This window comes from Arthrobacter sp. 05N428_2 (assembly GCF_056397065.1).
This window is the reverse complement of sequence record NZ_JBFTMR010000003.1, coordinates 55,153-284,715: the sequence shown is the minus strand read 5'-3', so window position 1 is coordinate 284,715 and position 229,563 is coordinate 55,153. Positions and strand designations below refer to the sequence as shown.

Below are 229,563 nucleotides of genomic sequence, written 5' to 3'. Positions count from 1 at the left end.
GGCCCCCTGCGCCGCGGACTTGAGCTGTCCGCGGATGTCCAGCAGCCCCGGATCAGGATCGCCGGAATACGACGGCGGACCGACGACGATGATCTTCGCGGCCGGCGCGAGGGCCTCAGCGTGCGTGATCGCTGCCGAGGCGGCAGCGCCGACGTCGCTCGTGGCGTAGCCGAGGTCGTTTTCTGAGCCGAAAAAGACGACGACGCCGGTCCCCGCGGTGACGAACTGGTTCACCTGGGTCCCGAACGTGCCGTCTGAATCCCCGGGCCTGACATAGCCGCTGCCGTTCTCCGCAGCGTTGACCACCTGCACTCCGGCGAAGACCGGGTCGGCCCGGAGCAGGGCCGGCCAGGCCTGCGCCGGCGAGGTGCCGTGTCCGGTGCTCAGCGAGTCCCCGACAACCACAACCCGCGCCGACGGAGCTGCCGTAACCGCCGGCTGCTGCGCGCTGGCCGCCGCCATGGGCACCAGGCAAAGCAACACCCCCGCCTCGGCAAGCCGGCGGTGGCGCACTCGGAGCGACGCGCTGGTCCGCATGGTTCCGCCTCCTGCCGCGGATTGGCGGGCGCCGGTTCGGCACCCTTATCAAGCCATTGTCCCCCCTTGGATGTTTCATCGGTATTGCCCGGAGCTGACCGGCAGCCGGAAAAGCTCAGTAATCCACGATTGCGCCGCTGGAGATGTTGATGGTGGCGTCGGTGATGGCGCCGGCTTTTTCCGAGGCGATGAAGCTCGCCACGTTGCCGACGTCCGCCAAGGTAGCGGTGCGGTTCAGGTGGGCGGTCTGTGCGATCTCCTTCACGATTTCTTCCCGGCCCTCCGCTTGCCAGGGGATGGTCTCGATGATGCCGCCGGAGACCATCGTGACGACGCGCACGCCGAATTTCCCCAGCTCCAGTGCCCACTGCCGTCGCTGGCCCTCCATCGCATCCAGCGCGACTTTGAAACCGCCGAGCCCCGGCAGCGTCTGCGGGCCGGAGCCGCCGAACATCAACACGACGCCGGACTTTTGTTTGACCATGTAGCCGGCCGCGGCCCGGGTGGTCAGAAAGTGGGTGCGGGCGGCCAGCGTGATCGGCTGGGTAAAGTCGTTCGCATCGATTTCCATCAGCGGCTGCTGGATGTCGCCAAAGGAAATGACGTTGACGGAAATGTCGATCCGCTTGGTCTTCTTGGCCACCGCGTCGACAAACGCGTCCACTTGCTCCTCATCCAGGGCGTCGACGACAGCGATTTCCGCCCGGCCGCCGTCCTGCCGGATGTCCCGGGCGACCTTTTCCAGGCGCGATTCAGTCCGGCCGGCGAGATGAACAGTGGCGCCCTCCGCGGCGAAGGCCCGTGATACCGCTCCGCCGATCGCACCGCCGGCCCCGTAGACCAGCGCAGTCTTGCCCTGCAGCAGGCCGCCAGCCGGCATCTGGTTAGTAAGCATCGATCCCTGCCTCCCGCCGCGGGTGGTGAATTCCCTCAACTATGTTCTCGCCAGGGTTCGGTGGCAAGGGGAAGTCAGCCCACGCGCCGGGTCAGGGTTGAGGCGGTGCCTGCTCCGGGGGAACTGACGCGGAGGGACCGCCGATGCCGTAGAAGCCCGGCGGCTGATCCTGCGGACCTACGGCGGGGCCCGGCTGGCCGTAGGCGGGGGCGATAGGCGGCCCCGCCGTCGTAACCGGCTCGCGGTCTCCGGGGTCAGTCGGCCCCATGTCCAGGTGGAACGGCGGATATTCATCCCGCATCAGCGCCACATACGTGATGACGCGGTAGATCCAGCGGTTCAGGCCCAGCAGCAGGTCGAACAGACCGCGCCAGTACTGGCCGGTGAAGAGCAGGATCACACCGGCGATGAGCACCAGCAGCCCGATCAGGGAGATGCCGGCGTTCTGCTGAACCCACTGCCCGTCGACCCGGTAACCGTCGGCGCCCCAGCCGCGCGTGGTCCCGGTGAGGATGCCGACAATCAGCAGGTGCGGGATGGCCAGCAGCCAGGACTTCACCAGCACCAGTCCGTGGGAGAGCTTTTCCGGGTAGTCGACGTCGAAATCCGCCGGATAGCCGGTGCGGGCGAGTGTGAACGGCGGGTACTGGTCCGTCCCGAGGGCCGAGTAGGAATAGAAGGCCACCCGCCAGTTCCAGCGGATCACGCCCACATTGAAGTTGAACAGCGAGCGCGGATAGCGGCCGGTGAACAGGATCGCGAACCCGGCCACGATGGTGGTGACCACGAAAGCGAACCACAGAAAGAACAGCACAATGAAGTGCGGGATGGCCAGGAACCACTTGACCAGCCAGAGCCAGCGGGACAGTTGCGGGTCCAGATAGCCGCTGAGCCGCGCCGGATAGACGTAGCCGCCGGGCGGGGCGGCTGCGGCCAGGGAACCGGCCGCGGCCGGAGCCTGTGCGTACGGCTGCCCCGGAGCCGGGGTCCCTGCCTGGGGTTGCCCGGGATGCGGTTGCTGCCCGGGTCCCTCCGGCGGGCCGCCGCGGCCCAGCCCGGCCGCACCAGCCACGATCAGCGGCACGCCGACGGCCAACAGCACAACGCCGCCGATCAGCAGCCCGAGGAACACCGGCCACAGCAGGTCGGAGCGGGCGCCGCCGCGCAGATCCACGGAGACCGGGCTGCTCGCATCCGCGTTCATGATCACCACAGCCCAGTTCCCGGAGCGCAGGTCCCATTTGAGTTCCTGGGTGCCGGGACCGGCCGCTGACGCCGTCCAGAATTTCTGGTCGGCTGGCCGGGCGGGCGGTTTCGTGCCGGCAACGTCACGGTATTGAACCCGGAAGGGCGAAAAGCGGACCTCGGTGAGCTCGGAGTGCTTGACGTCGCTGAGGTACGTCGCGACGTCAGCCTGCGGTGCGATGCCGATGAAGATCTGCTGCGCGGAGTCGGCGGCCGACCCCCGCAGCAACACGCTGCCCGCCATCGCGGCCGGGTCCACGCCGGAGGGACCGGCGTCGATCATGACGTTTAGCCGCGGCGACGTCAGGGCGTAAGAGTCCACGGTGTAGCGCTCGGACGGTGTGGTGAAGAATCCGCCGTCGCGCTGCTGATAGTTGGCCCAGCCGGTGAAGCCGGCCCCGGCCAGGAGTCCCAGGCCCAGCAACGCAGCGAGCGTGCCGAGCACCAGCATAACTATCCGGCCCGGTCTCATGGCCGACCCGACGCCCCCTGCGGCGGTGTCTCCCGCGGTCCCGCCTGGTCGGTCTTCACGCGCTGATGACCACTTTCAGGGCCTTCGTTTCCGCGGCGCGGGCAAAGGTGTCGTAAGCGTCCAGGAACTGGTCGAAAGTGAAATGGTGGGTCGCGAACTTCTCGGCCGGCACCTTGTTCTGGGCCACCAGCTTGAGCAGCATCGGGGTGGTGTTGGCGTTGACCAAGCCCATGCTGATGTTGATGTTTTGGATCCATAGGTCTTCGACGTGCAGTTCCACCGACTTGCCGTGCACTCCCACGTTGGCCACGTTGCCGCCGGGGCGGACAATCTGGGTACACATGCTGAAGGTGGCCGGGATGCCGACCGCCTCGATGGCCACGTCAACGCCCTGCCCGTCGGTGAGGGCCAGGACCTGGTCCTTCCAGTCGGCATCGCCGGAGAGCACGACGTCGGTAGCGCCGAACTCGCGGGATTTCTCCAGCCGGTTGGCGTCAAGGTCGATGGCGATGATGGTGGCTGCGCCGTAAAGGCCGGCGGTGGCGATGGCGGCCAGACCGACCGGGCCCGCACCGACCACGGCCACAGTGTCGCCGGGCTTGACCCGCCCGTACTGCACGCCGATCTCAAACCCGGTGGGGAGGATGTCGGACAGCATGACTGCCCGCTCGTCGCTGACGCCTTCAGGCAGCAGGTGGAGCGAGTTTTCGGCGTAGGGGACGCGGACATATTCGGCCTGGGTGCCGTCAATCAGGTGGCCGAAGACCCAGCCGATTCCCGATTGGCCTTCGTCGCCCATGCAGTGCGAATAGAGGCCAGTCTTGCAGTTCGCGCAGTGTCCGCAGGATTTGATGCAGGAAATGATGACCCGGTCGCCGACTTTGAGACCGGTCACGGAGGATCCTGTTTCGGTGATGGTTCCCACGCCTTCGTGGCCGAGAATCCGGCCCGTGGTGACGGCGGGGACGTCACCCTTGAGGATGTGGAGGTCGGTGCCGCAGATGGTGGTGGTGTCCACCTTGACGATCACGTCAGTGGGGTTCTGGATCTTCGGATCAGGGACATCCGTCCAGGACTTCTGGCCCGGACCGCCGTATACGAGGGCTTTCATGCAAGTTCCTTTGCTCTTAGGATGACCGGCGGATCGACAATCCGCAGGCGGCACGGGGTGACCGAGGAGTCGATGCCGGACGAAACGATGGCCCGGCGGGCATGCTCGCGGAGTTCCTCGAAGGCCGCCTCGGTGACCCGGGCGTGGGCGAGATCCACGACGAGCTCGTAGCCGGCGAGTTTAGTGGCGACGCGGCGGCAGACGACATACAGGGCACGGATGTTCTCGGTCGTGACGACGCCGCGCACCTCCACCCGGGCGCACTCTCCGATGGGGTCGATCCGGATGACAACTTTGATACGCGGATCGCCGTGGGAGGGGTGCGCGTGGTACGACCGGGCACGGCTGGCGTGGTTCAGATGGCGCAAGTTGCTCATACGGCATCAGAACTCGGGTGTGGTTCTGGCCAGCCGCGCTGCAAGTGCGACAGAGGTTGAGTTTGTGGACGGTGTGCTGCGAACAAGAATCGAATGCTCATGGTGGCCTGTGTCCTGCCTTTCCTACCCAAGCTGGAAAGTGCAACAGCCTTTTCCCCACTCCAGGTCCTAGCGAGACCGATACTTCGAGCGGAACGGTTCATCCCCCAATTACCGTGCAGGAACCGCCCCAACTCCAGAATGGCTTCGCCGCCATTGACAGGCAAGGGGGCTTAAGTCCCTTGCCCCCGGCGTGGGCGCGCAGGTCCGGGAGCCGTGAGGAGGCAGTGACCGGTGGGGTGGTAGTTGCTGGCTGCTAATCGTGCTTCTAGCCTGTCCCTATGCCGAAAAACGCCCCTCCCCCCGCCCGCCGGGACGTCGCGCTCGCCTCGGTCCGACAACCCGGCCAAAATATGCTTTGTGACATTTTCATTACGGACGGCGTCGTTGCACGGATTGTGCCGGCGGGTTCAGAAGCCGGTCCGGCGCTGCGCGGTGCAGAGGTGGTGGACCTCGGTGGCCGCTTCGTGATTCCGGGGCTGTGGGACGAGCATGTCCACATGACGCAGTGGGCCCTGGCCGCCGACCGAATCGATGTGTCCGGCGCCGCCTCCGCCCTGGAGGCCGCCGCCGTCGTGCGCTCTCAGCTGGGGAGCCAGCGCGCTGACGGTCCGACGCTCGTGGCAGTGGGATTCCGGGACGCCGTCTGGGGAGACATGCCCAGTCTTGAACTGCTCGACGGCGCCACCGGCGGCGTCGCGACGGCGCTGGTCAGCCACGATCTGCACTGTGTGTGGCTCAATAGCGCGGCTGCCGCGCGCTACGGCGTCCCCGTGGGCGCTGACGGCCTGCTCCGCGAGGATCCGGCGTTTGAACTGACCCGGGAACTGGGGCGGCTGCCCGACGACGCGGTCGACGCCCTGGTCAGCGGCGCTGGACGGGCAGCCGCCGCACGCGGCGTCGTCGGAATCGTGGACTTTGAAATGGTCTGGAACCGGGACCCCTGGCTGCGCCGAATCGTGGCGGGCTTCGACTCCGTCCGGGTGGACGCCGGGGTTTACCCCCAGGATCTGGACCGGGCCGCCGGGGAGGGCCTGCGGACCGGCCAACTGGTGCCCGGGAGCGGTGGACTTCTGCGGGTAGGGCCGTTGAAGGTGCTGATCGACGGGTCCCTGAACACGCGCACGGCGTTTTGCGTCGACCCCTACCCGAACGGCGGACACGGGCTGCTGACAGTGGGCGAGGCGGAACTGCTGGAGCTGCTGCTGCGGGCCCGCGAAACCGGGTTCGTCCCGGCGGTGCACGCAATCGGCGACGGCGCCAACGAAGTGGCGCTGAACGCGTTCGCGGCAGCCGGGATTGCGGGCAGGGTCGAGCATGCCCAGTTTGTCCGGCAGCAGGACTTTGCCCGGTTCGGCGGACTGGGCCTCACGGCCAGCGTGCAGCCCGCCCATGCACTCGATGACCGCGACGCCGCCGACTCCAATTGGCCGGGCCGGACGGAGCGGGCGTTCCCGCTGCGCTCCCTGCTCGACGCCGGAGCCACGCTGGCGCTTGGCTCCGACGCGCCGGTGGCGCCGTTGGAACCCTGGACCGCGATGTCCGCCGCCACCACCCGGGCGCGCGGGGACGGGCGCGCGCCGTGGCACCCGGAACAGGTGCTTACCCGGCAGGAGGCGCTGGCGGCGTCGTCGCGAGGGCGGCGCCGGATTCGCGTCGGCGACCCGGCCGACGTCGTCGTGCTCGACGCCGACCCGCTGGCTGTTTCGGACGCCGAGTTTGCCGCGATGCCGGTGGCCGCGACGCTGCTGGCAGGACGGTTCACGCACGGGGCCGGGATCTAGCGTTAAGGGTTTACCCGCCTGTCCTGTCAGTTGCCTTTGACCCGGGCCTGGACCAAGTTGGCGAACGGCAACCGGCCGTACTCCTCCACGAACGCGGCGTGATACCCGGCTTCGGCCAGAGTGAGCTGGTCAACCGGCAGCTCTTTCCAGGCGATGACCAGCTTCTTCGCGCCGGCCAGCTGCCAGACCAGCCGGCCGTCCCAGTGGCCCGGCGGCTTGCCCGCGCCAAAGTCAACGAACTCCTGGATCTGCCGGCGAAGCCCGCGGTTACCCTTGCTCCCGGGCCCGGCCTTGCCCAGGTACACGACGTCGGCGCCGTCGACCCATTCGTCGTCGAGCACATCCGCCTTCAGGGTGGGGTCCTTCTTCTTGAACACGCCCGCGGTGCTTTTGGCGAGGAAATGCGGCCGGAGGTTTAGGGGTCCCGGGCTCTCGGGCCGCAGCACCGCGAAGATCCCGGGCTTCTGCGGAATCCGGTTGATGTCCAGCTCCGCGAGCGGCCGGAACCCGGTGAACCCGTCCTGTTTCAGTGACTGTCGGTTGATCGGCATGGGTTCCTTGGCTCTGGAGTCGTTCCTGCGAAGCCGACGAATTTGCGGCTTCCTCAATTGTCGGTGGTCACGAGGACACTTTAAGTGTGGACGACAAGCAGGGGGTCCGGAGCGGCTTCCAAACCAGCGCTGCAGGCCCGGACCGCCGTGACCTTCGATCGGCTCCAGCGCCGTGAACAGGCCGACGCCGGGGTCCCCGCAGAGCAGTTAGGCGCGGGTATCGGGGCGCAGCTCGATGTAGGGAACGAGAGCGGCGTCCCGCGGACGCCGTCGGGCTCTTTATCCGAGCGGCACCTGCACGGGCTTGAACCTAAATGGGCCGCCACAAGCGGGCCCGTAAGGGTGCTCCCCGGTCGATTCCGATTCGATCGGCAGGACGCGGGAGACGCGGGCGCCCGACGTGCTGGTCGCCTCCACGGAGACGGACGTGACGCTAGCGGGCGGGGTCAGGTACGGCGCCGACTGCGGCACCAGCCATTTTCCGTCCGGTCCCGCCGTCACCGGCTGAGGGGTGCAGCCGTCCCCGAAGCAGGCAGCCACGGACGTCGGCTGCGTGGGGAAGACAAGCTCTACCGGGCCCACATACGTGTAGCCGACAGCCGGGCACGCCACCGGCACTCCCGGAATGTGCCCCGACAACAACGGCACTGCCAGCAGGGCGGCGAGCGCAGCCACGGCGAGCATGATGATCCCCCGAGGCTTCATGATGCGAGCCTAACCCCAGAATCCGCGGGAGTCTCGTCCCAGTCACGGCCAGCCGGCCAACCGGCAAAGGGATCGGACCACCGGACCTACTGCATGCAGAACCTGCAGGTACCTTCGCGATCTCGCTACGAGACGGCTCGGACATTTGCATGTCCAGAACGACCCGGCTTCATCAGTGGTTACCTGCAGGCGCGTTTTAAGCGTACGCCGGCCCAGAGGCCCCTGCCTAGTGGTCCAAGGGTCCCGCGACGGCCCGCAAAACGTCCCCCGGCGCGAAAGCGTAGAGTGGAGCGAGACGCCTGATTCTGGACGCCGAGTGCTGAGGGAGAAATCGTGACGATTGACTGGGACGAAAAAAAGGCTCTGCTGCAGGAACCTAACATCGCGGCCGTGACGCAACTTTGCGACGAACTGATGGAGAAGAAGCCAGGGTCCGTGGTCCCCTACATCGACCCCGTCCATGATGAGGACGAGTGCCGGATCGTCACTCTCCACATCGCCCCAGGCAAGGGCACCGAATCGGGGTTCGTGTCCCATTTCAACGACGATGAAGCCGCCCGCCGCGCCACCTCCATCTACGAGGCCGTCGAGCTTGACCCGCGTTACGTGATGCCGTGGAACGCCTACCCTTGGGTTCGTGACCCCGAGCTGCCCTCCGCCCTGAACGTCCAGGAAAAAACCGACGGACTGCGGCCCTTCCGCCAGTTCATGAAGATCAACAAGCGCACCTCCGCGGTCATCGCGCACGGGGCCGACGCCCACGCCTTTCTGACGCTCTTCGAAAAGACCTACCACTCTTCGCTCAAAAACCGCGGCGTGAAGATCTACAAGGCCACCTCCCTCGGCGGCCGCGCCTTTGCCGTCTCGCCGGCCAAGCAGGAGGAACTCCTGGCCAAGAACGTTGCAGTCTACAAGGACGCCATGCAGCGGGCCGGGATCCAGCACCTCTAGGGGACCCACGACTTCGCCGCCGGCGGCCGCCTGGTGCCGTCGCCCTTGGGCACAACGGCCCTGCCCAACCCGGCCTTCCGCCGCCATGCTGGGAGGGCCCGCTGGATGACGGCGGCCCGTCGCGGACTCCGGCAGCGCTGACGGTCGAGGCTCGGAAGGGACCAGCATGGGACGGTTGGACGGCAAAGTCGCCCTGGTCAGCGGCGGTGCCCGCGGCATCGGCGCAGCCATTGCGCGGCGCTTCCTCGACGAAGGGGCGGCGGCCGTTGTCGGCGACGTCCTGGACGACGACGGCGCCCGGCTGCAGGCGGAACTCGGCGACCGCGTCCGTTACGTGCACCTGGACGTGACCAAGCCGGCTGACTGGGACGCCGCGGTCGGTGAGGCGGTCACCGCGTTCGGCGGCCTCAGCATCCTGGTCAACAACGCCGGCATCGTGAATTTCGGCCGGATCGACGAGTATCCGCACGAACACTGGGCGCGGATCATTGACGTGAACCTCACCGGCGTCTTCAACGGCATTAAGGCCGCCGCCCCCGCGCTGGCCAGGGCGGGGTCCGCTTCCATCATCAACGTCTCCTCGATCGCGGGCCTTCGCGGCTATGAGGGCCTCGCCGGATACACCGCCTCGAAGTTCGGTGTACGGGGCCTGACGAAGAGCGCCGCGCTGGACCTGGGACGGGACGGGACCCGGGTCAATTCCGTGCACCCCGGCGTCATCCAGACCCCCATGACCGAAGGCATGAGCTTCGACACCGGCCACGTCCCGCTGCACCGGATCGGCCAGCCCACGGAGATCGCGGACCTGGCCGTGTACCTGGCCGGCGACGAATCCTCCTTTGTCACCGGCGCCGAATTCGTCATCGACGGCGGCGAAACGGCTGGCACCGTCGCAACCCCGGCCGGCTGAACGCCCACGGTGGAGATGCCCATGTCCGCACAGTCCGGTTCCAAACTCGCCGTCATCGGCGCCGGGAGCGTCGGCACCTCGCTGGCCTACGCCGCCCTGATCCGCGGATCGGCCAGCCACGTCGCGCTCTTCGACGTCAACGCGACCAAGGCCGAGGCCGAAGTCCTGGACCTGGCGCACGGCACCCAATTCACCGCCGCGGCGGCGACCGTCAACGGCGGCGGGGACATCAGCGTGACCGACGGCGCCGACGTCGTCGTTATCACCGCCGGAGCGAAACAGGCACCGGGCCAGACCCGGCTGGACCTGGCCGGCACCAACGTCCGGATCCTCGAACAGCTCCTGCCGCAACTGCTGGCGCACGCCCCCGACGCTGTCTACGTCCTGGTCACCAATCCGTGCGACGTGCTGACCGTCGCCGCGCAGAAGATCACCGGGCTGCCGACGTCGCGAATCTTCTCCTCCGGCACCGTGCTGGACACATCGCGGCTGCGCTGGCTGCTGGCCCACGCCGCGGGAGTGTCGGTGAGCAGCGTCCACGCCAGCATGGTCGGCGAACACGGCGACACCGAATTCCCAGTCTGGTCTGGCGCGACCATCGGTCCGGTGCCCATCCGCGACTGGACGGTCGGCGGCGAGCGGATGTTTACGCCCGGCTACCTCGCCGAGACGGCCCGCGAAGTCACGCAGGCCGCGTACAAGGTGATCGCCGGCAAGGGCGCCACGAACTACGCGATCGGGCTCTCGGGAGCCCGGATCGTGGAGGCGCTGCTGCGTTCCGAGAACGCGGTCCTGCCGGTATCCACCGTGATGAGCGGGCAGTACGGGATCGACGGCATCGCCCTGTCGCTGCCCAGCATCGTGGGTCGCGGCGGCGTGCACGCGGTCCTGGAGACGCCCATGGACGAGGGCGAACGCGCCTCCCTCCACCACTCGGCCGAAACGCTCCGGCAGAGCCTCGCCTCCCTGGGGATCTGACCGGGATCTAACCGGAATGGTTGACACGCAGTGTGACCCCTGCCATATTGGAAGTGTGAACCTGTCAGACAGCCGGACAGCCGGACAACCGCTGGCCCGCCTCAGCGCCGCCGAAGCCGTCTTCAACGTCCTCCGCTCGGATATCGAGTCCGGCAAGCTCGGCGTCGGCGCCAAGCTCAGCTCCGAGGCCACCCTCGCCCAGCAGTACGGCGTCAGCCGCTCGGTGGTCCGGGAGGCGCTGCGGTCCTGCACCGCATTGGGGCTTACCGTGACGCGGACCGGCCGCGGCACGTTCGTCGTCGCCGATCATGTGGCGAAGGATCTGGTCCTTGGCCAGTACTCGGCACTGGATCTCACCGAGGCGCGGCCGCACATCGAGGTTCCCGCCGCCGGACTGGCGGCGGAGCGGCGCTCGACCGAAGACCTGGAAACTCTGAGGGACATAGTGGCAGCGATGGCCGGTGAGGACGATCCCGAGGTGTGGGTGGGACTGGACTCAAACTTTCACGCCCTGATCGCGAAAGCCAGCCGCAACAAGGTCTTCGAGAACGTCGTGGCGGACATCCGTGACGCGCTGGCGTCCCAGTCCGAAACACTCAACATGGTTGCGGACCGCCAACACGCCTCCGATGAGGAACACCGGCGGATCCTGGCAGCAATCGAGGCGGGCGACGCCGCGACGGCGCGCGTCGCCATGAGCCAGCACCTGCACGCCGTCGGCGAAGCCCTCGCGTCGATCCTGCACCCCCACACCGCAACCTGACACAGCAAACCGACGGGCACACCATCCACCCGCACCTATCCCTGCAAAGGACACCATGACCTCGCCTTCCCTCACCCTCGCCCCGGCTCCCATGGACCCGGCCGGGCTGCCGCGGCACGTCCCGGTGGCAGCCCAGACCCGCGACGGCGTGACCGAGAGTGTCCACTATGGATCGGTGATCGCCACCGCCGCGGACGGCAGCACGCTGCTGTCCGCGGGAGACCCCCAAACCCCGTTTTACCCGCGGTCCGCCCTGAAGCCACTGCAGGCCGTCGCCATGGTCCGCGCCGGCCTTGACCTGCCCGAGGAGCTGCTCGCCCTCGCCGCGGCCAGCCACTCCGGCGCCGCCGCCCACCGCAACGGCGCCCTGCGCATCCTCGAACTGCACGGCCTGGGCCCTGCAGACCTCGAAAACAGTACCGACCTTCCCTACGGCGTCCGCGAGCGCGAGGCGTGGCTTCGCGCCGGCGGGCAGGCCACCCAGCTGGCGCAGAACTGTTCCGGTAAGCACGCGGCGATGGCTGCCACCTGCGTCATCAACGGCTGGTCGGTTTGGGGATACCTGGATCCCGCGCATCCGCTCCAGCAACTCGTGGCCGGGACCGTGGTGGAACTGACCGGCGAGACGCCGCACCGCACCTCCACCGATGGCTGCGGCACCCCGCTGTTCGCCCTGACCCTGGGCGGCATGGCCCGCGCCTTCGGCAAGCTGGCCGCGGCAAGCGCGTCCGGCGGCAGTGCAGAGGCCGCGGTGGCCGGTGCCATGCGCCGGCACCCGGCGATGGTGGCGGGCGAGGACCGCGACGTCACCGCCCTGATGCGCCTGGTGCCGGGCCTGCTCGCCAAGGACGGCTTCGAGGGCGTCCAGCTCGTCGGCCTGCCGGACGGCCGCGCCGTCGCCGTCAAAATCTCCGACGGCGGCGACCGTGCCCGGATGCCGGTCACCGTTCGGCTCCTCGCAGCGCTCGACGTCGACCCCGCCCCCCTGGCGCGCCTCGCCGCAACGCCGGTCCTCGGCGGCGGCCGGCCCGTCGGCCTGCTGCAGGTCACCGACTTTCTCGGTTTCCCCGACTCCTCACACTTCCCCGACGACCGCTAAGGAACGCGATGACCTCCTCCGAAACCACCGACTTCCGCTCGGAACATGACCTCTTGGGCGACCGGGACGTGCCCGCCGACGCCTATTGGGGCGTCCACACCCTCCGGGCAGTGGAAAATTTCCCGATCACCGGGCAACCGCTCTCCTCCAACATGTACCTGGTCCGCGGGCTCGCCGCCGTCAAGCTGGCCGCCGTCCGCACCAACCATGAACTTGGACTGCTCGACGCCCGCCGCGCAGAAGCCATCGAGGAAGCCTGCACTGACGTCATGAGCGGCAAGCTCAGCGAGCAATTCGTGGTGGATGTCATTCAGGGCGGCGCCGGAACGTCGTCGAACATGAACGCCAACGAGGTCATCGCCAACCGGGCCTTGGAAATTCTGGGCTACCCGAAGGGCGACTACGCCCAGCTGCACCCCAATGACCATGTCAACCTCAGCCAGTCCACGAACGACGTGTACCCCACGGCGGTCAAGCTCGGCACGATCTTCGCCGCCCGGGAACTGCTCGACGCCCTCACCGAACTGGAGGACGCCTTCGCCGCCAAGGCCATGGAGTTCCGGACGGTGGTCAAGATGGGACGCACCCAGCTGCAGGACGCCGTCCCCATGACCCTCGGCCAGGAGTTCGGCACATACGCCGTGACCATCGGCGAAGACCGGCTGCGGCTGGCCGAAGCGGACCTGCTGATCCACGAAATCAACCTCGGCGCCACCGCGATCGGCACCGGCCTGAACGCCCCGGCAGGCTACGCGGAGGCCGCCTGCCGCCACCTGGCCGAGATCACCGGCCTGCCCTTGGTCACCGCGGTGGACCTGATCGAAGCCACCCAGGACGTCGGCGCTTTCGTGCACCTCTCCGGCGTGCTCAAGCGGGTCGCCGTGAAACTCTCCAAAATCTGCAACGACCTGCGGCTGCTCTCCTCCGGCCCGCGCGCCGGGCTCGGCGAGATCAACCTTCCCGCGGTGCAGTCCGGCTCCTCGATCATGCCCGGCAAGATCAACCCGGTCATCCCCGAGGTGGTCAGCCAGGTGGCCTACGAGGTCATCGGCAACGACGTCACGATCACCATGGCCGCCGAGGCAGGCCAGCTGCAGCTCAACGCCTTTGAACCGATCATCGTCCACAGCCTCCACAAGAGCATCTCCCACCTGGAAGCCGCCTGCCGCACCTTCACGGCCCGCTGTGTCCGGGGCATCACCGCAAATACCGAACGGCTCCGCCTAACCGTGGAGCAGTCCATCGGCCTGGTCACCGCGCTGAACCCGCACCTGGGTTACGCCACCGCCACCGCCATCGCCCAGGAAGCCCTCGCCACCGGCAAGGGGGTCGGGGAACTCGTCCTCGAACACGGGCTGCTCACCGCCGAGCAGCTCACGGACCTCCTCAGCCCGCAGCGCCTGGCCAACTTGAGCAAATAGCGCACTCCGAACCCCAAAGGACCCACCATGACAGCTCCCGGAACAGCCCGCGCCCAAAAACAGCCCGACCAGACACAGCAGCACCCGTCCATTACGGACCACAAAGTCACGGACCACACCGTCCCCCTCCACGCCCACGCCTCCGAGGCGGCGCTACGCGCCGAAGACCAGGGCTACCACAAGGGGTTGAAGCCGCGGCAGGTGCAGATGATCGCGATTGGCGGTGCGATCGGGACCGGACTGTTCATGGGCGCCGGCGGCCGGCTGGCCACCGCTGGTCCAGCGCTGATCATCAGCTACGCCATCTGTGGGTTCTTCGCGTTCATGATCCTGCGGGCCCTCGGCGAGCTCGTGATGCACCGGCCGTCGTCGGGGTCCTTCGTGTCGTACGCCCGGGAATTCTTCGGCGAGAAGGCCGCCTTCGTCACCGGCTGGCTGTACTGGCTGAACTGGGCGATGACAGCGATCGTGGACATCACCGCCGTCGCGCTTTACATGAACTTCTTCAAGAAATACTGGGCGCCCATCGCCGACGTGCCGCAGTGGGTGTGGGCCCTGGCGGCCCTGATCCTGGTCCTGGTCCTGAACCTGATCAGCGTCAAGGTGTTCGGTGAAATGGAGTTCTGGTTCGCGCTGATCAAGGTGGTCGCTCTCTTGTCCTTCCTGGCCGTCGGCATCTACTTCGTCATCTTCGGCACCCCCGTTCCGGGCCAAGAGGTCGGTTTCAGCCTGATCGCGGACAACGGCGGCTTCTTCCCGAACGGCATCCTGCCCGCCGTCGTGGTGATGCAGGGCGTCGTGTTCGCCTATGCCTCCATCGAGCTGATCGGCACCGCCGCCGGCGAGACGGAAAACCCGGAAAAGATCATGCCGCGGGCCATCAACACTGTGATCGTGCGGATCGCGGTCTTCTACGTCGGTTCCCTGGTCCTGCTGTCGCTGCTGCTGCCCTACAGCTCCTACAAGGCCGGCGAGAGCCCGTTCGTGACCTTCTTCGGCTCCATCGGGGTCGACGGCGTCGATGCCATCATGAACCTCGTGGTCCTGACCGCGGCGCTGTCCTCCCTCAACGCCGGCCTCTACTCCACCGGGCGGATCATGCGGTCCATGTCCGTCTCCGGCTCGGCGCCAAAATTCGCGGCCCGGATGAACAAGTCCGGTGTGCCCTATGGCGGCATCGCCCTGACCGCCGGCGTCGCCGTCCTCGGCGTCGTCCTCAACGCCCTGGTGCCAGCCGAAGCCTTCGAGATCGTGCTCAACGTCGCCTCGCTGGGCATCATCAGCAGCTGGGCCATGATCGTCCTCTGCCAGATGCAGCTGGCCCGGCTCGCAGCCCGCGGGGAGCTTCTCCGGCCGGCCTTCCGGATGCCCGGCGCACCCGTCACCGGATGGATCACGCTGGCGTTCCTGCTGGCAGTGCTGGTCCTCATGGCGTTCGATTCGCCGGTGGGCACCTGGACCATCGCGTCCCTGGTGGTCATCATTCCGCTACTGATGATCGGCTGGCGGCTCTGCAAGCACCGCATCCTGGAGATCGCCGCGGTGCGTGACGGGTTCACCGGACCGGCCCCGCTGGTGGCCAACCGTCCCGGCCTCGGATCCGGCGGCGACCCGACCTAACCCGCCACGATCGCCTAAGCTCGGAGGGACAGTTCCACCTGGCTCAACGACGAACCACCCGGGAGACACCACATGACCAACTGGCGGATCAGGGATTTCCACTCGGCCGACCTGGACGGCATTCTGCACCTCTGGGAATCCCTCAAGGCCACCAATGTCGAGCCGGTCTACGCCCTCTCCGAGGTCCTCGCCTCCTGCGAAAAGGATCACGCCGTGGTTGCGGTGCTGGGCGACCAGGTGGTGGGCGCCGCCGTCGGCCGCGCCGCGCACGACCAGGGCTGGATCGTCTTCCTGGCCACCCTCCCCGAGTTCCGCGGCCGGGGCATCGGCACCTCGCTGCTGGCCGCCGTCGAAAGCCGGATGGCCCCCCACGGACTGAACAAGCTCTCCGCGCTCATGCCGGAGTCCGAAACCCGCGTCGAGGCCTTCCTGGGCCGCGGCTTCGTGCTGAAGAAAAACCTGCGCTACTTCGAACGCCAGATCCCGGTCCAGCGCCAGGAACTCGAACCGCTCGGCCAGCTGGGCGGCCGGATCCTGGCCCGCGATCTCTGGGAAAATGTCGCCGGCATGCACAACGAGAAGGAACTGCTCGAGCGCCGCCTCGTGCTGCCGCTGGCCGAAGCCGACCTCGCCGACGAGTACGGTGTCGTCCCGCCGCGCGCCGTCGTCCTGTTCGGCCCGCCCGGCACCGGGAAGACGACCTTCGCCAAGGCGATTGCGTCCCGGCTGGAGTGGCCGTTCGTGGAGGTCTTTCCCTCCCGGCTTGCCTCCGACCCGCTGGGCCTTGCGGGGGCCCTACGCGAGACTTTCCTCGAGATCGCCGAGCTGGAGCACGCCGTCGTCTTCATCGACGAGGTGGAGGAGATCGCCTCGCAGCGCGCCGGCGACCCGCCGTCGCCGCTGCAGGGCGTCACCAACGAACTGCTCAAGATCATCCCGGCGTTCCGCGAACAGCCCGGCCGGCTGCTGGTCTGCGCCACCAACTTCATCCGCGCGCTGGACTCCGCATTCCTGCGCCACGGCCGCTTCGACTACGTCATCCCGATCGGCCTGCCGGACCGCCTGGCCCGTGAGGCCATGTGGCAGCGCTTCATCCCCGCCACCGTGGTGGACGACGTGGACGTGGAACTGCTGGTGGACCGCACCGAGGGCTTCTCCCCCGCGGACATCGAATATGCGGCCCGGAGCGCCTCCCAGCGGGCAATGGAGAACGCCGTTTACGGAATGGACAGGGACGGCGGCGCGTCCGACGGCGCTTCCCTCCGGGATGCCGTCCGGAAGGGCCCCGCGACGCAGGACTACCTCGATGCCATTGCGGACACCCGGACCACCGTCAGCGAAGAAGTCCACCAGCAATTCCTCGAGGACATCGACCTCCTGGGCCGCGTCTAGCTAGTCCTCGGCCGCGTCGTCGTAGCGGAGGTTTTCGTAGTCGGTGTCGTCGGCCTCGTCGAGCATGTTGTCGAGCTCTTCCAGCAGCCACGGGTTGATCCGGGCCAGGATCTTGCGGGTTTCCTCCACCGGGACGGCCGCGTACAGCACCGGCCGGGCGTCGTCGTAGCGGGTGACCGGCGGTTTGTCCGGCCACTTCTCGGCCAGCGCTTGGACCCGCTCGGGCAGTGAATTGTGCGCATTGTCAGCGATTTTGACCAGGGTCGCGTCGTGGTCCTCGGCGATGTAGCGGATGCCGGCGGCGTAGTCGTCCGGGTTTTCGTGGAACCGCTTAGTGACCCGCTCGATGATGTCCACGGCCCGCTCGGAAATGCCCATGTCCAGCAGCGCCTGCCGCGTCATCGGGGTGTCCTCCGCGATGTCATGCAGGTAACCCGCGATCTGGATGTCGTCATCGAAGTCAGCCAGCGCATCGCCGACGGCGATCACGTGCTCGCGGTAAGGCCGCTTGAGCTTATCCTTCTGCCGGTTGTGGGCCACCTCGGCGAGGACCTTCGCCGTCTCGACGGTGAAGCGGGGCTCCGGGCCGCGCGCTTCCATGAACTCTGGTTCTGACATGATTCCAGCCTACGCGTCACGCGCGCCCATCCCGGGCCACACCCACGCCTCCCGCGGCAGGGCCGCCGGATCGAAGACGGCGAGCGCCTGCTCGAGGGGACCGGGCGGCAGGCCCAGCGAGGCCAACAGCGCGTCGCGTACCCGGTCCACAGTGACTCCGGCGGCGGCGAGGTCGGCAAGCGTGACGGCGCCGTCCCGCTTGGCCAGCCGGGCGCCGTCGGCGTTCAGGACCAGCGGCACATGCGCATATTCCGGAACGGGAATATCTAAGAGCGAGGCCAGGTAGGCCTGCCGCGGGGTGGACGGCAGCAGGTCGTCGCCGCGGACCACTTGGTCGATGCCCTGCGCGGCGTCGTCCACCACCACGGCCAGGTTGTACGCGGTGACGCCGTCGTTGCGGCGCAGCACAAAGTCGTCCACCGCCCCGGTGAAGCTGCCGTGCAGGACGTCGTGCACCGTCGCCTCCGCAACGTCGGCGCGGAGCCGGAGCGCCGCCGGCCGGATGGCGCGCCTGGCGGCACGCTCGGTGTCGCCCAAGTTCCGGCAGGTGCCCGGATACGCGCCCTGGGGAGCGTGCGGTGCCGACGGCGCCTCCTGGATTTCGCGGCGGGTGCAGAAGCATTCATAGCTCCGTCCGGCATCGGTCAACCGCTGGATGGCTGCCTCATACAGGGGCTTACGGTCCGTTTGGYGGACGACGCCGCCGTCCCAGCTCACACCGATCGCCGCCAGATCGCGGAGCTGCTCCGCCTCGGCCCCCGCGCGGGCCCGGTCCAAATCCTCGACCCGCAGCAGGAAGCGCCGGCCCGTGGACCGCGCGAAAAGCCAGGCGAGGATGGCCGTGCGGAGATTGCCCACGTGAAGCTCCCCGGAGGGGCTGGGGGCGAAGCGTCCGGCGGTTGTCATGGCACCAGCCTATGCCGGGCAACACAAGAGCCCCTCAGCCACCGATGACTTCGGAAGATCCGACGTCGGTGGCTCAGGGGCTCTTGCCGTAATGGGTGTGCGGAAAGACGATGCGTGAACAAGAGTCAATCAGCGGCGGGCTCCTTGCGGGGGCCTCATCCAGGGTCCGGGAGGTGTACCGGGGGATCTGTAGCCTTCGGATGCCGGCGGTGGCCCGCATCCTGTGTTGCCACTATTTGAGCAGTAGTCCTACAGTTGGTGCAACGGACGTTCCCTCGGCTGGTCAGACTGACCAACAAACGCCGACATGACGAGCAGGAAGTGGTCAGATTGCAGCTCGACGCGACGGATCGGCGGATCCTCCTAGCCCTGGACGCGGACTCGAGGATGCCGATCATGGTGCTGGCCCAGAAGCTCGGCCTGGCCCGCGGCACCGTCCAGTCCCGGCTGGAGCGGATGACAGCGTCGGGCGCGCTCCGGCCCAACAGCAGCCGGGTGCTGCCGTCCGCGCTGGGCCGTGGCGTGGCGGCGGCCGTCAGCGCTGAACTGGACCAGAGCCACCTGAATGAAGCGATCGCCGCGCTCCGGAAGATCCCGGAGGTCCTGGAGTGCCACGCGCCTGCGGGCGACACCGACCTGCTGATCCGGGTGGTGGCCACCAGTCCGGATGACCTCTACCGTGTTTCCGAGGAAATCCGGCTCTGCCCGGGAATCGTGCGGACGTCCACCAGCATGTTCCTGCGCGAGGTCATCCCCTACCGGACCACGGGGCTGCTCGGCGGCTGAGCGCCCGGCTCGGGCCGACGGGTCAGACCGGGGGTCCGGCGTTGGCCTTGAGGCTCTTCATCACCAGCGTCGAGGTCAGCCGCTCGACCCCGGGCAGCGAAGTCAGCTCGGCATCGTAAAAGCGTTGGTAGGCCGGAAGGTCCTCGGCGATGACCTTGAGCAGATAGTCGGGTTTGCCGAACAACCGCTGGGCCTCGACGATGTTCGGGTTCGCGGCGACCCGGTTCTCGAAGATCTCCATGGTGCCGCGGTCCACCTGCCGCAGCGTGACGAAGACGATCGCCTCGAAGCCGAGGCCGACGGCGGCCGGGTCGATGTCAGCGCGGTAGCCGCGGATGACGCCGGAGGCCTCCAGTTCGCGGAGCCTGCGGTGGCAGGGCGCCACGGTGAGCCCGACCTTCGCCGCGAGGGCGGTGGCGGTGATCCTCCCGTCTTCGCGAAGGTAGCGCAAAATACTTCTGTCAATGTGGTCGATCACGCAAGGATCTTACCGCGAACGCGCGAATCCTAGCGAAATCGGTAAGCACTTATCCGCCGAAAATTCCTAGGCTTATACCTGTAGCCGCACTACCCAGGAGATCCCGCCGTGAACCCCCAGCTTTTCCTTGCCTTTATCGGCGTGGCCGTCGCCCTCGCCTGCACCCCGGGCGTGGACTGGGCCTATTCCATCTCGGCCGGGCTCAGGGAACGCAGCTTCGCACCCGCCGTGGCCGGCCTGTGCGGCGGTTACGTCGTCCACACCGCGCTGCTGGCCGCGGGGCTGGCCGCGGTAATCACCCGGCTGCCGGGGCTCCTCGGCTGGCTCACGGTCGCGGGCGCCGCTTACCTGCTCTGGCTTGGCATCAGCACCGCGCGGTCCTGGCGGGGGGCCAGTTTTGGCGCGCAAGGCGCCGGCGGATCGCAGCTGCAGGCCAACCAGTTCCGCGTCTTCCTGCAAGGCGTGGGTACCAGCGGCATCAACCCGAAGGGCCTGCTCTTCTTCGTCGCCCTGGTTCCGCAGTTCGTCAGCCCCGAGGCATCGTTGTCGGTGCCGCTGCAGTCGGCCCTCCTGGGCCTGACGTTCGTGCTGATGGTGGCGGTCGTTTACACCTGCGTGGCGTTGCTGGCCCGCAAGCTCCTGCACTCCCGGCCCGGAGCCGCACGGCGGGTCACGCTGGCCAGCGGGCTCATCATGATTGCCCTGGGCGTGGTGCTGCTGGCCGAGCAGCTGGTGCCGGTGGTCGCGAGCATGGCCTGACGGCAGCCCTGCAACCTCCGCCTGCAGCGATCACTCCCGGTTCAGCTGCTTCCATTCCTGTTCCCAGAGCCTGCGTTCTTCCACGTCCTTGCGGATGACGTCGAAGGTTTCGAGCTCGGCAGGACGGCCACGCAGCCAGTCGCGGGGATTCAGTGATTTGCGGCCGTTGTCCAGCAGCAGCAGGGCGCGGTCCGTGAGGGCATCGTTGCGGAGCGCCAGGTGGGTCTTCCGCCGGCGAAGAACCTCCTTCAATGCCGCCTGGGCGGCTGCAGCGGCACCAAGGCGGCGCAGTGACCGGGCGCGGATCAACAGGAGTGCTGCGGAGAGGTCATCGGCGTTCAGCAGCCCTTCCGTCCAGACCGCCACCTCCTTGTCCCGGCCCAATGAGAAGGCCACCGAGCACCGGGCCAGTGCCGCGGGCAGCGACGGCGGAAGCGAGCTCACGGTCTGCAGCGCCGCCTCGAGGTTGCCGGTCTCCCGCAGGGAGTGCGCCAGCGCCAGGAACACTGCTTCCTCGCTGAAGAGAACCGGAACCTCGATGCGCTCGGCCACTTCGACCCGGGTGACCAAACGGGTCAGATAGCCGGACGCGAACTGGTTGGCGTCGTCGTCGTTCCTGGTGGTGAGGCCCCGCTGGAGGAGCTCCGAGGCCCGCAGGTAGCTACCCTGCTTGTGCGCCATGAGACCGGCCATCACGTAACAGAGCCCGGCCCAGCCGGGGTTGGCGCGGCCCGTGGAGATCAACTGGTTGGGGTCCGTGTTGTGGAAGATCGCCTCGTACACCGCCTTGGCCGCTCTCCCGGTGATCAGCTTTAGCCGGGGGATGGCACCATCCACGCCGAGCAGCGCCCCGTTCCGGCCGCCCAGGGCGGTGTGCAGGATTCCGCCGACCCCGCCTGCAAGGTCCCGCACCGGCGTGCGGACCTGCGGACTGCCGAACGGGGTGAGGTCGCGGGTATCGCGATAGATGGGTCCTGCGGGCTGTCCGGCGCTCATTGTTCCATGCTAGTAGGGCACGCTTGGCGGCCGCTGGAAGGGCTAACTGGCCGCAGCCACCCAGACGCCGATCACCCAGGTACTCGCAGCCAGGCAGGCCAGGCCGAACTCCGCCAGCATGCCCAGGCCGGTGGCTTTCAAGGCCGCCCAACTGGTCTTTACAGCGGTCCGGAAATCGCGAGTCCGGTGGGATTCGCTGAGCAGAAGGCCGGCTGCGAAACCCACAAACAGACCCACCACCGGGATGAGAAACATGCCCACCCCTCCGAAGAAGAGCCCGGTCACCACGCTACGGCTGGGAATCCGGTGTTTCCTGAGCTTGCGTCCGGTGAGCACGGCGCCGGCCGTCATTCCCGCCAGCACAAAGGCCACGCCTATGCCAAAGACCACCCAGCCGGCAGTTCCTGCACCACCCCAGAGCGCCCATGCCAGCAGGCTAAGGCCGATGAGGACGCTGCCGGGCAGCACCGGGATGATGATGCCCGCCACGCCTACCAGGATGGCCAGGCCGCAGAGGACAGTCACGACGGTTCCGGGGTTCATGCCCCCAGTCTAGGGTTGGCTCCGGCGCTGACCTGTTACTGCGCCTCCACTGCCGCGGCAACGGCGGCCGAGACGGCCGGGGCGACACGCGGGTCCAGCGGGCTCGGCACGATGTAGTCGGCAGAGAGGTCAGCCTCGGCCAGTTCGGCGATGGCGCGGGCCGCGGCCAGCTTCATCGCCGGGGTGATCCGGCGGGCCCCGGCGTCGAGCGCTCCGCGGAAGATGCCGGGGAACGCCAGCACGTTGTTGATCTGGTTCGGGAAGTCGCTGCGCCCAGTGGCCACGACGGCGGCGTACTTTACGGCCACCTCAGGCAGCACTTCGGGATCCGGATTGGAGAGCGCGAACACAATGGCGTCCTGGTTCATCAGCTTGAGGTGCTCTTCGTCCAGCTTTGAGGAGGAGACGCCGATGAAGACGTCCGCGCCGAGGAGCGCCTCGCCGGGTCCGCCACTGATGCCGCGGGGGTTGCTGCGGCCGGCGATGTCTGCCTTCTTGCTGCCGCTATCTGCGGCGATGTCCGCGCGGTCCCGGTTGATCACGCCGCGGGAGTCCAGCAGCACGACGTCGTCGATGCCGGCGGTCAGCAGGATTTCGGCGACGGCGATTCCGGCGGCACCGGCACCGGACACCACCACCTTGAGCCCTGCCAGGGCGCGGTTGGTCACCTTGGCGGCATTGGTGAGTGCTGCCAGGACGACGACGGCGGTGCCGTGCTGGTCATCGTGCATGACCGGGCAGTCGAGGGCCTCGATCAGCTTTTCCTCGAGTTCGAAGCAGCGCGGCGCCGAAACGTCCTCGAGGTTGACCGCGCCGAAGCTGGGGCGCAGCCGGACCAGCGTCTCCACGATCTCGTCGACGTCGGTGGTGTTGAGCACCAGCGGGATGGAGTCGAGCTCGCCGAACGTCTTGAAGAGGGCGGACTTGCCTTCCATGACGGGCAGCGAGGCGCTGGCCCCGATGTTGCCGAGGCCCAGCACGGCGGTGCCGTCGCTGACCACGACCACCAGGCGCTGGGCCCAGGTGAGGGTTTTGGCCAGGTCCGGGTTGGCCGCGATGGCACGGCTGACCTGTGCGACGCCGGGCGTATAGGCAATGGACAGGTCGCGCTTGCTGGCGAGCGGAACGGTGCTGGCAATCGACAGCTTGCCGCCCTGGTGGGACGCGAAGATTTCCTCGTCGCTGAGCGCTGCTGCCGGCGCGTTGGGGGAAGTGGGGTGGGCGGGATTGATCATTTCGATGGACACGTCGTTGTCTCCTGAGGCTCACCGTGGGCACACGGCACTTGGCTGCTTGGGCACTGGCGTGCCCAAGATGGTCTGGAGGGAGCTCCGGGGCGGGCCCGGGGTGGCGGGCCGCCTGCCGTGAAGCTCCCAGAAGTGCTGGCGCTGGCGCCGTTTCCTGTTCCGCCATGATAAACACCGGCGATCCGCAGCGAAGATTCGGCCGGACACATTCCGGTAACTGGTCTAGACCACCCGGGAGGCCTGACGGCCCTCGGCGAGCAGCGAGCACGCCTTCTTCAAGTCTTCCTCGGCTTCGAAGAGCGAAAGCCTGCGGCAGCGGACGGACTGGACCAGGCCGGTGACGGTGAGCAGCAGGACCCGCGAGACGGCGGCGTCGCCGCTCAGCGCGGTCACTGCCTTCTCCGCGGTGGCGTCGATGTCCCGCAGCAGCCGCGTGGTGTCCGTGTCTTTCGCGTAAACCACGCGGTTCAGGCACTGCTCCACGGCCGGCTGCATGAGGCGCATATGAAAGATTTCCATCACCGCGCCCACCAGCGCGTGCGCGGGAACCTCGGCGCCCGCCGGCCACTCGCCCAGGTGCAGTTCGCTGAGCTGCTTGCGGTAGAGGGCCAGCATCAGCTGGGTCGGGGAGGGGAAATAGCGGTAAAGCGTGCCGAGCGGCACGTCCGCTTTGGCCGCGACCTCGGAGAGCACGACGGAGTCCAGGCCCTTGCGGGCAAAGCCGGCAGCGGCGTCGAGTATCCGGGCGTAGCGCCGCCGCTGCCGGGGCAGGGTGGGCGGCGGGGCCATCGGTGGAAGGTCCGAAGGGAATTCAGGCATCAGCAGCGTTCCGGGGTTGATTTTCTCGGCAGCCGGGAGGGATGATCCACAGCGCTGCCGCGGCAATGCCGTCCACTATACGGCACCCCGGGGGGCTGTTTGCCAGTCAAACGGCCTTCCCGAAACGCTAGTCCACGCTCTTGATCTTCACGACGAAGACTGCCCCGAGCAGGCCTATCGCCGCGGCCGCGAGGTACAGCGAAACGTATCCGCCCCACAGCGCCACGAAGGGGTAGGCGATGAGCGGTGCGATCACCTGGGGCAGTGAATTGGCGATGTTGATGACCCCCAGATCCTTGCCCCGGTTTAGCGCCGTGGGCAGGACCTCGGTGATCAGGGCGAAGTCCACCGCCAGGTAGGAACCGAAGCCGATGCCCAGCACCGAGGCTCCGATCAGGGCGCCGGGCCAGGTCGGGACGAAGGCCAGGATCAGGGCGGCCGCAGCGATGACGACCGAGGAGAGAATGACGAGCGGCTTGCGCCGGCCCATCCGGTCGCTGAGCCGGCCGCCGATCATGCTCGTGATGATCACCATGACCGCGTACAGACCGGTCAGGATCAGAACTCCCAGCTCCGCACCGATCCCCTGCGCCTCCGGCAGGCGCACGGCATCGGTGAGGAAGAACAGCAGGTAGAGCGTCACCATGTGGTTGCCGATGTTCACAAGCAGCCGTGTCAGCCAGGCCCAAGCGAAATCGGGGTGCCGGGCCGGGGAGATCCAGAAACCCCGGGCAAATTCGGCCAGTTTGAAGGGCGGCCGGCTGGTCCGCGGCAGCGCGACGTCGTCGTTTTGGAAGAAATACAGCACGACGCCGGCCAGCAGCGCCGCGGCGCAGACGACGTAACCGAGCGCGAAGTTGCCGGAGACGACGGCGGCGATCACGGCACCGGCCAGGATGCCGGCGGTCTGGCCCATCGCGGCCAGGCCGCCCACCGTGCCGCGCTGCGGCACCGGCACCCGGTCCGGGATGGCGGCGGTGATGGCGGCGTAGGCCCCGTTGCAGCCCGCCTGCACGAGGCACCAGAGGATGGTCATCACGGCGACGTTGGGAGCGCCCGCGAGCGCCACGAGCGCGGCCGCGCCCAGAACGGCGCCGAAGAGCACCCACGGCACCCGGCGTCCCCGTCGTGCGACCGTGCGGTCGCTGAAGGCGCCGAACAAGGGGTTGGCTACGAGTGACACCGCCGCTCCGGCGCCGGTGACAAGGGCCAGGATGGCTTCCTTTTCGCCTTCGTTGAATGCCGCGGCCTGCTGGCCGAGGAGCACCTGGAGCGGGCCGAAGAAAGCCGCGTTGATGCCCAGGTTGACCAGGACCACGCCCGCGGTCCAGACCGGGCGGACCCGGCGCTCCGGCTCGGCAAGGGCCGGAGCGGAGCCTGCCGGTGAGCCGCCCGCGGCGTCTCGGCCGCCGGCCGCAGGGACCGGGACGGCTCCGGGTCGATCGGACAGACTCATTTGGTTCCCCCCGGAACTGTTGTCTGAAGCTGATAATCCGTGTGCGCCCAGACTATCGTGGGGCGGATCAGGACAGAGCGGGTAAAAACACATATGTCTGAGTCAGCCAGTAATGTCATCCCTCGAACCTCCGATTGGAGGCGTTATCACTCGTTCCGTGGGGGAATGCATTTTGTCATCATCGAAGTCACGCCAATTAGTCGCCATAAAGTTTGCTGGGCTAGCCACCGCAGCGGCCTTGGCGATCAGTGGCTGTAACGAAAACACAACAAATAGGGATGCTGCCACAGCAAGCCTCAACGCGAGCAAAAACGAAGCCGTTGTCGTCCGGGTAATTGACGGGGATACCTTCGTCGCTTCGGCTGGCGGCGGCGAGAAAACCGTCAGACTCCTAAATGTCGATACACCCGAAACCAAGGATCCAAATGTGCCGGCTGAGTGCATGGGACCCGAAGCGACGAAGGCGTTGGAGGAGTTCCTGCCGGTCGGTTCCAAAGTCGTGCTCGAGCTGGACAAGGAACCACTGGATAAATACGGACGAACGCTGGCCGGCGTTCTCGACTCTTCCGGGCGGCTTGTAAACGCAGAAGTTGCGCGAAAGGGACTCGGTGTCCCCGTCCTCTTTGAGCCGAACCGGAAGTTCTACCAGCCGGTGGTGGATGCCTTTGAAGAGGCCCGCACGGCAGCGGCCGGACTCCATTCGACGAGCATCGCCTGCCTTCCCGCCCAGCAAGTGCAAGAGGCCACAAAGCTCGTCGATTCGCTAGTCGCGGGGCCGCTCGCCGATAACAACCTCGATCTTGACAAGGGGCACGCGGGTTTGGTGACGGCGCTGGCTACGGTTGTCGCACTTAAGGCAGCGGCGGAGGCAAATAACCTCGTTCACTGGGCCGCTTACGAACCGTCCCAGCGCAACGCCTTGGTCACTCGGCTGACTTCGGCGAACGCCGCTGGCTCCGGACGCCAGACCGCAATCGTGGCCAAAAAGAAGGCCCTTGCCGACGTCGCCGCGGAAGCCGCCCGCCAAGCCGCCGACGCCGCAGCTGCGGCGGCCGCACAGGCAGCCGAGGCGGAGAGGGTGCGAAACCTGCCCCCGGTGCCAGCCCCCTATGTTCCGCCTGCCTATGTGCCGCCGGCGTACGTACCACCTGCCTATGTCCCGCCGGCGCCGGTTCCCGGACCCAAGTACACCGGCCCCCGGTGCTACGCGCCCGGTGGAAAATCGTGGACCCCTTGCAGTAAGAAGTAGGTCAGGAACCGGTGTCGCCTGGTTCTTGGCAAGACGCCCCGTCAAAATAGCTCTAGAACCAGGAGACATCGTGCCCGAATTGCCCATGACCCCCGTCAGTCCGCTCGCCCCGGCTAGCTCTGTCAACACTGCCGACCTCTACGACGAGCGCGGCGGGGAGCTGGACTCCATCTCCCTGCAATTCCAGTCCCTCGGCGGCCACGCGCACTTCAGCGGCCCGGTCCGGACCATCCGCTGCCTGGAGGACAACGCCTTGGTGAAGTCCGTCCTGGGTACTCCGGGGAACGGCGCCGTCCTGGTGGTGGACGGCGGCGGCTCGTTGCGCACGGCGCTGTTGGGGGACCTGATCGCCGCGAGCGCCGTCGCCAACGGCTGGGCCGGCGTCGTGATCAACGGTGCCATCCGGGACCGGGTGGCGATCGCCGGACTGCCGTTGGGAGTGAAGGCGCTCGGCAGCAACCCGCGCAAAAGCGCGAAAGCCGGCGCCGGCGAGAGCGACGTGGAGCTGGAAATCGACGGCGTCGTGGTCCGGCCGGGTCAACTGATCTGGTGCGACCCGGATGGCATCCTGCTCGAACGCTGAGCGGGAGTGCGGAAGACGGGAACATTTCAGCCGTTAGGATAGTTACTGAAAGCAACCTTCCTGCTTGATCCCCAAAATCTTCCCCTTGGAGCAGTCATGTCCAAAACCACGTCCCCCCGCCTGCCCGGAGAGGTCCTGACCCACCGGCAGACCATCACCGTCATGGTGGGCCTCATGCTCGGGATGTTCCTGTCCTCCCTCGACCAGACAATCGTGTCGACGTCGATCTACACCATCGCGAACGACCTGGACGGCCTCTCGCTGCAGGCCTGGGCGACAACGGCGTACCTGATCACCTCCACGGTGAGTACACCGCTCTATGGCAAGCTCAGCGACATTTTCGGGCGCCGCCCGCTCTACCTGACCGCAATCCTGATCTTCCTGGCCGGATCCCTCTACGCGGGCTCGGTCCATTCCATGACTGAACTCGCGGTAGCCCGCGGCATCCAGGGCATGGGCGCCGGCGGTCTGCTGGCCCTCGCGTTGACCATCATCGGGGACATCGTGGCGTTGAAGGACCGCGCCAAGTTCCAGGGCTACTTCATGTCGGTCTTCGGCGTCTCCTCCGTGCTGGGGCCCGTGATCGGCGGAGCCTTTGCCGGTTCCGCCAATATTCTGGGTTTCGACGGCTGGCGCTGGGTCTTCTTCATCAACCTCCCGATCGGTCTGGCCGCCCTCGCCGTCGTGTTCCTGTACCTGCACCTGCCCGCCAAGCACGTGAAGCAGAAGATCGACTACTGGGGCGCCGCCGCCATCACCCTGGCGATCGTGCCGCTGCTCCTCGTCGCCGAGCAGGGTCGCACCTGGGGCTGGAGCTCCACCGGCGCCTTCCTCTGCTACGGCCTCGGCGTCGTTGGCATCATTGCGTTCCTGCTGGCCGAAAAGCGTGCCGGTGACTACGCCCTGATTCCGCTCCGGCTGTTCCGTAACATCACCTTCGGGCTCTCCTCACTGCTGAACTTCATCATCGGCGTCGGCATGTTCGGTGCGATCGCGATGCTGCCGATGTATCTCCAGCTGGTCAAGGGCCTGACCCCCACCGAGGCGGGCCTCATGATGATCACCTTCACGGTGGGCATCCTGACCGGTTCCATCACGGCCGGGCGGACCATTTCGGCCTCCGGCACCTACCGGATCTTCCCGATCCTGGGTACGGCCGTACTGACAGTGGCCGCCGTCGTCATGGGCCTGTCCCTCGGCGTCGACACACCGCTCTGGGTTCCGGGTGCAATCGCCGTGTTCTTCGGCCTGGGCCTGGGCTTCTGCATGCAGCCGCTCACCCTCGCCATGCAGGTCTCCGTTCCGGCCAAGGACATGGGGGTGGGCACCTCCTCCGCCGCCTTCTTCCGGTCCATGGGCGGCGCGGTGGGCACCGCGGTGTTCATCTCGATGCTCTTCAGCCTCGCGGCGGACAAGATTGCCACCGGCATGAAGGACGCCGTACAGAACGCGGACTACCTCAAGGTGCTTAAGGATCCTGCCGTGGCGGCCGACCCCGCCAACGCCAAGCTCTACGCGTTCTTCAAGAACGGCGCCAGCAACGACTCGCTGAACGATACGAGCTGGCTGCACACAGCCAATTCAGCGCTGACCCGGCCGATCACCGAAGGATTCGCCCAGTCCATCGACGCGGTCATGCTGACGGCGGCCGTGCTGACCGGTATCGCGTTCCTGATCACCTTCGCGCTGCCGAATAAGAAGCTCACGGATCCGAAGGCTGCCGCCAAGGAGGCGGTACCGGCCCACTAGGCTGGCACGTCACGGTCCACCCCACGTCGGCACTCGTGTGACGTGCATCCCGGTGGCGCCGGTGCAAGACTGGAGATTCGGCGTGAGCCGAGGACCACGATCTGCCGAGGAGCTTCCATGACCAAGAATGACCAGCCTGCCGCCAAGATCCCCGGACGGGTCATTTGGTTGGCGGTGGCGGGCGCCGTCGGCGGCTTCCTCTTCGGCTTCGACTCGTCCGTCGTCAATGGCGCGGTCGACGCCATCAAGGGGCAATTCGGACTGAGCGAGGCCGTGACCGGCTTCGCGGTCGCGGTGGCCCTGCTGGGCTGCGCGGTCGGTGCCTACCTGGCGGGACGGATCGCGGACCGTTACGGCCGTATCCCGGCGATGAAGATCGGTGCCTTGTTGTTCCTGGTCAGCGCCTTCGGCGCGGGGTTCGCTTTTGGCGTGTGGGACCTGGTGTTCTGGCGCCTCGTCGGCGGTCTGGGCATCGGCCTGGCCTCGGTGATTGCTCCGGCTTACATCTCCGAGATCTCGCCGCGCCGGGTGCGCGGCCGTCTGGCGTCTTTGCAGCAGCTCGCCATCACCACCGGCATTTTCGCTGCGCTCCTCTCCGACGCCGTGTTCGCCAACTCTGCCGGCGGCGCCGGGCATCCCCTTTATTTCGGTGTGGAGGCCTGGCGCTGGATGTTCGTCGCCGGGGCCGTCCCTGCCATCGTTTACGGCTGGGTCGCTTTTACGCTCCCCGAATCGCCGCGGTTCCTGGTGTTCAAGGGCAAGGAAGACGAGGCCCGCGAGGTGTTCGAGTCCATCGCACCGGATGAGGACACCGACCGCAGCCTGCGCGATATCAAGACCGCCATCGAGGAAGACTCGGCCGCCGGCAAGAAGGGCTCCCTGCGCGGCAAAGCGCTGGGCCTGCAGCCGGTCGTGTGGATCGGCATCATCCTGTCCGTGCTGCAGCAGTTCGTCGGCATAAACGTGATCTTCTACTACTCCACGACACTTTGGAAAGCGGTGGGCTTCCAGGAGAAGGACTCGCTCACGATCTCGGTGGCCACCGCGATCACCAACATCTTGGTGACCCTCGTGGCCATCGCGCTCGTGGACCGGGTGGGGCGCCGTCCGATCCTGCTGACCGGCTCCATCGGCATGGCCGTCTCGCTGGCGACGATGGCGGTCGCGTTCAGCTCGGCCACCGGTTCCGGCAGCGACATCACGCTTCCCGGCGCCTGGGGCCCGGCCGCCCTGGTGGCCGCCAACGTCTTCGTCATCAGCTTCGGCGCCTCCTGGGGTCCGCTGGTGTGGGTGCTGCTGGGCGAGATCTTCCCGTCCCGCATCCGCGCCCGCGCCCTGGGTCTGGCGGCGGCCGCCCAGTGGATCGCCAACTTTGCCATCACGTTGAGCTTCCCGGTGATGGCGGCGGCGTCCCTGCCGCTGACCTACGCCATGTACGCCGCGTTCGCTGCGGCGTCGTTCTTCTTTGTGATGTTCAAGGTGCCGGAAACCAACGGCATGGCGCTCGAGCAGGCAGAGACGCTTTTTGTGCCGAAGGGCTCGGCCAAGAAAAAGTAACGCCCGCGGCGCCCCGTTCGGGGGCACCGCGGGCGTAGGCACCGCGGGCGTAGGCACCGCGGGCCGGAGGCTCAGACCAGGTGCGGTTCGTGCGCGACCAGGTACCGGCGGCCGCCCAGGACCACGGCGATGGCGACCGCCAGCGCCGCGGCTGCGGCGAAGAACGGCACCTGCGGGCCGAAGTGTTCGCCCAGTTGCGCCGCCGCGAAGGGCGCCAGGGCGCCGCCCATCCAGCGCACGAAGTTGTAGCCGGCGGACGCGACCGGCCGGGGCGAATCCGAAACGCCCATGGCCAGCTCGGTGTAGATCGTGTTGTTGATCCCCAGCAGCGCGCCGGAAGCCACCACCAGGACGACGACGGCGGGCACCGAGTGCCCCGCGGCCAGTCCCAGACCGGCCAGGTCCAGGAGCAGCAGCGCCAGGGTGCCCGCGAGTGCCCGGACGGCTCCGAAACGCCGTTGCAGGACCGGGGCCACGAACACCGAGAACACGGCCACGGCCACGCCCCAGCCGAAGAACACGCCGCCGATTCCGTAGGCATCCATGCCGAGGATGAACGGCGTGAAGGCGAGGATGGTGAAGAAGCCGTAGTTGTAGAACAGCCCGCTGGCCGCCGTGGTCCGCAGCCCCCGGTGGCCCAGGGCCAGCAGCGGGTCCCGGAGCCGGACCTTGCGTTCCGGCCGCGGGGTTTTAGGCAGCAGGGCGAGCAGGGCGATCAGAGCCGCTGCCATCAGGACCGCGGTGCCGAAGAACGGGGCACGCCACTGCCAGCCGCCCAGCAGGGCGCCGAGCAGCGGGCCGAGCGAGATGCCCAGGCCCAGCGCGGCCTCGTACAGGATGATGGCGGTTCCGGCGCCGCCGCTGGCGACGCCCACGATCACCGCCAGCGCGGTGGCCACGAACAGTGCGTTGCCCAGCCCCCAGCCGGCGCGGAAGCCGACCAGTTCGCTCACGTTGCCGGAGATGCCGGCGAGCGAGGCGAACACGACGATTATGGCGAGACCGACCAGCAGCGTGCGCTTGCCGCCGATCCGGGACGAAACGAAGCCGGTGATCAGCATGGCGATCGCGGTAACCAGGAAGTAGCTGGTAAACAGCAAGGACACCTGGCTGGGGCTGGCGTCGAGGTTCTTGGCAATGGCCGGCAGGATGGGGTCCACCAGGCCGATCCCCATGAACGCGAACACCGCCGCCAGGGCCGTCGCCCAGACCGCCTTGGGCTGCCTGAGCAGCGAAGCCTTTTCGGCTTCGAGGGTTGATGCTGCTTCCGGCGCGGGGGCCGTGAGCTGGCCATCCATGGAGGGCACTCCTAATGTCGTGGTTGGTCTTGCTGTGGTTCGTTCTGCCGTGGTTCGAGGCAGGCTGGGGTTGTCAGGGCTGCAGCGACTCGTTGATCCGGCCGATCACCGGGAGGGCGGCCGCGAGCGCCTGGCGTTCCCGGTCCGTCAGTGATCCCAGGATCCCTGCCATCACCGCGTTCCGGCGCGTGTTAGCGGATTCGACGGCGGCGTGACCCTCGGCGGTGAGCTTCACCCGGACGGCCCGGGAGTCGGCAGGGTCGGCCTCCCGCCGGACCAGGCCGGCCCGTTCGAGCTTGATGATCTGCTCGGTGGCACTGGGCACCTTGACGCCGAGATTCCGGGCAATCTCGCCCACGCGAACGCCGTCGTCGACCGCGTCCAGCAGCATCTTCAGCGTGCTGAGCTGCGCGGCGCTGAGCTCTCCCTCGGCGTCCAACCGCCGGACCAGATAAATGCTGTGACGCAGGGCCTCGCGGAAATCCCCGGACAGCTCGAGCAGGTCGGGATCCGGCAGCGGTTGATCGTTCATAGTTAGGAAGCCTAACAGTTAGGCACCCTAATAGCCAGCCGGGGCCGAATCCAGCGCCTACAGCCTCAGTTTCATGCCCTCGTGGCTGGCGGCGAACCCCAGCCGTTCGTAGAAGCGATGTGCAGCCGTCCGCGACTTGTCGGTGGTGAGCTGCACCAGTGAACAGTCCCGGCGCCGCGATTCCGCGAGCGCCCACCGCACCATGGCGGCCCCAACGCCTTGACCGCGCAGTTCGCGGGCTACCCGCACGGATTCGAGCTGCGCGCGCCACGAGCCGCGCCGGCTCCCTCCCGCTCGGAGCCCAGCTGGTCCTCGGCGAGCAGGGCGAGAATGTCGGGCAGGTCCCGCCGGACCGCGGAGCGCAGCCGGACCGTCCCGTCGTCGACGCCGAATGTTAGCAGGGCGGACCGGCCGGTCGTGTTGGAAGTCACATGTCCAGCCTGCCATGACGGCGGGCGGATTGTCCGACAATGCACCCCGACCCCTCAGCATGTACCTTTGAAAGGCTGATTTGTAACCGCCGTCACTTGACCGCGGCGGACAACACTAAGGATTGTTGAAATGCCCGAACAGACAACCGCGGAGCAGAGAACTGTCTCCAGCCGCGACTCCGAGCCCCATCTAGCCCGCTCGTTGAGCAACCGGCACATCCAGCTGCTGGCCATCGGCGGGGCGATCGGCACCGGCCTCTTCATGGGCTCCGGCAAGACCATCTCGGTGGCCGGACCGTCCGTGATCTTCGTGTACATGATCATCGGCTTCATGCTGTTCTTCGTGATGCGCGCCATGGGCCAGCTGCTGCTGTCCAACCTGAATTACAAGTCCTTCAGCGACTTCGCCGGCGACCTGCTGGGCCCTTGGGCCGGCTTCTTCACCGGCTGGACCTACTGGTTCTGCTGGGTGGTCACCGGCGTGGCGGACGTGATTGCGATCGCCGGCTACGCCGAGGAGCTCTGGCCGGGCGTCCAGCTGTGGGTCCCCGGGGTCGCGACCATCGTCATCCTGCTGCTGCTGAACCTCCCGACCGTCAAGGCGTTCGGCGAGACCGAGTTCTGGTTCGCCCTGATCAAGATTGTCGCCATCGTGGCGCTGATCGTGGTCGGCCTGGTCATGATCTTCACCGGCTTCCAGTCGAACGTCGGCACCGCAAGCTTCAGCAACCTGTGGAGCCACGGCGGCTTCTTCCCCAAGGAATTCATGGGTTTCGTGGCCGGCTTCCAGATTGCCGTGTTCGCGTTTGTGGGCATCGAGCTGGTCGGCACCGCCGCCGCCGAAACCAAGAACCCGGAGCACAACCTGCCGCGCGCCATCAACGCGATCCCGCTGCGCGTCATGCTGTTCTACGTGGGCGCCCTCATCATCCTGATGTCGGTCACGCCGTGGACCGGCTTCAAGGCCGGCCAGAGTCCTTTCATCGCGATGTTCTCCCTCGCCGGCCTCGGCATGGCGGCCACGGTGGTGAACCTGGTGGTGCTGACCTCTGCCATGTCCTCGGCCAACTCGGGCATCTATTCGACTTCCCGAATGGTGTACGGGCTGGCCAACGACGGCGACGCGCCCAAGCTCTTCGGCCGGCTGTCCAGCCGCAAGGTCCCGCAGAACGCCTTGTTCCTGTCCTGCGTGCTGCTGCTCGCCGGCGTCGCCCTGCTCTACGCGGGCAAGGACGTGGGCGTGGCGTTCGACATGGTCACCACGGTGTCCGCCGTCTGCTTCATGTTTGTCTGGAGCATCATCCTGGCCAGCTACCTGGTATTCCGGAAGCGCCGTCCGGCGCTGCACAAGGCCTCGACGTTCAAGATGCCCGGCGGCATTCCGATGGTCTGGGTGGTGTTCGCATTCTTCGCGTTCCTGGTCTGGGCGCTGACCACGCAGCCGGACACCCTCATTGCCCTGCTGGTCACCCCGCTCTGGTTCGCGATCCTTGGCGGTGCCTACGCCGTCGTCCGCCGTTCGCCGCTGCACCAGGCACGGGTCACGGAGTGGAAGGCGATGGCCAACAGGGAAACCGCTCTGGCCGACGGCGAAACCGCCCTGGCCGGCCGCTCCTGACACGCCGGCGCTGAGGCGCCGGCGCTGGCACGACGAACCCTCCCCCGCATGCTGCGGGGGAGGGTTTGTCGTTGCGGTGCAGCAGGTATGGCTAGACGGCGGCCTTCGCCTCCTCGACGAGCCCGCAGACGGCCGGGAACAGCGGGTGCCCGGCGTCCAGGCCGGTGATCTGCGCCGTGGCATCCTCCGGGGTGGAGGAGTTCAGGAGCTGCGCCAGCTCAACGGCCTCGGCGTCGGCAGGGTCGTTGAAGCGCAGAGCGGCCGCGATCGCGCCGAGGAGTGCCTCGGGGACGATCCCGCGCTCGGCCAGTTCCGCCGCAGGACCGATAAAGCGCTCGTGCCGGCCGAGCTTGCGCAGCGGTGCCCGCCCTACCCGGTTCACGGTATCCGGGAGGTGCGGGTTGGAGAAGCGGCCGAGGATCTTCTGCACGTAGGCTTCCTGCTCGTCGCGGTTGAAGCCATGCTTGGCCACCAGCAGTTCCTTGGTTTCGTCCAGGACGGCGCGCACATCCGCGGCGACGTCCTGGTCCGCCATGGCGTCGGAAATCTTCTCCAGCCCGGCCTGGTAGCCGAAGTACGCGGCGGAAGCGTGCCCGGTGTTGACCGTGAAGAGCTTCCGCTCGATGTAGGGCGCCAGGTCGTCCACGAACGTCGCTCCCGGAATCACCGGCTCCTTGCCCGCGAACGGGGTTCGGTCGATGACCCACTCGTAGAACGTCTCCACCGTGACGTCCAGGCCTTGGCCGGCCGCCTGGTTGGGCACGATCCGGTCCACCGCCGTGTTGGCGAACACGGCGGCGTCGTCCAGGGAACCCGCCGCCGGGTCCCACTGGGCGACAACTTCGGATTTCAGGATGTCGGTCGCGTTGATGGCGTTCTCGCACGCCATTACCTGCAACGGCGCCAGTTCCGCCGCCCGGGCCGCGATCCCCTTGGCGATCACGGGCGCCACGAACTTGAGGATGTGCGGTCCCACGGCGGTGGTGACGATGTCCGCCGTCGCGATTTCCGCGACGACGTCGGCTTCCTGGGTGCCGGAGTTCAGCGCGCGGAAGTTGTCCACGGTCCGCACCGCGGGGTTGTCCCCCACCTCGTGGACCTGGTAGCTGTCCGTTGCGGCGAGCTGGGTGATGAGGGCGTCCACGACATCCGCGAACACCACCTCATACCCGGCCTCGTGCAGCAGCAGTCCGACGAACCCGCGGCCGATGTTTCCGGCTCCGAAATGAACAGCCTTCACTAGGAATTGACCTTTCCGAACAAGTCGAGCACTTCATCGACGGTGGTGGCCGCCTCCAGCTGCGCGACCTGGGCCTTGTTGGTGAAGACCTTGGCGATGGAGGACAGGATCTGGAGGTGCTCGTTGTTGATGCCGGCGACGCCGACGACGAACTTGACCTCTTTGCCGTTCCAGTCGATGCCATTCGGGTAGCGGACCACCGAGACGGCGGACTTCATGATGTGGTCCTTCGCTGCGTTGGTGCCGTGCGGGATCGCGAGGTAGCTGCCCATGTAGGTGGACACGGATTCCTCCCGCTCGTGCATGGCCGCCAGGTAGCCGGTGTCGACGGCGCCGCGCTCCAGAAGCAACCGGCCCGCCTCGTCGATCGCGGCGTCACGGGTGGTTGCCGTGCCGCTGAGGACCACGCTGTCGGCCGCCAGGATGCCTGAAGGGCCGGCTTCGGTCTCGGGTTCGGCGACGGCGGTCGCTGTCGCCGCCGCTCCGGCGCCGGCCAGGCCTTCGCCCGCAGCACCCGAACCGTCGGCCGGCGCGTTGCTGCTCCGGACCAGCTCCACCACGTCGTCGTACTTCGGCGAGTTCATGAAGTTGTCCACCGAGACGTGCACCGCGCTGGCCGTGGCGGGTTTGGCCCGTTCGGTCAGGTCCTGGTGCGTGATGACGACGTCGTAGGTGTCGCTGAGGTTCGCGATGGCGGAATTGGTGACCTTGACGTCCGGGTAGCCGGCCGCCTTGATCTTGTTGCGCAGCACCGAGGCGCCCATGGCGCTGGAGCCCATGCCGGCGTCGCAGGCAAAGACAATGTTCTTGACCGGACCGGCCAGCACCGCGACGCTCCCGGCACCCGCCCCGGCTCCCGCGAGGGCGGAGGAGACGGAGCTCTTCTTGCCCTTCATGGTTTCCATCCGGGTGGTCGCGGCGCCGAGTTCATCCTCGTCCGCGGTCTTGCTGGTCTTCAGGATGACCGAGGCAATCAGGAAGGACACGGTGGCGGCCAACAGCACCGACAGGGCTACGCCCAGCAGGCTATCGGCCGGCGTCGCGGCGAACACCGCGATGATACTGCCCGGGGCGGCCGGCGAGCGCAGACCTGCGCCGGTCAGGACGAGGGTGAAGATGCCGGTCATGCCGCCGCCGATCGCGGCGAGGATGATGATCGGCTTCATCAGCACGAACGGGAAGTAGATCTCGTGGATGCCGCCGACGAACTGGATCAGCGCGGCACCGGGGGCCGAGGCCTTGGCCATGCCCTTGCCGAAAAGCATGTAGGCGAGCAGGATGCCGACGCCGGGGCCGGGGTTGGCCTCGAGCAGGAACAGGATGGATTTGCCCTGCGTGAGCGCCTGTTCCGTACCCAGCGGGGTCAGGATGCCGTGGTTGACCGCGTTGTTCAAGAAGAGGACCTTCGCGGGCTCGATGAAGATGCTCGTGAAGGGCAGCAGGCCGTTGTGGACCAGGAACTCGACGACGGCGCTGGCGCCGTTGCTGAAGGCCTTCACCACCGGGCCGATCACCAGCATGCCGAAGATGGCCATGATGGCGGCGACGATGCCCGCGGTGAAGTTGTCGATCAGCATCTCGAAGCCGGGCTTGACCTTGTTCTCCCAGAGGCTTTCGATCTTCTTCATGATCCATGCCGTCAGCGGGCCCATGATCATGGCGCCGATGAACATCGGGATGTCTGTTCCGACGATCACGCCCATGGTGGCGGCCGCGCCGACGACGCCGCCGCGGACGCCGTAGACCATGCGGCCGCCGGTGTAGCCGATCAGGAGCGGCAGCAGGTACGTGATCATCGGGCTGACCAGTTTGGCCAGGTCCGTGTTGGGGGTGAAGCCTGCGGGGATGAAGAAGGCGGTAATGATGCCCCAGGCAATGAAGGCGCCAATGTTGGGCATGATCATCCCGGAGAGGAAGGTGCCAAATTTCTGGACGCCGACCCGCACGCTGCTTCGGGGTTTCGCAACTGTCTCTGTTGCCATCTGATTTCCTAACCGTGATTCCTGCTGCACCGCAGGTTTGGCCGATATTTTCGACGAGCTAGCTGGTGGAACTGGTGGAGATCCGGTGAAGCCATTCAAGGAAGAGCTTGAGTTCGGAGCTGGAGAGCTGGTCCGAGTGCGAAGCCTGCAGCGCAGCATTCAGCGCGATGGCAGCCACCACCACCGGGGATTTCCCGGTGTCCTCCGGCGCGGCCTCCCGGGCCTGCTCCGTGGAGACCGCGAAGATCATCGCGTCGCGGGTCATGACCGAGAGTTCAAGGTTGCGCTCCGGCGCCTTCTCCGTGATCAGCATGAGGGTCACGCCCACATTGGCGGCCAGGATGCTCCGGGCCGCCTCCCTCGGCGGGACAGCGAGCTGGCCGGCCACCGCGGCCTTGTTCAGCATTTCCTCCATCAGCGCCTCGGCGTCGGCGACGACGGCGGGACGGCTTTCCGGGCGGATGTTACCGAACATGACAAGGTAGAGTTCCGGCTGCTTGAGCCCGAACTGGACGTGCTGGTCCCACATCCGCCGGATGTCCTCCAGCGGCATGCCGGACGGGGCGAAGTCGCGTTCACCGGCCACGTATTCCTCGAAGCCCGCGGCCACGACTGCGTCAAACAGCCCTTCCTTGTCCCCGAAGTGGTGATAGAGGGTGGGGGCGGTCACCCCTGCCAGCTGGGTGATCTGGCGGGTGGAAACGGCGGCCCCCCCGGACTTGGCCAGCAACCCGGCGGCTGCGCGGAGCAGCCGGGTTTTGGGCGGTAGCTGGCCAATGGTACTCATGACCGCTACCCTAGCACCTATAGCAATGCTATATGAAGTGCATCACAGGCACTTTTTTCAGGTACCGCTTTTCAAGTACAGCGAGCTGCAGGTTGACGTAGCGGACAGCCGCGGGAAGTCTAGGATGCAGCGGCTCAGTGGCACCTGAACTGGCTTACTGGCTCACGGCAGAGAATGAGGACTTTCAGTGCAGAACTTCCAAGGTGTAGGCGTCAGCCCCGGCCGGATCATCGGCACCATTCGCCAGATGCCCAAAGCGGTCAGCGAGCCGCCGGCAGGCGAGCAGCTCCCGGCCGGCGTCTCCGCCGAGGACGCGACGGCGGCGCTGAAGACGGCGGCGAAGGCGGTCCACGACGAGCTCAAGGCCAGGTCCGAGACGGTCAGCGGGGACGGCAAGGCGGTGCTCGAAGCCACCGCGCTGATGGCAACGGATACCATGCTGCTGAAGTCCGCCGCCAAACTGATCGGCCGCGGCACGTCCAACCAGCGAGCCATCTGGGAGGCCGGCGCTTCCGTCTCGGAGATGCTGCACAACCTCGGCGGCTACATGGCCGAGCGAGCCACCGACGTGCTGGACGTCCGTGCCCGGATCGTGGCCGAACTGCGCGGCGTCGCTGCACCGGGTATCCCCACCTCCGGCACCCCGTTCATCCTGATTGCCGAAGACCTTGCTCCGGCGGACACGGCCACGCTTGACCCCGAGAAAGTGCTGGCGCTGCTCACGGCCGGCGGCGGCCCGCAGTCCCACACCGCCATCATCGCCCGCTCTTTGGGGCTGCCCGCCGTCGTCGCCGCCGCGGGCGTCGACGCGCTCCCGGACGGCACGGAGGTCTACGTCGACGGCGCCGCCGGCACCATCGTTGCGGAGCCGGACGACGCCCAGCGCGCCGCCGCGGAAAACTGGGCCGCGACAGCGTCGCTGCTGGCCGCCTTTGACGGTTCCGGCACGACGGCGGACGGCCACCTCGTACCGCTCCTGGCCAACGTCGGCGGCGCCAAGGACGCCGTAGCCGCCGCCGGGCTCAACGCCCAGGGCGTAGGCCTGTTCCGGACCGAGTTCTGCTTCCTCGAACGGGACACCGAACCCACCTTGGACGAACAGGCCGCCGCGTACAAGGGCGTCTTCGACGCCTTCCCCGGCAAGAAGGTGGTGCTCCGCACCCTCGACGCCGGCGCGGACAAGCCGCTCCCGTTCCTGACCGACGCCACCGAGCCCAACCCGGCCCTCGGCGTCCGCGGCTACCGGACCGACTTCACCACCCCCGGTGTGCTGGAACGCCAGCTGCAGGCGATCGCCCGGGCGGAGCAGGATTCCGAGGCGGACGTCTGGGTGATGGCGCCGATGATTTCAACGGCGGAGGAGGCCGCGCGCTTCGCCTCGCTGTGCGCCGCGGCCGGGATCAAGACGCCGGGCGTCATGGTGGAGGTTCCGTCCGCGGCCCTCACGGCGGAGGCCATCCTCCGGGAGGTGGGCTTCGCCAGCCTGGGCACCAACGACCTTACCCAGTACGCAATGGCCGCCGACCGGCAGCTGGGCCCGCTGGCGGCACTGAACACCCCATGGCAGCCGGCCGTGCTCCGGCTGGTGCGCCTCACGGTGGAGGGTTCCGCCGCGGAAGGCCACGCCAAACCGGTGGGCGTCTGCGGCGAGGCCGCGGCGGATCCGGCCCTCGCCGTCGTGCTGACCGGACTGGGAGTGACCACCCTGTCCATGACCGCGCGCTCCATTGCCGCCGTCGCCGCCGTGCTGAAGACGGTCACGCTGGCCGAGGCGAAGGAGCTGGCCACCCTGGCCCTTTCCGCCCCGAGCGCCACCGAGGCGCGCGCGTGGGTCCGGGCGAAGCTGCCCGTGCTGGAGGAGCTGGGCCTATAACCGGGGTGCCGCGCTGACGGGGGCGCTAGGATGCACTCCATGACACTGATTGCTCCCCGGGTGACGGCCGGGCTCCCTGCCGATGACGCACAAAAACTGCAGCACGCGCTCAACGGCAGCACCGACATCACGGTGTTCGTGGACGGCACTGTGCACCGCCTGCCGCCGTCGGCGCGGGACGCCGTCGTGGACCTGCTGGGCCGCTTCAGCCGGGGCGAGTCGGTCACGGTCAGCAGCGTGGAGGAAATGCTGACCACGTCAAAGGCCGCTGAGCTCGCGGGCATCTCGCACACGTACCTCCGGAACATGACGGACCGCGGCGAAATCCCGGTCGAATATCGCGGCACGCACCGGCGGATCCGGCTGGCCGACATCATGACGTGGCTGGAAATCCAGAAGAAGAAGAGCGTGGCGGAGAAGGCAGCCGCCCCTGCCGCGGGCGGCGCCCCTGCTGACAGCAAAGATGGCGGCGGCGCGGATGCTTCGTGACGGCGTGATAAGGATCAAACAACGATCCCGGCCGGGCGCGGAAACGCGGCAGAGTCCGGGGTTACGCTTGAATCGTGGGTAAGTTCAGAGGGTGGCACATCCTGGCCGGCATTGCCGCCTTGGTGCTCACCGGCATCCTCGGAACCGCGATGGGATTGAACTACACCGCGGCCTTCATGGCCGGCTGCGTCGCGTTCGTGGCCGTGGCACTGTGGACCGACAGCCGGATATCGCGCCGCAGGCAACACGGGGCGCGGGAAACCGCTCGAGAGACAACCCGGCCGTCTGCGCGGCCAGTCGCGGCCCGCCCGGACGGCGAGCAGGATCCGGTCCTCCGGGACGACCGCTAACCCCAACCTTCAGATCCTCGGCCGCACGGCCCAGCGCCGGGCCTTCAGCGCCGCGTGCAGCTCCAGCCGGACCATCCCCTTGAGCGGATCGACGCCCAGCACCTGCCGGATCCGGCCGAGCCGGTTATAGATGCTGCTCCGGTGCAGGTGCAGCTTGGCGGCCACCTCCTGGACCGAGCTGTCGTTGTCATAGAAGAGTTCCAGCACGGGGAGCAGTTCACCGTTGCGGTCGTGCTCCTCCAGCATCCGGAAGTACACGGAGCCGGCATCCGCCCACGCGCCGGCACCGCCGCCCACGGAGGCCAGCAACTGGTACAGGCCGGTGCCGCGGGAGTCTACGAGTTCACCGAGCTGGGGGTCCACAGCCGCGGCCTGCGCCGCCTGGCGGGACTGCCGGTACGCCTCGGCCAGCTCGCGCGGGCGTGCGAACCCCTCGGACGTGCCGAGGATGATCCGGCGGACCGGCCGGCCGCCGCGCTTGGCAAGTTCCAGCTGGTAATGCACCAGGACCTGGGCGTGGTCGGCCCGTCCGGTGGACTCCTTGAACAGCACGACGGCGTGCGTCTCCGTCCCGGCGCTGAACAAGGCGGCATCCACGCCGATGGTGGCCTGCAGGGCGGCTGAGCGGTGGATCAGCGTGGCGGCGATAGGGTCCGAGCCCTCGGCCCAGCCGTCCGCGTCGAGGACCGTCACCAGCTGCCACGGCCCGCGGCCCTGGACTTCCTTCCAGCCCGCGACGGCGGCGACGGCGTTTGCCTCGCCCCGGCAGGCGGCAAGGAACTCCTGTTCGCGCCGCCGGCGGAACTCGGATTCGGCGGTGTTCGAGTCCAGGAGCAACGCGGACAGCTGCTCCAGTTCGCGTTCCACGTCCGGGAGCTGGGCCAGCACGGAACCGCCGGTGTGTTCCTCGGCGTCGAGCTGGACCCAGAGATAACCCACCCGGAACCCGCGGACCAGCAGCGGTACGCAGACCCGGCCAAGCATTCCCAGTTCCTCGTTCGCCGGCACCACTACCGGGCGTACCGCCGTCGCGATGCCGTGCGAGAGTTGCCAGGCGCTGACATCCACCGGAACGCGCTTGCTGAGCAGGAAGTTCACCCGGACCCGGTCCGCATGCGACTGGTTGGAGCTGTAGGCGAGCAGGACGCCGTCGAGGTCTTCGAGCGAAAGTCCGCGGCCCAGCCTCAGGGCCACGTGCTCCACGAGTTGCTCCACATCCGGCTGTTGCATGCTGCCACATTACTGCCCCGGCGGTCCGGCGGCGAAGGAACAAGCCGACGGACAGCAGGCGACACCTGACGTTCCGTGAGTCGACACATGTCGAGCTTGGCTTTTCAAAATTCCCGCAATCACGGGGATCGGCCCCGCAGCGGGGCCGGACGGTCTGTAGCCTGCCTCACAGCCGGTTCTATTCTTGAACCACAACTTCCCCCGCAAAACCCGGCCCACCGGCCGCCAGCACTGGAGCCCCAAAATGATCATCGGTGTCCCTAAAGAAATCAAGAACAACGAATTCCGCGTGGCCATCACCTCCGCCGGGGTGCACGAGTTCCGCACCCACGGCCACACCGTCTTGGTGGAGCGCGGCGCCGGCCTGGGTTCCGGCATCACCGATGAGGAATACGCCATCGCGGGCGCCGAGATCGTCGCCGACGCCGATGACGTGTGGACCCGTGCCGACATGGTCATGAAGGTCAAGGAACCGGTCAAAGCCGAATACCACCGCTTCCGCAAGGGCCTGATCCTCTTCACCTATCTCCACCTGGCCGCGGAGCCGGAGCTGACCCAGGAGCTCATCAACACCGGCGTCACCGCGATCGCCTACGAGACGGTCCAGGACGGCCGGTCCCTGCCGCTGCTCGCCCCGATGTCCGAGGTGGCCGGCCGGCTGTCCGTCCAGGTCGGCGCCACCTCGCTGATGGCACCTGCCGGCGGCAAGGGCGTGCTGCTGGGCGGCGTCCCGGGCGTGCGTCCGGCCAAGGTCGTGGTTCTGGGTGCGGGCGTGGCCGGCACCAACGCCGCTGCGATGGCCCTGGGCCTCGGCGCTGACGTCACCATCCTGGACATCAACATCAACCGCCTGCGCGAGCTCGATGCCCAGTACCAGGGCCGGCTGAAGACGGTCGCGTCCAACGCCTACGAGATCGAGAAGTCCGTGGTCGATGCCGATCTCGTGATTGGTTCCGTGCTCATCCCCGGCGCCAAGGCCCCGAAGCTGGTTACCAACGAGCTTGTCTCCCGGATGAAACCCGGCTCGGTGCTGGTGGACATCGCCGTGGACCAGGGCGGCTGCTTCGAGGACACGCACCCGACCACGCACCAGGAACCCACGTACAAGGTCCACAACACGATCTTCTACTGCGTGGCGAACATGCCCGGTGCGGTGCCGAACACCTCCACCTACGCGCTGACCAACGTCACGCTGCGCTACGCCGTCTCGCTGGCGAACCTGGGCGTCAAAGCCGCCTTCGAGCGCGACGCCGCCCTCGCCGCCGGCCTGAACATCGCCGCGGGCAAGGTGGCCCACCACTCGGTCTCCGAGGCGCACCAGCTGCCCCTCGTCTCCGACTGGCACCAGCTGGTCTCCGCGTAGCGAATACCCCGTCGGCTGCTCCGTAACCGCCCTTTTGGACCTCCAGAAGGGCAGTTACGGAGCAGCCGTTTGGTGTTTAAGTCCGTGTCAGGCCAGCGCCCGGGCCTGTTCGATCAGCTTCAGGACCTCGACGGCGTCCTCCGGGTTTACCGGGACGGGCAGCGCCGAGCTGGCCCCGCCGTCGTGAAGCTTCTCCGCCAGAATCCGGTAAAACTCCGGATAGGCGCCTCGTTCGTTGGGCAGGCGCTCCAGGTGGCCGTCGCGGCCCAGCAGCCCGGCCCACTCCCGGTCCTCCACCCCGTAGTCGGCGTCCAGCGGGCCTCCGCCTGCCGCCAGGTAAGGCTCCTGCGGGTCGACGCCGTGCTTCGTGAAACCGCCTTCGCTGCCCAGCAGACGGAACCGCGGGCCCTGCTGGGCGCAGAGCAGGTTCATCGAGAGGTGGCTGGTGACCCCGGATTCGTGCCGGAGGGCCACGAAGACGTCGTCGTCCGCAGGTGCGCCGGGCCGACGGGCTGCCAGTTCGGCGTAAACTACAGCGGCGGGGCCGAAGAGCTGCACAGCCTGGTCCAGCAGGTGGGTGCCGAGGTCGAACAGCACCCCGCCGCCGTCGTCGGTGCCGGCCGCCGCCTTCCAGGCCTTTGTGACCTCGGGCGACCAGCGCTCAAAGCTTGATTCGTACCGCGTGACGGGGCCCAGGACGCCGCTGTCCAACAGTCCGCGGACGGTCAGGAAATCCCCGTCCCAGCGCCGGTTTTGGAAGACGGTGAGCACCCGGCCGAGCCGCGCGGCGAGTCCGATCAGTTCCGCGCCTTGGTCGCTGCGCACCGTGAAGGGCTTATCGACGACGACGTCGAGGCCAGCCTGCAGTGCGGCTTTCGCGAGCGGGTAGTGGGTGGCCGGCGGCGTCCCCAGCACCAGCAGGTCCAGACTGCCGGCCAGTTCGAGGATCTCCGCGGGAGTGTCGACGATCCTGGCCGACGGGTAGCGGGCCGCGGCGGACGCCGTCCGGCCGGCGTCGGACGTGGCGATGGTGTCCAGGGAAAAGGCCGGGTTGGCTGCGATGAGCGGGGTGTGGAACACGCTGCCGGAGAGGCCGAACCCGGCTACGGCGGTGCGGATGGGCCGGGTGGCGTCAACTGTCATGGCACCACGCTACCCCCGCCCACTCACCCGACGCTCCCTCAGATTTCGCAACAAATCGGGCGACGCTCCCCCAAAAGGTGAGGGAGCGTCGCCCGAAAAGCGGCTAGAAGTGAGGGAGCGTCGGAGTGGGGTGGGTTACTTCTTTTCCCAGCCGATGGTGGTCCAGTCCGGGACCTGGGACAGGCTCTTGAACAGCGAGGGACCGTAGTTGGCGAGGCCGGTGCGCGCGAAGGAGATCTGCGGACCGTTCATCACCACGCCCATGGAGAAGTACTTGGCCATGTGCTTCTTTTCAACGTCCATGGCCGCCTTGTTGCGCTCAGTGTTGTCGGCAATGGTGGAGAGCTTCTTGATCGCCGCATCCAGTTCGGCGTCGCCCAGCTTGTTCTCGTTGGTCTTGGAGTCGTAGAACTGCTTGACGGAGTCGGTGGTGTCGGCGCCGACGGTGTAGCCGGAGACGCTCAGAAAGAAGTCGCGGCTGCCCAGGACCTTGCCGAAATCGGCGGAAGCCCGCTGGTCGATTCCGACGTCCATGCCGCCGGCCTGGAGCTGCTTCTGCAGGGTCTGGGCAAACGCCAGCGTGGTGGGATCGTCGCCGAAGTTGCTGATCTTGAAGGCGGCGGGAACCCCGTCCTTTTCCATGAAACCGGCGGCGTTGGCCTTGTAGCCGGCGTCGGTGAGGACCTTCTTGGCGGCGTCGGGGCCGGTCTCCGTGACCGGGTAGTTGTCCTGGTAGTACGGGGAGAACGGCAGCAGCATCATCGATCCGGAGCTGGTTTCGTCCCAGTTCAGGCCGTTGAAGCGGACCTTCCGCAGCGCTTCGCGGTCCACGGCGGTGAAGATGGCCTTGCGGATCGCGACGTCGGTCATCGGCGCCTTCTGGGCGTTGATGTTCAGGCCCCCCGCGAAGAGGCGCTGGCCGCGTCGGACCTCGGAGTTCTTGGTGCCGTCGAGCTGCTTGTACGGGGTGATGGTGTTGGCGGAGACGCCGTCAATTTCACCGTTCTTGAAGGCGGCGATCTGGGCGCTGCTCTCGAGCTGGCGGAAGACCACCTTGTCCAGGACCGGCTTGGCACCCCACCACTTCTCGTTCTGGGCGAGGGTGACGGTCTTGGCGGCGGCGTCGTACTTGTCCACCTTGAACGGTCCGGCCATCCATTCCGGGTGCATATCGCCGGTGAAGCCGTCGTTGAAGATCTCCGGGGTGTTGACCGCGGGGTGGATCAGGCCGGTGAACAACGCGTCCAGCGGGTAGACCGGCTGGCTGGTGGTGACAACAACTTCCTTGTTGCTGGAGCCGGCCTTGACGGAGTCCACGAATTCGTAGGCGCCGGACGTGACGATGTCGATGTCCTTGTTCTGCCCGTTGAGCATTTTCCAGGTGTTTTCGAAGGTCTTGACGTCGATCGGTGTGCCGTCGTTGAAGGTGGCCTTGTCATTGACCTTGATGGTGATGGTCTGCTTGCCGTCCTTGACATCGCTCTTGACGTCTTCGCAGAAATCCTTGTTCGGTGTGGCGGTGCCGTCGAAGTCGAAGTTCCAGCACCCCCAGGTGCCGGCCTGGTCGATCGGCCGGTGCAGGGCGGTGTTGTCTGCGCTGTTGCCGTTGTTGGAGAAGCCGTTGAAGTCCGGTCCGATGTTGCCCAGCGGCAGGGTGACGGTGCCGCCCGGCTGCAGGTCCTTTGCATCCTTGGCATTGATGCTGATGAGCTTGGACAGGTCGCTTCCCGCGTCCTGGCCCTTTCCGGCGTCGGGCCCCTTTGCCGCGCCTCCGCCACCGCAGGCGGTCAGCGCAAGCGCTGCCACGACGGCGGTTACCCCGCCGATCTTGGTCAGATTCTTCATGTGTTTCCCCTCATTTTTCTTATCTGTGCAGTGCAGCGTCTGACGGGTAAGTCAGCCGGTTTAGTGGACAACGAGCATGTCCGTATCCAGTTCGCCGTCCGGGTAGAAGCAGGCGAATTGCTGGTCTGTTGGGGCGTCCCCGTCCCGTTGCCCGGCGGCGTCCCCGGCAGCCGGGCTGGCGGCCGCCAGCTCCAGCGGCGGCTCCAGTGTCAGGCACTTCTCCTGGCTGGCGGCCGGGAGCGCGGCGAAGACGGGGCAGCGGGTGGCGAAGTTGCAGCCCTTCGGCGCATCCAGCGGCGAGGGCAGGTCGCCCTGCAGGATGATGCGTTCGCGGGTGCGTTCCAACTGCGGGTCCGGCACCGGAATCGCGGAGAGCAGTGCCCGGGTATAGGGGTGGCGCGGGTTGTCGAAGACGCTGTCGACGTCCCCGATCTCCACGATCTTGCCGAGGTACATGACGGCCACCCGGTTCGAGATGTGGCGCACCACGGACAGGTCGTGGGCCACCATCAGGTAGCTGAGGCCGAGCTCGGCGCGGAGCTTGTCCAGCAGGTTGATGACGCCGGCCTGGACCGAGACGTCGAGCGCGGACACTGGCTCGTCCAGGACCACCAGCTTGGGGTTTACCGCCAGGGCGCGGGCAATGCCGATGCGCTGGCGCTGGCCGCCGGAGAACTGGTTCGGAAAGCGGTTCACGTGGTCCGGCTGCAGGCCAACGAGCTCCATCAGCTCCATGATCCGCTTGCGGATGGCCGGTTTGGGCATCCCCGAGTTCTCCAGCGGCTCAGCCAGCACCTCGTAAACGGTGAAGCGCGGATCCAGGGCTCCGGTGGGGTCTTGGAACACCATCTGCAGTTCCTTGCGCATGGCGGCCTTGGTTTTGGCGTCCGAGGCGGTCTTGTTGCTCAGGCCGCCGATGACCACCTCGCCGTCCTGGTCCTTGTGGAACTCCATGATCTCCAGCAGCGTGGTGGTCTTGCCGCAACCGGACTCGCCGACGATCGCGAAGCACTCGCCCTCGCGGATATCGAAGCTCAGGCCGTCCACGGCCTTGACCGTGCCGATCCGGCGCTTGATCAGTGCGCCCTTCAACAGCGGGAAGTGCTTCTTGACGTCCTTGAGCTCCAGGACCCTCTTGCGGTCGCCGCGCGGAATCTCGTCGAACCTGGACACCGGGACTTCGGGGGCGCGGAAGATCTCGTGGACATCCACTTCGCCCCCCAGCGAGCCGGACTTGATGCAGGCGGCCTGGTGTTCCCGGGTGCCGTCGCCGTTTCCGCCGACCGGCCAGAGCGCCGGTTCGCCGTGCAAGCATGCCTCGCTGACCAGCGGGCAGCGTGGCGCGAACGAACAGCCGGTGGGCGCGTGCGTGAGGTTCGGCGGTATGCCTTCGATCGGCACCAGCGAGGACTTTTCGGCCACGTCCACGCGGGGCACGGCGCCCAGCAGGCCCATGGTGTAGGGCATCCGCGGGTTGTAGTAGATGTCATCAACGCTGCCGGTCTCCACCGGTTTGCCGGCGTACATCACCATGATGTCGTCGGCCATGCCGGCCACCACGCCCAGGTCGTGGGTGATCATCACGACGGCGGCGCCGGTTTCCTCCTGCGCGGTGTGCAGCACCTCGAGCACCTGCGCCTGGATGGTGACGTCCAGCGCCGTCGTCGGCTCATCCGCAATCAGCACGCGCGGATTGTTGGCGATCGCGATGGCGATCATCACGCGCTGGCGCATGCCGCCGGAGAATTCATGCGGGAAGGCCTTGAGCCGGTCCTTCGGGCTGGGGATGCCCACCAGCCCCAGCAGTTCGACGGCGCGCGCCTCCTTGGCCTGCTTGCTCATGGAGGGGTTGTGCACCGTGAGGGCCTCAATGATCTGGCTGCCCACGGTGTAGACCGGTGTCAGCGAGGACAACGGGTCCTGGAAGACCATCGCGAGGTCGTTGCCGCGGAACCGGCACATCGCCTTGTCGCTGAGGCCCAGCAGTTCGGTGCCGTTGAGCCGGACCGAGCCGGTGACCTCGGCGGTCTGCGGCAGCAGGCCCATGATGGCCATGGAGGTGACGGATTTGCCCGAGCCGGACTCGCCGACTATGCCCAGGGTCTTCCCCGGCAGCAGGTCGAAGTCGATGCCGCGGACCGCGTGTACCACCCCGTTCTCGGTATTGAAGCGGACGTTAAGGTCGCGGACGGAGAGTACGGCACCCGCCGGGGCATCTGTGGAGTGCCTGCCGGCGGTGTGCAGCCCGGCGATGTGCAGGCGTTCCGCGGTGCTGGGGCCGGTGGCGGTGGTCTCGCTGCTCATGGGGTCATCTTCTTCGCACTGATCGTTTTGGCGTACTTCTTGGCGCTGGTCTTCTTGGCGCTGCCGATGGAACTGGAACTCGGGTCGAACGCGTCGCGCAACCCGTCGTTCATCATGGCGAGCGACCCGGTCAGCAGGAACATCACGGTCAGCGGCACCCAGAACATCCACGGGAACGTCGAAACCTGGGAGGTGGCCTGGCCGATCAGCACGCCAAGGCTCACGTCCGGAACCTTGATGCCGATGCCGATGAAGGAGAACGCGACCTCGGCAAGGATCGCGCCGGTCACGCCGCGGGTGATGTCGAGGACCAGCAGGGAGCCGATGTTGGGCACCAGGTGGCGCCAGACGATGCGCCGCGCGGGGATGCCCATGTACTGCGCGGCCTTCACGAAGTCACGCTGCATGAGCGACATGGACAGCGAACGGATCAGCCGGGCAGTTCCCATCCAGCTGAAGACGAGCAGCACGATGATCAGCAGGAGCCAGCTGGGGAGGTTCTTCTTGAGCCCCTCGCCGCCGCCGCTGGTGGCCACCGCGACCACCAGGAGGGCCGGCATCATGATCAGGGCTTCCAGGACGAACAACATGACCTTGTCCACCTTGCCGCCGAAGTAGGCCATGGTGCAGCCGTACACCGCCGCGATCAGCACCGAGACCAGCCCGACGACGAGTCCGATCAGGATGGAAACCCGGGTGCCTTCCACGGTCAGGGCGTAGAGGTCGATGCCGGCCTGGGAGGTGCCCAGCAGGTGTTCCGCAGAGGGCCCCATGCCGATGTTGAGCGAGTCGATTGTCTCCTTGTCCCAGCTGGAGAACGTGCCGCCGATCAGGGAGAGCACAGTCAGCAGGACGAAGATGACCAGGCCGGCGACGGCGGTCTTGTTGCGCAGGAACCGCCGCAGGATGATCCGCGACTTCGCGATGACGACGTCGCTGTTCTCGATCTTTGATTCTTCGGCGACCGCGGCGGGATCGACGGTGTTCAGGTTGGTCATGGCTACTACACCCGCACTCTCGGGTCGACAAGGGTGGTCGCGAAGTCGGCGAGGATCGCGCCGATCGCGAAAATCACGGAACCGTAGGCCAGGGTGGCCGTGGCCGCGTTGACGTCCTGCAGTGCAATGGCGTCGATGCTCCAGGAGCCGACGCCGTGCCAGGCGAAGATCTTCTCCGCGAAGAATCCGCCGGCGAAGATCGCGGGGATAGTGAACGCGATGCTCTGGGCCACCGGGATGAACGAGACGCGCAGCGCGTGCCGGGTGATCGCCTGGTTGCGGGTCAGGCCCTTGGCGCGGGCAGTGCGGACAAAGTCGGCGTTGACGTTGTCCAGCAAGTACTGGCGCTGTGCGATCTGGTAGGCGCCCCAGCCCACGATCGTAATGGCAAAGGTGGGCACGGCGTAGTGGGCCAGCATGTCGACAAATTGGGCCCAGCCGTCGCCGTCCAGTCCCGGCGTGGAGATCCCGGTGACGAAGAAGAGGCGTTCGCCCACGGTTTCGTTAATGTTGATCGCCCCGAGTTGGACCAGGAAGTACGCGATAGGGGCCGGCACGATGTACACGAGGTAGCTGTATGAGGTGATCGCGCGGTCGGAGAACTTGTACTGCCGGGCCGCGGTGTAGACGCCAAGTGCGACGCCGATGATCAGGGTGAGGATGATCGAGGCCAGGAACAACCGGGTGGAGATCCAGACCCGGTCACCGAACTCGGCGTTGACGAACGCGCCGTTCGGGCTGCGGCCCCAGTCCCAGCGGGTGACAATTCCGGTCAGCCAGTCGACATACCGCTCCCACGGGCTCAGGGCCGGGTCGAGGCCCTTGAGCCGGAAAGAGTTCGCGACCTGCTCGGGGGTAGGGCGGGGGATCTTTTCCTGCTCCAGCAGCGCCGGCTGCAGGCTGGTGACCGCCAGGAAGTATCCGGCACTGGTGGTCAGGAAGATCATGAACACATAGGTGACGGCACGTTTGCCAAGGTATCGGAGCATGGGACTAGCTCAGGATTGCCGTTGCCTGCGGAATGTTGGGCATGACCGGGCAGGCCGGACCATCATGACCGGGAGCCGGGGTTGTTACAACGTTCACAGCAAAGATCCTTCCGTCGTCCCCTTCGCGCGCGGGGTCTCCGCTGCCGGTCCGGGATCACGGCCAGCGGGTGCCTGACCGCCCGCAAGCCCTTCGGCCAGCCCCTCGAAGGGCTATGTTGCGGGTCACATTCCAGAGGAAGCTATCACATAAGGATCTTGGCCCGACGCCCGAATCGGCGGGAAACGGTATCCGCACTACCAGATCGTTATGAATAATTCCTTTGAATTGATTTGACTTGGCGGAGGGCGCTGAGTCGCGTAGCCTACGCGCCCCGCACAACCCGAGTGGCGAGCTCCCGCCACGATTCTACGAGGCTTGCCGGGGCCACGCCGTGGACCCGGACCAAGTGCAGGAGTCGTTCCGGCTCGAGGGTGACGCTCAGGGCGCCGGCCATCAGCCGGAGGTCCGCGCTGACCCCGGCTTCGCGCAGCAGGACTTCCAGATGCCGATGCCACAGGACCGCTGCGGGTACATCAAAGCGGTTGTAAGCCGACGTGTCCGCCGCCCGTGCGAGCTCGCCGCATTCCATTACCCAGCCGATGCGTTCCGCACCGCAGGCAATGAGCCGCTCCAGGGGCGGGGCACCCGGCCCCAGCGGCGGAGGTCCAAACATGAATCGGCCCTGGAACTGGGCCTCGGCCTCACTGAGCAGACTCATCATCAGGCCGGCCCGGCTGCCGAAGCGCCGGAACACGGTCCCCTTGCCCACGCCAGCGCGGGCGGCGAGGGTGTCCATGGTGAGGCCGTCCGCCCCGCACTCCGCGACGAGTTCCCGGGCGGACCGAAGCAGCAACTCGCGGTTGCGGGCAGCATCCCGGCGCTCCGGCTCGGCGCCGGTCTGGCCGCCGGGGCGGCTGCCGGACCGGGACCCGGGCACGGCGCCGGGGCGGATTGGGATGAGGCTCACAGTGCCCATTGTAGCGTCGGGGAATAATAAACGGACCGCAGTCCGTTTAGCCTAGATGAAGGCCACACCAGCCTCCGCGATCATCCAGCCGCCGGAATCTCCGCGGCGCTCTACAAGGAGTTCACATGACCACCAATACTGTCCTCACCCTGGTCGGCAGCCTGCGCGCCGGCTCCACCAACGCCCAGCTCGCCGAAGCCATTCAGCTCAACGCTCCCGAGCAGGTCGAGGTCCTCATCCACGAGAGCCTCGGCAACATCCCGTTCTACAACGAGGACATCGACGTCGAGGGCCAGGTTCCCGCCGCCGCAGCCGCGCTGCGTGCCGCCGCCAACGACGCCGACACCCTGCTGCTCGTCACCCCCGAGTACAACGGCACGGTTCCCGCCCCGCTCAAGAACGCCATCGACTGGCTGTCCCGCCCCTTCGGCGCCGGCGCCCTCAGCGGCAAGCCCACCGCCGTCGTCGGTACCGCATTCGGCCAGTACGGCGGCGTCTGGGCCCAGGACGAGGCCCGCAAGGCTGTCGGCATCGCCGGCGCCAAGGTGCTTGACGACGTCAAGCTCGCCGTCCCCGGCTCGATGGTCCGGTTCGCCGAGGTCCACCCGAAGGACGACGCAGAGGTAGTCGAGCAGATCAAGGGCGTATTTGTGGCCCTCGCCGAAGCCCGCACCGGCGAAGCAGCCTAAGCGACACAGGACAGCACTTCGGGACACCCCCGGCAGCACCCGCTGCCGGGGGTGTCCCGCATTCGTGGGCCAGGGCCACGCGCACCGGCGAGCTAAGTCAACAAAAGTTTCCCCAGCGACAACCCCGGCCTGTATCCTACAGATGTGACCAACGAAACACTTGATGCCGCCGCAAAGATTCTTCCGGCCGAGGCAATTGACGCAATCGAACGTGCGGCTACGTCCGCCCACCGCCACGAGAGGCTTTTCTCGGAGCGCGCAGCAAACATCAAGCAATCGGCCGTCCGGGACGTTTTCGACATCTCGCTGCGGCCGGGCCTCGTCTCGCTAGCCGGCGGCAGCCCCTACCTGCAGTCGCTCCCGTTGGAGCGTCTCGGCCAGTCGGCCGCTGAAATCATCGCGGAGCAGGGGTTGACCGCGTTGCAGTACGGCGGCGGTCAAGGCACCGAGGAGCTCCGCACGCAGATCTGTGAGGTCATGGCGGCCGAGGGGATCCTCGACGCGAAGCCCGAAAACGTCGTCATCACGGCCGGCTCTCAGTCGGCCCAGGACGTCGCGACCAAGGTCTTCTGCAATCCGGGCGACGTTGTCCTGGTAGAAGATCCCACGTACGTGGGTGCGCTCAACACCTTCGAGGCCTACCAGGTCGAGGTGGGGACCGTGCCGATGGACGAGCATGGGATTGTGCCGGACCTCCTCGAGGCGAAGATTGCCGCCCTGCAGACCGCGGGCAAGAGCATCAAATTCCTCTACACGATCCCAAGCTTCAACAACCCCTCCGGGATCACCCTCGCCGCCGACCGCCGGCAGCAGGTCGTGGATATATGCCGCAACGCGAATATTCTGGTTCTGGAGGACAACCCCTACGGCCTGCTCCGCTTCGACGGCCGGCCGCTGACCCCCTTGCGCGCCGGCAACCCGGACGACGTGATCTATATGGGTTCCTTCTCCAAAATCTTCGCCCCGGGGCTGCGGATCGGCTGGGCGCTGGTCCCGGCCCACCTGCAGCGGCGCTACTATCTGGCGTCGGAGGCGGTCACCTTGTGCCCGCCGACGCTCAACCAGATGCTCGTTTCCGCCTACCTGCGCGACTACGACTGGCTCGGCCAGATCGCCACCTACCGCGGGCTCTACCAGGAACGTTGCGAAGCCATGCTGGCCGCGCTCCAGAAATTCATGCCCGCGGGCCTTAGTTGGACGCGGCCCGAGGGCGGCTTCTTTGTCTGGGTCACGCTCCCCGAGGGCGTGGACACCTACCCGCTCCTGCAGAAGGCGATCGACGCCGGCGTCGTATTTATCCCCGGGGCCGCCTTCACGCACTCGGACGAGCCGTCCAATAAGCTGCGGCTGGCCTTCAGCGCCGTGCCGCCCGACGCGATCGAGGAAGGGGTGCGGCGCTTGGCGCCGGTCCTGCGGGAAGCTGTCGCGGCGTTGTAGCCTGAAGCATTGCTGTGGCTTGAATGGCCCCTGACCCGAACGACCTGACCAAAATGCCTTGACCAGAGGAGTCCCTAATGACCGGAATTATCGTTGTCGGCGTCGACGGCAGTGAAACTGCCCTGAGGGCGGCCCAGACGGCACGGGGCCTGGCGGTCTCCCTGGGCGCAACGCTGCACGTGGTCAGCGCGTTCGACAGCGACCGGACCGAGGTCTTCGGCAGCGGCAGCGACCGGTGGATTGTTTCAGACGCCGACGACGCCGAAACGGTCGCCAAGGACGTCGCGGCCAGCCTCCGCGGCGACGACATCAATGTCACCTACGCTGCGGCCCGCGGCAAGCCCGCTGAGGCGCTGATTCACGAGGCTGAGCGCTCCGGTGCGCAGCTGATCGTGGTCGGCAACCGCCGAATGAAGGGCCTTGGCCGCGTCCTGGGGAGCGTCGCGAACAGCGTGGCCCACGGCGCCCCCTGCGACGTCTACATCGCCAAGACCGACATTCCTGAATAGCCGGCAGGCAGAGGCACGGGAGGAGGCATCGCAGGCGTTATGGCTGCGGTGCCTTCTCCGCAGTTTTTAGCATCCTGCGGAGAATTTTGCCCGAGGAGGACTTCGGCACGGCGTCGATGAACTCCACCCGCCGGATCTTCTTGAACGGCGCCACCCTGGCGGCCACGAATTCTTCCACGGCGGCCTCGTTCAGCCGCTCGCCGTCCGGCCCCGGCTGGCGCACCACGAACGCCATCGGCACCTCCTGCCCGTCGGCGTCGAGGGTTCCGATCACGGCCGCATCCGCGATGCCGGGGTGCGTGAGCAGCAGCGCCTCGAGTTCGGCCGGCGCGATCTGGTAGCCCTTGTACTTGATCAGCTCCTTGAGCCGGTCCACGATCGACACCACCCCGTCGGCCCGAACCGTGGCGATATCGCCGGTGTGCAGGAACCCGTCGGCATCAAGGGTTGCCGCCGTCTCCTCGGGCCGGTTCAGGTAGCCGAGCATGACGTTGGGTCCGCGGCACAGCAGGTGGCCCGGGGCGCTGGTTCCCTCCGCGGGGACTTCGATTTCCTCCCCCGTGGCCGGGTCCACCAGCCGGCATTCCATATTGGGCACGGTGTAGCCCACGGAACTGACCGGCACCTCCGTGGCATCCACCGGGATCAAGTGCGAGACCGGACTCATCTCGGTCATGCCGTAGCCCTGGAGGACCCGGCAGCCCAGCCGCTCGGCCAGCCGCGCCCCGAGTTCGCCGTCCAGCGGCGCCGCTCCGGACAGCGTGGTGTGCACGGAGCTGAGGTCATAGTCCGCCACCAGCGGATGCTTCGACAGCGCCACGGCCACCGGCGGCGCGATGAAGAGGTAGCTGCACTTGTGGTCCTGGATCATCCGCAGGAACTCCGCCAGCTCGAACTTGGGGATGGTGATCAGGCGGGCGCGCTCCCGGAGGGCCAGGTTCAGCAGCACTGTCAGCCCGTAGATGTGGAAGAACGGCAGCAGCGCCAGGAGGCGGTCCTCCGGCCGGACCTTGAGCAGCCCGCGTGACTGCTCGACGTTGGCCACGAGGTTCCGGTGGCTGAGCTTGACACCCTTGGGCCGCCCGGTGGTCCCCGAGGAGTACGGCAGCACGGCGGTGTGGGTGGTCGGGTCGAACCTGGTGTCCGGGGCCGGCGCACCGCTGCTGAGCAGATCCTGCAGCGAAGGGTGGCCCTCGGCGCCGTCGAGCACCACCAGCCGGTCCGCCGGGATCCCGGCGCGTCCGGCCGCCTCGAGGGCCGCGGGCAGGAGGGCGGAGACCGTGAAGAGCCAACTCGCCGCGGCGTCGGTGAGCTGTATTTCGATTTCGTCGGCGGTGTACAGCGAATTTACGGGCGTGACAGTGGCGCCCGCCCGCAGCAGACCGTGGAACACGACGGCGAACGCCGGGATGTTGGGACAGAGGATGGCCGCAACGCCGTCGACACCCAGCCCCTGGGCGGCGACCGCGCCGGCGAAGGCGTTGATCCGGTCGAGCAGCTCACGGTAGCTCATTTCGGCGCCGCTGGTGCCGTCGACGACGGCGATCCGGTCCAGGTCGTCCTCCCGCAAACCGCCGAAGAGGTACTCGTAGAGACTCACGTCAGGGATATCAACAGCGGGAAACGGGCTCGAGAACACGCAGAATCTCCTTTGATCGGCGTCCGCCGGCTCGACGGCGGCTGGTGCCACTCTAATGCCGCCGCGCCCGTTCGGGACAGGATTCTGAAGATTTGACCGCCGTCACCATCCCTCGTGGGCAGCCTCACGCGGATTTGCCGGTGCCGCCCCGCCCTGCGGCGGTAAAATTGGAGGTGCCCCCGATGGTGCGGACAGTCCCATCCGCCCACTCCCGGGGAGAATCCATGCCCGCCCTTCAGCGCCGCCAGCTCGTCGGCCACGACATCCTGCTGGCCCGCCACGGAAACCACATCAGCACCATGCGGGTCGACCGCGCCGCCGGGCGGGTGATCGCCTTCCTTGACGACGGGTCGATGGACAGCGCCCCGAACCTCATCGCCCCGGCGCTGCGGATGCCCGACACCTTCCGGAGCATCCTGCGCGAGGACTGGAAGTTCCTCACCAAGGTCACCGCTGCCGGCTTCGGCCTGGCCGGCCTGATGTTTGCCGGCGCAGTCGCCGTCGCCGGCGGGGGGACGCCCCAGGGGTTGACCGAAATGCTCTCGGCCTTCGCCGCCTACGGCTCGTACTAGGACTCAGTCCAGGAGCAGGGCCGGCTCTTCGAGGATGGCCGCGACGTCGGCCATGAAGCGCGCCGAAAGGTCACCGTCCACCACCCGGTGGTCGAACGAGCCGCCCAGCGTGGTGATCCAGCGCGGGATCACCTCGCCGTCGAGCACCCAGGGCTTCTGCTTGATGGTGCCGAAGGCCACGATTGCGACCTCGCCGGGGTTGATGATCGGGGTGCCCGTGTCGATGCCCAGGGCGCCGATGTTGGTGATCGTCAGGGTGCCGCCCTGCATCTGTGCCGGCTGGGTCTTGCCCGCCCGGGCGGTGGTGGCCAGCTCATTGAGGGCGAGCGCCAGTTCCTTGAGCGAGAGGTCCTGGGCGTTCTTGATGTTCGGCACCATCAGTCCGCGGGGGGTCGCCGCGGCGATGCCGAGGTTCATGAAGTGCTTGACGTGGATTTCGGCCGCGTCGCCGCCTCCGACGTCGTCCACCCAGCTCGCATTGACGCTGGGGTTGCGGGCCGCGGCCCAGATGACGGCCTTGGAGAGGATGAGCAGCGGCGAGACCTTGATGCCTTCGAAGTCGCGGGAGGCCTTGAGCCGCTTCACGAACTCCATGGTCCGGCTGGCGTCGACGTCGACGAAGATGCTGACGTGCGGGGCCGCGAAAGCCGACTCGACCATGGCGCGGGCGGTGGCCTTGCGGACGCCCTTGACCGGGATGCGTTCGATCCGCTGTTCCTGGGGGCGGCCGGTCTTGCCCCAGAACGAGTCCGCCTGGTCCAGCTCGGCGTCTCGCTGGGCCTGGTAGCTCACGAGGTCTTCGCGGGTCACCTCGCCGCGCGCGCCGGTGGGGACGACGTCGGCCAGGTCGATGCCGAGGTCCCGGGCGATCTTTCGGACCGGAGGTTTGGCCAGGACGCGGCTGACGAGGCCGGTGATGGCTCCGCCCAGGCTCTGGCGCTGGTCAATCGCCTCCGCGGCGGCGGCAGGAACCGGCGGTTCCACGGGGGAGACGGCCTCCGGGCTGATCCAGATGTCGTGGGTTTCGATTCCCGCCCGCTCGGGGGCCGGAATGGAGGCGGCCGGAACCGCCGGCGCGGAGACCCGACGCCGGCGTTTGACGGCGTCGGCCTTCGGTCCGGACCCGACCAGCGGGCCGGCAGTCGGGGGTCCGCCGGCATCGGAGGTGTCCGGCTCCAGTTTTCCGTACATCGGTGTATCTGCAGGGGCGGCCGGGGACGGGGCGGCAGCCGCCACGGGACGCGCGGCCGGGGCGGGTTCTGCGGCGGCCGCGTCAGAAACGCTGATGATCGGCGTCCCGACGTCGACCGTCACGCCTTCCTGGACCAGAAGTTCGGCGACGGTGCCGGCGTACGGCGAGGGGAGCTCGACGAGGGACTTGGCGGTTTCGATTTCGCACAGCACGTCGTTGACTGCCACGGTGTCGCCGGCCTTCACCTTCCAGGACACGATTTCCGCCTCGGTCAGGCCCTCGCCCACGTCGGGAAGGTTGAACTTGTTCACGGTCATGGCTTCCCCGTCAGTAGGCGAGGGCGCGTTCGAGCGCCTCAAGGATGCGGTCGATGTCCGGCAGGTAGTCTTCCTCCACCTTGGCCACCGGGTAGGGCATGTGGAAGCCACCGACGCGGATGACCGGGGCTTCGAGGGAATGGAAGGCCCGTTCGCTGACCCGGGCGGCGATTTCGCCGCCGATGCCGCCGAAGGTCGGCGCTTCGTGCGCCACGATGAGCCGGCCCGTCTTCCGGACGGAGGCCGTGACCGTGTCGAAGTCGATGGGCGAGATGGAGCGCAGGTCGATCACTTCGACGCTGTGGCCGTCCTCCGCGGCTGCGCCGGCGGCGGCGAGGGCCACCGGGACCAGCGGGCCGTAGGCCACGACGGTGGCATCCGTGCCGGCGCGCAACACGTGGGCCTCGAACGGGTCCGCGGACGCACCCGGCGAATCCGTGTCGACCTCGCCCTTGAGCCAGTAGCGCCGCTTGGGTTCGAAGACGATCACCGGGTCCAGGCAGTCGACGGCCTGCTGGATCATCCAGTAGGCGTCATGCGGGTTGGACGGGGTGATGATGCGCAGCCCGGCGGTGTGCGCGAACAGCGCCTCCGGGGACTCCGAATGGTGCTCGATCGATCCGATGCCGCCGCCGTACGGGATGCGGATGACGACGGGGACGGTCAGGTTGCCGTTGCTGCGTGCATGCATCTTCGCCAGTTGCGTGGTGATCTGGTTGAAGCCCGGAAAGACGAAGCCGTCGAACTGGATCTCGCAGACCGGCCGGTACCCGCTCAGCGCCAGGCCGATCGCGGTCCCGATGATGCCGGACTCCGCGAGCGGGGTGTCCACGACACGGTCTGCGCCGAACTCGCCGAACAGGCCGTCGGTGACGCGGTAGACGCCGCCCAGCGGTCCGATGTCCTCGCCCATCAGCAGGGTGCGGGGGTTGTTGTTCAGCGTCGCCCGCAGGCCCTCGTTGATGGCCTTGGCAATGGTCATGGTGGTCATCGGCTGGCCGCCTTATCTACTTCTGCCTGCTTGGCGGGCGCCTGCTCGTCGGTTATCTCGTCGGCGAAACCTGCGCTGTATTGCTCGAACCACGCCAGCTCTTCGGCCACCAGCGGGTGCGCCTCGGCGTAGGTGTTGGCGAACGCCGTCCGGATGTCCGGGGTCTCCAGGTCATGGGTGGTCCTGCGGACGTAGGCAGCGAGCTCGTCGCCGTCGGTCTTGACCTGGTCGAAGAACGCGTCGTCGGCGAGTCCTTCGGCGCGGAGGTATTTCTCGAGCCGCTCCAGCGGGTCCTTCGCCCGCCACTGCGCCTCTTCCTCGGAGCCGCGGTACTTCGTGGGGTCGTCGGCGGTGGTGTGTGCCCCGACGCGGTAGGTGAAGGCCTCGATCAGGACCGGGCCCTTGCCTTCGCGGGCATGCTCGAGCGCCCACTCGGTGACGGCGTGGACCGCGATCACATCATTGCCGTCCACCCGGATGCCGGGAAAGCCGTAGCCCTTGGCCCGGTTGGAGAGCGGAATGCGGGTCTGCACCGCGGTGGGGACGGAGATGGCCCAGTGGTTGTTCTGGCAGAAGAACACCACGGGGGCGTTGTAGGACGAGGCGAACACCATGGACTCGTGGACATCGCCTTCGGAGCTGGCTCCGTCGCCGAAATAGACCATGACTGCGGCCTTCGGATCGGGCGCCCGGGCCGCGGATTCCCCCGCAGCCGCTTCGGCCGCGGCAAGCTTCTGGTCGCGCTGGATGCCCATGGCGTAGCCGACGGCGTGCGGGGTTTGGGCGGCGAGGACCAAGGTGTAGAGGTGGAAGTTCGTGTCCTTGGGGTTCCAGCCGCCGTTGGACACGCCGCGGAACTGGCGCAGCAGTTCGGCCAGGTCCACGTCGCGGGTCAGCGCGACGCCGTGCTCCCGGTAGGTGGGGAAGAGGTAGTCCTGCGGCTGGCTCGCCCGGCCGGAACCAATCTGGGCGGCCTCCTGGCCGGTCAGCGGGACCCACAGAGCCAGCTGGCCCTGACGCTGCAGGGCGGTGGCCTCCACGTCGAAGCGCCGGATCTTCGCCATGTCGGCATAGAAACCGCGCAGTTTCCCGGCGTCGAGCCGCGCGGCGTACTCCGAGAACACCGGATCGGTGCCCAGGGTGCCGTCCGGGCCCAGCAGCTGGACCATCGGGACGGCAGGGTCGCCGAGCACTGCCTCGGCTCGCGCCTCGAGCTGGTCGTCCGCTTCGCTTCCGTCGAACTCGGTAGAGGGCAGTTGTGTGGCGCCCATACCGTCTCCTTGCCTGCCGCACCCGAATGCGCCGCAATCGCTGGGATATATGCCGGCCAGGGAATGCATTCCCGTCTCAGCATATATTTTGGCTTAACTCGTCCTTACTTTATCCGCAGCGGGCTGCCTGCGGGCTTCGTGTGAAGCGCTAGGAACGCCGCGGCGGTTTTGTATAGATCGCACACAAGTCGAGGAACCTGGTGTTCGCCTCTGCTTCGCCGATACTCACCCGAACCCCGTCATCGCCGAAGGCCCTGACCGAGAGCGCCCGTTCCCCGGCCAGCGCGGCGAATTCCGCACTGTCCGCGCCCAGATTCAGCCAAACAAAGTTTCCTTGGGCGTCCGGAACGAACCAGCCGAGGTCGCGCAGCCCGGCCGTCACGCGGTCCCGTTCGTCGACCAGGCTTTGTACCCTTTCTACAACCTCGTCGATGTGCTGCAGCGACGTGACGGCGGCCGCTTCGGCGATCTGGGAGACCGCGAAGGGCGTGGCGGTGACTCGCAGGTGCTGGGTGATGTCCGGCTGCGACACGCTGTAGCCCACGCGCAGACCGGCCAGCCCGTGCGCCTTCGAGAAGGTACGGAGCACGACCACGTTGGGGTACTTGCGGTACATCTCAAGGCCATCGACAGCGTCGGCGGCCCGGACGAACTCCTGGTAGGCCTCGTCAATGACCACCACGATGTCCGAGGGCACGCTTTTGATGAAGTTCTCGGTTTCCGCTGCGGTGAGAATGGGGCCGGTGGGGTTGTTCGGCGTGCACAGCAGGATCACCCGGGTGCGGGCGGTGACCGCGGCGGCCATCGCGTCGAGATCGTGGCGGCCGTCTGCGGTCAGCGGGATCTGCACGCTTTGCGCGCCCGCGAGGCCCACGCTGATGGGGTAGGCCTCGAAGGAGCGCCACGCATAGATGACCTCGTCCGCCTTCCCGTCGTCGTTCTGGCCGGCGAAGGTGGCCAGCAGCTGGTTGAGGGCCCCGAGGCTCCCGCCGCCCGTGACAATGTCCTCTGCCGGGACGTCCAGGAACCCGGCAAGCGCCCCGCGGAGTTTGCTGCTCAACGGGTCCGGGTAGAGGTTGATATCGGTTTGCGCGGCGATGGCCTGCAGCACCGCAGGAATCGGAGGCAACGGGTTCTCGTTGGAAGACAGCTTGTAGCTCACGAGCCCTTCAACGGGGACCGGCGGTTTGCCTGCCGCGTAGCGGGGAAGGAGGTCCACCACCGGCCGCGGGCGGAGCCCCATGGCCGGGTTGTCAGATAAAGTCATGCCCCCTAGCCTACTTCGCCGCCCCTCCCGCGGGACGGCTCATATGACAGCATGGGGCCATGCGTTCATTCATTCTGCGGGTCGTCGTCAACGCCCTGGCCCTTTGGATCGCCAGCTGGATCCTGCAGGGCAGGATCAGCGTCTCGAGCGCTGCGACCGCCGGCGCCGTTGCCGACAGCGGCGTCACGCAGGGTGCCGACACCGTCGGGATCATCCTCGCGTACCTGTTCATCGGGCTGATTTTCGGCCTCGTCAACGCCCTCGTCAAGCCGCTGGTCAGCCTGCTGTCGCTGCCGCTGACCATCCTCACGCTGGGTCTGTTCACGATCGTCATCAACGCCGCAATGTTGTACCTCACGTCCTGGTTGAGCGCCTACACACCGGTGCACTTCACCATCGACTCCTTTTTCTGGACGGCAGTGTTCGCGGCCATCATCATCACTGTGATCTCGCTGGTCGCTGGCCGGCTCCCGGGCGGCCGGCGCCGCTGACGGGCACGCGCGCCGGTAGCCGGCACGCCTGCTGGGGTTCCGCCGGCCAAGGGCGGACCAGCTAGCCGGGGACGCCCTGCGGCTCCCGCGCCGCGGTGGGTCCGAGCGCCGGAGCGGGCGGTCGCGCCGGCGGCGGGGTGTCTGCCCCGCGGTTCGGCCCCGGCGCCGTGACCGCGCCCCGCGCCGGCAGAGCCTCGCGCCGCAGGGAAAACCTGGTCACGGTGGCGGTGCCACCGCCCCCAACCACGGCTGCCAGTGCCGCGGTGGATGCCAGCAACGACGGGTCCCGGCTCGCCGAGACCGCTTCCGCGCCGGCCGCGTAGTTTTCCAGTCGATGCCCGGGGCCGAGGCCAAAATCCTGCGGCGGGGGCATGACCAGGCTGTTAGTCAGCGTGACAGTGACCCTGTCCTTCGTGTCCGCGTTGGCCTGTCCGTCAGCTCCCGGCACCCAGTCATGCTGGTGTTCCAGGTGCAGGCTGCCGATCCCAGGCTCGGGGGTGATGCCGCCGACCGGGGAGCCGGCGGTGAGCACGTACTTGAGGTCAAACTCGGCGAGGAAAGCTTTGTCATCGCTCAGGTTCATGGCGTGGATGCCGCCCTGGCTGTAACCCACGGCGGCAAGCTGCTCGCCCGCCGTCGCGCCCGCCTCCCGGAGCGCTTGCCGGATGGCCGCGGTGGTCTCCACCGAGTCGTAGCCCAGCGCTTCGGCGATGCCCGCCGTGTCGAACGGGTTGGTTCCCTCGGGCAGGCCGCCCAGCTGGGTTCCGGGCACGATCACCACCCAAGCACGGCCGCTTCCGCCGTCGACCTTGATGATCTCGATATCGCCGCTGTTCCGGCCCACCGCTTCCGCGCGGCGCAGCAGGCCCGCGGGCGTCAAATCAACGGCCTCGGCCCCGGTATGGCTGCCGATGACCGTGACCGGCCGCGGTTCCAGGAACCTCAGCCCCGGTGCCATCGTCAGCTCCCGGACCGTGCGGCGGACGTCGGTGGGGCCAGCCAGCGTCCCTACCAGCGCCGCCAAGGGAACGGGCAACCCCAGCAGCAGGGCCAGGCCGTGCGGAGCCAGGGCCACCCCGCGCTCGACCTGGTCGCGGACGCCGGGGAGCTCGAAGGGCCCCTGGGCTGAGCCGTACTCCGGACCGCCCAGCCCCATCCGGAGCAGCAGCGCGTTCCGGGCTTCGGTGAACTCGTACTCCCGGTGGCTGGCCCGGACCTGGGCCGCGATGTGCTCCAATTCGGCCCTGACCCGGCTGACATCCCGCCCCGCCTCCCCCACTGCGATCATGGCGTTGCTGCCGCTGCGGTAGGAGTCGGGCTGGTAGCCGAAGAGGGCGCGACGGACGCCGTCGGCCTCCGCCTCCAACGCGTACAGCCGGCGGACCACGACGTCCAGGGCGGCCGCCCCTGCCAGCAGCTCCTCGAACTGGAAGCTGAGGCCGCCCACCCCGCCCCGGATCCGCAACATCCCGTCCGGGGCCGGTGCCGACGGGCGGGGCGCCTCCCCGGAGCCCGCCGGAGTAATCTCCGCCATCAGTATCCGGGCCGTCCGGACGAGAGCGTCACCTGCTGGGCGTGCCGCTGGACCGCTGCCGCCGCATCCAGCAGTCCGCCCCGGGCCCGCCGCAGTGATGCGGCCTGAAGCGAAACCGTCGTCCGGTAGGCACGGCCCGCCGGGGACTGCCAGGTCTGAAGTTCCAGCCCGACCAGCCCGGCGAGCACGGCGCCCGCCTGCTCCGCACAGGAGGCCATCCTGGCTGCCAGTTGCTGGACTTCGTAACTGCGCGAGGCGCAGGCCGCCGCCTCAGCTGCCGTTAACGTGCCGCTCATGGCCGAGGCTCCTTTCGTTGCCGTTTGTCCCGGGTTCGACGTTAGGTTCCAGTCACCGGCGTCGTAAGCGGTCCCGAATGCTATGTGGAAAAGCTGCCGACGGAGTGTCACATGCCAGGGTGCGCTTAAGGCCCGGCCGCACTTCGTGAAAGAATCGGACCATGCCTGAAACTGCCGCCACAGCCGAGACCCGCACGCCGTCCGGACGCCTGGCCCTCGCCGCGTCCGACCACTCGATCGCTCTCGGACCGCTTGACGGCCGCTACCACTCGGCCGTCGCACCGCTGGTGGACTACCTCTCCGAGGCCGCCCTCAACCGTGACCGCGTCGCCGTCGAGGTTGAGTGGCTGATCCACCTGACCAGCAACAACGTGCTGCCCGGCGCCGGTCCGCTGAGCGCCGAGCAGCAGGAGCAGCTGCGCGCCATCGTTAGCGAGTTCGACGCCGCGTCCGTGGCCGAGCTGACCGAGATCGAAGCCGTCACCGTGCACGACGTCAAGGCGGTGGAGTACTACATCGGCCGCCGGCTTGCCGGCATCGGAATCGAGCGTCTGACCGCCATGGTGCACTTCGGCTGCACCTCCGAGGACATCAACAATCTTTCCTACGCCCTGGGCATCAAGGGTGCCGTGCAGGACGTCTGGCTGCCCGCGGCGCGCAGGCTCGTCGCGCAGATCAGCACGATGGCCGAGGCCAACCGGGCGGTGCCCATGCTGTCCCGCACGCACGGGCAGCCGGCCACGCCCACCACGCTGGGCAAGGAACTCGCGGTGATGGCGCACCGGCTGACCCGGCAGCTGGACCGCATCGCCCGGACCGAATATCTCGGCAAGATCAACGGCGCCACCGGCACGTTCGCGGCGCACGTGGCCTCGATCCCCGGCGCCGACTGGGAGCAGGTCGCCCGGAGCTTCGTGGAAAACCTCGGCCTGGACTGGAACCCGCTCACCACCCAGATCGAAAGCCACGACTGGCAGGCTGAGCTGTACGCCGACGTCGCGCGCTTCAACCGGATCCTGCACAACGTCTGCACGGACATGTGGAGCTACATCTCGATCGGCTACTTTGCGCAGATCCCCGTGGCAGGCGCCACCGGGTCCTCCACAATGCCGCACAAGGTCAACCCGATCCGGTTCGAGAACGCCGAAGCCAACCTGGAGATCTCCTCCGGGCTGCTGGATGTGCTGGGTTCCACCCTGGTCACTTCCCGCTGGCAGCGGGACCTCACCGATTCCTCGTCGCAGCGCAACATCGGGGTGGCGTTCGGCCACTCCCTGCTGGCCATCTCCAACGTGGCCAAGGGCCTGGACCGGCTGGACGTCGCGGAGGAGGTGCTCGCCAGGGACCTGGACACCAACTGGGAGGTGCTCGGCGAGGCGATCCAGATGGTCATGCGCGCCGAGGCCATCGCCGGCGTCGCGGGCATGGAAAACCCGTACGAGCGGCTAAAGGATCTGACCCGCGGCCAGCGCGTCGACGCCGCCCGGATGCAGGAGTTTGTCCAGGGCCTTGGCCTGTCCGCGGATGCCGAGGCCAGGCTGCTGGCCCTGACCCCGGGAACGTACACCGGCCTCGCGGACAAGCTGGTCGACCACCTGGCGTAGGAATGGCGGCGCCGAGTTCACCTACCGGCGGTCCGCCGTTCACCCGGCCGTCAAGGACTGGCCAGCTCAACCGTGGAGGCTTGGGCTGTTACCGACACGAGGAGACCCCTTGCCGAGCGACACTGCGGCGACAGCACGGACAGTTCTGACCCGCCCCGGCCCCGCCATAGCGGCAGCAGCCGGCACAGGATCCGCCACGGCAACCGAGAGGGCCGAGGCCGCGGCGTTGAGCCTGATGAGCTTCAACATCCGCTGTGACATTGCGGAGACCCTGCCGGGTCAGGCGGACTACTGGCCCGAGCGTGTTCCGGCACTCCGGGCCGTCCTGGCCGAGGAACTCCCGGAGGTCCTGGGCATCCAGGAGGGCCTGGAACACCAGCTGACAGTCATCGGGGAAGCGCTTCCGGGCCACTACCGGATGATCGGCCACGGCCGCGAGGGCGGGAACCGGGGCGAACACTCCTGCATCTTTTACGACTCCCGCCGCCTGACGCTGCGAATGTGGGACCAGTTCTGGCTCTCGGACACCCCCACCGTGGCCGGCTCGGCAACGTGGGGCAATGACGTCACCCGGATCGCAACCTGGGGCAGGTTCGAGGACAGCTGCACCGGACGGGAACTGATGGTGCTCAACACCCACTTTGACCATGAATCCGAAAATGCCCAGCTGCGCAGCGCCGAGGCCATCATCGAGCACGCCACGAGCTTCGAGCCCGGCCTGCCGACCGTCCTGATGGGTGACTTCAACGCCGACGCCGGGGCCTCCGGGGCGTACAACACTCTGGTGGGCAGCGGCGCCTTCAAGGACTCGTGGGCGGTCGCCAAACAGCGGCTGACCCCGGAATACGGGACGTTTCCGAATTACAAGGACCCGGTGATCGGCGAACGCCGCATTGACTGGATCGCCGTGACGCCGGACATCCAGGTCGCCGAGGCCGCGGTCAACACCTTCCGCCTTGACGACCGTTACCCCAGCGACCACGCCCCGATCCAGGCCACTGTCAGGATCCCGTGACCGGCCGCGGCCGGTAACATCGCTGGCATGAAGCTTCTGCTGATCCGCCACGGCCAGACCCCGGGCAACGTGCTCGGCCAACTGGACACCGCCCACCCCGGGCCGGGCCTGACAGTGCTCGGCGAACGCCAGGCAGGCGCCCTGGCGCGTTCCTTGGCGGAACAGCAGATCGAGCTGCTCTACGCGTCCACCTTGGTCCGCACCCAGCTCACGGCCACCCCGCTTGCCGGCAGCCGCGGGCTGGACATTCAGGTACTGGCGGGGCTGCGGGAAATCGAGGCCGGGGCGCTTGAAAAGCTCACCGACCGTGAATCCCACCTGCGTTATCTGGGGACGGTCTTCGCCTGGGCAGCGGGCGAGCTGGACCGCCGGATGCCTTCGGGCCCCAGCGGCCACGAGTTCTTCGAGCGCTACGACGACTCGATCGCGAGGATCGTGGCCGCCTCCACGGGCGGGGATGACGCCACGGTCGCGGTGGTCAGCCACGGCGCCGCGATCCGGGTGTGGACCGGCCTGCGCGCCGCCAACGTGGACGCGGAGTTCGCGGCACGGCACATCCTCGCCAACACCGGCATCGTGGCCCTCGAAGGCGATCCCGACGCCGGCTGGCGCCTGATCCACTGGGACGCCAGCCCGGTGGGCGGCCTGGCGCTGGCCGACCCGACGGCCGAGGATCCCACCGGCCGTCCCGCCTAAGGCACCTGGCGCCCAGCTTCGGTCCCCAGGCCGGGATCGACCACTCGTCCTGCTATGCCAAGACGATCGGCTCGTGCACTGCCGGGCACACGGCCATGGTGTGAACTCGCTGTGAATGCCCGGTAGCCCTTGTCCCGCCGGAGTGCAATGGGCTTTGCTGGAGACACGGACCAACGCGTCGAGAGAAAGCCGCCACGCATGAGCCGGAACCACGCCAGCAGCCCGGGCCGGATCGCCGCCGGCCGAATTCCGGGCCTTTTCCTTGCCGCCGCTCTCGTCGCCGCCGCGACGGCGTGCACGCCTGCCACGCCGCCGCCCAGTTCCACGGGCACCAGCGCCCCGGGGACGACGGCGGCCGCCGCGCCGCCGTCGTCGTCGCCGCAGACGTCGCCACCGCCGCAACCGCCGACACCGCCCGCCGGCGGCCCCCAAACCGCCGGGAAACCCGGCCATGTGTTCGTGATCAACCTCGAGAACAAGGGCTATGACAAGGTCTGGGGCACGGGCTCCGAGGCGCCGTACCTCTCCCAGACGCTGCGTGCCCAGGGCGTACTGCTGTCGGAGTACTACGCCATTGACCACAGCTCCAGCCCCAACTACCTGGCCCAGATCTCGGGGCAGGCGTCCAACCCGATGACACGCGACGACTGCCGGACTTACGTTCCGTTCACGCAGACCGGAACCTCCGCCCCGGGCCAGGCGGAAGGCACCGGTTGTGTCTATCCTGTCTCGGTGCCCACGGTCGCCGGCCAGCTCAGCTCGGCCGGCAAGAGTTGGAAGGGTTACATGGAGGACATGCAGACCCCGTGCCAGCACCCTAAACCCGGCGCCAAGGACGACCACCAGTCCGCCCGGGTGGGGGACCAATACGCCACCCGGCACAACCCCTTCGTCTACTTCGAAGCGATCACTTCGTCGCCGGATTGTCAGAACAACGTCGTGAATTTCACTGCCCTGACCCAGGATCTGAAATCAGCCGACACGACGCCCAACCTGTCCTACATCTCGCCCAACCTCTGCAACGACGGCCACGACAGCCCCTGCGTCGACGGGAACCCGGGCGGCCTCGCGGCCAGCGACAGTTGGCTCCGGCAGCAGGTGCCGGCCATTCTCGACTCCCCCGCGTTCAAGAAGGACGGGATGCTGGTCATCACCTTCGACGAGGCCGACGGCCAGACCACCGGATCCGCCGGGATTCCCGGCGGTGCCGCCGGCGGGAGAGTCGGCGCCCTGGTGCTCTCCCCGTTCACCCGGGCCGGAACGTCGTCGGACACGCAGTACAACCACTTCAGCCTGCTGGCCAGCATCGAGGACGCCTTCTCGCTGCCCCGGCTGGGCCTCGCCGGAGCCCCCGGCCTGCAGGGCTTCGGCGCAGATGTGTTCGACGCCGGGTCCTGATTTTCCTGGCTCGCGCGGCCTCACGCACCCTGGCCCCGCCCGGCCACCTGGCCCAGCCGGCCCCCAGCCGGCTCCCAGGAGCGGATCAGCCGGCGGCGGGCCAGCCGGTGTAGGCCTCGGCGAGGTAGGCGCGGCCGAATCGCGAGGAGACCACGGAGTTGAGTTCACCGAGCTGCCGGGCGCGGGCGAAGTCGTCGGCGCCGGCCGGGGTGTGCAGCATGGACGTCATCCAGTAGGAGAAGTGCTGCGCCTTCCAGACCCGGTCCAGGGCTCGGTCGCTGTACAGGTCCAGGAGCATGGTGGAGCCGGTCTTGTAGAAGCTGTCCAGGCCTTCGAAGAGGACCCGCACGTCATGGATGGCCAGGTTCAGGCCCTTGGCCCCGGTCGGCGGGACGGTGTGCGCGGCGTCGCCGGCCAGGAACAGCTTGCCGTGCCGCATCGGGGCATGCACGAAGCTGCGGAACTTCAGGACCGTCTTGTCGATGACCGGGCCCTCCTTGAGCTCAAAGCCGTTGCCGTTCACCCGGCTGCGGAACGCCTCCCAGATGCGTTCGTCGCTCCAGTTGGCGACGTCCTCGCCGGGGTCGCACTGGAAGTACATCCGCTGTACGGTCTCGGTCCGCTGGCTGATGAGTGCGAAGCCGTTTTCCGAGTTGGCGTAGATCAGTTCGTCGGAACTGCGCGGCGCCTCGGCCAGGATACCGAACCAGGCGAAGGGGTACTCGTGGAAGTACCACTTGCGGTCCGCCTCCGGGATCTGCAGGCGGCAGTGGCTGCGCGAGCCGTCAGCGCCGGCGATGAAGTCGGCCCGAAGTTCGAACTCGGTGCCGTCTGCATCGGTGAACCACACCGTCGGCGAGTCTTCGATGCCGTGGACGCTGGTGTCCGTGACGCCGTACCGGACGTCGCCGCCGTCGGCTTCCCGGCGGGCGGCGAGGTCCATGAAAACATCGGTCTGCGGGTAGAGCCAGACCGATTCGCCCACCAGGTCCTGGAAGTCGATGCGGTGGCTTTCGCCGTTGAACCGCAACTCGATCCCGTCGTGGCGGTCGCCGTCGCGCAGCACGCGGTCGGAGACGTCGCTGTCCACTAGGAGGTTGACCGTGCCGTGTTCGAGGATGCCCGCCCGGACCGTTTCCGAGATTTCCTGCCGGCTGCGCAACTCGATCACGGTGGACTCGATGCCTTCCTTGGCCAGCAGGTGGGAGAGCATGAGCCCGGCCGGGCCGCCGCCCACGATTGCCACCTGGGTGGTGATGACTTTTCGGGCTGCCATGGTGTCCTCGCTTCGTTGCGGGGCCCGGAACCGCGCACTGGTGTGCCGTGGTTCGGGACCGGATGGGTCTTCTGGCTAACAGTGTGCCCCCGGAGCGGTGATCCGCGTTACACACCTTCCATTGAACGGAAGTCAGTGGAGGCGCCTGCATCCCCGAGCCTGCGCCCGATGCCCCGCGCCGCGGTCTGCAGCGCCGGCACCAGTGCCTGCAGCCGCATCTCCCGCAACGGAACCACGACGCCGAGCGCGGCGACGGTCCGCTTCCTCGCATCCCGGATCGGTACCGCGATCCCCCAGGTGTCCGGGTCCACCACCCCGGCCAGTTCGGCGTAGCCCTGGCTTGCCGTCTCGGCCAGCAGCGCGCGGAGGTCCCCGGCGGAGACCTGGCCTGCGGGATCGGCGAACTGGCGCAGGTAGGCCGTTTGTACCGCGACCGGCTGATGGGCCATCAGGGCGAGCCCGGCCGAGGACAGGTGCACGGGCATCCGGCCGGCGACTTTCGCCCGGTTCGCCACCGAGCCGCGGCGGGACAGCCGCTCCACGAACAATGCTTCCCAGCCGTCCAGCACGGCCAGGTTCACGTTCTGGTTGAGCACCTGCTGGATGTCCTCCATCAAGGGCATCGCGGCTTGCCGCAGGGCCAGGGTGGGTGAGTTCCGGTTGACCAGCTCCCATAAACGCATCCCCAACCGGACCGAGCCGCCGCCGCCCAATTCCACGAGTCCGTGCCCGGCCAGTTGCCGGACCAGTCGGTGCGCGGTGCTCAGCGGCAGCCCGGCCCGGTCCGCGAGGTCGGACAGCTGCAGGGATGCGGAGCCCTCGGGAAAAGCCTCGATCAGGCGCACCACACGGTCCACGACCGAGTCCCCCGAGCCCGAGTTAGCCACGTATCCCGCGTCCGTAAACAGTTGCTTGCACGGGACAAGTCTTCCATTGACCCAAGTAACTCGCACTTGTTGGCGTTAAGACGCATCAAAACGGCAACAAATGCCAGTCAGTTGGGCCGGGCGACGGGGCGCGAGGCGAGCCGGCGCCAGACTGCGGGGGCCAGCACGACGGCGACGCCGACGGCGGCTCCGATGACGGTCTCCAGCAACCGGTCCCGCAGGAGAATTCCTGCCGGTACCGGAGCCACCAGCAGGGTCGAGATCAGCGCCAGCGGGGTGACAAAGACCTGGGCCAGCACATACTGGCGGGCGATGAACATTTCGGCGCCGAACTGGCACGCCGCAATCACCAGCACGGTCTGCCAGGGGGCCGGGTGCAGCAGCAGGATCATGGCCAGCAGACCAAGCCCCACCACGGTGCCGAAGATGCGTTGCACCCCGCGGCTGATCCGGTGCCGGGTGCTGTGTCCCACCAGCGGGACGACGGCGGCCACCATGGCCCAGTAGTTGTGGCCGAAGCCGAGCCGCTCCCCAACCACGGTGGCGAGGGTGCCGGCCAGCCCCGCCGCCACGAGGTAGCCCAGCGCTTCAAGCCAGGCCACGCGACGCTCCACGGCCGTCAACCGGACCCGCCGTGGCCACGACCACGTCTGGCGGCGGCTTCGGACCACCCGTGAGGACAGGCCAACCAGCAGTGAAAACAGGACCGTCAGGACCGAGACCAGCATGCCCTGCCAGAGCGGCGGCTGGTTGGGGATGGAGGCGATGGCTGCGAAGGCGAAGATGTGAAACAACGATCCCGCCGGGCGGAGCCGCCACCACGCGACGATCAGGGAGCAGCCTCCCGCCACCAGGGTGGTCGCGACGACCTGCAGCCAGGTGCGGTCCGACGGCGACAGTGCGAGCGCCGTGCCGGCCCGGGCCGTCAGGGCGCTGAGCAGGATCACGGCGAGCATCAGCGTGCCGGCCCGCACCTGCAGGACCAACCTCCGGCCGTGAGGTTCGTTCCGCCCGTAAATGCCGGTGAAAGCGCCAAAGGAAGCAAAGATTGCCAGATCCAGCCGGCCCAGCAGCACCAGGGAGATCAGCGGGACGAAAACGCCGACGGCGCAACGGATCGCAACCTGATGGTCCTTGTTGGCTGGGGCGATGCTGAACATCTCGGTGAGCAAGTGCGCGGGCTTCACAGGTGGATTGGGCCTTCCTTGGCAGTCGGTTGGGAACGACGGCGGCGCTGGCATCCAGCTGAATCTTACGCCGGAGCCCCGACGGGCCCCGGCAAACAGTCCGTTCAACGGAAGAGGTGCCAAGCTGGCCGGGCCCGCGGAAATCCTCGCGCACCGGCAGGTCCCGGCAGCTGGCCCCTAGCGCCGGGGTTGCTTCGTCATCCGGAGGGTCAGCGCCCCGTGCTCCACTGCGACCCTGAGATGCTTGGCCTTGCCCAGGTGATCGCCGTCGAGCTGGAACTCCTGTTCGTGGTCGAGGCTGATTTCGGCGGTCCTCCCGGTGAAGTACTCGACCGACTTGTTCTTCCCGTTCTTGCCGTTCTTCCGACCGAACATCCCGGCGAGCACGCTGAACCAGCCCAGTTTGCCCTCGGGCGCCAGGATCAGGACGTCGAGAATGTTGTCATCGAGCCTGGCGTCGGGGAAGACTTCCACGCCTCCGGTGATCTGGCCGCAGTTGCCGACCATCACGCTGCGGACCCGCCGCCGGACCGGGTGCTGTCCATCCATGCTGATATGCGCCCTCACCGGTTTGCCGGGCAGGTGCCGGATGCCGGCCTCCACGTAGGCGAGCCAGCCCACGCGGTCTTTGAGCTCGTCGACGGTGTTCGCCATGATGGCCGCGTCGTAGCCAAGGCCGGCCATGACCAGGAAAAGCTGCTCCTCCTCGGTGTGGTCCAGGCTTGCCTTCACCACGTCCACCTTGATGTCCGTACCGTTCAGGACGTCATAACTAGCCGCCACGGGGTCGGTGATATCGACGCCCACGTTCCGGGCCAGCAGGTTGCCGGTGCCCAGTGGGACCAGGCCCATCGGCGTCCCGGTGCCCGCGAGGACCTCTGCCACGCACCTGACGGTCCCGTCGCCGCCGGCGGCGATCACGACGTCGACCCCGGCTTCAAGCGCTTCGCGCGCCTGGCCCATGCCGGTGTCCTCGGCCGTGGTCTCCAGCCAGAGCGGCTCGGCCCAGTTTTCGGTTTCGCAGAGCCGGTAGAACGCGGCCTTGAAATCCTTGCCGGAAGATTTCATCGGATTGATGATCACGGCGGCGCGCTTGGGCTGGTCGGTGGATTCCTGCGCGGCATTGTTCTTTGGCATGGCGCCTTTCGTACACGTGGGCGGGAGGTGTCCCGCAGGAAATCCTATCGGGGCCGGCGGAATTTACTCGCGCCGCAGGGCAGGCAATCATGGACGCACTGTCCGGCCGGTCACTACACTGGCCATGTTCAGGGACTGAAGCGTACCGGCCCGGCCGGAGGCCTTCCGGATTGACCGGGCCGGCCGCGTTCCAGACGGGAAGGCGAAACCATATGACCGGACCAGAGGAAAACTACTCAGCCGAGGCTGAAGCGTCGAGCAGGGACCCCCACGACTGGGGCAGGGCAATGGCACTGGCCCTTACCCGGCTGGCGGAGCAACTCGCCCCGGAGGACAGCGAAAACCGGCACACCAGTCTCGTGGACCGGCCCCTTCAGCTGATGATCCGCGACGACGAGGAAGGCGTCACCATTTCAATCTCGACGCAGGCTGATTCGGGGAATGATGCCCGGCCCTAGCTGGGGCCGGACCGAAAGAATGCCGCGCGCAGCAGGGTTTTCCTGCCGGGTTATGCGAGACTGAGCGGGCTACCGGCCCACAATTGGCCGGAACACTCATCTCATTTGGGGGAATGATGACAGAGCGCGCTGATTTTGACGCCAGAAAAAAATCCGGATCCTTGGGCCGGACCGAGCCGCAATACAGCCAGCGCTGGCCGGACGGGGCGCCTTGGCCGGATTCTTCGGAACACCGCCAGGCTCTCCTGCCAGTGTTGCCACTCCCCCGGCCCAACCCCGTGGAGAAACCGCTGCGGGGAACCATGTTCGCACTCGCCGTGATCCCGGTCGGCGTCGGACTCTGGATGATCCTGTGGAAGCTACGCCGACTGCCCGGCCGGTGGAGCCGCGGCTAGGCCGCGCCTCCCTAAAGGCGCGGCCGTCCGTCGCTATACCGTCCGGTGCCCCGCGGCCGGCAGGAGTGCCGCGAAGAATGCGCCAAGTTCGGCCGTCGCGGTCAGGGGCAGGACGTTGGCCACGTACTGGTCCGGACGTACGACGACGACGACGCCGCCGCGGTCCAGGCCGCGCAGCTCGAAGATGTCCGCTGTCGGATTCGTGGCGTACACCTTCTCCAGGTAGGTCAGCTGGAACGGACCCACCTGCGGCTTGAAGACCGCCGGAACGGCGCCGATGTCGACACTGGTGTGGTCCTGCTGGTAGATCACCTTCACGTCGAACCACGCGTCGCGGTCGGCGCCGTCGGGGGTGGCGGCGAGCGGGGAGTCGGGCGCGTTCTCCAGCCAGGCGGCCAGATCAGTGGTGGGTGAGGGCGCACCGGCCGCGGCAGGATCAGCGAAGACGTAGATCCGCCACCGCCCGTCCGCCTTGGCCTGATGACCGAGCTGCAGCGGGTTCGTGTCGCAGACCCGCACGACGGAAGCGGACTTGAAGCGCTTGCCGATGGGGAACCCGGTGGCGAGCCCCTGGTGAACTGGTTCGCCGATCAGCATGGAGGGGGCGTACTGGGTCATAAAGCCGGCGGGGAACTCGGCCGTGCTGACATAAAAGTCCTCCAGCTCGGACGGGTTTTCGAACTCCTCCGGCTTCTTCGCCATCAGCGTCGACCATTCCTTGTCGAAGTCGATGAGGTTCTTCGCGACGACCTGGCGCTCGGCCGAGTAGGTGGACAACAGGGTTTCCGGGCTGCGGCCCTCCAGCACATGACCGAGTTTCCAGCCGATGTTGAAGCCGTCCTGCATGGAGACGTTCATGCCCTGACCGGCCTTGGCGCTGTGGGTGTGGCAGGCATCGCCGGTGATGAACACCCGCGGCGAACGGGAGCCGAGCTGGTCCGGGAGGACGTCGTCGAACCGGTCGGTGAGTCGGTGCGCCACCTCGTACACGCTGTGCCAGGCGACGTTGCGCACGTCCAGTGTGTAGGGGTGGATGATGTCGTTGGCCTTGGCGATGATCTGCTCGATGCTGGTGCTGCGCACTGCGCCGGCGTCCGTCTCCGGGACCACGCCAAGGTCGACGTACATGCGGAAGAGGTGCCCGCCTTCACGGGGGATCAGCAGAATGCTGCCGCCCGTGCCCGACGTGATCGCGCATTTGGTGCGGATGTCGGGGAAGTCGGTGTTGGCGAGGACGTCCATGACGCCCCAGGCGTGGTTCGCCTGGTCGCCGGCCAGGGTGCAGCCGATCGAGTCCCGCACCTTGCTCCGGGCACCGTCCGCGCCCACGACGTACTTGGCCCGGATTACGCGTTCCCGGCCCTCATCCGGGCCGACCGTGTGCGCGAGCGTCACACTGACGGGGTACTCCCCCTCGCCCACCTCGAGGCCGCGGAACTCATAGCCATAGTCCGGAGTCATCCGGGTGGGGGCATTGGCCATGACCTCGGCAAAGTAGTCCAGGACGCGGGCCTGGTTGACAATGAGGTGCGGGAACTCGCTGATCCCGGCCGGGTCGTCGAGGGTCCGGGCGGCACGGACGATGCGGGAGGGGTCGGCGGGGTCCGGCTTCCAGAACGCCATCTCCGTGATGCGGTACGCCTCGGCGATGATCCGCTCGGCGAAGCCGAAGGCCTGGAACGTCTCGACGCTGCGGGCCTGGATGCCGTCTGCCTGGCCGATGGCGAGCCGGCCCCCGCGGCGCTCCACGATCCGGGTCGTGACACCGGGGAACTGGGACAGCTGCGCCGCTGCCACAACGCCCGCCGGCCCGGTGCCCACAATGAGCACGTCAACCTCGTCGGGAAGTTGGGCGGGCCGGTCAATGCCGACGCCGGCTGCCGGCTGGACTCGCGGGTCACCGGATACGTATCCGTAGTGGTGGAACTGCACGGGCTTTCCTCACTTCTTTGTGCGGCACTATGCCGAATTGGGTACTCGATGGTAGAACGTGGCGTCCTGGCCTCGAGCATGTTTCCGTTGTTAGTTGGCGTGGTCGGCCCAGGGATCGGCGATGCCGAAGTACTGGGTGGTGGTGTATTCGGCGATGCCTTCGGAGCCGCCTTCGCGGCCCAGGCCGGAGTGCTTGACGCCGCCGAAGGGTGCTGCGGCGTTGGAGATCACACCGGCGTTGAAACCGACCATGCCGAATTCGATCTGTTCGGCGACGCGCAGCAGCCGGTTGAAGTCCCGGCTGTAGACGTAGGAGGCCAGGCCGTACTCGCTGGCGTTGGCCAGCCGGATGGCGTCCGCTTCGGTGCCGAACGTGGTCACCGGTGCCACCGGGCCGAAAATCTCCTGGCCGAGGATGGCGGCATCGTTGGGTACGTTGGCGAGCACGGTGGGCGGGTAGAAGTAGCCTGCGCCCTCGGCCGGCGCACCGCCGGTGACGGCCGTGGCACCGGCGTCGATGGCGGCGCTCACCAGCGCGTGGACGTCATCGCGGGCGCCGGCATCGATGAGCGGCCCTACCTTCGTTGCCGCCTCGGTTCCCCGGCCCACGCTGAGGGCTGCCATGGCTGCGGCGAACCTGGCGGTGAACTCGGCTGCCACGGATTCCTGGACCAGGAACCGGTTGGCGGCGGTGCAGGCCTCGCCCATATTGCGCATCTTGGCGGCCATGGCGCCTTCCACGGCTTTGTCCAGGTCGGCGTCCGCGAAGACGATGAACGGCGCGTTGCCGCCCAGTTCCATCGAGGTGCGCAGGACGTTCTGCGCGGCGTCAGCCATGAGCCGCTTGCCCACGGCGGTGGAGCCGGTGAAGGACACTTTCCGCAGCCGCGGATCCGCGAGCAGCGGGCCGGAGATGCCGGCCGCGCTGGACGAGGCCACCACGTTGAGGACGCCCGCCGGGAGCCCGGCGTCGAGCATGGTCTGCGCGAAGTACTGGGCGGTCAGCGGGGTGAGCTTGGCCGGCTTGAGGACCATGGTGCAGCCTGCGGCGATGGCGGGCGCCACCTTGCGGGTGGCCATGGCGAGCGGGAAGTTCCAGGGGGTAATCAGCAGGCACGGCCCCACCGGCTTGTGCTGCACCAGGATCTTGTTCTTGCCTTCCGGGGTGCTCAGGTAGCGGCCGTAGTCGCGCACGGTCTCTTCGGAGAACCAGCGCAGGAACTCGGCGCCGTAGCTGACTTCGCCACGGGCTTCGGCCAGCGGCTTGCCCATCTCCAGCGTCATGAGCAGCGCGAAGTCGTCGGCGCGTTCGGTCACCAGGTCGAAGGCACGGCGCAGGATTTCCGCGCGGTCCCGGGGCGCGGTCCGGGCCCAGGCGGCCTGGGCCTTGTCCGCGGCGTCGAGGGCGGCCAGGGCGTCCTCGCTGGTGGCCGACGCGAGGGTGGCGAGTACCTCGCCGGTGGCCGGATCGTGGACGTCGAACGTGCCGCCGTCGGACGCGTCCCGCCACTGTCCGTTGATGAGCAGGCCGGCGGGGACCGACGCGATCAGCGCCTTCTCAGTGGCAGGGGTGATGCCGGGGGAAATTTCAGGGGCCGGGGCGGCTGAAACAGTCATGGATAAGTCCTTAGAGATTGCAGCGGAAGGTTCAGTAGCTCGCGGGGGTGTCGCCGTCGCCGGCCGCGCCGTTGACCCCGATGTACTCGGCGGCAAGCGCCTCCGAGCTGCGCGCCAGGATGGCGACATCGGCCCCCACCAGCACGAAGGCGGCGCCGGCCGCGAGATACGCGCGGGCCGTCGTCGGGTTGAAGGCGTTCACGCCGGCCGGCTTACCGGCTGCCCTGGCCGCCGCGAGGCAGTGTTCGACGGCGGCCCGCACCCGGGGGTGCTCTTGCTGGCCGAGCACCCCCAGCGAGGCGGCGAGGTCGGAGGGGCCCAGGAAGATGCTGTCCACGCCGTCCACCGCCAGGATGTCCGCCACGGCCTCGACGGCGGCAACGGACTCGATCTGGACACTCACGCTGACGGTTTCCGATGCCCGGGCCAGGTAGTCCGGAATCCGGTTCCAGCGGGCCGCGCGGGCCAGCGCCGAGCCGACGCCGCGAACGCCCTGGGGCGGGTAGCGGGTGGCGGCCACGGCGGCCTCGGCCTCGGCGGCCGAGTTCACCATGGGTACCAGCAGGTTCTGCACTCCGAGGTCCAGGTACTGCTTGATCACGACGGTGTCATTGACCGGCGGCCGGACCAGCGCGTGGACCGGGTAGCCGTTGACCGCCTGCAACTGGGCGAGGATGGATTCGAGCCCGTTGGGGCTGTGCTCGGCGTCGATCAGGAGCCAGTCCAGGCCCGAGCCGGCGCACAGTTCGGCCACCAGGGGGCTGCCGGAACAGACCCACATTCCGGCCAGCGGACGACTGGAGCCGGCCAGGGCATCCCGGAAGGTGTTCCCGTAAGCGGTGTTCCCGGGTTCTACTCGAAGCGGCATGTCACGACTCCTAGCGGTCCGTAATCGGCGTGGGCGGTGTCGCCCTTGGCGACCCACATGGGGCGGGTGAAGGAACCGGCCAGGATGATGTCGCCGGCCTTCATGCCGTCGCCGTGGGCGGCGATCTTGTTGGCCAGCCAGTGGACGCCGGCGGCCGGGTGGTCCAGGACGCCGGCGGCCACACCGGTTTCCTCCACGGTCTGGTTCTTGTAGAGGATGGCGGAAACCCAGCGCAGATCGACGGCGTCGGGCTTCACCGGACGTCCGCCCACCACCATGGCGCCCATCGCAGCGTTGTCCGCGATGGTGTCCACGATGGTCCGGCCCTCCATCTCGATCCTGGAGTCCAGGATCTCCAGGGCCGGAACCACATAATCGGTCGCGTTGAGCACGTCGAAGATGGTGCAGCCGGGCCCGGCGAGGTCCTTCTTCAGCACGAACGCCAGTTCCACCTCCACCCGCGGGTGCGTGTACCGGTCCCACTCCACCGAGCAGCCCGTTTCCAGCACCATGTCATCGAAGATGGCACCGTAGTCCGGTTCGGTGATGCCGGTGGCCGCCTGCATCGCCTTGGACGTCAGGCCGATCTTGCGGCCTACCAGTGTCCGGCCTGCGGCCTCGTTGCGGCGGCGCCACAACCGCTGGACGGCGTAGGAATCCTCCACGGTCATGCCCGGGTAGCGGGCGGTGAGGCGGGGCACCGGCGTCCGGCTGCGGCCGGCCTCCAGCAGTTCGTCCGCGATCTCCTCGATCGTTGTCGGGTCCAGCATGGCCTAGACCTGGGCGCCGAGCTTGAAACCGCGTTCGTTGCCGGGTTCGCGGGTGTAGGCGAAGCCGTCGGCTCCGATGGTGACGGCCATCTCGCTGCTGTCGGTGCGGAGGACCAGGGGCTGGGGATTGCCGTCAAGGTCCAGCACCAGGGAGGCCTCGGTGTACCAGGACGGGACCACGGGGTTGCCCCACCAGTCGCGCCGCTGGTTGTCGTGCACGTCCCAGGTGATGGTGGGGTTGTCCGGGTCGCCGGTGTAGTAGTCCTGGGTGTAGATCTCGATCCGGTGGCCGTCCGGGTCCAGGATGTAGAGGTAGAAGGCGTTGGACACGCCGTGCCGGCCGGGACCGCGTTCGATCCGGTCCGAAATCCGCAGGGCGCCCATCTTGTCGCAGATCTGGATGATGTTGTGCTTTTCGTGCGTGGCGAAGGCGACGTGGTGCATGCGGGGTCCGTCGCCGCCGGTCAGGGCGGTGTCGTGCACGGTCTGCTTGCGGTGCATCCAGGCCGCGTAGGTGACGCCGTCGGAGTCCTTGATATCCTCGGAGACCCGGAAGCCCAGGTCCTCGAGGTACTTGCGGCCGCGGGGAACGTCCGGGGTGACCTGGTTGAAGTGGTCGAGGCGGACCAGTTCACCGGCGCTGTAGAGGTCGTAGCGCTGGGTGAGGCGCTCCACGTGCTCGGTTTCGTAGAAGAACTCGTACGGGAAGCCCAGCGGGTCCTCGACGCGGACGGAGTCGCCGATGCCCTTGGTGAAGCCTTCCTTGCGGCGTTCGGTGCGGCAGCCCAGTTCCTTGTAGTACGCCTCGGCGGCGTCGACTTCGGCGGGGGACTTCACCCGGTAGGCGAAGGCGGCGACGGCGGCGATGGGGCCCTTGCGCAGGACCAGGTTGTGGTGGATGAACTCCTCGAAGGAGCGCAGGTAGATATTGTTCTCGTCTTCCTCGGTGACGTGCAGGCCGAGGAGGTCAACGTAGAACTCGCGGGACTTGGCGAGGTCGGTGACGACGATCTCCATGTAGGCGCAGCGGACGATGTCGGGTGCGGGGACGGAGGGCTTGGGAATGACGTTGTTCATGGGACTCTCTCTTCGTCGAAAGGGGCTATCGGAAGACGCTCAGGCGCCGAATTTGGGGGTGTGTACCGTGCCGAGGGTGATGTGCACGGCCTGCTGGTCGGTGTAGAAGTCGATGGAGCGGTAGCCGCCCTCGTGGCCCAGGCCGGAGGCCTTGACCCCGCCGAAGGGGGTGCGGAGATCGCGGACGTTGTGGCTGTTGAGCCACACCATGCCGGCCTCGACGTTCTGGGAGAAGTTGTGGGCGCGGGTCAGGTTCTGCGTCCAGATGTAGGCGGCGAGGCCGTACTTGGTGTTGTTCGCCAGGGCGAGGGCCTCCTCGTCGGAATCGAACGGGGTGATCGCGACGACGGGGCCGAAGATCTCCTCCTGGAAGATCCGCGCGTCCGGGGAAACGTCCGCGAAGACGGTGGGGGCGATGTAGTTGCCCTCGGGCAGGTGGTCAGGGCGGCCGCCGCCGGCGAGCAGCCGGCCTTCGGACTTGCCGATCTCCACGTAGGAGGCCACCTTGTCGTAGTGCTCCGGGTGGACCAGCGCGCCGACCTCGGTCTTGGGGTCGTGCGGGTCCCCTACCACGATGTTCTTGGCGCGGGCCGCGTACTTCTCACAGAATTCCTCGTACACGGCGCGCTCCACCAGGATGCGAGAGCCGGCGGTGCAGCGTTCCCCGTTGAGCGAGAAGACGCCGAAGAGGGCGGAGTCGATCGCAGCGTCGAGGTCGGCGTCGGCGAACACGACGCACGGGGACTTGCCGCCCAGTTCCATCGACAGGCCCTTGAGGTTGGCCGCGGCGTTGCGGAAGATCGTCTGGCCCGTGGTGGTTTCCCCGGTGAAGGAGATCAGCGGCACGTCCGGGTGCTTGACGAGGGCGTCGCCGGCTTCCTCGCCGAGGCCGTTGACGAGGTTGAAGACGCCGTCGGGCAGCCCGGCGTCCTTGAAGATGGTGGCCCAGAGGGAGGCGGAGAGCGGAGTGAATTCGGCCGGTTTGAGCACCACGGTGTTCCCGGTGGCCAGCGCGGGGGCCAGCTTCCAGGACTCCAGCATGAACGGCGTGTTCCACGGCGTGATAAGGCCGGCGACGCCGATCGGCTTGCGGTTCACGTAGTTGATCTGCGCACCGGGGACCTTCATGGCGTCGTCGAACTGGGCCACGATCAGGTCGGCGAAGAAGCGGAAGTTCTCCGCGGCGCGGAGCGCCTGGCCCTTGGCCTGGGTGATCGGCAGGCCGGTGTCGAAGGTCTCCAGCTCGGCCAGGCGCGCTTCCTGGGCTTCGACGGCGTCGGCGATCCGGTTCAGGACGCGGGCACGCTCGCGCGGCTTCATCTTCGGCCACGGGCCGTTGACGAACGCCTCGCGGGCCGCGGCGACGGCCAGGTCGATGTCCTCTTTCTGGCCCGCGGCGGCGGTGGCGTAGTTGGTGTTGGACACCGGGTCCAGGACATCGAAGGTCTTCCCGCCCACGGAGTCAACGAATTCGCCGTTGATGTAGTGCTGGATGTGGGTGGGCAGGTCCTGCGGAACATAGTGCGTCCGGGTGGATTCGGAGGTGAACGTCATTGTTGTTTCCTTTGCGACTAGTGCAACGCGGGCGTTGGCTGAGGGAGCGAGGGGGCCTGGGCGAGGTAGGCGTCCAGGGTGGCGCTGCGGTGGCGGCGGGCCGCCTTTTCAATGGAGTCTGCGTCGGCACCGGTCTCGATCAGGCGGAGGATCGCCTCGTGCTCCTCCACCGATTCGTGCGCCCGGCCGGGGACGAAGCGGAACGTGGACGACCGCAGCGAGCCGAGCCGGTTCCAGCCCCGGTGCACCAGGTCCAGGATGTGGGGATTGGGGCAGTGCTCGAACAGGACGCTGTGGAAGTCCTGGTTCAGCCTGGTGAAGCGGACGGGGTCGAAGTGTTCCAGGCATTCACGCATCCGCTCGTTCACTTCGCGGGCGCGGGCCACGTCGGCCGCCCCGATCAGTGGCGCCGAGAGCGCCGTGGCGGCGCCTTCGACGATGCTGAGCGTCTGCATCGTGTAGAGGTACTGGACGGGGTCGATGCTGGCGACCGTCGCGCCGACGTTCCGCTCGAACGTCACCAGCCCCTCGGCCTCAAGCCGGCGGATGGCCTCCCGGACCGGGACGGCGCTGACGCCCAGCTCCTCCCCGATTTTGGCAAGCACCAGCCGGTAGCCCGGGGAATAATCGCCCTCGAGAATGTGCGCCTTGATGACCGAATAGGCCCGTTCGGACTTGCTGCCGGAGGCCGCCGCGTCCTCACTCATCGGGCTGTCCGGCATCCGCGGACGCCGCCCATTCCTGGTACCTGGTGCGCCATTCGGCGTTGAGCGGGTACAGGCCGTCCACGCTGTGGCCCTGCTGCACCATCTCCGCGATGAAGACCTCCTCGCGCTCCTGGGCGATGGAATCGTTGGCGAGCTCTTCGGCCAGGGCCGGCGGGATCACCAGGATGCCGTCGGCGTCGGCCACGATGATATCTCCGGGCTGCACGGTGGTGCCGCCGCAGGCGATTGTGATGTCCGTGTCCCACGGGATGTGCCGGCGGCCCAGGACGGCGGGGTGCGGGTTGGAATAGTAGGTGGGCATGTCCATGGCCGCCACGGCCGAGAAGTCCCGGACGCCGCCGTCGGTGATGATGGCCGCGGCGCCACGGACCTGCGCGCGGAGCGCCAGGATGTCGCCGATGGTGCCGGTGCCCTTTTCGCCGCGGGCCTCCATCACGAGGATTTCACCTTCGTTGACTGAGTCGATGGCCTGCTTCTGGGCGTTGAACCCGCCGCCGTGGGCCTTGAAAAGGTCCTCGCGGTTGGGCACGTAGCGCAGGGTCCGGGCCAGTCCCACGATGCGCCGGTCCGGCCGCGTGGATGTCAGTCCGTCGATGCTTACGTTGTCCAGGCCGCGCTTGCGCAGCTGGGAGGACAGGGTGGCGGTGCACACGCTCTCCAGCTTGGCTTTCAGTTCCGGGGACAGGGCCGCGGGCGCCGGGGCCGGCAGGCCAGCGGCTTCGCGGGAGCCGTAGGCTTCCTCCCGTTGCAGGTCATCGGTTTTGGGCTGCGCGCCGAACTCCGCGAACGGCGACGCGCCTTCCGCCACCCGGGTGACCAGCCGCCCCGTGCTGTGCGCGGCGTCGCCGCCGGCCGGCGTCGTGCTGGCTTCAACTGTGCTTACTTCAACTTCGACGACGTCGCCCGGCTGGGCGACGGAGGCGCCGGCCGGAGTGCCGGTCAGGATGATGTCGCCCTCTTCGAGGGTGAGCAACTGCGAGAGGTCAGCGACCAGCCGCGCGAAGGGGAACAGCAGGTCCGCCGTGGTGTCGTCCTGGACAAGCTCGCCGTTGTGCCAGGTGCGGACACGGAGCGCGGCGGGGTCGACGGTATCGGCATCGATCAGACCCGGGCCGACCGGAGTAAAACCGTCGCCGCCCTTGGAGCGGAGGTTGGATCCCTTGTCCGCGTAGCGGAGGTCGTAGACGCCGAGGTCGTTGCTGGCCGTCACCCATCGGACGTGGCTCCAGGCGTCCTCGACGCCCACGCGGCGGGCGGGTTTGCCGATAACCAGGGCGATCTCGCCTTCATAACCAAGCAGTTCGCAGCCGGCCGGACGCTCCACCGTGGAAGGGGCGGCAGCCGAGCCGACTGCCAGGGAGGACGACGGCTTCAGGAAGTAGGAGGGCTGCGCCGGGGTACGGCCGCGCTGGGCAGCCCGGCTGGGGTAGTTAATGTGCACCGCGATGACCTTGCGGGCCGCGGCCAGCGTGGCGTCATTGACCTGTTCCAAAGCTTCTCCTCAACCAGTACAAAATCGTATACGAAATTATGCATACCTTCTGGGCGTCCGTCAAGCCCCCGCGGCTGCGATGCCAACCTTCCGCGCGGACGCCTTTTGACATGACCTGCATCACAGCTACAATGATGGATCATATACGGTTTCATGTATAACGAGTCTTGATCATCCCTGCATGTCCACCTTTACCGGGCCACATTGTCGTGCTCGGACTGAAGCGAAGGAAAAATATGAGCACCCTGTCGCATCCGCAGCGCAGTACTGCGAAGGAGAACCGGCGGGTAGCATTCGCTACCATCATCGGCACCACCATCGAGTGGTACGACTTCTTCATCTATGCCAACGCAGCGGGCCTGGTCTTCGCCAAGCTCTTCTTCGAACCGGCCGGGAATGACATCGGCATCCTGCTCTCCTTCGCCTCGATCGGCCTGAGCTTCCTTTTCCGGCCGCTCGGCGCCTTCCTGGCCGGACACTTCGGCGACCGCCTGGGACGCCGCGCCATGCTGGTGCTCACCCTGGTCCTCATGGGCGCAGCGACCACCCTGATCGGCGTGCTGCCCACCTACGAGACGGCGGGCGTGATCGCCCCGATCCTGTTGCTGACGCTGCGCATCCTGCAGGGCGTTTCCGCGGGCGGCGAATGGGGCGGTGCCGTGCTGATGGCAGTTGAGCACGCTCCCCGCGGCAAGCGCGGCCTCTTCGGCTCCTTCCCGCAGCTCGGCGTCCCGCTGGGCATGATCCTCGCCTCCGGCATCCTGGCCCTGATGTCCGGTGTGGTCTCGCCCGGCGCCGCCTTTGCCGAGTGGGGCTGGCGCGTTCCCTTCCTGCTCAGCTTCGTCCTGATCATCGTCGGCTTCATCGTCCGCCGCAGCGTCGAAGAAAGCCCGGTCTTCGAGGAAATCGTGCAGAAGAAGCAGCAGACCCGCGTCCCGATCGTGGAGCTGTTCAAGAAGCACTGGCTGCTGGTCATCATCGCCGCCCTGGTCTTCGCGGGCAACAACGCTGCCGGCTACATGACCACCGGAGGTTACGTGCTCAACTACTCCACGAACCCCAAGGGCCTGGCCATGGACCGTACGGAAGTGCTGCTGGCCGTGACCGTCTCCGCCTTCACCTGGTTGATCTTTACCCTGGTTGCCGGGTTCCTGGCCGACAGCATCGGCCGGAAGAAGACCTACCTCATCGGCTACGCCAGCCTGCTCGCCGCGGTCTTCCCGCTGTTCTGGCTGGTGAATACCGGCAACGTCTGGGCGCTGCTCGTGGGCCTCGTCCTGCTGACGGTCGGGCTCGGCCTGACCTACGGACCGCAGGCCGCCCTCTACAGCGAACTGTTCCCGGCGTCCATCAGGTTCTCCGGCGTGGCCATCTCGTACGCACTGGGTTCCATCCTCGGCGGCGCGTTCGCCCCGACCATCGCCACCGCCCTGGTCCAAGCCACCGGGACAACCACCTCCGTCTCCGTTTACCTGATGGTTGTCGGCCTGGTTTCCACCGGAGCCGTGCTGGTGATCCGGGAACGCAAGGGGATCGATCTGAGCATCAGCAACCAGGCAGAGCAGGAAGTCGGAGCCACCATTTTCGACAAGCGCACGCCGGCCGTCGGCGCGACGGCAGACAGCGCCCGGGTCTGATCCACCACCAACCAACGGTGCGGGGAGGGCAGCAGGCTTTTCGCCTTGCCCTCCCCGCACCGCCCCGCTTAGACGACGCCGGCAAAGGAACACGAGATGGACATTGCAGCCTTGCTGTCGCAGGCGCTTCCCGGCAAGGTGGTCACCGACGCCGTCGAGCTTGGGCAATACCGAAGCGACCGCTCCGGTCACCAGTCCGCCGGAACGCCGGTCGCCGCGGTGCATGCGCAAAGCATCGAGGACGTCCAGGCTGTCTGCCGGATCGCCTTTGAGACCGGCACGCCCGTCGTGACGCGGGGAGCAGGATCCGGCCTCGCCGGCGGCGCCATCGCCGGCAGCGGCGAGATTGTGCTGTGTCTGGGTTCCATGCGGGAGATCCTGGAGATCTCCCCGGCCAACAGGCTTGCCGTGGTCCAGCCCGGAATACTGAACGGCGCATTGAATGCGGAACTGGCCCGGCACGGGCTGTGGTGGCCGCCGGACCCGGCCAGCAAGGACATCTCCACCGTGGGCGGCAACATCGCCATGAACGCCGGGGGGCTCCTGTGCGCGAAGTACGGCGTGACCCGCGAAGCGGTGCTGGCGCTTAAGGTGGTGCTCGCCGACGGGCGCCTGATCTCGGTGGGGCACCGGACGGTGAAGGGGGTCACCGGATATGACATCTGCGCCCTGATGATCGGCTCCGAGGGCACCTTGGGCATCATCGTCGAGTGCACGCTCAAGCTGCAACCGGCAGTGACGGGCGTGCAGGCGACCATCGGCGCCTTCTTCCCGGGGGTGGAACAGGCCGCGGACGCCGCGGCACGGATTACGGCGGCCGGGCTCGTCCCGGCCATCATGGAACTGCTGGACCGCCGTACACTCGAATGCGTCGGCAGGTACACCGGCGAGGACCTGCTCGGGCAGGGAAGCTCCTACTTCCTCGTCCAATGCGACGGACCGGCCGCCCTGACCGACGCTGGCGCCGTGGTCGACATCATCACGGCGGCGGGCGGAACCGCGCGAACCACCACCGATCCGGACGAGTCGGGCCGCCTGGTGAACATTCGCCGGCAGGCGTTTCCGGCGCTGGAATCACTGGGCACGATGCTGGTGGAAGACGTTGCGGTACCGCGGGACCGGGTCAGCGACGTCTTCCGCAAAGTCCTGGACCTCGAAGAGCGATACGGCATCATGATCCCCACCGCGTGCCACGCCGGCGACGGGAACCTGCATCCGACGTTCGTGTACCAGGGCGGGACAGTTCCAGACATCATCTGGAAGGCTGCCGGCGAACTGTTTGCCTACGCCCTCGAACTCGGCGGAACGCTCTCCGGCGAACACGGCATCGGCCTGCTGAAGCGGCGGTGGCTCGGCGACGAACTCGGTCCGGACCTGCTCGACCTCCAGCAGCAGATCAAGGCAGTCTTCGATCCGAAGGACATCCTCAACCCGGGGAAGGTCTTCCCCGCTGCCTGAGCCCGTGCTGGAGCCGGTGCTGAGCCCGGCCGGTGCTTGAGCCCGGCCGGCGCTACGGGCATGCGTTACCGGGCGTGCGCTAACGGCCGGCGGAGAGGTCCGCCGAAATGAGTTCCGCTGTGGCGACGGCGGCTTCGCGGACCGAGGCCAGGTACGCGGCAGGATCCGGCTGCGCGGCGACGGCCTGGGCTTGCAGCGAGACGTTGATCGCGGCGACCACCTTGTCCGGCCCGTCGTGGATCGGCGCCGCCACGGACATCAGCCCGAGTTCCAGTTCCTGGTCCAGCACGCACCAGCCCCGGGCCCGCACGGTATCCAATTCCGCCAGCAGCTCAGCCCGGGTGCCGATGGCGCGCGGGGTGAGGGGCCGGACCTCGGCGGCGGCCAGGTACTCCTGCAGTTCCGCCGGCGGGAGCGCGGCCAGCAGGACCCGGCCCATGGAGGTCGCGTAGGCCGGAAACCGGGTGCCGACGGTGATCCCCACGGTCATGATCCGGCGCGTCGCCACCCGTGCAATGTAGGCGATGTCGGTCCCATCGAGCACGGCGGCCGACGTCGACTCCCCCAGCTTGAGGGAGAGCTCTTCCAAGTGCGGCTGGGCGATTTGCGGCAGCGACAGTCCCGAGAGATAGGCGTAGCCGAGCTGCAGGACCTTGGCGGTCAGGGCGAAGGTCTTCCCGTCGGTGCGGACGTAGCCGAGTTCCACAAGGGTGTGCAGGAACCGGCGCGCGGTGGCCCGGGTGAGGCCGGTCCGGGCCGCGACCCCGGTCAGGGTCATCATGGGGTGCTCCGAGTCGAAGGAGCGGATCACCGCCAGTCCCCTCGCGAGCGACTGTACGTACTGGTCGCTGGCCGCCGGTGCCCCGTCGGCTCGGATAGTCTTTGCTGCCTCAGTCACACTTCACGCGGCCTTGAGCGGCACGGGCACCAGGGCCTGCAGGTCCTCGAGGGTGCAGCCGAACGTCTCGCGGACCCGGACGCCGTCGGGACCGGTCAGGAAGACGGCCTTGTCGGTGTAGACCCTCGTGACGCAGCCGATCCCGGTGAGCGGATAGCTGCAGGTCTCCACCAGCTTGGACACCCCCTCGCGGGTCAGCAGGGTCATCATCACGAAGACGTCCTTGGCGCCGGTCGCCAGATCCATGGCGCCGCCGACGGCGGGAATCGCGTCCGGGGCGCCGGTGTGCCAGTTGGCCAGGTCCCCGGTCGCTGAGACCTGGAAGGCGCCCAGCACGCAGATGTCCAGATGCCCGCCGCGCATGATCGCGAACGAGTCGGCGTGGTGGAAGTAGGAGGCGCCGGGCAGTTCCGTTACCGGGATCTTGCCCGCGTTGATCAGGTCGCCGTCGATCTGGTCGCCGGTGGCCTCCGGTCCCATGCCCAGCATGCCGTTCTCGGTGTGCAGGGTGATGTTCTGCTCCGCCTCGAGGTAGTTGGAAACCAGGGTGGGCTGGCCGATGCCGAGGTTCACGAAGGAGCCGGGCTTGATGTCGCGGGCCACCAGGCGGGCGAGGTCGTCGCGGCCCAGCGGTGTGTCCGAAGTCTGGATACTTGTCTCGAGACTCATCTCAGGCCACCTTCACGATGTTGTTGACGTAGATTCCGGGGGTCACGATGACTTCCGGGTCCAGGCTGCCCGTCGGGACGAGCTCGGAGACCTGGACGATGGTGTGTTTCGCGGCCGCGGCCATGATGGGGCCGAAGTTGCGGGCCGTCTTGCGGTAGACGAGGTTGCCCTTCCCGTCGGCCTTGAGCGCCTTGATCAGCGCGACGTCGGCGTGGATCGGGGTCTCGAACACCTGCCACTTGCCGTCCAGGAAGCGGGCTTCCTTGCCCTCGGCCAGCGTGGTGCCGTAGCCCGTGGGGGTGAAGAAGCCGCCGATCCCGGCGCCGGCGGCCCGGATCCGCTCGGCCAGGTTGCCCTGCGGGACCAGCTCCAGCTCGATCTCGCCGGCCCGGAACTTTGCGTCGAAGTGCCAGGAATCGGACTGCCGCGGGAAGGAGCAGATCATCTTCTTCACGCGGCCTTCCTTGATCAGCAGCGCGAGGCCCTGGTCGCCCTGGCCCGCGTTGTTGTTGACCACTGTCAGGTCCGTGGCGCCGCAGTCCATCAGGGCGTCGATGAGTTCGAACGGCTGGCCGGCATTGCCGAAGCCGCCGATCATCACGGTGGAGCCGTCCTGGATGTCGGCGACGGCTTCGCCGACGGTGTCAATGAAATTCAGCATGTACTAGCCCTTTACTGGTTTTGCCGGCAGGTCATGCCGACAGGTGATGCCCGGGGGCGGTGGTGACGTTTTCGAGGACGACGGCGAGTCCCTGGCCGACGCCGATGCAGATCGCGGCGACGCCCCAGCGTTCTCCGGAGGCCTGCAGGGACCGGGCCAGGGTGCCCAGGATCCGGGTGCCGGACGCGCCCAGCGGGTGGCCCATCGCGATCGCGCCGCCGTGCCGGTTCACGATGGCCGGATCGATGCCCCAGGCGTTGATGCAGGCCAGGGACTGCGCGGCGAAGGCTTCGTTCAGTTCCACGGCGCCGATCTGGTCCCAGCCGATCCCGGCCTTCGCGAGGGCCTTGTTCGCCGCCTCCACAGGGGCGTACCCGAAGAACTGCGGGTCGTTCGCGTGCGCGCCGCGGCCCGCGACCCGGGCCAGCGGGTCCAGGCCCAGGATCCCGGCGGCGGCCTCGGAACCCAGCCACGCCGCGGACGCCCCGTCGGACAGCGGTGAGGCGTTCCCGGCCGTGACGGTCCCGCCCTCGGCACGGAACACGGTCTTCAGCCCGGCGAGCTTCGCCGCCGAAGACCCGGTCCGGATACCCTCGTCCCGGACCAGGTCCGTGCCTGGCACCGGGGCAACCAGGCCGTCATAGAAGCCCTCGTCCCAGGCCGCGGCGGCGAGGTTGTGCGAGGCGGCGGCAAACTCATCCTGCGCCTCCCGGCCCACCCCGTACTTCTCCGCCAACCGCTCGGTGGCCTCCCCCAGAGACACGGTCCAGTCCGGCCGCATCGCCCGGTTCACCAGCCGCCAGCCCAGCGTCGTGGACACCAGCGACAAGTCCCCCGCCGGATAGGGTTTCTCCGTCTTGGGCAGCACCCACGGCGCCCGGGACATCGACTCGACCCCGCCGACCAAAACCAGGTCCGCGTCCCCGGTGTTGATCTGCCGGGACGCGATCATCGCCGCGTCCAGCGAGGACCCGCACAGCCGGTTCACCGTGGTGCCCGGGATCGAGACCGGCAACCCGGCCAGCAACGTGCCCATCCGGGCCACGTTCCGGTTCTCCTCGCCCGCGCCGTTGGCGTTGCCGAACACCACCTCATCGATCCGGCCGGCGTCCAGCCCCGGCGCGCGCCGGACCGCCTCGCCGATCACGTGCGCGGCCAGATCATCGGGCCGGACCCCGGCGAGCCCGCCGCCGAACTTCCCGAACGGGGTCCGCACGGCGTCGTACACAAAAGCCTGATTCATGAGTTCCTCGAAATTCTCTGTGGGGCCCAACTGGCTGGCAGTTGGTGTCGTTTTGAGCCCTCAAAACGACAACAACTGCGAGCTAGTTGGGTGGGGCGGTGTCGTCCATGGAACGGAAGACCTGCTGGGCGGTCTTGAAGGCGGTGTTGGCGGACGGGACGCCGCAGTAGATGGCGGTCTGCAGCAGGATTTCCTTGATTTCGTCCCTGCTCAGTCCGTTGGTGACGGCGGCGCGGATGTGCATGGCCAGTTCGTCCCAGTGGCCGTGCGCCACCATGGCCGTGATCGTGACGGCGGAACGCATCTGGCGGCTGAGTCCGGGCCGGGTCCAGATCCCGCCCCAGGCAATCCGGGTGATCATGTCCTGGAAGTCCTCGGTGAAGGAATCCTTGTTGGTGTTGGCGCGGTCCACGTGCGCGGCACCCAGGACCTCGCGGCGGACCGTCATGCCGCCGTCGTAGATTTCCTGGCTGGTGGCGTCCGGCTGGACCACCCCGTTGCGCGCTGCGCCGCTCTTCCCGGTGCCGTTTCCGCCGCGGCCGGTCATTTCCCGGCCCCTGCGGACTCGGCCCAGGTGATCAGGGTGCGCAGCAGGTCGGCGACGTGGCCCGGCGCTTCGAACGGCGCCAGGTGGGCCACGCCCGCCAGGGTCGCCGCGTTCGCGGTGCCGCCGCCGGCGGTGATGCCGGCGGCGATCTCCTCGGCGAACGACGGCGGAGCGACGGTGTCCTCGGCGCCGGCCAGGGCCTGGGTGGGGACCCGGATACTGCCCAGTTGGCTCCGCACGTCGAAGCCGGCGAGGGCCTCGCAGCAGAACGCGTAGCTGAAGCGGTCCGCGTCGCGCAGGGTGTGCAGCAGGCGGCTGCTGCGCTCGGGCTCGCGTTCCATGAAACCCGGCGCGAACCAGCGCTGCGCGGAGCCCACGACCATCACCGGGGTGCCCTGGGTGCGGACGGTCTGGGCCCGTTCCAGCCAGCCTTCCGGGGTGCCGATTTTCGCGCCGGTGCACTGCACGGACAGGCTCTTGAGCCGTTCGCCGTGCTTGATGCCCAACTGCAGGCCGGTGGCGCCGCCGAGTGAGACACCGGCGTAGTGGAAGCGCGCGCCGGGGGCGATCGAATCGACCAGCTCGACGACGGCGTCGGCCAGTTCGGCGACGGTGAAGGTCTCCGCGGCGGCCGGTGAGATGCCGTGGCCGGGCAGGTCCCAGGCGACGACGTCGACGTCGTCGCCGAGCAGGGCGCCGGCTTGGCTCCAGAGCAGGGTGGAGGTGCCCAGGGACGGGCCCACCACGAGGAGGGGCCGCTCGCCGAGCTCGCGGACGGGTGAGAGCAGGACGGCCTTGACGGTTGGTCTAACCACGGTTGGCACCTTTCGCTTCGGTCGGTTCAGCTGGTTCAGGGGGGTGGGCGGGAGGTCCGGCGAAGTCGGGCCACGCCGCGAGGATCCGCCGCGAGATTTCGGCTGCCTGGCCAAGGTAGTTGGCCGGGTCCAGCAGTTCCTCGATCCGCCGGTCGGAGAGCTGTTCGGCCGGGACGGCGGCCCGGAGCAGCTTCCGGTAGGTGTCCGGCTGGTCTGCCGCGGGCACCTGGAGGGCCTGGCCCACGACGTCCTGGAGCCGGCGCCGGCCGTCGATTCCCAGCAGTGGCCCGACGGCGGCGGTCACCGCCTCGGACAGCAGCAGCGGACCGGACAGGTCGAGGTTCCGCCGCATCGCCGCCGGGAAGACCTGCAGACCTTCGGTCAGTTCGCGGAGCTGGCCGGCGGCGCCGAGGGCCAGGCGGAGCAGGGAACGCAGTGCGGGCCACTCACTGTGCCAGGCGCCGTCGGCGCGTTCGTCGTTGAAATTGGCTGCCGCGAGGTGCAGCTGGGCCGCCAGCGCCGGTGCCTGCAGCGCGGCGCTGCGCACCAGCACCGACAGTACCGGGTTTTGTTTTTGCGGCATGGCCGAGGAGCCGCCGCGGCCCGCGGCCCGGGGCTCGGCGAGCTCCGCGACCTCGGGCCGGCTCAGGAACAAGACGTCGGCAGCGATCTTGCCCGCGGCGTCCGTCACGGCGGCCAGGGCGTCGCCGAGCGCGGTGACCGCGAGCCGGTTGGTGTGCCACGGCGCCGGGGCCGCGGCCAGGCCGAGCCGGGCGGCGAGCCGGTCGGCGAGGTCCAGGGGCGTCAGCGCGGAGCCGTCGGTCAGCACGGTGCCGGCGGCCAGCGTCCCGGCCGCTCCGCCGGTTTGCACGGGCAGCTCCAGGGCGCCGAGCCGGCGGGCTGCGGCGGCGAGCCCGTGGAACCATTGCGCTGCCTTCAGTCCGAAGCTGAACGGCAGCGAGTGCTGCGTCAGGCTCCGGCCTACGCAGAGGGTCTGCTGGTGCCGTGCGGCGAGGCCGGCGAGGGCCGCCGTCGCGCGGGTTACGTCGGTGAGCAGTTCCCGGACGGCTCCGGCGGCCAGCAGCATCAATGCGGTGTCAAGCACGTCCTGGCTGGTCAGCGAGGTGTGTACGGCCCGCGCGGCGCCGATCCCGGCGGTGTCGAGGGCCGTGACCTGCGTACGGAGGTCCGCGAGCAGCGGGATCACCGGGTTGCCGCCGCCCTGGGCGCGGACGGCGATGCCGGCGACGTCGTAGCGCTCCACGCCGGCGGCGGCCGCCACGAGGGCCGCCGCCCCGGCCGGGGCGAGCGACGCCTCTTCGAGGACGGCCGCCCAGCCGGCTTCGACGCGGAGAATGGCGGCGAGCACCGCCCGGTCGCCGGTCAGCGCCGCCACCGCCGGCGACGCCGACACCGGGCTCAGCAGACCGAAGTCGCCGTCCCGGCCGGCGCCGCCGTCTGAGTACGGGGTCGTCACTTCGAGGCGTCCCCTGCACTGTCGGCTCCCGCGCTGGCTCCGTCGAAGTCGAGGAACACCGTCTCGTCGTCGCCCTGCAGCCGGATGTCCCAGCTGAGGCCGCCGTCGGGGTCGCGCCGCGCGATTAGGGTCTGGCGGCGTTCGGGCTCGAGCGAGGCGAGCAGCGGGTCCGCGGCCAGGGCCTCCTCGTTCTCCGGCAGGTAGACCCGGGTGAACAGCCGGTTCATCAGGCCGCGGGCGAAGACGACCACGGAGATGAACGGCGCGGCTCCCGGCTCGGTGGGGCCCGGGTTGACCGTGGTGAAGGTGAAGACACCCGTGTTGCCCACTGCGCTGCGGCCGAAGCCGGTGAAGGTGTAGCCGTCGCGCACCAGCGAGCCGGGGCGCTGCGGGACCTTCCCCTCGGCGTCGGCCTGCCAGATCTCCAGGATGGCGTCCGGGACGGGGTGCCCGGCGCCGTCGTAGACCGTGCCCTGCAGGCGGATGGAGCCGGCCGAACCGGGGGCCAGCAGCTCGCGGTCCTTGGCGTACGGCAAGGCGTAGCCGTAGAACGGGCCGACGGTCTGGCCGGGGGTCGGAATCAGTTTCGTGGGGTTACTCATGGTCGTCACCTTCCGCGCCCAAGGCCTCGTTTTCGGTCCAGGTCCGCTTGGACCCGGTCAGCACAATGTCCCAGTTGTAGGCCAGCGCCCATTCCGGTTTGGTCTGGTCGTGGTTGTAGGTGGCAACCAGGCGGTCCCGCGCGTCCTGGTCCACGATCGACTGGTAGATCGGGTCCAGGGCGAAGAGCGCGTCGCCGGGGAAATACATCTGCGTGACGATCCGCTGGGTGAACTCCTGGCCGAAGAGGGAGAAGTGGATGTGGGCGGGGCGCCAGGCGTTCAGGTGGTTCTTCCACGGGTAGGCGCCGGGCTTGATCGTGGTGAAGCTGTAGGACCCGTCGGCGCCGGTGATGCAGCGGCCGACGCCGGTGAAGTTCGGGTCGAGCGGTGCCGGGTGCTGGTCACGCTTGTGGATGTAGCGGCCGGCGGAGTTGGCCTGCCAGATTTCCACGAGCTGGCCCGCCACGGGCCGGCCGTCGCCGTCGAGCACCCGGCCGGAGACCAGGATCCGCTCGCCCAGGGGTTCGCCGTTGTGCTGGATGGTGAGGTCGGCTTCCAGGGCGTGCACGTCCATGTGCCCGAACGCGGGCGAGTACAGCTCAATGGTCTCCGGGTCCGCGTGCTGCAGGCTCTTGGTCGGGTGGCGCAGGATGCTGCTGCGGTACGGGGCGTAGTCCAGCCTGGGCTGGGTTTCCGCCGGGGCGCCGTTCTGGCGGGCCTGGGCGTAGGCCTCGCCGAGGGCTTTCATCTCATCGCTGAGGATCTGTTGCGATTCCGCGGCGGTATCCAGGGCCGGAACTGCCTTTGCGGCGGCCTTCGTCGGGGCTTCGGGCGCTGCGTCGGACACGTCTTCGGTGATCGGGTCCGCGTTGAAAATTTCGAGGTTGATTTCTTCAGGCACAGCAGCCTCCTTTCGTTGGGTTGGGTGGGACGGTCCTGACCGGTGGGGTCAGGCGGTGAGTTTCAGCTGGTGCAGGTGGTCGTATTGGACGGCGTGCCGGACCGGGGCGTTGGGGGCGCCGTAGCCGTCGTAGGAGCCGCGGCGTTCCACCATTTCGAAAAACACGCTGCCCGCCGTGGCGGTGTAGAAGTGCAGGAACTCGCCGTCGGCGTCGCGGTCATAGAGCAGGTTCAGCTCGCGCAGGGTGGCCAGGAACGCAGGGTCCAGGTCGAAGCGGGCAGCCAGGTCCTCGTAATAGTTCGCCGGGATGCGCAGGAACTCCAGGCCGCGGCTGCGGGCGGCGCGGGCCGTCGCCACGAGGTCGTGCACCGCGAAGGCGATGTGTTCCTGGTAGGTCCGGCGCGGTGCGGCGCCGGCGGAGTCGGACTCCGGGCCGCCCTCCTGCTGGAGCAGCGGCGCCAGGTTCAGCACCAGCCGCACGCCCCGGTCGCGGGTGGTCATCACCTGGGACCGGACCAAACCGGTGGGGCTGGCCACCTCGGCGTACGGCTGCGGTTCCAGGGCCAGCGCACTGGTGTAGAAGAGCACAGCCTCGTCGAAATGCTGCCAGGGCTGGGCGAGGTTGATGTGGTCGATCAGGGCCTGCGGGGCGTCGGGCGCGCCGGGCGCGCCGCGTCCCGCGCCGGATCCCGGGTCGCCGGCCGCACCGAACTCATCGACCCAGGCAGCCGTGCCGTCCGGGCTGCCCTGGCAGAGGAACACCTCGGTGGAATCCGGGGCGGCGAAGCCCTGGAAGATTTCCTCGTTGGCCTGGCTCTTGCGCGGCACCGCGGGGGCCTTGAGCTGTTGTGCCCGGGCGGCGGCGACCACGGGGGAATCGACGTCGAAGCCGATCGCGGCAATGGCAGTCTCCGCGGCGGCGGGGGCTTCCTCGTTGATGATCACGCGCGCCTGGCCCATGGTCCACAGTTGCACGTTCTTGGTCCGGTGCCGGCCGTTGAACGCGAATCCGAGCTGGCCCAGCAAGGTTTCCAGTGCGCCGGTGTCCGCTGCCCGCACTTCGGCGAAGTTGAATCCGGCCGGTTCGGCCACCTGCGGCAACGTGGCCAGCTCCATCGGATGACGACGGCGGCCGGCGCCCCGGGCGCCCTGGCCGGCCGGTTCGCCGGCTTCAGCCAGGGAGGCATGGGCGTCCAGCCACTGGGCGCTTTGTTCCTCGAGCCAGATCAGCGAACGCATCGCGTCCACGGCGGTGCGTTCGACGTCGGACTGCCGGAAGACGTCGTTGAAGACCTCGAGGGAGACCGGGCCGGAGTAGCCGGCCCGGACCACGTGCCCCATGAACTTGGCAAGCTCGAACTGCCCCTCGCCCGGGAAGACCCGGTAGTGCCGGCTCCAGGAGAGCACGTCCAGGGACAGCTTCGGGGCGTCCGCCACCTGGACGAAGAAGATCTTGTCCGGGTTGAACCGCTCAATCGGTGCCGTGTCCCAGTCCCGGGACAGGATGTGGAAGGAGTCGAGGCAGGTGCCCAGGTTCGGGTGGTCCACCCGTTCCACCAGGCGGTAGGCGTGTTCGTAGTCATTGACGTAGCGGCCCCAGGCCAGGGCCTCGTAGGCGACCTTCACCCCGTGTTCGCCCGCCAGTGAGGCCAGCCGGGACAGCTGGGCGGCGCGCAGGTCGTCGTCGTCGATGCTGGCGGTGGCCACGTTGGAGCAGACCAGGATGGTGTCCACGCCCAGCCGGGACATGAGCCGGAACTTGGCCTCCGCGCGGCGCAGGTTGGCGGCGAGGAGGTCCTCCGGGACGCTGTCGAAGTCCCGGAAGGGCTGGTAAAGGTCGAGGCGCAGGCCCAGGTCCGCGGCCGTCGTCCGGATCTCCTCCGGGCTGAGCGAGGAGGTGACGAGATCCTGCTCGAAGATCTCGATCCCGTCGAAGCCGGCGGCGGCGCAGGCCCGCATTTTTTCCTTCAGGGTGCCGGAGAGGCAGACGGTGGCGATTCCGGTGCGCATCAGGCTGCCACCTCCTCGGCGGCCACGAGCTCCAGGAAGTGGGCACGCATACGCTCCGGGTCGGCCTCCAGGCCGGTGAAGATCCGGAAGGCGTCGGCCGCCTGGCCCACAGCCATCCGGCCGCCGTCGAGCACCTCGCAGCCCTTGGCCCGGGCCTCCCGGACGAGTTCGGTCTCGATCGGCCGGTACACAATGTCCGCAACCCAGTGCCGCGATTCCACCAGCGACACATCCAGCGGGACGCCGGGATGGGCGGCCATGCCCACGGGGGTGCAGTGCACCAGGCCGTCGGCCAGCGGCATGAGCCCGGGAAGGTCCGCCGGCGTCCGCGACGTCACTTCGGCATCCGGAAAGTAGCCGGCCAGTTCCGCCGCGCGGGCGGCGCAGCGGGCGGCGTCAGTGTCCACCAGGTCCAGCCGGCGGACACCGGCGGTCAGCAGGGCGTAGGCGACGGCCGAGCCGGCGCCGCCGGCCCCGAGTTGCACCACACGGTCCAGCTTCGCCCCGGGCAGGCCCGAGCCGAGGGCAGAGGCGAAGCCGGAGAAGTCGGTATTGTGGCCGATGAAGCGGCCATCACGGATGATCACGGTGTTGACGGCACCGAGGCGGCGGGCGTCAGGGGAGATCTCGTCCAAGTGCTCAAGCACCAGTTGCTTGCAGGGATGGGTGATGTTCAAGCCGTTGAAGCCGAGCCGGTAGGCTCCGGTGAGGAGGTTCCCGACGGCCTCGCCGGGGAGGCTGAGTTCGGTGAGGTCGATGGGCCGGTACAGGTACCGCAGGCCCTGCCGATCGCCTTCCCTTTCGTGCATGAGGGGCGTGAGCGACGGCATGACGCCATCGCCTACCAGCCCTACGAGGAAGGACTCCGCTCGGTTGCTCATCCGTCTAGCTCCTTTGACAACGGCACTCGACGGGCGGCGCTGCGAGCGGCGGCCGGCCGGGTGATGGGAATTACATTACCGTAGATGTTCACATACTGCACTAGTGTTCTCATTACGAACATCGCTACTGCTGGGGAAGTCTGGCGGAGAGCTCGGACGCCGCGGCCTGGAGCAGCGGCACGAGGGCCACCAGGGCCACCATGCTCATCCTGAAGACGGGAACGGCGGTGGCCAGCGAGGCGAACGCGTGGCCCTGGGCATTGAAGACCGGAACAGCGACGGCGCGCATGCCCAGCTCGTTTTCCTCATCCATCGTGGCGTAACCGCGCTGCCGGACCAGCTCGATCTCGGCGCGGAAGGCATCCCGGTCCGTGATTGAAAGCTCCGTCAGCGGTTCCAGCTCGAGCTCCTCCACCAGCTGGCGCCGGGTGGTGTCGTCGGCAAACGCGATGAGCGCCTTGCCCACCGAGGTGGTGTGCAGGGCGCCAAGGTGGCCCGGGTCGGAGGTGACCCGGAAGGTTTGCGGTCCGTCCACCTTGTTGACGGTGAGATGGTGGACCCCGTCGCGCACGGAGAGGATGGTGGCTTCGCCGGATTCCTCGGTGACGCGCCGCAGGATGGGCAGCGCGGTGCCAGCGAAGCCATGATGGTTGGAAACCCGCTGGCCCAGCTGGAAGACGCGCAGGCCCAGGTGGTAGCGGCGGCCGTCGGGCTCGTAGTCCACGAAGCCGTCCCTGGTAAGAGAGCCGAGCAGCCGGTAGGTGGTGCTGAAGGGAAGGTCGGCGCGGCGCGAAAGCCCGGCGGCACTGGCCCCGCGCGGCTCGTCGCCCAGCAGTACCAGCAGGCCCAGGGCCTTGCCCACCATGTCGGTGCGGGATTCCTCCCGGGCCTGCCGCGTGGGTTTTTCCGGCCCGTCAACCGCGTCGTCGGGATCGATGGCCGGCTCTGTGTCTTGGTTCACACTCATGTATCGATATTGCCACATGGTGAGAGCTATTGCTAGATGATGATTATTTTTTTTGACAAGTGATCGCCCTCACAGCCATGCTGGTTACATCGCACAAGTAGCTCCCACCATGTGGCTACTAGTCCGGGTCTTTCCTCGGTCCACCGGCTGCCGCACAATTGAAGCCACCGGCCGGCGGGACCTTTCCGATCCATCCGCGACAACGTCGTCACATCGAAGGAACACCATGAGCCAGACACTCCCGTCTACGACGCCGGGCACTGCCGCACCGGCCGGGACACCTAAGAAGGCAGCCCTCGCCAGCTTCCTAGGCAGCGCCGTCGAGTACTACGACTTCTTCATCTTCGGTTCCGCCGCAGCATTGATTTTTCCCAAGGTCTTCTTCCCGGACGCCGACGCGAACGCCTCGATCATGTCCTTCGCGACCTTCGGCTTCGCGTACGTGGCGCGGCCGGTCGGTGCCGTCATCCTGGGCCACTTCGGCGACCGGGTGGGCCGCCGGAAGGTCCTGATGTTCACGCTGCTCCTGATGGGCGCCTCCACGTTCGTGATCGGCTGCCTGCCCGACTTCAAGACCGTCGGCTGGTGGGCTCCCGTGCTGCTCGTGATCGCCCGGCTCTGCCAGGGCCTTTCCGCCGCCGGCGAGCAGGCCGGCGCCTCCTCCATGACCCTGGAGCACGCCCCGGACAACCGCCGATCCTTCTTCACCTCCTGGACCCTGACCGGCACCCAGGGCGGCCAGATCCTTGCCGCACTCGTTTTCATTCCGGTGCTGGCGCTCCCCGACGAGGTCAAGTACGGCATCGGCTGGCGCATCCCGTTCTGGCTTAGCGCCGTCGTCGTCATGGTCGCGTTCTTCATCCGCCGCACCCTGCACGAACCGCCGGCCTTCGCGGAAGCCCAGAAGACCGCCCAGATTTCCAAGCTCCCGGTCGCCGACCTGCTCAAGCACCACTGGCGCGACGTCCTGCGCGTGGTTGCCTGCGCCTTCATCGCCGCTGTGTCGACCGTCTTCGGGACCCTGGCCATCAGCTACGCCAAGAATGTCGCCAATGTCGACGGCACCGTCACGCTCTGGCTCGTCGTCGGCGCCAACCTCGTCGCCCTCGGCACCCAGCCGCTCTTCGGCAAGCTGGCCGACCGGATCGGCCGCAAGCCGGTCTTCATTTACGGCGCCATCGCCAGCGCGGTGTTGACTCCGGTGTTCCTGCTCAGCCTCGAATCCGGCAGCATCCTGCTGATGTTCCTGGCCGCCATCGGATTCTTCTCCTTCGGCTACGCGGCCTCCAACGCCGTCTGGCCCTCCTTCTACGCGGAGATGTTCAGCACCAAGGTCCGCTTCTCCGGCCTCGCGATCGGCACCCAGCTCGGCTTCCTGATGGCCGGCTTTGCCCCGGCAATCGTAGCGGCGATGGGCGGCATCAAGCCCGGCGGCTGGGTCCAGATCAGCATTTTCACCGCGATCATCTGCGCCATCGCTGCCATCTCGGCACTGACGGCCAAGGAAACCTTCAAGGTTCCCACCAAGGAGCTCGGCCTGCGCTAGGTCGTCACTCCCACTGGCAAGGCCCGGTGTGTTCACCGAACATGCCGGGCTTTTCCGTGTGCTGACGCGCGTTTCGGTGCCGTGCGGCCGGAAGACATGACGGCCTACCGCGGCCGGGCGGGCGTTCCGGGGTTGAGCCGTGCGATTGCTGTGGAGAGGACGGTGGCGAATCCGCACCACGCGGCGTAGGGAGCCAGCGCGACGCCGGCGCGGCGGTTCAAGTGGTGGGTCCGCCGGACCAGATCCGCACTGCTGAGCGCCAGCACGGCGCACTCGGCCGCGGCCAGCCACGGCCGTCGGGAGCGCCAGAAAAGCCAGCTCCACGCCGCGTTGAGGATGAGGTTTGCGGCGAGGGCGCCCTGATAGGCGCGGATCTCCCGCCTCCCGTCCTGCCCGTCGTCAGCATCCCGGCTGTCCAGCGCGACGGCGGAACTCACGGCGAGGTCCGCGTACAGCGCCGTCCAAACGACCGGGAAGGCAAGCGCGGGCGGCTGCCAGCCCGGCTTGCGCAGCCGCTGGTACCAGCGGCTGCCCGGATCTGTCGCCACCCCGCCGGCCGCTGCCGTCGCGGCGGTCGCGGCCGCGGTCCACAACACGGTCATCAGTTTCATCATTGATCCCTATTCGTCTCATGGCCGGCCCGCCTCGGCCCGGCGCGCACAGCCGCTCGTCCGCTAGCCGGGACCGGCGCCCAGCACGGCCGCCAGGTCGTAACGCACCGGCTCCTCGAGCTGGCCGTAAGTGCAGGAGCCGGGCTCCCGGTCCGGACGCCAGCGGACAAACTGGCTCGTGTGACGGAACCGTTCGCCCTCCATATGGTCATACTTCACTTCCAAGACCCGCTCCGGGCGCAGCGGAGTAAAGCTGAGGTCCTTTCCTCCGCTCCAGCGGCTTCCCTCGGAGTTGCGCGGCGTGCGGGCCCCCTCCTCCTGCTTGGCCCAGGCCCACGGATGCTCCGCAAAGTCGGTGACCAGCGGCTGAAGCTCCTCGAACAATTCCTTGCGGCGCTGCATCGGAAAGGCGCCCACGACGCCCACGCTGGCAAGCACGCCGTCGTCGTTGTACAGCCCCAACAGCAGCGAGCCGATCCGGTCCGGGCCGGAGGTGTGCACCCGGTAGCCGGCGAGCACACAGTCAGCGGTACGTTCGTGCTTGACCTTGAACATGGTGCGTTTGGCCGGTTGGTACTTCGAGTCGAGGGCCTTCGCAATAATGCCGTCCAGTCCGGCGCCCTCGAACTGTCGGAACCACCGTCCAGCGGTCTCCCGGTCCCCGGTCGCCGCGGTCAGGTGGACCGGCGCGGCACTGCCCGCGAGGGCCCGTTCCAGGGCCGCGCGGCGCTCTGCGAAAGGCCTGCCGGTGAGGTCCTCCTCGTTGAGGGCCAGCAGGTCGAAGGCGACGAAGCTCGCGGGGGTTTGCTCGGCGAGCAGACGAACCCGGCTCGCCGCGGGGTGGATCCGCTGCTGGAGCCCGTCGAAGTCGAGCCGGTCCCCCGTGGCTCCGACCAGGATGATCTCGCCGTCGACCACGCAGCGCGGCGGGAGGTTCAGTTTCAGGGCCTCCACAAGCTCCGGGAAGTAGCGGGTGAGGGGTTTGCCGTTGCGGCTGCCGATCTCCACCTCGTCGCCGTCACGGAAGATGATGGAACGGAAGCCGTCCCACTTGGGCTCGAAACTCATGGGCCCGTCGGGCAGGGCACTTACGGCTTTCGCCAGCATCGGCGCGATCGGGGGCATCAGCGGCAGTCGCATAGGGCCCATTCTGGCGTGGCAGGACGCCCGCGTCGATCCCCCCGCCGGTCCGGCGCCTTGAATTCCGGTCCGGGCCGGAAAACTAACGCACCGCTTACCGACCGGAAACGCAGCGGCAACATTGGCGCCGGACACTGGAAGGGCCGGCAAGCGCAGGCACCAGCTCCAGTCCGGGAGGCCCGCCATGTTGAAGGAAGCCAAAGCCCAAATAACCCGGGTCCGTGCCCTCGATCAGCTGCACCGCGGCGACGAGATCGAAGCCCGGCTGCGCGTCGGCCCGAATTACGACGACGTCGTGATCCGCCGCGGCAGCGTCCAAGAGACCGCACCCGGGATCGGCGTTGTCTGGATCCTGGACCGGCAGTCGGGTACCCGCAAGGCAGTCAACGCGGACGAGTGTAGCCTGTGGCGGGTGGCCTGACCCGGGCGCCGGCGCCGTCAGGAAGCATTGCCCGGTACCAGCGAATGCAGCCACTGGATGGTGCCGTCGGTGATTGGATGGGAGGCTCCGAGTGTCTCAAGGTATGAGCGCACATCGGACATCTCGGCCTCCCGGCGCGCGGCATGGACCGGTGTGCTTTCGAGGATCCGCGCTACCAGCGCCGGGCCGGACGGGCCCAGCTCCGAGGCGATCTGGCCGATGATCCAGTCCTCGGCTCCCACGGCCCTTGCGGCTGTGACGGACTCAAGGACAGTGGCCGCAAGGCCCTTCATGAAGACGCTCCGAAGCAGCTTCAGCCCGGCGGCCGCCCCGGCGTCGCGGCCCGCACTCGTCGCCGGGATCCCCCAGCCGGCCAGAACCGGCAGCAGCGCGTCCGACCCCGCGCCGCTGATCAGCAGGGGGGTTGCGATCCGGGCGCGGGGAACCGGCGCCAGGATGGCGACGTCGACGAACCCGATGCCGTGCTGCTCCGCGCGTTGGGCGAACCGCTGCTTGTCGGCGGGCCCGGCGGTGTTCAGGTCGGCGAAGATGGCTGCCGGCTCCATCGCGGGGAGGGCCTCCTCAAGGGCGGCTTCCGCGGCCCGTCCCCCGACCAGGCTCAGCACCAGGCCGGCGCCGCGCACCGCCCCGGCGATGCTGCCGGTGCGGGTGACCCCGGGCGGCGTTGCAGCGGCCATGGGATCGGTGGCCGTCACGGCCGCTCCGCGCCCGGCGAGGTCCGCGGCATAGATGCTCCCGGCCTCGCCGAGACCGAGTACTGCGACGCGCCTGCGGGCACTCCCCTCCGATGCTCCTAAGATTGTAGACAAAATGGTGTCCCGCATCGGGGTTCCTTCCTTTGTACGGTCATTTCCGGGAGTTGAGTGCAAATGTCGTCAGCAACTGGCAGTCCTTCACCGGAGGCGGCGGCCGCCCTGGACAAGCGGGTCACCGACGTCATCCGGGCCGCGATCATCCGGGGGGAGTACGCACCCAACCAGCGTCTCATCGAGGCCGACCTCAGTGCGGCGTTCTCGGCCAGCCGGGCGACTGTCCGCACCGCACTGCTCGAACTCGCGGGCGAGGGCCTGGTGGAACGCCTTCCTAACCGTGGCTCCCGGGTTCGGGCCATCTCCGTTGACGAGGCCATCGAGATCCTGGAAGTGCGGATCGGCGTCGAGGGCTTGTGCGCCGCCAAAACCGCCGCGAGCATTTCCGACGACGACGCCGCGGCCCTGGAAGGCCTGCGGGCCCGGATGATCGAGTCGGTGGCCGAGGGCGACCTGGTCGAATACTCGCGGCTGCACCTCTCCCTCGACAACCGGATCCGCGAACTCAGCCACCATGCCACCGCCGCCGACGTCCTGGCCCGGCTGCACGCCCAAAGCGTCCGGCACCAGTTCAAGTTGTCGTCACGTCCCCAGCGGGCGAAGGTCTCGGTGCTGGAGCACGCCGCGATCATTGACGCCGTCGTCGCCCGGAATCCCGACGCCGCCGAGCGGGCGGTGCGCAGCCACCTGCTCAGCGTCATCGAGGCCCTCCGCGAAGTGTCGGCGGCGGAATCCGAGGCACCCGCTACTTGACCCCGCTGTGTCTGGCAGCCGCCCGTCAGTGGGCCGCAGCACCCGCCGTGCGCCATCCGCCGTGGTACTCGGTGCGTGCCGTGACGGCGTAGGGCACAGGGCTCACGACGGCGCGCACGCTGAGCTGTTCGTGCGGTTCCACCGTGGTCTTGCGTGACCCGCCGTCGGGTTCCCCCCATACGACGCGGACCTCGGTGCCGACCTCCACGTTGGGATCCACCGTGGCCAGCGACAGGCCGCGCCGCTCGTTGGCCGTCACGCCGGTGAAGAGTGAGAGGCCCACTGCCGCGCCGTCAGCGTCCACCACCGAGTCGTAATTCGACGAGCCGTAGTTCGCATTGGGGACGTCAAAGGACTGGTAACCGGGGGTGTCGCGGTCCAGGAAGGAAGCCCAGATCTTGGCCAGGTCCTCGTCGTTCCACGCCAGCGTGACCTTCTTGCGCTGCCTGGCCGGATCGATCTTCTCGAGGGCCTCACGGCCGATAAAGTCGTGGTCGAACTTCACGAACGAACCGTAGCCGAGCTCCCACGGGGTGAGGTAGTAGTCCTCAATGTTCGGGGAGACGAACGAGCCGGCCAGGGCATTGGTCGCTTCGTAGCTCGCAGCCGGCAGCCATTGACGGTAGGCGCGTTCAGCGTCGCTGCTGTAAATCGCCGGAAGTGGGGATGGAATCCAGCCGGACTCAAGCGTGTTGGAGGAGTAGGCACGCGAGCCGCAGGGTTCGATGCCGAATTCGGCGCCGGCTTCGAGCACGGCGTCGCGGATCTTCCCGTGCTGCTCGTAGGGGCCCCAGATCTCCAGCCCCGGGGCGCCGGCCATTCCGTGCCGCAGGGTGCGCACCTGCTCGCCCGCAATCCCCAGCTGGCCCATGTGGAAGAACTTCACCTGCTCTAGCGTCGCGCCATTGAGTTTTTCGATGATCTGCCAGGCGTTCGGGCCCTGGATCTGGAAGCGGTAGTACTCGCGCCGGACGGCCTCGCCGTAGGGCCGTGACGGCGACCGGTCGTCATAAACGCATTCGACGTCGTACCCGCCGGTCTCGGCGTGGAACTGGAGCCAGTTCGCCGCGGGGGCCCGTCCGACGTAGACGAAGTCGTCCTTGGCCTGGTGGAACAGGATGCCGTCGCCGATCACGCCGCCGTTGGATGCCGTCGGCACGAACTGTTTGGCCGTGTTCACGGGGAAGTTCGCGAAGCTGTTAATGCCGGTGTCCGAGAGGAGCTTGAGCGCGTCCGGGCCCTTCATGAAGAAGTTCACCATGTGGTGGGACTGGTCGTAGAGCACTGCCGTCTCCCGCCAGGCACGCTGCTCGCGCCGCCAATTGGTGAACTCCGCAGGGACCACTGGGTAGATATACGTGCCGAGTTGGGAGTTGCGAAGCAGTTCGACGGTGTTGCCCGCCGCGTCGAGCACATCCTGCAGGGACTTCTGGGCCATCAGGTATTCTCCTTCGGTTTCATTCGGGTGCCGGGGCCGCACCGCTAGGCGGCGCGGTAGCTTTCGCGTGCGTACTGCACGAGCGCAGGGAAACACGTAGGGGCGCGATGGCGAGATGCGCAGAAGTTCAACCGGCGAGCCCAGCCGGTCGAGGGCTGCCTGCAGGCTCTGCGACACTGCGGAACATCCGTCACTGTGAACTCCTTCGTTCGGTGTGGGATGGGAAATCCAGCCAGCGCCCCTCACATCCAGATTGCTAACAAAATTGTATCCGATGCCTTGACCGAGATGCCAGAGCGTGGTTGTCTGGCACTGTCCGCGGGTGCCGGGCGGCGACGACGCGGGAACGATCCGGAAAGGACTCGAACATGGGCAACGGAGCCACCGTCCTCGTCATCAGCGCGCACGCCGGCGACTTCGTCTGGCGGGCCGGCGGGGCCATCGCCGCCGCCACCGCCCGCGGCGACCGCGCCGTCGTCGTCTGCCTCTCCTACGGCGAGCGCGGCGAATCCGCCAGCCAGTGGCTGGCGGGAAAGTCCCTGGACGAGATTAAGGCGCTCCGCCGCGGGGAGGCCGAAGCCGCGGCCGCCGCCCTCGGGGCGGAAGTCGAATTCCTCGACGCCGGCGACTACCCGCTGCTGCCGAGCCGGGAGCTGCTTGATGAACTCGTCCGGATATACCGCCGGGTGCAGCCCACCGTCGTGCTCACGCACCCGCTGCTTGACCCGTACAACGGCGACCATCCGGCGGCTGCCAGGCTGGCGATCGAGGGCAGGATTCTGGCCCAGGCAATCGGCTACGACGCCCCCGGCGAGGTGCTCGGCGCCCCGCCGGTGTTTTTCTTCGAGCCGCACCAGCCCGAGCAGTGCGACTTCAAGCCCGACGTCCTGCTCGACATCACCGCCGCCTTTCCCGCCAAAGAACGGGCGATGAAGTGCCTGCCCGCCCAGCAGCACATGTGGGACTACTACACCTCACTGGCCGTGCGCCGCGGCGTCCAGGTCAAACGCAATGCCGGCCCCAACCTCGGCCTTCCCGTGGATACCAGGGGCGAGGCCTACATGCGCTACTACCCCCAGGTCACCGAGGTCCTGGAATGAAGACCGTCGTCGTCACCGATATCGAGCGGGCCGAAGCTTCGACCGTCCACTCGCTCGGGGCGCACGGCGTGGCGACCGTGCACGAGGCGATGGGCCGCAGCGGCCTGGTCGGGGCCACCTTGCGGCCCATCCAAGACGGCGTCCGGATTGCCGGTTCAGCTGTCACGGTGCTCTGCTGGCCGGGCGACAACCTGATGATCCACGCGGCCGTGGAACAGTGCCGTGAAGGTGACGTGCTGGTGGTGACCACCACGTCGCCCTCACTGGACGGCTCGTTCGGTGAGTTGTTCGCGACGGCCCTGCAGCGCCGGGGGGTCCGCGGGCTTGTGACCACCGGCGGAGTCCGGGACACCGCCGAGCTGCGGGCGATGGGCTTTCCGGTCTGGTCCGCCGCGGTCAACGCCCAGGGCACGGTCAAAGCCACTGCCGGCTCGGTGAACGTTCCGGTCACGGTGGGCGGCGCCGTCGTGCGCCCGGGCGACGTGATGGTGGCCGACGACGACGGCGTGCTCTGCGTGCCGCGCGGTGCTGCAGGGGCCACGCTCCAGGCCGCCGACGCCCGGGTTGCGCGGGAGGCCGAGTCGCGCGCGGCGTACCGCGCCGGCGAACTCAGCCTGGACCGCAACCGGCTCCGCGGCGTGCTCGACGCCCTGGGTGTCCGCTACCTGACCGCGGCGGAGTACGAGGCCGACCATGGCCGGGATTGACGGCATTCCCTGCATTCTCATGCGCGGAGGCACCTCCAAGGGCGCCTACTTCCTCGCCTCCGACCTGCCGGCAGATCCTGACGAACGCGACGGGCTGCTGCTGCGGATCATGGGTACCCCCGACCCCCGGCAGATCGACGGGCTGGGCGGGGCCCACCCGCTCACCAGCAAGGTCGCCGTCATCTCAGCCTCCCCCGACGACGGCGCCGACGTGGACTACCTCTTCCTGCAGCTGGGCGTCGACACCGCGTTCGTGAGCAGCAGGCAGAACTGCGGCAACATCCTCGCCGGGGTGGGGCCGTTCGCTGTCGAGCGCGGTCTGGTCCCGGCCGGCGCCGGGCACACCGAGGTGCGGATCCGGATGGTCAACACCAACAGCATCGCCACCGCGCGTTTCGCCTCCCCGGCCGGCGTCGTGGACTACGACGGCGGCCTCGTGATCGACGGCGTTCCCGGCACGGCCGGTGCGATCAAGCTCGACTTCGAAGGCACCGCCGGCTCGTCGACCGGGGCCTTGTTCCCGTCAGGCAAGGTGCTGGACCGCGTGCTGGACGTGGAGATGACCTGCGTCGACAACGGCATGCCGAGCGTGCTGCTGCGTGCCGCCGATCTCGGCGTCAGCGGCGGCGAATCCCCCGATGCCCTTGAGGCCGATGCCGGCCTGGCCGGACGCCTCGCCGAGCTCCGCGCGGCCGCTGCCGCCCTGATGGGCATGGGTGACGTCAGCGCCGCCACCGTGCCGAAGCTGGTCCTACTCTCCCCTCCGCGGGCCGGGGGTGCCGTGAGCACCCGCAGCTTCCTGCCCGTGCGCGTGCACACGTCAATCGGTGTGCTCGGCGCCCTCACGGTGGCCGCGGGGGTGCTCGCCGACGGGTCGGTCGGCCATGACGTCGCGGTGCTGCCGCCGCCGGGCTCACCCTTCCGCATCGAACACCCAACCGGCCACTTCGACGTCGAGGTCGGCCTCGAGCCGGCCGTTGGCGGTTTCACCGTCACCGGTTCCGCGGCACTCCGAACAGCCCGGAAGATTTTCGAGGGGCGCGTCTTCCCGCGCCCCCGCCTCTGACACCCACCCGCAAGATAGGACTGATCCATGACCGAGCACACTTCGTTCGACGTTGCGCACCTGGGGAACGTGGAGCTGCTGACACCCGCGTTCGATAAGAGTCTGTGGTTCTTCCGCGACCTGCTCGCCATGCGCGTTGTCGCGGAAACCGGTGAAGCCGGCACCAGATCCGTGTATCTCCGGACATGGGATGAGTACCAGCTCTACACCCTGAAGCTCACCGAGTCCGACGACGCCGGCGTGGGCCGGACCTCGTTCCGCGCCACGAGCCAGGCGGCGCTTGAACGCCGGGTGGCGGCGATCGAGGCCACCGGCCTCGGGGCCGGCTGGTTGGAGGGCGAGGTGGGCACCGGCCCCGCCTATGCGTTCCGCGACCCGGATGGCCATGACCTGGCGATTTACTACGAAACCGAGCGGTACGTCGCCACCGACGACAAGCCGGCGCTGAAGAACCAGGCCTCGGCGTTTCCGGGCCGCGGAGTCAACGCCAGGCGGCTGGACCACATCAACTTCCTGGCCAAGGACGTCGTGGCCAACGGCGAATTCGTCGCCAGGGCGCTGGCGGGACGCGAGAGCGAGCGCATCAAACTCGACGACGGCGGCTACGCCGCCTGGTGGTTCCACTTCAACAACAAGTCCTACGACATTGTCTACTCCGATGACTGGCTCAAGCACGGCAACCGGCTGCACCACGTCGCCTTCGCCCCCGACACCCGGGAGGACATCCTCAAGGCGGCGGACATCTTCCTCGAGAACGGCATCCACATCGAGTCGGGCCCGCACAAACACGCGATCAACCAGACCTTCTTCCTTTACGTCTGGGAGCCCGGCGGCAACCGGATCGAACTGGCCAACGCCGGAGCCCGGCTGCTGTTGGATCCCGACTCTCCGGTGGTGGAATGGACCCAGGAGGAGCGTAAGAAAGGCCAGGCCTGGGGTATGAAAACGATCGAAACATTCCACACCCACGGAACCCCCAACGTTTCCGCCGATGCAACGCAACTATCCGCCAGTTCAGCACAAGCCAAGCCAGCACAGACCAGTCCAGCACAGAGAGGTGCGCAGTCATGACCAGCCCAGCAGACACGGACGCGCCGGTAACTACCGGCCTGTACATCGGGGGACGCGAGCGCCAGGCCGGCTCGACCCTGGAGATCGTCGACCCGGGAAAGCCCGGGGCCATCGTCGGGCACGCCGCCGCGGCCGGTGCCCCCGACGTCGACGATGCCATTGCGGCGGCGAAGGCGGCCTACCCCGGGTGGTCTGCGCTCAGCGCCCAGGAGCGCGCGGAACTCATGCGCGCCGCACTCGAGGGCATCGCCGCCTTCCGCGACGAGGACGCCGCCATCCTGTCCCGGGAAAACGGGAAGATCCGTCAGGAGGCCTGGGTCGACTCCCTGGTGTTCGAGATCCGGTGGAACCTCGCCCTGGCCCTGGCCGGCGACGTGGACGCCACCACGGTGCTCCCGCCTGCCCCGGGAATCCCGGTCACCACCACGGTCGCGTTCCAGCCGCTCGGCGTGGTGACGGTCATCGTGCCGTTCAACTGGCCCATCGCCATCCTCGCCGCTTCGTTGCCGCACGCTCTGTTGGCCGGCAATACCGCCATCGTGAAGCCCCCGCCCACCGCGCCGCTTGCGACAGCCCGGGTGGTCCAGCGGATCGCCGAAAAGCTGCCGCCCGGCGTCCTCAACGTCGTCACCGGCAAGGACGCCGACATGGCAGCCCTCATCACCAGCACCGACGTCGCCAAGGTCTGCTTCACCGGCAGCGTCGGCGGCGGCAAACGCATCATGGAGATGGCCAGCAAATCACTGACCCGGGTGACGCTCGAACTTGGCGGCAATGACCCCGCCGTCGTTCTCGAGGACGCCATCCTCGATGACACCCACCTTGACCGCATGTACGCCGCCATCTTCGACACCACCGGCCAGATCTGCATGAACGCGAAGCGGATCTACGTACACCGTTCGCGCCTGGACGAGCTGGCCGTGGGGCTGTCGAGCCGGCTGGAAGCGGCCGTGATCGGTTACGGGCTGGACGAAGGAACCACGATGGGCCCGCTGCACTCCCCGGCACAGAAGGCCTTCGTCGCCGGCCTCATCGAGGAAGCGAAGGCTGCCGGCGCCGACGTCAGGGAGTTTGGGACGCTGCCCGCGGACCCGGATCTGCAGGGCGGAAACTTCCTGCGTCCGGCGCTGGTCGTCGACCCGGACCCTGCGCTGCGCGTGGTGACCCAGGAGCAATTCGGGCCGGTCATCCCCCTGCTGCCGTTCGATACCGAGGATGAGGCGGTCGAAGCGGCGAACGCGGGCTGGGCGGGCCTCTGCGCCTCGGTATGGACCGCCGAGGCCGCGACGGCGGACCGGGTGGGCAGAAAACTGGTGTGCGGTTACGTGTGGGTCAACGACCATGGCGCCACGCGGCTTGACCTGCGCGCTCCGTTCGGCGGCATGAAGCAATCCGGCATGGGCCGGGAGCAGGGAATCGACGGCGTCCGGGCATTCCAGGACACCCGCGCGATCGCCCACCTCGAACCCGCGGCCCCGGCGGGGGACTGAGCGGCTGCCCCGGACCCGGTGAGTGCTGCCGGCGGCCGGGTGCCTGCCGGCCGCCGGCAGCACTGCGGTTAATGCCTGTTGTCAGCAGATACCTATGGACAGTCCCTATCGACATAGGTAAAGTCGGAGGCGGGTGCACCGTCGCACCCGCCGAAAGGACTCCCCGATGGCGACTCGAAGCACGCCCGCGATCAACCGGGCAGCATCACTGGAACTCATCCACGACTTTTCCCTCGAAATGACCGGCAAGGACATCCCCGCGCTGACCGAGGCACAGGGCCACATCCCGCCGGGCACGCGGATCAACGTCACCTTCCTCGGCAACGAGGACCTGGAAATGCGGGTGGCCGCCGCCAGGGCGGTCCGCGACCTCGGCTTCGTGCCTGTCCCGCACATCTCCGCCCGCCGCCTGAAGTCCCAGGCGCAGCTTGAGGAGTTCCTCGGACGCCTGCAGGACGTCGGCGCCTCCGAGCACGTCTTCGCCGTCGGCGGCGACCCCGCAGCGCCGGAAGGCCCGTACGAAGACTCGCTCGCGGTGATCCGCAGCGGCATCCTGCAGCAGTACGGCGTGCGCGAGGTCGGCATCGGGGGCTACCCCGAGGGCCACCCGGACATCCCGAAGCAGGTGCTCTCGCGTGCCCTGACGGACAAGACCGCGGCCCTCGCCGAGCAGGGCCTGGGCGCCGTCATCCTCACCCAGTTCGCGTTCGACACCGATCCGGTCGCCGACTGGATCGACGCCATCCGGTCCGGCGGCATTAACGCCCCGGTCCGCGTCGGGACACCGGGTCCGGCCGGCATCAAACGCTTGCTCGGCTTCGCACGCCGCTTCGGCGTCGGCGCCAACGCCATGATCGTGAAGAAGTACGGTTTCTCTCTCACAAACCTCATGGGTGACGCGGGCCCGGACCGGTTCGTCACCGATCTCGCCGCCGTTCTAGCAGAACATACCCCCGGGCAGCAGCCGCACATCGGGGGCCGGGTAGGGCTGCACTTCTATACCTTCGGCGGGCTGCTGGCGACGGCGGACTGGGTCCGTCAGTTTATCGCCGAGCAGGGCTGAGGCTCAACTGTGGCACTGCACACCGAGTCCCTCAGGGACCAGTCCTGCCTGATAGTCCACGGCCCGGATCGGCCCGGAATCGTCGCGGCGGTGGCGGCCCTGGTCACCCGCCACCACGGCAACATTGTCACCCTCGACCAGTACTCCAGTGATCCGGCGTCGGGCGATTTCTTCCAGCGGGTTGTGTTCACCCGCCCGGATCTGGCCGCGGCAATGCCGGCGATTGAAGCCGACCTGGACAGAACCCTGACGCCCCTGGGGCTGCGCTGGACGCTCACGGACCGGTCCGTCCCCAAACGCATGGCCATCCTGGTGTCGACGTCCGACCACTGCCTGCTCGAACTGCTCTGGCGGCACCGGCGCGGTGAGCTGCCCGTGACCATCCCCATGGTGATTTCCAACCACACCAACACCGCCGAGGACGTCCGCTCTTTCGGGGTGCCCTTCTTCCACGTGCCGTCGGTCGGCCCCGACAAGTCCGCGGCTGAAGCCGAAATCCTGAAACTGCTGGACGGAAACGTGGATTTTGTCGTGCTGGCACGCTACATGCAGATCCTGTCGCCGGACTTCCTGGACCGGACCGGGGTGCCGCTGATCAATATCCACCACTCATTCCTGCCGGCATTTGTCGGGGCAGCCCCTTACCGCAAGGCCAAGGAGCGGGGCGTGAAGTTGATCGGCGCAACGTCGCACTACGTGACCAAGGACCTTGACGAGGGTCCGATCATCGAGCAGGACGTCGCCCGCGTGACGCACGCCCATTCGGCCACCGACCTCCAGGCCCGCGGCGCCTACGTGGAACGGGCCGTGCTCTCGCGTGCCGTGCAGTGGCACGCCGAGGACCGCGTCGTCCGGCACGGCAACCAGACCATCGTCTTCTGACCCGAACCGCTACCCGCCCGACTCGACAACCATCCGACCCAAGCAATCCGATACAGAACAAGAGGTTCACCGTGGCACCTAAGAATCTGCAGGAAGTCCTCGACGCGTCCCGCGGCGCCGTCGACCTGCTCCGCAACTCGCAAATCGGCTCTTACATCTACCCGGTGGTCCCGGCCGACTTCCAGAACTGGATCAAGGAACAGACCGCCTGGCGCCAGACCGCCGTGCTGTACGACCAGTCCCACCACATGGACAACCTCTTCCTCAAGGGCTCGGACGCGATCAAACTGATTTCGGCCACGGCGATCAACTCCACCGCCGTCTTCCCGGTCAACAAGGCGAAGCAGTATGTGCCCACGACCGCGTCAGGACACGTCATCGGTGACGGCATCCTTTTCCGCGAGGGAGAGGACGAGTACGTCTATGTCGGGCGCGCGCCCGCGGCGAACTGGCTGCTCTACCACGGCCAGACCGGCGGCTACAGCAACCTGGACATCAGCGTGGACCGACGTTCGCCGTCACGTCCGTACGGCCACCCGGTGACCCGCCAGTACTACCGCTTCCAGATCCAGGGTCCGAACGCCTGGCAGGTGATCGAGAAGCTCAACGGTGGCCCGCTGGAGCAGCTCAAGTTCTTCAACATGTCCACGATGACGATCGACGGCACCACCGTGCGCACCCTCCGCCACGGAATGGCCGGCGCGCCCGGCCTTGAGGTCTGGGGACCCTATGCCGACCACGACCGCATCCGCGACGCCATCGTCGCGGCCGGCGCCGAGTTCGGGCTGGTCCCGGTCGGGTCCCGCGCCTATCCGTCCAACACCCTTGAATCGGGCTGGATTCCGTCCCCGCTGCCTGCCATCTACACCGGCGAAGCGGAGCGCGGCTACCGCGAATGGCTCCCCGCCGACGGGTACGAGGCGACCGGAACCCTGGCCGGGTCCTTCGTGTCCGAGAACATCGAGGACTACTACCTGACTCCGTTTGAGCTCGGCTACGGCTCGTTCGTAAAGTTCGACCATGACTTCATCGGCCGCGACGCCCTGGAGCGGATGGACAAGGCGTCGCAGCGCAAGAAGGTCACCCTGGCCTGGGACGCCGGGGACGTCACCGCGATCTACGCGTCACTGTTCGACGTGGAGGGCCCGAGCTACAAGTTCTTCGACCTGCCCCTGGCAAACTACGGTTCCGCCAACTACGACTCGGTGGTCGACGCCGACGGAACGGTCGTCGGTTACTCGATGTTCACGGGCTACAGCGCGAACGAGCGGCGGGCACTGTCGCTGGCAACGATCGACGCCAATGTTCCCGAAGGCACCGAACTGAAGGTGGTGTGGGGGGAGCCGAACGGCGGAACCGCCAAGGCCGCCGTCGAGCCGCACGTGCAGACCGAGGTCCGCGCGGTGGTCAGCCCGGTGCCCTACTCGACAGTCGCCCGCGCCACATACCAGGGCGGGTGGCGCACGAACTACCAGCCAGCCTAGGCTGGGAACTCCGGGTCAAGGGGGCGGCGACGCCCCCTTGACCCTCCCTCCGGCTGCTGAAGGAGCACCGCATGAGCCTCCGATACGCGCTGCTCGCGTTGCTGCGCGTCGGCCCGCTCTCCGGCTACGAACTGCAGAAGCAGTTCTCTGCGTCGGTGGGGCACGTGTGGCATGCCCCCGATTCCCAGATCTACCCCGAGCTGCGCAAAATGGAAGCCGAGAACCTCATTGAGGGCGAAGAGCAGCCAAGGGGCCAGCGCGCCACCCGGCGCGTTTATCACGTCACGGCCGCCGGCGACGCGGCGTTCCTGGCCTGGATGCAGACGCCGCTGGAGTACGCCCGCGTCCGCGATCCCGCCCATCTGCGTGCTGCGTACCTTGAAGCCGCGTCGCCGGCAGCCGCCCGCGATTTCTTCCGGCGGCACAGCGCCCAGTGGGAGGCCGAGCTGGCGCAGTGGGAGGGCGAGCTGCTGCGGATCGCCGGGGTGGAGAACCCGATGCTGGTGCGGCGCCTCGCGGTCACCGACCCGGGCGACCGTGAGCGCACCATAGCGTTCAAGCGGTTCACCTATGAGGGCCTCGTGGACCGGGCCCGGGTCGAGATCGCCTGGGCCCGGCGCGGACTCCAGCTGATCGACCAGCTGGAGGCTTCCGGCGGCGTGTGGGCCCGCCCGAGTCCTGCCGGCGTCTAGCATCCTGCGTCAGCCCTGGGCTCCGCCGTCCCGGATCCGGGGCGGCGGCGCCAGGGCCTGCCTGCTACCCGAAGTTCTGCGCCGTCGCGTATCCCTTCCCGTTGTACTTCTGCACCAGCACGGACGACACAGCCGGCTGGCCGTCGACCGTCGTGTCCACCGAGGTGCCGGAGAGCATTAGTGGCGCCTGGAAGCCCTTGACGTTCCGCAGGGCTGTCATAAAGCTGTCCCGCGTCGGCGCATTCATGCTCTTGAACGCCTGCTCCAGCGTCGCGCCCACCATGTAGCTCCACATGCAGTGCGGGAACGCCGGCATGTCCGGGTATTTGCCGTACTGCTTGAGGTCGGCGAGGAACTTCACGACGTCGGGATCCTTGGCGAACTCCGGGCTCTGCGGCGCCTTGGCGAAGGACACGGAGTACACGCCGGGGTAGGCGGCGGCACCGCCGGGCGCGAGGATCGCGGTGGGGCTGGAGGTGTTGGACGGCAGGAACCAGCTGGGCTTCCAGCCGATCTGTTGGGCTTTCTGCAGGGAGGCGATGGTGAGCGGGGTGATCGACATGGCGTTGAAGAAGACGTCGGCTCCCGACGACGCCAGCTGGGTGAGCTGCGCATCCACCGAGGTGTCCGTGGCCTCGTAGGTCTGTTCCCCGACGACGGAGATGTTCGACGCGCCCTTGATGGCGTCCTTGAAACCCTGGACGTAGCCCTTGCCGTAGTCATCGTTCTGCGACAGGATGGCGACCTTGTGCTGGTCCTTGGATCCGGCGAGCAGCTTGCCGAAAGCGGCTCCCTCGTTCTGGTAGACGGGCACGAACCCGAGTTGCCACGGGCTCTGCTTGCGGTCACTGAACAAGGGGTCGCCGGTCATCACGAGCACCTGGGGGACCTTCTGGCTGATGGCGGCCTCCCGGAAGGCCCGGTTGGTGGGCGTGCCGAGGCCGGCCGTGGCGGCGAAGACATTGTCGGACACCATCTGCTGGAAGTTCGCCAGCGATTTCTGCGGGTCGTAGCCGTCGTCGTACGTCTTGATGTTCACGGTGCGCGTCTTGCCGTCGCCGAATTTCACCCCGCCTGCCGCGTTGACCGCGCCGAAGTAGGCTGAAACGCCCGCGACGGTGCACGTTCCGGGCCCGGCGGTGGCGCCGCTGAGCGGGGTGGTGATGCCGAGCGTGATCGACGAGTCCGTAATGCCGGGGGACGCGGCGCCCGATCCCCCGCCCTGGCCGGCGCCGTCCCGGACGCAGCCGGAGAGAGAGAGCGCCAGGATGGATGCCATCGCGACGATACCGAGGACCCCGTCTGGCTTTTTCCGAATCTTCATCATCGATCTTGCCTCTCTGTTTTTTTGAGTCCCTCCGGCGCGGCTTCCGTAATCGGAGGAGCTGCGGGAGGGGGCTGCGGGGGATTCCCGGGTGTGGAGCGTGCGGTGCGCCCGCGGGTGAGCCGGCGGACCACCCGCGGAAGGCTGACCAGGCCTTCGGGCAACAGGAACAGCACCAGGAGGAGGATGGCGCCCTGGCTGGCGGTGGTAAAGCTGGGGTCGATGGCGTTGGTGAGCTGCGGAACCAGGACGTAGTAGGCGCCGCCGATCAGTGATCCCGCGATGCTCCCCGCGCCGCCAATGACCATGGCTGCGAGGAGAGTAATGGAATGGCCGAAGCTGAGCGTCTCCGGCGAGGTGTACTGCACAGCCGCGAGATACAGGAAGCCGCTGGCACCGCCGAAGATCGAGGCAACCGTAAAGGCCAGCACTTTGGTGCGGTACGGCGAGACGCCCATGGAGGCAGCGACAGCCTCGTTCTCCCGCACGACGCCGAACGCCCGGCCGTATTTGCCGCGGACCAGGTTGCGGCCCAGCAGGAAGGCGGCTGCCGTGACCAGCAAAATGATGTAGAACTGCCACTGGTCGTTGTACAGGCCGGACCAGTCGGGTGCGTCGGTGAACCGGGCCGAGATGCCCTGGGAACCGCCGGTGAATCCATCGAGCCGCTTGGCCAGCGGAACGCCCACGATGGGCAGGGCGATCGTGACCATGGCGATTGCGAGGCCGCCGAGCCGGGCCGCTGCGAGCGCCACGAGTAGCCCCACGATCCCCGCAATGAGGCACGCCAGGAAGAAGACCAGGACTATGTTCCAGCCCTGTTTGACCCCGTAGGCGGTAACGTAGGCGCCGAGCCCGACGAAGAAGATCTGACCGAGGTTGACCTGCCCCGTATACCCCATGACGATGTTCAGCCCCAGCACTGCGACGGCGTAGACGCCGACCCGGACCAGCGTCTGGTTGGCGAACGCCGGGAGGACGAGCGGGGCGGCAATCAGGGCCAGCGCGACGACGGCGAGGACGACGATCCGCGCGGATCTGTTGCGGTGTGCGGACAAGATGCTGCTCATCAGACTCTCACCACGACCTTTCGTCCGAACAGGCCTTGGGGACGGAGGATGAGGATGACAAAGATGAGGAAGAACGGCACGGCGATCTTCAGGTCGTGGCCGATGAACGGCACGTACACGGCCACGAGGTTCTCCAGGACGCCGATCGCCGAGGCGGCGACGACGCAGCCGATCGGGCTGCTCAGTCCGCCGAGGATGACGGCCGCAAGGGCATAGACCAGCGCAGTATCCAGCATGCCCGGAGTCAGGGTCAGCTGCGGGGCGACCAGGACCCCGGCGATGGCACCGAGCGCCGCAGCGAGGCCCCAGCCCACCATCAGCAGCCTTCCCACGGGGAGCCCGGACAACGCCGCGGATGCGGGGCTGTCGGCCACGGCGCGAAGAGCGAGGCCGAGCTTGGTGCGCAGGAACAGCACCTGCAGCGCCGCCATGATCACGACGATCGTCACCGTGGTAGCCAGCGACCGGACGCTCACCACCGCCCCGAGAATGTCGACGCTGGTGAGCGGGAAGAGCGAGGGGAATTCGAGGTTGTTGTAGCTCCAGATGATGGCCGTGATGCCCGTGACCAGGGTCAGCAGGCCGATCGTCACCACGACGGCGGTATCCGGGTCGCCGCGCTCGAACCGGCGGACCAGGAACCGCTCCACGAGGGCGCCGATGAAGAATGAAATCGCCACCGCGAGGATGATCCCTACGATCAGCGGCAGTCCCAGCTGGACGAAGGCATAGGCGACGTACGCGGAAAGCACGGCGAGGCCGCCCTGGGCGAAATTGATGAGGCCGGTCGCCTGGTTCACGAGCACAATTGCCAGAGCCAGGGCCGCATAGATAGATCCGGTGGAGAGACCGTCAACCACCAGCTGGATAAAGATTCCCATCCGTTCAACCCCCCAGGTAGGCGCGGCGGATCTCGTCCATGCCCTTGAGCTCGGCCGAGGTGCCGGTCAGCACGTTGCGGCCCGTTTCGAGCACGGTTGCCGTGTCCACCACCGAGAAGGCGAGGTTGGCATTTTGCTCCACAACCACCATCGCGATGCCGGACTCGCGCCGGAGCCGGCGGATCGCCTCATATACAGTTTTGGCCGTACTCGGCGCCAGGCCCAGGGATGCTTCGTCGAGCAGCAACAGCCTGGGCTTGGCCATGAAGGCCCGGCCCACCGCGAGCATCTGCTGCTCACCGCCGGACAGGGCCGCAGCCCGCGAGCCGATCCGTTCCTTCAGTTGCGGAAACAACTCCAGGTAGTAGTCGATGTCCGCGGAGATCGCCTGGCGGCCCTTGCGCAGGTAGGCACCGACCAGCAGGTTTTCGCGGACGCTCAGCTGGCCGAGGGTTCCACGGCCTTCCGGAACGTGGGCGATCCCCAGGGCCGCGACCTGGTCCGGGCGCAGGCCCCGGATGTCGCGGCCGTCGAACGTGATCCGTCCGCCGGTGTGCACGGTGCCGCTGATTGCACGCAGCGTGGTGGTCTTGCCCGCCCCGTTGGCACCGAGGATGCCCACCGAGCCGCCCTCCGGCACGCTGAGCGAGACACCGTCGATCACTTGGACAGGGCCGTAGGACGCGGTCACGTCGGCGAGCTCAAGCAGCGTCATCCGAGGCGTCCTTCCCGATGTAGGCCTCAATGACGCGTGGATCGGATTGCGCCTCTGCCGCAGTGCCTGCCATAAGTTTGCGCCCGTGGTCGAGCACCACCACCTGGTCCGTGAGGGCTGAAATGAGGCCCATGTGGTGCTCGACAATGACGATGGTGGTGTCCTGCTCGGCACGGATCCGCTTCACCGTCCCGATGAGCTGCTCCACCTCGCCATGCGAGAGTCCTGCGGCGGGCTCATCAAGCAGCAGCAGCGCGGGCCTGGACAGCATGGCACGCCACAGCTCGATGCCCTTGTGCAGGCCGTGCGAGAGTTCATCCGCCGGCAGGTCCGCCGCCCAGCCAAGTCCGGCCCGCTCAAGGAGCTCAAGTGCTTCGGTGCGGATTGAGCGCTCGGCACGCGCGGTGTTCGGCAGCCGCAGCGCCCACGCAACGGGCCCGCCGGGGAGCCGGGTGTGCCCGCCGAGCAGCACGTTTTCCAGGACGGTGGCATTCAACCGCAGGGCTGGATGCTGGAAGGTGCGCGCCAGACCCAGCCGGGCGAGGCGGGACGGGGCGCTGCCCAGCACCTCGGTGCCGTTGATGGTGATCGAGCCGGAGCTGGGCTTGTAGTGACCGCTGATGCAGTTAAAAAGGGAGGTTTTGCCGGCACCGTTGGGGCCGACCAGGCCAAGGATGACCCCGGGCTTGACGTCGAAGCCCACGTCCTGGAGCACCTTGACCCCGCCAAAGTGCAGGTTAACGTCTTTCAGGCTCAGGCTTGCGGCCACCCCGTACCTTCCTGTCGCACCATTGCAAGGAATCGGTGCGATCGGTCAGGACCGCCCGAGACCGACGGTACGGATCGCAGACGAAATTGTCAACGATCTGGAAGGCATGGTGGCCGGGGGCTGGCTGAGTACAGCTAGCCCCCGGCCACCGACTGAATAATAAGGACTTCCTGGCCCGGCGCCACCTCGGTGCCGAGCCCCTGCAGCCGCCGGATCTCGTTCCCGCTGACGTAGATATTCACGTAACGGCGGACTGCTCCGGTCTCGTCCCGCAGGCGCCGGGACAAGGCGGGCAAGTCCCCGGTCACGGCATCCAGCAGCCACCGGACAGTGACAGGCCCGTCAGCGGGCGCAGTCAGGATGGACTGCCCGCCGGCCAGGGGCGCCAGGACGCTGGGCAGCAGCACACTGATCTCAGGCAACGCGACGACTCACGCGGAGGCCGCGGCGACGGCGGGCTCCGCAGTGCGCAGTCCCGGACCGGTGACTGCCGCGACCCGGACGCACAGCACGTCGGGCAGATGCGAGGCGACCTCGGTGAAGTGTTCGCCCTCGTCGGCGCTGGCGTAGACGCTGCCGCCGCGGGTGCCGAAATAGACCCCGGCGGGTTCGGCCGTGTCGACGCAGGCCGCGTCCCGGAGGACCACGTTGTACTCCGCCTGCGGCAGCCCGGCGTCCAGCCGCTTCCAGCTCGCGCCCGCGTCGTCGGTCCGGTGCACGGCAAGCTTTCCATCCGGCGGGATCCGCTCGCCGTCGGCCTTCAGCGGGATGACCCAGGCCGTGCCAGAGCGGCGCGGGTGGGTCAGCATGACGAAGCCGAAATCGGCGGGCAGGCCTTCGGCGATGGACTCCCAGTTCTCGGCGCCGTCGTCGCTGCGGTACACGCCGTGGTGGTTCTGCGCGTACAAACGGCCGTCGACGGCGGCATCCGCGGCGATCTTGTGGACGCACTGGCCGAACTCGGGGTAAGGGTCGGGGTTGAAGCGGGCCGAGATTCCCTTGTTCCGCGGCTCCCAGGACGCCCCGCCGTCAAGCGACCGGTAAACGCCGCCGGTGCTCATCGCCACGTGCACCTTGTCGCCGTCCGGGTTGACCACGATCGAATGTGCCGCGGCCCCGCCGTAGCCGGCACCCCATTCGCTGCGGTGCGGGTGGTCCCACAGGCCGCGGTTGAGTTCGAAGTGCTCGCCGCCGTCGGTTGATTTCCACACCGAAATCGGCTCGCAGCCCGCCCAGACGACGCCGGGACGCGAGTCGGCGTCGGGGTGGATCTGCCACACCCGTTCCAGCGCGGCATCCGTGTCCTCGGGGAAACGGATGGCGCCGTTCTCCGGCTCGGTCCAGGTTTTGCCCAGATCGTCGGAATGAAAAACGGTGGGCCCCCAGTGCTCGGAGCGGACCCCGACCAGGATCCGTGTCCGGCCCTCGCGGGTGTCAATGCCGATGCTGGGGATCTCGCTCATCAGGAAATGCGGGCCGGTAAGGGACCAGTTTTGGCGGTCCGGACTGCTGGCCAGCCAGAGGCCCTTCTTGGTGCCGATCGCCAGGACATAACTTTCTGAAGTTGCCATGCCCTACATGGAACCACCGCTGACCGGCACCCGCAATGGTTTTTCGCTACCCGGTGGACGAATCCGGACGCGAGGCCTGCCGTGGCCGGCGAGCCTTCAAGGGGCCAGAATGGAGCATGGCCGCCGAATACCCCAGCCCCCCAGACGGGCTCCCTGACCCCTCCGACCGGGACGCGGTGATTGCCGGCTACCGCAGAAACTGTGCGGAACTGGAGGCCGGTCTGGCTGCCGCCACGCCGGAGTGGCTGCAGCGGCGCAGCGCGGGGACCCGCTGGAGCAACGAGGAACTGCTGTACCACATGGTGTTCGGCTACATGGTGGTACTGGCACTCCTGCCGCTGGTGCGCGTATTCGGCCGGCTGCCGCTGCCCGTCAACCGCGGTTTCGCCTGGCTGCTCGCCGCCGGGACGGCACCGTTCGACGTCGCCAATTACTGGGGCTCCAGAGCGGGTGCACGCGTCTACAACGGCCGCAGGATGGCAGCGAAACTTCGGCGGGTGACTTCACGCCTGGTACGCGGACTGGCGAAGGAAACCCCTGCCGACCTGGGCCGCGCGATGTCCTTTCCCGCGCGCTGGGATCCGTTCTTCCGGGCGACGATGTCCCTGGCGGACGTCTACGCTTACCCCACCGAGCACTTTGACTTTCACGCGGGCCAACTGTCCGCGGACGGTCCGGTCCGCCAACATTTCACGCCGCGGCGGGCCCCGAAAAAATAAAGCGAAAGTAGTTATTCGAGGTGCTGGCGGATGGTCGCCGCCGCCACGTAAGGTTGAATTCGTAGGCGGGAAACCTCCTACCCCATAGCTGCTCCGGAGTGCGTATCCCCCAATAACGCACTCCGGAGCTCTTTAATTTCCGGACCGCACCTTGCAAGGTTTGATACCCCCTGGGGGTACTTGCCATATACCCCCGGCGGGTATATGTTGAGGGCATGAACGAGTCCGAAGCCTCCGTCGCGGCCCCCCTGGACGACGCCCTGACCCCTCAGCACGGCTACTCCGCCAACAAGGACGCCTACCTCAAGCGGCTCAAGCGGATCGAAGGGCAGGTCCGCGGCATTGCCCGGATGGTCGACGAGGACAAGTACTGCATCGACATCCTCACCCAGGTCGCCGCCGCCACGAAGGCCCTGCACGCCGTCAGCCTTGGGCTGGTCGAAGAACACATCGGCCACTGCGTAATGGGAGCGGCCGCGGAACCCGATCCGGAGCGCCGGGCCGAAGCCATCGACTTCAAAGTCAAGGAGGCGACCGATGCCATCGGCCGCCTGCTGCGCTAGCGGCAACACCACCCACCCCACCAGCGGGCTGATGAACGACTGCCAGTCCCCCACCAAGGAGCAAGCCATGAGCACCGTTTCCACCACCGTCGAGGTATCCGGCATGACCTGCGGACACTGCGTATCCTCCGTCTCCGAAGAGCTTGAGGCACTGGCCGGTGTCGAAAGCGTCGACGTCGACCTCAACGCCGGCGGGATCTCCACCGTGACGATCACCTCCGAGGCCGCACTCTCGCCCGCCGAAATCGGCGAAGCGGTCGCCGAAGCCGGGTACCTGGTGGTTGCCAACGAGGCCTGAGCCTGACTCAGGCGGGCGGGACCACGCGGTGCGGGACCTGGTCTGGCGGGAGTCAATGGGACAGAAATTAGCAGGCAGGACCGAGGGAAACAACCGTGAGCAACGCGCAACAGCAGGACCAGCCCGGCGGCAGGGTGGTTGAACTCGACATCGAGGGCATGACCTGCGCCTCCTGCGTGGGCCGGGTCGAACGGAAGCTCGGCAAGCTCGACGGCGTGCACGCCCTGGTCAACCTCCCGCTGGAATCCGCACGGGTCACCGTCCCGGCCAACATCACAGACGAGCAGATCACCGCCACGGTGAACTCCGCCGGCTACAAGGCAACGATCCGGGCCACCGCCAACCCCGCCGGTGCCGGCGAAGCGGCGGCCGGGAATCCGGCAACAACGCTGAAGACCCGCCTGCTCGCCGCAACCGTCCTCACCATCCCCGTCTTCCTGATCTCGATGTTCCCGGCACTCCAGTTCCCCCACTGGGGCTGGGTGGCCGGCGCCCTGGCGTTGCCGGTGGTCAGCTGGGCGGCCTGGCCGTTCCACCGGGCCGCCGCCGTGAACGCCCGGCACCTGGCGTCCACCATGGACACGCTGGTGTCGATCGGCGTGACGGCGGCCTACGTCTTTTCCGCCTGGCAGTTGCTGGCCGATCCGCTTCTCACCGCGGATCCGGCCATGGAGGCCATGGGTTCCGGGGGCCTGTACTTCGAGGTCGCCGCCGTCGTCACCACCTTCCTGCTGCTGGGCCGCTACCTGGAGGCCAACGCCAAGCAGAAGGCGGGCGACGCGCTCAAGACACTGTTGGACCTGGGCGCCAAGGATGCGACGGTGCTCCGGGACGGACTCGAATTCCAGGTGCCCGCGGACCGGCTCAAAGCCGGCGATGTCGTCGTCGTCCGCCCCGGCGAGAAGATCGCCACCGACGGGGTGATCATTGAGGGTGCCTCCGCCGTGGACGCGTCCCTGGTTACCGGCGAGTCGATGCCGGTCGAGGTGGGGCCGGGCAGTCCGGTCACGGGTGCCACCATCAACACCTCGGGGCGGCTTCTGGTCCGCGCCACCCGGGTCGGCGCCGACACCACGCTGGCGCAAATGGGCCGGCTGGTCTCCCAGGCACAGTCCGGGAAGGCGCCGATCGCGCGGCTCGCGGACCGCATCAGCGCCGTCTTCGTCCCGGTGGTTCTCGTCCTCGCCGCTGTCACCTTCGGAGCGTGGCTGCTCGCCGCCGGGCCGGTTGTCAGCACGGCCGAATTACGTGCCGCCTTCACCGCCGCCGTCGCGGTCCTGGTCATTGCCTGCCCGTGCGCCCTGGGCCTGGCCACGCCGGTCGGGCTGCTCGCAGGCACCGGCCGCGGCGCCCAGCTTGGCCTTCTGATCAGGGGTCCCCAGGTGCTCGAGGATACCCGCACAGTGGATACCATCCTGCTGGACAAGACCGGCACCGTCACCACCGGACGCCTTGGCGTCACCGGCACCCGCGCGTTTGCACCGTTCGCCGAGGACGACGTCCTGCGGTTCGCCGGCGCGGCGGAGGCCGCCTCCGAGCACCCCATCGCCCGTGCCATCGCGGCAGCCGCATTGACCGCGGAGCCAGGGACCGGCGACGGCGCGCGGCTGCCCGCCGTCGCCGGATTCCACTCGGCCCCGGGCGGCGGCGTCCGCGGCGGCGTCGAAGGGCGCCTCGTCGTGGTGGGCCGCGCGGGCTGGCTACAGGAGAACGGTATCGCCGTCACCGATGCGCAGCAGGCGGCCCTCGCGGCCGCCGAGGGGGCGGGGGCCACCGCGATCTGGGTGGCCGTGGACGGAATGCCGGCAGGCATCATCAGCCTGCGCGACAGCGTCAAGCCCGGTTCGGCCGCGGCCATCGCCCGGCTCCGGGAGCTGGGACTGCGGCCCATCCTGCTGACCGGCGACAACGCCGCGGTGGCAGGCCAGGTGGCCACCGCCGTCGGCATCCCGCCGGAGGACGTCTTCGCGGGCGTGCTGCCGGAAGGCAAGGTCGCCGCGGTCCGTGCCCTGCAGGCCGCCGGCGCCACGGTGGCGATGGCCGGCGACGGCGTGAACGACGCCGCGGCACTGGCCCAGGCGGATCTGGGCATCGCGATGGGCTCCGGCACCGACGTTGCCATCGAAGCCGCGGACCTGACCGTGATGGGCGACGGGCTGGGGCAGGTCGGCCAGGCCATCGAGCTCTCCCGCCGCACGCTCGCCACGATCAAGACCAACCTTTTCTGGGCCTTCTTCTACAACGCGGTGGGCATTCCGGTGGCGGCCCTGGGCCTGCTCAATCCGATGATCGCCGGCGCCGCGATGGCGGCGAGCTCGGTGCTGGTGGTGGCGAACTCGCTGCGGCTGCGCAGCTTCGGCAAGTAACCCCCGCCCCGCCCAACTGGCTCGCAGTAGGTGGCGTTTTGGATGCTCAAAACGCCACCTACTGCGAGCTACTTGGGTTGAGGGGCTTAGGGGACGGGCTCGACGTCGTTGGCGTGGTCGAGTTCGGCGCCGAAGCGGGCGGGCCGGCGCAGTTCGTCCCAGCGGACCAGCACCACCCCGCCGACGATCAGGATACCGCCCAGGAGCTGGACGGGGCCTGGCAGCTCGCCGAGGAGCAGCCAGGCCCAGATGACGGCGAAGAGCACCTCGGTGAGCGAGACAAAGGACGCGACCTTGGAGCCCAGTGCCCGCGCTGCCACGATGCCGGAGACGTAGGCGAGCACGGTGGCAAGGAGGACCAGGCCGCCCAGCGCCACCCACCACGGCGTGACCCAGGGACCCAGCCGGGTGTCGGCCGTGCTGGCGGCCATCGGCAGCAACCCGGTGGCCGCGGCCAGCCACATTACGGCCGCGCCCGCCATCAGACCTCCCGAGGCCAGCACGATCGGCGGCAGGGTGTCATTTTCCTTGGCCGTGATGAAGAAATAGATGGCCAGGCAGACGGCGGCCGCGACCCCCCACAGCACGCCGACGACGTCGATCTTGACCGCCCCGGTGAGGTCCAGCACCAGAACCAGGCCGCCGAGCGAGAGCAGCGTTCCGGCAATGGTCAGCGCCTGCGGGCGCCGCCGGCTGGCGGCCCAGAGCCACAGCACGATCATCACCGGGGCGAGGTATTCGAGCAGAAGCGCGACGCCGACAGAGAGCCGCGCGACGGCGTTGAAATAAAACAGCTGGCAGGCGGCGACGCCGATCAGGCCGAACAGCAGGATGGTCAGCCAGTTGTTCCTGAGCTGGTGCCACCGGCCGCGCAACGCGGCAACGGCGGGGACGGCCAGGACCAGCGCGGCGCCGGTAAGCCGTGCGGTCACCGCGGCGCCCGGCGTCCAGCCCGTCTCAAGCAACGCCTTGGCGAAGGAGCCGGAGAGCCCGAACACCGCGGAGGAAAACAGGGCCACCCCCAGGCCGGAGGCGAGGAAGCCGGACGCGCCCGACGCGCCCGGCATGGGCTGTTGGGCAGCGCGGGGTGCGGGACGGGTTGCGGCCGGGGCTCCGGCGGGACGGCGTGCGGCAGACACGGGCAGTCTCCTGTCAGGAGTAAAGTTGGGTGATGGTCATGACAGTACGCCCGGTCGACGTAAGGAGTCAAGATGATATTTGCCCCTGACACTGAGGTTGCGCTGCGTTCGGTGGTCAGCCTGATCAACACGGCCGCCAACGGGGAAGAGCAACTGGCCACCGTCGCGGACCTGGACCGCTTTCTCGCGGCCGAGAACTTCAGCGGCTCGCGGACCCGGGATGCCGCGGAATTGGCCAGCGTGCACCGGCTGCGTGCCCGGCTCGCGGCGCTGTGGCTGGCCGATGAGGGCACCGCCGTCGACACCGTCAACCGCCTGCTGCGCGACGCCAAGGCCCTGCCGCAGCTGATGAAGCATGACGGGTGGGACTGGCACCTGCATGCAACCACCCCCGAGGCCCCCCTGGCCGACCGGATGAGTACCGAGGCCGCGATGGGGCTGGTGGACGTGATCCGCAGCAAGGAAATGGACCGGATGCTGGTCTGCGCCGCGGATGATTGCGACGCCGTCGTGCTGGACCTCAGCCGGAACCGTTCGAAACGCTATTGCGACACCGGGAACTGCGCCAACCGCGCGCACGTCGCGGCCTACCGGGCGCGGAAGGCGGCCTCTTAGCGGCGCACCCCGGCCGGCGTCGCCACCTGCTAGCTGATGTCCCCGCCGGCGTCGCGGGTGTCCGCGTCGGGACCCGGCTGCGGGGTGTGGCCGCCGCGGGGCGTCGCCGGCCGCCGGGAGCTCAGGTTGACGCCGGAACCCTTGCCCAGGTGCTCGGCGTTCTCCTTGTAGCTCATCGAGAGCATGGCCGCGAGCACGAGCGTGGCGATGAAGGCAATGCCGGCTGCGGTGAAGGCCAGGTCGTAGCGGGCTTCCTTGTCACTTCCACCGGAGGCGAAGATCAGGACGGCGAAGAAGGCCAGCACTGCCCAGAACGCGGAGAACATCAGCGGTCCCTTGACCGAGGTCCGCAGGCTGCGGCGTTCTCCTGATTTCTGCTCTGCCAAGATGCTTTCCTCCTGCCGCCAGCGCCGATCAGGCGTGGCAGTCGTGATACCGCGGTTGTTCTACGCCGGGTAGAACCTGTCCGTACTAGTTTACGGCCTCCGCGGAAACGCCCCGCCCATCGTGGCGCAGGGTCAGCCCGGCCAGGGCCCAGAGCACGCCGCTGAGGATCGCGCCGCCGCCGGCGACGCCCAGCAGCGCGTGCGGGCCGAGGTCAATGAAAAACGGCAGCACAACCGCAGTGCCCAGGCCGATTACGCCGGAGGCAATCCAGTCTCGCGCCAGGACCGAGCGTCGGCGTGCGGCCACCCCCAGATAAAGTTCCGCGACCCCGGCCAGGCCCAGGCCCACGGCGGCCAGGGTGCCGAACACTAGGCTTCCGGTGAGCAGCGCCACCGCGACGCCGGTGCCGGCCAGCACAGCCCCGGCGGCGGCGAGAATCTTGGCGCCGCGCTCACCGTGCGTCAGCCCGGTCTTCCGGACACTCCAGACCAGCGCCACGCCGGTGGCCAGCAGATAAAGGCCACCCGTCCAGCCCATGCCCGCGACCGGGGGCGCCGCCCAGAACACGGTGACGGCGCCGAACACCAGGGCGACGCCGGCCCGGACCAGCACCGGCCTCCACAGGTCGGTGGCGGCGGGAAGGGTCGAAGCGCGGGGGGCTGCGGGGAGAGTCACCCGACCAGTTTAGTGGGTGCCGGATCCCCGGCCCGCACCGGGCCGCAGCCCCGGCCCTGCGGCCCTTCACCGGGCCCCGAGCAGCATCCACCGGTCCGTGCGCGCCCGCAGCCCCAGTGTCAACGCGCGGGCCAGCATGTAGCCCAGCGAGAAGGCCGCCCAGAGCCAGAACAGTGCCGCGCCGCCGTCGGCGCCCGAGAGCCGGACCCACAGCAGCAGGGGCAAATAGGCGGCGAGATTCACGACGCCGGCAATCGCCAGGTACCGCGCGTCGCCGGCGCCGATCAGCACGCCGTCGAGCACAAAGACGTAGCCCGCGACCGGCTGCCCCGCGGCCAAGACCCACAAGGCGAGCGTAAGGGCGGCCCGGACGCCGCCGTCGTTGGTGAACAGCAGCCCCGCCCACGGCGCCGCGGCGGCCAGCAGGATCCCGGTCAGGACGCCGAAGCCCAGTCCCCAGCGGACCATCGTTCCGGTAAGCTCCCGCGCCGTTGCCGGGTGGGTCGCGCCCAGTTCCTTGCCGATCAGCGCCTGGGCGGCGATCGCGAGGGCATCCAGGGCAAAGGCCAGGAAAGTAAACACGGTCATCGCCAGCTGGTGGGCGGCCAGATTGACCGGCCCCTGGGCGGTGGCCACGAGGACGGTGGCGAGGATCGCGATCCGCAGGCTCAGCGTGCGCAGCATCAGCCACGACCCCACCCGGGCCAGGGTCCGGACACCGCGCCAGTCCGGAAACAGGGACACGCCGTGGTCTCGGGCGTTGCGCTGCACCATCACGAGATAGACCAGCGCCATGGCCCATTGGGCGATGCTGGTGCCGAGGGCCGATCCGGCGACCGAGAGCTGCAGCCCGTAGACCAGGAAAAGGTTCAGCAGGATATTGACGGTGAAGCCGGCGGCGGACACTGCCAGCGGGGTCCGGGTGTCTTGCAGACCCCGCAGCACTCCGGTCCCGGCGAAGATGAGCAGGGTGGCCACGAGGCCCGGCAAGGACCAGCGGAGGTAGTCCACGGCAAAGGTCCGCACTTCGCCGCGCGCGCCCATCAGGTCCAGCAGAGGTTCGGCCGCGAGGAATCCGGCGGCTGCCAGGACAGTGCCCAGCAGCAGGGCCAGCCACACGCCGTCCCGCCCTGCAGCCAGCGCCTTTGGCAGCTGGCCGTTGCCGATGGCGCGCGCCACGGCGGGAGTTGTGGAATAGGCGAGAAACACCATCAGCCCCACCGCGGTATGCAGCACGGCCGAGGCCAGTCCGACGCCGGCGAGCTGCGCCACGCCCAGGTGCCCGACAATCGCCGAGTCGGCGAGCAGGAAGAGCGGCTCGGCGATCAGCGCCCCAAAGGCCGGGACGGCCAGGCGCAGAATTTCCCGGCGGCGACCGGCCGGGGACGCGAGTGCGGAAGTTGGGGAGGGGGCTGGCACGCGACCACCCTAGCGCTCCTGCAGGCGTCGCACGACTTGCTTTAGTTGACTTTTCAACTGATTTCCCGGAAATATATAGGTTGAACTTTCAACTAAACCGTGGCAGCGTGCCCCGCCGCGGCCCACCCAGGACGGGATCCCCCATGAACCAGCCCACACTGACCACCACCGCCCGCACGATCCTCCGCATCGTCACCGGCTTCCTGTTCGCCGCCCACGGCTGGCAGAAGTTCAACGAGTGGACCATTGCCGGCACCCAGGCCTCCTTCGCGCAGATGGGCGTTCCGGCGGCCAACTTCACCGCACCGGTCATTGCCACGCTGGAACTCGTCGGCGGCGTCGCCCTGATCCTCGGCGTGCTGACCCGCGTGTTTGCCGTGCTGCTCGCGGTGGACATGCTGGGTGCCCTGTTCCTGGTACATGCCGCAGCAGGAATATTTGCCGCCACCGGCGGCTATGAACTGGTGCTCATGCTGGCTGCCGCCGCCGTGGCCGTGGCCCTGGTCGGCGCCGGCAAGCTCTCCGTGGACAAGGCACTCTTCGGCCGGCCCGGCTCCAAGCTCGGCGTCCTCGCCTAGGGGCCCTTCGCACCACCGCACGACGGCGGGCGGTCACCTTCGAGGTGGCCGCCCGCCGTCGTCGTGTGTGGCGGCCGGCGCCGGGATTGTGTCGCGGCCCTGCGCCGGCTGGCCCGGCCGTCAGTACACTCGCTTCCATGACTGAGACTTCCGCCCATGCCGTCACACTGCGCTTTCTGGCCGCCCCCATGGACGTCGGGCACAGCGGCTCGGTGGACGCCGGGACGGTGCTGGAGTGGGTGGATAAGGCGGCCTATGCCGCCGCCGTCGGCTGGGCGAAGTCCTACTGCGTGACCGCCTACGTTGGGAACATCCACTTCGCGGATCCGGTCAACAGCGGCGACATGGTGGAGGTCACGGCCACCATCGTCTATACCGGCCGGTCCTCCATGCACATCCGCACCGTGGTCTCCTCGGGCGACCCGAAGGGCGGGCCGGCCACCATGCGCAGCCAGTGCCTGGTGATCTTCGTGGCGGTGGGCGAAGACGGCAAGCCGATTCCGGTGCCGTCCTTTGAACCGACCACGCCGGAGGAAATCGAACAGCGCGATCATGCGCTGGCGCGGATCAAGGTCCGCGAGGACATCGTCCAGGCCATGAGCGGGCAGGAATACACCGACGCCGGAACCGCCGAACGCGTCACGCTGCGGTTCATGGCCGCGCCCACGGATGTGAACTGGGGCGGCAAGGTCCACGGCGGCACCGTCATGAAGTGGATCGATGAGGCCGCCTTCGTCTGCGCCTCGCGCTACTGCGGTAAGGACACCGTGGCGGTCTTCTCCGGCGGCGTGCGGTTCTACCGGCCGCTGCTGATCGGCGATCTGGTGGAGGTGGAGGCCCGGCTGGTGTACACCGGAACGAAAGGCATGCACGTTGCCGTACACGTCCGCTCCGGGGACCCCAAGGGCCACGAGCTGAACCTCACCACCTACTGCCTGACCGTCATGGTGGCCCGCGACGGGAGCGGCGCCGCCGTGCCGATCCCGCAGTGGGTCCCGGCCTCGGAGGAGGACCGGCGGCTGCACGCCCACGTCCGGGAATTGCTGGAGATCCGGGGCCGGGCGCCGGGCAACCGGCTGCCCAACCACCTGCTCTAGAAGCCGCCGCCCGCGTCCCCCGCCATGTTGGCGAAGCGGGAGTAGTGGCCCTGGAAGGCCACCACTATGTCCTTGGTCGGGCCGTTGCGGTGCTTGGCGATGAGGATGTCCGCCTCCCCTGCGCGCGGCGATTCCTTGTCGTAAACGTCTTCGCGGTGCAGCAGGATCACCATGTCGGCGTCCTGCTCGATCGAGCCGGACTCGCGGAGGTCAGAGACCATGGGCCGCTTGTCCTGGCGCTGCTCGGAGCCACGGTTCAGCTGCGAGAGTGCAATCACGGGAACCTGGAGTTCCTTGGCCAGCAGCTTCAAGGCCCGGGAGAACTCGGAGACTTCCTGCTGGCGCGATTCGACCTTCTTGCCGGAACTCATCAGCTGCAGGTAGTCGAGGATGACCAGCTTGAGGTCGTGCTGCTGCTTCAGGCGGCGGCACTTGGCGCGGATCTCCATCAGCGACATATTGGGGCTGTCGTCGATGAACAGCGGGGCATCATTCATCCGGCCCATCGTGGTGGCGATCTTGGACCATTGCTCGTCCTTGATGGTGCCCTTGCGAAGGTCCTGCAGGCCGATCGTGGCCTCCGCCGACAGCAGGCGCATGGCGATCTCGTTCCGGCCCATTTCCAGGGAGAACATCACGGTGGCGAGGTTGTTCTTGATGGCCGCGGAGCGGGCGAAGTCCAGCGCGAAGGTGGACTTGCCGACGGCGGGGCGGGCGGCGATAACGATCATCTGGCCTGGGTGCAGGCCGTGGGTCAGCTCGTCGAGCTCGTAGAAGCCGGTGGGGACGCCCACCATTCCTTCGCCGCGATGGCCGGAGGCCTCGATCTCATCCACGGTGGCTTCCATTACGTCCTTGAGGACGACGTAGTCCTCGGCCGTGCGGCGCTCGGCCACGGCATAGACCTCGGCCTGTGCCTGATTCACCAGGTCTTCCACCTCGCCATCTTGCCCGTAACCGAGCTGGACGATCTTGGTCCCGGCGTTGACCAGCCGCCGCAGGACGGCCCGCTCGGCCACGATCTCAGCGTAGTAACCGGCGTTTGCCGCGGTGGGGACGGTCTGGATCAGCTCGTGGAGGTAGGCTGGGCCGCCGATCCGGTTGATTTCGCCACGCTTGGTCAGCTCGTCCGAGACGGTGACGGCGTCGGCGGGCTCGCCGCGGCCGTACAGGTCGATGATGGCCTCATAGACCGTTTCATGCGCCGGGCGGTAGAAGTCCTGGCCGCGAAGGATTTCCACGACGTCCGCGATGGCATCCTTGGAAAGCATCATGCCGCCCAGCACCGACTGCTCAGCGGGAATGTCCTGGGGCGGCTTGCGGCTGCCTTCAGAGCCCCGAGTGCCCTCGACCGAGTCCAGATGCGTAACTGACAAAACTGCCGTCCTTCATAATGCGCCGGTGGAATTAAGTGTGCCGGCGGCGCTGAGCCGTGTGTGGTGGTGCAGCTGCCGCACGGTCCGGCAGCCATCCACCGGTTTCTTCCTATCAGCGGGCCCCGACAATTTGTCCGTGCTGTAGTGCTGCGGCGGTCCGCGGCTGCCCTCCGAAACCGGTGCGCCGGCGTCGCGGTGCCGGTGCCGCGGTGACCGGATTTCGGTGCCGCCAAGCTGGACACCCGCAACGTTATCCCCCGATCGGGCAGGCACCAACCCGGGCTGCCGCCGCGGCTGTGGATAACTTGTGGACTAAGGCCGCCTGCTTGTGCACAGCCTGTGGGCCGGCCTGTGGATAGAGAAATTCTTTCGTCGCCAATACAGGCCTGACCTGCAGAAACGCTACTGCCCGACTGTGGATCAAAAACAATTTTTCGCAAGCTTCATCCACAGCTTGCAGCTCCCGGCTGGGGATACCATGCCGCCGGCCGGAGCACAGAACATCCCAGATATGCGCATACTGTGATGCTTGTCATGCGGAAGGGCTGAAAATTGACGGCATCCCACGGGGCCGGTATGCCGCCCCCGGAATGTGCTGTGGATAACTGCTATCTGGCATAAGCTTTGGCCATGGGCGATGTCTTGATCATCATGCTGCCCGCCCTCATCCTGGCCGCAGTGCTGTGGGCGGTCTCCGCGGCGCTAAAGCCGCGCAATTTCGGCATCTCCGACGCCGAGCGCTACCAGCTGGAACTGGCCATGCGGTCCCGGGCCCACTACGAAGCGCAGGTCAAGGCCGCCATGGCTGCCCGCGCCCGGGTGGATGCGGCGACGCGGCCCAGCCAGAATGAACAGCAACAGTCGCAACAGGCAGAGCACGCCCGCGCCGGCCGGGGCACCCCCGCCGGCGGCAGTGGCAGTTCCTTTAGCGACGCAGGGCGTCCCGGCTACTTGGGGGCCGTGCTGCCCGGAGGCCAACTGAGTCCTCAATTCACTTTTCAACTCCAGGCCCTGGCCCGCTCCGGCCACAAAGTCCAGGCCATCAAGTTGTTGCGCCAGGCCACGCATGCTGACCTCTTGACCGCCAAGAATTACGTAGATCGGCTGTAGTCCATGGAAGCCCTGCTAGTCCCCCTTCTGATCCTCGTGCTCGTGGGCGTCGTCGTCGTACTCGCCGCCAGGGCGATGGCGCGCCGCCGGCCGCCGCGACTGCAGGACGAGGATCCGCAGCCCATCCGCAATTCAGCAGAGCTGGCGCGCACTGCCGCCGCGAGGCTGGACCAGGAGCAGCACCGCCGCCTGTACGCTCTGATCGCCCAGGGCCAGGCCATGGGCGCGATCAAGCTCTATCTGGAAGCCACCGGAGAAGGGCTCCGCGCCTCCCGGGACGCCGTAGGAGCCCTCGCTGCCCATCCACAGCCGTACCGGCCCCAGCAGGCGCCTGAGGAGCCGGCCGACGACGAGGAGGACGATGCGCCGCAGCGTTTTCCCTACCGGTACCGGGCGATCGCCAGCAAGGGTGACGTCACGCGCGAAGTCAGCAGCAATATGCTCAACGATGAGATATACGGCCGGATCCGCACCCTGGCCCGGAGCGGCGACGCCGAGGGCGCCGCCGCGGCCCTGACCCGGCACTCGGACATCTCGCTCAAGCAGGCCCGCGAATTCATCGCCCTGCTCGAGGACTGACGGGCTGCGGCCGGTAGGCCCGCAGGCCGAACACCTAGCCCGAACAGCACTCCTTTTTGCGCGTCCTAGTTGCGGCCGGAGATCCCTGCGAGCAGCTGTTCAAATGGAAGCGACTCCAGCGGGGCCTGCCGGGACCGCGGTTGCGCGCCTTCGAGCAGACGGCTGAACTCGCCCGCTGCCCGGTCGATCCGTGCGGAGAGGGGCGTTCCGCCGTCGCCGGCCGATCCCCAGTCCTGCGGGCCGGCAAAGACGGCGGTGGCGGCGGTCCGGGTGCGCAGGTAGGTGAAGAGCGGCCGCATCGCGAAGTCCAGCACCATCTGGTGCCGGTCGGTACCCGCCGTGGCACCCAACAGGACCGCCTTACCCTCCAACGATTTGGGATCCAGCACGTCGATGAACGACTTGAACAGGCCGCTGTACGAGGCGCTGAAGACCGGGCTGACGGCAATGATGCCATCCGAGGCCTCGACCCCCGCGATCGCCTCGGCCAGCCGCGGCGCGGCGTATCCGGTCACGAAGTTGTTCGCAATCTCAACAGCCAGGTCCCGCAGTTCGAGGACGTCGACGGTCACGGCATAGCCCGCGGCGGCGAGCTGGCGTTCGGCCGAGGCCGCCAGCTGGTCCGCCAGCAGGCGGCTCGACGACGGGACGCCGAGTCCGGCGGAGAGAACGGTAATGCGACGGGTTTCCACGGTGTGCTCCTGTAGCTGATTCACAGTGTTGCTAACTGTATGCATTTGCATCTACCTGTAGAAGCGGCGGAGCTACGTCTTTATTCCCCTGTTCCCCCGGCATGCCACTGCCCCCGGGCTGACAAGGGCGCCCGGCTCTGTGAGACTTCCCGCATGGTCCCGAATGCAACCCGTAACACGAGCGAAAACAAGACCCAGCCCTCCGGCGCCTCAGTGGAGGCGTTCCTGGCCGCCGTCGAGCATCCCGTCCGACGGCGCGACGGCCTCCGGCTGTTGGCCCTGATGGCCGAAGCGACGGGGCAGGAACCGCAGATGTGGGGCCCGACCATCGTTGGCTTCGGGCGCTATCACTACAAGTACGGGACCGGACGCGAGGGCGACGCCCCCGCCGTCGGTTTTTCGCCGCGCAAGGCGAGTCTTTCGCTCTACGGACTGGGCGGGGGCCCGGCGTCGGGCCCGCTGCTGGCGCGGCTCGGCAAGCACCGGATCGGGGCGGGCTGTCTGTACCTCAACAAGCTCGACGACGTCGACGAGGCGGTGCTCGCCGAGCTGATCCGGGCTGGCTACCGGCACGTCACGACGGTCCTGCACCACGGCTAGCCGGCGTTCAAGCTGAGCCGGTGTTAAAAGCAGAAGCCCCCGCGTCCGGTTCCCAGCGGGAATCCGGAGGCGGGGGCCTCTTGCGCAGTTCAGTCAGTCAGAAAGACTACTTGCCTGAAACTACGTCGAGTTCGATCACAGCGGAAACGTCGTCGTGCAGACGGACGTTGGCCTGGTAGGAACCGGTCGACTTGATGTGAGCCGGCAGTTCAACCTTGCGCTTGTCGATGCGGCCGAGACCGGCAGCCTCAACGGCGTCAGCAACGTCGGCCTGCTTGACGGTGCCAAACAGGCGTCCGGTCTCGCCAGCCTTGACGACGAGCTTGACCGGCTTGGCCTGCAGTGCAGCAGCCTGCTTCTGAGCGTCTTCCAGGGAAGCGTGCTCGCGGGCAACGCGGGCAGCCTTGATGGACTCAACCTGCTTCTCGCCGCCCTTGGACCAGGTCAGGGCGAAGTTGCGGGGCAGCAGGTAGTTACGTGCGTAACCGTCCTTGACCTCGACAACGTCGCCAGCAGCACCGAGACCGGTTACTTCGTGGGTCAGAATGAGCTTTGCCATGTTAGTTAATCCCTTCCCTAGCCGCGGCCAGCGCCGGAGTAAGGCAGCAGAGCAACTTCGCGGGCGTTCTTGATTGCCTGGGCGATTTTGCGCTGTTCCTGCACCGTGACGCCAGTGACGCGACGGGCGCGGATCTTTCCGCGGTCGGAGATGAACTTGCGCAGCAATGCTACGTCCTTGTAGTCGATGACAGTGATGTCAGCGGCCTTCAAGGGGTTGGACTTTGGTTTGGGCTTACGGAGTTCAGCCTTAGCCATCGTGGAGCTCCTATTCGATGGAGCCCGTGGATATTGATCCACGGGATGGTGGTGGTCCGTGCCGTTCGCCGCGCGGGCTGCCATGCGGCTGCCTCGCAGATCCCGACGTCGGACCTTAGATGTTGTTTAGAAGGGAGGTTCGGAATCCGGGCCGTTGCCCCAGCCGCCTGCATTGCTGACCCCGGGCGTGGCCCAGGGGTCGTCCTGCGTTGCGGGCTGGTTGCCGCCCCAGCTTCCGCCGGAGTTGCCACCCTGGTTTCCACCAGAGTTGCCACCGAAGCCGCCGCTGTTGCCGCCGCCAAATCCGCCCTGGCCGCCGCTTCCGGCGCCGGAGCGCTGGGTACGGTTGACCTTGGCGTTGGCGTAGCGCAGGCTGGGGCCGATTTCATCGACCTCAAGCTCGATGACGGTGCGCTTCTCGCCTTCCTTCGTTTCGTAGGAACGACTCTTCAGGCGGCCGGAAACGATCACGCGCATGCCCTTGGTGAGGGACTCGGCGACGTTTTCGGCTGCTTCGCGCCATACCGATGCGCGGAGGAACAGGGTTTCCCCGTCCTTCCATTCATTGGACTGGCGGTCGAAGGTGCGGGGCGTAGAAGCGATGGTGAAGTTCGCTACTGCCGAACCTGACGGTGTGAACCTCAGTTCGGGGTCATTGGTGAGATTACCGATGACCGTAATAGTGGTTTCGCCTGCCATCTACTGCCTCCTTGTTCGTTCCTGCGGGGTTAAAGATTGAGGGGTGGAGCTGATTACTCAGCAACAACCTTCTGCTCTTCGGGGCGGGTGATCTTGGTGCGCATGATGGTCTCATTGAGACTCAGCTGGCGGTCAAGTTCCTTGGCGGTAGCCGGCGCGGCGGTGAAGTTCACCACGGCGTAGATACCTTCGGACTTCTTCTGGATTTCGTAAGCCAGTCGACGACGGCCCCAGATGTCAACCTTTTCGATGGTTCCACCATCGGTGGTGATGACGTTCAGGAACTTCTGAAGCGTTGGCTCAACGGTACGCTCTTCGACCTCGGGGTCGATGATTACCATCAATTCGTAAGGACGCATATGTGAACCCACCTCCTTTGGGCTAAGCGGTTACGGCATTTCCGTAACAGGAGGTTCATTTGCGGTGCTTGCGCGGCACATCGCCCCCGGAACGGAGGCAGGGCGCAGCACAGACTTCAATAGCTTAGTGCATCCGGGCCGGTTTCAGCGATTTCTCTGACTTCAGCCTAGCCGCGGCGCCGCCGCCGGCGAAAGCACTCCTTTGGGGCTGTGGATAACGTCGCAGGCGCCTGTCAGAGCGGGCCTGGCCCGCTAGGAGGCGGTCCGGAAGAACAGCTCGGTGACCGCCGCCAGCCGGCGCGGATCCTCGACGCCGCAGAGTTCGCGCGCGGAGTGCATTGAAAGCAGCGGGACGCCGACGTCGACCGTTCTGATCCCGAGCCGGGTGGCCGTCAACGGGCCGATCGTGGAACCGCACGGCATCACGTTGTTGGAGACGAATTCCTGGTACGGGATCCCGGCATCGGTGCACAGCCGCGCCCACAGCGCCGCGCCGGCGGCGTCCGTGGCGTAGCGCTGGTTGGCGTTGATCTTCAGCAGCGGGCCGCCGTTCAGGGCCGGGCGGTTGGCCGGATCGTGGCGCTCGGGGTAGTTGGGGTGGACGGCGTGGCCGGCGTCGGCAGAAACGCAGAACGACGCCGCGAACGCCTGCCGCCGCTGGCTTGCCGTGGCCCCGAGCCCGTCCGAAATGCGGACCAGGACGTCCTCCAGGATCGGGCCGCAGGCACCGGAGCGCGAGGCGGAGCCGATTTCCTCGTGGTCGAAAGCGGCCAGCACGGCAATCGGGCCGCCAGCCGGGACGGTCCCGGCGGCGTGCGCGATGAGGGCGGCGAGTCCGGCGTGAGCGGCGGAGAGGTTGTCCAGCCGGCCGGAGGCGAAGAACTCATCCTTGGCACCGAACACGGCGGGAGCCTGGGTGTCCGCGATGACGACGTCGTAGCCGCCGATCTGTGCGGGGTCCACGGTTGCGCCGGCCACCCGCTCTGCGAGCAGGCCCAGGAGGTCTGCGCCGGCGGGGTCACCGAGGCCGAAGACCGGGTTCATGTGCTGTTGCTTGTCCAGGACCAGTCCGTCGTTCACCGCGCGGTCAAGGTGGATGGCCAGTTGCGGGAAGCGCAGCAGCGGCCCGGTGGCGGTCAGGTGCTGGGTGCCGTCCAGCATCACCAGCCGGCCGGCGAGCTGCAGTTCCCGGTCCAGCCAGGAGTTGAGCAGCGGACCGCCATATACCTCGACGCCGGCCTGCAGCCAGCCGAATTTACCGGTGGTGGGCTTGGGCTTGAGCTTGAACGACGGCGAATCGGTGTGCGCGCCGAGGATGTTGAAGCCCGTGGTGGGTCCGGCCCCCTCCGGGGTGGCCCAGGCGATGAGGGCGCCGTCGCGGATCACGTAGAACTTACCCGTGGAGGGGACGGCGGGGGTGGGGGCGACGGGGGTGGTCCAGGGCTGCAGCTCGTCGAGGCTGGTAAACCCTGCTTCGTCCAGCCGACGGGCCGCCTCGTGGACTGCGTGGAAGCTCGACGGCGACGCGCTGACGTACGCGCCGAGGTCCTGGATGTGGTCTGCGGCTGTGGCGGAGGAAGGCATGGCTCCGAGTCTAGTGCGGCGGTTACACCGCCACGGCGAGCCCGCTCCTGGCCCCGCCAGACTTCCAACGCCGGACATGCCCTCCTCCCGGACCCAGGACTGGACATGCTCCCCGCAGCCCCCGGACATGCCCTCCTCCCGGACCCAGGACTGGACATGCTCCCTCAGCCCGCCGGACATGCCCAGCCCTGGGTTCGGCGGATGGACATAGTGGCACTATGTCCATCGCTGGTCGCCGGCGTGGGGCATGTCCGGGGGCTGAGTGGGGCATGTCCGGTGGCGCGGAGTGGGTGCGGTGCGGGTCGCGTGCTGCGCGTGCTGCGGGAGGGCCTTACGACGCCGGGCCGACGCCTGCGGAAACGCCCTCACTTGCTGTGTCCTCGCCGGCGGCGTCGACGTCGGACCGACGTCGTCCGGCCGGCACGCGCGTGCCGGCGCCCGGAGCGGCGCCATTCCTGCGGTAGCGCCAGAGCCCGATGCCGACCACAATCGCGGCGAGGGCCAGGGAGAGCAGCAGCGACTCTCGCGTGGTATCCAGGACCACCATGCCCACCAGCAACGCGACGATGCTGATGATCGCCACCCAGGTCAGGTACGGGAAGAGCCACATTTTCAGCTGCAGCTCCCGGGCTCCGGCGCCCATCCGGCGCCGGAGAATCAGCTGGGATACGGAAATGACCAGCCAGACGAACAAGGCAATCGCGCCCGAGGTGTTGACCAGGAACAGGAAGACGGTGTCGGGGGCGATGTAGTTCAGACCCACGGTGACAAAGCCGACCACCGTGGAGGCCAGGACCGCGGCGGCGGGCACGCCGCGCTTGGAGATCCGCATCCAGGAGCGGGGCGCGTCGCCGCGGCGGGAGAGCGAGAAGAGCATGCGGCTGGCCGTGTAGAGCCCCGAGTTGAGGCAGGACAGCACGGAGGTCAGCACGACGACGTCCATGATGGTGCCGGCGCCGGGGATCCCGAAGAGTTCGATCACGGCGACGTACGGGCTCTTCGCCACGGAGGCGGAGTTCCAGGGCAGCAGGGTCACCACGATGGCGATGGAGCCGATGTAGAACACAAGAATGCGCCAGACCGTGGACTTCACGGCCTTCTTGACGGCATCGACCGGGTTCTCGGATTCGCCGGCGGCGATGGTCGCAATTTCGGCGCCGAAGAAGGAGAACACGACCACCAGGATGCCGGCCAGCACCGCGCCCGGACCGTTGGGCATGAAACCGCCCTTGCCGGTGAGGTTATCCAGGCCCGGGGCCGGGACGCCGGGAATCAGGCCGAGGATGGCGGCGACGCCGAACAACAGGAACAGCACGATCGCGGCCACCTTGATGGAGGCAAACCAGAATTCGAACTCGCCGTACGATTTCACCGAACCGAGGTTGGTGAGGGTGAGCAGCACCATCAGGGCCAGCGCCCAGACCCACTGGTCGATGCCTGGCACCCACCGGTGCATGATGGCAGCGCCCGCCGTGGCCTCGATGCCGAGGACAATGATCCAGAACCAGGCATAGAGCCAGCCGATGCTGAAGCCGGCCCAGCGGCCCAGCGCCTTGTCGGCGTAGGTGGAGAACGAACCGGTTTCCGGGTTGGCGGCCGCCATTTCGCCGAGCATTCGCATGACGAGGATGACCACGAGGCCGGCCGCCAGGTAGGCGACGAGGATGCCAGGGCCGGCCTGCTGGATGGCGGCACCGGAGCCGACAAAGAGCCCTGCGCCAATGACGCCGGCAATAGCGATCATGGACAGATGGCGGGGTTTCAGGGATTTGGAAAGTTGCTGGTCAGCCTGCATTAAGCGCCGTCCTTAGTGGGTGGTGTCGGCCCGGGCCCCGCGCCAGGCACGACCCCGGAGGGATGTGCAGGCACGGATGTGTTGCGGACCACAGTGTCGTTTCACCCTAGACCGCAACTTAAGGACGCCGTCCTGTGCAATCCCACAGATTACGCCTCCAGATTTCGGGCGCAACTCCAACGCGAGGGCTCCCAGGGCACAGTCTGTTGCCTCACGGACAATTCTGAAATGCGTCGGAAACCACTAACGGGAAACCGCCCCGCCGGGTCAGTAGTCCGGGTTGCTGGGTACCACCAGGCCCGTTTCGTAGGCGTACACCACGGCCTGGACCCGGTCCCGGAGCTGCAGCTTGTTCAGGATGCGCCGCACGTGGGTTTTCACGGTCGCCTCCGACAGGAAGTACCGGTGCGCGATTTCCGCGTTGGACAGGCCCTCGGAAATGGCCTCCAGCATCTCGGTCTCGCGCGGGGTGAGATCCTCCAGCAGGGGATCCCTGCCCGTCCGGGCACCGGGGGAGGGCGGCGACGGAGCGGCGCCGTCGTCGGCCGGCCGGCCGCTGCGCACGTACGTCTCCAGCAGCCGCTGCGTGATGCGCGGCGCCACGACGGCGTCGCCGCGGGCCACGACCCGGACGGCGCTGACCAGCTCCGCGGGCGCCACATCCTTGAGCAGGAACGCGGAGGCCCCGGCCTGCAGCCCGGCGAAGGCGTACTCGTCGAGGTCGAAGGTGGTCAGGATGATGATCCGGGCCGCCGACCCGCTGGAAGAGATGGCCCGCGTCGCTTCGATTCCATCGAGTACGGGCATCTGCACATCCATCAGCACGACGTCGGGCCGCAGCTCGGCCACCCGGCGTACAGCCTCGGCGCCCTCGGAGGCCTCGCCGACAACGCACAGCTCATCCTCGCCTTCGAGGATCAGCCGGAACCCCATCCGGAGCAGGGGCTGGTCATCGACCAGCAGGATGCGGATCGGTCCGGATTCACTCATCGGTTCTCCTTCTCTCCATTGCAGCTCAAGACGGCGCGCACCAGCCAGCCGCCGTTCGCGGCCGGGCCGGCTTCCACGCCGCCGGCGTAGATCCGGGTGCGTTCCCGCATGCCCGGGACGCCTTGGCCGGAGCCGAGCGGCACCGCGGCGGGCTCAAGGCTTCCCTTGCCGTCATCCTGCACCTCGATGCTGACGGTATCGCCCGTCCGGGCAATCCTGACATCCACACGGCCCAGGGACCGGCCGTAGCGCAGCACGTTGGTCAGGGACTCCTGCACAATCCGGTACACCGTCAGCAGGAACGCGGTATCTTCCGGGAGCGCGGGTCCGGTGTGCGAGTAGTGCAGCGGCAGCCCCGCCGTACGGAATCCCGCCAGCAGCCTGGCCAGGGCGTCGGCGCTCACGAGCGGCTCCCGGGAGGCGGGTCCGTTGGCGGAGTCATCGCGCAGGACGCCGAGCACCCGGCGCATGTCCGCCATCGCCGTCCGGCCCGTGCGGGACAGCTCGCCCAGGACGGCGGCGGCCCGTTCCGGATCCCTTTCGAGGACGACGGCGGCGCCGTCGGACAGGCTGACCATCACGGTGAGCGAATGGGCCACGACGTCGTGCATCTCGCGGGCGATCCGGTTGCGTTCGTTCACGGAGCCAAGCTGCGCCGTCGTCGCGGCCCACGCCGTGATCTCCTGCTCGTGTTCGCGCCGCTGGCGGACAGAGATGCCGATGCCGGCCGCAATGACGTTGGAGAGGCTGACGCCAAGCCCGGCGGCGATGCTGGCGACCAGCTGGAAGTTGGCCGGCGCGCTGTCCGCCAGGGCAGGCAGGCGTCCGTCCAACGGTCCGGCCGCCAGCATCAAGTACAGCACCGCCAGCGGCGCCGTCGAAAGGGCCAGTGCGATCAGGGTGAAGCGCCGGGGGCGGGCCACGGCGACCGAGTAAAGCGCAAACCATAGTCCGGCCGAGGCGTTGGACCCCCACGGATGCAGCGAGCACACCCAGAGTTCCAGGACAGCGACGGCCAGCAACACCGGGACCGGGTGCGAGCGGCGGAAGAGCAGCGCTGCTGCCGCGCCGACGAGCAGGACCACCACCGGCCAGGTCCCGCCGCGCACGGACTCCACCGCCGTCGGCGTGACCAGGACCAGGTAGGCGAGCACCACAATGGCGTTCGTCACCCGGGGGCGACGGAACAGGAAGCGGCGCAGCCGGCCGCGGCGTCGGGCCGTGATTTCGGCGAAGGACGCGCCGGCTTGGGCGGCCGGCGCGTCCTCGAGGGGTCCTGCATCAATCATGTTCTGAGCCTAGGCGCTGCCTGCTAGACGTCCCGCTTCTTGAGCAGGATGCCAGCCAGCAGCAGGGGGATGATGACCCAGGCGCCCAGGACCAGGGCAGCCTGCCAGGCTTCCAGCGTGTCCGGAACGTGTTCCGCGGCAGTCATCGGTGCGAGCGTGTTGTCGGGGATGAATTTCCGGAGTTCCTTGACGAAGTCGCCCTGGATGATTTGCAGCGCGATCGGCAGCACAAAGAAGATGCCCACCAGGCTCATGATGCCGCCGGCGGAGTTCCGGATCAGGGCACCGAGGGCCATCCCGATCGCGGCGACGGCGGCAACGTAAGCGCTGTTGATCAGCAGGGTCCGGTAGTAGTGCCCACTGGAGACGTCGAGGGTGTGGCCGTACTGGTCCAGGATCGGCACGGCCACCAGGCCGGCGAGGTAGAGCGACAGTGCCGTGACCAGAAAGGCGGACACCACCACGACGAGGAGCTTGGCCGCGAAGGCAGGGATCCGCTTCGGGACGGCGGTGAACGTAGACCGTGCCATTCCCGTGGTGAACTCGGAGCTGATGATCAGCACGGCCAGCGATCCAAGGATCAGCTGCGCGAACGAAATGCCGGCGCTGGGAGCCGAGGCGGCAATGTCGCCCTGGGCCGCCAGTGCGGCGGACCGCTGCGGATTCGCGTTGGAGGCCTGCAGCGCCTGGCCGATCCCCCAGGCCGCGAGGGCACCGACCCCCACAATGACGGCGACTGTGGCGCCGAGCAGGATCAGGGTGGACAGCAGGGTACGGAACTTGATGAATTCGGAGTTGAGGACCCGCAGGAAGCTCGGGCCCGGGCCGTTGCTGAGGCCGTCGCCGGTCCGGTCACTGCCCGTGCCGGCGTGCGCACCGCGGCGCGACGGAGTGGATTCGAGAGTGGTTGAGCTCATGGCTTAGTTGCCTCCGGACTCGACAGGTGCCGGGGCGCCCGTGGTGATCAGCGAGTGGTATTCGACCTCATCCTTGGTCAGCTCCATGTAGGCCTCCTCTAGGCTGGCCTGGAGCGGGGTGAGTTCATAGATCATGACGTGGTTGTCAAGGGCGGTGCGGGCGATCTGCCGCGGGTCCAGCCCGGTGACTTCGAGAAGTTCGTTCTCCCGCGCCTCGACGGAGACGCCGGCGCCGGCCAGCAGGCGCATCAGGTGGTCGGGCTGGTCGGTGCGGACCCGGGTGCGGCCCTGACCGTTGCCCGTGATGATGTCCTGGATCGGGGCGTCGGCGATGATGCGGCCACGGCCGATCACGATCAGGTGGTCCGCGGTGACGGCCATTTCGCTCATCAGGTGGCTGGACAGAAACACCGTGCGGCCTTCGGAGGCGAGGTACTTCACCAGGTTGCGGACCCAGACCACGCCTTCCGGGTCCAGTCCGTTGACCGGCTCGTCCAGGATGATGGTCTGCGGGTCGCCGAGCAGCGCCGCGGCGATCCCCAGCCGCTGGCCCATGCCGAGCGAGAATCCGCCCACCTTTTTCCGGGCCACCTCGGCCAGGCCGGTCATCTCGATGACTTCGTTCACACGCTTCTTGGGGATGCTGTGTGTGGCGGCCATGGCCAGCAGGTGGTTGTAGGCCGAGCGGCTGGTGTGGACTGCTTTGGCGTCCAGCAGGGCGCCCACGTCGCGCAGCGGCGCATGGTGCCGGTCGAACGGGACGCCGTTGACGGTGACGGAGCCCGACGTCGGTCGGTCCAGGCCCATGATCATGCGCATGGTGGTGGACTTGCCGGCGCCGTTGGGACCCAGGAAACCGGTGACCCGGCCGGCTTCGACGGTGAAATTGACTCCGGTGACGGCGGCTTTTTCGCCGTACACCTTGGTCAGGCCTCGTGCTTCGATCATGGAAGCGTTCCTTTGCGTTGCGTGCGGTTGTGTACGCACCACGCTACCGGCGGGAGCCGGTGAATTCGCCGCTCTCAGGGATGATTCAGGGGCGAATCAGGGTAATCCGCGGGGATGACGGCGGGTCAGTCCTGCGGCTCCGGTGTGTAGTACACCAGTCCGCCGGGCAGCACCGAGAACTCCACGGCGCGGACGCCGGGCATGACTTCGCCGTCCACCGCCAGCACCATCGAAGAGTCCCCCGGTTCCACCCGGATCCGGGTGGCTTCGCGCAGGTGCGTGATCCGCGAGGTCGCCACGGTCCCGGTCAGCACGGACCACAGCAGGCGCAGGCGGGCAAATGACTCGTCAGCGGTGATCATCCGCAGGTCCAGCACGCCGTCGTCCAGTACCGGCCGGGCCAGGGGCGCATGGTCACGCGGGTAGTAGCGCCCGCGGCCAACGTAGAGGATCCAAAGCTTGTGCCGCACGCCGTCCACGATCAAGGTGCTGGGTGTGCCCGCGGCGAAGGTCCGGAACATCGCGATGACCCCGGCCAGCGGTTTCCCCAGCGCCGGCTGGAGGTGCTCCCGCCGGCGCACCAGGTTGGGATACAGGCCGATGCTGGCCGTGTTCAGCATGGTCAGTTCCAGCTGCTCCGGGCTGTCCGGCAGCCCGCGTTCGAGTTTCACGTGACCAAGGTCCGCACGCGCCGCCTGCCCCTTGTCGGCCGCGTCGACGGCGGCCTGCAAGGTGGGGGTGCCGGCGTCCCGGGCGAAGTGGTTCAGCGTTCCGCCGGGCAACACCAGGAGCGGGAGGGAATGCTCGACGGCGGCCGCCGCGGCGGTGCCCACGGTGCCGTCTCCGCCCCAGACGCCGAGCGCGACGACGCCGGGCCGGGTCGCCACCGCTGCAATTTCAGCCGCGACGTCATCGTCCGGACCGATCTCCTTTATATGCGCCTGGGGGAATACTTTTTGCAGGGCGTCGGCGGTTTCGGCCGAGTAGGACCCGCCCAGCGTGTTGACGGCGATGCCGAGTCCCTCGCCGCCGGGCAGCGGGGCGGCCTCGACCGGGGTGCGCCGGACCGCGGGGAACGGCGGACGGACCGGCCACCACTTCCGCGTCACCAGGGCCGCGCCGGCCCCGATCGCCGAGCCGAAGAAGACGTCCGTGGGCCAGTGCGCCCCGGTGTGGACCCTGGAATAGGCCACTCCGGCGGCGACCGGCGCCAGCGCGACGCCCAGTGCCGGGCGGACCAGCCCCACGCCGACGGCAAAGGCGGCGGCCGACGCGGAGTGCCCCGAGGGCATGGAGGAACTGGTGGGCTGCGGGTTGACGAAGCGGAAGACGGGCAGGTGTTCGGGCAGCGGCCGGGCGCGCGGCAGCAGGGACTTGAAGACCAGGTTGGTCACGGCGGACGCCGCTCCCTGGGCCAGGACGCCGTGCAGGGCCGCGCGCCTGGTCTTGCCTGGGACGAGGGCCATCACCGCGGCAATGCCGAGCCAGAGCTTGCCCTGGTCGGCGGCCGAGGAGAGCCTCCGGAAGAAGTCGTCATGGCTCCCGCCGGGCAGCCGGGAGACGGAGCGGACCAGTTTCCGGTCCAGCTTCTCCAGCCGGCCAGGGGCGTTTCTCAGCATGCTTCGCATTTCCCCACCCTACTGCGGGGCGCCGCCGGGCAAAGGCAGTGACCCGGGTGCCGGGTCCCTCGGCTGCTCAGTGGGCGCGCACAGGCCTCGCGGCGCCGGCGAGCAGCAGGGCAACCAGAATGGGCGCCCCGATGGCGAGCAGCGCCAGCCGGATCCCGGTCAGGTCGCCGAGGTAGCCCAGCAGGGGCGGCCCGGCCAGGAATGCGATGTAGCCCAGGGTCGACACGACGGACACCCGCGCCGCGGCGTGCTTGGGGTCATCGGCTGCGGCGGACATGCCCATCGGGAAGGCGAGGGCCGCTCCCACGCCCCAGAGCGCCGCGCCGGCGGTGGCGAGCCACAGGTTGCCGGCAAAGACGAAGAAGACCAGCCCTGCCGCGGCCGCGGCCATGCTGGCCCGCAGCACCGCCACCCGGCCGTACACATCGATCGCCCGGCCGCCGAAGAAGCGCATGGCGGTCATCGCCAGCACGAAGGCGGCAAACAGCAGGGCTCCGGTGGACTGCTCGGCACCCAGCCCGTCGACCGCCGCCTTGGCGATCCAGTCGTTGCCGGCACCCTCGGTCAGGGTGGCGCCCAGGACGACGACGCCGAGCAGCAACGTCCGGCTGTCCCGCCAGGCGGAGCCGGTCCGCGGCGCCTTGGCCCCGCCGTCGGCCGGAGCAGGCTCCGGCACATGCGGCAGGAAATAGCGGGGCGCCACCAGCGCAGCCACGACGACGACGCCGGCGATGACCAGCAGGTGCACCGGGAGCCCGACGTCGATCCGGGACAGGCCGGCGCCGATGAGCGCACCCACGAAGGCGCCGCCGCTGTACGCGGCGTGGAACTGCGGCATGATGGTGCGGCCCAGTCGGTGTTCGACGTCCGCGCCCTCGATGTTCTGCGAGACGTCCCAGAGACCGATGCCAATGCCAAAGAAGAAGAGCGATACTGCGGTTCCGACGATCGAACCGCCGTTAAGGGACAAGGCGATTCCCACACCGGCGGCCGCTGCCAGCAGGCCGGCCGCGCGGACGGTGTTGCCTGTCCCCAGCCGGCCCACTACCCAGCCCGCCGTCGGCAGCGCAATCAGCGAACCCACGGCGACGCAGAGCAGCAGGGTTCCCATCTCTCCCGACGTGATGTGCAGGATTTCGGTGACCGCCGGGATGCGTGCGGCCCAGCTTGCGAAGACAAGGCCGTTGATCCCGAAGATCAGGAAGGTCGCCCCGGCGGCGGCCTGCAGCCTGGGGGCCGTTGCGGTACCGGTCATCGGATCACTGCTTCCGCTGCTTGTTGTGCGCGTTCTTCATGTTCTCCAAATTAACGGGCCCGCTCGACGCGTTTCTCATCCCAGACCGGTTCGGCCGATTCATAGACCTTGCCGTCGGAGCCGAAGACCAGGAAGCGGTCGAAGGTGCGGGCGAACCAGCGGTCGTGGGTCACGGCCAGGACCGTGCCCTCGAAGTGGTCGATGGCCCGTTCCAGCGCCTCGGCCGAGTGCAGGTCCAGGTTGTCCGTCGGTTCGTCGAGCAGCAGCAGGGTCGCGCCGGAGAGCTGCAGCAGCAGGATCTGGAACCGGGCCTGCTGGCCGCCGGAGAGGGACTCGTACTTTTGTTCCGACTGCGCAGCCAGGCCGTAACCGTCGAGGGCGCCGGCGGCGGCTTCGCGGCCCAGCCCGGACCGGTGCTCGTCGCCGCGGTGCAGGATCTCCAGCAGGGTCTTGCCCAGCAGGTCGGGCCGGACGTGCGTCTGCGCGAAGAAACCGGGACGGATCCGGGCCCCGAGTTTCACGGTGCCCTCGTGCGGGACTTCGGCGATCTCGACGTCGGATACGGGCAGGTGCTCCCGTTCCGGGTCGGTCCCGCCGGTGGCGAGCAGGCGCAGGAAGTGGCTCTTGCCGGAGCCGTTGGAGCCGAGGACGCCCACCCGGTCGCCGAACCAGACCTCGGTGGAGAAGGGCCTCATCAGCCCGGTCAGCTCCAGCTTCTCCGCCACGATGGCGCGCTTGGCCGTGCGGCCGCCCTTCAGCCGCATCTGGACGTTCTGCTCAATCGGCAGCGCCTCGGGCGGCCCGGCCTCGAGGAACTTCGCCAGCCGGGTCTGCGCCGCGTGGTACCGGTTGGCCATGTCGGAACGGAACGCGGCCTTGTTCTTGTACATGTTGACGAGTTCCTTGAGCTTGACGTGCTCCTCGTCCCAACGCTTGCGCAGCTCCTCGAAACGGGCGTTCCGGTCCGCGCGGGCGTCCACGTAGGAGCCGAAGCCGCCGCCGTGGATCCACGCGCCGGCGCCGTTGATGCCCGGCTCCAGGGTCACGATGCGGCCGGCGGCGTTGTTCAGCAGTTCGCGGTCATGGCTGATGAACAGCACGGTCTTCTTGGATTCGTTGAGCTTCGCCTCGAGCCAGCGCTTGCCGGGGACGTCCAGGTAGTTGTCCGGCTCGTCGAGCAGCAGCAGTTGGTCGGGTCCGGCGAACAGCGCCTCCAGCACCAGCCGCTTCTGTTCGCCGCCGGAGAGGCTCGACGCCGGCCGGTGCTGCGCGCGGTCAAAGGGCAGTCCGAGGGCGGCCATGCACACCTCGTCCCAGACGGTCTCAACGTCGTAACCGCCGGCGTCGCCCCAGTCCACGATGGCCTGCGCGTACGCCATCTGGGTGGGCTCGTCGTCGTGCTCGATCATGGCCAGCTCCGACTCGTCGACGGCCCGGGCGGCGGCCGCCAGGGCCGGCGGCGCGGCCGAGACCAGCAGGTCCCGGACAGTCGATTCGTCCCGGACCTGGCCGACGAACTGGCGCATAATGCCCATGTTGCCGGAGCGGCCGACGACGCCTTCGTCCGGGACGAGGTCACCGGAGATGATCCGGAACAGCGTGGTCTTGCCCGTCCCGTTCGGTCCGATCAGCGCCGTCTTGGTGCCGTCGGGGACCTTGAACGTCACCCCGTTGAGCAGCTGGGTGCCGTCGGAGAGGAAGTAGTCGATGCCGGAAACGTCAATATGGGCCACTGTGCAATCTTCCCATGGCAGGTGCGGGCCGGCCCGCGGAACGCCTGACTCAGCCGGCGGCGGTGAGGAACTCCTTGAGCAGCGGCCCGGACGTGGTGGCGCCGAGGCCGCCGTCCTCGACAAAAACGGCCACCGCGAGGTCGCCGTGCACGGCCACGATCCATGCATGGGTCTTGGGCGGATCCTCCTTACCGAACTCCGCCGTCCCGGTTTTGGCGCCCACGGGCGCGCCGGGCACCGAGGCGAGGAAGCCGGCGTGCCCGGAGGTCACCACGGCGCGCATCATGTCAGCCAGGGGTGCCGCTTCCGCGGCCGTAAGGGGGGTGCCGGCGGACTTCGCGGGGGCGGGGGCCGACGACGACGGTTCCGCGGTCGGTCCGGCCGTCGGGGTGGCGCTTCCCGCCGCCGCGGCGTTGGGATTGAGCACCAGCGACGGCGAAACCGGCGCCCCCTTGGCCACCGAGCCGGCCATGACGGCGGCGGCGAGCGGGGACATCAGTACCTTGCCCTGGCCGATCATCGAGGCCGCGTGCTCGGTACCGGAGGCATCGCCCGGGACCGAGCCGAGGAACGCGGCGGCGCCCAGGCCCGGCGCGTCCACGGCGACGCCCAGGGAAGTGGCGGCGGCTTCCTGTTGGGCCTGGCTGACCTGGTCCCGGGCATTGATGAACGCGGTGTTGCAGGAATGGGCGAAGGCATCCCGCAGCGTCACGGAGCCCAGCGACGACGCCGGATAGCCCTCGGCGTTTTTGAAGGTGCGGCCGTCCACCGTGAGGGTGGCGGGGCAGTCCACCTTGGAATCCGGGGTCATGCCGTTGCGGAACATGGCCAGCGAGTCAACGATCTTGAAGATCGATCCCGGGGCGTATTGGCCCAGCATGGCCGTGTCGTAGCCGTTGCTGCCCGGCCCGGACGCGGCGGCCAGGACCGACCCGCTGGAGGGCCGGAGGGCGACGATCGCCGATGCCGGGCCTACCTTGGCCAGGATGTCCTCGGCCAGTTGCTGAAGTCTCGGGTCCAGGGTGGTCTTCAGCGGGGTTCCAGGCTTCATCGCTTCCTGGAAGAGGACGCGGCGGCCGCCGTTGAGCTGGGCCTTGCGTTGTTCCGCGGTGAGGCCCGCCGTCTGGGCGAAGACCTGGACGCCGTCGGTGCCGCGCAGCTGGGCGTCATACTGCTGCTGCAGACCACCGGTGCCCGTGATGTCACCGGCCTGGAGCGAACCCCCGGATTTCTCGATCTGTTCGGCGCTGGCCTCAGCCGCCGTGCCCAGCAGTGCGCGGGCGAAGGTGCGGGTCGGCGCCAGCGGCAGGGAATCGGCGATGGCCCGAGCGCCGGGAACCGCCGCGATCTGCTCGTCCGTGACGGTCCGGCCGTCCTGGCGCAGGGTGATGGCGGCGACAAACGCTTCGGGGCCGGCGGCCTGCACTTGCTGGGTGAACCCGGCTGGGTCGGCGCCCACCAGCTGCGCAAGCTTGGCGGCGGAGGCGGCAGGGTCAGCCGATCCCAGCCGCGGCTTGTCGATTCCGACGTGAACCACCGGCCGGTAGGTGACCAGCTTCGCGTCGCCGGAGCCCAGGATCTCGGCCCGCTGCGGAGCCTCAGTTGAGGTAGCGAGGATTTCGTTCTCGGCCAGTTCGGGCACCAGGGTGGCCGGATTCCATGCCGTCAGCCATTTGTCGCCGGACTTCTTCAAGTGCGCGGAGGTGGTGTATTTCCATTCGGCGGCGCCGATCTTCCAGCTGTAGTTCAGCGGGACCGTCGCGGTGTCCGCATCCAGCGTCAGTTCTCCGGTTTCCACGGCGGGCTTCGCCGGGTCCAGCCCCTTGAACACCGCCTTGAGCTGTTCGTTGGCGGCGGCGGAGTCCTTCCCGTCGAACGGGACGGCGCCGACGTCGAGTGCGGCAACCGCGGACGCGAACCGCTTCGCGGCGTCCTGCGCGCCGGTCCGGCCGTCGTCGCAAGCTACCAGCGAAGCGCCGAGGATGAGGCCAACCAGGCCAAGTGAGAGCTTTTGAATATTCCCCATTCGCGTCATTATGCCCTGTACCGCGGACTACCCCGTGTCACGGCAGGCCCCACAGCCGTGACAGGCGCCGGCGTCAGCCCCGGCGGATGATCCGCCGCTGGGTTGCCACCGCGATCGCGGCCGTGCGGTTGTCCACGCCGAGCTTTCCGTAAATGTGCACCAGATGCGTCTTCACGGTCGCCTCGGAAATGAACAACTGCCTGGCGATGGCACGGTTTCCCAGGCCGGTGGCGAGCAGTTCGAGCAGCTGGATCTCCCGGCTGGACAAGGCCGGCTGGGGGTTGCGGATCCGGCCCAGCAGCCGCGCGGCGACTTCGGGGGCCAGCGCCGTCTGCCCGGCAGCGGCACCCAGGACTGCCTCGCGGATTTGCTCCGGCGGCGCGTCCTTAAGCATGTAGCCGCTGGCGCCGGCCTCCACTGCGGCGAGGATGTCCGCGTCGGAATCAAAAGTGGTGAGAATCAGCACCGGCGGGGCCGGGGTACCGGCCTGACCCGCCTTGATCCTCGCGGTCGCGGTGACCCCATCCATGTCGGCGCCCATCTGCAGGTCCATCAGGACGACGTCGACCGGCTCGCCCAAGGTGTGCAGCCGCGCCAGGGCGGCCAGCGCGGCGGCACCATCGGCGGCTTCCTCGGCAACCTCGATGCCCTCGAAAGCCGTTAACATGGCCCGCAGGCCGGCCCTGACGACCGGGTGGTCATCGACGAGGAGAACACGGACCTGATTCACTGCTCGTCCTTCCGGTCCGCGCCGGTGCCGGCTGCCGACGGCGCGAGGTCCTCCAGCGGCAGCCGGATGGCCACCACGGTCCCTTCCGCCGGTGCGGACTCAACGTCGAGGGTCCCGGCCAGGGCCGCAACCCGGTCCCGCAACGCCCTCAGGCCGTAGCCTGATCCGTCGGTCCGGGCCCGCACCGCCGAGGGGTCGAAGCCGGTGCCGTCGTCGAAGATATCCATCGCCACCTCGGTGCCCAAATAGGACAGGGTCACGACTGCGGTGCCGGCGTTCGCGTGGGCCACCACGTTGGCGAGGCTGGCTTGGGCGGCCCTAAGCAGGGTGGTCCGGTAGGGGATGGGCAGCTCCGCGCGGGTTCCGTCGATTTCGAGGCGGCAGCGCAGGACGGCGCCCCGGGCGGCCGCCTCCGTTTCGGTCTGGGTGCACAGCCTGCGCAGGCTGTGCACCAGCGAGCTCCGCTCCAGTTCGGGGGACTGCAGGCCACGGACAAAGTTGCGGGCCTCGGCCAGGTTGGCGGCTGCGGTTTCCTGGACGGTCCGGAGCCGGCTGCGGGCCGTCTCCGTGTCCCCGGCGGCCAGCGCTTGCTCGGCCGAGCGTCCCATCAACACGATGCTGGAGAACCCCTGGGCCAGGGTGTCGTGGATTTCCCGGGCCAGCCTGGTCCGCTCCGCCGCGGTCCCGGCGTCGCGCTGGCTGCGGGCCAGTTCGGCGCGGGTGCTGCGGAGCTCTTCGGCGGCCAGCCGCTGGTTCTCCGCCTCGCGGTAGAGCGCACGGTATGCCAGCCCCGTAACGACGGCGAACCCGGCGCCGAGGGCAGGGCCGAGCATCATCGGCAGTTGCGGGGGGTTCCCGGCCGGGCCGCCGTTGTGGAACCACAGGGCCGTGATCACCAGAAGCGTGCTGGCGGCAATCGCAGCCAACGCCGGCCCCCGGGGCAGCACGTGCAGTTGCAGGAAGAACAGCGGGAAGGCGAGCCAGACGAAGTCCGCGCTGCCCCAGACCAGCAGCAGCCAGAGCAGGCACACGGCGGCCAGCCACGACCCGGCGTAGGGGCCGGGGTTGAAGCGGTCGGGCCGGGCCGAATGGCGTTTCTCCAGGACAGTGCCAGCCAGGTAGACGCCCGCGAGGCACAGGGCAACGGCCAAGCGGAGCCAGGCCACGCCGTGGACCCCCGCGGCCAGCAAGCGGACCACCGCCACGAGCAGCAGCACGGCAAATCCCACGTGCAGGCTGACCCGCAGGACCCGCAGGACCAAGGCGGCGCTGGCGGGCTCGCTCCCCGCTACGCTGTCTCTGCCGTCCATGGGTTCAGCCTAGCGCCGGGACCTTCCCCGATCGGCCGGAAAGCGGCGCGGGCCGCCCACAATCAACCATTTGGTTGATGGGTGCGCCCACCGGCCGCGAAGCTTGTGGCGGCCGGCTAAAGACCTAGCGCCGGGACCGGCAATCCGAATATGTCCTTCAAGGCATGTTTGGCCGCGTGAAAGCCGGGCATCCCGGTCACTCCCGGCCCCGGCGGTGTGGAGGAGGAGCAGAGATACAGTCCGGAAACAGGTGTCCGCCATGGCACGGGACTCAGCACCGGGCGCCGGAGCACCCCCCGAAGATCCATCGCTCCCGCGCTGAAGTCGCCGCCGACGTAATTCTCGTTGTAGTCCGCCAGCTGGGCTGCAGTCGTCACCCGCCAGCCAACCACCAGATCCCGGAAGCCCGGCGCGAAGCGTTCCAGTTGGTCCATCACCGCGCCCCCCATGTCCACCGTGGAGCCGGCCGGAACGTGGCAGTAAGTCCAAAGGATATGCCGGCCGGCGGGGGCGCGGTCCGGGTCGAAGCGGGAAGGCTGCGAGACAAGGACGTAGGGCCGTTCCGGATGCAGGCCCGCGGCCACCAGATGCTCCGCCTCGGCGGTTTCTGCGCGGGTGCCGCCCACGTGGACGGTACCGGCGTCGGCGAGTTCCGGTGCGGCCCAGGGCACCGGCCCGGACAGGATGAAGTCGACCTTGCAGGCGGCGTTGCCGAAGCGGAAGGACTCCAGCGCGCGGCGGTACCGGCGGGGAAGCCGGCTGCCGGCGATCCGGAGCAGTGCCGGCGGAGCGACGTCCAGCAGCGTGGCCCGGGCCGGGGGCAGTTCCGCCAGCGCACCAATCCGCACGCCGGTCTCCACCACCCCGCCGTGGGCCTCAAGATCCGCAACCATCGCCGCGGCGATCGCCGCTGAGCCGCCGATGGGGATCGGCCAGCCGCCGGCGTGGCCCAGTGCTCCCAGCAGCAGTCCGGCGGCGGCCGCGGGCAGTGTCGGCAGGGGAGCGACGGCATGCGCGGCGACCCCGCTAAGCAACGCGGGAGCCAGCTCTTCCCGGAATCTCACGCCCCAGGCGCGCGTGCCCTGTTCGAGGGTCCGCAGTCCGAAGATCGCGGCCGCCAGCGGCTGCACCGGTACCCGCAGCAACTGGTCCAGGGCCACCTCGGCCACGCCGTCCAAACGGTCCAGCAGGGGCGCCATGAGGCGCCGGTAAGCGCCGCCGTCGCGCCCGAGGGCCTCAACTGTCCGCTCCAGCGACCGGTATCCCAGCGCGGCGCGCCCTCCGTCGAGAGGTGCCCCGTGCGAGAGTTCGGGGACCTCCAACCGGACCCGTCGGGACAGCTCGAAGCCCTGGAAGAACGGTGAAGCCAGGGCCATCGGGTGCACCGCGGAGCACACGTCGTGGAAGTGCCGGGGCTCGATGAGTTCCGCGGTCCGGAGACCGCCGCCCACCGAGTCGGCCGCCTCGTAGAGGTGCACTGCCAGCCCCGCCCGCGCCATGGTCACCGCGGCCGCCAACCCGTTGGGGCCCGATCCGACGACGGCGACGTCAGGCGTGGGCATCAGGCGTCAACATTGGCGCGCCGCCACGGCAGCACGGACGCGGAAGGGCGCAGGACGTCCAGACGCAGCCAGTCGGCGGCACGGTCAAACGGGCCGCCGTGCGGATCGTCCTCGCCGTGCCGGCGGATGACGTCGTAGCCCGGGTCGCAGATGTCCCACACCACACGCGCCATGAGGTAGCCGGTGGCCAGCATGTGCGCCAGGACTGCCAGCACGTAGTAGGGCATGTCGATATTGTGCTGGGTCGGACCGCCGCTGGTCACCTGGCCCAGGTACATCCAGATGGCGGCCCAGTGCAGCCCCTCGATGGCCTGCCAGATCAGGAAGTCCCGCCACCTGGGCCGGGCCAAGGCCAGCAGCGGGATCAGCCAGATCACGAACTGCGGCGAGTAGACCTTGTTGGTGAGGATGAAGGCGGCGACGATCAGGAACACCAGTTGGGCCAGCCTGGGGCGGCGCGGCGCCGCGAGGGCCAGGACCGCTATCAGCACGCAGGCTGCCAGGAAGACGTTCAGGGCCAGGCCGTTGATGGTTTCCGCGTCCAGTGGTTTCCAGCCGAGCCTTCCGGCCACCAGGTTGTATGCGAACCAGGGGGAGCTGTACCCCGCCGGCCGCGACTCGGTGAACTGGTAGAAATACTTCCAGCCGGCCGGGTCGCCGGCGGCCGCCGGGAGGTTCACGGCCAGCCAGGTCACCGCGGAAGCGCCGGCGGTGACGAGGAAGGCCCGGATCTTGCCGGTGCGGAGGGCCAGCAGCACGACGGCGCCGAGGATCAGCACCGGGTAGAGCTTTGTCGCGGCGCCAAGGCCGATGAAGAGGCCGGCGAGCAGCAGTTTGTCCCGCGCGAAGAAGTACATGCCCAGGGCCAGCAGCCCGACGGCCCACATGTCCCAGTTGATGAAGCCGGCGAGGACAATACCGGGGGCGACGGCCACCATCGCGGCGTCCCAGGCCCGGCGTCGTGCGGTGCGGGCGGTGGCCAGCACCGCGACGATCCAGACGGCGACAACCAAGGTGGCGTTGACGTCGAAGTAGGCCAGGATCCGCGAGTTGCTGACTCCCTCGCCGGGCACCAGAAGAGCCGTGGCGCCGGCGATGAAACCCATCAGCACGGGGTACTCGAAGAAGCTCCCCGCGGTGACGAAGGGGAAGTCCCCATCGCCCAGGCCGCGGTTTTTGAATAGTTCGGCGAAGTCGGAGTAGCAGGTGGCATAGAACTGGCCGGGGGACTCCCAGCCGTTGCTGCGGCAGTAGCCCTTCAGCAGAATCCCCAGCAGGGCCGCGAGGACGGTGAGCAGGACAAGCACGCGTTCCACGGTGAACAGCCCGGGGGAGACGATGCCGGGGGCCGTCCGGCGGCCCAGCGGTCCGCCGATGACCTCAGTGAAATTCCGCAGCAGCAGATCGCTCCGGCTGGGGACTACGAGTCGGGTCCGCTTGCGGTGCTCCGGCCGCGCTGTCTCCTGCATGACTCGAGCTTACCGGGGCGGCCGGGCTCTCCTGCGGCAAGACCGGCGCGGAATCGGGGCTGCGGAAGTGCCGAAGGCGAAGCGGGGCTGCGAAGGGGGCGGCGACCCCAGCCGCCAGGACGGTGCTTGGAGGGGTCGGTCGTTAAAGCGAGGAGCCCACGCGTCGCCGCGCGGGCTCCCTTGCGGATTTGCTTGGCGGAGTGTCATCAAGTCCTCCTTCGACGGGCACAGGCCCTGCCGGTTTAAGGCCGGGACGGCACGTCATCAGCGGATGTTTCCCAGCCGGTGCATGGCGAGGAAGATGTCTTCGCGCCGCTGCTCAAGCAGTTGGGTGTTGAACTGCGTCTTTTCCCTGCGCGCTGGCCTGGGATTGAAGATGCGAATGTTCTGCAGTCGTCGAATCATGGTGGTCACCTCCTCCTGGGGTCTCGGTGAGGACGTTGATTCCGCGGGTTCCCCCCGGGCGGCGGCCGCTGCGGTTGGACTCGCTGCGATAGTCACGGTTGCCTTTCTTGGTTGAAGAAGTGGAAAGAAATGGGACATGACAAAGTAGAGCCTTGTAAATCAAATAAACTGCCCGAAATTAGGCGTGGAATAGTCCGGCTCTAATGAGGTGATTTCGCAAAAGCGAAAGAACGGCCCCTGCACGCAATGGCGCCGCAGCCCCAACAAGAAGCTGGGTTCCGAACTATGGGGGTGCTGCGCACTTAGGGCTACTGCGCAACCGCGAGGGTTCCGCTGGGTCCGACTTTCCGCACCGGCCGTCCCAAAGGGCGGCCCGGCCATGTTCCTGCTGCGGCGTCAGGCCGACAGCGGAGGAACTAGCAGGCGGGCAGTCCGACTTTCGGGCGCGGGGCAGCGACAGAGGCCGGGGTGGCGGTGAGGGTGTACATCCATCCGCTAGTCAAAGTATTCATTTTCCCAACCTCCTTTTCTGTTCTGCCGTGGCTCCGGCTGACTGCCGGGCGACGCGCGCCGCGTCCCCGGCAAGTCGCTCTTGGGGACACGAATAAAAATACACCACAAATGCGGCGCTTGACCACTAAATCATAAGAATTCTCGGAGAAACTTTTTTGCGGGGGAGTTTATAGACCCCAGCGCACGACGGCGGGGGTCTTTTTATCCCAGCCGAGCGTGCAAACTTTCGCGGTCCCAAGTACGAAATGCCGGCCCTCATGCGCGTCCAATCCGAGCCAGCGTGCGGTAAGTATTCGAGAGAAGTGGCCGTGCGCGACAATAAGCACATTGTCCAGTCCGGATTCCAGCACCCGGGCGACGATCTTGTCCGCGCGGGCGGCGACGTCGTCCAGTGTCTCCCCGTTGGGCACGCCGTGGGTCCAGATCAAGTAGTCGGGGTTGTCCTTGCGGATCAGATCCGAACTGATGCCTTCGTAGTCGCCGTAATCCCATTCCACCGCCAGGGGTTCCAGCTGGGCGTCGGGGAAACCTGCCAGCTCGGCAGTCCGGCGTGCGCGGCGCAGGGGCGAGGTCAGCACCAGGTCGAAGTCGACGGCGTCGAGCACCTTCCGCGCCTCGACGGCCTGCTGCTCGCCTTCCACCGTGAGCGGGAGGTCGGTGAGGCCGGTGTACTGCCCACTCTTGGACCATTCCGTTTCACCATGGCGCAGGATCCAAAGCTGCGGGCGGGGCGGGTTGGACGGTGCAATCACTTAGGGCTCCTCAGTTGGGGACAAATCGGCGGCGGCAGCCTCGGGCTGCGCCGCCCACCATTCGTGCAGCTTGGCTTCGGCCACCGCGGACTCCAGCGGGCCGTGTTCCATCCGCTCCTCCAGCAGGAATTTGTACGCCCGGCCCACCACGGGGCCAGGCTTGATTCCCAGCAGCGCCATGATCCGGCCGCCGTCGAGGTCGGGACGGACGGCGTCGAGGGATTCCTGCTCGCGGAGGGCGGCGATGCGCGCTTCAAGGTCGTCATAGGCGAAGGCGAGCCGCTCGGCCTTGCGCTGGTTGCGGGTGGTCACATCCGACCGGGTCAAGCGGTGCAGGCGCTCCAAGAGCGGCCCGGCGTCGGTGACGTAGCGGCGGACGGCTGAATCGCTCCAGCCTGCCTCGCCGTAGCCGTAGAAGCGCATATGCAGCTCCACCAGGCGGGCCACGGCCTTGATGGTGTCATTATCGAAACGGAGCGCCTTCATCCGTTTCGATGTGAGCTTGGACCCCACCATGTCATGGTGACGGAAGCTCACCGCGCCGCCGGCCTCGAAGCGGCGCGTGGCGGGCTTACCGACGTCGTGCATGAGGGCGGCGAAACGCAACACAAAGTCCGGGCCGGGCACGGGGCCGTCGGCACCGGATTCGAGTGCCGCGGCCTGCTCCAGGACCTGCAGCGAGTGCTGGTACACGTCCTTGTGGCGGTGGTGCTCGTCGGACTCGAGACGCAGGGCCGAGACTTCGGGCAGCACGAACTCCGCCAAGCCGGTCTCCACCAGCAGGTCCACACCGGTGCGGGGCCGGTCGGCGCAGATGATCTTGACCAGCTCGTCGCGCACCCGCTCCGCGGAGATGATCTTGATCCGCTCGGCCATGCTGGCCATCGCCTGCCGAACGTCCGGGTGAACCGTCACGCCCAGCTGGGCCGCGAAGCGGGCGGCGCGCATCATCCGCAGCGGGTCATCGGAAAAGGAGTCTTCCGGCGAGCCTGGCGTGGCCAGCGTGGAGGAGTGCAGGTCCCGGACCCCGCCAAAGGGGTCCACCAGTTCCATCGTCGGCAGCCGCAGCGCCATGGCGTTGATGGTGAAGTCCCGCCGCAGCAGGTCATCGGTGAGTGACGCTCCGAACGCCACCACCGGTTTGCGCGACTCCGGATCGTACGCCTCGGCGCGGTACGTGGTGACCTCAATTTGGAACCCGGCCTTGCGCATGCCGATCGTTCCGAAGGCGCGCCCGATCTCCCAGTAGGTGTCCGCCCACTTCTTGATCAGCGCGACCGTCTGGTCGGGCGTCGCGTCGGTGGTGAAGTCCAGGTCCGGCGAAACCCGGCCCAGGAACAAGTCACGCACGGGTCCGCCCACCAGGGAAAGTTCATGCCCGGCGTCGACAAAGCGCTGCCCCAGCTCAAGGACCACCGGATCTACCTGGAAGTCGACGGTGTGGGGGTCAGTCTGCTGATGTGGGTGCGCCATAGTCTCTTAAGCTTGTCAGAATTCCCGGCCAGCGCCACACCGGGAACCGTCCGGGATCCCCCGCCGGTCCGCGGCCCTTGGCGGCAGGGGCGCCAATCCGGTTTTCCGCCGGCCACTTTCCTGTCATGTTTAGGTCATCAAGTCAGGGCAACTGTAGTTAGAGTGGACTTTATGGCCCATCCCGTACCGAGCGCTCCCGGCAGGAGGACAAACGCACCGTTGCCCTCGGCAATCGGTGCCAATGTCGCGCCGGCCCAGCACCCGGGCCAGGGTTCGCTGCCGACCGTGGAGGAAATCTCCGCCGGCGGCGTCGTGGTGGACACGTCCGACGCCGAGCTGCGGGTTGCGATCATTGCCCGCCTCAACCGGGGCGGCCGCCTCGAATGGTGCCTGCCGAAGGGCCATCCGGAAGGCAAGGAAAGCAATGAGGAAGCCGCGGTCCGTGAAATCGCGGAAGAAACCGGGATCGAGGGCAAGATCCTGGCGCCGCTGGGCAGCATCGACTACTGGTTTACCGTCAGCGGACACCGGGTCCACAAGACCGTCCACCACTATCTCCTGCAGTCCACCGGCGGGGACCTGACCATCGAAAACGACCCGGACCACGAAGCCGTGGATGTCGCCTGGGTCCCCATCCACGAACTGGCCCGCAAGCTCTCCTTCCCTAATGAGCGCCGCATCGCGGACCTCGCCCGGGAAGTCCTGCCCGAACACCGCTGAGTCTGCCGCCTACGGCGCCGGGACGCCGGTCCGGCCGGGACCCGCGCCGTACCGGCGCCCGGATTGCGCACAAAGGCGCGCCCGGGTGAGACGATGAAGACAATGTCTGCCGCCACGCCCTCCCCAGAAAAGCCAGCCCCCGCCGGGGCCGCCGCCGCCCCGGCGGCCCAACCCAGCGAGGCACGTTCCAGCGCCGTGATGGCTGCCGGAACCCTGGTTTCGCGCTTCCTGGGTTTCGGGAAGACCTGGATGTTGGCAGCGGCCCTGGGTCTCGGTTCCACCGTGACCGACACGTTTATCAATGCCAACAACCTGCCGAACCTGATCTTCCTGCTGGTGGCCGGCGGGGTGTTCAACGCCGTCCTGGTGCCCCAGATCATCAAGGCCAGCAAGGGTCCGGACCGCGGCGCCGACTACATCAGCCGGCTGCTGACGCTGGCCGTTGTGGTGCTGCTCTCGCTGACGCTGCTGGTCACGCTTCTGGCCCCCTGGGTGATCGAACTGACCACGCAGGGCTACTCACCGCAGCAGAAATCGCTGGCCGTGTCCTTTGCGTTCTGGTGTCTGCCGCAGATTTTCTTCTACGGCCTGTACGCCCTGCTCACCCAGGTCCTGAACGCCAACGGCGCCTTCGGCCCGGCCATGTGGGCGCCGATCCTGAACAATATTGTCGCGATCGCCGGACTGGGCATGTTCATCTGGATCCTGGGCGCAAACGCCAGCAACCCGCACACGCTGGACAACTGGGGGCCCTTCCAGACCTTGCTGGTCGCAGGGTTCTCGACGATCGGTGTGGTCGCGCAGACCGCCATCCTGCTGATCCCCGTCCTACGGCTGCGGCTGGGCCTCCGGCCGCGCTTTGGCTGGCGCGGTGTGGGTCTGGGACAGGCCGCAAGGTTGAGCGTGTGGACGCTGGCCACCGCCGCCGTCGGGCAGCTGGCGTTCCTCTACGTCATGCGCATCGCCACGATCCCAGGCGCCGAGCGCCTCCGGCTTGAGCGCGCGGGGGACCACGCCGCAGCGGCAACCCTGCCCGGCAACGCCGTGCTGGAGGTCGCCAGCCAGCTCTACCTGCTCCCGCACTCCATCATTGCGCTCTCGCTCGCCACGGTCCTGTTCAACCGGATGACCCGCGCCTCCCAGGACGGCAACCGGGCCGAGCTGCGGCGGGCGCTGTCGCACGGCCTGCGCACCATGGCCGTCGCCACGGTTTTCGGGGCCCTGGCGCTCTTCGCCCTCGCGGGCCCGCTGGGCATGTTCTTCTCGGGCGAAAACCGGCAGGACGGCGTCATGCTGGCCCAGACGCTCACCATCCTGGCCCTCAGCACCCCCTTCATGAGCGCCAACTTCATGATGTCCAGGGTCTTCTACGCCAACGAGGATGCCCGAACACCGTTCTTCATCCAGCTGGTGCTCGCCATCGTCAATGTCGTGGCGGCCTTCTTCATCCAATTCCTGCCCTTCGACCGGATCATTTTCGCCATCGCCCTGCTCTACACCGGCGGGAACATCCTCTCCGTCGTGGTCAGTGCGACCTTCCTGCGCCGGCTCCTCGGGCACCTGGACGGCCCGCGCGTGGCCAGCTCATACATCCGGATGGGCTACGCGGCGCTCGGCTCGGCGTTGGCCGGCGCCGGTGCACTGTGGCTCATGGGCAGCTATAAGGCCGATGGCTTCGCCTGGAGCAGCCGACCGGCGGCCTTGGTGACGATCGTCGTCGTCGGGCCGGTAATGCTCGCCGTCTACCTCGTCCTCTTGAAGGTCCTCCGCGTCACGGAACTGCGGGATCTGCTGCAGCCCTTGCTGGGCAGACTGCGGCCCGCTCCTGCTGAGGCCCCGGCACGCGCTACCACTTCGGTGGATACCGGTCTGATCCCCAGGATCTCCGGCGAGTTCGACGCCGCTTCCTTCCGTGCCGGCCCGGAACTGCGTGGCGAGGACGCCGCGGACTGGGGAGTCGACGGCGGCTACCTCCCCGAAGAAGAGCTGCCGAGCACCGCCCAGGGCAGCCAGGGACGGGCCGAGATTCCCCTGCCTGGCCGGCGGACCTACCAGGGCCAGGCCGGCCACAACCCATACTTCCCGTTCGGCCGGCGGAAGAAAAAATGAAGTGCTTCTGCTTCCGGTCACCGGGATCACACGGCGCGGACACTGCATCGGCTAGGATCGAAGACTAACAAGGGGAGTTGCAGACCTGAGGTCAACCGGCTTTACCGGGAGGCCGCGATGACTGTCGAAGTCAGTGCTGCCAGCAGTTCCCGGACAGTCTAGGAGGAACCCGTGTCCCACCCGATCGATGTCGGATCAGTACTTGGCGGCCGCTACAAGGTTACGGCCACGGTACTGACCTCGCATGACCAGGATCTGGTGCTGGACGGGGTGGACCAGGTGCTCAACCGCCCCGTGAGTATCCTCGTCGCCGGTCCCGGCAACGCCGATCAGGTAGCCCAAAGTGCCCGCGAGGTCGCTACCGGGGAACGGCCGGGCCACGTCCAGATCCTCGACCTCGGCGTCAGCGACGCGGCTACCTATCTGATCACAAACCACACCTCCGCCGCCGACCTGCTTGACCTGGTGGTTAGCTCCAACCCGCCGTACGTGGAACCGTTCTTCACCGACACGCTGGGCAGCGAAATCTTCGGACAGACGCGTTCCACCGAGCCCGAGACGTATGACGGCCTCTACGCCGACGAGGAAGTCGACGCCGGGTACATCAACTATGGCGAGCAACAGCGCCAGGCCGGGCAACGGCCCCAGACGCCGTCGACCTCTCCTCAGCGCGTTCCGGCACCGCCGGCCGCGGCTCCCGCCCGGGGGACCGGCGCACGTGGCGCCGCCGCTGCCGGGGCGGCCGGTGCTGCGGCTGGCGCCGCCGCTGCCAGCGCCGCCAAATCACCAAAAACCGCGCCGCAGGCGGCGGCTCCGCGCCCGGCTGTTTCACAAACAGCCGCGCCGCAGGCGACGTCCGCGCAGCCGGTGCAGGCTACCGGCACGCCCAAGGTCTCGCTCTGGGAAGATGACGATTATGACGACGCCGTACCTGATCAGCGGACGGCATCCCGCGCAGCGGCCGCCGGATCCGACCGCGCTGCCGGAAACTTCCCCGTGTCCGCAAAACAAGGTGCACCGGTTGACAGCTACAACGACTACGAGGACGACGGCGAGGACGACGAACCAGAGCGCGAACCCCGCTCCATGCGGTGGCTCGTTGGTGCCCTGCTGGCAGCCGTCCTGGTCATCGGCCTGATCTTTGCCGTCACCAACCTTGGCGGCCTTTTCAAGGGCAGCACGCCGGTAGCCGGCAAGACCACAGGGTCCTCCAGCACCCAGGCGCAATCCGCCACGCCGTCCTCGACTCCGAGCCCGAGCGCGCCGGCCGCCGTCGCCCCGGCCATCGAATCCGTGACCCGGCTGGGCAACTTCGATTTCGCCGCGACCTATGACGGTGACTTGGTGAAGACTTTCGACGGCAATGCCGCCAGCTACTGGTCCGACATGGAATTCGCTACCGACAGCTGGGGAGGTTTCGCCCCCGACGGCGTTCCACTGGTGGTCAAGCTGAAGGCACCGTCCCAGATCACCTCCGTGACGTTGAGCCAGCTCGGTGCTGCCGGCGGCAACATCAGCGTCTTCACCAACAGCCAGCCGTCACTGGACGGGGCCAAGCAGGTCGGCAACAACAGCTTCACGTCTCCGGAGCTCACCATGCCGCTGCAGGAACCGGTAACAGCGCAGTACGTCATCATCTCCATCAAGACCCTCCCGAAGCTGGCCGCCCCCAAGACGCGGTACGGATTCGGCCTCCGGTTGGCCGAGATCAAGGTCCAGTAGGGCTTCCTAACGAGCCCCAGCCGCGGGTGCTGGCCGGGGGCACAGCTGTGACCCGGGTGAGGGCACACTCCGGGCGGCGCCCGCCCTAAATGGAATATTCAGCACCACGTATCAGTTGTGCCATGTGCCGGCCATCCGGGCGGGCGCGTCGAAAAAGGAAGAGGTTCACCGTTCAGTGAGCAACGCAGAAAACACCGCGTCCGAAGTGCGTGATGTCATCATCGTCGGCTCCGGCCCGGCGGGTTACACCGCCGCGGTGTACACGGCACGCGCCAATCTGAAGCCTCTGCTCCTGGCTGGTTCCGTGACCGCCGGCGGGGAACTGATGAACACTACCGACGTCGAAAACTACCCGGGATTCCCGGATGGCATCATGGGCCCGGACCTGATGGAAAACTTCGAGAAGCAAGCCGCCCGCTTTGGCACCGAAATCCAGTTCGAGGACGTCACCGACCTGGATCTCGACGGCGACATCAAGACCGTGACCATCGCAACGGGAGAGACCTTCCAGGCTCGGTCCATCATTCTTTCAACCGGCTCGGCATACCGCGAGCTAGGGTTGCCCAACGAAAAGCGCCTCTCGGGGCACGGCGTGAGCTGGTGTGCAACCTGCGACGGTTTCTTCTTCAAGGATCAGGACATCGCAGTCATCGGCGGCGGCGACTCCGCCATGGAAGAGGCACTGTTCCTCACCAAGTTCGCGAAGTCCGTCACCGTTGTCCACCGGCGCGACACCCTGCGGGCCTCCAAAATCATGGCCGACCGCGCCCTGGCCCACGAAAAGATCAAGTTCGTCTGGAACAGCGGTGTGGAGGAGGTGCACGGAGAAGACAAGGTCACCGGACTCCGGTTGCGCAACCTTGTTGACGGCACTGAAACTGAACTTGCCGTGACCGGAGTCTTCGTGGCAATCGGAAACGATCCCCGCACCGACCTAGTCAAGGGCAAGCTCGAACTGACGTCGGAAGGCACTATCGCCGTCGAAGGACGATCCTCGAAGACCAGCCTCAGGGGCGTCTTCGCCGCCGGAGACGTTATCGACCCGACGTACCGCCAGGCGATCACCGCCTCGGGATCCGGCTGTGTTGCAGCCCTCGACGTCGAGCACTACCTCGCAGGCCTCCACGCCTAATCAGCGCGCGGCAATCAACCCAAAAGAGAGAATAGGTTATGAGCAACGCAAAAGATGTAACAGATGCTAGTTTCAGCACCGACGTGCTGGGAGCCGACAAGCCTGTCATCGTAGATTTCTGGGCAGAATGGTGCGGGCCGTGCCGCAAGCTCGGTCCCATCCTCGACGAGATCTCCGTCGAGTACGGCGAGAAGGTCAATGTCGTCAAAGTGAATGTAGACGACAACCCCGCGATCGCCGCAAAGTACGGCATCACCTCCATCCCCGCCGTCTACCTGTTCGAAGGTGGAGAAGTGAAGGGCACCGTCATCGGCGCCCGCCCCAAGCAGTTCTTCGAGAAGGAATTCGCAGACGTGCTTTCCTAGCACGCGACGCGCTTCCCGGCCACGTAGCTGGCCGACCCTGGTGGTGGTTTCCTCTTGAGAGGGAGCCACCACTTTTGTTAGTTACGCTTTCCGGTCTGCGCAGGGGAGTGGCCGTCCGCCCCGAGTCGGACATCGCGCAACCACGCCGCTCAGGTCCTAAACCAACTGAAGAATATTGTTTTGGACTCCCAAATGCCCCTGAGGCGCTTCAGTACGCGTGTGCGCGTCTCCCCTAGCGGGGACAGGGCTGCTGCGACCACGGTCACCGCACAGGAGAGGCCGGACAAGCAGTACGGAACTGACCCGTGGCTGGTCGGCTTACTTACTTGCAAGTTCATGCCAACTCCGAACGGAAGTTCGGGGCGCAGGCTAGGAAGTTGTCTGGCTGTCGTCGCCTGGCTAGATCGGAAGTGGTTTCACGTGAAACACTGACGACGCCACGATACGCACTATTCCCACCGACGCGCACTCGCCCGCAACTTCGGAAAACTACCGTCCCCTGACGCTCGTTCGCACCCACGGCGCCGGGTACATCACGAAGGAGGCTCAGCGCGGCGGAAGGTTGCACTTTGCCGCAGATCCAGCGACGACCGATTCCCGGGTTTGTTCTGGAACAAGCGGCAATGTGGCTGTTGATGTTTCACGTGAAACGAGGGCCGACATTGCGCGCCACGTCCTCAGCATCTTCACCGACCGCAGGGACTGACCGACTTCCACATCGCCGCAGACGTCCGATCATAAGCAGCTCCATCCCGCGTTCGTCCGCAAGACCACGCGTGTGTTTCACGTGAAACATGGGCTCCGTCCGATGCCGACACCTCCTGACCCAGATTCCACTGCGTAAAATGGGACCCTGCCGGCTTCAGTCACTTTCTTCCGGGCAATCCGGGGTCGTTTCACGTGGAACCGGACAATATGGCGACACTCAGCTACCGCGGCCGCAGATCTGCGTTGCTCGGTGATTCGATTGACGGCGGACCAGGTTCCCAATAGTCAGCTATCGGCTGGTACTAACACCTTGCGCGCAACGGGCCCCGTCGGTCTCAATCAGAGCCCCCGTCACTAGTAGGGAACGCGCGCTGTTCGTTGGCTTAACACCAGGGCCACTCGCTGAGCGGATCTCTATTCAGCCGTACAGTGAGAGGGGACAGGCGGTGCCTGATTCCATTTGAAGTCCAGAACCGTCGCCGGAGCAGCGTGGGTCTTGCCCCCGCCGTGCGGCTGGTGTTTCACGTGAAACACCCACGGTCGCTGGCCTCCAACCGTCAGTTCTCTTGTCATGGATCAAGTCATGGTCCTGGCCCTCTGTTCCATGCTTAGGACTCTCAGCATTCGACGTTCCTGCCAAATCAATCGTTTTCGTCTGCGGCGGCCGCTCACTATTCCAAGCCGGGGGAGTTCTCACTCGGCCTTGTGTACCCTCCGCCCTCGGGGTTGGTGGTGCGCGTGGACAGACGACCATAGATCACCGGAAGCGCAGCATGCCTTGGGTGCTCTCCGTTCTTATGCCCTGCGAAGTGTGCTCCCCAAGTCCACTCGGGTCCCAACCACGCACACCAGACCCAATCCATCGAAGTCGAGGTGAGGCGGTTGGCGCGTCTGGTGACGTCACGTCATCCATACTGTGACGAACGACGCGGCGGGATCTAGGACACCCCTGGTCCTCAGCTAGCCAGAGGGTCCCTCCAGGGGCTGGAACCGGCCGACCCAACGGCCGCCGCGGGCCAAGGTTGGTGTCATCGTGGGCGTGTGATGCGTGCCATATGTCAGCGCGATAAGACCGAAATTCTCGGCCCCAGGCTGGGGGGTGCAATGTTTCGCAGGGCAGCTAATACGCAGGGCTATGAAGCGTTCAACGAACGGACTGTGTAGGCGCAGGCGATTTCACCCTGGTGTCGAGCGGCGGCCCGATACTCAGCGCTCCTGCGGAGCCTCTACCTTCTAACCGGCTCAGGGGCAACGGTCCCACGGGCGTTCAGGTCTTCCACGGTCTGATTGGCTACCAGCACATCCTTCGATTATGCCGCGACATCTTCTCATCCAGGCTTCGGTTTAGCGATGTTTAGGGAGCAAAGGAGGCCCGGCGGCCGCCATGGACCGGTCTGTTCCGGAAGCACGACCATGGGGCGCCTGCACCGACGAGTGCTGCCGTGCTCGACAACCAGACGTCGCCACTCCAGGGGTAGCGACATACGCCAGCACCCCTCGGACCTATGCAGCCAGCGGTCGTCCCAGCTAGCGTGGAAGGGCATGGCGTTCGCAGTTCTGGATCCGGTCAGCGCTCTCATCCGACACCTCCGAAGCGTTCAAGCCCCTCGCCTGTTGCAAGGTGGTGGCTCAGACGCTCCGACGTCGCGGCCACTCACCGCCCAGGTTTATACACATAGTTATCCACAGCCCGACGAGTGATTACACACAGCTCTATCCACAGGCCGAGCATGACATCGGGCGCCATTCCACGGCTGCGGGCGACCTCGTCCCACCTTCACTCTGAACAGGAATGTGCCAACGACAGCCCGTCCAAGAACGGTGCCTCCTTAGCTCATGTTCGCAAGAGCTAGGAATTAGCCTCTAAGTGGTGATTTCGGGCTACTCCGACCAACTTTGCCCAGATCGACGGTAGCGCGCGAAATGTTTCACGTGAAACGCCTCGCTTCAATTCCCGGGCCGGAGTTCGGCCCTAGCTTGCGAGGAGCACTGATGCGTTTTGCTGGGCAGCGTATATCCACAGCCGGCTTGAAGGTCTCCACAAAGTTATCCACAGCGATATCCACCGGCTATCCGGGCCCGGTTCGCAGACCTGACGTCCTGGCTGGCCTATCTCACAGCCACCCGGCCAGAGCCGTGCGGCGGAGTCGCTGGGCTCTAGAGCCCGGCGATCTGGCCAGCGACCGGCACTGACGGTACATGGGAAGGACACGGGTCCCGACCGAGAGGCGCCTGCCCAACTGCAGCTCGCCCGAGCGGCACGAAGCTAGCAGGCATCGGAGCGGCCTCCAGAGATTGACGGCCCGTTTTCGAAACCCAAGTTTTCGGCGACGACTCAAATTTGCATCGATCCTAGAATCAACGCGGATCGGGCAAACAGGGGACTGGTGGCCAGTGTCAGAGCGACTCGTCTGTGTCGGGCACGACGGCATCGGCGTCCAGGTGAGCCTTTGGCCCCTTTAGATATGGCGGTCAGATGGCCTTACGGTGCTTAACCCCAGTCTGGATCCATGGCAATCCGCAGCCGCTCAACAGCACTACGAGGCCTCATATCAGGAGCGCAGGGATCTTCCTGTTTGGTGGGCCATCCCCGGGCTCCGGAGTACGTAGTTCGTGCAGGACTCGGTATTCCGTGAGCCGTCGCCGCCCTCAAGTTCTACCCACCTCCCCAAGTGGTCTGACGGAATCTGCCGCCGTCCCCGCAACCGGTCTGGTGCGGAAAGGATTCACGCCTCCTAGTCCGCTCCGGCGCCTACGGCGCTGGCGTCCCCTGACCGGGGTACGGGGAGTGGCACGGTAGGCCCACTCCGAGCCAGCAGAAGCGATGCACACGGACAAACCGGTTCGCGGCCTCCTGATAGCGGGGAGCCGGCTCATGCAGTTGGTGCAACGCCGAAGTCTGGCAGCCTAGACATGCGCAGGAAATACAACGCGCAAGCATCTGTTTCCGACGCCTAGTTACGTGCGCGAGTTCACCACCAGCCCTGATACTTAACGCCGATTCTGGCGTCCGCATTACGATGTAAGTGCCCCTTCGCCGAGGGCTTGGATGCCAGCGGTGCTACCGAAGTGTGAATGAGAGGGGGTCACACTATTCCCAAGCTCATCACCGCTCAGCCAGCTGCGGTTGCAATCTCGTTACACGTCGCCTTCGCAGTGCCAAATACCGGCGATGGAGAAGGGGCTCCAGTCATTTGTCTTCAGTTCCCCGCGCGGTCGGCAATGTTTCACGTGAAACAGATACGGGGGCCCCATCGCTGAAGGGGAAAGACGAAGAGGACGCGCTCCGACGCAATGGGCCCGCCGGCCAATGGAACGACGCAACGGGCAGCTGGCACATGCAATCGCATCACGTACTAAGTCGGCTCACAGGTCGTGAATCACGAAGGGGTCACAAGCGGGTACAGTGCCTGCTAGACGCAGCTCTGCACCCGCTATGGCATGCCCCGTTTCACGTGAAACAAAAGTGGGCCGAGCGGATAACCGCGAGGCCAAGGATGTTTCACGTGAAACGTTGGTCGATTCGGCGTGCAGCGGTGAAGGGATGTGTGTTCCCCCGCACCCAAAGCGAGCGGACGTCCCGGCGGGCCGGAAAGGATTCCAGTCGGGCGGCAAGTCAGCGAGCTGGGAAGCTGTAGTTCGGCACATAGATTGCCCCGATTCGCATTGCGCGCTTCTGGTGAGCCATGTTACCGCGTGCCTCCTTGCTTTAGGGATCCGCGTCCGGGCGCCCACGCCACTGCCCAGGACCCGCCGCGGGACCGGAGCAGTCTGACGGCCGACAACTCTAGGATGTACCGCCTTGGGAGCGATTCACAGGCCTGCGAATCGGTGCTTACCGTGAGGAACAACCCTCAATGGAACACTTCGCGCGCAGACCCGCCGGAGTTGATGCTGAGGGGACCGGTCTGCCACCTGTTCAGCTACCCGTCGCTCAGGGAGTTTTTCGGGCCAACCGCCGAAACAAGAGCAGACAGAACAGGACCCGTTTCACGTGAAACGGGTCCTGTGAGAAGCAGCCTGCGAAAAGGTCCTAGTTGGAGTTCCCCGGGCTAAGAACTTCCATGATCCGATTCAAGTCTTCAACACTCGCGAACTCGATACTGACACGGCCTTTGCGCGCACCGAGGGAAATCTTCACGTTGGTGTCCAGACGATCGGACAGCGACGATGCCAGATAGTCGAGACGCTCGTGACGGGCTCCCGGGCGGGGGATGTTGTTCTTCGTAGGAGAGGCGGGGCTCTGGTACAGCGTCACAGCCTCTTCAGTGGCTCGGACGGACATGCCCTCAGCCACGATCTTCTGGGCCAGGCGTTCCATCGCAGCGGCATCAGGAAGAGCAAGGAGTGCACGAGCGTGCCCGGCAGAAATAACGCCGGCACCCACGCGCCGTTGGACCAGCGGCGGCAGCTTCAACAGCCGCAAGGTGTTGGAGACCTGAGGCCGCGACCGGCCGATCCGGTCGGCCAGTTGCTCGTGGGTCGTTCCGAAGTCCTCGAGGAGCTGCTGGTACGCGGCCGCCTCTTCAAGCGGATTCAGCTGGCTACGGTGGAGGTTCTCAAGCAGGGCATCGCGGAGCAGGTCATCATCGGTGGTGTCACGGACAATTGCCGGGATGGTATCCAGCCCGGCCGCCTGCACCGCACGCCAGCGGCGCTCACCCATGACGAGTTCGTAGGGTTCGCCACCTTCTTCGGTTGAAGTCCGCACCACAATTGGCTGGAGGACGCCGATTTCCCGAACGGAGTGAACAAGCTCCGCCATGTCGTCCTCGTCGAAGACCGAGCGGGGCTGCTTGCGGTTGGGATGAATGTCCGTGACCGCGATTTCAGCAAAGCGGACACCAGGAACCTCTACCAGGTCGATTCCATTGTCCACAGCAATATCGTTTACCGCCGGCTTGCGCTCGGGCGTGAAGTCGATCTCGGCTGCATCGCGGGATCCGTTCCCTGACGTGGGAGCTTTTCGTGCAGGGCTCCTCTTGACAGCCGGGCGCACAGATTCAGCCGGAGTATCATCCGTGCCAGATCCGGTCTCCGCCACAATACTTGTTGCGGCCGAGGTGGAAGTCCGGGTAGATGACTCAGGGGTGGAAGACGCCGTCGTCTTCTCTGCCTGGGGTGGCTCAGCCTGAAGTTCGTCCGATGCAATCGACTCTTCCGTCAGCGCAGCATCCGGGGTCCGTTTCCTGGCCTCTGGAAAGAAGAGATCAACAGGCCGGGACGGAGCAGCCCCGTTCCCGGAGGCGTTAGCCGAGGCGGAACTTGGAATCAGCGCGCCAAGTCCGCGGCCGAGGCCGCGTCGCTTATCGCTCATGGATAAATCCCTCCGGTGGAAGAGCCCGGGATGCTCCGGCTCTGGCTAGTGCAATTGTTGAGAAGATTCTAACGTTCAGCAATTTCCGCTGCGGCTTCCAGATAGGATAGAGCGCCGCTGGAGGAAGGGTCGTAGGTCATCACAGTCTGTTGGTAGCTCGGTGCCTCGGAAATACGGACCGAGCGCGGAACCACAGCCCCGAGCACCTGCTCCGGGAAGTGTTCACGGACCTCCGCGGCCACTTGCGCCGCGAGGTTAGTCCGCCCGTCGTACATCGTGAGCAGGATGGTAGAGACCACTAGATCCGCGTTGAGGTGCTTCTGAATCATCTCGATGTTCTTGAGCAGTTGGCTCAGCCCCTCCAGCGCGTAGTACTCGCACTGGATCGGGATCAGGACTTCACCGGCCGCACAGAACGCGTTAACCGTCAGGAGTCCTAGGCTCGGCGGGCAATCGATAAAGATGTAGTCGAGCCGCTCCTCGCCGTTTTTGGCCCGTTCCTTGGCGTAGACGTCGATGGCTCGCCGCAGTCGCTGCTCGCGGGCCACCAGGCTAACGAGCTCGATCTCCGCACCGGCCAGGTGGATCGTAGCCGGGGCGCAGATCAGCTTGGCAATGTCCGGGCACGGCGCCACGACGTCCTGCAGCGGCACGTCGTTGATGAGCACGTCGTAAATGCTGTCGACTTCGGCGTGGTGTTCGATTCCCAATGCGGTGGAGGCGTTGCCCTGCGGATCGATGTCGATCACCAGCACGTTGAGGCCAGCGGCCGCCAGGGCGGCGGCGATGTTGACCGTGGTGGTGGTCTTACCCACCCCGCCCTTCTGGTTTGAAACCGTGAAGATTCGGGTCTTCTCCGGTTTCGGCAGTTCGCGTCCCAGCAGCCGCTCGCGGCGCTTGTTCTCGTGGGCGAGCTCGCGCGCAATCGGACTTGAATCGTCAATGGAGTCCAGTACGTTGCTGATCGAGGAGGCGTGGGTTTCACGTGAAACGCCTGCGGAAACGGCAGCTCCGGCAACCGATACCGTTTGCTTAGCGGAGATGCCATGAGCGATAGCGGGCGCTGCAAAGGCCCGCGCTGACCCCAGGGACACAAACGGCGGAATCCGTTGTGTGGAGGCTTCGCTACTGCTCACTGGACACTCTCACTCTCATTCGGCTGTTGCTGCCGGTTACTAGCCTAACCTCTTCCCCAAGCAGACCGAGGGCACCGGGCTGGTGCTACGCAATCTTTCGAGGCTTATTCACAATGATTCTGACTACCGTGGTCGGTTCTTCGAGAATGTCCTCGCCGACCACCACCACGGAGGTCTCCACGCCGCCGAGCTTACGAATCGCTTTGGCCGCCTTTTCAATTTCCTCCCCGGCGCTCCGTCCCTTGATGGCGACAACCTCGCCCTTGCCGGCGAGCAGCGGAATGGTCAGCCCGGCGAGGTTTGACAGAGCTGAAACGGCCCGGGCGGTGACGACGTCGGCCGTCACCAGGCCCACGGCCAGTTCGGCCCTTGTCCGCATTACCGTCACGTTGTCCAAGCCGAGGTCATCGACCACTTCCTGCAGCCAGATCACTCGACGCTCAAGCGGTTCGATCAGGGTGAGCTCCAGATCCGGCCGCGCGATGGCAAGGCATAGCCCGGGAAGGCCGGCACCGCTGCCGACGTCGGCAACGTGGCTTCCGGGGGCGATCTCACGTTCGATGACAGCGCAGTTGAGGACGTGCCGGCTCCACAGCCGGGGCACTTCCCGTGGCCCGATCAGGCCGCGTTCGGTGCCGGAGGTGGCCAAATGCTCGACGTAGCGCTTAGCCAACTCAAGCCGGTCACCAAAAATAACTTCGGCGGCCTTTAGTTCGGCCGCGGTAATTTCCACCATCAAGCTATCCCGCGGATTCAGTCTGCGGAGACAACGATGTGCCGCTCGGCACCTTCGCCTTCAGACTCGCTCACGAATCCCAGGTCGGCGACGGTGTCGTGCACGATCTTTCGTTCGTAAGCGCTCATCGGTGCCAGTGCGACAGGCTCACCCGACGCCTTGACCGAAGCAATGGCGTCTTCGGCAATCTGCTGCAGGTCACCGGCGCGGTCCGCACGGTAGCCGTTGATGTCCAGCACCAGGCGGGAGCGGTTCTCCGTGGCGGAGAGCACCGCTAAGCGGGTCAATTCCTGGAGCGCCTCCAGCACCTCACCATCCCGGCCAACCAGGTTTTCCAGGCCGGTGCCTTCCTCCTCGGCGACGATGGAGATGTAGGTGCGGCCATTGCGGACCTCAATGTCGATGTCGCCATCGATGTCGGCAATGTCCAGAAGTTCCTCGAGGTAGTCTGCGGCGACGTCGCCTTCTTCCTCCAGACGGCTCGTCGAGGAACCCTTCCCGGCCGCCAGACCGGCGCCGTCGGAGTCGTTCGGGGCATCCGCTGCGCCGTCGTCCAGGACCTCATTCTGAAGTTCATCCTGAACTTCGTCCTGCGCAGGCGCGTCGGCGGAAATAGCGTTTTCGGTGCTCTCGGCAGACATTACTTCCTCTTCCTGTTCTTGCGCTGGGGCTGGACGCGCTGGCTCTTCGTGGCGATAGCGGCGGCAGCGGCAGCCGCTTCAGCCTCGGCGTCGGCCTTCTTGGCGCCTGTCAGCGGATGGGCCGGCAGGCCCCTGGCGGCACGGCGTTCGGCGAGGGCCCTGGCGGCGGGGGACCCGGGCGTCGGCATCCGGCGAATGACGAAGAACTGCTGTCCCATGGTCCACAGGTTGGTCGTGGTCCAGTAGATCAGGACACCGATGGGGAAGTTGATGCCACCGACACCAAAGACCAGCGGCAGAATGTACAGCATCATCTTTTGCTGCCGCATGAACGGGCTCGCCATGGCCTCATCGGACATGTTCTTGGCCATGATCTGCTTCTGCGTGATGAACTGCGAGGCGGTCATCGCAAGGATCATGACGACGCTAAGGACGACGACGGCCACATTGGTGGCCCCGCCGTGCAGCAGTGCAGCGGACAGCGGAGCACCGAAGATGCTGGAGGCGTCGAATTCCACCACCTGCTCATGACTCATGGCCCCGATGCCGGCGCCTTGGTCCTTCGCGGCCGAAATTCCGGAGAGCACCTGGAACAGCGCGAAGAAGAACGGCATCTGGATCAGCATCGGCAGGCAGGCGGAAAACGGGTTGGTCCCGTGTTTCTTGTACATGGCCATCTGCTCTTGCGCCATCGCCTGGCGGGAGAGTTGGTCGGTCTTGCCCTTGTACTTGTCCTGGAGCTTCTTCAGGTCCGGCTGCAACAACTGCATGCCGCGCTGGGCCTTGATCTGCTTGACGAAGACGGGAATCAAGGCTGCGCGGATCACCAGCACCAGCCCGATGATGGAGAGTGTCCAGGTCCAGCCGTTGGCAGCTGGCAGCCCGATAGCGCTGAGGCCATCGTGGAATCCGATCATGATGATGGAAACCAGCCACTTGAACGGGGCCATTATTGTTCCAATAAAGTCCATACGATATCCCTATTCGTCAGGCCGCAAAACGGCCTTCTCCATCAGACTCAGCAGCCAGGTACTTGTCCGGGTTATTCAGCACAACAATTGTGGGGGTGCGGCCTTCGGGCCACTCCCGGTGCCCGGCGGGGACATGGTCCACACCGCCGGAATTCCATGGGTGGCAACGTGCGAGGCGCCGCGCCGCGAGCCAGCTGCCCTTGACGGCGCCGTGCACCGTGATCGCTTCCAGCGCGTACGCGGAGCAGCTCGGGAAGAACCGGCAGACCTGTCCGTACAACGGGGAGACCACCTTGCGGTAGGCCATCAGCAACAAGATGAGGAGGTTGCGGGGCAGGTTCCAGATCATGCGCCCCACCCACGCTGCGGCGGCTTCGAGACGAAATCCACGTTCGGGGACGACGGCGGCAGTCGAGTTACGCACGCTGGGTCCCTTCCTGTGTTCTCTCGTAAGAAACTGTAGAAGCGGCCTGTGGAAGGCGGCTGCCCAACCGTTTCAGGGTTGTCTCCAAAGCGGCGCTGTAATCGCTCAACAGGTCATCCCAGCCAGCTGCTGCCGAGGCGGGCAGTGCCCGGACCACGATAGCGAACCCGCTGGGATATTTCTGCAGCGACAATGCGCCGGCTTCTCTTAGTCTCCTCTTAACGAGGTTCCTGACAACAGCGTTCCCGACACTCTTGGAAACGATGAAACCGATCCGGCTTGGTTCACCGGCAGCGAGAGCTGCCGTATATAACACTAAGTTCCGGCGTCCATTGCGGACGCCGGAACGTACAGTTGTTGAAAAATCGGTTGAGGTCCTCAGACGGTTCCGGGTGGCTAGCACCGTTCGACTCGCATAGGGATGGTGACCGACGAGTCAGTTATTTAGGCCGACAGCTCGGTGCGGCCCTTGCCACGACGGGCTGCCAGGATGGCACGGCCGGCACGGGTACGCATACGAAGGCGGAAGCCGTGCTTCTTGGCTCGACGGCGGTTATTCGGCTGAAAAGTCCGCTTGCTCACGTTAGTTACTCCAGTGGATCAAAGGTGCGCCCACCCGAACAACAAAAGGGGAAGAACTGGCCGACGCTAAGTTTTGTATGTGCCGCCACCCTCGACTCGCAAGACGCAGGCGTCGGGAGAGATTCAATGAGGCGGAAAGCGGACACAAAGGACTTCACAACGTTAGGCGAAAAATGCCTCCATAGTCAAACCGGGAGCGGCTCTGGCGCCTGTCCCCAGCTGTGGTTAACCCGCCCTGTTGCCTGTGGATGAACTGCGTCACGCACCTCGTTTTCGAACTACACCGGTGTGATTATCCACAGGCTTGATCCCAGCTATCTTCTAGGCTTTTCATCACCTAGAGTGTCCCAGTAGCCGATTATCCACGGACTGTGCACAACCCTGTGGATTAAGCCGGGGCCAGCTCCCTGGTTCAGGTCTGGTGGCTGCAGGTAACGCAGGCAAGCAAGGTTTGAGGAACTGATTGATGACGGTAGACGAAGCCAACCACGCAAACACCGTCGGAAGTTCCTGGCGGCGGGTTGTCAGCCTTCTGGAGAATGATCACCGCGTCACACCCCGGCAGCGTGGCTTCGTCATCCTCGCCCAGGCCCAGGGCCTGATCGGTTCCACCTTGCTGGTGGCGGTGCCCAACGAACTCACCCGGGAAGTCCTCCAGACCCAGGTCAAGGACGCCCTCGATGATGCCCTCCGGGACGTTTTCTCCGACGAAATCCGTTGCGCTATCGACGTCGACACTGACCTGGTGCCGCTGCATGTTGAGCCGGAGCCCGCGGCGGAACTGTCCTTGGCCGCCGATCCCATGGTCGAACTGAAACCCCAGCCCATGCTGCCGAGCACGTCCCAGGAATTCGGCCGGCTCAACCCGAAGTACATCTTCGACACCTTCGTGATTGGGTCCTCCAACCGCTTTGCGCACGCCGCCGCCGTCGCCGTCGCCGAAGCGCCCGCGAAGGCATACAACCCCCTCTTCATCTACGGCGATTCCGGCTTGGGCAAGACCCACCTGCTGCATGCGATCGGGCACTACGCCCGCCGGCTGTACAGCGGCATCCGGGTCCGCTACGTCAACTCCGAGGAATTCACCAACGACTTCATCAACTCGATCCGCGACGATGAGGGCACCAGCTTCAAGACCACCTACCGCAACGTGGACGTGCTGCTGATCGATGACATCCAGTTCCTGGCCGGCAAGGACGCCACCATGGAGGAGTTCTTCCACACCTTCAATGCGCTGCACAACAACAACAAGCAGGTGGTCATCACCTCGGATCTGCCGCCGAAGCAGCTCGCCGGCTTCGGGGACCGCCTGAAATCACGCTTTGAGTGGGGATTGCTTACTGATATCCAGCCTCCCGAGCTGGAAACCCGCATCGCCATCCTGCGGAAGAAGGCCCTTAGCGAAGGCCTCTCCGCCCCGGACGACGCCCTGGAGTACATCGCTTCGAAGATCTCGAGCAACATCCGTGAACTTGAGGGCGCGCTGATCCGGGTCACGGCGTTCGCGAGCCTCAACCGGCAACCGGTGGACGTGGGCCTCGCCGAAATGGTGCTCAAGGACCTGATCACCGACGACGGCGCCCAGGAGATCACTTCGGCCCAGATCCTTACCCAGACGGCTGATTACTTCAAGCTCAGCATGGAAGAACTTTGCAGTAAGTCCCGCACCCGCACGCTGGTCACCGCTCGGCAGATCGCAATGTACCTGTGCCGCGAACTGACCGACATGTCGTTGCCCAAGATTGGCCAGGAACTCGGCGGCCGCGACCACACCACGGTGATCCACGCCGATCGGAAGATCCGCGAGCTCATGGCTGAGCGCCGCGTGATCTACAACCAGGTGACCGAGCTGACCAACCGGATCAAGCAGCAACAGCGCAATTCCTGAGGGGATGCGCCGCCATCTCCTACCTTATTAACAGGAGGCTGTGGACAACCCTGTGGATAGTTAAGGGGACAACGGCGCTTAATGGGCTTAAAACCCTTAAGGCGCCTGTGGATCAGCGATGTGGGCAAAAATGTTGTCCCCATCCACACCCTGTTTAAAACCTGCTCCGCCCACAGTCCATGAACAGGGCTTAACCCCGGAAACACACGGCCAGACGAAGTTATCCACAGTTTCCACAGGAGTTATTAACACTACTAATCCCAAGAAAATGAAATTCCCTCAAACAACAGTTTCTGTGCCGCCCCACGACGCCCGGTTCGGACCGAGCTGACCCGCCGCCGGGAAGCCCCGGACGGAACCACACTGGTGTAACCCGGGGATGGGAGAACTCCGCTCTTGGGGCTAAGCTGTCTGCAGTGCGTCCGTCCCGGACACCCTCTTGTAATTCGGACCCCGAAACCGGAGCCAGCACGAAGACCCGGGACGCAGTACTTGCCTCTTGGCCGACCCGGTAGAACCGCCGGAAATGCCGTGGTCCAATGATTTTTTAGTGATGTCAGCAGCAATGAAAGGCGGCACCCTTCCGTGAAGTTCAGAGTCGAGCGGGACGTCCTGGCCGAAGCCGTGACTTGGACCGCCCGGTCGTTGTCTCCGCGGCCGCCCGTTCCGGTACTGTCCGGCCTCCTGCTCAAGGCTGAAGCCGGCACCGTCAGCCTGTCGAGCTTTGACTACGAGACCTCGGCCCGTCTCGAAATTCCGGCTGACATCACCACCGAGGGCACCATCCTGGTTTCCGGACGCCTGTTGGCCGACATTTGCCGCAGCCTGCCCTCCGCGCCGGTAGAGATCGAAACCGATGGCAACAAAGTCACCCTCAGTTGCCGCCGCAGCAGCTTCCACCTGGCCACCATGCCGGAAGCCGAATACCCGCCGCTGCCTGCGCTGCCCCCGATCAGCGGCACGGTGGCCGGTGACTCGTTCGCCCAGGCCGTCTCGCAGGTGATCATCGCTGCCAGCAAGGACGACACTCTGCCCATCCTGACCGGTGTCCGGATGGAAATCGAAGACGACCTGATCACACTGCTGGCCACCGACCGCTACCGGCTCGCCATGCGCGAAGTACCGTGGAAGCCGGCGACCCCGGGCATTTCCACCAGCGCGCTGGTGAAGGCCAAAACCCTCAACGAAGTTGCCAAGACGCTCGGCGGCAGCGGCGACATCAACCTCGCCCTGGCCGACGACGACAGCCGGCTGATCGGGTTCGAAAGCGGGGGCCGCACCACGACGTCGCTCCTGGTTGATGGCGACTACCCCAAGATCCGCTCGCTCTTCCCGGATTCCACCCCGATCCACGCCACGGTGCAGACCCAGGAACTGGTCGAAGCCGTCCGGCGTGTCTCGCTCGTGGCCGAACGAAACACTCCCGTGCGGCTCGCGTTTACCCAGGGACAGCTGCACCTCGACGCCGGAACCGGCGAAGACGCCCAGGCTTCCGAAGAACTCGAAGCCCAGCTGACCGGTGAGGACATCACGGTCGCCTTCAACCCGCACTACCTCATCGAGGGCCTGAGCGTCATCGAGACCAAGTTCGTCAGGTTTTCCTTCACCACGGCCCCGAAGCCGGCGATGATCACCGCGCAGCAGGACGCCGACGGTGACGACCAGGATGACTACCGTTACCTGGTCATGCCGGTCCGCCTGCCCAACTAGTCCCCACCGCCACCCTCGCCTCGCAAGCTCGGCCAGGGAACCTTGGCGGCGTGGGCCCACGCAGACGTTGTCGTTTTGAACCCTCAAAGCGACACCTAATGCGAGTCAGTTGGGCGCCGCCCACCCCTAACCACCAGCGCAGAAAAGAGTTAACACCGTGCACATCGGACTGATCGGCCTTGGCAAAATGGGTTTCAACATGCGCGAACGGATGCGCAAGGGTGGAATCCAAGTCACCGGCTTCGACCGCAACCCGGACGTCACCGACGTCGCCACCGTGGATGAGCTGATTGCCGCCGTTCCGGCGCCCCGGCTGATCTGGGTCATGGTCCCCTCCGGCGAGATCACCGGAGCAGTGATCACGGAACTCGGCAACAAGCTCGACGCCGGCGACCTCGTGATTGACGGCGGTAACTCACGCTTCACCGAAGACCAGAAGCACGCGGCAGCGCTGGCCGAAAAGGGCATCCGCTTCGCCGACTGCGGTGTTTCCGGCGGCGTCTGGGGACTCCAAAACGGCTACGGCCTGATGGCTGGCGGCGACGCGGCCGACATCGAGCGCGCGTTGCCGGTCTTTGATGCCCTCCGGCCCGAAGGCGACCGCGCGGACAGCTTCGTGCACGTGGGCGGCGCGGGCGCGGGACACTACGCCAAGATGGTGCACAACGGCATCGAGTACGGCCTGATGCAGGCCTACGCGGAAGGCTACGAGCTCCTCGCGGCCAAGGACATCGTGAACGATTTGCCGGGCACCTTCCGGGCCTGGCAAAAGGGGACCGTCGTCCGGTCCTGGTTGCTCGATCTCATGGTGAAGGCCCTGGACGAGGATCCGGGACTGGAATCAATCGACGACTACGTCGAGGATTCCGGTGAGGGGCGCTGGACTGTCGAGGAAGCGATCGCCAACGCGGTGCCGGCCCCGGCCATCACCGCGGCATTGTTCGCGCGATTCTCCTCCCGCGAAGACAGTTCGCCGGCGATGAAGATGGTTTCCGCGCTGCGGCACCAGTTCGGCGGCCACGCCACCCGGCCAGCCAAGTAACGCCCGGAGTCCCTGAAACCGGCGTGTACCTAGAACAACTTTCGCTGACAGATTTCCGCAGTTACAGCCAGGTGGATCTCGGCCTGGAACCGGGCGTCACAGTGCTCGTGGGCGCCAACGGGATCGGCAAGACCAACCTGATGGAAGCGATCGGCTACCTCGCTACACTCAGTTCGCATCGGGTCAGTTCGGACGCGCCGCTGCTGCGCTTCGGCACCGAGCGGGCGATGATCCGGGCCAAGCTGGTCCGCGGCGTCCAGTCCACGGTGCTGGAGCTGGAAATCAACGGCGGCCGCGCAAACCGTGCCCGGATCAACCGCAGCAATCCGGTCCGGGCCAGGGACATCCTGGGCATCTGCCAAACAGTGCTCTTTGCCCCCGAAGACCTCGCCTTGGTCAAGGGCGATCCGTCCAACCGGCGCCGTTTCCTGGATGAGCTCTTGGTCAGCCTGGCACCCCGGCACGCCGCCACCCGCAGCGACTACGACCGGGTCCTCAAACAACGCAATGCGCTGCTGAAATCCGGCCGTGCGGGCAAGTTCACCGCCGGCCACGAGGCAACCCTCGACGTCTGGGACCAACATATGGCCCGGGCCGGTGCGGAACTCCTGCACGCGCGGCTTGAGCTGGTGGACCGGCTGCTGCCGCACCTGCACAACGCATACGGCCAGCTCACGGACGGGTCCAAGGCGGCCGGCGCGGTGTACCGCTCCAACTTGCAGGGTTTGGTCGACGACGACGGGGAGGTGCCTGCCGTCGACGCGACGGGAACACCGGCAGCCGGGCTCGAAGACCTGCGCTTGCTGGGCGTCGCCGAACTGACCGACCGTTACGTCCGGGCCTTCGCCGCGTCGCGCCGCAAGGAACTGGAACGCGGCGTTTCCCTGGTGGGTCCGCACCGCGACGACTTGGAACTGATCCTCGGGCAGGCCCCGGCGAAGGGGTATGCCTCGCACGGCGAAACCTGGTCCATGTGCCTGGCCCTGCGGCTGGCCTCGTACTACGTGATGCTGGACGATACGCGGACCGGCGGATCCGCGCCGATCCTGATCCTGGACGATGTTTTTGCCGAATTGGACGTCCAGCGGCGGCGTAAACTGGCGGCAATAGTATCCGGCGCGGAACAGGTACTGGTGACCGCCGCCGTCGAGGACGACATCCCGGCGGAACTGGCCGGACGGCGCGTGAAGGTCATTCCGGGAGGAATCGATGAGCCGGACAAACGATGAATTGCGATAGATTGCGATGAATAAGGACACCGACGGCGGCCTGCAGCCGGGACGCGACCCGGACGACATCGACGCCGCTCAGGCCGCACTGAACCGGATGCGCGATGCTGCGGCAGCACGCGGGGAAATCCGCCGCAAGTACCCGGCACGTCCCGGCAGCGCCAGCCAAAAACCGGCCCGCGGCACCCGCACCCGCGGCTTCAGCCAGTTCCACGGCACCGGACGGGATCCGCTGGGGCTCGGCAAAGTGGTGGGAAGGCTGGTAGCCGAACGGGGCTGGAGTTCCCCGGTCGCGGTCGGCTCCGTCATGGCACAGTGGCCGGCCCTTGTGGGACCGGAAATTTCCGCGCACTGCACGCCGGAAAGCTTTACCGACACGACCCTGCACGTGCGTTGCGATTCGACGGCGTGGGCCACCCAGCTGCGCCTGCTGAGCCTGAGCCTATTGGAAAAATTCCGGGTCGAACTTGGTGACGGCGTCGTGACGAGCATCCAGGTGCTTGGTCCCGCGGCGCCCAGCTGGCGCAAGGGACTGCGGACTGTGAACGGCCGCGGCCCCCGCGACACCTACGGGTAGTTGCGCGGCCCTCGGGGACCCGGGCCTGAAGCGCTTCTTCCAAAAGCATTGAAAAATCGACAAGCGCCGTGTAGGGCGCTCTAGGGACCCGGATTCGTATAGGAACCCAGCCGGAGCACCCCTGGAGCCTTGGAGGCGGAGCCAACGGCCTCCCAGCGGTACTTTGCCCGCCGTTTGAGGCTCCAAAATGCGGGTTTCCGGTGTATAACACGGTAGAATCGAGATAGATAACTGGGCGCCGGTGAAACGTCGACTGAGTCCGTTTCCGACGCGATTTTTTTCTGCGCGGAGATCGGTTCTCACGAGTGATGCTGCCAGCGCCATCAGTGACGTGCCTGTTGGCGTTTTGCCGTTCCCTCGGGATTTGGCTACCGCCGGCCTTCAACGAACGTAGAGGAGTCGAAAGCGCCTGTGGCTAACGACAGTACAGAATTCCCGGCAGTCGATCCAACGGCAGTGGCCTCAGCGGCGGTCACCCCGGCAGCGGAGGTGACGCCCCGCGAATACGGTGCCAGCGACATCACGGTGCTCGAGGGCCTGGAAGCTGTCCGGAAACGCCCCGGCATGTACATCGGCTCCACCGGCCCGCGCGGCCTGCACCACCTGGTCTATGAAGTGGTGGACAACTCGGTCGACGAGGCGCTGGCCGGTTACTGCACCCACATTGAGATCGTTCTGCAGGCCGACGGCGGCGTCAAGGTAGTTGACAACGGCCGCGGCATTCCGGTGGACATGCACCCCACGGAGCACAAGCCGACGGTGGAAGTGGTCATGACCATCTTGCACGCCGGCGGAAAGTTCGGCGGTGGCGGTTACGCGGTCTCCGGCGGCCTGCACGGAGTCGGCATTTCCGTGGTGAACGCGCTCTCCAGCCGCGTCGATACGGAGGTGCGCCGGCAGGGCCACGTCTGGCGGATGTCTTTTGCCGACGGCGGCAAGCCGCAGGGCGGCCTGGTCATGGGCGAAGAAACCAATGAGACCGGCACCATCCAGACGTTCTACCCGGACGCCACCATATTTGAGTCCACGGTGTTCGATTTCGAGACCCTGCGGGCCCGTTTCCAGCAGATGGCCTTCTTGAACAAGGGCCTGCGCATCACGCTGACCGACGAGCGCCGCGCCGCCGAGGAGCCCTCCGACGATGCGGACCTGGACCTCGACGTCATCGAAACCGAGGGAGAGGTGCCCGCGGACTTCCACACGGTGGTGTACCAGTACGACGACGGCCTGCTGGACTACGTGAAGCACTTGAACTCGGGTAAGAAGGTCGAAGTCGTCCACGAAGACGTCATCGCCTTTGAAACCGAAGACAAGGAACGGCACATCGCCCTGGAAATGGCGATGCAGTGGACCAACGCGTACTCCGAGAGCGTCCACACCTACGCCAACACCATCAACACCCACGAGGGCGGAACCCACGAAGAGGGGTTCCGTGCTGCGATGACTTCGCTCATCAACCGCTACGCGCGGGAGAAGAGCATCATCAAGGAAAAGGACGACAACCTCACCGGCGACGATATCCGGGAGGGCCTGACCGCCGTCATCTCGGTCAAGCTCGCGGAACCGCAGTTCGAAGGTCAGACTAAAACCAAGCTGGGCAACTCCGAGGTCAAGGGCTTTGTCCAGCGCGTGGTCACCGACGGTCTCGGTGACTGGCTGGAGCGTAACCCGGGTCCGGCCCGCGACGTCATCCGCAAGGCGATCTCCGCCGCCCAGGCCCGCATGGCGGCCCGCAAGGCGCGCGATAACGCGCGGCGCAAGAGTCCGCTCGAGTCCTTCGGCATGCCGGGCAAGCTCTCGGACTGCTCTTCCAAAGATCCGCAAAAGTGCGAGGTCTACATCGTGGAGGGCGACTCGGCGGGTGGTTCGGCCAAGCGCGGGCGCAACCCCGAGACCCAGGCGATCCTGCCGCTGCGCGGCAAGATCCTGAATGTGGAACGCGCCCGGCTGGACAAGGCGCTGGGCAATGCCGAGGTCCAGTCGATGATCACGGCGTTCGGCACCGGCATCGGCGAGGACTTCGATATGTCCAAGCTCCGCTACCACAAGATCGTCCTGATGGCCGATGCCGACGTCGACGGCCAGCACATCACCACGCTGCTGATGACGTTGCTGTTCCGCTACATGCGGCCGCTGATCGAGAACGGCTACGTGTACCTCGCACAGCCGCCGCTGTACCGGATCAAATGGTCAAACGCCCCGCATGACTACGTCTACAGCGACCGGGAGCGCGACGCGAAGCTGGTCTCGGGCCAGGCCGCCGGACGGCGTATCCCCAAGGACAACGGGATCCAGCGCTACAAGGGGCTCGGCGAGATGGACTACACCGAACTGTGGGACACCACCATGGATCCGGACCACCGCACGCTGCTGCAGGTCACCATGGACGACGCCTTGGCCGCCGACCAGGTCTTCGCCACGCTGATGGGTGAGGACGTCGAGTCCCGCCGTAACTTCATTCAGCAGAACGCCAAGGACGTCCGGTTCCTGGATATTTAGCGCGCGCCGCCTAATATTCTCGAACCGGTATATACCTGAAACGGAAAATAGACAATGAGTGACGAAACACCTGAAGTTCCCGCCGAATCCGGCGCTGAATCCGTGCTCGAAGGCAACGTTCTTGACACCGATGTGCTGACCGACCGCGTCGAGCAGGTCGACCTGCAGACGGAAATGCAACGGTCCTACCTCGACTACGCGATGGCCGTCATTGTGGGCCGGGCCCTGCCGGACGTTCGCGACGGACTTAAGCCGGTGCACCGCCGCGTGATCTACGCCATGTTCGACGGCGGCTACCGCCCGGAGCGGTCCTTCAACAAGTGCGCGCGTGTGGTCGGCGAGGTCATGGGCCAGTACCACCCGCACGGCGATACGGCTATCTACGATGCGCTGGTCCGCCTCATCCAAGACTGGACGATGCGCTACCCCCTGGCATTGGGCCAGGGGAACTTCGGTTCGCCCGGCAATGACGGTGCCGCCGCCCCGCGGTACACCGAGACCAAGATGGCCCAACTGGCCATGGAAATGGTCCGGGATATTGACGAGGAAACCGTCGACTTCCAGGACAACTACGACGGCAAGAACCAGGAACCCACGATCCTTCCGGCGCGGTTCCCGAACCTGCTGGTGAACGGCTCCTCGGGCATCGCCGTCGGTATGGCCACTAACATTCCGCCGCATAACCTCCGCGAGGTTGCCGACGGAGTCCAGTGGTATCTGGCCAACCCCACCGCCAGCCGCGAAGAACTGCTCGAAGAGCTGATGGTGCGCATTAAGGGACCCGACTTCCCGACCGGTGCCACGATCCTCGGCCGCAAGGGAATCGAGGACGCCTACCGCACGGGTCGTGGCTCCATCACCATGCGCGCCGTGGTCAACGTCGAGGAACTTCAGGGCCGGACCTGCCTGGTGGTTACCGAACTGCCGTACCAGGCCAACCCGGACAACCTGGCCATCAAGATCGCCGAACTGGTCAAGGACGGCAAGATCTCGGGCATCGCCGACCTCCGCGACGAGACCTCCGGCCGCACCGGCCAGCGCCTCGTGATCGTGCTCAAGCGCGACGCCGTCGCCAAGGTGGTGCTGAACAACCTCTACAAGCACACCCAGCTGCAGGACAATTTCCCGGCCAACATGCTGGCCATCGTCGACGGCGTGCCGCGCACCCTGAGCCTCGATGCCTTCATCCGGCACTGGGTCACGCACCAGATGGACGTCATCGCACGGCGCACCCGGTACCGTCTGCGGAAGGCGGAAGAGGAAGCCCACATCCTGCGCGCCCTCCTCAAGGCGCTCGACGCGCTCGACGAGGTCATCGCATTGATCCGGGCGTCCAACACCACCGAGGCGGCGCGCGACGGCTTGATGGAGCTGCTGGCCATCGACGAGCTGCAGGCCCGCGCCATCCTGGACATGCAGCTGCGCCGGCTGGCCGCCCTGGAACGCCAGAAGATCCAGGACAAGCACGCCGAACTGGAAGCTGCCATCGCCGAGTACACCTCGATCCTGGCCTCCGAGCAGCGCCAGCGGGAGATCATCAGCACCGAACTTGCTGAAATTGTGGCCAAGCACGGCGACGACCGCAGGACCGCGATCCTGATGGGCTACGACGGCGACATGTCGATCGAAGACCTGATCCCCGAAGAGGAAATGGTGGTCACCATCACCCGGGGCGGCTACGTCAAGCGCACCCGCAGCGACAACTACCGTTCGCAGCAGCGCGGCGGCAAGGGCATCAAGGGCGCCCAACTGCGCGGCGACGACGTCGTGGAGCACTTCTTCGTCACCACGACCCACCACTGGCTGCTTTTCTTCACCAACCTGGGCCGGGTCTACCGCGCCAAGGCGTACGAACTGGTTGAAGCCGCCCGCGACGCGAAGGGGCAGCACGTCGCGAACCTCCTGGCGTTCCAGCCGGATGAGCACATCGCGCAGGTGCTGGATCTACGGGATTACCAGCACGCGCCGTACCTGGTGCTTGCCACCAAGCGCGGGCTGGTCAAAAAAACGCGCCTGGAAGACTACGACACCAACCGTTCCGCCGGCGTGATCGCCATCAACCTGCGCGACGGCGATGAGCTCGTCTCCGCCCAGCTGGTGTCCGAGACGGATGATCTCATGTTGGTGTCCCGCAGGGGCCAATCGATCCGCTTCACCGCGACGGACGAGGCCCTGCGCCCGATGGGCCGGGCAACCTCCGGCGTGACCGGGATGAAGTTCCGCGAAGACGACGAGCTCCTGGCGGCCGACGTGGTCACGGACGGATCCTTTGTGTTCATCGTGACCGAGGGCGGCTACGCGAAGCGCACCGCCGTCGAGGAATACCGCCTGCAGGGCCGCGGCGGCCTCGGCATCAAGGTCGGCAAATACCAGGAGGAACGCGGCCACCTCGCCGGCGCGCTGATCGTCCAGGAAGAAGACGAAGTCCTGGTGGTTATGGAAGGCGGCAAGGTGGTGCGCTCCGCAGTGAGCGGGGTCCCCGCCAAGGGCCGCGACACCATGGGCGTAATCTTTGCCAAGCCGGACAAGAACGACCGCATCATTGCGGTGGCCCGGAACAGCGAACGCGGCCTCGAGAGCGAGGAATCTGCGCTCGAAAACGACGTGGAAGCTCCGGCTCCGGGGCAGGATGACGTAACGTTGGCTGGAGCTAGCGGATCGCATGAGGGGTCTGCAGAGACAGAATCAGTACCGGTCCCGGAGTCAGATGAGTCATCAGGCAATGCCGAACTGGACGAAGACAACACCGGAGGTAATGCGTGAGTAATTCCGACTCCTATCCCAAGTCGAGCAGCGGCCCCGGCGGCTCCCGGCAGCCGGCAGCGGCTCCCCGGGTAAACGCGCCGTCGCGGCCCCAGCAGCGCCCCGCCGCCGCGGGGGCGGGGCAACGTCCCGCCGTGCCCGGCCAGCGGCCACCCGGCCAGGGCCAGCGTCCGGCGGCCCCCGGCCAGCGCCCGGCGCAACCGGGCCTTGTCAAGCCCGCCCCGAAGGCCAAGGTGCGCCGCGCGCGCCTGCTGGTCAGCAAGGTGGAGCCCTGGTCTGTGCTCAAGATGGCCTTCCTGCTCTCGGTGGCCCTTGGCATCGTTACCGTCGTCGCCGCGATCGTGCTCTGGACCGTCCTGGACCTGACCGGCATCTTTGACCAGGTCGACGGACTGCTTGGCACCCTCGCGGGCACCGAAAGCGGCGGCTTCGAACTGAAAAAGGTTGCCTCCCTGGGTCAGGTCGCATCCTTCGCGGTCATCATTGCGGTGATCAACGTGGTCCTGCTGACCGCGCTTTCGATGTTGTCGGCAGTGCTTTACAACATCGCAGCCACCCTCGTGGGCGGCATCGGCGTCACCCTCACGGACGACTAGAACCCGTACTTTCCGCCGGGAATCCCGGGGGAATTGCCTCGATTTGAGATCGGGCCGGGATGTGCTGTAAAGTCATATCTCGGCCCGATGAGGCATCGGGGCGTATAGCTCAGGCGGTTAGAGCGCTTCGCTGATAACGAAGAGGTCCCAGGTTCAAGTCCTGGTACGCCCACGGAACCGGTACCGGTTCTTGTAAAGGTTCACTTAAAGCTGAACCCGGAACGGGGTGCATGTGAAGAAGTTGCTGGTAGTCGCAGCCACGATCGCAGGCGTCCTGCTCTACAAGAAGGTACAGGAATCCGAGGCCCGGAAGGCAGTTTGGAGCAAATCAACCGACACGGTTGATTAGCTCCGATCCCCGCAGGGAAAGCTGGAAACGGCTCGCCGGCACCGGGGTATGATTGACGGGTTGCTTCTTATGGGGGCATGGCGCAATTGGTAGCGCACCTGCTTTGCAAGCAGGGGGTTCGGGGTTCGAGTCCCCGTGCCTCCACCATAGGAAATGGTCCCGGTCAGCAGAAATGCTGGCCGGGACCATTTGCATTCCGCCAGGCCGGCCCCGGGGCTTGACCTGGCCTACGGGCCGAACGCCTCCGCCGGCACATTACTGTTGACTCGTGAACTTCTTCCTCGCGGCGCTCGGCGTGCTGGGCGTCGCCTCGTCCGGCCCCTTGATCGCCGCCACCCTGGGCGCGACCTCCGTCAGTGCCCTCGCAATAGCATTCTGGCGCAACGCCATAGCCGCCGTGGTCATGGCAGGTCCGGTGTTGGTCCGGGAACCGCGCCAGTTCGGCCGGGTCAGGGCCAGCGAGTTCCGCTGGTCCCTTGCCGCCGCGGTTGCGCTGGCTTTGCACTTCGCTTGTTTCATCACCTCCCTGCAACTGACCTCGGTGGCGGCCGCGACGGCCCTGGTCTGCCTGCAATCAGGCTGGATCGCGGTCTTCCAGCTGTTCCGCGGCGTCCGGCACAGCTGGCAGGTCCTCGCCGGACTGGGCCTCGCCTTCGGCGGGGTGGTGGCCATTACCGGCTTCGACATGGGGAGCTCGCCGGAGGCCCTCACAGGCGATCTCCTCGCCGTCGTCGGCGGCATGCTGGCGGGAATCTACACGCTGGCTGGCGGCAAGGCCCGGCAGACGATGGGCACCGGCGTCTACACGACGCTCTGCTACGGCATGTGCGCCGCCGTGGTGGCCGTGCTGGCCCTTGCGGCCGGACAGCCGCTGGCCGGCTTCGACGCCACGGGCTGGCTGGGAATCCTGGCCATCACGGTGTGCGCGCAGCTGGTGGGACACACCGCCTTCAACCATTTGCTGGCTACGATGAGCCCGCTGCTGGTTTCGATGATCATCCTGCTGGAAATTCCGGGGGCTGCGCTGCTGGCGGCCGTGTTCCTGGATGAGACCCTCCCCGCCGGAACCTACGCCGGCCTGGGAATGATCCTGGTGGGGCTCGTCGTCGTCGTGGCGGGGCAACGCCGCGCCCATGTAGTGCGGCGCGACGCCGCACGGCTGGCGGAGCTCGGAACGGACTGACGCCGGCGGCCTGCCCGTCGGGCCTACTGGCCGCCGCGGCGGGCCGGCTGGGCCGTGTTCACGGTGTGAATGGCCCGCAGCAGCTTAGCCGGGAAGTAGACCGAGAAAAACACCACCATGGGTGCCTTAAGCGCCATCTTCTTGACGTTGTGCGCCTTGTAGGTCCGGTCGAACCGCGTGACGTAGTAGCGGTAGTCGCGGGGCGAATCCTCGAGCCGGCGTGCCGACATGCCGGAGACCATCTGCGGCCAGTACTGGATCCGGAGCTCGTGGTCGGCAAGATGCAAGGAGAGGTCGATGTCCTCATGCATCTCGTCCTTCTCGTCCCGGCAGGTGTCCAGCCGGATCGTTTCCCAAGCGGAGCGCCGCAGCGCCATGTTGGAGCCGAAGAGGAAGTGGTATTGGTGCTTGGCCAGTTTGAGCATGAACTGACGCATCTTGTCGTCGGCCTTGAGGCCGAAGCGCCGCATTGGCATGTCGTAGTACACCACAGGGCCGGTGGCAGCGTGCACGGACTCATCCGCGAATGCCTTCTGGACCTGCTCCACCCAGTCCGGTTCCAGCACCGAGTCGGCGTCAATCCTGCCCAGGACTCCGCCGGTGGCGTGGTCAAGGCCGTAGTTCCGGGTGGGGATGAGGCCCTGGTCCTGGTCCTGGCTGAGCAGGACGATGGGGCTCTCCGGATATTCCAACTGCATCTGCCGGACGATGTCCGCCGTTCGGTCCTTGGACATGTTGTCCACCACGATGATCTCGTGCGCCGGAACGGACTGATAGACGGCGGCAATCAGGCACTGTCGGATGACGCTTTCCTCGTTGTACGCCGGGATGACGATAGAGACAGCCGCCGGCTGTACAGCATCGTCAAAGGCATCCAGGGAGGATTTTTCGGGTGACATCACCCCAAATTTAGCACCTGCATGGGCTTTGGCTTCCGCTGACTGGCACAGCGGCACACCAATTTGAAAGGCAAAGGAGGGACTCCGCCAGCGGCGGAATCCCTCCTTGAGCTGTTGCCCGTCCGGCCGGGCTGTCCGGCCGGTTGGCGGGCTCGCGTTTCGTGGCCGGGCCCTACTTGAGCTTGTTGTCGCCGTTCAGGGTCCCGGCGGCATCCGGCTTCACGGCCGCGGTATCGGCCGCGTCCGCGGATTCCTCGGACTTCGCTGCCTCTGCAGAGGCGTCCGCCGCTTTGTCTGCGCCGGAAACGGCCGCGGCAGTTGCGTCCGCGGAGGCCTCCTTGGCGCTTTCCTTAACCTCGGTGACCGTCGTGGCCGGAACCGGGGCGGGCGTCGCCGGGGTAACGGGGGCGGGGGTCTTCCACGGGTCCTCGATGGGCTTGGAAGCCTTCCACGCGGCGACGCCGGCGGCTGCGGCCGCGGCGATGACGCCGAAGATCAGGAACCCGCGATGTTTGGGCTTCTGCGGCTGGGCGAGCTTACCCGTGGCGGCACGGCTGGCTTCGGCCGCAGCGGCGTTGACCTGCTGGCTGGCCGACTGCACCTGCTCCTGGAAGTTGCGGATAACACCGGAGTCAACCAGCCGCTGCGCCACCGCATCCACGTGGGCCGGCGCACCTTCGAGGGTGCGGTGAACCGCCTCGGAGGCCAAACCGATCTGGTCGGAGAGCTTGGGCAGGTAGTCGCCGACGACGCGGTCCCGCGCGTTGGCGATCACCGGAGCGGCTTTGTCCAGGGCGTCGTGCAGGCGGGGGGTGGCGCTGTCAACGGCGTCGTGGATCTTCGGCGCCAGCTGGGCCAACCCGTCCTGAAGGCGGGGGGTCACGGTCGCAACGCCGCCGGCCAGGTTGTGGGCCGCCGACTTGAGGCCCTCCTGGATCTTGGGGGAAGCGGTGTCCAGACCCTGCTGCAGGCGCGGAACGGCCCAGTCGACCGCCGCCTCGACCCGCGGGGCGGCCCAGTCCTTGGCGTTTTCTACTGCGCTGCTGACTGACTGCTCCAGCTCGCGGGCCATACGATCCGTTTTCTTCACAACTACCTCCCGATTAATGTGACGGTTCTGCAGTTAGCCTACGGGTCTGGGACTCCACCGGCTATTCTTCGGACGGATTTTGGCCGGATTTCACCCAGCGCGGAACTACCTGCGCGCCCCTGTGCACAGGTCGCCGCCGTGGAAGAATAGGCCCCATGACTGCCATCGCAACTGCAAAAGCAACCATTCACACGAGCCTCGGCGACATCGTCGTCAACCTCTTCGGCAACCACGCGCCCAAGACCGTGAACAACTTCGTCGGCCTGGCCACCGGCGAACAGGCCTGGACGCACCCGGAGAGCGGTGAAGACAAGACCGGTACGCCGCTCTACAACGGCACCATCTTCCACCGCATCATCAAGGACTTCATGATCCAGGCCGGCGACCCGCTCGGGCGGGGCGTCGGCGGACCGGGCTATAAGTTCGACGACGAAATCCACCCGGAACTGACCTTCAACGAACCGTACAAGCTGGCCATGGCCAACGCCGGCATCCAGATGGGCCGCGGCACCAACGGATCCCAGTTCTTCATCACCACCATCCCGACCGGCTGGCTGCAGGGCAAGCACAGCATTTTCGGCGAGGTGGCGGACGAGGAGTCCAAGAAGGTCGTGGATGCCATTGAGGGCGTCCGTACCGGCATGGGCGACCGTCCGGTCGAGGACGTCGTCATCAACAGCATCGACGTAGAACAGCTCTAACCCAAGCCATGAGCTACGGAATTCCGGCGGCAGAGCCGTCCGCGCAGATCCCGGTTTGCCCCAGGCACCCGGACCGGCCCGCCTACGTGCGGTGCCAGCGCTGCGGGCGCCCTGCGTGCCCCGACTGCCAGCGGGCGGCAGCCGTCGGATTCCAGTGCGTTGACTGCGTCAACGAAGCCCAACGCTCGACGCCGCAGGTTCGGTCCACTTACGGCGGCGCAGTTGCCGCGGGCAGGCCCTTGGCCACCTTGGGGATCATCGCGGCGTGCGTCCTGCTCTACGTCCTCCAGTGGGTAGTTCCCAATGACTGGGTCTACCAGAATTTCGCTTTCGCCACTGTCTATGCCACCCCCGAATACGGAGCCTTCGAACCCTGGCGCATGCTGACGTCGGCGTTCCTCCATTCGCAGGGTTTTGTCCTCCACATCCTGCTGAACATGTACATGCTGTGGATCTTTGGCCAAGCGCTCGAACCCCTCCTCGGACGGGTCCGCTTCCTGGTTGTGTACCTGCTGTCGGCCGTGGGCGGATCCGTCGGCTATTTCCTGCTCACGCCCGGCTATATTCCCGGCCAGCCGCTCAGCGGTGTGGTGGGGGCCTCCGGTGCCATCTTCGGCCTCTTCGGCGCCATGCTGGTTGTGCAGCGCCACCGCGGCGGGGACACCAAACAGCTGTGGGTGCTGATCGCCATCAACGGCGTCATCGGCTTCGTGGTTCCGCAGATCGCCTGGCAGGCCCACCTGGGCGGCCTCATCACCGGCGCGCTGTGCGCGGCCGCAATCGCCTATGCTCCGCGCGGCCGGCGCCAGGGACTGCTGCAGGCCGCCGGGCTGGCCGTAGTGATGTGCGCGCTGGTTGCGGCAACCGCCTTGCGCATCGCAGTCACGGCCCTGCCGGCCTAGTCCCCGCCGCAGCCTCACTGCCGGCCCGCGGCCCTGCCCGGGTCCTCGGTCCCCGGCCCGGATTCTGCCGGCCATCAACCCCTGCGCGGTCCTCCGGGCATGCCGCTTCCACGCCTCGCCGCGTTCCCGCCGGTTCCAGCGCCTCCGGGCGTCCCGTTTCCACGCGAACCATCCCCACCCGGACTTATCCACAAGGGTTATCCACAGTGTTGGTAACTTACACGCCTGTAGTTCATCCCTCAAGACCGGATCTGACGGCCCCAGTGGGCGATTCGTTGAAATCTGCCCGGAGCCTCTCCACATCTGTGGATAAGTCTCAGTGGATGGTCTGTGGTTAAGTGGACAAGTGCCGCTCCCGATGCGACGCCTGCTGCAACGCGGAACGATCGGTTTCCCGACCCCTTACCGCCTTGTTATCTGATTTCAAGCGGATATTCACAAGGTTGTGCACAGTGTTAATAACCTGACCTTCCAAGTGTCACAGCACGCAGCCCCGGCACTCCGGGCGGTAAGGACTCGACAACCACCGACCCGCAGGACTTATCCCCAGCTGTGGATAAGTTGTGGGTACCGACCTGTTATTAACTGGAAAACCCGCGACCACCCTCGGCAGCTCGTACGCCGTCGAGAGGTCGAGCGAGAGATTCCCCCCACGCGGCCAGGAATTCTTCGACGGCGCCATCCGCTGACGCGCAGGAGGGTTATCCACAGCTAATCCACAGTGTCAATAAGTTACAAGGAGGTAATTCACACGGGATTCCGGTGTCTTCGGCACGGCTGCTGGTGCGAGGGCCCGGTTATTAACAGGCCCCGTCCGTGGCTGAGGCCGCCGAAGCCGTCAACAGCTTGTGGATAACTTCAGCGTTGTTGTGCACAGTTGGGGACGCTGGCGGGGCCGGCCCCGCCCGGTCGCTAACTAGGCCAGACGCCCGAGGTTCCGCGTCGGTGGCTGTCCAGCAGGTGGGTGTCGACCATCCCGATGGCCTCCATGAGGGCATACATGGTGGTGGGCCCGACGAAGGCAAAGCCGCGCTTCCGCAGCGCCTTGGACAGCGCGATGGACTCCAGGGAAGTCGTGGGGATCTGATCCGGGGCGGTGGGCTCCGGTGTGGTCTCGGGCCGGAAGCCCCAGACGAAGTCCACGAGTCCGCCGTCGTCCCGCAACTCCAGGGTGGCCCGGGCGTTGGTGATGGCGGCCCGGATCTTGAGCCGGTTGCGCACAATGCCGGCATCTTGCAGGAGGCGCTCGACGTCGTCCTCGGTAAACGCCGCCACCGTTTCGGGGTGGAAATCGGCGAACGCGGCACGAAAGGCGGGCCGCTTGCGCAAGATCGTGGCCCACGACAGGCCCGCCTGGAAACCCTCAAGACTGATCCGTTCGTAGAGCCCCTGCTCGTCGCGGACCGGAAGGCCCCACTCGTGGTCGTAGTAGTCGCGCAGCAATGGGTCCGAGGCCGCCCAGGCCGGCCGCGCCAGGCCGTCGTCGCCGATGATGCAGCCGCTAACGTCCGGGGTCATCTGGAATCCTTCGCTGAAGAGTGGTCTGCAAGCATTATCGCGGCTCCGCCCCCTGGGGGCGTTTAACGCAGCAGGCCGACACACGGATGTGCCGGCCTGCTGCGAACGCGTCGTGATTGGATCAGGAACGCCACCGCGTGGTCATCAGGAAACCCACAATCGCGATGCCGAAACCGGCGACGATGTTCCACGAGGCCCAGTCCTTTACCGGAAGGGTGCCTTCGCTGATGTAGAAGGTGATAATCCACAGCAGTCCGATGATCATCAGGCCAAACATAACCGGCTTGAACCACACGGGGTTGGGCTTGTAGGCCTGCGTCGCAGAGGTCTGCTGCGTCACGGGGGCATTCCTCTTTCGCGGCTTCGACTCGGGCACGGGTCCTCCTTGGCGGGCTGGATGTGAGGCGGCTGACGCGGCTTGATATCCTGCAACAAGGAACAGCCGTCGGTCAACGCGCCCTTGGTCACGTTTAAAATCCTGATCGCAGCCAATTCTAGCTGTTGTTCAGGCCAGCCTCGCGCCCGCCGCCAACCGCAAAGGAGAGCCCACGGTGCTGCAGGAGAAAGCGGAGCCCGCGGCCGCGCCTGCCCGGACCGGCGGCGGAGCCCCGCCATCCGCCGTGTCCCGCACCATCCAGATCGGCGGCGAGCTCTTGCTCACCGCCGGGGTGGTGCTGCTGCTGTTCGTCGCGTGGCAGCTGTGGTGGACCAACCTCGACGCCGACGCCCGGCAACGCGAGGTCGTCAAGGACTTCGCCCGCGGACTGAGCGGCCCGGCCCACGCGGTCGTCCCCCCACCTGACCCCGGCGCCGGCAACGTTGCCGCGTCCGCCCCCGCCGTGGCCGGCGAGCCGGAGACCGGCGCGACCATCGGCGTCGTCTATGTGCCCCGCTTCGGTGCGGAGTACACGCGGCCGGTCGTGCAGGGGACCACGCCCGCAGTGCTGGACTCGCTGGGGCTGGGCCATTATGAAGGGACGGCGATGCCGGGTGCGGCCGGAAACTTCGCCGTGGCCGGTCACCGGCAGACCCACGGCGCCGTCCTGGACAACATCGACGCCCTGGTGCCTGGTGACAGGATCTATGTGCAGACCCGCGACGGCTATTACGTCTACCGTTTCCGCAACAGCGAGATCGTCCTGCCCGCTGCCGCCGACGTGCTGCTGCCGGTCCCGCGGCAACCCGCGGCCACCCCCCGGGAAAGTTACCTCACCATGACCAGCTGCAACCCGCGCTTCGGATCGCAGGAGCGCATCGTCGCCTATTCGCTGCTGGAGAGCTGGCGGCCGGCAGCCGCCGGACCCCCGGCCGAGATTGCGGCCCAGGTGGCCCGCACCGTGGGAGGCGGGTAGAACGTGTACGGATGGATTTTCCGCCGCCTTCCGGGACCGCTGTGGCTGCGCCTTGCAACGGCGCTGGTATTGCTGGCCGGCGCACTGGTATTGATGGTTCAGTTCCTCTTTCCCTGGATGGCGCAATTCAGCCCGTTCACTGACTCGACGATTGGCACGGCAACGCACCCATGAGCACAACCAAGATCCTGGTCGTAGACAACTACGACAGCTTTGTCTACACCCTGGTCGGCTATCTCCAGGAACTCGGGGCGGAAACCACGGTGGTCCGCAACGATGATGTGACGCTGGCCGAGGCAATTGAGATGGCTGAGGCGCGCGACGGGGTCCTGATTTCTCCCGGGCCCGGTGCCCCGGCCGAGGCGGGGGTCTGCATCGAGCTGATCAGGTGGTGCGGCAGCCACCACAAGCCGATGCTGGGCGTCTGCCTCGGGCACCAGGCCCTGGCTGAAGCCTACGGCGGACTTGTCACCCACGCCCCGGAACTGATGCACGGCAAGACCTCGCTGGTCGAGCATCACGGGACAAGCGTCTTCACGGGCCTGCCCTCGCCCTTCACCGCCACGCGCTACCACTCGCTCGCTGCCGTCCGCGAAAGTATTCCTGAAATTCTGGAGATCACCGCGGAAACCGGGACCGGCGTCGTGATGGGCCTCCAGCACCGCACGGCACCGCTATGCGGTGTTCAGTTCCACCCCGAATCGGTGCTGACCGAGGGCGGCTATCTGATGCTGGGCAACTGGCTCGAGTCCCTGGGCATGGCAGGCGCCGCGGCGCGGGCCGCCGCACTGAGCCCCCTCATCCAGCACTGACCCGGCAACGCCGGTGAAGCCGCGCGGCGGGGTGCAGTGAAGCCGCACGGCGGCTTGCCGGACCGCTGCTAGCCGCGGGACTTGGTTGTCGTCGGCGAGGGCGACGGCGACGGAGAGGGGGACGGCGACGGCGGGGGTGGTGGCGGCGGCGGGGCTTTGGCCACCGTGACGGTGATCGTCTTGCCCTGTTCGACGGTGGCATCCGCAGGGTCGCTCTGGCCCGTCACCTTGCCGGGGTCCACCTGGGTGTTTTCGACTTCCGTGACGCTGAGGTTTAACCCTACATTCTTCAGGGCCGCCTCCGCCTCCGCCTGCGGCAGGCCGACGAGTTGCGGCACAGCCACCTTGCCCGTGGAGATAATTATTTCCACCGAGCTGCCCACAGCCACGTTCTGGCCCGGCGCCGGGTTGGTGGTGATGACGATGCCGGCCGGAACCTTGGGGCTGTTGTTCAGGGTGGTCTTTGGAACGGTGGTCAGGCCTGTCCGGCGGAGCACATCCCTGGCGTCCGCCTCGGTCCGGCCGGGCAGATCGGCGGGGATCGTGATGACGCTGGGACCGTCGGAGATGTTCAGGGTAATGTCCGCGTTGCGTTCCAAGGCGCTTCCGGCCGTCGGAACCGTGCCCACGGCGCTTCCCTTGGGTACCGTCTCATGTTGGATGCGCTTCAACTGGGGCTTGAGGCCGGCATTGTAGAGCTTTTGCAAGGCCTCGGATTCGGTCAGTGACGCCACCGCAGGGACATCCACCTTGGCCACCGGCGGAGGCTGCTGGTTGACCATGTTGTAGAGCCACAGTCCGCCGCCGGCCAGGACCAGCAGCGTGAAAATCACCAGCGTTGCAATCCACGTCCGGCGGCGGGATTTCTGCCGGCCGGTCGGTTCGTGGTCGGCCGGCAAACTCAGCGGCAGGCTAAGGATATCCGCGTGCTCGTGGCCGAGTAACGCTGCGCTGAGCGCCTCGGTCTCGACGGGGGGCTCCGGGGCGACCGGTGCGGCCGGGGCGTCGTCCAGGAATTTGGCGCCGGTCAGGGAGAAAGCGGCCGTGGGCGGCACCTGCTCCGGGGCCACGGTGTTGTTCGGGTCGGTGGGCGCTTCGCTGGCCGGCAGCACTGCGACGGCGACGCCGCTGCGCGCGGCCCTGAGCGCACGGCGGAAGGCCGCCGCGTCTTGGAAACGGTCGGCCCGGTTCTTCTGCAGCGCCTTGGCGAGCACGCTGTCCAGCGCCGCTGAAACTTCGGGGTTGAGGCTGCTGGCCGGCTCGGGAATTTCACGCACGTGCTGGTAGGCGACCGAAACCGGGCTGTCGCCGATAAACGGCGGCCGGCCGGTCAGCATCTCGTAAAGCAGGCACCCGGCCGAGTACAGGTCGCTTCGTGCGTCGACCGTTTCGCCGCGGGCCTGCTCGGGGGACAGGTACTGGGCCGTTCCCACCACGGCCTGGGTCTGAGTCATGGTTGCCGACGAATCCGCCATGGCACGGGCAATCCCGAAGTCCATCACCTTCACGCCGTTAGCGTCCGGGCAATACATCACGTTGGCCGGTTTGATGTCGCGGTGCACGATGCCGGCCCGGTGGCTGTAATCGAGCGCGGAGAGCACGCCGAGGGTGAAGTCGATGGCCAGGTCGATCGTGACTTCCTTGGCCCTGATCAGATCCCGGATGGTCTTGCCCGAGACGAACTCCATCACGATGTACGGCACACGGACGCTGTCGTCGTGGCCGCCTGGGACGGCATGGTCTCCGGTGTCGTAGACGGCGACGATCGATGGATGGTTAAGTGCCGCCACGGCCTGGGCTTCACGCTTGAACCGGGCCTGGAATTGCGGGTCCCGCGCCAGGTCCGGGCGGAGCAGCTTGATGGCCACCGTCCGGCCCAGCCTGGTGTCCAGCCCGCGGAAGACATCCGCCATCCCGCCGCGGCCGATCAGCTCACCCAGCTCATAACGCCCGCTGAGGACACGCTGGTTACCCACCGGGCTGTTGTCCTCCCGGTGCGAAGGAGTGCGGGGTGAAGTAGACATGTTTGACTACTGACCGGGGCTGGAGCTTGGGGTGGCGGGGCTGGAGGAGGTCGGCGCCGGCGCGGCGGCAAGGTGGTAGATCACCACGGAGCCTGCCGGAACCTGCTGGCCGGAGGTGGGCTCGGAGCTCACAAAGGTGCCATCCAGCTGGTTCTTCCTGCCTGCGACCGGGTCACCCTTCTGCCAGCGCAGGCCGGCGCCCTGGATGGCCTGCTGGACGGCGGCTTCGGTGGCACCCTGCTCCAAGGTCGGGACGGTGCGCATGTCCGGTCCCTTGGAGTAGCTGACAGTGATGACGTCGCCGCGCTGGACTGGACCGGACGGGTTGATATCCAGCACAGTGTTCGGCGCCGCGGGGTCGAAGACCGGGGCGCCCTTGACCTGGAGTCCCATGCCGATCAGTTCGGTCCGGACGTCATTGAACGGCCGGCCCTTGTAGGCGTCCGGAATCAGGTTGATGGCCGCCGGGGTGGACTGCGTGGGCGTAGCCGAGCTGCTCGTGGCGCTGGGAGTAGGGCTCTGGGACGTCGGCGGGGCACTCGTGGTGACGGCCTTGGAACTGGAACTGGTGGCCGGGGACGACGGAAACAGGATCCCGGCCTGCGAGAGGATGACCCCCACGAGGGCGAACAGCACCAGCAGGATCAGGGCTATCAGCGGCCACGTCCACGGGCTGCGGCCCTTGCGCTGCGGTTCGTCCTCGGGCTCGTACCCGTCGTAGTCCTCTTCCTCGTGGTCCCAGCTGCGCTCGGCAGCCAGCGCGTCGGCGCGGGACAGGGCGTTCCGGGCGCCGTAGCCGCTTGCCGCGGCGGCCCCGGCCGCCATTCCGGCCGCTGCACCGGCGCCCGCCGCGCCGACCACCGGCAGCGCCGACGTCGATTTGTCCTCCGCCGCGCTGGCGCCGATGACGCTGGTCGATGCGGTGGGCATGTCGACGGGTGCGGTGATCGGGCCGGTGGGCGCCTCGAAGAGCAGCATGCCGGGGACGGCCGCGTGGGCTGCCGGAATATCGCCGTTACGGATGGCATCGGCCGCTTCGGCCAGCTTGATCGCGTTGGCCGGACGGTTCTTGGGGTCCTTGGCGAGCATCGACATCAGCAGGGCGCGGACGGGCCGGGGCAGGCTATCCGGCAAGGGCGGCGGCGCGTCGTTGACCTGGGCCAGCGCAATCGCGATCTGGGACTCGCCCGAGAACGGGCGGTGCCCGGTGAGGCACTCGTAGCCGATAACGCCGAGTGAGTAGATGTCGGAGGCACCGGTCGCTGTCTGGCCGGTGGCCTGCTCGGGGGCCAGGTACTGGGCGGTGCCCATCACCTGGCCGGTCTGGGTGAGGGGAACCTGGTCGGCCAGCCGGGCGATGCCGAAGTCGGTGACCTTGACCCGGCCCTCGGGGGTGATGAGCAGGTTGCCTGGTTTGATGTCGCGGTGGACCAAGCCTTGGGCGTGGGCTACGGACAGGGCGCGTGCCGTCTGGGAAATGATCGACAGGGTGCGGTCCGGCGACAGCACCTGCTCATGTTCGATGATGCTACTCAGCGGCTGGCCCGGAACGAGTTCCATGACGAGGTAGGCGGAACCTTCCTCCTCGCCGTAGTCGAAGACGTTGGCGATGCCTACATGGTTCAGCAGCGCGGTGTGGCGCGCTTCGGCCCGGAAGCGCTGCAGGAAGCCCGGATCGCCCGTGTATTCCTCTTTGAGGACCTTGATGGCGACGATCCGGCCAAGGATCAGGTCCTTGGCCTTCCAGACTTCCCCCATGCCCCCGATCGCAATGCGTGTGGTCAGCTGGAATCTGCCGCCGAGGGTGATTCCCGATGTAGGCCTCACTTATTCAACACCGCCTCAAAAATCTTCTTCGCGTTCGGACTGGTTAGCTGTGCGCCGGTGGTGATGTCCACGCCTTGCATGACGATCGTGACAGCCACTTGCGGGTCGTTGGCCGGGGCAAACCCGGTAAACCATGAGTTGTTCAGGCCGGTGCCCAGCTCGGCCGTGCCGGTCTTGCCGGCAACCTGGACGCCTGGAACGGCCGCTGCGCGGGCGATGCCGTCGCTGACCACACTGGTCATCCACTCGGTGATCTGGCGGGAGATTTCCGGGGTGGTGGAGGTCCGCAGCGTCTCGGGCTTCGGTTCATTGATGATCCGCAGATCAGGCGCCCGCAGGGTCTTGATCAGGTTGGGTTTCATCTGGACGCCGCCGTTGGCAATGGCCGAGGTCATCTGGTTGATCTGCAACGGCGTGGCCCGGACGTCGCGCTGGCCGATGGCCGACTGGGCCAGGCCGGCGTCGTCCAGCGGCTCGCTCGGGAAGAAGCTCTTGGCTGACTCGAGCTTGAGCTGATCGCCGAAGTCCTGCCCGAAGCCGAATTTCGCGGCTTGGTCCCCGATCGCCTTCTGCCCCAGGTCGAGGGCGATTTTGGCGAACGGGGTGTTGCAGGACTGCTGCAGGGCGAAGGCAAACGTGGCGGTGTTCTGGGTGTAGCAATTGCCGCCGGCGTAGTTGGGCAGCGTGTACTGGATGCCCGGGAACGGCAGCTCGGCCGGGTTGGGCAGCACGCTGTCCTTGTTGTACTTGCCGGACCCCAGGGCCGCCGCCGTGTCGACGATCTTGAAGACAGAGCCCGGCGCCAGCAGCGCGCCGGTGGGTCCGCTGACGGACTGGTTCAGGTTGATGCCCGGGATCTTGTTCAGCGCGGTGATGTTCGCCGCTTCGGCGTCGGGATCCTGGGTGGCGACCAGGTTGGGGTCGTACGAGGGCTTGGACACCATCGCCAGGATGGCGCCGGTCTTCGGGTTGCTCACCACAATGGATCCGCGCTGGCCCTCCGGAATCAGATCGTAGGCGAGCTTCTGGATTTTCGGATCCAGCGTGAGCTCCAGCGAGGCGCCCTTGGGCTGGTTGCCCAGGAACAACTGGCCAACCCGGTCCAGGAACAACTGGTCGGAGCTGCCGGCCAGCTGCTCGTTCATCGCCAGTTCCATGCCGGTCAGGCCGTAGGTTCTGGAGAAGTACCCGGTGATTCCCGCGTACAGCTGCGGCTGGGTGTAGGTGCGCTGGAACTGGCAGCTTTCGCTGCCCGGCACGGACTGCGCCACAGGAGTGCCGCCGACGATGATGGCGCCGCGATCATTGCAGTAGTTCTGTATGAGCGTGCGCGTGTTCCAGGTGTTGGCCTTGAGCTCGTCGGCGCCCACCACCTGGACGTAGCTGAGCGCGCCGAAGATCAGCGCGAACATGGCGATCGCGGCTATCCAGGAATTACGAATTGCCTGGTTCACAGGTGTTTCACCGCCTCGGTGGGAGCATCAGTACTGGCGCCGCTGCGTGCCGGTGCGGTGGCCGGCTTCGGCGGCAGGAGGGGGGGCGTCTCTTGCGCTTCGGGGTCCTGGCCCGGCGGCAGCGGGGTGGTGTCTACCGGCCCGCGGGCCGTGTGCGAGATCATCAGCAGCAGGCCGACGATGATCCAGTTCGCCAGCAGGGAGGACCCGCCGGCGGCGAGGAACGGCGTCGTCAGTCCGGTCAACGGGATCAGGCGCGTGACGCCGCCGATCACGACGAAGCACTGCAGCGCGACGGCGAAAGACAGCCCGGTGGCGAGCAGCTTCCCAAATGCGTCGCGGGTGCCGAGCGCCGCCCGGAAGCCCCGGGTAAACAGCAACAGGTACATCAGCACGATCGCGAAAATGCCGATCAGGCCCAGCTCTTCGCCGAAGGAGGCCACAATCATGTCGCTGTTGGCGAAGGGGACAAGGTTGGGGCGGCCCTGGCCCAGGCCGGTGCCGACGAGGCCGCCGTTGGCCATGCCGAAGAGGCCCTCGACGATCTGCCGGCTGCCACCGAATTCCCGGCCGTAGACCTCGGGCGTGAAGGCATTGATCCAGCCGTCGATCCGAAGTGCCACGTGCGAGAAGACTTTGGAGGCCACGAAGCCGCCGGCGACCATCAGGACGACGCCGATGATCACCCAGCTGATCCGGCTGGTGGCGACGTAGATCATCACGAGGAAGAGGCCGAAGAACAGGATGGACGTTCCAAGGTCACGCTGGAAGACCAGCACGCCGATGCTCACCAGCCAGGCGGCGATCATGGGGCCGAGGTCCTTGAACCGGGGAAACTGTACTGGCCCGATCTTGCGGCCTGCGAGCAGGATCAGATCGCGGTTGGAGGAGAGATAGCCGGCAAAGAAGATGGCGAGGGTGACCTTGGCGAGCTCACCGGGCTGGAAAGTCATGGAGCCGAGCTTGATCCAGACGCTGGCACCCAGGACCTCGCCCGCCGAGACTCCCGGAACCAGCGGCAGGATCAGCAGCACCGCGCTGGCCGCGAGCGAAATGTAGGTAAAGCGGCGGAGGATCCGGTGGTCCTTCAGGAACCAGATCACCGCGATGGATACCGCCATGGCGACGAGCGTCCAGCGCAGCTGGTTATTGCCCGTGTCCTCCCCGACGCGGTCCAGACGGTGGATCATGGCCAGGCCGAGGCCGTTCAGGCCGACCACCAGCGGAAGTATTACCGGGTCGGCATATTTAGCGCGAATCCGCAGCACCACATGGAAGGCCAGTGCGGCTGCTGCCAGCAGGCCGGACTGGAACCAGAAGTCGGTGTCGAATGCCTTTTGCCGGTCGACGCCGACAAGCGCCTGCGCTCCGATGCCCACCGCGAGGGCCAGGATCAGGAGGACCAGCTCGACATTGCGGCGCGGCTTGGGTACGGGATCTATCGGTGTCATTTGCCCCCCTCACAGTTAGTGGGGGACGGCGACGCGGACGCGGAGGGTGCGGCCGATCCGGACGGGGCGGCAGTCGTCGGGGCGGGCGCCTTGGCGCCGGCGCTACCGCTCGGTGAGGGCGAGGGCGAGGGCGACGGCGTCAGGCATTCGTCGGCGGGCGCCGTCGTGCCGGTGCGCTCCAGGTTTTTCACGATCCGCTGGGCGTCGTAGAGGTCCCGCGCGGGAACCGTCTGGCGCACCCGCTGCTGCGAAAACTCTGGCAGGTCGGACATGCGGATATCAGTCACCGTTTCGAGCGTGGAAAGCGGAATGGGGCCAAGACGCTGCGAGACTCCGTTGAAAATGGCAACCTTCTGGTCCTGTTCGCCGATGTAGTACCTGGTCTGGGTCCAGGCGTAGCCCAGCCAGAGGCCGATGCCGAGGACGGCAACGATTGCCGCGGCGATCGAGATGGTCAGCCAGCGCCGGCGTTTGGCCGGCGGCTTGTACTCGTCGGCTTCTTCCGCGGCCGGGTCCGCCTTGTGCGTCAGCACGGTGGCGGCGCGGCGCGCCACGGTCCGTCCGGCAATGGAGGGGATTGAGCCCGACGCCGCGGCGGTCGCTGCAGCGCCGACGAGCTCATGGGGGCGCGTGGAGAGTTCTTCGCGCAATACTTCGGCGGACAGATGCTCGCCGAGATGCGGATCGGTGGACAGCTGGGGTTCCTGCGGCTTGGGTTCCTGGCCTTCGGGCTTCTTGGCCTCGTCGGGGGCATCTTGTGGGGACTTGCCAGGCTTGTCGACGGGACGGCCCGCTGCATCGTCGTTGGCCTTGCCAGCGTACGTACTGCCGGAGTCTTCGGTGCCGGTATCGGGCGCCGCTACGGCCGACGGGACCGGCACTGTCGCGGTGACAGTGCCAGATTCGGCTGCAGGTTTCGTTGCGGGCGCCGGGACGACGTCGACGGCGGCGGTACTGACGTCCTCGGGCGTCTGCTCGGCAATCTCCACCATCACCACGGTCACGTTGTCCGGCGAGCCCGCCTCCAGGGTGAGGTCAACGAGGGTTTCGGCGCACTCGCGAAGGTCCTTCGTCTCCCGGACGGTGCGTTCTACGACGTGCCCGGCGACGTAGTTCAGTCCGTCGGAACAAAGCAGCCAGCGTTCCCCGGGTTCGACGTCGAGAACGTCGAGATCGAGTTCGGGGCTGGCATCGACGTCGCCGAGGACACGCATCAAAACGTTTTTATGCGGGTGGGTTTCGGCTTCCTCGGGACGCAGCCGGCCCTCGTCGATGAGGCGCTGGACGAAGGTGTGGTCCACGCTGACTTGTTCGTACTTACCGTTCCGCAGCCGGTAAGCGCGCGAGTCGCCGATGTGCGCAAAGTGGAGCTTGCCACCGGCCAGCAGCAGGGCTGTCACGGTGGTCCCCATCCCGGCCAGTTTCGGGTTCATGTGGACCAGTTCGGACAGCAGTGAGTTTGCGGTCTGGATTTCGTCGGCCAGGACGGTGTCTGCTTCGCCGCCGTCGTAGTCGTCCCGGTCAAGGTGGAGCATGTCCAGCACGGTGGCGGCCGAGGCCACGTCACCGCCGGCGTGGCCTCCCATGCCATCCGCGACGACGGCGAGGTGGCGGCCCACATAAGCCGAGTCGTCGTTCTTCGAGCGCACGCGGCCGACGTCGGAACGTGCGGCATAGCGCATGATGAGCGGCCGCTTCGGGGCAGTTGTTTCGCCTTCGGCCCTGGCTGCGGGAGTTTCGGGGGCAGCCATGGCTACGGCCTCAATTCAATGACCGTCTTGCCGATTCTCACGGGGACTCCCAGTTCCACCGGTAGGGCCCGGGTCAACTGCTGATCGGCCAGGTACGTGCCGTTGGTGGAACCGAGGTCTTCGATGAACCAGCGGCTGCCCTGCGGGAACAGGCGTGCGTGCCGGCCCGAGGCGTAGTCGTCCTCCAGGACCAGGGTGGCTTCCTGTGCCCGGCCGAGCAGGATGGGGCTGGCGGCCAGCGGAAGAGTGGTGCCCCGCAGCGGACCCTCGGTGACAACGAGTTGGCGGGCCTGCTGCTTGACGGGGGCCGGGGCCGGCTCGGCCAGCCCGGGGTTCCGGCGCACCTGGCGAGCGGTGGGTGCCCCGGCGGCAGCCTTGCGGCCGATCATCAGGTCGCGCCGCATCGCCGAGACAATGCTGAAGATGAGAACCCAGAGCAGGATCAGGAAACCGAAGCGCAGGGCGGTGATGGTCAGTTCACTCACGGGCGGCCGCCGGGGTTGGCGGGCAGTAGGCGGAAGACAATTTTGGTTCGTCCCATCGTGATTGTGGCGCCGTCGGTGAGTTCCGTACTGCCCACAACCTTATGGCCGTTCACGTAGCTTCCGTTCGTCGAACCCAGATCTATGGCCTGGGCAGTGCCCTGGTCGCTCCGGATTTCCAGGTGGCGGCGGGACACCCCCGTGTCGTCGATCAGGATGTCCGCTTCGGAGGAGCGGCCCAACACAACCGAGGGTGCGTTGAGCGAATAACGCTGGCCGTCAATGTCCAGGACCGGCTGGAGCCGGCTGGGCTGGCGGGTGGGGGCTGCCGGCATGGCAGCCCGGTTTCCCGGCTGCTGCGCCGGGGCGCCGCCCGCCTTCTCGGTCCGGGACTTGATTTCGAAATCGCCGGCACGGCGGTCTTCGTCGCGGCGGAAGCTGATGCGCACCGGTCCTTGGAGGGTGTAGCCCTGACTGCGGACGTGGTTGATGACGACGTCGCACAGCTCCTCCGCGAGCGGTGTGCCCCATTCCTGGGCCCGCTCGAAATCGCCGCCGCTAAGGAGGACATCGAAGACGTTGGGCGCCAAGGTCCGTCCCGCGGCGATCGTGAGGGCCTTGTTGTCCACTTCACGGCGGAGATGGCTGGCGATCTCGACCGGCTCAACCTGGGCGCGGGAACCGGTGGAGAAGACTCCGCGGACGGCCTTTTCGATACTGCGCTCGACTTTGTCCAGCAAGCCCATGGTCCTTCTCCTTTCCTTACGGCTGCGGGGCAGCACTTGTTCGGGAACTCGGTTTCCAGCATTCGCGGGAGTCCGCCGCAGCAGGGCACTCCTAAACCCGATACTACTGGGCAAGGCTGGGAATGGCCTTAATGAGACCCGCCGCCCGGGCCGGGAAAAATGTCCCCGAGCAGCTCTGACCTGCGCGGACACCCTGCGGACGCGGGCCCGCAGCGGGTACCTCCAACGGGGCGCAGTAAAGGCCGGGCACTGACGTCAAGGAGCGCCGCACGGGTGCCCGGCCGTGGGCTCTCCGGGGCCCTCAAGTCCTCGATTGGTGTTTTCCCGCAGTTGTCCGTTATGCTTGATCTCGCTGCTTTTACGAGGTTGGCGGACCGGAAATCGGGCCCCAGTCAGGTGAAAGAAGTTGCGCGCGAGTGGCGGAACGGCAGACGCGCTGGCTTCAGGTGCCAGTGTCCGAAAGGGCGTGGGGGTTCAAATCCCCCCTCGCGCACGGTAAAACCCCCGGTTATCCGGGGGTTTTTTCGTTAACGACCCACGTCGCCGGTGCTTTCACCCACGCGACGAAGCAAAATGCGACGCCCGCCATCAATCGGTCCGCATAGTGAGAGCGTGGCCTACTTGGAACCGCGTCAGCGGAAAAACGGAAAAACTGCCTACTACGCGATCTGGATCGACGCGCGCAGCGGCAAACGCATGTCCCAAATCTTCGCGGGCAAGAACGACGCCCAGTTTTTGGTGAACGTTCTCAACGCGCATAAGTCTGATACGGATGCTGCGCTGCAGAGTGCAAGGCAGGCCTATGGCAGCGTCTACACCGTTGAACAAATGATCGCGGACCATCTAGGGCTGCTTACGACGGCAAACGGGTACACGATCGAGCGCTACGAGGGGTACGTCAGGAACCACATCAGAGACGGCCTAGGGCAGTTGGACGCGGTGAAAGCTGGTTATGGCGAAATCGTCGAGTGGATCCAGTCGATGCAGGCGAAGAATCTGGCTGCGAAGACAATCGCCAATGTTCATGGATTGATCGCGGCGGCCTTCAACACCATGGTTCGTCAGAAGAAGCGAGAGGACAACCCGTGTAGGGGCATCGCCTTGCCGAAGGACGACCATACTGAAGAGATCGCCACGTTCCTGACGATGGACGAGTGGGTCATGTTGAGCACATTTCTTAGGGCGCCGTACCTGCAGCTCTTTTTGTTTTTGGCTCACACGGGACTTCGCTTCTCAGAAGCGACTGCTCTTTTCGCCAGGGACTTCACAACTGATCAGTTCGGGACCACAAGTTTCCGGGTCAACCGTGCGTGGACCCGCAACAAGGGCAAGGTCGCGGTTCTGGGAAGGCCTAAGACCCAGGAATCCAGGCGCACCGTGGTTGTTAATGCCACGATATTCAAACAGATCGAGCCTCTCCTTGCCGCCTCGAAGAGGAGCGGAAACCACGTTTTCCTTAACACGAGGGGTGACTGCATCGACCATCGCGCTGCATGGCACGTATGGGACCGCGCGGTCACCAAGGCACAGGACGCCGGCCTTCCGAAACGCCCGCGGATTCATGACCTCCGCCATTCAAACGCATCGTGGCTACTCCAGGCAGGCTTGGATCTCTACAAATTGCAGCGGCATTTGGGCCATAAAAGCATCACCACCACGGTCGATCGCTACTCGCACCTCCTCCCGCAGGCGCACGCCGATACGGCCCTTGCGATGGAGAAGGCCTTTGGTTGACTGGGGCGCCGACACAAATTACTGGCCGACATCTGCCCTTAGTCGGTTTGCGTGCCGTTTCCCTCGCTACCGGCCCGCTCAGGTGGCAAGGCTTCCTGTCGTGGCTACTGCCCGGTTGTTTCGCCTAGACGGTCCGGTTGGGCCCGCTCGGCAAATTCCAGCTGCCACTCCGCTCTCGCCAGCACTTCGTCAAAGGTCAGAATGGTGGGCTCGACCAGGTTTCTACGGAATATTTCGAACGAACGAAACTTGTCGTCGTGCACGCGTCCCTCGTCGTTCCGGAGGCTTTTTAGGTTTCCCGCGACCAAGAAAGATTTGGGCTGCAACATGTAGGTGTAGTCGCCGGTGGGGTATCCCTCCTGGTCTTGGCTCTCAAGCTTCGTGCCGATGTCTTGAGCAGCTAGATGAGATGTTTGCTGGATCTGGGTCACACCACCGGCAAGCTCTCGCGAGGGTGCCCAGCAGCCGGCTCTATATGGTCTCGGCTCGAGTAGGTCTGTAGTCGGTTTCTTTATTTCGACCAATACAAAGGACTGGACGACCCCTGCCGTCCTCATCAATGCGTCGTTGCGCTTGCCCGAGCCCGAAACCGAATGTCCGACGACAACCTGCTCGAGACGGCTTGAGTCCCAAGAAGCAAGCACTTGGGCAGTAAGAGAAACCCCGAGAAGCCAAGGGTTTGCCTCGAAGAATCTCTGCCATGCGAGCTCGTCATAGGAGTCTTCCTCGCTGAGCATTTCTCGGAAGATGTCGAGTTGTTCCCGTCTGTACGCCAGGCCAAGCAAGTCTTCAGCACTCGAGTCTGATGCAATGAGGGATCGAATGACGTCGGGGTTCAACTTATATAGTTCGGCCAGAGCCGTCTTGTCTTTCGCCAGAGCACCTAGCGTTGTGGCGTCAATCCACTCAGTTTGGTCTTCAGTCGGGTCAACAGATTCGATACCGTGGAAGAGTTCCACCAAGCGCGCGGACTCCTGACGGTTCAGGGTGAGAAAATCGGACAACCTTCGCTCCCCGTTCGCTCTGGTCACAGCTTTCTGGAACGCGATCTCACGGACGGACCCAGTTTCCCGAGTGACTTGCATGAGGATCTGAACTCGTCCGCCTGCAGACTCCCTCACAGTCCATTCCTGTTTTTCGGCGTCGGGCCCTGCATACGTTTCCTCCGGTAGTTGGTCGAAGACTTTCCACACATGACGTGTCGGCTGATTGAAATCGCTGGACTGTTGAAGCCCCAGCTTGAATGACTTCGAGATGTAAGTCCGAGCCGGCAAGCGTCGTTCGAAGTAGTCGATGTCCGTCAGACTCTCGTCCTCTTGAGATAGAGCCAAGAGCTCCTGCCATCCGATCTTCATGGGACCTTCCTATCATCCGGAGCGCCCGATCATGTCTATCCGGCGCGCTCGGGAGAGGATTGCACCCCGATGGCAGATTGGCCGCCACTTGTAGAGGCGCGGACGCTACGTCACCGGCTGGACGGTCGCCTCGTCTGGGCTCTCACTTAACCACCGTCAGTGGTGCGAGAACCGGGAAGTGCGTTCCTGGCATCGGTAGTTTCCGGACTAGCGCTCCGCCGCCAGCCGATCTGAATGAGCGGGGTGACGTAGTGCGAACACCGCAGACCCTAACCCTGAGGGTCACCCATCTCTACGACGTCGTGGCCTTTGGTCTTCCCAGCAGGGTGACCCTTTCCCGGATTTCCCCCAACCTTTCATTCAACTGGTCTTCAAGGTTTGCCAGCCGTGCATATGACTCCGTGGCCAACAGAACCAAGCTGGGAAGCAAAGCATCGAACCGATTCCGTGACTCAGGTTCCATGTGAAGGTGCAAGGAGGGTTCGTCGTGATCGAAGTCGACGTATGCCGAAGAGCTGGTCATCGTTGCGTGGGATTCTTGGGTCTCAGTCAGCCAGATCTTAAAAAGGACCTCGTAGTTCGGGATGGCTTCCATGAGGGACGTGAGGTCCATAAAGGAGATCTTTTCGTATTCAGTATCCGTCTCAGATCGGAGAGCTTCTATTAGCTCGGCTGCCCCCTCAGGAAGTGGCGTCCCTGACTCGCCGGCGCGCGTCACCTTGCCCAAGCTCCAATTGCGGTGGTTGAGGGCCGCTTCGACGAACACACCTGCATCTATCGTCGTGGCCCAATGGAGCCGAATTACGTGCTCGACTACTGAGCGACGCATCGGAGCGCACTCCACTGCATAGCCCAAGGTCTCCAGAACCCTGATTGCCTCAGTAGTGCGGAGCACTCTCATCAGCCACCCCCAAGCGATCTCAATGGCTCGGACTTCTGCCTGGTCAGCTCTACTCCAGTCACCTATCGGCTTGGCTGCCGCCGTCGGAGAATTTTGAATCAGAGCCCGCAGATCCGTCAGAATTTTGTCTTCGCTATCGCCCGGTGTGTTCACTGTGGTCATGACTCAAGATTGCCCCGCGCTACGTTGGCCGCGAATCACGACACGCCTTGGACTACTCTCATGTCCCGTCAGGTTGGGGCAAGGACGAAGGAGGCCACGTCTCTAGCGCAGTCAAACCTGTCGGGTGACGCCGAAAGTGGCTGCCTGACGAGTTGGCGGATCCCGCGCATTCCTTGGACGACTTATCCCGTCCCGTCTCGTCCGTCGCGGATGATGCAAATGCGGCATCCTTCGTTGCAGAGGTTAGTGACGACATGGTTTTCGAATTCGGTTTCATTGGTTACCGCGCCTGTGGTGTATTCGTCGAGGCGAAACTCTTTGGTCATCGGGCGAGCACCGGGCTGCGTTTTCTTGTGGCAGAAGGCGAACAAAGCCCTCTCGCGGGCCTCCGCGGGGTCGTGTGCATCCACCCTGACAGTGGTGCACCAGGAACCGGACTCCTTGTAGTGAATGGCGACGCTGTACAGGAAGACGGTGTTGTCTTCGTAGGTGGTCTCGAGGCCTGCCCGTTCGAGCGCGCGCCGGACGGCCGTGGTCATCCCGGGGTGCGTGGACAGGTAGTCGATGTCATCGCGGTACGTCGGGATGCCGGCGCTCAAGAGGACATCTTCAACAACATCGGTGTTCGCTTCCGTGTGGTCGCACGGGATGAGCTCGAGGAATTCCGGGTTTTCGAGCCAGAGGCTTACCTTCATGGGCTCGGCGTTGGTTGGGGCGGTGGTCATGGATACTCCAGGGTTCGTGGTTGGATCAATCGGTTTGTGTTTCTGATGTCCCTATGCGGCCCGGCCGATGACGGCGGTCGTTTGCGAGTCAGGGTCATCGCCCAGGCACCATCTGCACGGCGGGCGCGGCAGATGGTGCTTGGAGAGCGAAGGAGGGCACGACCGGGACTAGAAGTTGGTGAGGTCGACGGCGATGGCGGTGGTGGCGCCGATGTGGCGGATGCCCTGGCGGAACTTCCCGGTGTTGAGTTTGGCGCCACCGCGGCTGAACTTTCCGGCGTTTGGCTTGGCGGGGAATCCCCGGGCGGTGAGGCGTGCGGCGAATTTCCGTTCGTCGACTTTGACTTTGGTGCCGTGGTCCCGGCAGTACCTGGCGTAGTGGGCGTGAAACTGTGCGGTGGTCAGGGGGACGTAGTCCTCTGCCTCGTCGCTTCCTTCCTCGACTTCGATGATGTAGGCGTCCCACCAGGCTTCGAGGGGGTCGGCGGTGGTGAGGTATCGGGCGGAGGCCAACTCCATGGCAGGGGTGGGGCGCAGGGCGGTGCGGTCGGCGCCGTCGAGGATCCAGTCGTGGGCGCCGTCGATGGCCCAGGCCATGATGGCTTCCAGCGCCTCCCGGGTGACGATGCGGTCCTGGAGGTTCACGTCCAATTCCTCGGGGGTGAGTTTGTGAGTGAGTTCGCAGGCGATGAGGCGCCGGGCGATGCCGGGGTCGTTGTCGGGGATGCCCATCCAGTCGTTTCCAGCGAACACGATTTTGGATTTTGCCTTCCACGTGACGGGTTTGCCGTGAAGTTGCCGGGTTTGCATTTGGCCACCGGCGCTCATCTTGTTGACCGTCTCGCGGTTCATGAACCCGCGTTCGGCTTCATCCGCAAAGATGAAGAGGATCCCCATCAAGTCGTGCAGCTTGGGTTGCGCGCTTTCGCCGCTGTCGCTTGAGAGGGCGAACAGGGAGGGGGAGACGATGCGGCCGTAGCCGTCGCCGTTCACGTCGCCGAGCGCATGGGCAAATGCCTGAAACAGGGTGGACTTGCCGGCATCTGCCGCGCCCTTCAGATACAAGAACACTTTGGAGGTGCACAGTCCCGTGGTGGCGCTGCCGAGGTACCTTTTAAGGAAGAGGGGCAGCCCTGCGTCGGATTTGGCCAGGGTAGCCAGGATCTGGTTAAGGTCCGCGTTCCACGCCTCGGGCACGTAGTCGACGGCGCACACCTTGGTGATGTACTGCCTCGGGTCGTGAGGGCTTCGGGCCTTGCTGCGGACATCGACGGTGCCGTTGCGGAAGTTGACGAGGTCGGGGTTGGTGTCAAATTTCTCAGCGGGCACCGACAGATGGACTTGGGCAGCCTTAATCGCTGCGGTGATGTGGATCGTTCCATTTTCGCAACGTTCGCCGAACTGTTTGCGATGGTAGACAGCCCTCTGCTCGGCGCCCTCGAGGGCGGCCTGGAGGCCCAGCAGCACCTTGGGTCCTTGTCCCAAGGCCTTGGCCTGGTCCAGGGCTGACTGCGCTGCAAGCACATCAGGGTCGGTGTCCTTGGCATACTCTGCTTCGTCGGTGCTGACGGAGGCAATAACAGTGCGGGCAAGGGACTCAACCACGACGCCGTCAACGTCCTGGGTCCAGTGCGTACCGGTCCAGATCACCCAAAAACCGCCCTTGGCACTCGTGCAGAACGCGATGCGATTCTTGTAGTGGATGGCCAGTCGGGCACCGAGACCCATGTCCGTCAGGTTCATCGTGGCTGCGTGCGCCATGCGGGACAGGTCGGGAACCCTGCCGTAGAACGATGCCGCGGGCGGCTCGGTGGTTGCACTGGTGGCGGGGATTGGCAGGGACGCCGCCGGATTTGCTGTGGCCGCAGTGGTTGATTGGTACGCGGGCGGGAGGGGTGCCCGGAGCTGTTCGGGTTGAAGGGTGTCGTGCCCATAGTGGTGGGATACGTATTCCAGTGGGGAAGGGGATGGGGCGTCGATGGCGAGTTGCCTTTCAAAGCTGGCCTTGGGGGCATGAGGGTCAGGTGGAGTAATTCTTGGTGCTACGTATAGAAGGGAGGTGCCGCGCAAAAACGGCGAAATATTTTTCGCGACCTACATAGCGCCCCGTGCGAGGTCAGCGCGCGATACCGTGTCGGGCTTCGTTTGCGGCGATCAGGTTGTCGACGAGGTCCTGGGAGGGCTCGGGGAACTCCTTGGCAAGGAATCGGGCCAGTGGCATGTTTCCGCCCAGACAGGTCAGCAGCAGGTCCCAGGAGGTCAGCGCGGTGCGGAAGTCGTTCACGCCCCATTCGTCCTGGATGCGGCCGCCGTAGGCGACCACGTACTCGACGCCGCGCTCGGAGAGGAAGGACTTGGCGTGCCTGTCGCTCTCGGATGCGGTGCCGTCCTCGCGCGGGTAGACCCACCGGCGGTATTCGGTCGTGCCCGCGTCGCCGTCCGCGGTGCTCATGCCCCAGACCTCTTCCATAAGGAAGGAGACGGGGACCTGCTCCGACCAGGAGTTGACCTGCTTCCGGTCTGTGCGTTTGGGTGAGGTGGCGACGGTGCGTTTCGGTTCGGCCTTGGGAATGTGCGGCAGGATCATGTTCAACTGCTCGAATGTGTAGACGACGCGCGGGTTGATGCTCAGCACCGTGACGGGGCGCGGTTCGTTCGCGCGCTTGTAGTTCATTGATCCGGCAACCCGAAGGATGCGGGCGGGATCGGAGGTGATGCCAGTGTCCATCCCGAAGCCGCGTTCCTTGGCCGCCTGCTTCATGGCGTAATCGATCCGCCTAAGGATGTTCATGGACGCGTTGTGCCCGGCGGCGTTTTCGAGAGGTGTGGCGTGGAGCCAGTAGGGGTGCACGCCGCCTCCGGATCCGTTGGCCATTGAAGTAGGAAGGACTTCGTCGTACATGTCCAGTACTTGGTCGGTGGTGGGATGCGGGAAGCCTTTGAACTCGCCGCGGAACGGCTTGTGCTCGCCGTCCCGGGTGTCTCCGTCGCCCCACGCGGCCGGCATCAGGTCGTTGCGGTCGGCGCCAGCCCTTTCGCCCGGACCGTAGACGCCCGCCTTCAGCGGGACGACCCGGAAGTATATGTCCTTGCCGGCCCTGTCCAGCTGTAGTAGTTTCCGGTCAATTGTCGCGGTGTCGAGGAGCGGGATCTTGACCCCCGCCCAGTTGCCCGGGACGCTGATGCCCAGAAGGGCGTCCTGGTAGTAACCGGCGGCGATATGAGCGCCATAGATTGTTTCGTACTGCTGATGCCAGGCGGCGAGGTCCACGAGGGTCCCTCTCTGTCGGTTCCAAAGTTGTTGTCGCCTACAGAAGGAGCGCCCCGCGCAAAAAAGCCGACACTATTTTTTGAGGTGAGGGCTCCTTTGCGTGGTCCGGCATTCCCGGAAGTGCGAAGCTCCGAGAATGGGGAGTGTTCCCCCTACTTCTGGTACAGGCAAGTTACTTCCGGGTTGCGGTTCCAAATGCGTGATCTGCCGCGGGCAAACACCGCTGTGGCATGCCGCTGTCTACGAGGTCTACCCCCAGCGTTCATGTCTGCTTGTCGGAGGCAGGACTGAAAATTTAAGTGACACTCCAATTGGAGTAGACAACGTAGACCCCAACCTCCAGCCGCAAAACCGGCCCGGGATAACGGGAAATATGGTCCTTTTGTTCGTCTACCGACAGAGGAAGACGTGGGTAGCCGGCGTTGACGGGCTGCGCCACCGATCCCCGGCGTCGTCTTGTAGTCAGACGTCCCCCGAAGGGATCGTTCGCTGAGGGCCTAGTCGGTGCTCATCTGGAACGACAGCAGATGGAAATCGCGCAGCACTTAGTTGCCCCGAGGAATATCGCCCGCTGAGCTGCCGGGTCGGGCCTTCCCGAAAAGGCTAGGGGGAAGGAGTGATGAGGCTGCTCGTGGCCCTCCGAGGCGTTGTCGATGCCGGTTGCCAGGGTACGCAACGGAATACCTCCGTTCCAACTGGCAACACGAAGCGGTATCTGCCCTGTTGCATGGACTCCGACCCCTGCACCTCTTCTTCAGGCGCCTTCGGCGCCTGAAGAAGAGGTGCAGGGATGCCTCGTTTCCATCGCCTGGCGCGACGAGACTTCTTCAACGGTCCGCACACATGAGTTGCAGGGGATCAGCCGAGGTCGAGGAGAAACCATGTACGAGCAGTACGAATATCATCCGGGAGCAATCGCCCGGGCGGCCGAGGGGATTGACAGTTCTCCGTACGGGGTCATCGAAGACATGCTTGAAGACGTTTTGTTTCTCGGGGCCCTAGCCCTCCGACTGACCAATCTGGCCCATCCGGCCGGATGGGTAGCTGACCACCAGAACATTCTGCTGGCTTGGCGCGACGGCGGCTACGTCTTCAGTGATGTCGCAGCCCGCGCCGAATCATGGGCGGCGGCCACCACCTGGACCTCCCAGTTCTGCGCCGCCGTTTATCCGGGTGAGGATGAGGAAGCTGCCAAAGGCCAGCTCGTCGACTATATCGAGGAGCTGGAGCATATCTCGCTGTCTCAATCGAAGACGCTGGACGCGATCTTCGTGGCACACGCATTCCTTCTCACAGACCCCAAATGGCGAGGGCAACTGTTGAAAAACTTGGCCGCGCAGGTCTAACAGTTTTCCCGGAGCAAGAAACCAGAGATGGGGTGCCGGACGCCTAAGGGGCCGTAGCAGGCGTCCGTAAGGGGATCGATCACTGGAACGCCGACGGGGCGGACCGGATGGTCGCCGGAGGGCGTCCGAAAGACCCGTCCGGTGAACCGTCCGGTGACCGGGGGCTAAACGAACACGAAGGTGAAGATGATGAAGATCGGATATGCGCGGTGCAGCACGGCACAGCAAGACCTCTCCGCCCAACGGGAGCAGCTCCGAGTGTTGGGGGCGGAGCGAATCTACACTGACCACGGCATGACCGGAACCAACCGCGACCGGCCGGGTTTGCGGGAGGCCCTGGCAGCAGTGCGCGGCGGCGACACCCTCGTCGTGACGAAGTTAGACCGCCTTGCTCGGTCACTGCCCGACGCCCGAAACATCGTGCAGGAGCTGACTTCCTGCGGCGTCACTTTCCAACTCGGGACGACAGTCCATGATCCCACTGATCCACTCGCAGGCCTGTTGATTAACATCCTGGGCCTCGTGAGCGAGTTCGAAAATTCGCTCTTGCGCTCCCGAACCCGTGAGGGCATGCAGTTGGCAAAGGCGAAAGGAAGGCTTCGAGGAAAGAAGCCGAAACTCAGCCCAAAGCAGGAGGAACATTTGGTGTCGTTGCACGCTGCCGGCGAGCATACCGTCAGCGAACTCGCCGAGCTGTTCTCGGTTTCCAGAGGAACCGTCTACCGCGCCGTCGAACGCGCGCAAATGAGGCGGTCACGGTCTGTGGATGGAGACCACGCGGAACGCGGCGTAACGGAGAGGCCGAACGATGACTGAGCTACAGGGGTTCGCGATCAAACAGATCGCGGGCCGGCTCGCCTGGAACAAGGTTTGGCAATATCAGGATCAGACCAGCGGGACCGTCGTCTTCGTAGTCGAAGCTGGTCAGGGACGGACGATCTCACACTGGCATTTCAGCAAACTCGTGGAAGGTATCGAGGACATCCTCGGCCCGGAAACGGCGTTTATCGTCCAAGGGGTCGAGGAAACGCCACCCGATGCTTGGTTGGCAATGCAGCCGCTGTGAAGCAAATTCTCCCGGCACTAACAACACGTCGAGGAGTGTGATCGCAGTTCCATGTGTGGATGCTGGCGACCTTCATTGGCTCAGACGCAGACTCGCGCCGAGGCCGTGGGGGACGGGACGGCCTCATCGCCGAGCGTGACCGCCTCTTGGCAGAGCGCGATGAACTGCGTAGGCGCCGCTAAGACTGAAGGCCTGATCTTCCACGGCCCGGCCTGTCTCCAGGCGACCAGCTTCGTTCAACGGGCGCGCTGGAAATGGGGCTGCGATTCCGAGCTTCAACCATCTTCAACTGATGCCAACTTCCACCAGCCTGAGTGCGCCGTCGGCGATCTTCCCGCATAGGTAGAACTGAAAGCCCTGCAAACCCGCAGGTGAGAGTAGAGATCGGGACTGAAATGAAGGCCATAGACGGAACCAATGCCGTCCTCACCCCAAGGCAGTTAGCGGAACGGTTGGGTATCTCCGAACGATCTGTTCGGGAAAAAGCCTACTCAGGCATCTGGCCGCACCGGCGTCTAGACAAGCGCACGCTCAGATTCTCAGAGGCCGACTACAACGACATCTTGGCCCGCTCTTACCGAAATCCATCGTCGACGGTAAAGATCTCGACCGCTGAACAGGCGAAGGACGAGTTGGTGGCGCTTCTGACCTCCCGACGCGTGGCGTAGGGGCGCGCCTCCCGGGCCTTCCGGCACACTCCTCGACGCGAATTTGGGACGACGCTTTTACTTCTAAGGCCCAGTCGAGCCGTGAGTCGAAGGAACTTTCGACAGACGGCGCGCCACGAAGAGCTGGGTTTGTCTTAGTGGACGACCCTGAAGCGTCCGAGGGGGTGGACTCACAACTTCGTTCACGGATGTTCGGGTTCCATTGTCAGAGGCTGTCGCTAGTGTGGAACGGAAACCTGGTAACCTGGGGGTCGACAACCTGGTAGCCTGGAAGTCGACAGTAGCTGAAGGAGTTGCCCGGTGATACCGGTTATCGATGTATTTGCGGGCCCCGGGGGCCTAAACGAGGGTTTTTCCAGCGTTCGAGATGCGTCGGGAGCCGCTGTCTTCAAGACGGTGGCCTCGATTGAAATGGAAAAATCTGCAGTCGAAACGCTACGACTTAGAGCAGCCATCCGTGCCATGCGTGCGGGTGGAATGGGTGAAAACGGAGTCCTGCAGGACTTTTTCCACAAAAAGCTTTCTCTAGCGTCCCTTCATCAAGATCCTGACTTCCAAGTTGCGTACAAAGAGGCCGTGGAAGAAGTCCACCAGTTCGAATTGTCGGAGTCGAGCAGAAGTGAATCGGACGCGATAATCAGGGGAGCCTTGGGACCCAACGTGGACCAGTGGGTGCTGATCGGAGGGCCTCCCTGCCAGGCCTATTCACTCGCTGGCCGTTCCCGGCGGAAGCACGACGCCGCGTTCGAAGACGATCATAAGCACTTCCTATACCGGGAGTATCTGCACATCATCAGGGAGCACCGGCCGACCGTCTTCGTGATGGAAAATGTAAAAGGACTACTGTCCTCGGTAAACCGAGGACAACGAATGATCGATCTAATCCGACAAGACCTCGAAACGCCGGCTGAAGACCTTGGATACGAGTTGTTTTCGATGGTGGTTCGGCGGCGGGAAGGGCATCTCGACGCCGCGGACTTCCTGATTAAGGCAGAGCAATACGGAGTGCCCCAAAGACGTCATCGAGTGATTATCGTTGGTGTCCGTCGTGGCAGTGGATTGGATGCACCGCCCCCACTCGAGGTCGCTGAGCCTGTCAGCGTCTTGGATGCAATCCGTTCCCTTCCGGCCCTTCGCTCTAAGATTTCCAGATCAGCTGATGATTCGGGACTCTGGTACGAGGTGCGTGATTCGGTGACCCGATATGTACCCGATCTAAAGATGGATTTGAAGGGTCGTCGCGACCTGCCGGTCATGTCCACGGCGCCGCCTGCGCTCCTCGGCCAGACAGATTCTGCCAGCAGTAGTCGCTTGCACGAGTTTATCCGTCCCGCGGCCTGCCAAGGACTTCCGACTTGGAACCATGAGGCTCGCGGGCACATGGTAGAAGATTTGCTTCGTTACGGCGTTCTCAGCCTCATGAGCAACCAGACGGGCGTTAGCCCCAAAGTCCGGGACCTTCCGCGAAGCCTATGGCCGAAGCACAACAACATCGATGCTGATGTAGTTCCTTTTGAGGACCGATTTCGGGTGCAGGCCGGGGACCGTCCCGCAACGACTATCGTTTCTCACATAGCGAAGGACGGGCATTACTACATCCATCCAGACCCTGCCCAGATGCGCAGCTTCACGGTGCGAGAGGCGGCACGGCTCCAGACTTTCCCGGACGATTACATATTCTTGGGAAACCGAACCCAACAGTTCACCCAGGTTGGAAACGCCGTGCCGCCGCTTCTGGCCAAGCAGATTGGTGAAAGAATTGCGGCTATTTTTGTTCGGCCAACCGCTTTCTAGCACCTTCACTCTCGACGAAGACATCGTCAACCAATGCCGAGATCTGTTGGTCCGTTAGAAAGAAAACGCTGACAACGGCAAGGCGCCGAACGATCCGCTTCATCGCATCGCGCAAGAGTTCCATGCGGCTTCCCTCGGAATCCGATGAGAGGTGTCTTTGCGCGATCGCTGTCGCCAATGGAGCATAGCCACCGACTCGGGTTCGCTCGACGATTTGAACTGATTCATCCTCACCAAGTTGACCAGCAAGATCAGGGCCCAGGAGCCGTGCCCGCCACCACAGACGGCCAAAGGTCGTTCGGTTGAACTGATATAGCCGCTCTTCAGACACCACCCAGCGTCCGCTGTCTCGATTTCGGCTTCCATATCTCCAGATCATGACGTCCGGCAGGAGGCGCAGGTTGATGAAGTTCCATACGTCACGGCTTGCCGCGTCGGCAGCCAAAATGTTCATTTCTTGGTACAGGATTTTGGCGACTGCTTGGTCAAATGCCGTCTTGTGCCTTGACTGCTCCACGCTGGGGAATCCGTGCTTTCGCGCTTCGGCCAGTACGGCGCTTCTAAGGCTTTGCAAATCACTATCTGTGCATCGAGCCGTTGCTATGGGATAGAAGTCAGCGCCGGCTGTGGTTGCTGCTGATGCAAGCGCGGCCAGCTCCTCGAGCGAGCGGGTACGCACCGTCTCCCAAACGTCCGCTGCTTGGGGCGTCGCCAAGCGGGGATAGCATTTTCCGGCGTTCATCGATTGAGATCCCGGTTCACTAAGGCCTGCAGCTCGGCTTCCACCCTGCCAGGATCTTCGTTATACCTGCTCTTAACCTCGTCTAGCGAGGACCCCAGCAATCTAACAACACCCAGAAAGAGAGCGCCCAAAGATCCCTCCGGGTACTCCTTCGAGCTGTCTAGTGCAGAACTGGATAACGCTTCTCTCAACAGTTGGCGCACGAAATCGATCTTTAGCCACCTCATCCACACCTCGGCTACCTCGGACTCTGATTGCTCAATCAACGGCCGGAGCTGTGGGTTATCAGTGTTCAGCCAGAGCCAAAGACTCGAGCTCGCCGAGTCATGAAGGTCCCTTGAAAGCAGTCGAAGCCACCACAACGCCGACGACGGGTTCCTAATGCCTTGATCTCCGAAGGACACAGGAAGGATCGGCAGCTGGTCCGCATCGCCTTCCAAGACAATCTTGGTTGTTGTGCTAAAGACCCGGTGTCCAACTTTGGAGGGAGCAAAACGCCCCATCGGTGTCGCTGGCGGACCTTGAAGGCTCATTTGTAGCTCCAGCCCGAGGGTACCGCCTAGATCTGAGGCCGGGACCTGGACCTGGATTTCTTGAGTGCCATTTACCACAGGAATCGGAGAGCTCGCGGAAATGAGTGGCGATGAGGACGACCTGGCCACGACCACCCAGGAGAGCAATGCATCGGGGCCGAGTTGGAGCTTAGCGAAGACGCTCGGCAAGTCCACGGCAATAGTGCACGAGACGCCGAGAGTGGCAAAGTAGTTCCAGTCTGGAAGTGCACCATCGGCTGGCGCTACCCGTTGTCCATTTAGGGAGAAGCGCCATACTGGGTTCTCGAGGGCGTCACCCTCGAGAACCAGATGGCCCACACTGATTGTCCTCATTTCGTCGTCGACTCCAGATCCACGGTGGCCCTGACGGCTGTGTCTTCCGGCTGGGTGAATATAGCCTCGAAGCGCTCATCCGTCGGCAGCGAAACAGACAATACGGAATTTCGGCTCAGAACGCCTCCAACTGACCACGCGACGAACTCAGGCTTTGAAGCCAGAAAGGGAGCGTCGTCATCTTTCTCGCTTGCGCCTCCATCAATTACAACCTGCGCGCGCGCGCGAAGCTGAACCTTATCGCCGCTCTTGCCGCCTCTGACTTCGTAGGGAAACTTAACGTGTGGCTGGTCGTTGACCTCCAAAAGTGTTGGAGGTCCAGCCAGACGTACGGCTGCGCGCCGGCTCCCGCCACCGCCCCCTGGTCCACCTGGAGGGGGCGGCGATTCGGGCTGCGAACCGGCCCCGTATCCGCTGATGCCGCCGACGAGGCCGCCAAGAGCGCTGGAAATCTTCGCCGCTCCGGAGGCAGGGTGCGCCTGCGCTGCCGGCTGCTGGGAGCTGTGAATCTCTTGGAATGTTGCCGTAATGCGGTTGAGCGCTGTCCTAACGAAATTGCGCCTCCCGCGTTTTTCAGCATCATCGACCACCCAGTCATCGTGGGCCACTGGTTCCGACGATGCATAGTCCTCGTCGACGGAAGGGTCACCGACGAACACCGAGTAGACGGAGTACTCGCCTGGTGGTGAGGCAACTTTGAGGTACTTGACGACGATACGGGGATTTCGGAGGAGAGCGACAGTATTGGCAAGCCCGTCATCGTCGGAAAGGGAGGGAATCGCCTGCCGCATGGCAAGTGTGCCCAAGTTCTGAAGAGGCCTCTGCGAAGCGATTGGTTTCAGCTTCGTCTGTGGTGACACGGGGTCTTGACCAGTCCGCAAACTGCGTTCAAAGTCAATGTAGGCCTGCGCAAAATGACGTATCGACGGTTCTCTAAGAGGCACAATCGGTGGCAGAGGAATTCCGTCGAGGCTGAAGGAGAAGCTCACGCTGGGACCTTCGTCCACGTCCACGGCATGCGGCCAGGCCCATTTCACGGCTGCATCTCGTATGGCCTCCATCCGGGCCGCCGGTGCCGCTTCGTCACTCTCATCATCAACCTCCCGCGGGGCCATGATCATGACGCACGTCCCGGTCTCATCCTCGGAAGGAACGGGCATTCCTACTGAAATGGCCACATCTCGAGCGTGGGGGCCTGTGAGCGGGTCGGCAAGGCCGTCGGAGGCGAGAATGCCCCACCAGTTGCGCCCCGTGAACTTGCGCCCCTCGTGGTCATACTCGGGGTCACCTCCAGACAATCCGATCAGCCTCGCCTCGATCTGACCGTCGATCCTTGTTTGGGAGTAGACCAGACACAGACCCACACTACTGACACGGTAGAGGATGCCCTTGCCGTAACCGTAAGTTCCACCTTGCAGCCCCTTCTCTTCGGAACGTCCGAAATTGCGGACGAAGTCGACAAAGTCTCGTCGAGTGCCACGAGGGGTTGCGACATCAGCCCTGACAGGACCTCCGAGTCCCTTGGTGTGCGTATCGCAGATAAATAGGACCCGTAAGCGGCCCTGCTTCAGTTGATGCGGTAGAGCGCGGCATGCACCTTTCGGTGGGAGCTCGCCGAACAGGTCGTCCACGAGGATGCTGCTTTGGTCCGTCGTCAGCTCTGTTTCAGCGACAAGGAAGCTGATCCGGTTCCCATCTCGAACGTCCCAGCTGTTCTGAAGCGACTCTCGTAGCAGGATGTTCCACAAGTCTAGGCTCGTTCTTCCGATGGCCTTTTGAATGGATTTTGCATCCCCACTGCCGGCCGGGTCCCATCGATGTGCAAACAGTTGGAATCCGCTCGTCATGGAAGCACACCCACAGGAACGAGATCTCCAAACTGAAGATCAACTGCAGTCAGGTGACCGAGGTCAACGGAGTATTGCAGTCCGCTGATCATGTCTAGCATCAGCGGATCCACGAGCGTCTCATGCGTGATCCTTGGAAAATCATCCTCCACCTCGAAAATTTTTGTTGAGAGAACCTGGAAGCGATGCTCTCTGTAGTGCTCGGAGTCCCCCTCGAAGTAGCCCACGCTCTGCAAGCGGCTTAGAAGGTCCAGCCTGCTCACTCCAGCGTCGTACAGGCGGTGCAGGAGTGCCGATATTGGCTGTCCAGTAGGCGTGCTCTCGATTTGGTAGGCGACAACGTACAACGGCGACTGCTCAGTTTTCTCCAGCTGGCGGGAACCGTGGAAGGACACCACCATGTTGTTATGGTTGGTCGTAGCCTTCACTTCGACTGAGGCGTTGAGGAATTCGAAGTCGTGACGGTTTCCTTGCGGTCCAGTCCAAGCACTGAGAGCGCTGGAGGCGTATCCGCGTGCGACTTGCTCCAAGAACGTCAGTTCGCCGTAGAGCCCGGCCAACTGGGAGGCGCTGAGCAACGGTGCCTTGTGGTCGCGGAGCATCTCCCTCCATCGTTCAACCGTCTGACGGGTTGCAATGTCGGCGTCCTCCGGGTGTTTTCTGATTGACTCTAGGACGTCGTCGACCATCATGCTGAACTGCGGCAGAAGTCTTGGCGATATGCATTGCAGCGCAAGAAAGGTCTCTTCATTCCCGGAGATCTTCAGTACGCGGTAACCGATCGTAATAGCCTTGTTTTGCCAATCGAGAGCGTTCTTACTGCCTCCTCCGACAGGGACGAGGAGCGTGGCAGACCCGTTTGCGTCGATCGCGTGCACCGGCGAACCGTGGGGTGTATCGATCTCGGTATTGCGGATGGTGAGCTTGTTTATGGCGGGGACCTGGCCCTGTAGGTAGCCAAAGATTGACCCAGAGGATTCTTCGGCCTCTAACTCCTTCGTCACGTTGCAGACGCCTCCTCTTGTGCCGCCTGCTTTTCGTCCTGTTCGTCGGCCGCGGCGGCTTCCGCTTCTGCGTCTTCGAGGTAGTCGGCATCAATGTTGGCCGAGTAGTAATCAACTGTGTCCGAAAGGTAGCGGGCTTCGGGGAACATGAAGCTGATCCCTACGAGATGCTGAGCCGCGTGGAGAGGTGCGCGCTCGGCTTTCGACTTTCCTTCATCGGTGAATTCAATTATCGGCGTAGCCTCGTAAGCTGAAGCGCCGTCTGATTCTTTGTTTATTGGGTAGATGGCGAGCAAACCCACCTTGTCCAAGCCGCGGGTCCTGCGCAGATTACGCAATTGCCAGTCCTTGACCTTGTCCTCCGCGTCTAGCCCAAGCGACGAGGCAATGGTCTTCTTGTTGTAGTCAAGGTCGGAGAAGCGGTCCCAGGTCGAGGTAATCGCCTTCAAGTTTGCCGTTCCCGGCGTGCTGGGGACAAGCTTGCGGCGGCGAAGCAACTTTAGGGGCGCGTCCAACCCCAGGTGAAGGTCAGACTCCTCGGCGTCGTGCCTCTCAATGAAAACGACGTTCCAAGACTCCAAGAAGCCCTTTTCGTTCTGAGCCTGGATGTACTTGCCGATGGTTTCGGTGCGGATGGTCCTAGCATCGGGATGCACGCTGTAGTTGCTTAGGAAGTCGAGAATTATTGTCGAGGGTATACCCTCAAAACCTCGGTTGACCGGGAGTTCTTGCTCGTCATGTCCAAGCGTCTTTGCATCCGCGACTAGCTTACTAACCGCCGCAATGTTTAGATCTAGCCAAGTCTTGTCCTGCTCCTTGAAGAGGATTGTTTGAACTCTGGTACCGGAGTAGCTAACTTTCGCTCTGATCGCGCCCCGCATCTTCGAAGCGGATGTAATGGCCATCTGCGGATGCGAACGGATCCGGACAGGCAACTGGAGCGGCGTTTTCTGCTCCTTGGAGTAGACCTCGATTTCCTCGCGAATCTCGGCTTCAACCGTGGCCAAGGCAAGGAACCATTCGCGTAGCTCAGTTGTCATCCAAATGCGAACGAGATCCTCGTAGCCCTTCCGGTAACCGAACCACCGGCCCATTTGCAAGAGCGTGTCGTAGGCAGACGCCGCTCTGACGAAGTAACTGGAGATCAGGCCCTCTAGGGTCAGACCCCTCGAGAGAGTGTTGCCGCCCACTACGATTACCGTTTCGGGGCGCTCTTTAGTGTATTTGAGGCGGCTGTCGGACAAGTAGTTGTCAACCACGACCGTGGTGGCAGAGAGGGTCTCACCAAGCGCGGTGAGAACGTCCTCTTGGGACACCGGCGCGTTCCCAAAATCAGACGCATCAACGCGCGTCGTCTCCTTCGTCCATAGAAGGGCGAGAGCAGACAGCGTCGCCGAGTCATTTGAAGCGTATGCCGCCCGCAGCGTGCGCAACTCTTCTTCGATGCCTTCACGTGTTGCTAGGTGCGCTTGAGCGCGCATAGAAGTATGGACCAGCATGGATGAGTGCCTCCACTCCTCGGCCCGGAGTCGCCTGGCCGTCGTGGCCAGTAAGAACCATCGGATGGCATCTCGGAGTGAGGAGGGAGTTTCTGGTGTCCAAGACCCTAGATCGCCTCTTTGGGACGGGGGGCGGACCACCCTTGCGTCTTCGTCGCTGATTTCGCGGACGATGTCCAGCCCGTCGTCTGGCTTCACTCCCTCTTCGGCATTGAGAGACCCGAAGATACGTTCGGGGCCGAAATATTCTTCGGGGCGCGGAAGACTAACGATGAAGTTGCGTGGGTACAGATCGGAGGGATCCGAGGGATCTATTAGCAGGTTGGCGAACGGTGTCGCCGTGTACGCGATGTACGCCGACTTCGGATGCGAGAGCAACTCTCGAATCAGCTTATTAATGGTGGACTGACGAGTCGTCCCGACGTCAATTGATGCTTGGTCAGCTTCATCGTCGATGATGAGAATGGGGCAGTTAGCGAGAGTCGTGGCAGAGGCTTTCTTGATCCACTTGTTGAGTCGACGAAGACGTGCCGGATTCTTCTTGACGATCGCAAGAAGCCTCAACTCGTCCTGGCTCAAAAGGGCCTCCGAATGCGTTACTTCCGAAAAGTCCCGTTCTTGGGTGGTGAGAAGGTGCACCTTGGTTTGGCAGGGCTCGACCACATACTCAAACAGTCGTTCCTGAGTCTGTTGGCGCAAGTTGTCAGTGACGCCCGACAGGACGATGATGAGGCGATAACCTACGTCCGCTGCCTTGGCTATGACGGACATGAAGTTCGTAGTCTTCCCGCTTTGGACGTAGCCAAGGACCAACCCTCGCGTGTCAATAGACTCTTTCCCAGGATACGAGCCGAGAGAAACGACGCGCGACGACGACCTGTCCACGTCGGCCATAGCCCCGTTGATCTCGCTGGTCAGCCGGTTGCGCAGCGGCGGCCAAAAAAAATCGTTTTCTCTGGGGCCCCCGTACCAGCCGCCCACTTCGTCGTCTCCGAGAACGTTACCGTCTGTGACATCATCCCACTCTTCAATGATGTGCCGTCGTCGTTCGTATTCAGCGCGCGCGGAATTTAAGAGACCAGACTCGACCTTGAAAAATCCGGTTGAGAGCTCTTGACAAGAGGCGGCTATGCTCTTGCCCCCTCTGACCAAGCTCTCCAGCATGTCGGCGAGATCGTGGACAGCCTCCCGATGCTCGTCTGTCGAGTGTTCCTGCGATTCGGTTGACGGCAGCGTCACGTAGCACCCCATTTGTTATCCGAGCCCCTCGGCTCCTTGCCTCGTTGATAGTACAACTTGCGCTGCTACAAACCGCTTAGGCGGGAGGATCCACGTCCGTACGAGGCTCCGAGGACGACTCTCCCCGCGTCACGAAGGCCGTTCAACGGAACAAGAAGCGTGGTGGGGCTCAATCGCGCCGTGCGTACACCCTGTGCTCATACCAGTGCTCTAGGAGCCACTTTCTCTGAGGCTCTTTTACCGGGGTGGCCAATTTCTTCCCCGCCAGGCCCCCGTACGTCCGATATTCAGTGAGCGCCGGGCTTACGTCGATCGTGAGTGACTCTGGATGAATGGCGAGCAGACCTAGATCGAAAAGCCGATGTAGGTCGCGCCTCATGAGAAAGCCGCCGTGCGCGTGGTGCTCGCCAACCTTCGCGTAGCTGTAAAGGTGCCCGGCCTCGAGAACGGCCAAGGGAGCGTCTCCTGTAAAGATGCACACAGGGCCCGTTGCGTCGATCAGCGATCGCCGAAAGCTCGCCTGACCCAACCGAACGCGTACGGTCGCGGTCGCATGACCGCCGGCGACCATCTCCTTAGTCGAGTCAACAATAGTTAGGATCTCCGGGCCACCTGCTTTCGTCACTGCTGTCCTGAACGCTTCCCACCTAAGCGGGCGCAAACTGAGCTGTGACTTGGGGCTTTCGCACAGGGATCTAAGTGTGGCGCCGTTTAGGAGCCCTTCGAGTTCGACGTAGGCGACCGCGTGTCGCGACGTGTATTCCTGTACTTGGGTCTTTTTTGCGACTGGATCGTCAAAATTAGCAAGGCACTTGAAGCATCGGTATCGAGGAGACTTTGTCTTACGGGCCTTGATGTGTGCCTTGCCGCAGACGGGGCAGCTGTAGACAGCCTTCGTTGTGCGCACTTTGTCGATGGACTCGATGACGGATACGCCAATACTCCCAACTTTGTCCCACAGTACTATCGCGTCCCCAGGGGCAAGTTTCGCGTGGTTTGGGACAGTGCTGTCCCATTTATAGTGGCTCTCGGGAACATCGGAATAACCGTCGTTACTTCCAAAGGCGCGGTTTTCGCCCACCGCTAGGACGAGCCACGATGCCGAGCGCGGCGCGGCCTCAATTGCAGTCATGCCTAATCTTGGCACAAGCGTTTACCGTTCTCATCGAGCAGGCGATCGACGCCCCAGCTCCTCAAAGGTTTGCTGTTCAAGCACCCAATTGCGTCGATGGCCCAATGCGGTCACACCCTCGTGTCCAAGAGAGCGCGCAAGCGTGATCGCGCCAGAGGCTGCAGCGGATGGGCCAGGGCGTTCTTTCCAAGGCAGAACCTTGTGCCGAGTCTGTACGCTTGCTGCGCGACAGTCGTTGAAATTGCCCGAGGTCAGCTAGGCGACACTAAACCGTACCCGGCCGGGAGCCGCCCGGGGGAGACTTCGGACGCCGAGTCATAGCGCGGACACGCCGTCGATCTCCCCGCCGTCGTAATGCAGCTCAAAGGTACGCTCGCAGCCGTCACAATCCTGCTTCGGCCAGACGAAGGCCGTCTTCTCCCCGCAGGTAGGGCAGGTAATCGCATCAGTCCCGCAAGCGGAGCAGGAGCCCGCTCTGATGGGTTCGCCCGACGGC

Annotated in this window: 209 protein-coding genes and 3 tRNA genes (2 of these 212 cut by a window edge); 84 read left to right on the top strand and 128 right to left on the bottom strand. The window is 66.4% G+C overall.

Annotation, left to right across the window (positions count from 1 at the left end; all coding sequences use genetic code 11):
* The 5 genes from AC1DGI_RS04685 to AC1DGI_RS04665 form a co-directional block, all read right to left on the bottom strand.
* Positions 1-537 carry the 5' portion of an SGNH/GDSL hydrolase family protein gene (locus tag AC1DGI_RS04685; RefSeq protein ID WP_476897940.1) on the bottom strand. The gene continues 183 nt to the left of window position 1, outside the view, so 537 of the gene's 720 nt are visible here — the first part of the coding sequence; the start codon lies at positions 535-537; the stop codon falls past the left edge of the window.
* 115 nt (positions 538-652) lie between these two features.
* A complete protein-coding gene (locus AC1DGI_RS04680) occupies positions 653-1,432 on the bottom strand; it encodes an SDR family NAD(P)-dependent oxidoreductase (RefSeq protein ID WP_476897939.1) in 780 nt (259 codons plus the stop codon).
* A gap of 91 nt (positions 1,433-1,523) precedes the next feature.
* Positions 1,524-3,128: a DUF4389 domain-containing protein gene (locus AC1DGI_RS04675; protein ID WP_476897938.1), complete on the bottom strand. Its 1,605-nt coding sequence runs from the start codon at positions 3,126-3,128 to the stop codon at positions 1,524-1,526.
* A 76-nt stretch (positions 3,129-3,204) separates the two neighbouring features.
* Entirely contained in the window at positions 3,205-4,260 is a 1,056-nt protein-coding gene (locus AC1DGI_RS04670; protein ID WP_441400415.1) for a zinc-dependent alcohol dehydrogenase family protein, read from the bottom strand.
* Complete coding sequence (locus AC1DGI_RS04665) at positions 4,257-4,637, bottom strand: hypothetical protein (protein ID WP_441400413.1); 381 nt, start codon at positions 4,635-4,637, stop codon at positions 4,257-4,259. Before AC1DGI_RS04665 ends, AC1DGI_RS04670 begins: the two co-directional genes overlap by 4 nt.
* A 380-nt stretch (positions 4,638-5,017) precedes the next feature.
* Here AC1DGI_RS04665 and AC1DGI_RS04660 point away from each other — a divergent pair, with 380 nt between their 5' ends.
* A complete protein-coding gene (locus tag AC1DGI_RS04660) occupies positions 5,018-6,520 on the top strand; it encodes an amidohydrolase (protein WP_476897937.1) in 1,503 nt (500 codons plus the stop codon).
* Positions 6,521-6,546: 26 nt separating this feature from the next.
* On the opposite strand, the gene AC1DGI_RS04655 is transcribed toward AC1DGI_RS04660, so the two are convergent.
* Both AC1DGI_RS04655 and AC1DGI_RS04650 read right to left on the bottom strand, forming a co-directional pair.
* Positions 6,547-7,071, bottom strand: coding sequence for a hypothetical protein (locus AC1DGI_RS04655; RefSeq protein ID WP_441403001.1), 525 nt, complete (start codon positions 7,069-7,071; stop codon positions 6,547-6,549).
* A 279-nt stretch (positions 7,072-7,350) separates the two neighbouring features.
* Complete coding sequence (locus AC1DGI_RS04650; protein ID WP_476897936.1) at positions 7,351-7,776, bottom strand: hypothetical protein; 426 nt, start codon at positions 7,774-7,776, stop codon at positions 7,351-7,353.
* 333 nt (positions 7,777-8,109) lie between these two features.
* Between AC1DGI_RS04650 and AC1DGI_RS04645 the strand changes: the two genes are divergently transcribed.
* From AC1DGI_RS04645 to AC1DGI_RS04610, 8 genes are all read left to right on the top strand, one after another.
* Positions 8,110-8,727, top strand: coding sequence for a uracil-DNA glycosylase family protein (locus AC1DGI_RS04645; protein ID WP_476897935.1), 618 nt, complete (start codon positions 8,110-8,112; stop codon positions 8,725-8,727).
* Positions 8,728-8,893: 166 nt separating this feature from the next.
* On the top strand, positions 8,894-9,637 hold the full coding sequence (locus AC1DGI_RS04640) for a glucose 1-dehydrogenase (RefSeq protein ID WP_441403590.1): 744 nt from the start codon (positions 8,894-8,896) through the stop codon (positions 9,635-9,637).
* A gap of 21 nt (positions 9,638-9,658) precedes the next feature.
* A complete protein-coding gene (locus AC1DGI_RS04635) occupies positions 9,659-10,615 on the top strand; it encodes an L-lactate dehydrogenase (protein ID WP_476897934.1) in 957 nt (318 codons plus the stop codon).
* A gap of 55 nt (positions 10,616-10,670) precedes the next feature.
* A complete protein-coding gene (locus tag AC1DGI_RS04630; RefSeq protein WP_476897933.1) occupies positions 10,671-11,378 on the top strand; it encodes a FadR/GntR family transcriptional regulator in 708 nt (235 codons plus the stop codon).
* Positions 11,379-11,433: 55 nt separating this feature from the next.
* On the top strand, positions 11,434-12,477 hold the full coding sequence (locus tag AC1DGI_RS04625; protein ID WP_441400671.1) for an asparaginase: 1,044 nt from the start codon (positions 11,434-11,436) through the stop codon (positions 12,475-12,477).
* Between the two features lie 8 nt (positions 12,478-12,485).
* Complete coding sequence (locus tag AC1DGI_RS04620) at positions 12,486-13,898, top strand: aspartate ammonia-lyase (RefSeq protein ID WP_441400669.1); 1,413 nt, start codon at positions 12,486-12,488, stop codon at positions 13,896-13,898.
* 27 nt (positions 13,899-13,925) lie between these two features.
* The gene (locus AC1DGI_RS04615) at positions 13,926-15,518 is read left to right on the top strand and encodes an amino acid permease (RefSeq protein ID WP_476897932.1); all 1,593 of its coding nucleotides are present in this window, start codon (positions 13,926-13,928) and stop codon (positions 15,516-15,518) included.
* Between the two features lie 72 nt (positions 15,519-15,590).
* Positions 15,591-16,910 (top strand): ATP-binding protein, encoded by a 1,320-nt coding sequence (locus tag AC1DGI_RS04610; RefSeq protein ID WP_441400665.1) that lies wholly within the window; start codon positions 15,591-15,593, stop codon positions 16,908-16,910.
* On the opposite strand, the gene AC1DGI_RS04605 is transcribed toward AC1DGI_RS04610, so the two are convergent.
* Together AC1DGI_RS04605 and gluQRS are read right to left on the bottom strand one after the other, a co-directional pair.
* Positions 16,911-17,528, bottom strand: coding sequence for an HD domain-containing protein (locus AC1DGI_RS04605; RefSeq protein WP_441400663.1), 618 nt, complete (start codon positions 17,526-17,528; stop codon positions 16,911-16,913).
* A 9-nt stretch (positions 17,529-17,537) separates the two neighbouring features.
* Complete coding sequence (gluQRS, locus tag AC1DGI_RS04600; RefSeq protein ID WP_476897931.1) at positions 17,538-18,434, bottom strand: tRNA glutamyl-Q(34) synthetase GluQRS; 897 nt, start codon at positions 18,432-18,434, stop codon at positions 17,538-17,540.
* 321 nt (positions 18,435-18,755) lie between these two features.
* On the opposite strand from gluQRS, the gene AC1DGI_RS04595 reads away from it, so the two are divergent.
* Complete coding sequence (locus AC1DGI_RS04595; protein ID WP_441400660.1) at positions 18,756-19,220, top strand: Lrp/AsnC family transcriptional regulator; 465 nt, start codon at positions 18,756-18,758, stop codon at positions 19,218-19,220.
* Between the two features lie 22 nt (positions 19,221-19,242).
* Here AC1DGI_RS04595 and AC1DGI_RS04590 read toward each other — a convergent pair whose 3' ends face one another.
* Positions 19,243-19,698, bottom strand: a complete 456-nt coding sequence (locus AC1DGI_RS04590; protein ID WP_441400658.1) for an Lrp/AsnC family transcriptional regulator — start codon at positions 19,696-19,698, stop codon at positions 19,243-19,245.
* A gap of 108 nt (positions 19,699-19,806) precedes the next feature.
* Between AC1DGI_RS04590 and AC1DGI_RS04585 the strand changes: the two genes are divergently transcribed.
* Positions 19,807-20,457, top strand: a complete 651-nt coding sequence (locus AC1DGI_RS04585; protein ID WP_476897930.1) for a LysE family translocator — start codon at positions 19,807-19,809, stop codon at positions 20,455-20,457.
* 30 nt (positions 20,458-20,487) lie between these two features.
* On the opposite strand, the gene AC1DGI_RS04580 is transcribed toward AC1DGI_RS04585, so the two are convergent.
* The 5 genes from AC1DGI_RS04580 to AC1DGI_RS04560 form a co-directional block, all read right to left on the bottom strand.
* Positions 20,488-21,453 (bottom strand): hypothetical protein, encoded by a 966-nt coding sequence (locus tag AC1DGI_RS04580; protein WP_441403642.1) that lies wholly within the window; start codon positions 21,451-21,453, stop codon positions 20,488-20,490.
* Between the two features lie 42 nt (positions 21,454-21,495).
* On the bottom strand, positions 21,496-21,996 hold the full coding sequence (locus tag AC1DGI_RS04575) for a DUF456 domain-containing protein (RefSeq protein WP_476897929.1): 501 nt from the start codon (positions 21,994-21,996) through the stop codon (positions 21,496-21,498).
* Positions 21,997-22,031: 35 nt separating this feature from the next.
* Positions 22,032-23,231, bottom strand: coding sequence for an NAD(P)-dependent malic enzyme (locus AC1DGI_RS04570; protein WP_476897955.1), 1,200 nt, complete (start codon positions 23,229-23,231; stop codon positions 22,032-22,034).
* A gap of 234 nt (positions 23,232-23,465) precedes the next feature.
* Positions 23,466-24,062: a TetR/AcrR family transcriptional regulator gene (locus AC1DGI_RS04565; RefSeq protein ID WP_476897928.1), complete on the bottom strand. Its 597-nt coding sequence runs from the start codon at positions 24,060-24,062 to the stop codon at positions 23,466-23,468.
* Between the two features lie 127 nt (positions 24,063-24,189).
* Positions 24,190-25,518 (bottom strand): MFS transporter, encoded by a 1,329-nt coding sequence (locus AC1DGI_RS04560; RefSeq protein WP_476897927.1) that lies wholly within the window; start codon positions 25,516-25,518, stop codon positions 24,190-24,192.
* 238 nt (positions 25,519-25,756) lie between these two features.
* Between AC1DGI_RS04560 and AC1DGI_RS04555 the strand changes: the two genes are divergently transcribed.
* From AC1DGI_RS04555 to AC1DGI_RS04540, 4 genes are all read left to right on the top strand, one after another.
* A complete protein-coding gene (locus AC1DGI_RS04555) occupies positions 25,757-26,767 on the top strand; it encodes a thermonuclease family protein (RefSeq protein ID WP_476897926.1) in 1,011 nt (336 codons plus the stop codon).
* Between the two features lie 85 nt (positions 26,768-26,852).
* Positions 26,853-27,350 carry a ribonuclease E activity regulator RraA gene (gene rraA / locus AC1DGI_RS04550; protein WP_476897954.1) on the top strand — a complete coding sequence of 166 codons (498 nt, stop codon included), beginning with the start codon at positions 26,853-26,855 and terminating at the stop codon, positions 27,348-27,350.
* A gap of 96 nt (positions 27,351-27,446) precedes the next feature.
* Positions 27,447-29,099 (top strand): MDR family MFS transporter, encoded by a 1,653-nt coding sequence (locus AC1DGI_RS04545; protein ID WP_476897925.1) that lies wholly within the window; start codon positions 27,447-27,449, stop codon positions 29,097-29,099.
* 117 nt (positions 29,100-29,216) lie between these two features.
* Positions 29,217-30,656, top strand: coding sequence for a sugar porter family MFS transporter (locus AC1DGI_RS04540; RefSeq protein ID WP_476897924.1), 1,440 nt, complete (start codon positions 29,217-29,219; stop codon positions 30,654-30,656).
* A gap of 71 nt (positions 30,657-30,727) precedes the next feature.
* On the opposite strand, the gene AC1DGI_RS04535 is transcribed toward AC1DGI_RS04540, so the two are convergent.
* The 4 genes from AC1DGI_RS04535 to AC1DGI_RS04520 form a co-directional block, all read right to left on the bottom strand.
* Positions 30,728-31,954 (bottom strand): MFS transporter, encoded by a 1,227-nt coding sequence (locus tag AC1DGI_RS04535; protein ID WP_441402478.1) that lies wholly within the window; start codon positions 31,952-31,954, stop codon positions 30,728-30,730.
* Between the two features lie 73 nt (positions 31,955-32,027).
* On the bottom strand, positions 32,028-32,486 hold the full coding sequence (locus AC1DGI_RS04530) for a MarR family winged helix-turn-helix transcriptional regulator (protein WP_441402477.1): 459 nt from the start codon (positions 32,484-32,486) through the stop codon (positions 32,028-32,030).
* A gap of 57 nt (positions 32,487-32,543) precedes the next feature.
* The gene (locus AC1DGI_RS04525; protein ID WP_441402476.1) at positions 32,544-32,735 is read right to left on the bottom strand and encodes a GNAT family N-acetyltransferase; all 192 of its coding nucleotides are present in this window, start codon (positions 32,733-32,735) and stop codon (positions 32,544-32,546) included.
* Entirely contained in the window at positions 32,726-32,917 is a 192-nt protein-coding gene (locus tag AC1DGI_RS04520) for a hypothetical protein (protein WP_441402475.1), read from the bottom strand. Before AC1DGI_RS04520 ends, AC1DGI_RS04525 begins: the two co-directional genes overlap by 10 nt.
* A gap of 130 nt (positions 32,918-33,047) precedes the next feature.
* Between AC1DGI_RS04520 and AC1DGI_RS04515 the strand changes: the two genes are divergently transcribed.
* The gene (locus AC1DGI_RS04515; RefSeq protein ID WP_441402474.1) at positions 33,048-34,535 is read left to right on the top strand and encodes an amino acid permease; all 1,488 of its coding nucleotides are present in this window, start codon (positions 33,048-33,050) and stop codon (positions 34,533-34,535) included.
* A gap of 91 nt (positions 34,536-34,626) precedes the next feature.
* Here the strand turns inward: AC1DGI_RS04515 and AC1DGI_RS04510 are convergent, their stop codons facing one another.
* From AC1DGI_RS04510 to AC1DGI_RS04500, 3 genes are read right to left on the bottom strand one after another with little or no spacing between them, the layout of a single operon-like run.
* A complete protein-coding gene (locus AC1DGI_RS04510; protein ID WP_476897923.1) occupies positions 34,627-35,775 on the bottom strand; it encodes a mannitol-1-phosphate 5-dehydrogenase in 1,149 nt (382 codons plus the stop codon).
* Positions 35,775-37,757, bottom strand: coding sequence for a PTS mannitol transporter subunit IICBA (locus AC1DGI_RS04505; RefSeq protein ID WP_476897922.1), 1,983 nt, complete (start codon positions 37,755-37,757; stop codon positions 35,775-35,777). The genes AC1DGI_RS04510 and AC1DGI_RS04505 overlap by 1 nt, the downstream gene beginning before the upstream one ends.
* A 58-nt stretch (positions 37,758-37,815) precedes the next feature.
* The gene (locus AC1DGI_RS04500; RefSeq protein ID WP_441403631.1) at positions 37,816-38,544 is read right to left on the bottom strand and encodes a TetR/AcrR family transcriptional regulator; all 729 of its coding nucleotides are present in this window, start codon (positions 38,542-38,544) and stop codon (positions 37,816-37,818) included.
* Positions 38,545-38,731: 187 nt separating this feature from the next.
* Between AC1DGI_RS04500 and ptsP the strand changes: the two genes are divergently transcribed.
* The 3 genes from ptsP (at position 38,732) to AC1DGI_RS04485 (ending at position 41,256) form a co-directional block, all read left to right on the top strand.
* Complete coding sequence (gene ptsP / locus AC1DGI_RS04495; protein ID WP_476897921.1) at positions 38,732-40,417, top strand: phosphoenolpyruvate--protein phosphotransferase; 1,686 nt, start codon at positions 38,732-38,734, stop codon at positions 40,415-40,417.
* 39 nt (positions 40,418-40,456) lie between these two features.
* On the top strand, positions 40,457-40,906 hold the full coding sequence (locus AC1DGI_RS04490) for a helix-turn-helix domain-containing protein (protein WP_441400230.1): 450 nt from the start codon (positions 40,457-40,459) through the stop codon (positions 40,904-40,906).
* Positions 40,907-40,980: 74 nt separating this feature from the next.
* Positions 40,981-41,256, top strand: coding sequence for a hypothetical protein (locus AC1DGI_RS04485; protein WP_441400228.1), 276 nt, complete (start codon positions 40,981-40,983; stop codon positions 41,254-41,256).
* Positions 41,257-41,265: 9 nt separating this feature from the next.
* Here the strand turns inward: AC1DGI_RS04485 and AC1DGI_RS04480 are convergent, their stop codons facing one another.
* Entirely contained in the window at positions 41,266-42,486 is a 1,221-nt protein-coding gene (locus AC1DGI_RS04480; protein ID WP_441400226.1) for a PucR family transcriptional regulator, read from the bottom strand.
* A 244-nt stretch (positions 42,487-42,730) separates the two neighbouring features.
* Here AC1DGI_RS04480 and ald point away from each other — a divergent pair, with 244 nt between their 5' ends.
* Complete coding sequence (ald, locus tag AC1DGI_RS04475) at positions 42,731-43,849, top strand: alanine dehydrogenase (RefSeq protein WP_441400234.1); 1,119 nt, start codon at positions 42,731-42,733, stop codon at positions 43,847-43,849.
* A gap of 87 nt (positions 43,850-43,936) precedes the next feature.
* On the opposite strand, the gene AC1DGI_RS04470 is transcribed toward ald, so the two are convergent.
* The 6 genes from AC1DGI_RS04470 to AC1DGI_RS04445 all read right to left on the bottom strand — a co-directional run bounded on the left by AC1DGI_RS04470 (position 43,937) and on the right by AC1DGI_RS04445 (position 52,135).
* Positions 43,937-44,992: a Gfo/Idh/MocA family protein gene (locus tag AC1DGI_RS04470; protein ID WP_476897920.1), complete on the bottom strand. Its 1,056-nt coding sequence runs from the start codon at positions 44,990-44,992 to the stop codon at positions 43,937-43,939.
* Positions 44,993-45,127: 135 nt separating this feature from the next.
* The gene (locus AC1DGI_RS04465) at positions 45,128-46,837 is read right to left on the bottom strand and encodes an ABC transporter family substrate-binding protein (RefSeq protein WP_441400222.1); all 1,710 of its coding nucleotides are present in this window, start codon (positions 46,835-46,837) and stop codon (positions 45,128-45,130) included.
* Positions 46,838-46,897: 60 nt separating this feature from the next.
* Positions 46,898-49,141 carry a dipeptide ABC transporter ATP-binding protein gene (locus tag AC1DGI_RS04460; RefSeq protein WP_476897919.1) on the bottom strand — a complete coding sequence of 748 codons (2,244 nt, stop codon included), beginning with the start codon at positions 49,139-49,141 and terminating at the stop codon, positions 46,898-46,900.
* Positions 49,138-50,139 (bottom strand): ABC transporter permease, encoded by a 1,002-nt coding sequence (locus AC1DGI_RS04455; protein WP_476897918.1) that lies wholly within the window; start codon positions 50,137-50,139, stop codon positions 49,138-49,140. The genes AC1DGI_RS04460 and AC1DGI_RS04455 overlap by 4 nt, the downstream gene beginning before the upstream one ends.
* 5 nt (positions 50,140-50,144) lie before the next feature.
* Complete coding sequence (locus AC1DGI_RS04450; RefSeq protein WP_476897917.1) at positions 50,145-51,128, bottom strand: ABC transporter permease; 984 nt, start codon at positions 51,126-51,128, stop codon at positions 50,145-50,147.
* Positions 51,129-51,490: 362 nt separating this feature from the next.
* Positions 51,491-52,135 (bottom strand): TetR/AcrR family transcriptional regulator, encoded by a 645-nt coding sequence (locus AC1DGI_RS04445; protein ID WP_476897916.1) that lies wholly within the window; start codon positions 52,133-52,135, stop codon positions 51,491-51,493.
* A 125-nt stretch (positions 52,136-52,260) separates the two neighbouring features.
* Here AC1DGI_RS04445 and AC1DGI_RS04440 point away from each other — a divergent pair, with 125 nt between their 5' ends.
* The 3 genes from AC1DGI_RS04440 to AC1DGI_RS04430 all read left to right on the top strand — a co-directional run bounded on the left by AC1DGI_RS04440 (position 52,261) and on the right by AC1DGI_RS04430 (position 54,770).
* A complete protein-coding gene (locus AC1DGI_RS04440; RefSeq protein WP_476897915.1) occupies positions 52,261-52,824 on the top strand; it encodes an NAD(P)H-dependent oxidoreductase in 564 nt (187 codons plus the stop codon).
* Between the two features lie 144 nt (positions 52,825-52,968).
* Positions 52,969-54,261, top strand: a complete 1,293-nt coding sequence (locus AC1DGI_RS04435; RefSeq protein WP_441402196.1) for an aminotransferase-like domain-containing protein — start codon at positions 52,969-52,971, stop codon at positions 54,259-54,261.
* A gap of 77 nt (positions 54,262-54,338) precedes the next feature.
* Positions 54,339-54,770, top strand: coding sequence for a universal stress protein (locus AC1DGI_RS04430; protein ID WP_441402195.1), 432 nt, complete (start codon positions 54,339-54,341; stop codon positions 54,768-54,770).
* A gap of 37 nt (positions 54,771-54,807) precedes the next feature.
* Here the strand turns inward: AC1DGI_RS04430 and AC1DGI_RS04425 are convergent, their stop codons facing one another.
* Entirely contained in the window at positions 54,808-56,409 is a 1,602-nt protein-coding gene (locus AC1DGI_RS04425) for an AMP-binding protein (protein WP_476897914.1), read from the bottom strand.
* 224 nt (positions 56,410-56,633) lie between these two features.
* Here AC1DGI_RS04425 and AC1DGI_RS04420 point away from each other — a divergent pair, with 224 nt between their 5' ends.
* Positions 56,634-56,981 (top strand): hypothetical protein, encoded by a 348-nt coding sequence (locus AC1DGI_RS04420; RefSeq protein WP_441403527.1) that lies wholly within the window; start codon positions 56,634-56,636, stop codon positions 56,979-56,981.
* A 3-nt stretch (positions 56,982-56,984) separates the two neighbouring features.
* On the opposite strand, the gene AC1DGI_RS04415 is transcribed toward AC1DGI_RS04420, so the two are convergent.
* The 4 genes from AC1DGI_RS04415 to AC1DGI_RS04400 all read right to left on the bottom strand — a co-directional run bounded on the left by AC1DGI_RS04415 (position 56,985) and on the right by AC1DGI_RS04400 (position 62,019).
* Complete coding sequence (locus tag AC1DGI_RS04415; RefSeq protein ID WP_476897913.1) at positions 56,985-58,490, bottom strand: dihydrolipoamide acetyltransferase family protein; 1,506 nt, start codon at positions 58,488-58,490, stop codon at positions 56,985-56,987.
* 10 nt (positions 58,491-58,500) lie between these two features.
* Complete coding sequence (locus AC1DGI_RS04410; RefSeq protein ID WP_476897912.1) at positions 58,501-59,481, bottom strand: alpha-ketoacid dehydrogenase subunit beta; 981 nt, start codon at positions 59,479-59,481, stop codon at positions 58,501-58,503.
* Positions 59,478-60,752: a pyruvate dehydrogenase (acetyl-transferring) E1 component subunit alpha gene (gene pdhA, locus AC1DGI_RS04405; RefSeq protein ID WP_476897911.1), complete on the bottom strand. Its 1,275-nt coding sequence runs from the start codon at positions 60,750-60,752 to the stop codon at positions 59,478-59,480. The genes AC1DGI_RS04410 and pdhA overlap by 4 nt, the downstream gene beginning before the upstream one ends.
* Before the next feature lie 148 nt (positions 60,753-60,900).
* The gene (locus AC1DGI_RS04400) at positions 60,901-62,019 is read right to left on the bottom strand and encodes a histidinol-phosphate transaminase (protein ID WP_476897910.1); all 1,119 of its coding nucleotides are present in this window, start codon (positions 62,017-62,019) and stop codon (positions 60,901-60,903) included.
* Between the two features lie 59 nt (positions 62,020-62,078).
* Between AC1DGI_RS04400 and AC1DGI_RS04395 the strand changes: the two genes are divergently transcribed.
* Positions 62,079-62,510: a phage holin family protein gene (locus tag AC1DGI_RS04395; RefSeq protein ID WP_476897909.1), complete on the top strand. Its 432-nt coding sequence runs from the start codon at positions 62,079-62,081 to the stop codon at positions 62,508-62,510.
* Between the two features lie 61 nt (positions 62,511-62,571).
* Here AC1DGI_RS04395 and AC1DGI_RS04390 read toward each other — a convergent pair whose 3' ends face one another.
* A complete protein-coding gene (locus tag AC1DGI_RS04390; protein WP_441399348.1) occupies positions 62,572-64,044 on the bottom strand; it encodes a hypothetical protein in 1,473 nt (490 codons plus the stop codon).
* A complete protein-coding gene (locus AC1DGI_RS04385) occupies positions 64,044-64,340 on the bottom strand; it encodes a hypothetical protein (RefSeq protein ID WP_441399349.1) in 297 nt (98 codons plus the stop codon). Before AC1DGI_RS04385 ends, AC1DGI_RS04390 begins: the two co-directional genes overlap by 1 nt.
* 161 nt (positions 64,341-64,501) lie before the next feature.
* Here AC1DGI_RS04385 and purB point away from each other — a divergent pair, with 161 nt between their 5' ends.
* The 4 genes from purB to AC1DGI_RS04365 all read left to right on the top strand — a co-directional run bounded on the left by purB (position 64,502) and on the right by AC1DGI_RS04365 (position 69,053).
* A complete protein-coding gene (gene purB, locus AC1DGI_RS04380) occupies positions 64,502-65,944 on the top strand; it encodes an adenylosuccinate lyase (RefSeq protein ID WP_476897908.1) in 1,443 nt (480 codons plus the stop codon).
* 109 nt (positions 65,945-66,053) lie between these two features.
* Positions 66,054-66,959: an endonuclease/exonuclease/phosphatase family protein gene (locus tag AC1DGI_RS04375; RefSeq protein ID WP_476897907.1), complete on the top strand. Its 906-nt coding sequence runs from the start codon at positions 66,054-66,056 to the stop codon at positions 66,957-66,959.
* Positions 66,960-66,986: 27 nt separating this feature from the next.
* Complete coding sequence (locus AC1DGI_RS04370; RefSeq protein ID WP_441399352.1) at positions 66,987-67,655, top strand: histidine phosphatase family protein; 669 nt, start codon at positions 66,987-66,989, stop codon at positions 67,653-67,655.
* Positions 67,656-67,853: 198 nt separating this feature from the next.
* A complete protein-coding gene (locus tag AC1DGI_RS04365; RefSeq protein WP_441399353.1) occupies positions 67,854-69,053 on the top strand; it encodes an alkaline phosphatase family protein in 1,200 nt (399 codons plus the stop codon).
* A gap of 85 nt (positions 69,054-69,138) precedes the next feature.
* Here the strand turns inward: AC1DGI_RS04365 and AC1DGI_RS04360 are convergent, their stop codons facing one another.
* From AC1DGI_RS04360 to AC1DGI_RS04345, 4 genes are all read right to left on the bottom strand, one after another.
* Positions 69,139-70,329, bottom strand: a complete 1,191-nt coding sequence (locus AC1DGI_RS04360; RefSeq protein ID WP_441399354.1) for a 4-hydroxybenzoate 3-monooxygenase — start codon at positions 70,327-70,329, stop codon at positions 69,139-69,141.
* 107 nt (positions 70,330-70,436) lie between these two features.
* Complete coding sequence (locus tag AC1DGI_RS04355; RefSeq protein ID WP_476897906.1) at positions 70,437-71,216, bottom strand: IclR family transcriptional regulator; 780 nt, start codon at positions 71,214-71,216, stop codon at positions 70,437-70,439.
* 107 nt (positions 71,217-71,323) lie between these two features.
* Entirely contained in the window at positions 71,324-72,376 is a 1,053-nt protein-coding gene (locus AC1DGI_RS04350) for an FUSC family protein (RefSeq protein ID WP_441399368.1), read from the bottom strand.
* A 204-nt stretch (positions 72,377-72,580) separates the two neighbouring features.
* Entirely contained in the window at positions 72,581-73,540 is a 960-nt protein-coding gene (locus AC1DGI_RS04345) for a diacylglycerol/lipid kinase family protein (RefSeq protein ID WP_476897905.1), read from the bottom strand.
* A gap of 212 nt (positions 73,541-73,752) precedes the next feature.
* On the opposite strand from AC1DGI_RS04345, the gene AC1DGI_RS04340 reads away from it, so the two are divergent.
* Both AC1DGI_RS04340 and AC1DGI_RS04335 read left to right on the top strand, forming a co-directional pair.
* On the top strand, positions 73,753-73,998 hold the full coding sequence (locus AC1DGI_RS04340; RefSeq protein ID WP_441399357.1) for a hypothetical protein: 246 nt from the start codon (positions 73,753-73,755) through the stop codon (positions 73,996-73,998).
* A 251-nt stretch (positions 73,999-74,249) separates the two neighbouring features.
* Positions 74,250-74,393 (top strand): hypothetical protein, encoded by a 144-nt coding sequence (locus AC1DGI_RS04335; RefSeq protein WP_476897904.1) that lies wholly within the window; start codon positions 74,250-74,252, stop codon positions 74,391-74,393.
* Positions 74,394-74,426: 33 nt separating this feature from the next.
* On the opposite strand, the gene AC1DGI_RS04330 is transcribed toward AC1DGI_RS04335, so the two are convergent.
* The 8 genes from AC1DGI_RS04330 to AC1DGI_RS04295 all read right to left on the bottom strand — a co-directional run bounded on the left by AC1DGI_RS04330 (position 74,427) and on the right by AC1DGI_RS04295 (position 84,431).
* Positions 74,427-76,325: an FAD-binding monooxygenase gene (locus AC1DGI_RS04330; RefSeq protein ID WP_476897903.1), complete on the bottom strand. Its 1,899-nt coding sequence runs from the start codon at positions 76,323-76,325 to the stop codon at positions 74,427-74,429.
* Between the two features lie 90 nt (positions 76,326-76,415).
* Positions 76,416-77,942, bottom strand: coding sequence for an NAD-dependent succinate-semialdehyde dehydrogenase (locus tag AC1DGI_RS04325; protein ID WP_476897902.1), 1,527 nt, complete (start codon positions 77,940-77,942; stop codon positions 76,416-76,418).
* 31 nt (positions 77,943-77,973) lie between these two features.
* Entirely contained in the window at positions 77,974-78,810 is an 837-nt protein-coding gene (locus AC1DGI_RS04320; RefSeq protein ID WP_476897901.1) for an HpcH/HpaI aldolase family protein, read from the bottom strand.
* The gene (gene hpaH / locus AC1DGI_RS04315; protein ID WP_476897900.1) at positions 78,795-79,580 is read right to left on the bottom strand and encodes a 2-oxo-hept-4-ene-1,7-dioate hydratase; all 786 of its coding nucleotides are present in this window, start codon (positions 79,578-79,580) and stop codon (positions 78,795-78,797) included. Before hpaH ends, AC1DGI_RS04320 begins: the two co-directional genes overlap by 16 nt.
* A gap of 3 nt (positions 79,581-79,583) precedes the next feature.
* Complete coding sequence (hpaD, locus tag AC1DGI_RS04310; RefSeq protein WP_476897899.1) at positions 79,584-80,657, bottom strand: 3,4-dihydroxyphenylacetate 2,3-dioxygenase; 1,074 nt, start codon at positions 80,655-80,657, stop codon at positions 79,584-79,586.
* A gap of 39 nt (positions 80,658-80,696) precedes the next feature.
* On the bottom strand, positions 80,697-82,211 hold the full coding sequence (hpaE, locus tag AC1DGI_RS04305; protein ID WP_441399364.1) for a 5-carboxymethyl-2-hydroxymuconate semialdehyde dehydrogenase: 1,515 nt from the start codon (positions 82,209-82,211) through the stop codon (positions 80,697-80,699).
* A 17-nt stretch (positions 82,212-82,228) separates the two neighbouring features.
* Positions 82,229-82,918 (bottom strand): GntR family transcriptional regulator, encoded by a 690-nt coding sequence (locus AC1DGI_RS04300; protein ID WP_441399365.1) that lies wholly within the window; start codon positions 82,916-82,918, stop codon positions 82,229-82,231.
* Positions 82,911-84,431 carry a fumarylacetoacetate hydrolase family protein gene (locus AC1DGI_RS04295; protein ID WP_441399366.1) on the bottom strand — a complete coding sequence of 507 codons (1,521 nt, stop codon included), beginning with the start codon at positions 84,429-84,431 and terminating at the stop codon, positions 82,911-82,913. The genes AC1DGI_RS04300 and AC1DGI_RS04295 overlap by 8 nt, the downstream gene beginning before the upstream one ends.
* A gap of 236 nt (positions 84,432-84,667) precedes the next feature.
* Between AC1DGI_RS04295 and AC1DGI_RS04290 the strand changes: the two genes are divergently transcribed.
* Together AC1DGI_RS04290 and AC1DGI_RS04285 are read left to right on the top strand one after the other, a co-directional pair.
* A complete protein-coding gene (locus AC1DGI_RS04290) occupies positions 84,668-86,068 on the top strand; it encodes an MFS transporter (RefSeq protein ID WP_476897898.1) in 1,401 nt (466 codons plus the stop codon).
* 96 nt (positions 86,069-86,164) lie between these two features.
* Positions 86,165-87,526 carry an FAD-binding oxidoreductase gene (locus AC1DGI_RS04285; RefSeq protein WP_476897897.1) on the top strand — a complete coding sequence of 454 codons (1,362 nt, stop codon included), beginning with the start codon at positions 86,165-86,167 and terminating at the stop codon, positions 87,524-87,526.
* A 79-nt stretch (positions 87,527-87,605) separates the two neighbouring features.
* Here AC1DGI_RS04285 and AC1DGI_RS04280 read toward each other — a convergent pair whose 3' ends face one another.
* The 12 genes from AC1DGI_RS04280 to AC1DGI_RS04225 form a co-directional block, all read right to left on the bottom strand.
* Positions 87,606-88,424, bottom strand: a complete 819-nt coding sequence (locus AC1DGI_RS04280; RefSeq protein WP_441402571.1) for an IclR family transcriptional regulator domain-containing protein — start codon at positions 88,422-88,424, stop codon at positions 87,606-87,608.
* A 3-nt stretch (positions 88,425-88,427) separates the two neighbouring features.
* Complete coding sequence (locus AC1DGI_RS04275; protein ID WP_476897896.1) at positions 88,428-89,093, bottom strand: 3-oxoacid CoA-transferase subunit B; 666 nt, start codon at positions 89,091-89,093, stop codon at positions 88,428-88,430.
* Position 89,094: 1 nt separating this feature from the next.
* Positions 89,095-89,754, bottom strand: a complete 660-nt coding sequence (locus AC1DGI_RS04270; RefSeq protein WP_476897895.1) for a 3-oxoacid CoA-transferase subunit A — start codon at positions 89,752-89,754, stop codon at positions 89,095-89,097.
* Positions 89,755-89,785: 31 nt separating this feature from the next.
* Complete coding sequence (locus AC1DGI_RS04265) at positions 89,786-90,997, bottom strand: thiolase family protein (protein WP_476897894.1); 1,212 nt, start codon at positions 90,995-90,997, stop codon at positions 89,786-89,788.
* Between the two features lie 82 nt (positions 90,998-91,079).
* Entirely contained in the window at positions 91,080-91,544 is a 465-nt protein-coding gene (gene pcaC / locus AC1DGI_RS04260) for a 4-carboxymuconolactone decarboxylase (RefSeq protein WP_476897893.1), read from the bottom strand.
* Positions 91,541-92,359 carry an alpha/beta fold hydrolase gene (locus AC1DGI_RS04255; RefSeq protein ID WP_476897892.1) on the bottom strand — a complete coding sequence of 273 codons (819 nt, stop codon included), beginning with the start codon at positions 92,357-92,359 and terminating at the stop codon, positions 91,541-91,543. Before AC1DGI_RS04255 ends, pcaC begins: the two co-directional genes overlap by 4 nt.
* A complete protein-coding gene (locus AC1DGI_RS04250; protein WP_476897891.1) occupies positions 92,352-93,836 on the bottom strand; it encodes a lyase family protein in 1,485 nt (494 codons plus the stop codon). The genes AC1DGI_RS04255 and AC1DGI_RS04250 overlap by 8 nt, the downstream gene beginning before the upstream one ends.
* A complete protein-coding gene (pcaG, locus tag AC1DGI_RS04245) occupies positions 93,833-94,438 on the bottom strand; it encodes a protocatechuate 3,4-dioxygenase subunit alpha (protein ID WP_476897890.1) in 606 nt (201 codons plus the stop codon). The genes AC1DGI_RS04250 and pcaG overlap by 4 nt, the downstream gene beginning before the upstream one ends.
* Positions 94,431-95,339, bottom strand: a complete 909-nt coding sequence (gene pcaH / locus AC1DGI_RS04240) for a protocatechuate 3,4-dioxygenase subunit beta (protein ID WP_476897889.1) — start codon at positions 95,337-95,339, stop codon at positions 94,431-94,433. Before pcaH ends, pcaG begins: the two co-directional genes overlap by 8 nt.
* Before the next feature lie 48 nt (positions 95,340-95,387).
* Entirely contained in the window at positions 95,388-97,349 is a 1,962-nt protein-coding gene (locus tag AC1DGI_RS04235) for a TIM barrel protein (protein WP_476897888.1), read from the bottom strand.
* Entirely contained in the window at positions 97,349-98,230 is an 882-nt protein-coding gene (locus tag AC1DGI_RS04230) for a shikimate dehydrogenase (protein WP_441400276.1), read from the bottom strand. Before AC1DGI_RS04230 ends, AC1DGI_RS04235 begins: the two co-directional genes overlap by 1 nt.
* A gap of 124 nt (positions 98,231-98,354) precedes the next feature.
* Positions 98,355-99,197, bottom strand: coding sequence for an IclR family transcriptional regulator (locus AC1DGI_RS04225; protein WP_476897887.1), 843 nt, complete (start codon positions 99,195-99,197; stop codon positions 98,355-98,357).
* A 226-nt stretch (positions 99,198-99,423) separates the two neighbouring features.
* Between AC1DGI_RS04225 and AC1DGI_RS04220 the strand changes: the two genes are divergently transcribed.
* Positions 99,424-100,743 (top strand): MFS transporter, encoded by a 1,320-nt coding sequence (locus tag AC1DGI_RS04220; protein ID WP_476897886.1) that lies wholly within the window; start codon positions 99,424-99,426, stop codon positions 100,741-100,743.
* A 104-nt stretch (positions 100,744-100,847) separates the two neighbouring features.
* Here the strand turns inward: AC1DGI_RS04220 and AC1DGI_RS04215 are convergent, their stop codons facing one another.
* Positions 100,848-101,357, bottom strand: a complete 510-nt coding sequence (locus AC1DGI_RS04215; protein ID WP_476897885.1) for a TspO/MBR family protein — start codon at positions 101,355-101,357, stop codon at positions 100,848-100,850.
* Between the two features lie 60 nt (positions 101,358-101,417).
* Positions 101,418-102,494, bottom strand: coding sequence for an ATP-dependent DNA ligase (locus AC1DGI_RS04210; RefSeq protein ID WP_476897884.1), 1,077 nt, complete (start codon positions 102,492-102,494; stop codon positions 101,418-101,420).
* A 184-nt stretch (positions 102,495-102,678) separates the two neighbouring features.
* Between AC1DGI_RS04210 and AC1DGI_RS04205 the strand changes: the two genes are divergently transcribed.
* Entirely contained in the window at positions 102,679-102,915 is a 237-nt protein-coding gene (locus tag AC1DGI_RS04205) for a hypothetical protein (protein WP_441401868.1), read from the top strand.
* Positions 102,916-102,932: 17 nt separating this feature from the next.
* Here the strand turns inward: AC1DGI_RS04205 and AC1DGI_RS04200 are convergent, their stop codons facing one another.
* Positions 102,933-103,760 carry an NAD(P)-dependent oxidoreductase gene (locus AC1DGI_RS04200; protein ID WP_476897883.1) on the bottom strand — a complete coding sequence of 276 codons (828 nt, stop codon included), beginning with the start codon at positions 103,758-103,760 and terminating at the stop codon, positions 102,933-102,935.
* Positions 103,761-103,805: 45 nt separating this feature from the next.
* Between AC1DGI_RS04200 and AC1DGI_RS04195 the strand changes: the two genes are divergently transcribed.
* Positions 103,806-104,498: a GntR family transcriptional regulator gene (locus AC1DGI_RS04195; protein WP_476897882.1), complete on the top strand. Its 693-nt coding sequence runs from the start codon at positions 103,806-103,808 to the stop codon at positions 104,496-104,498.
* 25 nt (positions 104,499-104,523) lie between these two features.
* Here AC1DGI_RS04195 and ligM (AC1DGI_RS04190) read toward each other — a convergent pair whose 3' ends face one another.
* The gene (gene ligM / locus AC1DGI_RS04190; protein WP_476897881.1) at positions 104,524-105,936 is read right to left on the bottom strand and encodes a vanillate/3-O-methylgallate O-demethylase; all 1,413 of its coding nucleotides are present in this window, start codon (positions 105,934-105,936) and stop codon (positions 104,524-104,526) included.
* 368 nt (positions 105,937-106,304) lie between these two features.
* Here ligM (AC1DGI_RS04190) and AC1DGI_RS04185 point away from each other — a divergent pair, with 368 nt between their 5' ends.
* From AC1DGI_RS04185 to AC1DGI_RS04145, 9 genes are all read left to right on the top strand, one after another.
* A complete protein-coding gene (locus AC1DGI_RS04185) occupies positions 106,305-107,036 on the top strand; it encodes a PIG-L deacetylase family protein (RefSeq protein ID WP_476897880.1) in 732 nt (243 codons plus the stop codon).
* Positions 107,033-107,743, top strand: coding sequence for a 4-carboxy-4-hydroxy-2-oxoadipate aldolase/oxaloacetate decarboxylase (locus AC1DGI_RS04180; RefSeq protein WP_441401873.1), 711 nt, complete (start codon positions 107,033-107,035; stop codon positions 107,741-107,743). Before AC1DGI_RS04185 ends, AC1DGI_RS04180 begins: the two co-directional genes overlap by 4 nt.
* Positions 107,730-108,809: a 4-oxalomesaconate tautomerase gene (locus AC1DGI_RS04175; RefSeq protein ID WP_476897879.1), complete on the top strand. Its 1,080-nt coding sequence runs from the start codon at positions 107,730-107,732 to the stop codon at positions 108,807-108,809. The genes AC1DGI_RS04180 and AC1DGI_RS04175 overlap by 14 nt, the downstream gene beginning before the upstream one ends.
* A gap of 27 nt (positions 108,810-108,836) precedes the next feature.
* Positions 108,837-109,880 carry a VOC family protein gene (locus tag AC1DGI_RS04170; protein ID WP_476897878.1) on the top strand — a complete coding sequence of 348 codons (1,044 nt, stop codon included), beginning with the start codon at positions 108,837-108,839 and terminating at the stop codon, positions 109,878-109,880.
* Positions 109,877-111,370: an aldehyde dehydrogenase family protein gene (locus AC1DGI_RS04165; RefSeq protein ID WP_476897877.1), complete on the top strand. Its 1,494-nt coding sequence runs from the start codon at positions 109,877-109,879 to the stop codon at positions 111,368-111,370. The genes AC1DGI_RS04170 and AC1DGI_RS04165 overlap by 4 nt, the downstream gene beginning before the upstream one ends.
* 166 nt (positions 111,371-111,536) lie before the next feature.
* Positions 111,537-112,433, top strand: coding sequence for a methylenetetrahydrofolate reductase (locus tag AC1DGI_RS04160; protein ID WP_476897876.1), 897 nt, complete (start codon positions 111,537-111,539; stop codon positions 112,431-112,433).
* Positions 112,434-112,442: 9 nt separating this feature from the next.
* Positions 112,443-113,315 carry a formyltetrahydrofolate deformylase gene (gene purU / locus AC1DGI_RS04155; RefSeq protein WP_476897875.1) on the top strand — a complete coding sequence of 291 codons (873 nt, stop codon included), beginning with the start codon at positions 112,443-112,445 and terminating at the stop codon, positions 113,313-113,315.
* Between the two features lie 71 nt (positions 113,316-113,386).
* A complete protein-coding gene (ligM, locus tag AC1DGI_RS04150) occupies positions 113,387-114,799 on the top strand; it encodes a vanillate/3-O-methylgallate O-demethylase (RefSeq protein WP_441401781.1) in 1,413 nt (470 codons plus the stop codon).
* 71 nt (positions 114,800-114,870) lie between these two features.
* The gene (locus AC1DGI_RS04145; RefSeq protein WP_441401780.1) at positions 114,871-115,491 is read left to right on the top strand and encodes a PadR family transcriptional regulator; all 621 of its coding nucleotides are present in this window, start codon (positions 114,871-114,873) and stop codon (positions 115,489-115,491) included.
* 64 nt (positions 115,492-115,555) lie between these two features.
* On the opposite strand, the gene AC1DGI_RS04140 is transcribed toward AC1DGI_RS04145, so the two are convergent.
* The 7 genes from AC1DGI_RS04140 to AC1DGI_RS04110 all read right to left on the bottom strand — a co-directional run bounded on the left by AC1DGI_RS04140 (position 115,556) and on the right by AC1DGI_RS04110 (position 121,821).
* Positions 115,556-116,818: an ABC transporter substrate-binding protein gene (locus tag AC1DGI_RS04140; RefSeq protein WP_476897874.1), complete on the bottom strand. Its 1,263-nt coding sequence runs from the start codon at positions 116,816-116,818 to the stop codon at positions 115,556-115,558.
* Positions 116,815-117,885, bottom strand: a complete 1,071-nt coding sequence (locus AC1DGI_RS04135; RefSeq protein WP_476897873.1) for a branched-chain amino acid ABC transporter permease — start codon at positions 117,883-117,885, stop codon at positions 116,815-116,817. The genes AC1DGI_RS04140 and AC1DGI_RS04135 overlap by 4 nt, the downstream gene beginning before the upstream one ends.
* Positions 117,885-118,766: a branched-chain amino acid ABC transporter permease gene (locus AC1DGI_RS04130; RefSeq protein ID WP_441403129.1), complete on the bottom strand. Its 882-nt coding sequence runs from the start codon at positions 118,764-118,766 to the stop codon at positions 117,885-117,887. The genes AC1DGI_RS04135 and AC1DGI_RS04130 overlap by 1 nt, the downstream gene beginning before the upstream one ends.
* A 4-nt stretch (positions 118,767-118,770) precedes the next feature.
* The gene (locus AC1DGI_RS04125; RefSeq protein ID WP_476897872.1) at positions 118,771-119,481 is read right to left on the bottom strand and encodes an ABC transporter ATP-binding protein; all 711 of its coding nucleotides are present in this window, start codon (positions 119,479-119,481) and stop codon (positions 118,771-118,773) included.
* On the bottom strand, positions 119,468-120,250 hold the full coding sequence (locus AC1DGI_RS04120; protein WP_476897871.1) for an ABC transporter ATP-binding protein: 783 nt from the start codon (positions 120,248-120,250) through the stop codon (positions 119,468-119,470). The genes AC1DGI_RS04125 and AC1DGI_RS04120 overlap by 14 nt, the downstream gene beginning before the upstream one ends.
* Positions 120,251-120,384: 134 nt before the next feature.
* Entirely contained in the window at positions 120,385-120,672 is a 288-nt protein-coding gene (locus AC1DGI_RS04115; RefSeq protein ID WP_441403132.1) for a MoaD/ThiS family protein, read from the bottom strand.
* Positions 120,673-120,681: 9 nt separating this feature from the next.
* Positions 120,682-121,821 (bottom strand): WD40/YVTN/BNR-like repeat-containing protein, encoded by a 1,140-nt coding sequence (locus AC1DGI_RS04110; protein ID WP_476897870.1) that lies wholly within the window; start codon positions 121,819-121,821, stop codon positions 120,682-120,684.
* Between the two features lie 116 nt (positions 121,822-121,937).
* Between AC1DGI_RS04110 and AC1DGI_RS04105 the strand changes: the two genes are divergently transcribed.
* The 4 genes from AC1DGI_RS04105 to AC1DGI_RS04090 all read left to right on the top strand — a co-directional run bounded on the left by AC1DGI_RS04105 (position 121,938) and on the right by AC1DGI_RS04090 (position 125,767).
* Entirely contained in the window at positions 121,938-122,540 is a 603-nt protein-coding gene (locus tag AC1DGI_RS04105) for a DinB family protein (protein ID WP_476897869.1), read from the top strand.
* Between the two features lie 215 nt (positions 122,541-122,755).
* Positions 122,756-123,103 carry a metal-sensitive transcriptional regulator gene (locus AC1DGI_RS04100; RefSeq protein WP_476897868.1) on the top strand — a complete coding sequence of 116 codons (348 nt, stop codon included), beginning with the start codon at positions 122,756-122,758 and terminating at the stop codon, positions 123,101-123,103.
* A 67-nt stretch (positions 123,104-123,170) separates the two neighbouring features.
* Positions 123,171-123,401 carry a heavy-metal-associated domain-containing protein gene (locus AC1DGI_RS04095; RefSeq protein ID WP_441401553.1) on the top strand — a complete coding sequence of 77 codons (231 nt, stop codon included), beginning with the start codon at positions 123,171-123,173 and terminating at the stop codon, positions 123,399-123,401.
* Between the two features lie 95 nt (positions 123,402-123,496).
* Positions 123,497-125,767, top strand: a complete 2,271-nt coding sequence (locus AC1DGI_RS04090) for a heavy metal translocating P-type ATPase (protein WP_476897867.1) — start codon at positions 123,497-123,499, stop codon at positions 125,765-125,767.
* Positions 125,768-125,853: 86 nt separating this feature from the next.
* Here AC1DGI_RS04090 and AC1DGI_RS04085 read toward each other — a convergent pair whose 3' ends face one another.
* Positions 125,854-126,834 (bottom strand): EamA family transporter, encoded by a 981-nt coding sequence (locus AC1DGI_RS04085; RefSeq protein WP_441401555.1) that lies wholly within the window; start codon positions 126,832-126,834, stop codon positions 125,854-125,856.
* 144 nt (positions 126,835-126,978) lie between these two features.
* Here AC1DGI_RS04085 and AC1DGI_RS04080 point away from each other — a divergent pair, with 144 nt between their 5' ends.
* Entirely contained in the window at positions 126,979-127,521 is a 543-nt protein-coding gene (locus AC1DGI_RS04080) for a CGNR zinc finger domain-containing protein (protein WP_476897866.1), read from the top strand.
* A gap of 29 nt (positions 127,522-127,550) precedes the next feature.
* Here AC1DGI_RS04080 and AC1DGI_RS04075 read toward each other — a convergent pair whose 3' ends face one another.
* From AC1DGI_RS04075 to AC1DGI_RS04065, 3 genes are all read right to left on the bottom strand, one after another.
* A complete protein-coding gene (locus tag AC1DGI_RS04075; RefSeq protein WP_476897865.1) occupies positions 127,551-127,907 on the bottom strand; it encodes a hypothetical protein in 357 nt (118 codons plus the stop codon).
* Positions 127,908-127,992: 85 nt separating this feature from the next.
* Positions 127,993-128,583 carry a hypothetical protein gene (locus AC1DGI_RS04070; RefSeq protein WP_476897864.1) on the bottom strand — a complete coding sequence of 197 codons (591 nt, stop codon included), beginning with the start codon at positions 128,581-128,583 and terminating at the stop codon, positions 127,993-127,995.
* A gap of 66 nt (positions 128,584-128,649) precedes the next feature.
* Positions 128,650-130,002 (bottom strand): MATE family efflux transporter, encoded by a 1,353-nt coding sequence (locus AC1DGI_RS04065; RefSeq protein WP_476897863.1) that lies wholly within the window; start codon positions 130,000-130,002, stop codon positions 128,650-128,652.
* 143 nt (positions 130,003-130,145) lie between these two features.
* Here AC1DGI_RS04065 and AC1DGI_RS04060 point away from each other — a divergent pair, with 143 nt between their 5' ends.
* Both AC1DGI_RS04060 and AC1DGI_RS04055 read left to right on the top strand, forming a co-directional pair.
* Entirely contained in the window at positions 130,146-130,580 is a 435-nt protein-coding gene (locus tag AC1DGI_RS04060) for a DoxX family protein (RefSeq protein WP_476897862.1), read from the top strand.
* A 137-nt stretch (positions 130,581-130,717) separates the two neighbouring features.
* Positions 130,718-131,677 carry an acyl-CoA thioesterase gene (locus AC1DGI_RS04055; RefSeq protein ID WP_476897861.1) on the top strand — a complete coding sequence of 320 codons (960 nt, stop codon included), beginning with the start codon at positions 130,718-130,720 and terminating at the stop codon, positions 131,675-131,677.
* On the opposite strand, the gene dnaB is transcribed toward AC1DGI_RS04055, so the two are convergent.
* Positions 131,674-133,053, bottom strand: coding sequence for a replicative DNA helicase (gene dnaB / locus AC1DGI_RS04050; RefSeq protein ID WP_441400290.1), 1,380 nt, complete (start codon positions 133,051-133,053; stop codon positions 131,674-131,676). The genes AC1DGI_RS04055 and dnaB overlap by 4 nt on opposite strands.
* Before the next feature lie 630 nt (positions 133,054-133,683).
* Between dnaB and AC1DGI_RS04045 the strand changes: the two genes are divergently transcribed.
* Both AC1DGI_RS04045 and AC1DGI_RS04040 read left to right on the top strand, forming a co-directional pair.
* Positions 133,684-134,163 (top strand): hypothetical protein, encoded by a 480-nt coding sequence (locus AC1DGI_RS04045; protein ID WP_476897860.1) that lies wholly within the window; start codon positions 133,684-133,686, stop codon positions 134,161-134,163.
* 3 nt (positions 134,164-134,166) lie between these two features.
* Complete coding sequence (locus AC1DGI_RS04040) at positions 134,167-134,742, top strand: hypothetical protein (RefSeq protein WP_476897859.1); 576 nt, start codon at positions 134,167-134,169, stop codon at positions 134,740-134,742.
* A gap of 65 nt (positions 134,743-134,807) precedes the next feature.
* On the opposite strand, the gene AC1DGI_RS04035 is transcribed toward AC1DGI_RS04040, so the two are convergent.
* On the bottom strand, positions 134,808-135,434 hold the full coding sequence (locus AC1DGI_RS04035) for an FMN reductase (protein WP_476897953.1): 627 nt from the start codon (positions 135,432-135,434) through the stop codon (positions 134,808-134,810).
* 153 nt (positions 135,435-135,587) lie between these two features.
* Between AC1DGI_RS04035 and AC1DGI_RS04030 the strand changes: the two genes are divergently transcribed.
* Positions 135,588-136,034 carry a DUF1801 domain-containing protein gene (locus AC1DGI_RS04030; protein ID WP_476897858.1) on the top strand — a complete coding sequence of 149 codons (447 nt, stop codon included), beginning with the start codon at positions 135,588-135,590 and terminating at the stop codon, positions 136,032-136,034.
* A 106-nt stretch (positions 136,035-136,140) separates the two neighbouring features.
* Here the strand turns inward: AC1DGI_RS04030 and rplI are convergent, their stop codons facing one another.
* The 21 genes from rplI to AC1DGI_RS03925 form a co-directional block, all read right to left on the bottom strand.
* Entirely contained in the window at positions 136,141-136,593 is a 453-nt protein-coding gene (gene rplI, locus AC1DGI_RS04025; RefSeq protein ID WP_354235334.1) for a 50S ribosomal protein L9, read from the bottom strand.
* A 17-nt stretch (positions 136,594-136,610) separates the two neighbouring features.
* Positions 136,611-136,850: a 30S ribosomal protein S18 gene (rpsR, locus tag AC1DGI_RS04020; RefSeq protein WP_003800144.1), complete on the bottom strand. Its 240-nt coding sequence runs from the start codon at positions 136,848-136,850 to the stop codon at positions 136,611-136,613.
* A 126-nt stretch (positions 136,851-136,976) separates the two neighbouring features.
* On the bottom strand, positions 136,977-137,549 hold the full coding sequence (locus tag AC1DGI_RS04015; protein ID WP_441400297.1) for a single-stranded DNA-binding protein: 573 nt from the start codon (positions 137,547-137,549) through the stop codon (positions 136,977-136,979).
* 53 nt (positions 137,550-137,602) lie between these two features.
* The gene (gene rpsF, locus AC1DGI_RS04010) at positions 137,603-137,908 is read right to left on the bottom strand and encodes a 30S ribosomal protein S6 (RefSeq protein WP_441400299.1); all 306 of its coding nucleotides are present in this window, start codon (positions 137,906-137,908) and stop codon (positions 137,603-137,605) included.
* A gap of 252 nt (positions 137,909-138,160) precedes the next feature.
* Complete coding sequence (locus AC1DGI_RS04005; RefSeq protein ID WP_441400301.1) at positions 138,161-139,492, bottom strand: M18 family aminopeptidase; 1,332 nt, start codon at positions 139,490-139,492, stop codon at positions 138,161-138,163.
* A 331-nt stretch (positions 139,493-139,823) separates the two neighbouring features.
* Positions 139,824-141,287 carry an amino acid permease gene (locus AC1DGI_RS04000; protein WP_476897857.1) on the bottom strand — a complete coding sequence of 488 codons (1,464 nt, stop codon included), beginning with the start codon at positions 141,285-141,287 and terminating at the stop codon, positions 139,824-139,826.
* A 267-nt stretch (positions 141,288-141,554) separates the two neighbouring features.
* Positions 141,555-142,277, bottom strand: a complete 723-nt coding sequence (locus tag AC1DGI_RS03995; RefSeq protein WP_476897856.1) for a response regulator — start codon at positions 142,275-142,277, stop codon at positions 141,555-141,557.
* Entirely contained in the window at positions 142,274-143,566 is a 1,293-nt protein-coding gene (locus AC1DGI_RS03990) for a sensor histidine kinase (RefSeq protein ID WP_476897855.1), read from the bottom strand. The genes AC1DGI_RS03995 and AC1DGI_RS03990 overlap by 4 nt, the downstream gene beginning before the upstream one ends.
* Positions 143,567-143,589: 23 nt before the next feature.
* Positions 143,590-144,483: an ABC transporter permease gene (locus AC1DGI_RS03985; RefSeq protein WP_441403323.1), complete on the bottom strand. Its 894-nt coding sequence runs from the start codon at positions 144,481-144,483 to the stop codon at positions 143,590-143,592.
* Between the two features lie 3 nt (positions 144,484-144,486).
* The gene (locus tag AC1DGI_RS03980; RefSeq protein WP_476897854.1) at positions 144,487-145,431 is read right to left on the bottom strand and encodes an ABC transporter ATP-binding protein; all 945 of its coding nucleotides are present in this window, start codon (positions 145,429-145,431) and stop codon (positions 144,487-144,489) included.
* A 125-nt stretch (positions 145,432-145,556) separates the two neighbouring features.
* Positions 145,557-147,059 (bottom strand): phosphatase PAP2 family protein, encoded by a 1,503-nt coding sequence (locus AC1DGI_RS03975; RefSeq protein ID WP_476897853.1) that lies wholly within the window; start codon positions 147,057-147,059, stop codon positions 145,557-145,559.
* Positions 147,060-147,126: 67 nt separating this feature from the next.
* The gene (locus AC1DGI_RS03970; protein ID WP_441402191.1) at positions 147,127-148,314 is read right to left on the bottom strand and encodes an MFS transporter; all 1,188 of its coding nucleotides are present in this window, start codon (positions 148,312-148,314) and stop codon (positions 147,127-147,129) included.
* Positions 148,315-148,364: 50 nt separating this feature from the next.
* Positions 148,365-150,047, bottom strand: coding sequence for an ABC-F family ATP-binding cassette domain-containing protein (locus AC1DGI_RS03965; protein ID WP_476897852.1), 1,683 nt, complete (start codon positions 150,045-150,047; stop codon positions 148,365-148,367).
* Between the two features lie 49 nt (positions 150,048-150,096).
* A complete protein-coding gene (locus tag AC1DGI_RS03960; protein ID WP_476897851.1) occupies positions 150,097-152,073 on the bottom strand; it encodes a penicillin-binding transpeptidase domain-containing protein in 1,977 nt (658 codons plus the stop codon).
* A 73-nt stretch (positions 152,074-152,146) separates the two neighbouring features.
* A complete protein-coding gene (locus AC1DGI_RS03955) occupies positions 152,147-152,803 on the bottom strand; it encodes a response regulator (protein WP_476897850.1) in 657 nt (218 codons plus the stop codon).
* Entirely contained in the window at positions 152,800-154,113 is a 1,314-nt protein-coding gene (locus AC1DGI_RS03950; protein WP_476897849.1) for a sensor histidine kinase, read from the bottom strand. The genes AC1DGI_RS03955 and AC1DGI_RS03950 overlap by 4 nt, the downstream gene beginning before the upstream one ends.
* Before the next feature lie 116 nt (positions 154,114-154,229).
* A complete protein-coding gene (locus AC1DGI_RS03945) occupies positions 154,230-155,675 on the bottom strand; it encodes a phytoene desaturase family protein (RefSeq protein WP_476897848.1) in 1,446 nt (481 codons plus the stop codon).
* Positions 155,675-157,144 carry a glycosyltransferase family 87 protein gene (locus AC1DGI_RS03940; RefSeq protein WP_476897847.1) on the bottom strand — a complete coding sequence of 490 codons (1,470 nt, stop codon included), beginning with the start codon at positions 157,142-157,144 and terminating at the stop codon, positions 155,675-155,677. Before AC1DGI_RS03940 ends, AC1DGI_RS03945 begins: the two co-directional genes overlap by 1 nt.
* Positions 157,145-157,408: 264 nt before the next feature.
* Positions 157,409-157,558, bottom strand: a complete 150-nt coding sequence (locus tag AC1DGI_RS03935; protein WP_476897846.1) for a hypothetical protein — start codon at positions 157,556-157,558, stop codon at positions 157,409-157,411.
* A gap of 671 nt (positions 157,559-158,229) precedes the next feature.
* Complete coding sequence (locus AC1DGI_RS03930; protein WP_476897845.1) at positions 158,230-158,814, bottom strand: histidine phosphatase family protein; 585 nt, start codon at positions 158,812-158,814, stop codon at positions 158,230-158,232.
* Positions 158,815-160,287: a CCA tRNA nucleotidyltransferase gene (locus AC1DGI_RS03925; protein ID WP_441399991.1), complete on the bottom strand. Its 1,473-nt coding sequence runs from the start codon at positions 160,285-160,287 to the stop codon at positions 158,815-158,817.
* Positions 160,288-160,458: 171 nt separating this feature from the next.
* Here AC1DGI_RS03925 and AC1DGI_RS03920 point away from each other — a divergent pair, with 171 nt between their 5' ends.
* The 5 genes from AC1DGI_RS03920 (at position 160,459) to trxA (ending at position 166,335) form a co-directional block, all read left to right on the top strand.
* Positions 160,459-161,007 (top strand): NUDIX hydrolase, encoded by a 549-nt coding sequence (locus AC1DGI_RS03920; protein ID WP_441399989.1) that lies wholly within the window; start codon positions 160,459-160,461, stop codon positions 161,005-161,007.
* A gap of 93 nt (positions 161,008-161,100) precedes the next feature.
* Positions 161,101-163,116, top strand: coding sequence for a murein biosynthesis integral membrane protein MurJ (gene murJ, locus AC1DGI_RS03915; RefSeq protein ID WP_476897844.1), 2,016 nt, complete (start codon positions 161,101-161,103; stop codon positions 163,114-163,116).
* 171 nt (positions 163,117-163,287) lie between these two features.
* Complete coding sequence (locus tag AC1DGI_RS03910) at positions 163,288-164,838, top strand: ABC transporter substrate-binding protein (RefSeq protein ID WP_476897843.1); 1,551 nt, start codon at positions 163,288-163,290, stop codon at positions 164,836-164,838.
* Between the two features lie 175 nt (positions 164,839-165,013).
* Positions 165,014-165,970, top strand: coding sequence for a thioredoxin-disulfide reductase (gene trxB, locus AC1DGI_RS03905; protein ID WP_476897842.1), 957 nt, complete (start codon positions 165,014-165,016; stop codon positions 165,968-165,970).
* Positions 165,971-166,008: 38 nt separating this feature from the next.
* Complete coding sequence (gene trxA / locus AC1DGI_RS03900) at positions 166,009-166,335, top strand: thioredoxin (RefSeq protein ID WP_476897841.1); 327 nt, start codon at positions 166,009-166,011, stop codon at positions 166,333-166,335.
* 4,741 nt (positions 166,336-171,076) lie between these two features.
* Here the strand turns inward: trxA and AC1DGI_RS03895 are convergent.
* The 8 genes from AC1DGI_RS03895 to rpmH all read right to left on the bottom strand — a co-directional run bounded on the left by AC1DGI_RS03895 (position 171,077) and on the right by rpmH (position 176,850).
* The gene (locus tag AC1DGI_RS03895) at positions 171,077-172,360 is read right to left on the bottom strand and encodes a ParB/RepB/Spo0J family partition protein (RefSeq protein ID WP_476897840.1); all 1,284 of its coding nucleotides are present in this window, start codon (positions 172,358-172,360) and stop codon (positions 171,077-171,079) included.
* 68 nt (positions 172,361-172,428) lie between these two features.
* The gene (locus AC1DGI_RS03890; protein ID WP_476897839.1) at positions 172,429-173,496 is read right to left on the bottom strand and encodes a ParA family protein; all 1,068 of its coding nucleotides are present in this window, start codon (positions 173,494-173,496) and stop codon (positions 172,429-172,431) included.
* 85 nt (positions 173,497-173,581) lie between these two features.
* Positions 173,582-174,232: a 16S rRNA (guanine(527)-N(7))-methyltransferase RsmG gene (gene rsmG, locus AC1DGI_RS03885; RefSeq protein ID WP_476897838.1), complete on the bottom strand. Its 651-nt coding sequence runs from the start codon at positions 174,230-174,232 to the stop codon at positions 173,582-173,584.
* Between the two features lie 17 nt (positions 174,233-174,249).
* On the bottom strand, positions 174,250-174,873 hold the full coding sequence (locus AC1DGI_RS03880) for a Jag family protein (RefSeq protein WP_476897837.1): 624 nt from the start codon (positions 174,871-174,873) through the stop codon (positions 174,250-174,252).
* Positions 174,873-175,844 carry a membrane protein insertase YidC gene (gene yidC, locus AC1DGI_RS03875; protein ID WP_476897836.1) on the bottom strand — a complete coding sequence of 324 codons (972 nt, stop codon included), beginning with the start codon at positions 175,842-175,844 and terminating at the stop codon, positions 174,873-174,875. The genes AC1DGI_RS03880 and yidC overlap by 1 nt, the downstream gene beginning before the upstream one ends.
* A gap of 16 nt (positions 175,845-175,860) precedes the next feature.
* Entirely contained in the window at positions 175,861-176,268 is a 408-nt protein-coding gene (gene yidD, locus AC1DGI_RS03870) for a membrane protein insertion efficiency factor YidD (protein ID WP_441399399.1), read from the bottom strand.
* Positions 176,261-176,671, bottom strand: a complete 411-nt coding sequence (rnpA, locus tag AC1DGI_RS03865; RefSeq protein WP_441399400.1) for a ribonuclease P protein component — start codon at positions 176,669-176,671, stop codon at positions 176,261-176,263. Before rnpA ends, yidD begins: the two co-directional genes overlap by 8 nt.
* A 41-nt stretch (positions 176,672-176,712) precedes the next feature.
* Positions 176,713-176,850: a 50S ribosomal protein L34 gene (rpmH, locus tag AC1DGI_RS03860; RefSeq protein WP_003800212.1), complete on the bottom strand. Its 138-nt coding sequence runs from the start codon at positions 176,848-176,850 to the stop codon at positions 176,713-176,715.
* 466 nt (positions 176,851-177,316) lie between these two features.
* On the opposite strand from rpmH, the gene dnaA reads away from it, so the two are divergent.
* The 12 genes from dnaA to AC1DGI_RS03800 all read left to right on the top strand — a co-directional run bounded on the left by dnaA (position 177,317) and on the right by AC1DGI_RS03800 (position 190,686).
* Positions 177,317-178,738 (top strand): chromosomal replication initiator protein DnaA, encoded by a 1,422-nt coding sequence (dnaA, locus tag AC1DGI_RS03855; protein WP_441399401.1) that lies wholly within the window; start codon positions 177,317-177,319, stop codon positions 178,736-178,738.
* A gap of 585 nt (positions 178,739-179,323) precedes the next feature.
* The gene (gene dnaN, locus AC1DGI_RS03850; protein WP_441399402.1) at positions 179,324-180,448 is read left to right on the top strand and encodes a DNA polymerase III subunit beta; all 1,125 of its coding nucleotides are present in this window, start codon (positions 179,324-179,326) and stop codon (positions 180,446-180,448) included.
* Positions 180,449-180,605: 157 nt separating this feature from the next.
* Positions 180,606-181,490, top strand: coding sequence for a phosphogluconate dehydrogenase (NAD(+)-dependent, decarboxylating) (gene gnd / locus AC1DGI_RS03845; protein WP_476897835.1), 885 nt, complete (start codon positions 180,606-180,608; stop codon positions 181,488-181,490).
* A gap of 23 nt (positions 181,491-181,513) precedes the next feature.
* Positions 181,514-182,719 carry a DNA replication/repair protein RecF gene (gene recF / locus AC1DGI_RS03840; RefSeq protein ID WP_441399404.1) on the top strand — a complete coding sequence of 402 codons (1,206 nt, stop codon included), beginning with the start codon at positions 181,514-181,516 and terminating at the stop codon, positions 182,717-182,719.
* Positions 182,720-182,735: 16 nt separating this feature from the next.
* Complete coding sequence (locus AC1DGI_RS03835) at positions 182,736-183,296, top strand: DciA family protein (RefSeq protein WP_441399405.1); 561 nt, start codon at positions 182,736-182,738, stop codon at positions 183,294-183,296.
* Positions 183,297-183,707: 411 nt separating this feature from the next.
* A complete protein-coding gene (gene gyrB, locus AC1DGI_RS03830) occupies positions 183,708-185,795 on the top strand; it encodes a DNA topoisomerase (ATP-hydrolyzing) subunit B (protein WP_476897834.1) in 2,088 nt (695 codons plus the stop codon).
* 54 nt (positions 185,796-185,849) lie between these two features.
* Positions 185,850-188,558 (top strand): DNA gyrase subunit A, encoded by a 2,709-nt coding sequence (gene gyrA / locus AC1DGI_RS03825; protein ID WP_441399407.1) that lies wholly within the window; start codon positions 185,850-185,852, stop codon positions 188,556-188,558.
* Entirely contained in the window at positions 188,555-189,154 is a 600-nt protein-coding gene (locus tag AC1DGI_RS03820) for a DUF3566 domain-containing protein (RefSeq protein WP_441399408.1), read from the top strand. The genes gyrA and AC1DGI_RS03820 overlap by 4 nt, the downstream gene beginning before the upstream one ends.
* Before the next feature lie 98 nt (positions 189,155-189,252).
* Positions 189,253-189,326 (top strand) — tRNA-Ile (locus AC1DGI_RS03815).
* A gap of 54 nt (positions 189,327-189,380) precedes the next feature.
* Positions 189,381-189,503 carry a DLW-39 family protein gene (locus AC1DGI_RS03810; RefSeq protein WP_476897833.1) on the top strand — a complete coding sequence of 41 codons (123 nt, stop codon included), beginning with the start codon at positions 189,381-189,383 and terminating at the stop codon, positions 189,501-189,503.
* Positions 189,504-189,574: 71 nt separating this feature from the next.
* Positions 189,575-189,650, top strand: a tRNA-Ala gene (locus tag AC1DGI_RS03805).
* 121 nt (positions 189,651-189,771) lie between these two features.
* Positions 189,772-190,686, top strand: a complete 915-nt coding sequence (locus AC1DGI_RS03800; protein WP_476897832.1) for a DMT family transporter — start codon at positions 189,772-189,774, stop codon at positions 190,684-190,686.
* Between the two features lie 23 nt (positions 190,687-190,709).
* On the opposite strand, the gene AC1DGI_RS03795 is transcribed toward AC1DGI_RS03800, so the two are convergent.
* Both AC1DGI_RS03795 and AC1DGI_RS03790 read right to left on the bottom strand, forming a co-directional pair.
* Complete coding sequence (locus AC1DGI_RS03795; protein WP_441399411.1) at positions 190,710-191,585, bottom strand: glycosyltransferase family 2 protein; 876 nt, start codon at positions 191,583-191,585, stop codon at positions 190,710-190,712.
* A 172-nt stretch (positions 191,586-191,757) separates the two neighbouring features.
* The gene (locus tag AC1DGI_RS03790; RefSeq protein WP_476897831.1) at positions 191,758-192,675 is read right to left on the bottom strand and encodes a hypothetical protein; all 918 of its coding nucleotides are present in this window, start codon (positions 192,673-192,675) and stop codon (positions 191,758-191,760) included.
* 155 nt (positions 192,676-192,830) lie between these two features.
* Here AC1DGI_RS03790 and AC1DGI_RS03785 point away from each other — a divergent pair, with 155 nt between their 5' ends.
* Together AC1DGI_RS03785 and AC1DGI_RS03780 are read left to right on the top strand one after the other, a co-directional pair.
* Positions 192,831-193,376: a peptidylprolyl isomerase gene (locus tag AC1DGI_RS03785; RefSeq protein ID WP_476897830.1), complete on the top strand. Its 546-nt coding sequence runs from the start codon at positions 192,831-192,833 to the stop codon at positions 193,374-193,376.
* 8 nt (positions 193,377-193,384) lie between these two features.
* A complete protein-coding gene (locus AC1DGI_RS03780) occupies positions 193,385-194,278 on the top strand; it encodes a rhomboid family intramembrane serine protease (protein WP_476897829.1) in 894 nt (297 codons plus the stop codon).
* Between the two features lie 912 nt (positions 194,279-195,190).
* Here the strand turns inward: AC1DGI_RS03780 and AC1DGI_RS03775 are convergent.
* Together AC1DGI_RS03775 and AC1DGI_RS03770 are read right to left on the bottom strand one after the other, a co-directional pair.
* Positions 195,191-195,796: a DNA-3-methyladenine glycosylase I gene (locus AC1DGI_RS03775; protein ID WP_476897828.1), complete on the bottom strand. Its 606-nt coding sequence runs from the start codon at positions 195,794-195,796 to the stop codon at positions 195,191-195,193.
* A 121-nt stretch (positions 195,797-195,917) separates the two neighbouring features.
* Positions 195,918-196,172 carry a cell division protein CrgA gene (locus AC1DGI_RS03770; RefSeq protein ID WP_441402343.1) on the bottom strand — a complete coding sequence of 85 codons (255 nt, stop codon included), beginning with the start codon at positions 196,170-196,172 and terminating at the stop codon, positions 195,918-195,920.
* Between the two features lie 178 nt (positions 196,173-196,350).
* On the opposite strand from AC1DGI_RS03770, the gene AC1DGI_RS03765 reads away from it, so the two are divergent.
* The 3 genes from AC1DGI_RS03765 to AC1DGI_RS03755 are packed head-to-tail and all read left to right on the top strand — an operon-like array spanning position 196,351 to position 197,960.
* On the top strand, positions 196,351-197,148 hold the full coding sequence (locus AC1DGI_RS03765; protein ID WP_476897952.1) for a class E sortase: 798 nt from the start codon (positions 196,351-196,353) through the stop codon (positions 197,146-197,148).
* Between the two features lie 3 nt (positions 197,149-197,151).
* A complete protein-coding gene (locus AC1DGI_RS03760) occupies positions 197,152-197,322 on the top strand; it encodes a hypothetical protein (protein WP_476897827.1) in 171 nt (56 codons plus the stop codon).
* Positions 197,319-197,960 (top strand): aminodeoxychorismate/anthranilate synthase component II, encoded by a 642-nt coding sequence (locus AC1DGI_RS03755; protein WP_476897826.1) that lies wholly within the window; start codon positions 197,319-197,321, stop codon positions 197,958-197,960. Before AC1DGI_RS03760 ends, AC1DGI_RS03755 begins: the two co-directional genes overlap by 4 nt.
* A gap of 68 nt (positions 197,961-198,028) precedes the next feature.
* On the opposite strand, the gene pknB is transcribed toward AC1DGI_RS03755, so the two are convergent.
* From pknB to AC1DGI_RS03720, 7 genes are read right to left on the bottom strand one after another with little or no spacing between them, the layout of a single operon-like run.
* Positions 198,029-199,984 (bottom strand): Stk1 family PASTA domain-containing Ser/Thr kinase, encoded by a 1,956-nt coding sequence (pknB, locus tag AC1DGI_RS03750; RefSeq protein ID WP_476897825.1) that lies wholly within the window; start codon positions 199,982-199,984, stop codon positions 198,029-198,031.
* 6 nt (positions 199,985-199,990) lie between these two features.
* Entirely contained in the window at positions 199,991-201,811 is a 1,821-nt protein-coding gene (locus AC1DGI_RS03745) for a protein kinase domain-containing protein (RefSeq protein ID WP_476897824.1), read from the bottom strand.
* Positions 201,808-203,265, bottom strand: coding sequence for a peptidoglycan D,D-transpeptidase FtsI family protein (locus AC1DGI_RS03740; RefSeq protein ID WP_476897823.1), 1,458 nt, complete (start codon positions 203,263-203,265; stop codon positions 201,808-201,810). Before AC1DGI_RS03740 ends, AC1DGI_RS03745 begins: the two co-directional genes overlap by 4 nt.
* Complete coding sequence (locus tag AC1DGI_RS03735) at positions 203,262-204,716, bottom strand: FtsW/RodA/SpoVE family cell cycle protein (RefSeq protein WP_476897822.1); 1,455 nt, start codon at positions 204,714-204,716, stop codon at positions 203,262-203,264. Before AC1DGI_RS03735 ends, AC1DGI_RS03740 begins: the two co-directional genes overlap by 4 nt.
* On the bottom strand, positions 204,713-206,467 hold the full coding sequence (locus AC1DGI_RS03730; protein ID WP_476897821.1) for a PP2C family protein-serine/threonine phosphatase: 1,755 nt from the start codon (positions 206,465-206,467) through the stop codon (positions 204,713-204,715). The genes AC1DGI_RS03735 and AC1DGI_RS03730 overlap by 4 nt, the downstream gene beginning before the upstream one ends.
* 2 nt (positions 206,468-206,469) lie before the next feature.
* Positions 206,470-206,952, bottom strand: coding sequence for an FHA domain-containing protein FhaB/FipA (locus AC1DGI_RS03725; protein ID WP_441399602.1), 483 nt, complete (start codon positions 206,950-206,952; stop codon positions 206,470-206,472).
* A complete protein-coding gene (locus tag AC1DGI_RS03720; protein WP_441399604.1) occupies positions 206,949-207,695 on the bottom strand; it encodes an FhaA domain-containing protein in 747 nt (248 codons plus the stop codon). The genes AC1DGI_RS03725 and AC1DGI_RS03720 overlap by 4 nt, the downstream gene beginning before the upstream one ends.
* 410 nt (positions 207,696-208,105) lie before the next feature.
* On the opposite strand from AC1DGI_RS03720, the gene AC1DGI_RS03715 reads away from it, so the two are divergent.
* Together AC1DGI_RS03715 and AC1DGI_RS03710 are read left to right on the top strand one after the other, a co-directional pair.
* A tRNA-Leu gene (locus AC1DGI_RS03715) sits at positions 208,106-208,188 on the top strand.
* 119 nt (positions 208,189-208,307) lie between these two features.
* The gene (locus AC1DGI_RS03710) at positions 208,308-209,429 is read left to right on the top strand and encodes a tyrosine-type recombinase/integrase (RefSeq protein WP_476897820.1); all 1,122 of its coding nucleotides are present in this window, start codon (positions 208,308-208,310) and stop codon (positions 209,427-209,429) included.
* 104 nt (positions 209,430-209,533) lie between these two features.
* Here the strand turns inward: AC1DGI_RS03710 and AC1DGI_RS03705 are convergent, their stop codons facing one another.
* The 5 genes from AC1DGI_RS03705 to AC1DGI_RS03685 form a co-directional block, all read right to left on the bottom strand.
* On the bottom strand, positions 209,534-210,784 hold the full coding sequence (locus AC1DGI_RS03705) for a Shedu immune nuclease family protein (RefSeq protein ID WP_476897819.1): 1,251 nt from the start codon (positions 210,782-210,784) through the stop codon (positions 209,534-209,536).
* A 292-nt stretch (positions 210,785-211,076) separates the two neighbouring features.
* Positions 211,077-211,847 (bottom strand): hypothetical protein, encoded by a 771-nt coding sequence (locus tag AC1DGI_RS03700; protein WP_476897818.1) that lies wholly within the window; start codon positions 211,845-211,847, stop codon positions 211,077-211,079.
* 182 nt (positions 211,848-212,029) lie between these two features.
* Positions 212,030-212,572 (bottom strand): hypothetical protein, encoded by a 543-nt coding sequence (locus AC1DGI_RS03695; RefSeq protein WP_476897817.1) that lies wholly within the window; start codon positions 212,570-212,572, stop codon positions 212,030-212,032.
* Between the two features lie 168 nt (positions 212,573-212,740).
* Positions 212,741-214,315 carry a phage/plasmid primase, P4 family gene (locus AC1DGI_RS03690; protein WP_476897816.1) on the bottom strand — a complete coding sequence of 525 codons (1,575 nt, stop codon included), beginning with the start codon at positions 214,313-214,315 and terminating at the stop codon, positions 212,741-212,743.
* Between the two features lie 373 nt (positions 214,316-214,688).
* Positions 214,689-215,843, bottom strand: a complete 1,155-nt coding sequence (locus tag AC1DGI_RS03685) for a hypothetical protein (protein WP_476897815.1) — start codon at positions 215,841-215,843, stop codon at positions 214,689-214,691.
* 881 nt (positions 215,844-216,724) lie between these two features.
* Between AC1DGI_RS03685 and AC1DGI_RS03680 the strand changes: the two genes are divergently transcribed.
* The 5 genes from AC1DGI_RS03680 to AC1DGI_RS03660 all read left to right on the top strand — a co-directional run bounded on the left by AC1DGI_RS03680 (position 216,725) and on the right by AC1DGI_RS03660 (position 220,717).
* Positions 216,725-217,189 (top strand): hypothetical protein, encoded by a 465-nt coding sequence (locus AC1DGI_RS03680; protein WP_476897814.1) that lies wholly within the window; start codon positions 216,725-216,727, stop codon positions 217,187-217,189.
* A gap of 189 nt (positions 217,190-217,378) precedes the next feature.
* Entirely contained in the window at positions 217,379-218,005 is a 627-nt protein-coding gene (locus AC1DGI_RS03675; protein WP_476897951.1) for a recombinase family protein, read from the top strand.
* Positions 217,998-218,255, top strand: a complete 258-nt coding sequence (locus AC1DGI_RS03670) for a hypothetical protein (protein ID WP_476897813.1) — start codon at positions 217,998-218,000, stop codon at positions 218,253-218,255. The genes AC1DGI_RS03675 and AC1DGI_RS03670 overlap by 8 nt, the downstream gene beginning before the upstream one ends.
* A gap of 395 nt (positions 218,256-218,650) precedes the next feature.
* Positions 218,651-218,923, top strand: coding sequence for a hypothetical protein (locus AC1DGI_RS03665; RefSeq protein WP_476897812.1), 273 nt, complete (start codon positions 218,651-218,653; stop codon positions 218,921-218,923).
* A gap of 300 nt (positions 218,924-219,223) precedes the next feature.
* Complete coding sequence (locus AC1DGI_RS03660; protein ID WP_476897811.1) at positions 219,224-220,717, top strand: DNA cytosine methyltransferase; 1,494 nt, start codon at positions 219,224-219,226, stop codon at positions 220,715-220,717.
* Here the strand turns inward: AC1DGI_RS03660 and AC1DGI_RS03655 are convergent.
* The 6 genes from AC1DGI_RS03655 to AC1DGI_RS03630 form a co-directional block, all read right to left on the bottom strand.
* Complete coding sequence (locus AC1DGI_RS03655) at positions 220,689-221,459, bottom strand: DUF6339 family protein (RefSeq protein WP_476897810.1); 771 nt, start codon at positions 221,457-221,459, stop codon at positions 220,689-220,691. The two genes, AC1DGI_RS03660 and AC1DGI_RS03655, sit on opposite strands and share 29 nt — an antisense overlap.
* Before the next feature lie 883 nt (positions 221,460-222,342).
* Positions 222,343-224,193 (bottom strand): hypothetical protein, encoded by a 1,851-nt coding sequence (locus tag AC1DGI_RS03650; RefSeq protein WP_476897809.1) that lies wholly within the window; start codon positions 224,191-224,193, stop codon positions 222,343-222,345.
* Positions 224,190-225,197 carry a PD-(D/E)XK motif protein gene (locus AC1DGI_RS03645; protein WP_476897808.1) on the bottom strand — a complete coding sequence of 336 codons (1,008 nt, stop codon included), beginning with the start codon at positions 225,195-225,197 and terminating at the stop codon, positions 224,190-224,192. Before AC1DGI_RS03645 ends, AC1DGI_RS03650 begins: the two co-directional genes overlap by 4 nt.
* Positions 225,194-227,935, bottom strand: a complete 2,742-nt coding sequence (locus AC1DGI_RS03640; protein ID WP_476897807.1) for a Z1 domain-containing protein — start codon at positions 227,933-227,935, stop codon at positions 225,194-225,196. The genes AC1DGI_RS03645 and AC1DGI_RS03640 overlap by 4 nt, the downstream gene beginning before the upstream one ends.
* Positions 227,936-228,104: 169 nt before the next feature.
* Positions 228,105-229,067, bottom strand: a complete 963-nt coding sequence (locus AC1DGI_RS03635) for an HNH endonuclease (RefSeq protein WP_476897806.1) — start codon at positions 229,065-229,067, stop codon at positions 228,105-228,107.
* A 315-nt stretch (positions 229,068-229,382) separates the two neighbouring features.
* On the bottom strand, positions 229,383-229,563 hold the end of the coding sequence (locus AC1DGI_RS03630) for a restriction endonuclease (RefSeq protein WP_476897805.1). It continues 530 nt past the right edge of the window; the window shows 181 of its 711 coding nt (coding positions 531-711); its start codon lies beyond the right edge, outside the window; it ends in the stop codon at positions 229,383-229,385.

Bases quoted from the DNA above. Each gene is read 5' to 3' on its own strand.
- AC1DGI_RS03950 (WP_476897849.1), bottom strand. From the start codon at position 154,113: ATGGACGGCAGAGACAGCGTAGCGGGGAGCGAGCCCGCCAGCGCCGCC.
- AC1DGI_RS03780 (WP_476897829.1), top strand. From the start codon at position 193,385: ATGAGCTACGGAATTCCGGCGGCAGAGCCGTCCGCGCAGATCCCGGTT.
- AC1DGI_RS04055 (WP_476897861.1), top strand. From the start codon at position 130,718: ATGACTGAGACTTCCGCCCATGCCGTCACACTGCGCTTTCTGGCCGCC.
- AC1DGI_RS03670 (WP_476897813.1), top strand. From the start codon at position 217,998: ATGACTGAGCTACAGGGGTTCGCGATCAAACAGATCGCGGGCCGGCTC.
- AC1DGI_RS04620 (WP_441400669.1), top strand. From the start codon at position 12,486: ATGACCTCCTCCGAAACCACCGACTTCCGCTCGGAACATGACCTCTTG.
- AC1DGI_RS04675 (WP_476897938.1), bottom strand. From the start codon at position 3,128: ATGCTGGTGCTCGGCACGCTCGCTGCGTTGCTGGGCCTGGGACTCCTG.
- AC1DGI_RS04565 (WP_476897928.1), bottom strand. From the start codon at position 24,062: ATGCCTGAATTCCCTTCGGACCTTCCACCGATGGCCCCGCCGCCCACC.
- AC1DGI_RS03985 (WP_441403323.1), bottom strand. From the start codon at position 144,483: ATGAGCTCAACCACTCTCGAATCCACTCCGTCGCGCCGCGGTGCGCAC.
- hpaE (WP_441399364.1), bottom strand. From the start codon at position 82,211: ATGACGTTCACCTCCGAATCCACCCGGACGCACTATGTTCCGCAGGAC.
- AC1DGI_RS04225 (WP_476897887.1), bottom strand. From the start codon at position 99,197: ATGAGTGTGAACCAAGACACAGAGCCGGCCATCGATCCCGACGACGCG.
- AC1DGI_RS04140 (WP_476897874.1), bottom strand. From the start codon at position 116,818: ATGATGAAGATTCGGAAAAAGCCAGACGGGGTCCTCGGTATCGTCGCG.
- AC1DGI_RS04060 (WP_476897862.1), top strand. From the start codon at position 130,146: ATGAACCAGCCCACACTGACCACCACCGCCCGCACGATCCTCCGCATC.
- AC1DGI_RS03960 (WP_476897851.1), bottom strand. From the start codon at position 152,073: ATGGGGAATATTCAAAAGCTCTCACTTGGCCTGGTTGGCCTCATCCTC.
- ald (WP_441400234.1), top strand. From the start codon at position 42,731: ATGATCATCGGTGTCCCTAAAGAAATCAAGAACAACGAATTCCGCGTG.
- AC1DGI_RS04100 (WP_476897868.1), top strand. From the start codon at position 122,756: ATGAACGAGTCCGAAGCCTCCGTCGCGGCCCCCCTGGACGACGCCCTG.
- pcaC (WP_476897893.1), bottom strand. From the start codon at position 91,544: ATGACCGGCCGCGGCGGAAACGGCACCGGGAAGAGCGGCGCAGCGCGC.
- AC1DGI_RS04125 (WP_476897872.1), bottom strand. From the start codon at position 119,481: ATGACGCTGCTTGAGCTCGCCGACGTGACCGCGTCCTACGGCCCTGTC.
- AC1DGI_RS03635 (WP_476897806.1), bottom strand. From the start codon at position 229,067: ATGACTGCAATTGAGGCCGCGCCGCGCTCGGCATCGTGGCTCGTCCTA.
- AC1DGI_RS04490 (WP_441400230.1), top strand. From the start codon at position 40,457: ATGACACTGATTGCTCCCCGGGTGACGGCCGGGCTCCCTGCCGATGAC.
- AC1DGI_RS04570 (WP_476897955.1), bottom strand. From the start codon at position 23,231: ATGATCAATCCCGCCCACCCCACTTCCCCCAACGCGCCGGCAGCAGCG.
- ligM (WP_476897881.1), bottom strand. From the start codon at position 105,936: ATGGCCCAGAAGTCCCTGCAGGATGTGCTCGACGCGGCGGGCAACACC.
- AC1DGI_RS03700 (WP_476897818.1), bottom strand. From the start codon at position 211,847: ATGACCACAGTGAACACACCGGGCGATAGCGAAGACAAAATTCTGACG.
- AC1DGI_RS04360 (WP_441399354.1), bottom strand. From the start codon at position 70,329: ATGGCAGCCCGAAAAGTCATCACCACCCAGGTGGCAATCGTGGGCGGC.
- AC1DGI_RS04470 (WP_476897920.1), bottom strand. From the start codon at position 44,992: ATGACAGTTGACGCCACCCGGCCCATCCGCACCGCCGTAGCCGGGTTC.
- AC1DGI_RS03665 (WP_476897812.1), top strand. From the start codon at position 218,651: ATGAAGGCCATAGACGGAACCAATGCCGTCCTCACCCCAAGGCAGTTA.
- AC1DGI_RS04325 (WP_476897902.1), bottom strand. From the start codon at position 77,942: ATGACTGTTTCAGCCGCCCCGGCCCCTGAAATTTCCCCCGGCATCACC.
- AC1DGI_RS04625 (WP_441400671.1), top strand. From the start codon at position 11,434: ATGACCTCGCCTTCCCTCACCCTCGCCCCGGCTCCCATGGACCCGGCC.
- pknB (WP_476897825.1), bottom strand. From the start codon at position 199,984: ATGTCTACTTCACCCCGCACTCCTTCGCACCGGGAGGACAACAGCCCG.
- AC1DGI_RS03730 (WP_476897821.1), bottom strand. From the start codon at position 206,467: ATGGCTGCCCCCGAAACTCCCGCAGCCAGGGCCGAAGGCGAAACAACT.
- AC1DGI_RS04430 (WP_441402195.1), top strand. From the start codon at position 54,339: ATGACCGGAATTATCGTTGTCGGCGTCGACGGCAGTGAAACTGCCCTG.
- AC1DGI_RS04015 (WP_441400297.1), bottom strand. From the start codon at position 137,549: ATGGCAGGCGAAACCACTATTACGGTCATCGGTAATCTCACCAATGAC.
- AC1DGI_RS04205 (WP_441401868.1), top strand. From the start codon at position 102,679: ATGTTGAAGGAAGCCAAAGCCCAAATAACCCGGGTCCGTGCCCTCGAT.
- AC1DGI_RS04650 (WP_476897936.1), bottom strand. From the start codon at position 7,776: ATGAAGCCTCGGGGGATCATCATGCTCGCCGTGGCTGCGCTCGCCGCC.
- AC1DGI_RS04345 (WP_476897905.1), bottom strand. From the start codon at position 73,540: ATGCCAAAGAACAATGCCGCGCAGGAATCCACCGACCAGCCCAAGCGC.
- dnaA (WP_441399401.1), top strand. From the start codon at position 177,317: ATGACGGTAGACGAAGCCAACCACGCAAACACCGTCGGAAGTTCCTGG.
- AC1DGI_RS03690 (WP_476897816.1), bottom strand. From the start codon at position 214,315: ATGAACCTGACGGACATGGGTCTCGGTGCCCGACTGGCCATCCACTAC.
- AC1DGI_RS03705 (WP_476897819.1), bottom strand. From the start codon at position 210,784: ATGAAGATCGGATGGCAGGAGCTCTTGGCTCTATCTCAAGAGGACGAG.
- AC1DGI_RS04145 (WP_441401780.1), top strand. From the start codon at position 114,871: ATGAGCCTCCGATACGCGCTGCTCGCGTTGCTGCGCGTCGGCCCGCTC.
- murJ (WP_476897844.1), top strand. From the start codon at position 161,101: ATGAAGACAATGTCTGCCGCCACGCCCTCCCCAGAAAAGCCAGCCCCC.
- AC1DGI_RS04610 (WP_441400665.1), top strand. From the start codon at position 15,591: ATGACCAACTGGCGGATCAGGGATTTCCACTCGGCCGACCTGGACGGC.
- AC1DGI_RS03940 (WP_476897847.1), bottom strand. From the start codon at position 157,144: ATGCAGGAGACAGCGCGGCCGGAGCACCGCAAGCGGACCCGACTCGTA.
- AC1DGI_RS04365 (WP_441399353.1), top strand. From the start codon at position 67,854: ATGAGCCGGAACCACGCCAGCAGCCCGGGCCGGATCGCCGCCGGCCGA.
- AC1DGI_RS03720 (WP_441399604.1), bottom strand. From the start codon at position 207,695: ATGGGCTTGCTGGACAAAGTCGAGCGCAGTATCGAAAAGGCCGTCCGC.
- AC1DGI_RS04215 (WP_476897885.1), bottom strand. From the start codon at position 101,357: ATGATGAAACTGATGACCGTGTTGTGGACCGCGGCCGCGACCGCCGCG.
- AC1DGI_RS04265 (WP_476897894.1), bottom strand. From the start codon at position 90,997: ATGAATCAGGCTTTTGTGTACGACGCCGTGCGGACCCCGTTCGGGAAG.
- AC1DGI_RS04385 (WP_441399349.1), bottom strand. From the start codon at position 64,340: ATGAGCGGCACGTTAACGGCAGCTGAGGCGGCGGCCTGCGCCTCGCGC.
- AC1DGI_RS03695 (WP_476897817.1), bottom strand. From the start codon at position 212,572: ATGACCACCGCCCCAACCAACGCCGAGCCCATGAAGGTAAGCCTCTGG.
- AC1DGI_RS04670 (WP_441400415.1), bottom strand. From the start codon at position 4,260: ATGAAAGCCCTCGTATACGGCGGTCCGGGCCAGAAGTCCTGGACGGAT.
- AC1DGI_RS04320 (WP_476897901.1), bottom strand. From the start codon at position 78,810: ATGCCGCTTCGAGTAGAACCCGGGAACACCGCTTACGGGAACACCTTC.
- AC1DGI_RS04350 (WP_441399368.1), bottom strand. From the start codon at position 72,376: ATGTTCAGCATCGCCCCAGCCAACAAGGACCATCAGGTTGCGATCCGT.
- AC1DGI_RS03795 (WP_441399411.1), bottom strand. From the start codon at position 191,585: ATGTCACCCGAAAAATCCTCCCTGGATGCCTTTGACGATGCTGTACAG.
- AC1DGI_RS04680 (WP_476897939.1), bottom strand. From the start codon at position 1,432: ATGCTTACTAACCAGATGCCGGCTGGCGGCCTGCTGCAGGGCAAGACT.
- AC1DGI_RS04410 (WP_476897912.1), bottom strand. From the start codon at position 59,481: ATGACCACCATGACCATTGCCAAGGCCATCAACGAGGGCCTGCGGGCG.
- AC1DGI_RS04340 (WP_441399357.1), top strand. From the start codon at position 73,753: ATGACCGGACCAGAGGAAAACTACTCAGCCGAGGCTGAAGCGTCGAGC.
- pcaG (WP_476897890.1), bottom strand. From the start codon at position 94,438: ATGAGTAACCCCACGAAACTGATTCCGACCCCCGGCCAGACCGTCGGC.
- AC1DGI_RS04640 (WP_441403590.1), top strand. From the start codon at position 8,894: ATGGGACGGTTGGACGGCAAAGTCGCCCTGGTCAGCGGCGGTGCCCGC.
- AC1DGI_RS04285 (WP_476897897.1), top strand. From the start codon at position 86,165: ATGGACATTGCAGCCTTGCTGTCGCAGGCGCTTCCCGGCAAGGTGGTC.
- AC1DGI_RS04180 (WP_441401873.1), top strand. From the start codon at position 107,033: ATGAAGACCGTCGTCGTCACCGATATCGAGCGGGCCGAAGCTTCGACC.
- AC1DGI_RS04045 (WP_476897860.1), top strand. From the start codon at position 133,684: ATGGGCGATGTCTTGATCATCATGCTGCCCGCCCTCATCCTGGCCGCA.
- rpsF (WP_441400299.1), bottom strand. From the start codon at position 137,908: ATGCGTCCTTACGAATTGATGGTAATCATCGACCCCGAGGTCGAAGAG.
- AC1DGI_RS04275 (WP_476897896.1), bottom strand. From the start codon at position 89,093: ATGAGTCTCGAGACAAGTATCCAGACTTCGGACACACCGCTGGGCCGC.
- AC1DGI_RS04635 (WP_476897934.1), top strand. From the start codon at position 9,659: ATGTCCGCACAGTCCGGTTCCAAACTCGCCGTCATCGGCGCCGGGAGC.
- rraA (WP_476897954.1), top strand. From the start codon at position 26,853: ATGACCCCCGTCAGTCCGCTCGCCCCGGCTAGCTCTGTCAACACTGCC.
- AC1DGI_RS04615 (WP_476897932.1), top strand. From the start codon at position 13,926: ATGACAGCTCCCGGAACAGCCCGCGCCCAAAAACAGCCCGACCAGACA.
- AC1DGI_RS04135 (WP_476897873.1), bottom strand. From the start codon at position 117,885: ATGAGCAGCATCTTGTCCGCACACCGCAACAGATCCGCGCGGATCGTC.
- AC1DGI_RS03675 (WP_476897951.1), top strand. From the start codon at position 217,379: ATGAAGATCGGATATGCGCGGTGCAGCACGGCACAGCAAGACCTCTCC.
- AC1DGI_RS03755 (WP_476897826.1), top strand. From the start codon at position 197,319: ATGAGCACAACCAAGATCCTGGTCGTAGACAACTACGACAGCTTTGTC.
- rplI (WP_354235334.1), bottom strand. From the start codon at position 136,593: ATGGCAAAGCTCATTCTGACCCACGAAGTAACCGGTCTCGGTGCTGCT.
- AC1DGI_RS04540 (WP_476897924.1), top strand. From the start codon at position 29,217: ATGACCAAGAATGACCAGCCTGCCGCCAAGATCCCCGGACGGGTCATT.
- AC1DGI_RS04030 (WP_476897858.1), top strand. From the start codon at position 135,588: ATGGTCCCGAATGCAACCCGTAACACGAGCGAAAACAAGACCCAGCCC.
- AC1DGI_RS03995 (WP_476897856.1), bottom strand. From the start codon at position 142,277: ATGAGTGAATCCGGACCGATCCGCATCCTGCTGGTCGATGACCAGCCC.
- AC1DGI_RS04535 (WP_441402478.1), bottom strand. From the start codon at position 31,954: ATGGATGGCCAGCTCACGGCCCCCGCGCCGGAAGCAGCATCAACCCTC.
- AC1DGI_RS04300 (WP_441399365.1), bottom strand. From the start codon at position 82,918: ATGAGTGAGGACGCGGCGGCCTCCGGCAGCAAGTCCGAACGGGCCTAT.
- AC1DGI_RS03655 (WP_476897810.1), bottom strand. From the start codon at position 221,459: ATGAACGCCGGAAAATGCTATCCCCGCTTGGCGACGCCCCAAGCAGCG.
- AC1DGI_RS04270 (WP_476897895.1), bottom strand. From the start codon at position 89,754: ATGCTGAATTTCATTGACACCGTCGGCGAAGCCGTCGCCGACATCCAG.
- AC1DGI_RS04420 (WP_441403527.1), top strand. From the start codon at position 56,634: ATGCCCGCCCTTCAGCGCCGCCAGCTCGTCGGCCACGACATCCTGCTG.
- AC1DGI_RS04655 (WP_441403001.1), bottom strand. From the start codon at position 7,071: ATGCCGATCAACCGACAGTCACTGAAACAGGACGGGTTCACCGGGTTC.
- AC1DGI_RS04575 (WP_476897929.1), bottom strand. From the start codon at position 21,996: ATGAACCCCGGAACCGTCGTGACTGTCCTCTGCGGCCTGGCCATCCTG.
- AC1DGI_RS04370 (WP_441399352.1), top strand. From the start codon at position 66,987: ATGAAGCTTCTGCTGATCCGCCACGGCCAGACCCCGGGCAACGTGCTC.
- AC1DGI_RS04130 (WP_441403129.1), bottom strand. From the start codon at position 118,766: ATGGGAATCTTTATCCAGCTGGTGGTTGACGGTCTCTCCACCGGATCT.
- AC1DGI_RS04505 (WP_476897922.1), bottom strand. From the start codon at position 37,757: ATGGCAACAGAGACAGTTGCGAAACCCCGAAGCAGCGTGCGGGTCGGC.
- AC1DGI_RS04095 (WP_441401553.1), top strand. From the start codon at position 123,171: ATGAGCACCGTTTCCACCACCGTCGAGGTATCCGGCATGACCTGCGGA.
- AC1DGI_RS04455 (WP_476897918.1), bottom strand. From the start codon at position 50,139: ATGACCAACCTGAACACCGTCGATCCCGCCGCGGTCGCCGAAGAATCA.
- AC1DGI_RS04040 (WP_476897859.1), top strand. From the start codon at position 134,167: ATGGAAGCCCTGCTAGTCCCCCTTCTGATCCTCGTGCTCGTGGGCGTC.
- hpaH (WP_476897900.1), bottom strand. From the start codon at position 79,580: ATGCTGGACCCGACAACGATCGAGGAGATCGCGGACGAACTGCTGGAG.
- AC1DGI_RS03970 (WP_441402191.1), bottom strand. From the start codon at position 148,314: ATGACCGGTACCGCAACGGCCCCCAGGCTGCAGGCCGCCGCCGGGGCG.
- rpsR (WP_003800144.1), bottom strand. From the start codon at position 136,850: ATGGCTAAGGCTGAACTCCGTAAGCCCAAACCAAAGTCCAACCCCTTG.
- AC1DGI_RS03980 (WP_476897854.1), bottom strand. From the start codon at position 145,431: ATGATCGAAGCACGAGGCCTGACCAAGGTGTACGGCGAAAAAGCCGCC.
- AC1DGI_RS03945 (WP_476897848.1), bottom strand. From the start codon at position 155,675: ATGCCCACGCCTGACGTCGCCGTCGTCGGATCGGGCCCCAACGGGTTG.
- AC1DGI_RS03975 (WP_476897853.1), bottom strand. From the start codon at position 147,059: ATGCGAAGCATGCTGAGAAACGCCCCTGGCCGGCTGGAGAAGCTGGAC.
- AC1DGI_RS04580 (WP_441403642.1), bottom strand. From the start codon at position 21,453: ATGAGCGCCGGACAGCCCGCAGGACCCATCTATCGCGATACCCGCGAC.
- AC1DGI_RS04660 (WP_476897937.1), top strand. From the start codon at position 5,018: ATGCCGAAAAACGCCCCTCCCCCCGCCCGCCGGGACGTCGCGCTCGCC.
- AC1DGI_RS04515 (WP_441402474.1), top strand. From the start codon at position 33,048: ATGCCCGAACAGACAACCGCGGAGCAGAGAACTGTCTCCAGCCGCGAC.
- AC1DGI_RS03895 (WP_476897840.1), bottom strand. From the start codon at position 172,360: ATGAGCGATAAGCGACGCGGCCTCGGCCGCGGACTTGGCGCGCTGATT.
- AC1DGI_RS04235 (WP_476897888.1), bottom strand. From the start codon at position 97,349: ATGCGCACCGGAATCGCCACCGTCTGCCTCTCCGGCACCCTGAAGGAA.
- AC1DGI_RS04220 (WP_476897886.1), top strand. From the start codon at position 99,424: ATGAGCCAGACACTCCCGTCTACGACGCCGGGCACTGCCGCACCGGCC.
- AC1DGI_RS04605 (WP_441400663.1), bottom strand. From the start codon at position 17,528: ATGTCAGAACCAGAGTTCATGGAAGCGCGCGGCCCGGAGCCCCGCTTC.
- AC1DGI_RS04170 (WP_476897878.1), top strand. From the start codon at position 108,837: ATGACCGAGCACACTTCGTTCGACGTTGCGCACCTGGGGAACGTGGAG.
- AC1DGI_RS03735 (WP_476897822.1), bottom strand. From the start codon at position 204,716: ATGACACCGATAGATCCCGTACCCAAGCCGCGCCGCAATGTCGAGCTG.
- AC1DGI_RS04400 (WP_476897910.1), bottom strand. From the start codon at position 62,019: ATGACTTTATCTGACAACCCGGCCATGGGGCTCCGCCCGCGGCCGGTG.
- AC1DGI_RS04290 (WP_476897898.1), top strand. From the start codon at position 84,668: ATGAGCACCCTGTCGCATCCGCAGCGCAGTACTGCGAAGGAGAACCGG.
- AC1DGI_RS04195 (WP_476897882.1), top strand. From the start codon at position 103,806: ATGTCGTCAGCAACTGGCAGTCCTTCACCGGAGGCGGCGGCCGCCCTG.
- AC1DGI_RS04500 (WP_441403631.1), bottom strand. From the start codon at position 38,544: ATGAGTACCATTGGCCAGCTACCGCCCAAAACCCGGCTGCTCCGCGCA.
- trxA (WP_476897841.1), top strand. From the start codon at position 166,009: ATGAGCAACGCAAAAGATGTAACAGATGCTAGTTTCAGCACCGACGTG.
- AC1DGI_RS04185 (WP_476897880.1), top strand. From the start codon at position 106,305: ATGGGCAACGGAGCCACCGTCCTCGTCATCAGCGCGCACGCCGGCGAC.
- AC1DGI_RS04000 (WP_476897857.1), bottom strand. From the start codon at position 141,287: ATGCAGGCTGACCAGCAACTTTCCAAATCCCTGAAACCCCGCCATCTG.
- AC1DGI_RS03650 (WP_476897809.1), bottom strand. From the start codon at position 224,193: ATGACGAGCGGATTCCAACTGTTTGCACATCGATGGGACCCGGCCGGC.
- AC1DGI_RS04080 (WP_476897866.1), top strand. From the start codon at position 126,979: ATGATATTTGCCCCTGACACTGAGGTTGCGCTGCGTTCGGTGGTCAGC.
- AC1DGI_RS04460 (WP_476897919.1), bottom strand. From the start codon at position 49,141: ATGAGCAGCGAGACCACCGCCACCGGCCCCAGCACCGCGGAACGCCTG.
- AC1DGI_RS04230 (WP_441400276.1), bottom strand. From the start codon at position 98,230: ATGAGCAACCGAGCGGAGTCCTTCCTCGTAGGGCTGGTAGGCGATGGC.
- AC1DGI_RS04665 (WP_441400413.1), bottom strand. From the start codon at position 4,637: ATGAGCAACTTGCGCCATCTGAACCACGCCAGCCGTGCCCGGTCGTAC.
- AC1DGI_RS04465 (WP_441400222.1), bottom strand. From the start codon at position 46,837: ATGAAGAATCTGACCAAGATCGGCGGGGTAACCGCCGTCGTGGCAGCG.
- AC1DGI_RS04450 (WP_476897917.1), bottom strand. From the start codon at position 51,128: ATGCTCCGATACCTTGGCAAACGTGCCGTCACCTATGTGTTCATGATC.
- purB (WP_476897908.1), top strand. From the start codon at position 64,502: ATGCCTGAAACTGCCGCCACAGCCGAGACCCGCACGCCGTCCGGACGC.
- AC1DGI_RS04110 (WP_476897870.1), bottom strand. From the start codon at position 121,821: ATGGCAACTTCAGAAAGTTATGTCCTGGCGATCGGCACCAAGAAGGGC.
- AC1DGI_RS04175 (WP_476897879.1), top strand. From the start codon at position 107,730: ATGGCCGGGATTGACGGCATTCCCTGCATTCTCATGCGCGGAGGCACC.
- AC1DGI_RS04200 (WP_476897883.1), bottom strand. From the start codon at position 103,760: ATGCGGGACACCATTTTGTCTACAATCTTAGGAGCATCGGAGGGGAGT.
- AC1DGI_RS04165 (WP_476897877.1), top strand. From the start codon at position 109,877: ATGACCAGCCCAGCAGACACGGACGCGCCGGTAACTACCGGCCTGTAC.
- hpaD (WP_476897899.1), bottom strand. From the start codon at position 80,657: ATGAACAACGTCATTCCCAAGCCCTCCGTCCCCGCACCCGACATCGTC.
- AC1DGI_RS04390 (WP_441399348.1), bottom strand. From the start codon at position 64,044: ATGGCGGAGATTACTCCGGCGGGCTCCGGGGAGGCGCCCCGCCCGTCG.
- AC1DGI_RS04415 (WP_476897913.1), bottom strand. From the start codon at position 58,490: ATGACCGTGAACAAGTTCAACCTTCCCGACGTGGGCGAGGGCCTGACC.
- AC1DGI_RS03785 (WP_476897830.1), top strand. From the start codon at position 192,831: ATGACTGCCATCGCAACTGCAAAAGCAACCATTCACACGAGCCTCGGC.
- AC1DGI_RS03920 (WP_441399989.1), top strand. From the start codon at position 160,459: ATGGCCCATCCCGTACCGAGCGCTCCCGGCAGGAGGACAAACGCACCG.
- AC1DGI_RS04560 (WP_476897927.1), bottom strand. From the start codon at position 25,518: ATGAGTCTGTCCGATCGACCCGGAGCCGTCCCGGTCCCTGCGGCCGGC.
- AC1DGI_RS04105 (WP_476897869.1), top strand. From the start codon at position 121,938: ATGGCCGCCGAATACCCCAGCCCCCCAGACGGGCTCCCTGACCCCTCC.
- AC1DGI_RS04480 (WP_441400226.1), bottom strand. From the start codon at position 42,486: ATGCAACAGCCGGATGTGGAGCAACTCGTGGAGCACGTGGCCCTGAGG.
- rsmG (WP_476897838.1), bottom strand. From the start codon at position 174,232: ATGGTGGAAATTACCGCGGCCGAACTAAAGGCCGCCGAAGTTATTTTT.
- AC1DGI_RS04085 (WP_441401555.1), bottom strand. From the start codon at position 126,834: ATGCCGGGCGCGTCGGGCGCGTCCGGCTTCCTCGCCTCCGGCCTGGGG.
- AC1DGI_RS04530 (WP_441402477.1), bottom strand. From the start codon at position 32,486: ATGAACGATCAACCGCTGCCGGATCCCGACCTGCTCGAGCTGTCCGGG.
- AC1DGI_RS04005 (WP_441400301.1), bottom strand. From the start codon at position 139,492: ATGCCTTCCTCCGCCACAGCCGCAGACCACATCCAGGACCTCGGCGCG.
- AC1DGI_RS04160 (WP_476897876.1), top strand. From the start codon at position 111,537: ATGGCGACTCGAAGCACGCCCGCGATCAACCGGGCAGCATCACTGGAA.
- yidC (WP_476897836.1), bottom strand. From the start codon at position 175,844: ATGGACTTTATTGGAACAATAATGGCCCCGTTCAAGTGGCTGGTTTCC.
- AC1DGI_RS03680 (WP_476897814.1), top strand. From the start codon at position 216,725: ATGTACGAGCAGTACGAATATCATCCGGGAGCAATCGCCCGGGCGGCC.
- gyrA (WP_441399407.1), top strand. From the start codon at position 185,850: ATGAGTGACGAAACACCTGAAGTTCCCGCCGAATCCGGCGCTGAATCC.
- pdhA (WP_476897911.1), bottom strand. From the start codon at position 60,752: ATGGGCGCCACACAACTGCCCTCTACCGAGTTCGACGGAAGCGAAGCG.
- AC1DGI_RS04210 (WP_476897884.1), bottom strand. From the start codon at position 102,494: ATGCGACTGCCGCTGATGCCCCCGATCGCGCCGATGCTGGCGAAAGCC.
- AC1DGI_RS03775 (WP_476897828.1), bottom strand. From the start codon at position 195,796: ATGACCCCGGACGTTAGCGGCTGCATCATCGGCGACGACGGCCTGGCG.
- AC1DGI_RS03925 (WP_441399991.1), bottom strand. From the start codon at position 160,287: ATGGCGCACCCACATCAGCAGACTGACCCCCACACCGTCGACTTCCAG.
- AC1DGI_RS04545 (WP_476897925.1), top strand. From the start codon at position 27,447: ATGTCCAAAACCACGTCCCCCCGCCTGCCCGGAGAGGTCCTGACCCAC.
- AC1DGI_RS04440 (WP_476897915.1), top strand. From the start codon at position 52,261: ATGACCACCAATACTGTCCTCACCCTGGTCGGCAGCCTGCGCGCCGGC.
- AC1DGI_RS04395 (WP_476897909.1), top strand. From the start codon at position 62,079: ATGCGTTCATTCATTCTGCGGGTCGTCGTCAACGCCCTGGCCCTTTGG.
- AC1DGI_RS03835 (WP_441399405.1), top strand. From the start codon at position 182,736: ATGAATAAGGACACCGACGGCGGCCTGCAGCCGGGACGCGACCCGGAC.
- AC1DGI_RS03880 (WP_476897837.1), bottom strand. From the start codon at position 174,873: ATGTCTGCCGAGAGCACCGAAAACGCTATTTCCGCCGACGCGCCTGCG.
- AC1DGI_RS03990 (WP_476897855.1), bottom strand. From the start codon at position 143,566: ATGATTGATGCAGGACCCCTCGAGGACGCGCCGGCCGCCCAAGCCGGC.